The 230,686-nt window shown below is 72.5% G+C and carries 181 protein-coding genes and 5 tRNA genes (2 of these 186 only partly in view); 95 read left to right on the forward strand and 91 right to left on the reverse strand.

Going from position 1 to position 230,686, the window contains the following annotated elements; all coding sequences use genetic code 11:
* On the forward strand, positions 1 to 741 hold the 3' portion of the coding sequence (wecB, locus tag AB6L24_RS37885; RefSeq protein WP_405663722.1) for a non-hydrolyzing UDP-N-acetylglucosamine 2-epimerase. Its footprint begins 432 nt before the window's first position; 741 of the gene's 1,173 nt are visible here — the last part of the coding sequence; the start codon falls outside the window, past its left edge; its stop codon occupies positions 739 to 741.
* A gap of 151 nt (positions 742 to 892) precedes the next feature.
* On the forward strand, positions 893 to 2,242 hold the full coding sequence (locus AB6L24_RS37890) for a glycosyltransferase family 2 protein (protein ID WP_405663725.1): 1,350 nt from the start codon (positions 893 to 895) through the stop codon (positions 2,240 to 2,242).
* Positions 2,243 to 2,315: 73 nt separating this feature from the next.
* Here AB6L24_RS37890 and AB6L24_RS37895 read toward each other — a convergent pair whose 3' ends face one another.
* Positions 2,316 to 4,967 (reverse strand): valine--tRNA ligase, encoded by a 2,652-nt coding sequence (locus tag AB6L24_RS37895; RefSeq protein ID WP_405663728.1) that lies wholly within the window; start codon positions 4,965 to 4,967, stop codon positions 2,316 to 2,318.
* Positions 4,968 to 5,131: 164 nt separating this feature from the next.
* Between AB6L24_RS37895 and AB6L24_RS37900 the strand changes: the two genes are divergently transcribed.
* From AB6L24_RS37900 to AB6L24_RS37910, 3 genes are all read left to right on the forward strand, one after another.
* Positions 5,132 to 6,124, forward strand: coding sequence for a hypothetical protein (locus AB6L24_RS37900; protein WP_405663730.1), 993 nt, complete (start codon positions 5,132 to 5,134; stop codon positions 6,122 to 6,124).
* 109 nt (positions 6,125 to 6,233) lie between these two features.
* Positions 6,234 to 7,196, forward strand: a complete 963-nt coding sequence (locus tag AB6L24_RS37905; protein ID WP_405663732.1) for a hypothetical protein — start codon at positions 6,234 to 6,236, stop codon at positions 7,194 to 7,196.
* An 83-nt stretch (positions 7,197 to 7,279) separates the two neighbouring features.
* The gene (locus AB6L24_RS37910; protein ID WP_405663734.1) at positions 7,280 to 7,960 is read left to right on the forward strand and encodes a hypothetical protein; all 681 of its coding nucleotides are present in this window, start codon (positions 7,280 to 7,282) and stop codon (positions 7,958 to 7,960) included.
* Positions 7,961 to 8,075: 115 nt separating this feature from the next.
* Here AB6L24_RS37910 and clpX read toward each other — a convergent pair whose 3' ends face one another.
* The 5 genes from clpX to AB6L24_RS37935 all read right to left on the reverse strand — a co-directional run bounded on the left by clpX (position 8,076) and on the right by AB6L24_RS37935 (position 13,529).
* Complete coding sequence (clpX, locus tag AB6L24_RS37915) at positions 8,076 to 9,362, reverse strand: ATP-dependent Clp protease ATP-binding subunit ClpX (protein ID WP_030362536.1); 1,287 nt, start codon at positions 9,360 to 9,362, stop codon at positions 8,076 to 8,078.
* A gap of 204 nt (positions 9,363 to 9,566) precedes the next feature.
* Positions 9,567 to 10,238, reverse strand: a complete 672-nt coding sequence (locus AB6L24_RS37920; RefSeq protein WP_030362535.1) for an ATP-dependent Clp protease proteolytic subunit — start codon at positions 10,236 to 10,238, stop codon at positions 9,567 to 9,569.
* Between the two features lie 104 nt (positions 10,239 to 10,342).
* Complete coding sequence (locus tag AB6L24_RS37925; RefSeq protein WP_030362534.1) at positions 10,343 to 10,948, reverse strand: ATP-dependent Clp protease proteolytic subunit; 606 nt, start codon at positions 10,946 to 10,948, stop codon at positions 10,343 to 10,345.
* A 921-nt stretch (positions 10,949 to 11,869) separates the two neighbouring features.
* Positions 11,870 to 13,267, reverse strand: a complete 1,398-nt coding sequence (gene tig / locus AB6L24_RS37930) for a trigger factor (protein WP_405663737.1) — start codon at positions 13,265 to 13,267, stop codon at positions 11,870 to 11,872.
* 185 nt (positions 13,268 to 13,452) lie between these two features.
* A tRNA-Pro gene (locus AB6L24_RS37935) sits at positions 13,453 to 13,529 on the reverse strand.
* Between the two features lie 149 nt (positions 13,530 to 13,678).
* On the opposite strand from AB6L24_RS37935, the gene AB6L24_RS37940 reads away from it, so the two are divergent.
* Positions 13,679 to 13,749, forward strand: a tRNA-Gly gene (locus AB6L24_RS37940).
* 77 nt (positions 13,750 to 13,826) lie between these two features.
* Here the strand turns inward: AB6L24_RS37940 and AB6L24_RS37945 are convergent.
* Positions 13,827 to 15,974 carry a serine/threonine-protein kinase gene (locus tag AB6L24_RS37945; RefSeq protein WP_405663740.1) on the reverse strand — a complete coding sequence of 716 codons (2,148 nt, stop codon included), beginning with the start codon at positions 15,972 to 15,974 and terminating at the stop codon, positions 13,827 to 13,829.
* 30 nt (positions 15,975 to 16,004) lie between these two features.
* Positions 16,005 to 16,199, reverse strand: a complete 195-nt coding sequence (locus tag AB6L24_RS37950; protein ID WP_030362531.1) for a hypothetical protein — start codon at positions 16,197 to 16,199, stop codon at positions 16,005 to 16,007.
* Positions 16,200 to 16,978: 779 nt separating this feature from the next.
* On the opposite strand from AB6L24_RS37950, the gene AB6L24_RS37955 reads away from it, so the two are divergent.
* The gene (locus AB6L24_RS37955) at positions 16,979 to 18,283 is read left to right on the forward strand and encodes an acyltransferase family protein (RefSeq protein WP_405663742.1); all 1,305 of its coding nucleotides are present in this window, start codon (positions 16,979 to 16,981) and stop codon (positions 18,281 to 18,283) included.
* Between the two features lie 37 nt (positions 18,284 to 18,320).
* On the opposite strand, the gene AB6L24_RS37960 is transcribed toward AB6L24_RS37955, so the two are convergent.
* The 4 genes from AB6L24_RS37960 to AB6L24_RS37975 all read right to left on the reverse strand — a co-directional run bounded on the left by AB6L24_RS37960 (position 18,321) and on the right by AB6L24_RS37975 (position 23,928).
* Positions 18,321 to 18,764: an HD domain-containing protein gene (locus AB6L24_RS37960; RefSeq protein ID WP_405664504.1), complete on the reverse strand. Its 444-nt coding sequence runs from the start codon at positions 18,762 to 18,764 to the stop codon at positions 18,321 to 18,323.
* 20 nt (positions 18,765 to 18,784) lie between these two features.
* The gene (locus tag AB6L24_RS37965) at positions 18,785 to 21,250 is read right to left on the reverse strand and encodes an ABC transporter permease (protein WP_405663745.1); all 2,466 of its coding nucleotides are present in this window, start codon (positions 21,248 to 21,250) and stop codon (positions 18,785 to 18,787) included.
* Positions 21,247 to 22,083 (reverse strand): ABC transporter ATP-binding protein, encoded by an 837-nt coding sequence (locus tag AB6L24_RS37970; RefSeq protein ID WP_405663746.1) that lies wholly within the window; start codon positions 22,081 to 22,083, stop codon positions 21,247 to 21,249. The genes AB6L24_RS37965 and AB6L24_RS37970 overlap by 4 nt, the downstream gene beginning before the upstream one ends.
* A gap of 660 nt (positions 22,084 to 22,743) precedes the next feature.
* Positions 22,744 to 23,928, reverse strand: coding sequence for a PP2C family protein-serine/threonine phosphatase (locus AB6L24_RS37975; RefSeq protein WP_380855226.1), 1,185 nt, complete (start codon positions 23,926 to 23,928; stop codon positions 22,744 to 22,746).
* A 164-nt stretch (positions 23,929 to 24,092) separates the two neighbouring features.
* Here AB6L24_RS37975 and AB6L24_RS37980 point away from each other — a divergent pair, with 164 nt between their 5' ends.
* On the forward strand, positions 24,093 to 25,328 hold the full coding sequence (locus AB6L24_RS37980; protein WP_405663749.1) for a GNAT family N-acetyltransferase: 1,236 nt from the start codon (positions 24,093 to 24,095) through the stop codon (positions 25,326 to 25,328).
* Here AB6L24_RS37980 and AB6L24_RS37985 read toward each other — a convergent pair.
* From AB6L24_RS37985 to AB6L24_RS37995, 3 genes are all read right to left on the reverse strand, one after another.
* The gene (locus tag AB6L24_RS37985; RefSeq protein WP_405663751.1) at positions 25,325 to 25,555 is read right to left on the reverse strand and encodes a superinfection immunity protein; all 231 of its coding nucleotides are present in this window, start codon (positions 25,553 to 25,555) and stop codon (positions 25,325 to 25,327) included. The two genes, AB6L24_RS37980 and AB6L24_RS37985, sit on opposite strands and share 4 nt — an antisense overlap.
* Before the next feature lie 69 nt (positions 25,556 to 25,624).
* On the reverse strand, positions 25,625 to 26,455 hold the full coding sequence (locus tag AB6L24_RS37990) for an Fpg/Nei family DNA glycosylase (protein ID WP_405663753.1): 831 nt from the start codon (positions 26,453 to 26,455) through the stop codon (positions 25,625 to 25,627).
* Between the two features lie 244 nt (positions 26,456 to 26,699).
* Entirely contained in the window at positions 26,700 to 27,185 is a 486-nt protein-coding gene (locus AB6L24_RS37995) for a ribose-5-phosphate isomerase (protein WP_405663756.1), read from the reverse strand.
* A 226-nt stretch (positions 27,186 to 27,411) separates the two neighbouring features.
* Between AB6L24_RS37995 and AB6L24_RS38000 the strand changes: the two genes are divergently transcribed.
* Entirely contained in the window at positions 27,412 to 28,875 is a 1,464-nt protein-coding gene (locus AB6L24_RS38000) for an amino acid permease (protein ID WP_405663759.1), read from the forward strand.
* Between the two features lie 158 nt (positions 28,876 to 29,033).
* On the forward strand, positions 29,034 to 30,398 hold the full coding sequence (locus AB6L24_RS38005) for an FAD-binding oxidoreductase (protein ID WP_405663762.1): 1,365 nt from the start codon (positions 29,034 to 29,036) through the stop codon (positions 30,396 to 30,398).
* A gap of 57 nt (positions 30,399 to 30,455) precedes the next feature.
* Here the strand turns inward: AB6L24_RS38005 and AB6L24_RS38010 are convergent, their stop codons facing one another.
* Positions 30,456 to 31,037 carry a biotin transporter BioY gene (locus AB6L24_RS38010; protein WP_405663764.1) on the reverse strand — a complete coding sequence of 194 codons (582 nt, stop codon included), beginning with the start codon at positions 31,035 to 31,037 and terminating at the stop codon, positions 30,456 to 30,458.
* 458 nt (positions 31,038 to 31,495) lie between these two features.
* Here AB6L24_RS38010 and AB6L24_RS38015 point away from each other — a divergent pair, with 458 nt between their 5' ends.
* The 3 genes from AB6L24_RS38015 (at position 31,496) to AB6L24_RS38025 (ending at position 35,244) form a co-directional block, all read left to right on the forward strand.
* A complete protein-coding gene (locus tag AB6L24_RS38015) occupies positions 31,496 to 32,806 on the forward strand; it encodes an amino acid permease (protein WP_405664505.1) in 1,311 nt (436 codons plus the stop codon).
* Positions 32,807 to 32,959: 153 nt separating this feature from the next.
* On the forward strand, positions 32,960 to 34,369 hold the full coding sequence (locus AB6L24_RS38020; protein WP_405663767.1) for an amino acid permease: 1,410 nt from the start codon (positions 32,960 to 32,962) through the stop codon (positions 34,367 to 34,369).
* A gap of 224 nt (positions 34,370 to 34,593) precedes the next feature.
* Positions 34,594 to 35,244 (forward strand): superoxide dismutase, encoded by a 651-nt coding sequence (locus tag AB6L24_RS38025; protein WP_030362517.1) that lies wholly within the window; start codon positions 34,594 to 34,596, stop codon positions 35,242 to 35,244.
* Between the two features lie 149 nt (positions 35,245 to 35,393).
* Here AB6L24_RS38025 and AB6L24_RS38030 read toward each other — a convergent pair whose 3' ends face one another.
* Positions 35,394 to 36,050, reverse strand: coding sequence for a DsbA family protein (locus tag AB6L24_RS38030; protein WP_405663769.1), 657 nt, complete (start codon positions 36,048 to 36,050; stop codon positions 35,394 to 35,396).
* A 156-nt stretch (positions 36,051 to 36,206) separates the two neighbouring features.
* On the opposite strand from AB6L24_RS38030, the gene pepN (AB6L24_RS38035) reads away from it, so the two are divergent.
* On the forward strand, positions 36,207 to 38,813 hold the full coding sequence (gene pepN, locus AB6L24_RS38035; RefSeq protein WP_405663772.1) for an aminopeptidase N: 2,607 nt from the start codon (positions 36,207 to 36,209) through the stop codon (positions 38,811 to 38,813).
* Between the two features lie 118 nt (positions 38,814 to 38,931).
* Here the strand turns inward: pepN (AB6L24_RS38035) and AB6L24_RS38040 are convergent, their stop codons facing one another.
* Positions 38,932 to 40,008 carry a S1 family peptidase gene (locus tag AB6L24_RS38040; RefSeq protein WP_405663775.1) on the reverse strand — a complete coding sequence of 359 codons (1,077 nt, stop codon included), beginning with the start codon at positions 40,006 to 40,008 and terminating at the stop codon, positions 38,932 to 38,934.
* Between the two features lie 320 nt (positions 40,009 to 40,328).
* On the opposite strand from AB6L24_RS38040, the gene AB6L24_RS38045 reads away from it, so the two are divergent.
* A complete protein-coding gene (locus AB6L24_RS38045; RefSeq protein WP_405663778.1) occupies positions 40,329 to 41,411 on the forward strand; it encodes a hypothetical protein in 1,083 nt (360 codons plus the stop codon).
* A 132-nt stretch (positions 41,412 to 41,543) separates the two neighbouring features.
* Here AB6L24_RS38045 and AB6L24_RS38050 read toward each other — a convergent pair whose 3' ends face one another.
* The 5 genes from AB6L24_RS38050 to AB6L24_RS38070 all read right to left on the reverse strand — a co-directional run bounded on the left by AB6L24_RS38050 (position 41,544) and on the right by AB6L24_RS38070 (position 47,099).
* Positions 41,544 to 42,731 carry a serine hydrolase domain-containing protein gene (locus AB6L24_RS38050; protein WP_405663781.1) on the reverse strand — a complete coding sequence of 396 codons (1,188 nt, stop codon included), beginning with the start codon at positions 42,729 to 42,731 and terminating at the stop codon, positions 41,544 to 41,546.
* Positions 42,732 to 42,837: 106 nt separating this feature from the next.
* Positions 42,838 to 44,637, reverse strand: coding sequence for a TIGR03767 family metallophosphoesterase (locus AB6L24_RS38055; RefSeq protein WP_405663784.1), 1,800 nt, complete (start codon positions 44,635 to 44,637; stop codon positions 42,838 to 42,840).
* Positions 44,638 to 45,185: 548 nt separating this feature from the next.
* Positions 45,186 to 45,632 (reverse strand): NUDIX hydrolase, encoded by a 447-nt coding sequence (locus tag AB6L24_RS38060; protein WP_405663787.1) that lies wholly within the window; start codon positions 45,630 to 45,632, stop codon positions 45,186 to 45,188.
* Positions 45,633 to 45,673: 41 nt separating this feature from the next.
* A complete protein-coding gene (locus AB6L24_RS38065; protein ID WP_405663789.1) occupies positions 45,674 to 46,582 on the reverse strand; it encodes a pyridoxamine 5'-phosphate oxidase family protein in 909 nt (302 codons plus the stop codon).
* A gap of 64 nt (positions 46,583 to 46,646) precedes the next feature.
* A complete protein-coding gene (locus tag AB6L24_RS38070) occupies positions 46,647 to 47,099 on the reverse strand; it encodes a VOC family protein (protein ID WP_405663792.1) in 453 nt (150 codons plus the stop codon).
* Between the two features lie 127 nt (positions 47,100 to 47,226).
* Here AB6L24_RS38070 and AB6L24_RS38075 point away from each other — a divergent pair, with 127 nt between their 5' ends.
* Positions 47,227 to 47,808 (forward strand): CGNR zinc finger domain-containing protein, encoded by a 582-nt coding sequence (locus AB6L24_RS38075; RefSeq protein WP_405663795.1) that lies wholly within the window; start codon positions 47,227 to 47,229, stop codon positions 47,806 to 47,808.
* A 229-nt stretch (positions 47,809 to 48,037) separates the two neighbouring features.
* Positions 48,038 to 51,361 carry a S8 family serine peptidase gene (locus tag AB6L24_RS38080; protein ID WP_405663798.1) on the forward strand — a complete coding sequence of 1,108 codons (3,324 nt, stop codon included), beginning with the start codon at positions 48,038 to 48,040 and terminating at the stop codon, positions 51,359 to 51,361.
* Between the two features lie 109 nt (positions 51,362 to 51,470).
* Here the strand turns inward: AB6L24_RS38080 and AB6L24_RS38085 are convergent, their stop codons facing one another.
* The 3 genes from AB6L24_RS38085 to AB6L24_RS38095 all read right to left on the reverse strand — a co-directional run bounded on the left by AB6L24_RS38085 (position 51,471) and on the right by AB6L24_RS38095 (position 54,638).
* A complete protein-coding gene (locus AB6L24_RS38085) occupies positions 51,471 to 52,970 on the reverse strand; it encodes a M28 family peptidase (protein ID WP_405663801.1) in 1,500 nt (499 codons plus the stop codon).
* A gap of 322 nt (positions 52,971 to 53,292) precedes the next feature.
* On the reverse strand, positions 53,293 to 54,090 hold the full coding sequence (locus tag AB6L24_RS38090; protein WP_405663804.1) for a hypothetical protein: 798 nt from the start codon (positions 54,088 to 54,090) through the stop codon (positions 53,293 to 53,295).
* A complete protein-coding gene (locus AB6L24_RS38095) occupies positions 54,087 to 54,638 on the reverse strand; it encodes an RNA polymerase sigma factor (RefSeq protein WP_405663807.1) in 552 nt (183 codons plus the stop codon). Before AB6L24_RS38095 ends, AB6L24_RS38090 begins: the two co-directional genes overlap by 4 nt.
* 221 nt (positions 54,639 to 54,859) lie before the next feature.
* On the opposite strand from AB6L24_RS38095, the gene AB6L24_RS38100 reads away from it, so the two are divergent.
* Positions 54,860 to 55,879, forward strand: coding sequence for an aspartate-semialdehyde dehydrogenase (locus tag AB6L24_RS38100; protein WP_380855157.1), 1,020 nt, complete (start codon positions 54,860 to 54,862; stop codon positions 55,877 to 55,879).
* A 160-nt stretch (positions 55,880 to 56,039) separates the two neighbouring features.
* The gene (locus tag AB6L24_RS38105; protein WP_405663810.1) at positions 56,040 to 56,237 is read left to right on the forward strand and encodes a hypothetical protein; all 198 of its coding nucleotides are present in this window, start codon (positions 56,040 to 56,042) and stop codon (positions 56,235 to 56,237) included.
* An 83-nt stretch (positions 56,238 to 56,320) separates the two neighbouring features.
* Here the strand turns inward: AB6L24_RS38105 and AB6L24_RS38110 are convergent, their stop codons facing one another.
* Entirely contained in the window at positions 56,321 to 57,505 is a 1,185-nt protein-coding gene (locus tag AB6L24_RS38110) for an MFS transporter (RefSeq protein ID WP_405663812.1), read from the reverse strand.
* A 98-nt stretch (positions 57,506 to 57,603) separates the two neighbouring features.
* On the opposite strand from AB6L24_RS38110, the gene AB6L24_RS38115 reads away from it, so the two are divergent.
* Entirely contained in the window at positions 57,604 to 58,497 is an 894-nt protein-coding gene (locus tag AB6L24_RS38115) for a LysR family transcriptional regulator (protein ID WP_405663815.1), read from the forward strand.
* A gap of 11 nt (positions 58,498 to 58,508) precedes the next feature.
* On the opposite strand, the gene AB6L24_RS38120 is transcribed toward AB6L24_RS38115, so the two are convergent.
* The 6 genes from AB6L24_RS38120 to AB6L24_RS38145 all read right to left on the reverse strand — a co-directional run bounded on the left by AB6L24_RS38120 (position 58,509) and on the right by AB6L24_RS38145 (position 64,859).
* Positions 58,509 to 59,015 carry a DUF1203 domain-containing protein gene (locus AB6L24_RS38120; protein ID WP_405663818.1) on the reverse strand — a complete coding sequence of 169 codons (507 nt, stop codon included), beginning with the start codon at positions 59,013 to 59,015 and terminating at the stop codon, positions 58,509 to 58,511.
* A gap of 720 nt (positions 59,016 to 59,735) precedes the next feature.
* Positions 59,736 to 61,028 carry a flavin-dependent oxidoreductase gene (locus tag AB6L24_RS38125; RefSeq protein ID WP_405663821.1) on the reverse strand — a complete coding sequence of 431 codons (1,293 nt, stop codon included), beginning with the start codon at positions 61,026 to 61,028 and terminating at the stop codon, positions 59,736 to 59,738.
* Entirely contained in the window at positions 61,025 to 61,831 is an 807-nt protein-coding gene (locus tag AB6L24_RS38130) for an ABC transporter ATP-binding protein (RefSeq protein ID WP_405663824.1), read from the reverse strand. The genes AB6L24_RS38125 and AB6L24_RS38130 overlap by 4 nt, the downstream gene beginning before the upstream one ends.
* 133 nt (positions 61,832 to 61,964) lie before the next feature.
* Positions 61,965 to 62,786, reverse strand: a complete 822-nt coding sequence (locus tag AB6L24_RS38135) for an ABC transporter permease (RefSeq protein WP_405663827.1) — start codon at positions 62,784 to 62,786, stop codon at positions 61,965 to 61,967.
* A 26-nt stretch (positions 62,787 to 62,812) separates the two neighbouring features.
* On the reverse strand, positions 62,813 to 63,766 hold the full coding sequence (locus AB6L24_RS38140) for an ABC transporter permease (RefSeq protein ID WP_405663830.1): 954 nt from the start codon (positions 63,764 to 63,766) through the stop codon (positions 62,813 to 62,815).
* A 46-nt stretch (positions 63,767 to 63,812) separates the two neighbouring features.
* A complete protein-coding gene (locus AB6L24_RS38145; protein ID WP_405663832.1) occupies positions 63,813 to 64,859 on the reverse strand; it encodes an ABC transporter substrate-binding protein in 1,047 nt (348 codons plus the stop codon).
* Between the two features lie 179 nt (positions 64,860 to 65,038).
* Between AB6L24_RS38145 and pepN (AB6L24_RS38150) the strand changes: the two genes are divergently transcribed.
* Entirely contained in the window at positions 65,039 to 67,603 is a 2,565-nt protein-coding gene (pepN, locus tag AB6L24_RS38150) for an aminopeptidase N (protein ID WP_405663834.1), read from the forward strand.
* Between the two features lie 293 nt (positions 67,604 to 67,896).
* Here pepN (AB6L24_RS38150) and AB6L24_RS38155 read toward each other — a convergent pair whose 3' ends face one another.
* The 3 genes from AB6L24_RS38155 to AB6L24_RS38165 all read right to left on the reverse strand — a co-directional run bounded on the left by AB6L24_RS38155 (position 67,897) and on the right by AB6L24_RS38165 (position 70,833).
* Entirely contained in the window at positions 67,897 to 68,793 is an 897-nt protein-coding gene (locus AB6L24_RS38155; RefSeq protein WP_405663837.1) for a LysR family transcriptional regulator, read from the reverse strand.
* 27 nt (positions 68,794 to 68,820) lie between these two features.
* Positions 68,821 to 69,723 (reverse strand): DMT family transporter, encoded by a 903-nt coding sequence (locus tag AB6L24_RS38160; RefSeq protein ID WP_405664507.1) that lies wholly within the window; start codon positions 69,721 to 69,723, stop codon positions 68,821 to 68,823.
* Between the two features lie 117 nt (positions 69,724 to 69,840).
* Positions 69,841 to 70,833, reverse strand: coding sequence for an EamA family transporter (locus tag AB6L24_RS38165; RefSeq protein WP_405663839.1), 993 nt, complete (start codon positions 70,831 to 70,833; stop codon positions 69,841 to 69,843).
* A 180-nt stretch (positions 70,834 to 71,013) separates the two neighbouring features.
* On the opposite strand from AB6L24_RS38165, the gene AB6L24_RS38170 reads away from it, so the two are divergent.
* Positions 71,014 to 71,568, forward strand: coding sequence for a MarR family winged helix-turn-helix transcriptional regulator (locus AB6L24_RS38170; protein WP_405664508.1), 555 nt, complete (start codon positions 71,014 to 71,016; stop codon positions 71,566 to 71,568).
* A gap of 176 nt (positions 71,569 to 71,744) precedes the next feature.
* Here the strand turns inward: AB6L24_RS38170 and AB6L24_RS38175 are convergent, their stop codons facing one another.
* From AB6L24_RS38175 to AB6L24_RS38185, 3 genes are all read right to left on the reverse strand, one after another.
* Entirely contained in the window at positions 71,745 to 71,984 is a 240-nt protein-coding gene (locus tag AB6L24_RS38175; protein WP_030363363.1) for a hypothetical protein, read from the reverse strand.
* An 84-nt stretch (positions 71,985 to 72,068) separates the two neighbouring features.
* On the reverse strand, positions 72,069 to 74,483 hold the full coding sequence (gene malQ, locus AB6L24_RS38180) for a 4-alpha-glucanotransferase (protein ID WP_405663842.1): 2,415 nt from the start codon (positions 74,481 to 74,483) through the stop codon (positions 72,069 to 72,071).
* Positions 74,484 to 74,720 (reverse strand): hypothetical protein, encoded by a 237-nt coding sequence (locus AB6L24_RS38185; protein ID WP_405663844.1) that lies wholly within the window; start codon positions 74,718 to 74,720, stop codon positions 74,484 to 74,486.
* A gap of 490 nt (positions 74,721 to 75,210) precedes the next feature.
* On the opposite strand from AB6L24_RS38185, the gene AB6L24_RS38190 reads away from it, so the two are divergent.
* Positions 75,211 to 78,201, forward strand: a complete 2,991-nt coding sequence (locus AB6L24_RS38190) for a beta-N-acetylglucosaminidase domain-containing protein (protein ID WP_405663847.1) — start codon at positions 75,211 to 75,213, stop codon at positions 78,199 to 78,201.
* 46 nt (positions 78,202 to 78,247) lie between these two features.
* Here the strand turns inward: AB6L24_RS38190 and AB6L24_RS38195 are convergent, their stop codons facing one another.
* On the reverse strand, positions 78,248 to 78,784 hold the full coding sequence (locus AB6L24_RS38195) for an HNH endonuclease (protein ID WP_289950701.1): 537 nt from the start codon (positions 78,782 to 78,784) through the stop codon (positions 78,248 to 78,250).
* Between the two features lie 267 nt (positions 78,785 to 79,051).
* On the opposite strand from AB6L24_RS38195, the gene AB6L24_RS38200 reads away from it, so the two are divergent.
* The 14 genes from AB6L24_RS38200 to AB6L24_RS38265 all read left to right on the forward strand — a co-directional run bounded on the left by AB6L24_RS38200 (position 79,052) and on the right by AB6L24_RS38265 (position 99,542).
* On the forward strand, positions 79,052 to 80,146 hold the full coding sequence (locus AB6L24_RS38200; RefSeq protein ID WP_087884137.1) for a mechanosensitive ion channel family protein: 1,095 nt from the start codon (positions 79,052 to 79,054) through the stop codon (positions 80,144 to 80,146).
* A gap of 245 nt (positions 80,147 to 80,391) precedes the next feature.
* Positions 80,392 to 81,582, forward strand: a complete 1,191-nt coding sequence (locus AB6L24_RS38205) for an ROK family protein (RefSeq protein ID WP_405663849.1) — start codon at positions 80,392 to 80,394, stop codon at positions 81,580 to 81,582.
* A gap of 110 nt (positions 81,583 to 81,692) precedes the next feature.
* Entirely contained in the window at positions 81,693 to 83,033 is a 1,341-nt protein-coding gene (locus AB6L24_RS38210) for an ABC transporter substrate-binding protein (RefSeq protein ID WP_405663851.1), read from the forward strand.
* 13 nt (positions 83,034 to 83,046) lie between these two features.
* Positions 83,047 to 83,982, forward strand: coding sequence for a carbohydrate ABC transporter permease (locus AB6L24_RS38215; protein ID WP_380855106.1), 936 nt, complete (start codon positions 83,047 to 83,049; stop codon positions 83,980 to 83,982).
* Between the two features lie 6 nt (positions 83,983 to 83,988).
* Positions 83,989 to 84,900 (forward strand): carbohydrate ABC transporter permease, encoded by a 912-nt coding sequence (locus AB6L24_RS38220; RefSeq protein WP_405663854.1) that lies wholly within the window; start codon positions 83,989 to 83,991, stop codon positions 84,898 to 84,900.
* 8 nt (positions 84,901 to 84,908) lie between these two features.
* Positions 84,909 to 86,174, forward strand: coding sequence for a 6-phospho-beta-glucosidase (locus AB6L24_RS38225; protein WP_405663856.1), 1,266 nt, complete (start codon positions 84,909 to 84,911; stop codon positions 86,172 to 86,174).
* The gene (locus tag AB6L24_RS38230; RefSeq protein ID WP_405663860.1) at positions 86,165 to 87,181 is read left to right on the forward strand and encodes an N-acetylglucosamine kinase; all 1,017 of its coding nucleotides are present in this window, start codon (positions 86,165 to 86,167) and stop codon (positions 87,179 to 87,181) included. Before AB6L24_RS38225 ends, AB6L24_RS38230 begins: the two co-directional genes overlap by 10 nt.
* A 330-nt stretch (positions 87,182 to 87,511) precedes the next feature.
* Positions 87,512 to 88,960, forward strand: coding sequence for a hypothetical protein (locus AB6L24_RS38235; protein WP_405663862.1), 1,449 nt, complete (start codon positions 87,512 to 87,514; stop codon positions 88,958 to 88,960).
* Between the two features lie 17 nt (positions 88,961 to 88,977).
* The gene (locus AB6L24_RS38240; RefSeq protein WP_405663865.1) at positions 88,978 to 90,036 is read left to right on the forward strand and encodes a glutamate ABC transporter substrate-binding protein; all 1,059 of its coding nucleotides are present in this window, start codon (positions 88,978 to 88,980) and stop codon (positions 90,034 to 90,036) included.
* A gap of 59 nt (positions 90,037 to 90,095) precedes the next feature.
* Positions 90,096 to 91,415, forward strand: coding sequence for a hypothetical protein (locus AB6L24_RS38245; RefSeq protein WP_380855088.1), 1,320 nt, complete (start codon positions 90,096 to 90,098; stop codon positions 91,413 to 91,415).
* Entirely contained in the window at positions 91,412 to 94,096 is a 2,685-nt protein-coding gene (locus AB6L24_RS38250) for a tetratricopeptide repeat protein (RefSeq protein WP_405663867.1), read from the forward strand. The genes AB6L24_RS38245 and AB6L24_RS38250 overlap by 4 nt, the downstream gene beginning before the upstream one ends.
* Positions 94,097 to 94,107: 11 nt before the next feature.
* On the forward strand, positions 94,108 to 95,682 hold the full coding sequence (locus tag AB6L24_RS38255) for a PP2C family serine/threonine-protein phosphatase (RefSeq protein WP_405663869.1): 1,575 nt from the start codon (positions 94,108 to 94,110) through the stop codon (positions 95,680 to 95,682).
* A gap of 186 nt (positions 95,683 to 95,868) precedes the next feature.
* The gene (locus AB6L24_RS38260; RefSeq protein ID WP_380855079.1) at positions 95,869 to 97,212 is read left to right on the forward strand and encodes a VWA domain-containing protein; all 1,344 of its coding nucleotides are present in this window, start codon (positions 95,869 to 95,871) and stop codon (positions 97,210 to 97,212) included.
* A gap of 128 nt (positions 97,213 to 97,340) precedes the next feature.
* The gene (locus tag AB6L24_RS38265; RefSeq protein WP_405663871.1) at positions 97,341 to 99,542 is read left to right on the forward strand and encodes an FHA domain-containing protein; all 2,202 of its coding nucleotides are present in this window, start codon (positions 97,341 to 97,343) and stop codon (positions 99,540 to 99,542) included.
* Positions 99,543 to 99,593: 51 nt separating this feature from the next.
* On the opposite strand, the gene AB6L24_RS38270 is transcribed toward AB6L24_RS38265, so the two are convergent.
* Positions 99,594 to 100,592 (reverse strand): methyltransferase domain-containing protein, encoded by a 999-nt coding sequence (locus AB6L24_RS38270; RefSeq protein WP_405663874.1) that lies wholly within the window; start codon positions 100,590 to 100,592, stop codon positions 99,594 to 99,596.
* A gap of 85 nt (positions 100,593 to 100,677) precedes the next feature.
* Here AB6L24_RS38270 and AB6L24_RS38275 point away from each other — a divergent pair, with 85 nt between their 5' ends.
* A complete protein-coding gene (locus tag AB6L24_RS38275) occupies positions 100,678 to 101,082 on the forward strand; it encodes a globin (protein ID WP_405663875.1) in 405 nt (134 codons plus the stop codon).
* 65 nt (positions 101,083 to 101,147) lie between these two features.
* On the opposite strand, the gene AB6L24_RS38280 is transcribed toward AB6L24_RS38275, so the two are convergent.
* The 3 genes from AB6L24_RS38280 to ettA are packed head-to-tail and all read right to left on the reverse strand — an operon-like array spanning position 101,148 to position 103,970.
* The gene (locus tag AB6L24_RS38280; protein WP_405663877.1) at positions 101,148 to 101,834 is read right to left on the reverse strand and encodes a hypothetical protein; all 687 of its coding nucleotides are present in this window, start codon (positions 101,832 to 101,834) and stop codon (positions 101,148 to 101,150) included.
* Positions 101,831 to 102,304 (reverse strand): thioesterase family protein, encoded by a 474-nt coding sequence (locus AB6L24_RS38285; protein WP_030359914.1) that lies wholly within the window; start codon positions 102,302 to 102,304, stop codon positions 101,831 to 101,833. The genes AB6L24_RS38280 and AB6L24_RS38285 overlap by 4 nt, the downstream gene beginning before the upstream one ends.
* 1 nt (position 102,305) lies before the next feature.
* Positions 102,306 to 103,970, reverse strand: a complete 1,665-nt coding sequence (ettA, locus tag AB6L24_RS38290) for an energy-dependent translational throttle protein EttA (RefSeq protein WP_405663880.1) — start codon at positions 103,968 to 103,970, stop codon at positions 102,306 to 102,308.
* Between the two features lie 310 nt (positions 103,971 to 104,280).
* Between ettA and AB6L24_RS38295 the strand changes: the two genes are divergently transcribed.
* Positions 104,281 to 104,577, forward strand: coding sequence for a DUF3303 family protein (locus AB6L24_RS38295; protein ID WP_405663881.1), 297 nt, complete (start codon positions 104,281 to 104,283; stop codon positions 104,575 to 104,577).
* Between the two features lie 44 nt (positions 104,578 to 104,621).
* Here AB6L24_RS38295 and AB6L24_RS38300 read toward each other — a convergent pair whose 3' ends face one another.
* The 4 genes from AB6L24_RS38300 to AB6L24_RS38315 form a co-directional block, all read right to left on the reverse strand.
* A complete protein-coding gene (locus AB6L24_RS38300; protein ID WP_405663884.1) occupies positions 104,622 to 106,217 on the reverse strand; it encodes an LAETG motif-containing sortase-dependent surface protein in 1,596 nt (531 codons plus the stop codon).
* Between the two features lie 308 nt (positions 106,218 to 106,525).
* Positions 106,526 to 107,134, reverse strand: coding sequence for a single-stranded DNA-binding protein (locus AB6L24_RS38305; protein ID WP_405663887.1), 609 nt, complete (start codon positions 107,132 to 107,134; stop codon positions 106,526 to 106,528).
* Positions 107,135 to 107,488: 354 nt separating this feature from the next.
* On the reverse strand, positions 107,489 to 109,564 hold the full coding sequence (locus AB6L24_RS38310; protein ID WP_405663890.1) for a GTPase: 2,076 nt from the start codon (positions 109,562 to 109,564) through the stop codon (positions 107,489 to 107,491).
* Entirely contained in the window at positions 109,561 to 111,207 is a 1,647-nt protein-coding gene (locus AB6L24_RS38315) for a dynamin family protein (RefSeq protein ID WP_405663892.1), read from the reverse strand. The genes AB6L24_RS38310 and AB6L24_RS38315 overlap by 4 nt, the downstream gene beginning before the upstream one ends.
* 327 nt (positions 111,208 to 111,534) lie before the next feature.
* Here AB6L24_RS38315 and AB6L24_RS38320 point away from each other — a divergent pair.
* Positions 111,535 to 111,607: transfer RNA gene (locus AB6L24_RS38320), tRNA-Arg, on the forward strand.
* A gap of 50 nt (positions 111,608 to 111,657) precedes the next feature.
* On the opposite strand, the gene AB6L24_RS38325 is transcribed toward AB6L24_RS38320, so the two are convergent.
* Positions 111,658 to 112,146 carry a hypothetical protein gene (locus tag AB6L24_RS38325; RefSeq protein WP_405663895.1) on the reverse strand — a complete coding sequence of 163 codons (489 nt, stop codon included), beginning with the start codon at positions 112,144 to 112,146 and terminating at the stop codon, positions 111,658 to 111,660.
* 173 nt (positions 112,147 to 112,319) lie between these two features.
* Complete coding sequence (locus tag AB6L24_RS38330) at positions 112,320 to 114,236, reverse strand: AMP-dependent synthetase/ligase (protein WP_405663897.1); 1,917 nt, start codon at positions 114,234 to 114,236, stop codon at positions 112,320 to 112,322.
* A gap of 276 nt (positions 114,237 to 114,512) precedes the next feature.
* Between AB6L24_RS38330 and AB6L24_RS38335 the strand changes: the two genes are divergently transcribed.
* Both AB6L24_RS38335 and AB6L24_RS38340 read left to right on the forward strand, forming a co-directional pair.
* Complete coding sequence (locus AB6L24_RS38335; protein ID WP_405663900.1) at positions 114,513 to 115,271, forward strand: class I SAM-dependent methyltransferase; 759 nt, start codon at positions 114,513 to 114,515, stop codon at positions 115,269 to 115,271.
* A 59-nt stretch (positions 115,272 to 115,330) separates the two neighbouring features.
* Complete coding sequence (locus tag AB6L24_RS38340) at positions 115,331 to 117,115, forward strand: hypothetical protein (protein WP_405663902.1); 1,785 nt, start codon at positions 115,331 to 115,333, stop codon at positions 117,113 to 117,115.
* Positions 117,116 to 117,321: 206 nt separating this feature from the next.
* Here the strand turns inward: AB6L24_RS38340 and AB6L24_RS38345 are convergent, their stop codons facing one another.
* The 3 genes from AB6L24_RS38345 to AB6L24_RS38355 all read right to left on the reverse strand — a co-directional run bounded on the left by AB6L24_RS38345 (position 117,322) and on the right by AB6L24_RS38355 (position 122,902).
* Positions 117,322 to 118,905 carry a von Willebrand factor type A domain-containing protein gene (locus tag AB6L24_RS38345; protein ID WP_405664510.1) on the reverse strand — a complete coding sequence of 528 codons (1,584 nt, stop codon included), beginning with the start codon at positions 118,903 to 118,905 and terminating at the stop codon, positions 117,322 to 117,324.
* Between the two features lie 326 nt (positions 118,906 to 119,231).
* Entirely contained in the window at positions 119,232 to 120,182 is a 951-nt protein-coding gene (locus tag AB6L24_RS38350) for an ABC transporter permease (protein WP_405663905.1), read from the reverse strand.
* Entirely contained in the window at positions 120,179 to 122,902 is a 2,724-nt protein-coding gene (locus AB6L24_RS38355) for an alpha/beta fold hydrolase (protein ID WP_405663908.1), read from the reverse strand. Before AB6L24_RS38355 ends, AB6L24_RS38350 begins: the two co-directional genes overlap by 4 nt.
* 157 nt (positions 122,903 to 123,059) lie before the next feature.
* Between AB6L24_RS38355 and AB6L24_RS38360 the strand changes: the two genes are divergently transcribed.
* Positions 123,060 to 124,286, forward strand: coding sequence for a pyridoxal-phosphate dependent enzyme (locus AB6L24_RS38360; RefSeq protein WP_405663911.1), 1,227 nt, complete (start codon positions 123,060 to 123,062; stop codon positions 124,284 to 124,286).
* 52 nt (positions 124,287 to 124,338) lie between these two features.
* On the opposite strand, the gene AB6L24_RS38365 is transcribed toward AB6L24_RS38360, so the two are convergent.
* Together AB6L24_RS38365 and AB6L24_RS38370 are read right to left on the reverse strand one after the other, a co-directional pair.
* Positions 124,339 to 125,166, reverse strand: coding sequence for an ABC transporter permease (locus tag AB6L24_RS38365; RefSeq protein WP_405663914.1), 828 nt, complete (start codon positions 125,164 to 125,166; stop codon positions 124,339 to 124,341).
* Positions 125,163 to 126,182, reverse strand: coding sequence for an ATP-binding cassette domain-containing protein (locus tag AB6L24_RS38370; RefSeq protein ID WP_405663916.1), 1,020 nt, complete (start codon positions 126,180 to 126,182; stop codon positions 125,163 to 125,165). The genes AB6L24_RS38365 and AB6L24_RS38370 overlap by 4 nt, the downstream gene beginning before the upstream one ends.
* 152 nt (positions 126,183 to 126,334) lie before the next feature.
* On the opposite strand from AB6L24_RS38370, the gene AB6L24_RS38375 reads away from it, so the two are divergent.
* Positions 126,335 to 127,030, forward strand: a complete 696-nt coding sequence (locus tag AB6L24_RS38375; protein ID WP_405663918.1) for a TetR/AcrR family transcriptional regulator — start codon at positions 126,335 to 126,337, stop codon at positions 127,028 to 127,030.
* Between the two features lie 15 nt (positions 127,031 to 127,045).
* On the opposite strand, the gene AB6L24_RS38380 is transcribed toward AB6L24_RS38375, so the two are convergent.
* The 6 genes from AB6L24_RS38380 to iolC all read right to left on the reverse strand — a co-directional run bounded on the left by AB6L24_RS38380 (position 127,046) and on the right by iolC (position 135,066).
* On the reverse strand, positions 127,046 to 128,485 hold the full coding sequence (locus AB6L24_RS38380; RefSeq protein WP_405663920.1) for an APC family permease: 1,440 nt from the start codon (positions 128,483 to 128,485) through the stop codon (positions 127,046 to 127,048).
* A gap of 320 nt (positions 128,486 to 128,805) precedes the next feature.
* Positions 128,806 to 130,308: a CoA-acylating methylmalonate-semialdehyde dehydrogenase gene (mmsA, locus tag AB6L24_RS38385; protein WP_405664512.1), complete on the reverse strand. Its 1,503-nt coding sequence runs from the start codon at positions 130,306 to 130,308 to the stop codon at positions 128,806 to 128,808.
* 23 nt (positions 130,309 to 130,331) lie between these two features.
* A complete protein-coding gene (gene iolD, locus AB6L24_RS38390) occupies positions 130,332 to 132,239 on the reverse strand; it encodes a 3D-(3,5/4)-trihydroxycyclohexane-1,2-dione acylhydrolase (decyclizing) (protein WP_405663923.1) in 1,908 nt (635 codons plus the stop codon).
* Entirely contained in the window at positions 132,236 to 133,039 is an 804-nt protein-coding gene (iolB, locus tag AB6L24_RS38395) for a 5-deoxy-glucuronate isomerase (protein ID WP_405663925.1), read from the reverse strand. The genes iolD and iolB overlap by 4 nt, the downstream gene beginning before the upstream one ends.
* 31 nt (positions 133,040 to 133,070) lie before the next feature.
* Positions 133,071 to 133,946, reverse strand: a complete 876-nt coding sequence (locus AB6L24_RS38400) for a deoxyribose-phosphate aldolase (protein WP_405664514.1) — start codon at positions 133,944 to 133,946, stop codon at positions 133,071 to 133,073.
* Positions 133,947 to 134,082: 136 nt separating this feature from the next.
* Positions 134,083 to 135,066 (reverse strand): 5-dehydro-2-deoxygluconokinase, encoded by a 984-nt coding sequence (gene iolC / locus AB6L24_RS38405; protein WP_405663928.1) that lies wholly within the window; start codon positions 135,064 to 135,066, stop codon positions 134,083 to 134,085.
* A 127-nt stretch (positions 135,067 to 135,193) separates the two neighbouring features.
* Between iolC and AB6L24_RS38410 the strand changes: the two genes are divergently transcribed.
* The 5 genes from AB6L24_RS38410 to AB6L24_RS38430 all read left to right on the forward strand — a co-directional run bounded on the left by AB6L24_RS38410 (position 135,194) and on the right by AB6L24_RS38430 (position 140,461).
* Complete coding sequence (locus AB6L24_RS38410) at positions 135,194 to 136,117, forward strand: sugar phosphate isomerase/epimerase family protein (RefSeq protein WP_405663931.1); 924 nt, start codon at positions 135,194 to 135,196, stop codon at positions 136,115 to 136,117.
* 157 nt (positions 136,118 to 136,274) lie between these two features.
* Complete coding sequence (locus tag AB6L24_RS38415; protein ID WP_405663934.1) at positions 136,275 to 137,276, forward strand: helix-turn-helix domain-containing protein; 1,002 nt, start codon at positions 136,275 to 136,277, stop codon at positions 137,274 to 137,276.
* A gap of 257 nt (positions 137,277 to 137,533) precedes the next feature.
* Positions 137,534 to 137,734 (forward strand): AlpA family transcriptional regulator, encoded by a 201-nt coding sequence (locus tag AB6L24_RS38420; protein ID WP_030359942.1) that lies wholly within the window; start codon positions 137,534 to 137,536, stop codon positions 137,732 to 137,734.
* Between the two features lie 137 nt (positions 137,735 to 137,871).
* The gene (locus AB6L24_RS38425) at positions 137,872 to 138,117 is read left to right on the forward strand and encodes a heavy-metal-associated domain-containing protein (RefSeq protein ID WP_405663936.1); all 246 of its coding nucleotides are present in this window, start codon (positions 137,872 to 137,874) and stop codon (positions 138,115 to 138,117) included.
* Between the two features lie 79 nt (positions 138,118 to 138,196).
* A complete protein-coding gene (locus tag AB6L24_RS38430; protein ID WP_405663939.1) occupies positions 138,197 to 140,461 on the forward strand; it encodes a heavy metal translocating P-type ATPase in 2,265 nt (754 codons plus the stop codon).
* A 654-nt stretch (positions 140,462 to 141,115) separates the two neighbouring features.
* On the opposite strand, the gene AB6L24_RS38435 is transcribed toward AB6L24_RS38430, so the two are convergent.
* The gene (locus AB6L24_RS38435) at positions 141,116 to 142,414 is read right to left on the reverse strand and encodes a citrate synthase (RefSeq protein WP_037658581.1); all 1,299 of its coding nucleotides are present in this window, start codon (positions 142,412 to 142,414) and stop codon (positions 141,116 to 141,118) included.
* A gap of 228 nt (positions 142,415 to 142,642) precedes the next feature.
* A complete protein-coding gene (locus tag AB6L24_RS38440; RefSeq protein ID WP_405663942.1) occupies positions 142,643 to 144,898 on the reverse strand; it encodes an ATP-dependent RecD-like DNA helicase in 2,256 nt (751 codons plus the stop codon).
* A 293-nt stretch (positions 144,899 to 145,191) separates the two neighbouring features.
* On the opposite strand from AB6L24_RS38440, the gene AB6L24_RS38445 reads away from it, so the two are divergent.
* The 6 genes from AB6L24_RS38445 to AB6L24_RS38470 all read left to right on the forward strand — a co-directional run bounded on the left by AB6L24_RS38445 (position 145,192) and on the right by AB6L24_RS38470 (position 152,000).
* Positions 145,192 to 146,232 (forward strand): LacI family DNA-binding transcriptional regulator, encoded by a 1,041-nt coding sequence (locus AB6L24_RS38445; protein WP_405663944.1) that lies wholly within the window; start codon positions 145,192 to 145,194, stop codon positions 146,230 to 146,232.
* On the forward strand, positions 146,229 to 147,836 hold the full coding sequence (locus AB6L24_RS38450) for a sugar ABC transporter ATP-binding protein (protein WP_405663947.1): 1,608 nt from the start codon (positions 146,229 to 146,231) through the stop codon (positions 147,834 to 147,836). Before AB6L24_RS38445 ends, AB6L24_RS38450 begins: the two co-directional genes overlap by 4 nt.
* Positions 147,823 to 149,796 (forward strand): substrate-binding domain-containing protein, encoded by a 1,974-nt coding sequence (locus AB6L24_RS38455; RefSeq protein ID WP_405663951.1) that lies wholly within the window; start codon positions 147,823 to 147,825, stop codon positions 149,794 to 149,796. Before AB6L24_RS38450 ends, AB6L24_RS38455 begins: the two co-directional genes overlap by 14 nt.
* 69 nt (positions 149,797 to 149,865) lie before the next feature.
* The gene (locus tag AB6L24_RS38460; RefSeq protein WP_405663953.1) at positions 149,866 to 150,774 is read left to right on the forward strand and encodes a ribokinase; all 909 of its coding nucleotides are present in this window, start codon (positions 149,866 to 149,868) and stop codon (positions 150,772 to 150,774) included.
* Positions 150,771 to 151,166 carry a D-ribose pyranase gene (rbsD, locus tag AB6L24_RS38465; protein ID WP_405663956.1) on the forward strand — a complete coding sequence of 132 codons (396 nt, stop codon included), beginning with the start codon at positions 150,771 to 150,773 and terminating at the stop codon, positions 151,164 to 151,166. The genes AB6L24_RS38460 and rbsD overlap by 4 nt, the downstream gene beginning before the upstream one ends.
* 285 nt (positions 151,167 to 151,451) lie before the next feature.
* A complete protein-coding gene (locus AB6L24_RS38470; RefSeq protein ID WP_405663958.1) occupies positions 151,452 to 152,000 on the forward strand; it encodes a DUF937 domain-containing protein in 549 nt (182 codons plus the stop codon).
* A gap of 41 nt (positions 152,001 to 152,041) precedes the next feature.
* Here AB6L24_RS38470 and AB6L24_RS38475 read toward each other — a convergent pair whose 3' ends face one another.
* From AB6L24_RS38475 to AB6L24_RS38485, 3 genes are read right to left on the reverse strand one after another with little or no spacing between them, the layout of a single operon-like run.
* Complete coding sequence (locus tag AB6L24_RS38475; RefSeq protein ID WP_405663960.1) at positions 152,042 to 152,893, reverse strand: sugar phosphate isomerase/epimerase family protein; 852 nt, start codon at positions 152,891 to 152,893, stop codon at positions 152,042 to 152,044.
* A complete protein-coding gene (locus AB6L24_RS38480) occupies positions 152,890 to 154,020 on the reverse strand; it encodes a dihydrodipicolinate synthase family protein (protein WP_405663962.1) in 1,131 nt (376 codons plus the stop codon). Before AB6L24_RS38480 ends, AB6L24_RS38475 begins: the two co-directional genes overlap by 4 nt.
* Entirely contained in the window at positions 154,017 to 155,168 is a 1,152-nt protein-coding gene (locus tag AB6L24_RS38485; RefSeq protein WP_405663963.1) for a Gfo/Idh/MocA family protein, read from the reverse strand. The genes AB6L24_RS38480 and AB6L24_RS38485 overlap by 4 nt, the downstream gene beginning before the upstream one ends.
* Before the next feature lie 196 nt (positions 155,169 to 155,364).
* Here AB6L24_RS38485 and AB6L24_RS38490 point away from each other — a divergent pair, with 196 nt between their 5' ends.
* The gene (locus tag AB6L24_RS38490; protein ID WP_405663965.1) at positions 155,365 to 156,417 is read left to right on the forward strand and encodes a LacI family DNA-binding transcriptional regulator; all 1,053 of its coding nucleotides are present in this window, start codon (positions 155,365 to 155,367) and stop codon (positions 156,415 to 156,417) included.
* A gap of 34 nt (positions 156,418 to 156,451) precedes the next feature.
* Here AB6L24_RS38490 and AB6L24_RS38495 read toward each other — a convergent pair whose 3' ends face one another.
* Positions 156,452 to 156,640 carry a hypothetical protein gene (locus AB6L24_RS38495; protein WP_405663968.1) on the reverse strand — a complete coding sequence of 63 codons (189 nt, stop codon included), beginning with the start codon at positions 156,638 to 156,640 and terminating at the stop codon, positions 156,452 to 156,454.
* A gap of 200 nt (positions 156,641 to 156,840) precedes the next feature.
* Here AB6L24_RS38495 and AB6L24_RS38500 point away from each other — a divergent pair, with 200 nt between their 5' ends.
* From AB6L24_RS38500 to AB6L24_RS38515, 4 genes are all read left to right on the forward strand, one after another.
* A complete protein-coding gene (locus tag AB6L24_RS38500) occupies positions 156,841 to 157,218 on the forward strand; it encodes a nuclear transport factor 2 family protein (protein ID WP_380854967.1) in 378 nt (125 codons plus the stop codon).
* Between the two features lie 130 nt (positions 157,219 to 157,348).
* Entirely contained in the window at positions 157,349 to 158,359 is a 1,011-nt protein-coding gene (locus AB6L24_RS38505; protein WP_405663970.1) for an SMP-30/gluconolactonase/LRE family protein, read from the forward strand.
* A gap of 101 nt (positions 158,360 to 158,460) precedes the next feature.
* Positions 158,461 to 159,399, forward strand: coding sequence for a GNAT family N-acetyltransferase (locus AB6L24_RS38510; protein WP_405663973.1), 939 nt, complete (start codon positions 158,461 to 158,463; stop codon positions 159,397 to 159,399).
* A 253-nt stretch (positions 159,400 to 159,652) separates the two neighbouring features.
* Complete coding sequence (locus tag AB6L24_RS38515) at positions 159,653 to 160,483, forward strand: sugar phosphate isomerase/epimerase family protein (protein ID WP_405663975.1); 831 nt, start codon at positions 159,653 to 159,655, stop codon at positions 160,481 to 160,483.
* Positions 160,484 to 160,581: 98 nt separating this feature from the next.
* Here AB6L24_RS38515 and AB6L24_RS38520 read toward each other — a convergent pair whose 3' ends face one another.
* Both AB6L24_RS38520 and AB6L24_RS38525 read right to left on the reverse strand, forming a co-directional pair.
* Positions 160,582 to 161,412 carry a MerR family transcriptional regulator gene (locus AB6L24_RS38520; protein ID WP_405663977.1) on the reverse strand — a complete coding sequence of 277 codons (831 nt, stop codon included), beginning with the start codon at positions 161,410 to 161,412 and terminating at the stop codon, positions 160,582 to 160,584.
* Positions 161,409 to 162,338: an EamA family transporter gene (locus tag AB6L24_RS38525; RefSeq protein WP_405663980.1), complete on the reverse strand. Its 930-nt coding sequence runs from the start codon at positions 162,336 to 162,338 to the stop codon at positions 161,409 to 161,411. The genes AB6L24_RS38520 and AB6L24_RS38525 overlap by 4 nt, the downstream gene beginning before the upstream one ends.
* Before the next feature lie 131 nt (positions 162,339 to 162,469).
* Here AB6L24_RS38525 and AB6L24_RS38530 point away from each other — a divergent pair, with 131 nt between their 5' ends.
* The 3 genes from AB6L24_RS38530 to AB6L24_RS38540 all read left to right on the forward strand — a co-directional run bounded on the left by AB6L24_RS38530 (position 162,470) and on the right by AB6L24_RS38540 (position 166,224).
* Positions 162,470 to 163,396, forward strand: a complete 927-nt coding sequence (locus tag AB6L24_RS38530; protein ID WP_405663983.1) for a LysR family transcriptional regulator — start codon at positions 162,470 to 162,472, stop codon at positions 163,394 to 163,396.
* A gap of 276 nt (positions 163,397 to 163,672) precedes the next feature.
* On the forward strand, positions 163,673 to 165,469 hold the full coding sequence (locus AB6L24_RS38535; protein WP_405663987.1) for a glycoside hydrolase family 3 protein: 1,797 nt from the start codon (positions 163,673 to 163,675) through the stop codon (positions 165,467 to 165,469).
* Positions 165,470 to 165,594: 125 nt separating this feature from the next.
* Positions 165,595 to 166,224, forward strand: coding sequence for a hypothetical protein (locus AB6L24_RS38540; RefSeq protein ID WP_405663990.1), 630 nt, complete (start codon positions 165,595 to 165,597; stop codon positions 166,222 to 166,224).
* A gap of 220 nt (positions 166,225 to 166,444) precedes the next feature.
* Here the strand turns inward: AB6L24_RS38540 and AB6L24_RS38545 are convergent, their stop codons facing one another.
* The 7 genes from AB6L24_RS38545 to AB6L24_RS38575 form a co-directional block, all read right to left on the reverse strand.
* Complete coding sequence (locus AB6L24_RS38545) at positions 166,445 to 167,881, reverse strand: S28 family serine protease (RefSeq protein WP_405663993.1); 1,437 nt, start codon at positions 167,879 to 167,881, stop codon at positions 166,445 to 166,447.
* Positions 167,882 to 168,095: 214 nt separating this feature from the next.
* On the reverse strand, positions 168,096 to 168,488 hold the full coding sequence (locus tag AB6L24_RS38550; protein WP_405663996.1) for a hypothetical protein: 393 nt from the start codon (positions 168,486 to 168,488) through the stop codon (positions 168,096 to 168,098).
* 121 nt (positions 168,489 to 168,609) lie between these two features.
* Entirely contained in the window at positions 168,610 to 172,371 is a 3,762-nt protein-coding gene (locus tag AB6L24_RS38555) for an ABC transporter ATP-binding protein (RefSeq protein ID WP_405664515.1), read from the reverse strand.
* 223 nt (positions 172,372 to 172,594) lie between these two features.
* Positions 172,595 to 173,521 carry a serine hydrolase gene (locus AB6L24_RS38560; protein ID WP_405663999.1) on the reverse strand — a complete coding sequence of 309 codons (927 nt, stop codon included), beginning with the start codon at positions 173,519 to 173,521 and terminating at the stop codon, positions 172,595 to 172,597.
* 100 nt (positions 173,522 to 173,621) lie between these two features.
* Positions 173,622 to 175,307 (reverse strand): thiamine pyrophosphate-binding protein, encoded by a 1,686-nt coding sequence (locus tag AB6L24_RS38565; RefSeq protein WP_405664001.1) that lies wholly within the window; start codon positions 175,305 to 175,307, stop codon positions 173,622 to 173,624.
* Positions 175,304 to 176,326, reverse strand: coding sequence for an agmatinase (gene speB / locus AB6L24_RS38570; protein WP_405664004.1), 1,023 nt, complete (start codon positions 176,324 to 176,326; stop codon positions 175,304 to 175,306). Before speB ends, AB6L24_RS38565 begins: the two co-directional genes overlap by 4 nt.
* 308 nt (positions 176,327 to 176,634) lie before the next feature.
* Positions 176,635 to 178,104 carry a sodium:solute symporter gene (locus tag AB6L24_RS38575; RefSeq protein ID WP_405664006.1) on the reverse strand — a complete coding sequence of 490 codons (1,470 nt, stop codon included), beginning with the start codon at positions 178,102 to 178,104 and terminating at the stop codon, positions 176,635 to 176,637.
* 193 nt (positions 178,105 to 178,297) lie between these two features.
* Between AB6L24_RS38575 and AB6L24_RS38580 the strand changes: the two genes are divergently transcribed.
* A complete protein-coding gene (locus AB6L24_RS38580; protein WP_405664008.1) occupies positions 178,298 to 179,908 on the forward strand; it encodes a PucR family transcriptional regulator ligand-binding domain-containing protein in 1,611 nt (536 codons plus the stop codon).
* Between the two features lie 155 nt (positions 179,909 to 180,063).
* Positions 180,064 to 180,843 (forward strand): phosphatase, encoded by a 780-nt coding sequence (locus AB6L24_RS38585; RefSeq protein ID WP_405664011.1) that lies wholly within the window; start codon positions 180,064 to 180,066, stop codon positions 180,841 to 180,843.
* 45 nt (positions 180,844 to 180,888) lie between these two features.
* On the opposite strand, the gene AB6L24_RS38590 is transcribed toward AB6L24_RS38585, so the two are convergent.
* The 4 genes from AB6L24_RS38590 to AB6L24_RS38605 form a co-directional block, all read right to left on the reverse strand.
* Positions 180,889 to 181,812 carry a cation diffusion facilitator family transporter gene (locus AB6L24_RS38590; RefSeq protein WP_405664013.1) on the reverse strand — a complete coding sequence of 308 codons (924 nt, stop codon included), beginning with the start codon at positions 181,810 to 181,812 and terminating at the stop codon, positions 180,889 to 180,891.
* Positions 181,813 to 181,906: 94 nt separating this feature from the next.
* Complete coding sequence (locus AB6L24_RS38595) at positions 181,907 to 182,788, reverse strand: acyl-CoA thioesterase (protein ID WP_405664015.1); 882 nt, start codon at positions 182,786 to 182,788, stop codon at positions 181,907 to 181,909.
* A gap of 7 nt (positions 182,789 to 182,795) precedes the next feature.
* Positions 182,796 to 183,953 carry an acyl-CoA dehydrogenase family protein gene (locus tag AB6L24_RS38600; RefSeq protein ID WP_405664017.1) on the reverse strand — a complete coding sequence of 386 codons (1,158 nt, stop codon included), beginning with the start codon at positions 183,951 to 183,953 and terminating at the stop codon, positions 182,796 to 182,798.
* Between the two features lie 209 nt (positions 183,954 to 184,162).
* Positions 184,163 to 184,759, reverse strand: a complete 597-nt coding sequence (locus tag AB6L24_RS38605) for a TetR/AcrR family transcriptional regulator (protein WP_405664019.1) — start codon at positions 184,757 to 184,759, stop codon at positions 184,163 to 184,165.
* Between the two features lie 83 nt (positions 184,760 to 184,842).
* Between AB6L24_RS38605 and AB6L24_RS38610 the strand changes: the two genes are divergently transcribed.
* The 9 genes from AB6L24_RS38610 (at position 184,843) to AB6L24_RS38650 (ending at position 197,314) form a co-directional block, all read left to right on the forward strand.
* Positions 184,843 to 186,459 (forward strand): carboxyl transferase domain-containing protein, encoded by a 1,617-nt coding sequence (locus AB6L24_RS38610; RefSeq protein WP_405664021.1) that lies wholly within the window; start codon positions 184,843 to 184,845, stop codon positions 186,457 to 186,459.
* 19 nt (positions 186,460 to 186,478) lie between these two features.
* Positions 186,479 to 188,548: an acetyl/propionyl/methylcrotonyl-CoA carboxylase subunit alpha gene (locus AB6L24_RS38615; protein ID WP_405664517.1), complete on the forward strand. Its 2,070-nt coding sequence runs from the start codon at positions 186,479 to 186,481 to the stop codon at positions 188,546 to 188,548.
* Positions 188,545 to 189,522, forward strand: a complete 978-nt coding sequence (locus AB6L24_RS38620) for a hydroxymethylglutaryl-CoA lyase (protein ID WP_405664023.1) — start codon at positions 188,545 to 188,547, stop codon at positions 189,520 to 189,522. The genes AB6L24_RS38615 and AB6L24_RS38620 overlap by 4 nt, the downstream gene beginning before the upstream one ends.
* A gap of 5 nt (positions 189,523 to 189,527) precedes the next feature.
* A complete protein-coding gene (locus tag AB6L24_RS38625) occupies positions 189,528 to 190,688 on the forward strand; it encodes an acyl-CoA dehydrogenase family protein (protein WP_405664026.1) in 1,161 nt (386 codons plus the stop codon).
* A gap of 108 nt (positions 190,689 to 190,796) precedes the next feature.
* Complete coding sequence (locus AB6L24_RS38630; protein ID WP_405664028.1) at positions 190,797 to 191,843, forward strand: ABC transporter substrate-binding protein; 1,047 nt, start codon at positions 190,797 to 190,799, stop codon at positions 191,841 to 191,843.
* A gap of 318 nt (positions 191,844 to 192,161) precedes the next feature.
* Positions 192,162 to 193,604 (forward strand): pyridoxal phosphate-dependent decarboxylase family protein, encoded by a 1,443-nt coding sequence (locus AB6L24_RS38635; RefSeq protein WP_405664030.1) that lies wholly within the window; start codon positions 192,162 to 192,164, stop codon positions 193,602 to 193,604.
* Positions 193,588 to 194,871: a lysine N(6)-hydroxylase/L-ornithine N(5)-oxygenase family protein gene (locus tag AB6L24_RS38640; protein ID WP_405664032.1), complete on the forward strand. Its 1,284-nt coding sequence runs from the start codon at positions 193,588 to 193,590 to the stop codon at positions 194,869 to 194,871. The genes AB6L24_RS38635 and AB6L24_RS38640 overlap by 17 nt, the downstream gene beginning before the upstream one ends.
* Before the next feature lie 41 nt (positions 194,872 to 194,912).
* Entirely contained in the window at positions 194,913 to 195,515 is a 603-nt protein-coding gene (locus AB6L24_RS38645) for a GNAT family N-acetyltransferase (protein ID WP_405664519.1), read from the forward strand.
* Positions 195,512 to 197,314, forward strand: coding sequence for an IucA/IucC family protein (locus tag AB6L24_RS38650; RefSeq protein WP_380854889.1), 1,803 nt, complete (start codon positions 195,512 to 195,514; stop codon positions 197,312 to 197,314). Before AB6L24_RS38645 ends, AB6L24_RS38650 begins: the two co-directional genes overlap by 4 nt.
* Before the next feature lie 89 nt (positions 197,315 to 197,403).
* On the opposite strand, the gene AB6L24_RS38655 is transcribed toward AB6L24_RS38650, so the two are convergent.
* Positions 197,404 to 199,029 carry a beta-N-acetylhexosaminidase gene (locus AB6L24_RS38655; RefSeq protein ID WP_405664034.1) on the reverse strand — a complete coding sequence of 542 codons (1,626 nt, stop codon included), beginning with the start codon at positions 199,027 to 199,029 and terminating at the stop codon, positions 197,404 to 197,406.
* A 125-nt stretch (positions 199,030 to 199,154) separates the two neighbouring features.
* On the opposite strand from AB6L24_RS38655, the gene AB6L24_RS38660 reads away from it, so the two are divergent.
* From AB6L24_RS38660 to glmS, 3 genes are all read left to right on the forward strand, one after another.
* Positions 199,155 to 200,045 (forward strand): DUF4429 domain-containing protein, encoded by an 891-nt coding sequence (locus tag AB6L24_RS38660; protein ID WP_405664037.1) that lies wholly within the window; start codon positions 199,155 to 199,157, stop codon positions 200,043 to 200,045.
* Between the two features lie 98 nt (positions 200,046 to 200,143).
* Positions 200,144 to 200,401 (forward strand): hypothetical protein, encoded by a 258-nt coding sequence (locus AB6L24_RS38665; RefSeq protein WP_380854881.1) that lies wholly within the window; start codon positions 200,144 to 200,146, stop codon positions 200,399 to 200,401.
* Positions 200,402 to 200,447: 46 nt separating this feature from the next.
* On the forward strand, positions 200,448 to 202,265 hold the full coding sequence (gene glmS / locus AB6L24_RS38670) for a glutamine--fructose-6-phosphate transaminase (isomerizing) (protein WP_405664039.1): 1,818 nt from the start codon (positions 200,448 to 200,450) through the stop codon (positions 202,263 to 202,265).
* A 328-nt stretch (positions 202,266 to 202,593) separates the two neighbouring features.
* Here glmS and AB6L24_RS38675 read toward each other — a convergent pair whose 3' ends face one another.
* The gene (locus tag AB6L24_RS38675) at positions 202,594 to 203,118 is read right to left on the reverse strand and encodes a universal stress protein (RefSeq protein WP_030360002.1); all 525 of its coding nucleotides are present in this window, start codon (positions 203,116 to 203,118) and stop codon (positions 202,594 to 202,596) included.
* Between the two features lie 542 nt (positions 203,119 to 203,660).
* Here AB6L24_RS38675 and AB6L24_RS38680 point away from each other — a divergent pair.
* The 4 genes from AB6L24_RS38680 (at position 203,661) to AB6L24_RS38695 (ending at position 206,584) form a co-directional block, all read left to right on the forward strand.
* Positions 203,661 to 204,074, forward strand: a complete 414-nt coding sequence (locus AB6L24_RS38680; protein WP_405664043.1) for a hypothetical protein — start codon at positions 203,661 to 203,663, stop codon at positions 204,072 to 204,074.
* 396 nt (positions 204,075 to 204,470) lie between these two features.
* The gene (locus AB6L24_RS38685; RefSeq protein ID WP_405664045.1) at positions 204,471 to 205,787 is read left to right on the forward strand and encodes a helix-turn-helix domain-containing protein; all 1,317 of its coding nucleotides are present in this window, start codon (positions 204,471 to 204,473) and stop codon (positions 205,785 to 205,787) included.
* A gap of 10 nt (positions 205,788 to 205,797) precedes the next feature.
* Positions 205,798 to 206,400, forward strand: a complete 603-nt coding sequence (orn, locus tag AB6L24_RS38690; RefSeq protein WP_405664047.1) for an oligoribonuclease — start codon at positions 205,798 to 205,800, stop codon at positions 206,398 to 206,400.
* Between the two features lie 111 nt (positions 206,401 to 206,511).
* A tRNA-His gene (locus AB6L24_RS38695) sits at positions 206,512 to 206,584 on the forward strand.
* Here the strand turns inward: AB6L24_RS38695 and AB6L24_RS38700 are convergent.
* Both AB6L24_RS38700 and AB6L24_RS38705 read right to left on the reverse strand, forming a co-directional pair.
* Positions 206,576 to 206,947, reverse strand: a complete 372-nt coding sequence (locus tag AB6L24_RS38700) for a hypothetical protein (protein ID WP_405664050.1) — start codon at positions 206,945 to 206,947, stop codon at positions 206,576 to 206,578. The two genes, AB6L24_RS38695 and AB6L24_RS38700, sit on opposite strands and share 9 nt — an antisense overlap.
* A 156-nt stretch (positions 206,948 to 207,103) precedes the next feature.
* Positions 207,104 to 208,159, reverse strand: coding sequence for a LacI family DNA-binding transcriptional regulator (locus AB6L24_RS38705; protein ID WP_405664053.1), 1,056 nt, complete (start codon positions 208,157 to 208,159; stop codon positions 207,104 to 207,106).
* Positions 208,160 to 208,419: 260 nt separating this feature from the next.
* On the opposite strand from AB6L24_RS38705, the gene AB6L24_RS38710 reads away from it, so the two are divergent.
* From AB6L24_RS38710 to AB6L24_RS38725, 4 genes are all read left to right on the forward strand, one after another.
* Positions 208,420 to 209,760, forward strand: a complete 1,341-nt coding sequence (locus AB6L24_RS38710) for an ABC transporter substrate-binding protein (protein WP_405664056.1) — start codon at positions 208,420 to 208,422, stop codon at positions 209,758 to 209,760.
* Between the two features lie 7 nt (positions 209,761 to 209,767).
* The gene (locus AB6L24_RS38715) at positions 209,768 to 210,796 is read left to right on the forward strand and encodes a carbohydrate ABC transporter permease (protein WP_087884218.1); all 1,029 of its coding nucleotides are present in this window, start codon (positions 209,768 to 209,770) and stop codon (positions 210,794 to 210,796) included.
* A 9-nt stretch (positions 210,797 to 210,805) separates the two neighbouring features.
* Positions 210,806 to 211,657 (forward strand): carbohydrate ABC transporter permease, encoded by an 852-nt coding sequence (locus AB6L24_RS38720; protein WP_405664058.1) that lies wholly within the window; start codon positions 210,806 to 210,808, stop codon positions 211,655 to 211,657.
* 63 nt (positions 211,658 to 211,720) lie between these two features.
* A complete protein-coding gene (locus tag AB6L24_RS38725) occupies positions 211,721 to 213,160 on the forward strand; it encodes a GH1 family beta-glucosidase (RefSeq protein ID WP_405664061.1) in 1,440 nt (479 codons plus the stop codon).
* A 103-nt stretch (positions 213,161 to 213,263) separates the two neighbouring features.
* On the opposite strand, the gene AB6L24_RS38730 is transcribed toward AB6L24_RS38725, so the two are convergent.
* From AB6L24_RS38730 to AB6L24_RS38740, 3 genes are all read right to left on the reverse strand, one after another.
* Positions 213,264 to 214,736 (reverse strand): cellulose binding domain-containing protein, encoded by a 1,473-nt coding sequence (locus AB6L24_RS38730; RefSeq protein WP_405664064.1) that lies wholly within the window; start codon positions 214,734 to 214,736, stop codon positions 213,264 to 213,266.
* Between the two features lie 233 nt (positions 214,737 to 214,969).
* Positions 214,970 to 216,388, reverse strand: a complete 1,419-nt coding sequence (locus tag AB6L24_RS38735; protein WP_405664067.1) for a sensor histidine kinase — start codon at positions 216,386 to 216,388, stop codon at positions 214,970 to 214,972.
* A 28-nt stretch (positions 216,389 to 216,416) separates the two neighbouring features.
* Positions 216,417 to 217,115 (reverse strand): response regulator transcription factor, encoded by a 699-nt coding sequence (locus AB6L24_RS38740; RefSeq protein ID WP_030360014.1) that lies wholly within the window; start codon positions 217,113 to 217,115, stop codon positions 216,417 to 216,419.
* A gap of 78 nt (positions 217,116 to 217,193) precedes the next feature.
* Here AB6L24_RS38740 and AB6L24_RS38745 point away from each other — a divergent pair, with 78 nt between their 5' ends.
* Entirely contained in the window at positions 217,194 to 217,757 is a 564-nt protein-coding gene (locus tag AB6L24_RS38745; protein WP_405664071.1) for a hypothetical protein, read from the forward strand.
* A gap of 29 nt (positions 217,758 to 217,786) precedes the next feature.
* Here AB6L24_RS38745 and AB6L24_RS38750 read toward each other — a convergent pair whose 3' ends face one another.
* A complete protein-coding gene (locus AB6L24_RS38750) occupies positions 217,787 to 218,647 on the reverse strand; it encodes a spermidine synthase (RefSeq protein ID WP_405664073.1) in 861 nt (286 codons plus the stop codon).
* A gap of 146 nt (positions 218,648 to 218,793) precedes the next feature.
* Positions 218,794 to 219,285 carry a hypothetical protein gene (locus AB6L24_RS38755; protein WP_405664075.1) on the reverse strand — a complete coding sequence of 164 codons (492 nt, stop codon included), beginning with the start codon at positions 219,283 to 219,285 and terminating at the stop codon, positions 218,794 to 218,796.
* 336 nt (positions 219,286 to 219,621) lie between these two features.
* Between AB6L24_RS38755 and AB6L24_RS38760 the strand changes: the two genes are divergently transcribed.
* Positions 219,622 to 221,067, forward strand: coding sequence for a tetratricopeptide repeat protein (locus AB6L24_RS38760; RefSeq protein WP_405664077.1), 1,446 nt, complete (start codon positions 219,622 to 219,624; stop codon positions 221,065 to 221,067).
* A 30-nt stretch (positions 221,068 to 221,097) separates the two neighbouring features.
* On the opposite strand, the gene AB6L24_RS38765 is transcribed toward AB6L24_RS38760, so the two are convergent.
* On the reverse strand, positions 221,098 to 221,694 hold the full coding sequence (locus AB6L24_RS38765) for a histidine phosphatase family protein (RefSeq protein ID WP_405664080.1): 597 nt from the start codon (positions 221,692 to 221,694) through the stop codon (positions 221,098 to 221,100).
* A gap of 226 nt (positions 221,695 to 221,920) precedes the next feature.
* Here AB6L24_RS38765 and AB6L24_RS38770 point away from each other — a divergent pair, with 226 nt between their 5' ends.
* From AB6L24_RS38770 to AB6L24_RS38800, 7 genes are all read left to right on the forward strand, one after another.
* Entirely contained in the window at positions 221,921 to 223,003 is a 1,083-nt protein-coding gene (locus tag AB6L24_RS38770; RefSeq protein ID WP_405664082.1) for a phosphatase PAP2 family protein, read from the forward strand.
* The gene (locus AB6L24_RS38775) at positions 222,990 to 224,066 is read left to right on the forward strand and encodes a hypothetical protein (protein ID WP_405664521.1); all 1,077 of its coding nucleotides are present in this window, start codon (positions 222,990 to 222,992) and stop codon (positions 224,064 to 224,066) included. The genes AB6L24_RS38770 and AB6L24_RS38775 overlap by 14 nt, the downstream gene beginning before the upstream one ends.
* The gene (locus tag AB6L24_RS38780; protein WP_405664084.1) at positions 224,057 to 225,664 is read left to right on the forward strand and encodes a hypothetical protein; all 1,608 of its coding nucleotides are present in this window, start codon (positions 224,057 to 224,059) and stop codon (positions 225,662 to 225,664) included. The genes AB6L24_RS38775 and AB6L24_RS38780 overlap by 10 nt, the downstream gene beginning before the upstream one ends.
* Complete coding sequence (locus AB6L24_RS38785; RefSeq protein ID WP_405664087.1) at positions 225,661 to 227,016, forward strand: AAA domain-containing protein; 1,356 nt, start codon at positions 225,661 to 225,663, stop codon at positions 227,014 to 227,016. The genes AB6L24_RS38780 and AB6L24_RS38785 overlap by 4 nt, the downstream gene beginning before the upstream one ends.
* A gap of 462 nt (positions 227,017 to 227,478) precedes the next feature.
* Positions 227,479 to 227,889 (forward strand): hypothetical protein, encoded by a 411-nt coding sequence (locus AB6L24_RS38790; RefSeq protein WP_405664090.1) that lies wholly within the window; start codon positions 227,479 to 227,481, stop codon positions 227,887 to 227,889.
* A gap of 150 nt (positions 227,890 to 228,039) precedes the next feature.
* The gene (locus AB6L24_RS38795) at positions 228,040 to 228,705 is read left to right on the forward strand and encodes a bifunctional DNA primase/polymerase (RefSeq protein ID WP_405664092.1); all 666 of its coding nucleotides are present in this window, start codon (positions 228,040 to 228,042) and stop codon (positions 228,703 to 228,705) included.
* Positions 228,696 to 228,769 (forward strand) — tRNA-Lys (locus AB6L24_RS38800). The genes AB6L24_RS38795 and AB6L24_RS38800 overlap by 10 nt, the downstream gene beginning before the upstream one ends.
* Before the next feature lie 96 nt (positions 228,770 to 228,865).
* Here AB6L24_RS38800 and AB6L24_RS38805 read toward each other — a convergent pair.
* Positions 228,866 to 230,092 carry a M6 family metalloprotease domain-containing protein gene (locus tag AB6L24_RS38805; RefSeq protein WP_405664095.1) on the reverse strand — a complete coding sequence of 409 codons (1,227 nt, stop codon included), beginning with the start codon at positions 230,090 to 230,092 and terminating at the stop codon, positions 228,866 to 228,868.
* A gap of 394 nt (positions 230,093 to 230,486) precedes the next feature.
* Here AB6L24_RS38805 and AB6L24_RS38810 point away from each other — a divergent pair, with 394 nt between their 5' ends.
* Positions 230,487 to 230,686, forward strand: partial view of a putative bifunctional diguanylate cyclase/phosphodiesterase gene (locus AB6L24_RS38810; protein ID WP_405664098.1) — the 5' portion only. Its footprint extends 1,660 nt past the window's final position; 200 of the gene's 1,860 nt are visible here — the first part of the coding sequence; the start codon lies at positions 230,487 to 230,489; its stop codon lies beyond the right edge, outside the window.

The raw sequence follows: 230,686 nt of genomic DNA on the forward strand, positions 1-230,686 counted from the left end.
CACAACCGGGTCGTCATCGACCAGCTCGCGGACGTGCTGTGCGCGGCGACCGAGGACAACCGGGACCTGCTGCGCGCCGAGGGCGTCCCCGCCGGACGCGTCGCCGTCACGGGCAACACCGTCGTCGAGGCCGTACGGGAGCACCTGCCCGCCGAGGACGAGCGCGCCGCGCTGCTCGCCGCGCACGGCGTCACCGCCGACCGCTATCTCCTCGCCACCGTGCACCGGCCCGAGAACACCGACGACCCGGACGCGCTGCGCGCCATCCTCGGCGAGCTGGCGGACCTTGCCGCCGAGCTGCCGGTGCTCTTCGCCGTCCACCCCCGTACGAAGGCCCGTCTGGAGGCCGCCGGGCTCGGGCACCTGCTGGCCGCGCTCACTGTCCTTCCGCCGCTCGGGTACGGGGAGTTCCTCGCGCTCGCCCGGCACGCGGCCGTGCTCGTCTCCGACTCGGGGGGTGTCCAGGAGGAGACCACCGTGCTCGGGCGCCCGCTCGTCGTGGTGCGGCGCTCCACGGAGCGGCCCGAGGCCATGGCGTCCGGCTTCGCCGAGCTGGTCGGCCCCGGGCGGGGCATCGGCCGTGCCGTCCGGCGGCGGCTCGCCGAGGGCGAGGTCGGCCTGCGGCGCTTGACGGACGCGCCCTCGCCGTTCGGGGACGGGCTCGCCTCCCAGCGGATCGTGGCCCTCCTCGGCGCGGTTGCCTCGGGGCGGCGGCCCCAGCAGCTCTCCGTCGCCGCCTGACCGCTCCCCATGGGGGCTGCGCCCCCTCCCCCCTGCCTCTTCGGCCCTCCGGGCCTCGTCCTCAATCGCCGGACGGGCTCAAGAGTCCCCGCTCGCCGGGACGGATCGGCCCCTCGTCGTACGCCCCCCACAACACCCCCCCGAGGACCCCGTGCTCACCCCCCACTACCTCCTCTACGCCCTGCCCTTCTTCCTCCTCGCCTGTTTCCTCCTCTACTGGGCCGGGGCCCGGCACGCCTACACGCGCCGCAAGCCCACGCCGGACGGTGACCCCTCGGCCTTCGACTGGCACTTCTTCGTGCCGTGCCGCGACGAGGAGACCGTGATCGGCGCGACCGTCACCCAGCTGCGCACGGACTTCCCGGCCGCGCACGTGTGGGTGGTCGACGACGACAGCGACGACACCACCGCGGCCGTCGTGACCGCGCTGGCCGACGGTGACGGCCACGTCCACCTGGTCTCGCGCCGCCGCCCCGACGCCCGTATCGGCAAGGGCGCGGCCCTCAACTCGGCGTACGCGGCCCTGAACGACTTCCTGCCCGCGGCCGCCGACCGCTCGCGGGCCGTCGTGTGCGTCGTCGACGCCGACGGGCGCCTCGCCCCCGACGCGCTCGCGCGGGTCAGCGGCGACACCGGCTTCGGTGACCCGGAGACCGGCGGGGTGCAGGTCAGCGTACGGATGCGCAATGTCACCGAGCGGCGTCCGCTGGCGGAGCACGGGCGGGTCGCCAACGTCTTCGCGCGGCTGCTCGTGCGGATGCAGGACATGGAGTTCGCGGTGTCCAACGCGGGGATGCAGTTGCTGCGCGGCCGCACCGGTTCCGTGGGGCTCGGCGGCAACGGCCAGTTCACCCGGCTCACCGCGCTCGACCGGATCGCCGCCGCCGAGCGCCGCCCGTGGCAGCGCGACGCGCTCCTGGAGGACTACGAGCTGGGCCTGCACATGATCCTCGGCGGCTACCGCGTCGCCCACATCGCCGACACCTACGTCTCGCAGGAGGGCCTGCCGCGCGCCCGGCGCTTCCTCACCCAGCGCACCCGCTGGGCCCAGGGCAACCTGCAGTGCGTGCGCTACGCGCCCCGCATCGTCGGCTCCCGGCACTACTCGGGCCGCGGCGTCCTGGAGACTCTGTACACGTTCATGCAGCCCCTCGCGCACGTGGCGACGCTCATCCTGAGCGTGATCCTGCTCGCCGCGGTCGTCGCGGGCGGCTCGATGCGGGACGCGTTCCTCGGCAACTGGCCGCTGATCCTGGTCCTGTGCGCCCTGTCGGTGCTGCCGTTCGTGGCCTGGGGCCCGCTCTACCGCCGGGACTTCGCCCCGGACCGCTCCCGCCTCACCGGCCTGCTGTGGGGGCTCGCCCTGTGGCTGTACGCGTACCACGTGTTCATCGTGTCGGCGCGCGGGTTCCTGCGGCTGCTGCGGGGCCGCAACGGCTGGGCGAAGACGCGGCGCAACGCGGAGTCCGTGGGCACGGGTCCGGTGGCGACGGAGGCCTGACCGGCGGGGGTACGGACACGAGGGCGCCCGGAACCGTTCGGTTCCGGGCGCCCTCGTGTCTGCCTGAAGTGCCTTACGCGGCCGGGAGGTTGTCCAGCTGCGTCTGGAGGCGCGCGATGTCCTCCTCGGCCTTGGCGAGGCGGCCGCGGATCTTGTCCACGACGTTGTCCGGCGCCTTGGCGAGGAACGCCTCGTTGCCGAGCTTGGCCGTGGCCTGGGCCTTCTCCTTCTCGGCGGCCGCGAGGTCCTTGGCGAGGCGCTTGCGCTCCGCCGCCACGTCGATCGTGCCGGACAGGTCGAGGGCGACGCTCGCGCCCGCGACCGGCAGGGTCGCCGTCGCCGCGAAGGACTCGCCCTCGGGCTGGAGGCGGAGGAGCTGGCGGATCGCGGCCTCGTGCGGGGCGAACGGCGTGCCGTCCAGGGTGAGGCGGGCCGGGACCTTCTGGCCGGGCTGGAGGCCCTGGTCGGCGCGGAACCGGCGGACCTCGGTGACGAGGTCCTGGAGGGAGAGGATCTCCTTCTCGGCGCCCGCGTCCCGGAAACCGCCCGGTGCGTCAGCACCAGGAACAGACACAGCCTTGGGCCACGCGGCGACGACCACGGACTCGCCGCCGGTGAGCGTCGTCCACAGCGTCTCCGTCACGAACGGCACGACCGGGTGCAGGAGGCGCAGCGTGACGTCCAGGACCTCGCCGAGGACGCGCTTGCTGACCTCGGCGGCCGGGCCGCCCGCCATGAACGTGGTCTTGGACAGCTCCACGTACCAGTCGAAGACCTCGTCCCACGCGAAGTGGAAGAGGGCGTCGGAGAGCTTCGCGAACTGGTAGTCCTCGTAGAACGCGTCGACCTCGGCGACCACCGTGTTCAGGCGGGAGAGGATCCAGCGGTCGGTGGCGGACATCTCGGACGCGTCGGGCAGCGGGCCCTCGACCGTCGCGCCGTTCATCAGCGCGAAGCGCGTGGCGTTCCAGATCTTGTTGGCGAAGTTCCGGGAGCCCTGCACCCAGTCCTCGCCGATCGGCACGTCGACGCCCGGGTTGGCGCCGCGGGCCAGGGTGAAGCGGAGCGCGTCGGAGCCGTACTTGTCCATCCAGTCCAGCGGGTTGACCGCGTTCCCGAAGGACTTCGACATCTTCTTGCCGAACTGGTCGCGGACCATGCCGTGCAGGGCGACGGTGTGGAACGGCGGGGTGCCGTCCATCGCGTACAGGCCGAACATCATCATCCGGGCGACCCAGAAGAAGAGGATGTCGTAGCCGGTGACCAGGACGGAGTTCGGATAGAACTTCGCGAGGCTGTCGGTCTTCTCGGGCCAGCCGAGGGTGGAGAACGGCCACAGGCCGGACGAGAACCAGGTGTCGAGGACGTCCGTGTCCTGCGTCCAGCCCTCGCCGGTGGGCGGCTCCTCGTCGGGGCCGACGCAGACGATCTCGCCGTTCGGGCCGTACCAGACGGGGATGCGGTGGCCCCACCAGAGCTGGCGCGAGATGCACCAGTCGTGGAGGTTGTCGACCCAGTCGAAGTAGCGCTTCTCCATCTCCTGCGGGTGGATCTTGACCTGGCCGTCGCGGACCGCGTCACCGGCGGCCTTGGCGAGCGGGCCGACCTTGACCCACCACTGCATGGACAGGCGCGGCTCGACGGTGGTCTTGCAGCGCGAGCAGTGGCCGACCGAGTGGGAGTACGGCCGCTTCTCGGCGACGATGCGGCCCTCGGCGCGCAGCGCGCCGACGATGGCGGAGCGGGCCTCAAGGCGGTCCAGGCCCTGGAAGGGGCCGGGGACGGTGATGATGGCGTGCTCGTCCATCACCGCGATGTTCGGCAGGGAGTGGCGCTGGCCGATCTCGAAGTCGTTCGGGTCGTGGGCGGGCGTCACCTTGACGGCGCCGGTGCCGAACTCGGGGTCGACGTGCGTGTCGGCGACGACCGGGATGGAGCGGTCGGTGAGCGGGAGCTTGATGAGCTTGCCGACGAGGTGCTGGTACCGCTCGTCGTCGGGGTGCACGGCGACGGCGGTGTCACCGAGCATCGTCTCGGCGCGGGTGGTGGCGACGACGATGGTCTCGTCGCCCTCGCCGTACGTCATCGAGACGAGCTCGCCGTCGTCGTCCTGGTACTCGACCTCGATGTCGGAGATCGCCGTCAGACAGCGGGGGCACCAGTTGATGATGCGCTCGGCGCGGTAGATCAGCTCGTCCTCGTAGAGCCGCTTGAAGATCGTCTGGACGGCCTTGGAGAGGCCCTCGTCCATGGTGAAGCGCTCGCGGGACCAGGCGACGCCGTCGCCGAGGCGGCGCATCTGGCCGCTGATCTGCCCGCCGGACTCGCCCTTCCACTTCCAGACGCGCTCGACGAAGGCCTCCCGGCCGAGGTCGTGGCGGGACTTGCCCTCCTTGCCGAGCTCACGCTCGACGACGTTCTGGGTGGCGATGCCCGCGTGGTCCATGCCGGGCTGCCACAGCACCTCATACCCCTGCATGCGCTTGCGGCGGGTCAGGGCGTCGATGAGGGTGTGCTCGAAGGCGTGGCCCAGGTGCAGGCTGCCGGTCACGTTCGGCGGCGGGATGACGACGGTGTACGGGGGCTTCTCGCTGCTCGCGTCGGCGTCGAAGTAACCGCGCTCCACCCAGCGCTCGTACAGCGCCCCTTCTACCTCGGACGGCGCGTACTGCGTCGGGAGTTCGGGGACGGTCGCTGGGGGCTGCTGCTGAGCGTTCTCGGTCACGCGCCCAGTTTAGGGGTGTCACAGACTGGTCCCGAAACCAGAATCTTCAGTAACGGTTGGCTCCCCGGGGCCCACGGGGGTCCTCGCGTCGGTGAGGATGTTGGGAACACATAAGCGCGCGGGAAAATATGGGCGCGCTCAGGCGTTCGAGGGGAACCCCAGTAATGAGCTACAACCAGCCGGGCCCGTACGGCGGGCAGCAGCCGCAGCAGCCCGGGCCGTACGGCGGCCAGCCGCAGCAGCCTGGCCCCTACGGCCAGCCGCAGCAGGCCCCTCAGCCCGGCTATGGCTACCCCCAGCAGCCGCCCCAGCAGCCCGGTTACGGCTACCCCCAGCAGCCGCCGCAGGGCGTACCGCCGCAGCAGCCCCCGTACGGCCAGCCCCAGCAGCCCGGCCCCTACGGGCAGCAGCCCCAGGCCCCCTACGGCCAGGTCCCGCCCCCGCCCGGCGGTGGCGGCGGCAAGAAGACGGGCATGATCATCGGCGCGGTCGCGGTCGTCGCCGCCATCGGCGTCGGCGCCTACTTCGTCCTCGGCGGCAGCGACAGCGACTCCGGCACGGTCAAGGACGACGGCCCGCACAAGCTGACCACGCCCGCGACGGTTCTCTCGGACTACAACAAGAAGCCGGACAGCGACTCCGGCAGCGACATGTCGTCCGACGAGATCGCGAAGGCCGAGGAGTACGGGGTGAAGAACCCCACCGAGGTCAAGGCCCAGTACATGGCGGGCACCCAGGAGAACCCCCTCGGGCAGAAGATCCTCCAGCTGAACGGCGTCTACGGCGACATCGAGGACCCCGAGGCGGTCGTCGACAAGATGTTCTCCTCGGCCAAGGAGAAGTCCGAGAAGAGCGACAGCGGCAGCACCGGCCGCAAGGTCACGATCGTCGGCAGCCCGAAGTCGTACAACCCGTCCGACCTCGACGGCGCGATGATGAAGTGCCAGGAGATGAAGTACGCCATGGGCTCCTCGACCGGCAGCACGGAGGCGCCGAAGGAGATGTCGATGGCGACCTGCATCTGGGGCGACAACAGCACGATCGGCGTCGTGGTCACCGCGGACGTGGCGAGCGCCATGGGCGGCAAGGCCGCCGACCTGGACGAGGCCGCCGAGAAGACGGCCAAGTTCCGCAAGGAAGTCCGCGTCAAGCGCTGACGCCGAGGCGCGCGTCGCGCACCGGCAAGGGCCCCGGCCGTCGCGGCCGGGGCCCGCTTCCGTCACGATGGTGCGCGCAGCACCGCATCACGAAGGGGGAACCCCACACATGAGCCACAACCAGCCGGGTCCGTACGGCGGACAGCAGCCCGGCCCCTACGGCGGCGGCCAGCCGCAGCAGCCAGGCCCCTACGGCCAGCAGCCGGGCCCCCAGGGCCCCGGTTACGGCTATCCGCAGCAGCAGCCCCAGCAGCCCGGCTACGGCTACCCCCAGCAGGCCCCGCAGGGCGTCCCGCCGCAGCAGCCGTACGGCCAGCCGCAGCAGCCGGGCCCGTACGGGCAGCAGCCGCAGGCCCCCTACGGCCAGGTCCCGCCCCCGCCCGGCGGTGGCGGCGGCAAGAAGACGGGCATGATCATCGGCGCGGTCGCGGTCGTCGCCGCCATCGGCGTCGGCGCCTACTTCGTCCTCGGCGGCAGCGACAGCAGCTCCGGCACGGTCAAGGACGACGGCCCGCACAAGCTGACCACGCCCGAGACCGTCATCGACGGTGCGTTCAAGAAGAAGGCCGGCTCCGGCGGCGGCTTCGGCGGCATCAACACCGACAAGGCCGAGAAGGCCGGGGTGAAGGACGCCAAGGACGTCGGGGCGGACTACCAGTCCGGGGACACGAACAACCCGCTGGCGCTCAAGTCCATGAACTTCGGCGGCGTGTACGGCGAGATCGACGACCCGGAGAGCGTCGTGGACAAGATGTTCGCCAACGCCAAGAAGGAACAGGGCAGCGGCACGACCAAGGCGAAGGTCGTCGGCGACCCGAAGTCGTACAACCCGTCCGACCTCGACGGCGCGATCATGAAGTGCCAGGAGATGAAGGCCGACACCAGCGGGTCGTCCGACGCCTCGGCACCCAAGGAGGTGTCCGCGGCCGTCTGCATCTGGGGCGACAAGAGCACCATCGGCTTCACCGTGACCGTGGACGTGGCCAACGCCATGGCGGGCAAGAGCGCCGACCTGGAGGACGCCGCGGAGAAGACCGCGAAGCTCCGCAAGGACACGCGCGTCAAGCTCTGATCCGTCATCCGTCCGTACGGACACCAGCAAGGGCCCGGTCGCTGCGGCCGGGCCCTTCGCATGCCTCAGGGGGAGGATCGGAAGTGGGCAGCAGGAAGGCCGTGGCCGCCGTCGCCGGGATCGGCGTCGTCGCTCTGCTCGGAGTCGGCGCGTACGTCGGCTTCGGTGACGGCGACGACTCGGGTGGGCGCGGGAGTGTCGGCGCGGCCGGCGGGCCGTACAAGTTGATCGCGCCGCAGGCGGTGTTGGGGAAGTACGAGCAGGTGGAGGGCATCACCTCGGCCGCCATGGAGCACCCCGCCGGCTTCGGGGTGCGCGGTGCGAAGACGGTTCAGGCGGTGTACGGATCCGGCAGGGGGGCCAAGGCGCTCAGTGCGGGGCTGATCCAGTTCACCGGTGCGTACGGGACGGTCGCCGCGCCGGGGAAGACCGTCGACGCGCTGTTCGCGGACCTCGCGGCCAAGGCGAGGAAGCCGGGCAAGGGCGGCGAGAAGAGCACGATGGTGGGCCGGCCCGAGGACTTCAGCGCGGACGGCGTGGTCGTGAAGTGTCAGGAGACGCGGACGGAGGGGAGCTCCGCCGCCGCACCCGAGGAGCGGCGGGTGCTCCGTGCTCCCGTGTGCGCCTGGGCCGACCGCAGCACCGCCGCCGTCGTCATGCCGATGGACACCCGCGCCACCAAGGCGGGCAAGGACGTGTCCCTCGATGAGGCGGCCGCCACCACGGCCAGGCTGCGCGCCGAGGTCCGCGTGGCCGTCAAGTAGAGGACGGAGTCTGCGGATACGCACACGGGGCGCACGGTGCCCATCCGAAAAAAGAGGGGGCGTCCGGTGAGCCGAACTCACCGGACGCCCCCTCCGCGTACGAACAGCGCGAGCGTTACGCGGACTTCTGCTCGCCCGCCCCGGAGCCCCGCACGTCGCGCGGCACCAGCGTCGGGTTCACGTTCGAGTGGACGACGTCCGCCGTGATGACGACGCGGGCCACGTCCTTGCGGGACGGCACCTCGTACATCACCGACTGGAGGACTTCCTCCATGATGGCGCGCAGGCCGCGCGCGCCGGTCTGGCGCAGGATCGCCTGGTCGGCGATGGCCTCCAGGGCCGCGCGCTCGAAGTCCAGCTCCACGCCGTCGAGTTCGAAGAGGCGCTGGTACTGCTTGACGAGGGCGTTGCGCGGCTCGACCAGGATCTGGAGGAGCGCCTCGCGGTCGAGGTTGTGGACCGAGGTGATGACGGGCAGCCGGCCGATGAACTCGGGGATCATCCCGAACTTCACCAGGTCCTCCGGCATGATGTCCTCGAACTGGTCCTTCTCCTCCAGCTCCCGCTTGGAGCGGATGGTCGCGCCGAAGCCGATGCCCTTGGCACCCGCCCGCGACTCGATGATCTTCTCCAGGCCCGCGAACGCACCGCCCACGATGAACAGCACGTTCGTCGTGTCGATCTGGATGAACTCCTGGTGCGGGTGCTTGCGGCCGCCCTGCGGCGGGACGGAGGCCGTCGTGCCCTCCAGGATCTTCAACAGGGCCTGCTGGACGCCCTCACCCGATACGTCGCGCGTGATCGACGGGTTTTCGCTCTTCCGGGCGACCTTGTCGATCTCGTCGATGTAGATGATGCCCGTCTCGGCCTTCTTGACGTCGTAGTCGGCGGCCTGGATGAGCTTCAGGAGGATGTTCTCGACGTCCTCGCCGACATAGCCCGCCTCCGTGAGCGCCGTCGCGTCCGCGATGGCGAAGGGGACGTTCAGCATGCGGGCGAGCGTCTGCGCGAGCAGGGTCTTGCCGGAGCCGGTGGGGCCGAGCAGCAGGATGTTGGACTTCGCGAGCTCGATGGCGTCCTCGCGGCCCTGAGCGCCGCCGTTCTCCCCGGCCTGGACGCGCTTGTAGTGGTTGTAGACGGCGACGGAGAGCGCCTTCTTGGCGGGCTCCTGACCGACCACGTACCCCTCGAGGAACTCGTAGATCTCGCGGGGCTTGGGCAGTTCCTCCCAGCGGACCTCGCTCGTCTCGGCGAGTTCTTCCTCGATGATCTCGTTACAGAGATCGATGCACTCATCGCAGATGTACACGCCGGGGCCTGCGATGAGCTTCTTGACCTGCTTCTGACTCTTTCCGCAGAACGAGCACTTGAGCAGATCGCCGCCGTCACCGATGCGTGCCACGGTGTGCTTCCCCTTCGCCTGGGAGACGCCGTTGGTCCAGCGGCTCCTGGTGCCTTGTATCCGACGGTACCTTGCCTGGCCCCCCGTTCGGGCCCCCCTTGGCGCGGTTCGCTTCCGCATGGGCCGCGTCGAGGGGTGGGCGGATGGTGCTGCGACGCCCCGGGCGAGGCCGGCAGGTGGCTCGCCCGGGGCTCGGACGAGACTTCAGAGAACCGAGGAGTTGTTCATCTTCCGGGTGGAGATGATCTGGTCGATCAGGCCGTACGCCAGCGCGTCCTCGGCGGTGAGGATCTTGTCGCGCTCGATGTCGTCGCGGATCTTCTCGATCGGCGTCGTGGAGTGCTTGGCCAGCATCTCCTCGAGCTGCGTACGCATCCGGAGGATCTCGTTGGCCGCGATCTCCAGGTCGGAGAGCTGCTCACGGCCGGTGCCGCCGGACGGCTGGTGGATCAGCACACGGGCGTTCGGCAGGGCCATGCGCTTGCCCGGCGTGCCCGCGGCGAGGAGCACGGCGGCCGCGGAGGACGCCTGGCCCATGCAGACCGTCTGGATGTCGGGCTTCACGAACTGCATCGTGTCGTAGATCGCGGTGAGCGCCGTGAAGGAGCCGCCCGGGCTGTTGATGTAGACCGAGATGTCCCGGTCGGGGTCCATCGACTCCAGGCACAGGAGCTGCGCCATGACGTCGTTGGCGGAGGCGTCGTCGATCTGGACGCCGAGGAAGATCACGCGCTCTTCGAAGAGCTTCGCGTACGGGTCGTACTCGCGCACGCCCTGCGAGGTGCGCTCGACGAAGCGCGGGATCACATAGCGGTTGTCCACCTGCGGGCCGGTGTGCAGGCCCGAGGCCTGGCCGCTGACGGGGAAGGTGTTCATCTGAGGCGTTCCGTCCTGGTGTGAGCGTGGGCTTGGTCGGCTGGGGCCGCTCCCGGCGGCCGCCGCTTCGCGGTGGCCGCTGCCGGGGGCCCGGGGGTGCCTGGTCAGGCCCCCGTGCCGCCGCCGCCCGGAACACCCGAAGCGGCGCTGATGATCTCGTCGATGAGGCCGTACTCCTTGGCCTCCTCGGTGGTGAACCAGCGGTCGCGGTCACCGTCGCGGATGATCGCCTCGACCGTCTGGCCGGAGTGGCGGGCGGTGATCTCGGCCATGCGCTGCTTGGTGCGCAGCAGGTACTCGGCCTGGATCTTGACGTCCGATGCGGTGCCGCCGATGCCGGCGGAGCCCTGGTGCATCAGGATGTCCGTGTGCGGCAGGGCGAAGCGCTTGCCGGCGGTGCCGCCGGTGAGCAGGAACTGGCCCATGGAGGCGGCCATGCCCATGCCGATGGTCACCACGTCGTTCGGGATGTACTGCATGGTGTCGTAGATCGCCATGCCGGCGGTCACCGAGCCGCCGGGGCTGTTGATGTAGAGGTAGATGTCCTTCGACGGGTCGGCCGCGAGGAGGAGCATCTGCGCCGTGATCTTGTTCGCGATGTCGTCGTCGACCTGCTGGCCGAGGAAGACGATGCGCTCGCCGAGCAGTCGGTTGTACACATGGTCGCCGAGGCCACCACCGATGGACGGCTCACCGGCTGCGTAAGGCATCAGATTCGTCACGTATCCACCTGCTCGTCTCTGACGGCTCCGGCCGTCTCGCATCTTCGTCCCGGGGGCAAGGGCTCCACTGCCCCCGTATTCATGGACCCTAACGCGCAGGTGGGACAACGCCATCCCGGTTCCTGAACTGTTCGCTGGCAGCGCAAGGTCTGGCGGGGGCGCCTTGAGGGGGCGGCAGCCGGCCCCGCCGCTCCGCGGCGGGTTCTCCCACCCGCCCACCCGTGACCGCCGTCCCCGGGGCGCTCCCGAGGGCTCCCCGACCCCCTCCAGAGGCATCACCCAGGACAGCACAAACAAGCCTCCGCCCGCAGGGTCAGCCCGCCCCGGGCCGCCGCCCCGGGCCGGCGCGACCCGCCCTCGCCGGGGCACCCCACGGTGGGCCATGGGAGCAAGGGGCTGGTCCCACAGCCGTGGGGGGCGATGGGGCGATGGGGCAAGGGGGCAGCCACCTGCCCGCGCAGGCCGGCCCTGGCCGCCACCACCCGAGGACACCGCACCCCCGCCCCACAACGCCCCACTCCCCCTGCCCCGCGGCCTCCCCACCCACCAGTTCCAGCCACCCGATGCCCCACCCCGCCACCCCACGGCACAGCCGCCCCCCACCCCCACCATTTCGGGTGACCACCGACCCACCCCCGCCGCAGCCCCGCAGCCCCGCAGCCCCGCAGCCCCGCAGCCCCGCAGCCCCGCAGCCCCGCAGCCCCGCAGCCCCGCAGCCCCGCAGCCCACAACGTTCCGGGGGCCCGGGGGGCACCCTGGTTCGACAGTTTCGGGTGGGTGGGTGGGTGGGGCGGTCCGCGCCGCGCAGCGGCGGGGACCGGGGGAAGCAGCCGGGGGTACGCCGAAGGCCCCCGCAACGCGTCGGAACGCGTCGCGGGGGCCTTCGGGGCGTACAGGAGATCCCGGGGATCAGGCCTTGGGCTCGTCCTCGGTGGACTCGGCGGCGGCCTCGGCCGGGGCTTCGGCGGCCTCGGTGGACTCGGCGGCAGCCTCGTCCTCGTCGTCGAGGTCGACGACCTCGCCGTTGGTGTCCTTGACCGTCGCGGCCTCGACCACGACCGCGAGCGCCTTGCCGCGGGCGACCTCGCCGACGAGCATCGGCACCTGGCCACCCTCGACGACGGCCTGGGCGAACTGGTCGGGGCTCATGCCGGAGGACTGCGCGCGACGCATGAGGTGCTCGGTGAGCTCCTCCTGGTTCACGTTCAGCTTCTCCTTGTTGACGAGCTCGTCGAGGACGAACTGCGTCTTGATGCCCTTGACCGCCTGCTCACGGGTCTCGGCGTCGAACTCTTCCTCGGTCTTGCCCTGGATCTCCAGGTACTTCGCGAGGTCGAGGCCCATCTGGCCGAGCTGGTGGTGCTCCAGGTTGTGCTTGCGGGTGCGGATCTCGTCCTCGAGCAGCTTCTCGGGGACGGGGACCTCGACGATCTCCAGGAGCTTCTCCAGGACGCGCTCCTGGGCCTGGGTGGCCTGGTCGAACTGGCGGGCCGTCTCCAGGCGCTTGCGGCTGTCGGCCTTCAGCTCGTCGAGGGTGTCGAACTCCGACGCCAGCTGCGCGAAGTCGTCGTCCAGCTCCGGCAGTTCGCGCTTGGCGACCTGGGTGACCTTGACGGTGACCTCGGACTCCTTGCCGGCGGCCGAGCCGCCCTTGAGCTCGGAGGTGAAGGTGGCTTCGCCACCGGCCTCCAGGCCCTTCACGGCCTCGTCGATGCCCTCGAGCAGCTCGCCGGAGCCGATCGTGTAGGAGACGCCGGACGCGACGCCGTCCTCCAGGACCTCGCCCTCGACCTTGGCCTCCAGGTCGATCGTCACGACGTCGCCGTCCTCGGCGGCACGCTCGACCGGGGACGTGGAGGCGAAGCGCTCGCGCAGCTCCTCGACGGCCTTGTCGACGTCCTCGTCGGCGATCTCGACGGCGTCGACCTCGACCTCGATGCCGGAGTAGTCCGGGATCTCGATGGCCGGACGGATGTCGACCTCAGCGGTGAAGTTGAGGGTCTCGTTGTCCTTCAGCTCGGTGATGTCCACCTCGGGCTGGCCCAGGACGTTGAGCTCGGCCTCGTTGACCGCCTCGGTGTAGAACTTCGGGAGGGCGTCGTTGACGGCCTCCTCGAGCACCGCACCGCGGCCGAACCGCTGGTCGATGACGCGGGCCGGGATCTTGCCCTTGCGGAAGCCCTTCACCGTGACCTGCTGGTTGATCTTCTTGTACGCCGCGTCGAGGCTGTCCTTGAGCTCCTCGAAGGGCACCTCGACAGTGAGCCGAACCCGGGTCGGGTTCAGGGTCTCCACGGCGCTCTTCACGGTTCGGTCTCCTTGTGGGCTGACTTCTTGGATTCTGCCCGGTTGAGAGACACACGGGCACGCAGCTTGCATAGTAACGGCACGCGGGAGCCGACCCACAATGCGATCTTGGTCAGCGGACCGCCGGGGCCGTACGGAGTTCGGTCCCCACCGGGTAACAGGCCACCGGATGCGGGGGAACCAGCTGGTCGGGGTGGCGGGATTTGAACCCACGGCCTTCCGCTCCCAAAGCGGACGCGCTACCAAGCTGCGCCACACCCCGTCGGTGCGACACGTAGGGTACATGCCCGCAGGCAGTGCGGCGCCCGCGCGAACGGGAGTGAATGGGGGTGTGCGGCGCACCGCCTCGACCCGCTACGATGCTGTCCGTGCCGCGCACGCTGACCTGCGAGGGGTCGCTGCGCGAGCTGTGCGGGCGTAGCTCAATGGTAGAGCCCTAGTCTTCCAAACTAGCTACGCGGGTTCGATTCCCGTCGCCCGCTCTGTGGCCTCCGGCCCGGTGTGCAGGTTCGCCCCTGCGCCCGGGCCGGAGGCTTTTTCGTGCGCCGGGGCGCTTCGGTCAGGGGTTTCGTACGTCGACGCTGTAGACGGAGCGGACGCCGTAGGGGACGTAGAGGGCGTCGCCCACGAGGGTCAGGGGCGCCCCGCCCCCCTTGGGGTCGTGGTCGAACTCTCCCGGGGGCAGGCGGCGGCCGGAGCGGGCCCAGATCTCCTCGCCGCTGGAGCGGTCCAGGGCCGCGAGCCGACCGGTCGGGGAGGCGATGTAGAGGCGGGAGCCGGCGGCCAGGGGCGGGCCGGGGAAGTCCACGGAGGACGTGCGGCTCCACAGCCTGCGGCCCGTGCCCGGGTCGAAGGCGCCGACGCTGCCGTTGTCGGAGACGAAGTAGAGCGTGCCGCCCGCGAGGTGGAGGCGCGTGTCCGCGCCCTGGGGGTGGGACAGGCGCACGGTGTGGGCACGGCGGGAGGACGGCTCGACCACGACGACGGAGTGGTGCTGCCGCTTCTTCCCCTGGGGTTCGCGGACGAACACGAGGCCGTCGCCCGCCCGGCCGACGAAGTACAGCTCGCCGCGGGCCTCGGCGGTCCACAGCGGCCTGCCGTCGCGCGGATCGACGGGTGAGACGCGGGTCGTGACGGCGGCGCCGTCCGGCCCCGGGGGCACGCAGACCAGGTAGCCCCGCCCGCCGAACGCGCGCACGTTGCAGCCCTGGTCAGCGGGCAGCTTGCGCTGCCAGACAGGCTTGTCGCGGCCGGGGACGAGGAGGGCGTAGGCGCTGTTCTCGGCGCCGGTGAGCGTGAGGATGCCGTGCTTCGTGGCCACCGCGCCCCCGATGTCGGGAGCCGGATCCGGGGCCAGGGCGCTCTCGCCGTGCGTGGTGGTGTGCTTCCACCGCAGCTTGCCGGTGCGCACGTCGCGGGCCTGGATCTCGTACCGGGCGACGACGGTGTCCGCGGACTTCTCGGTCTCGTGGCTCCGGTAGACGTACACCTGTCGGCGGTCGGCCGACGTGCCGATGATGTTGCCGAGGCCGCTCCACATTCCTTCCGGTTCCGTGCCGTTGACGGGCTGCTTCCACCCCACCTTCCCGGTGGTCAGCGAGAAGCGCGCGGCCTGGACGTCGTCACCCGCGCACACCAGCCCTCCGCGTGCGGCGACGCAGCGCGTGAAGGACGTGGAGGCCATGCTCTCCGGCGCCAGCTCGACCCTGGCCTGCCAGGACCGCCACCCGGCCGGAAGGTCGCTGGACGGCGTGTCGCCGTCGAGCAGGCGGACGCCCGTCCAGGCCCCGAGCACCGCGAGCGACAGACCGCCCACCGACGCCGCGAACAGGAGTCTTCGGCGCTTGCGGGACCGGGGCGCGAGGGCCGCGTCCGGCGTCTGCGGTCGGCGCGGAACCGGTTCCCCCCGCAGCAACGCCAACAGCTCGTCCGGTGTGGGGCGTTCCTTCGGGTGCTTGGCCAGGCACTGGGTGACGAAGGGGCGCAACTCGGTGGGGACGTCGGTGAGTTCGGGGGTGGATTCGACGACGCCGGTCGCGGTCTCGTAGGGGGAGGGGGAGTCGAAAGGCCCCCGGCCCGTGGCCGCGTAGGTGAGGACGGAGCCGAGGGAGAAGATGTCGGAGGCGGGGCCCACGTCGCGGGGGGACGTGAGTTGTTCCGGGGACATGTACGGCGGGGTGCCCATGACGCGGCCGGTCTGGGTGAGGGGGTCGCCCGCGAGGGCCTCGGCGGCGCGGGAGACGCCGAAGTCGATGACGCGGGGGCCGTCCTCGGCCAGCATCACGTTGGCCGGTTTCAGGTCGCGGTGGACGACGCCCACGCGGTGGATGTCGCGGAGGGCCTCGGTGAGACCGGCGGCGAGTTCCAGGAGGCGGTCCGGGGGCAGCGGGCCCTCGCGGCGGACGTGGGTGCCCAGGTTCTCGCCGGGGATGTAGAGCGTGGCCATCCAGGGGCTCGCGGCGTCGGCGTCGGCGTCCACGACGGGCGCCGTGAACGCGCCGCTGACCTGACGCGCGGCCGCCACCTCGCGGCGGAAGCGGGCGCGGAACTCGGGGTCGTCGGCGTACTGCCCGTGCACGACCTTGACCGCGAGACGGCGGCCGGAGGCGGAGCGGGCGAGGTAGACGACGCCCATTCCGCCGGAGCCGAGCCGGTCCTCGACCGGATAGCCGCCGATCCGTGGTGGATCGGTTTCCCGTAGCGCCATCCGATCAGGACCCCCGTCCGCCGCGCACCGTCAGAACTGTATGTCCCCGATGGTCTCGGCCAGCGAGTCGAGGAGTTCCTGGATGTCGTCGGCCATTCCCGTGGAGGCGAGCACGAAGCCGAAGAGCGCCGCGACGATGGCGGGCCATACCTTGATGTTTCCCTGACGCACCATCATGACAAGGACGATCGCCAACAGCAGCACCACTGACAGCGAAATGGCCACACAGATCACACCCTAGGTCGGTCGCTCTCCCGCCCGGGGGGTACGACCCCGCACTCCCCCGCCAGAACCATCGTGCCACCAACAGCACCTCGCCATGCGGCCGGTGACACATCGTCGGCCAAGCCTTGACCAGTGGTGCGGGTGTTCCGCGGGTGCCGGAAGGGCCCCGGACACTCGCGGCGGGCGCCAACCAGGGCCATGCGTACGGGAATTCGACGCGTCCACCGGACGGCGAATTTCGACTTGATCGTTTCCATGGCCGGTCACCGCAGGGACGTCGGCGCGGCATCTTCCGGCACCGCGTGCCCGGCCGCGTACGCACAAGCAGTTCACAGGAATTCGAATTGTTGCCGAGAGCACATCGCACGAGGCGCCATAACCCGCCACGCACCGATCAACCGGACATTTCACCAGAGTCGCCCGCGGGCGTTATGCACGATTTAAGCGGTGTGAATGCTGACCTATCGGACAGTTAGCCATCCTGCAACGCGGGTACCCGCGCCACCGATAAGGAAAAGTCCGATGACGCCTGGGCGGCGTTCCGATGGATGTGATGAACGGTGTCGATGAACAACCGGCGGGCGTGGCGCCGGAAACGAGACAGAAGACACGTCGGGAAAACGGCAGGAACACGGAGCGATGAACGGGATGAATGAGTTGAGGGTTTTACGGGAACACCGGGGCGACGCTAGGGTGCCTCAGATGTTCCACGCTGCCATGACCCCCGCAGGCGCAGTGCGGTCCCGGATCGTCTCACCGAGCTCCTGGTGGGAGGGCCTGTGACGAACTCCGCTCAGCCGCACGGGCGGCACCGGGCGCCGCTGCCTCCCCTGCAGTCCGCCGGCCAGGAGCCGGTCTCCGGAATGCCGGGCCCCCGCGCCCCTGAGTCCGCCGCGGCCACGGCCACCCCCCGCCAGGCCGGCCGCCACTCCGCCCCGACCGTTCCCCCCACGGCCCCGACGGCCCCCACGTACCGAACCCCCCACCCCTCCCCCGCCCGCGCGGTGCCCGCCACCGCCCGCCCCGCCGACGGCGCCGGCAAGCCCGCCAAGCAGCGCGACGCGTTCTTCGACAACGCCAAGTACCTCGCGATCGTGCTGGTCGCGATGGCCCACGCGTGGGAGCCCCTGACGGATCACAGCCGCAGTGCCGAAGCGCTGTACATGACCGTCTACACCTTCCACATGCCGGCGTTCATCCTGATCTCCGGCTACTTCTCGCGCAGCTTCGACATGCGCCCCGACCGGCTCAAGCGGCTCGTGACCGGCATCGCCGTGCCGTACGTGATCTTCGAGGTCGCGTACACCTTCTTCAAGCGGTGGGCCGACGACGATCCGACGCAGCCGATCAGCCTGCTCGACCCCTGGTACCTGACCTGGTTCCTCATCGCTCTGTTCGTGTGGCGGCTGACCACTCCGCTGTGGAAGATCGTGCGCTGGCCGGTGCCGCTCGCCCTGGCCATCGCCGTGCTCGCCGTGGTCTCGCCCGACATCGGCGACGACCTCGACCTCCAGCGGGTCCTGCAGTTCATGCCGTTCTTCGTGCTCGGCCTCTTCATCAAGCCCGAGCACTTCCAGCTGGTGCGCCGCCGCGAGGTGCGCCTCCTTTCGGTGCCGATCTTCGCGTGCGCGGTGGCGCTCGCCTACTGGGCCGCCCCGAAGATGACGTCCGTGTGGTTCTACCGGCGCGACAGCGCCCAGGAACTCGGCGTCCCGTGGTGGGTCGGCGTGGTCATGACGCTGGCCCTGTTCGGCTGCTCGGTGCTGCTCACGGCGTGCTTCTTCGCCTGGGTGCCGCGCCGGAAGATGTGGTTCACGGTGCTCGGCGCGGGAACGTTGTACGGCTATCTGCTGCACGGCTTCCTCGCCAAGGGATCCCGGTTCTGGGACTGGTTCGACGCCAACCCGTGGCTGTACCAGCCCGCCGGCGAGGTGATCGTGACGGTGATCGCGGGCGCCGTGGTGACGCTCCTGTGCACGCCACCGGTGCAGCGGATGTTCCGCTTCGCCATGGAGCCCAAGATGGAGTGGGCCTTCCGACGCGACGCGGCCGCGCTGGCCCGCGAGCGGGGGTCCTCCCGCTGACGAGCGGGGTTCCTCCCGCTGACGCTCCCCTCGGCCGTCAGGCCGGGGCCAGCAGCGCCCGCATGTGCGCGTACTTCGCCGTGAGGCGGGTCCGGGTCGTCTCGTCCAGTACGGCGAGACGGCCCGGATCCGCGTTGTGGGCCAGGTCGGCCTCCTTGACCAGGACGGCGCCGGGGGTCGCGCGGATCCGGGCGGCGTACGCCTCCGGGGGCTCGCCGGGCCGCTTGGTGAGGGCGCGCACGATGGCCTTCGTGGCCGGGGCCAGGGCGGCCGCGTCCAGCCAGTCCGGCGTCAGCGCGTCGTCCTCGATCGCGTCGTGCAGCCACGCCGCCGCGATCTGCGCCGGCGAGCCGCCCCGCGCCCGCGTCCCCTCGGCAACCGCCGCCAGGTGCTCGGCGTAGGGCCGCCCCGCCTTGTCGGTCTGCCCGGCGTGCGCCCGCCGGGCCACCGCCTCCACCTCGGCCAGGGTCATCAGCGTCATGCCGACGACCCTAGCGAGCGTCATGTCGAGGATCCCAGCGCCGCCCGCGCGGGCACCGCCGTCGCCACCAGGCCGAGCACCACGGCCGACCCGGCGAAGGCCGCGTACAGGAGCGGCGGGATGTAGGGGCCCTCACCGGTCAGGCCCTTCATCATCGGGACCAGCGTGGCCAGCGCGATGGCGGTGCCGATGACGACGCCCGCGCAGGTCACGAGCAGCGCCTCCCAGCGCACCATCCGCAGGACCTGGCGCCGGGTGGAGCCGATGAGCCGCAGCGTGCCCAGCTCGCGCCGCCGGTCGAGGACCGTCATGACCAGGGTGTTGGCGGCGGCGACGGCCGCGAAGCCGCCGAGGACGGCCGCCATGGTGGTGTTCGCCCAGGCCTGCACGGCGCGGTCCTTGGACTGGGCGGTGGTGTAGTCGTCGCGCTCCAGGACCGTGCCCTGGGACTCCAGATGCTTCAGCGCCGCAGCGGAGGAGCCCTTCGCCCAGATCTCGGTGTCGAACGCCGACGTGACGTGCCGCTTCATCTCGGCTCCGCCCAGGGTCACTTGGGACAGGCCGAGCCCGCGCTCGTACGTCGCGACGACCTCGGGCCGGGTCTTCGTGCCGTCGGGCAGCCGCAGTTCGACGCGGTCGCCGACCTTCAGGTGGGCGTTGCCCGCAAGGTTCGCGTCCAGGGCGACCTTGCCCTTGCCGAGGTCGATGCGGCCGGACTCGACGTTCAGGTCCTGCACCTTGGCGAGGTTCGCGGCGGTGCCGGTGACGGCCTGCGTGCTCGCCGACTGCAGATAGCGGTCGCCGCCCGAGCCCATCGGCAGCAGCACGGAGGTCTTCAGGAGGCCGACCGCGGAGCCGCCGCCGGGTCCGGTGGCCTTGCGCACCGTCGACGCGTCGAAGCCCGTCGGCGACGCCACGATGTGGTCCGCCGTGATGCCGTCGCGCTGCTGGTTCTCCGCCACCTTGTTCTCGGAGGTGTGCATGAAGACGAGGGTGGACGCGAACGCCATCGCGAGCACGATGGGCGTGATCGCGGAGGCCATCCGGCGTGCGTTGCTGCGGGAGTTGGCCGCGGCGAGCGACGCGGAGGCGCCCGCGCCGCGCAGCGGCAGGCCGAACAGGCCCGCGCAGGCCCGCGCCACCAGCGGCCCGAGCAGCGCCACCGCGAGCATGAAGAGCATCACGACGCCGAGCGCCGCGTTCGCCGCGTCGTCGCCGGAGGTGTTGGCGGCGACGCCCGAGAGGACCACGCCGCCGACGGCCGCCGCGACGCCGAGGGGCGTGCGCACCCAGCCCGGCCGCAGCCGCTCCACGGAGGCCTCGCTCAGGGCCTGGCCCGGCTTGATGCGGGCCGGGCGGCGCGCGGCCATCATCCCGGCGAACAGGGCGGTGAGGACGGCCGTGCCGACGGCGGCGGCCATGGGGATGAACGACACCGACAGGTCGACGGCCTGCGGGACCGCGTCCCTGTCCTTCAGCTGCCCGAACCACCAGCTCGCCAGGGCGATGCCCGGCAGGCAGCCGACGGCGCCCGCGAGCGGGGCCACCAGGAGAGTCTCCGTGGCGACCGTGCGGCGGATCTGGCGCGGCGTCGTCCCGATGGCGCGAAGGAGCGCGAACTCGCGGGCGCGCTGACCCACGGAGAGGGCGACGGTGGCGGCCGCAGTGAACACGGCGACCATCGCGGCGATGCCGCCGAAGGAGCCGCCGAGGCCCGTGAGGAGTTCCTCGGCCTCGGTGAGGCCCGGGTCCTCGGCGCCGCCGCGGCCGTCGCCGGTGTGCACCTCGGCCTTGTCGCCGAGCGCCTTGGTGACCTGGGACTTCAGCGTGGCGTCGGTGACGCCGTCCTTGGGCAGCACGGCGATGGCGTCGACGCGGCCGGGGTGTCCGGAGAGCTGGACGGCCTCGGCGTCCGTGAACCAGGCGGTCGGTGCCTGACCGCCGTTGCCGCCGCTGACCCCGGAGACCCGGAAGTCCCGCGGGCCGTCCGCCGTGGTGAGCGTGACGCGCTCGCCGACGCGGGCGCCGGTGCCCGTGAGCACCACGTCCCCGGTGCCGGGCGCGCGGCCCGCCGAGAGCGTCTCGCCGGTGAAGGCGGTGGAGCCCCAGCCGTGCGCGGTCAGTTCCTTGTCGCCCTGTTTGACGGGGAAGGTGACGTCGGCGACGGCCGTACGCGCGCCGGGCGCCGACGCCGCCTTCGCCACCAGTGAGTCGGCGAGGCGGGCGCGGTCGGTGACCGGCGCGCCGTTGTCGCTGCGGTCCTCGCCGCTGCCGGTCTCGAAGTGGGACTTCTGGTCGGCGGCGGCCACCACGGGCGCGTCGGCGTAGCGCACCGGTGGTACGGAGGCGCGCAGGCCGGTCTCCAGAAGGATGCCGCACGCGGACACGATGAAGGCGGCCATCGCGAGGGCGACGAACGTCCCCACGAAGGCGGCCGGCTTGAAGCGGACGGCCGCGCGGGCCAGTCCGTTGGGTACGAAGCTCACGCCGCCACTCCCGCGAACGCGGGGGCCGCGGCCCTCGTCAGCGCCGTCATCCGGTCCGCGATGCCTGCCGCCGAGGCGCCCTCCACGTGGTCGACGATGGCGCCGTCCGCGAGGAACAGGGTGCGGTCGGCGTGCGCCGCCGCGGCCGGGTCGTGCGTGACCATGACCACCGTGGCGTTCATGCCGTCCACGGCCGAGCGCAGCAGGTGCAGGATCTCGCCCGCCGTGGTCGTGTCCAGGGCGCCGGTCGGCTCGTCCGCGAAGATCACGTCCGGGGACGTCACCAGGGCGCGGGCGATGGCCACGCGCTGCTGCTGGCCGCCGGAGAGCTGGCCGGGGCGGCGCCCGCCCTTGTCGCCGAGGCCCACCCGGGTCAGCATCTCGGCCGCCCTGCGGCGGTCCGGGCGGTGGCCCGCGAGGCGCATCGGGAGCAGGACGTTCTGTTCGACCGTGAGCGACGGGAGCAGGTTGAACGCCTGGAACACGAAGCCCAGGCGGGTGCGGCGCAGGGCCGTCAGCTTGTTCTCGCTCATTCCCGTGATCTCCGTGCCGCCGAGGCGGACGCTGCCGTCCGTCGGGCGGTCGAGGCCCGCCGCGCACTGCAGGAACGTGGACTTGCCCGAGCCCGACGGGCCCATCACCGCCGTGAAGCTGCCTCGCGGCAGGGCCAGGTCCACGCCCCGCAGGGCGTGTACGGCGCCGGAGCCGCGGCCGTACTGGCGGCGCACCGCGCGCAGCTCGACGGCCCAGGGCGACGTCGTGGGGTCCGCGTCCGCGGGGTGGATCGGGGCGGACTCGTTTCGCTGCTGCCGCTTCTTCTTGCGCAGCCCCATGGCGTGGCCTTCCGTCGTTCGTGCGTGGTCGATGCATCGAACGTACGGAGTGCGGGGTGTCCGCGACCATGAGGCGTCCCGCCGAGTATGGGGTGGGGTTTCCCCCACCTTGGGACGTCGTGCCTGGTGACGCGCCTGCCGGGGGCTCCCCGACCCCGCCCCTTCCCGAAACCGTGGCTCCGCCCCGGACCCCGTAGCCAGACGTCCCACGGCGGGCGGGCCGGCCCTCCCCCGAATCGGCGCTCCGCGCCTCGTCCTCAAACGCCGGACGGGCTGAGATGTACCGGGGCAGGCTGGATGGTGCCGGACGGGCTGGACAGGGCCGGGGTGGGCTGCAATGTGCGGGGTGGGCCGGAGAGGCGCTGCGGGGGTGAGCCGTTTCGGGGTTGAAGGTGCCGCGCTACTGCACAGCCGAAGCAATGGCGGGGGCGGGCGGGTGGGAGAGAGCCCGTCCGGCGCTTGAGGACGAGGCGCGGAGCGCCGATATCGGGGGCGACCCCGGCAGGGCTGACGGTGCCGGGCTGTCGGCCAGGCCGGCGCGAGTCGGGGCGGGTGGGTGGGAGAGAGCCCGTCCGGCGCTTGAGGACGAGGCGCGGAGCGCCGATATCGGGGGCGACCCCGGCCCACCCGCACGGGAGTCCCCCGAGGCCCCCGGCCAGCTCACGTGTCGCGGCAGATCAACAACAGCGCCCGATCATCGTTGACGTCCTTCGCGACCGCCTCGATGAGGTGCCACGCGGCCCCGTGGAAGCCGCCGGGGACGTAGCGGTCGGCCTCGCCGGTGAGGCGGTCGATGCCTTCGGCGATGTCGCGGTCGGCCGCCTCGACGATGCCGTCGGTGAAGAGCATGAGGACGTCGCCGGGCCGCAGGGACCCCTTGACGGGGTCGAACTGGGCGCCGTCGTAGACACCGAGGAGGGGCCCTTCGCCGGACTTCTCCTCCCAGCGCCCGGTCCCGGCGCTGAGCTGGAGGGCGGGCAGATGCCCGGCGGAGAGGAGTTCGTAGTCGCCGGTCTCCAGGTCGAGGACGAGGTGGATGGAGGTGGCGAAGCCCTCGTCCCAGTCCTGGCGCAGGAGGTACCCGTTGGCGGCGGGCAGGAAGGCGTGCGGCGGCAGCGACCCGAGGAGGCCGCCGAAGGCGCCGGACAGGAGCAGCGCCCGCGACCCGGCGTCCATGCCCTTGCCGGAGACGTCGGTGAGGACGACTTCGAGGGTGCGCCCGCCGTTGGTGCGGGCGGCGACGACGAAGTCGCCGGAGAAGGACTGGCCCCCGGCGGGCCGCAGGGCCATCTCGCGGTGCCAGCCGCGCGGCAGCTTCGGGAGCTTGCTCTGCACCCGGATCCGCTCGCGCAGGTCGAAGAGCATGGTCCCGCCGCCCCGCCAGGGCACCCCGACGCGGCTGCGGAACTGGGCGATGAGGAGCCCGAAGAAGCCGCAGGCGGCGACGGCGAGGACGGTGCCGGGGGTGACCCGGGCGGGCCCTTCCGTGTAGGGGCCGAGCTGTACGGACTCCACGATGAGGGCGGCCGCGGAGGCGGCGTACAGACCGAGGAGGCTGGAGGGCCGCAGGAGCAGTCCGCCCGCGACGATGGGCAGCACGAGCGCGGCGGGCGAGAACCACACCGGGTTGACGATCGTGCACGCGGTGATGACAGGGACGGTCAAGAGGAGCGCGGCGAGCGCCACCCAGTCGGACCCGTCGCCCCGGAAGTAGTCGACACCGGATTTGCGCAGCCCTATGCGCGCCCGGTGCAGCCGCTTCTTCATGCGGGCCGGGAACGTATCCGCTTCGGCACGCCGCGCACGCTGCTCGCGCCGCTCGCGCCCTTCTCGTCGTACCGCCATTGCTCGTGGACCCTATCCACCGGGCCAGGCACTTCGCACGGGAGGTACCTCTTGTCCCCCTTCAGGGGCACCTCGCCCGTATCTCCACACCCAGCGTCCACACGCGCGTTCCGGTACGCGGAAAACAATTCGCCGCGCCCTTGGAGCCCTGGTAGGCATGGCATATGACAGCAGACTTGCGGGAGTTGAGCCAGGGCGACTGGGAGCAGTGGTACAAAACGCTGGACGTCGCTTTCGGTGGTGTGGCCGAGGCCCCGGAGGAGCGCGATCTGTGGCGCGACCTCACCGAGTGCGAGCGCTCGATCGGCGCCTGGGACGGCGAGACCTGCGTCGGCACGGCGGGCGCCTTCAGCTTCCGCATGTCGGTGCCGGGCGGCGCCCTGGTGGACACGGCGGGCGTGACGATGGTGGGCGTCGCGGCCACGCACCGGCGGCGCGGCCTGCTCACGGCGATGATGCGGCGCCAGCTGGACGACGTCCGCGAGCGCGGCGAGGCCGTCGCGGTCCTGACGGCGTCGGAGCCGGAGATCTACGGCCGGTTCGGGTACGGGGCGGGTTCGTTCCACCACCGCATGGAGATCGACACGACCCGGGTGGGCCTGACCGTCCCGCCGGGCACCGACGACGTACGCCTTCGCTACGAGACGCCCGCCAAGGCCCTGCCCGCCTGTGAGGCGGTGTACGCGCGGCGGGTGCCCGGCCGCCCCGGTCTGATGGCGCGGCGGCCCGGCTGGGAGCGCCTGATCACCCTGGACCCGCCGGCCGACCGCAACGGCGCGTCACCGCAGCAGTGTGTGCTCGCCGAGCGCGACGGCGAGGTCGTCGGGTTCGCGTTCTACGCCGTCAAGCCCGAGTGGGACGCCCAGGGCCCCAAGGGCACGGTCAAGGTGCAGGACGTGGAGGCCCTCGACCCGGCGGCGTACGCCGCGCTGTGGCGCTTCCTGTTCGACATCGACCTGACGTCGACGGTCCTGGCCCTGAACCGGCCGGTGGACGACCCGGTCGCGCAGCTCGTCACGAATGTGCGCCGCTGCGACCTGCGGACCCGGGAGTCGCTGTACGTACGCCTGGTGGACGTCGGCGCCGCCCTCGAAGCGCGTACGTACCAGGCGCCGGTGGATGTCGTCCTCGACGTCGAGGACGCCTTCTGCCCCTGGAACCAGGGCCGTTGGCGCCTGACCGGCGACACCAAGGGCGCCTCCTGCAAGCGCGCCGACGACGACACCCCGGCCGACCTCGCCCTCTCCGTCCGCGAGTTGGGCTCCCTCTACCTGGGCGGCGTCCCGCTCACCCAGCTCGCCGCGGCGGGCCGGGTCCGGGAGCTGCGCCAGGGCGCGGTGGCGGAGGCGGGCCTCGCGTTCGGCTCGGCCGTCGCGCCGTGGCTGTCGCACGGCTTCTAGCCGACGCCGCCCGCCCGCGCCCCGTGGGGCGCCTTCGGCTTGCGGGTCGCCAGGTACAGCGCGAAGAACCAGCCGAGGACGCTGGCGCCGAAGAGGACGTTCACGGCCAGGACGAGCCAGCGGTTCTCCGCGTCCCGCCAGAAGGCGAGCAACGCGGGGAGGAAGTAGAGGACGAAGAACGCCAGGACCGCGGCCAGGGCGAAGGGCGCGCTCAGATCGTCGAACACGGCGGGTGGAACCTTTTTCTCGTCACGGCCGGAGCCTGTTCCTTGTCGCGGCCGGTGGCTCGGTGCCGGTTACGGGCGGTTGCCCCGGGGCTGGCAGGTCGGGCACCAGAAGAGGTTGCGGGCGGCGAGATCGGCGGTGCGGATCTCGCCGCCACAGATGTGGCAGGCCTGCCGGGCCCTGCGGTACACGTACACCTCGCCGCCGTGGTCGTCCACGCGCGGCGGGCGGCCCATCGCCTCCGGCGTGTGCTCGGGCCGGACCGTGTCGATGCGATTGTGCCGGACGCCCTCGCGCATCAGATCCACCAAGTCCGCCCAGATCGCGGTCCATTGGGCGTACGTGAGGTCCTTGCCGGGCGCGTACGGGTCGATGCCGTGCCGGAACAGGACCTCGGCGCGGTAGACGTTGCCCACGCCCGCGACGACCTTCTGGTCCAGGAGGAGCGCGGCGATCGTGGTGCGGCTGCGGGAGATCCGGCGCCAGGCCGTCTCCGGGTCGTTGCCCTCGCCCTGCGGGCGCAGCGGGTCCGGGCCCAGGCGGGCGTGTATCGCCTGCTTCTCCTCGTCCGTGATCAGGGCGCAGGTCGTCGGGCCGCGGAGGTCCATGTACGCGGCGCTGTTCGTCAGGCGGAGGCGGACGGTGTCCGTGGGTGGGGGCGCGGGGGCGTCGCCGAGGGTGACCTTGCCGAAGAGACCCAGGTGGATGTGGATCCAGCCGGTGTCCTTGAAGCCCAGGAAGAGGTGCTTGCCGTGGGCTTCCGCCGTGTCCAGGGGGCTGCCCGTCACCAGGGCCGCGCTGTCGGAGAACTTGCCCTGCGGGCTGCTCGCGGTCGTCTTCCGGCCCTGGAAACGGTCCCGGTGGTCGGCCGCGAGGCGGTGGATCGTGTGCCCTTCCGGCACGGGTTCTCCTTCTTGCGGGGGGTGGGTGGGGCGGGCCCTGCCGGGGGCTTCCCCAAGCCCGCCCCTTCCCGAAACCGGGGGCTGCGCCCCCAGACCCCCGCTATCGGCGCTCCGCGCCTCGTCCTCAATCGCCGGACGGGCTGGAAAATCCAGCCCCTCCGGCGATTGAGGAGCGGGGTCTGGGGCGGAGCCCCAGTTTCGGGAAAGGGGCGGGACTGGGGCGCCCCGCGAAGGCCGGCCCGCCTCAGGCCTGGGGGTGGTGGGGCGGGATGGGCGGGAGTTCGCCGGTGGTCTCGTAGTGGGAGAGCATCTCGATGCGGCGGGTGTGACGGGACTCACCGGAGTACGGCGTGGCCAGGAAGATCTCGACGAACTTCGTGGCCTCGTCCTGGGTGTGCATCCGCCCACCGATCGAGATCACGTTGGCGTCATTGTGCTCACGCCCGAGCGCAGCGGTCTGCTCACTCCACGCGAGAGCGGCCCGCACCCCCTTCACCTTGTTCGCGGCGATCTGCTCCCCGTTCCCGGAGCCGCCGATGACGATGCCGAGGGCCTCGGGGTCCGCGGCGGTCTTCTCCGCGGCGCGGAGGCAGAAGGGGGGGTAGTCGTCCTGGGCGTCGTAGATGTGGGGCCCGCAGTCGACGGGCTCGTGCCCGTGCGCCTTGAGCCATTCGACGAGGTGGTTCTTGAGTTCGTAGCCGGCATGATCCGAGCCGAGGTACACGCGCATGGCCGAAGTGTGGCACGCACGGGGGCGGGCAGCTGCCGTGGGGCGGCCGGGCACCCCGTCCGACCACCGATTGGTGCAGGCCAATGCCCCTGTCCGGTCATCGAGCGTAAGCGCTCGTTCACTCAGGATTCCGCGGAATACAACGATCCGGAGACGGGCCTTTCGTCCCGTCCGCCGCTGCGCTTTTAATGCGGAGGCTTGTCCCCGCGAACCAAAGGATCTGCCTATGACCTCGCAACCGTCCCTTGCGAAGGAAGACAGCACCGACGAAGGACCCGGCAATTCGCAGCCGGGCGGTGGGAACGGCGGCGGCGACGGCCTGCAGGCCGGCCTCAAGAACCGTCACCTGTCCATGATCGCCATCGGTGGCGTGATCGGCGCGGGTCTCTTCGTCGGTTCCGCCTCCGGCATCAAGGCCGCGGGCCCGGCGATCCTCGTCTCGTACGCCCTCGTCGGCACCATGGTCGTGCTCGTGATGCGGATGCTCGGCGAGATGGCCGCGGCCCGGCCGACGTCGGGCTCCTTCTCCGCCTACGCCGACCAGGCGCTCGGCCGCTGGGCGGGCTTCTCCATCGGCTGGCTGTACTGGTTCTTCTGGGTCGTCGTGCTCGCGGTGGAGGCCACCGCGGGCGCCGTGATCCTGGAAGGGTGGATACCCGCGATCCCGCAGTGGGGCTGGGCGCTCATCGTGATGGTGGTGCTCACCGCCACGAACCTGGTCTCGGTCGGCTCCTACGGCGAGTTCGAGTTCTGGTTCGCCGGCATCAAGGTCGTCGCGATCGGCGCGTTCGTACTCATCGGCCTGCTCGCCGTGTTCGGCGTGCTGCCGGGCTCGGACAACCCGGGTGAGGGCTTCGCGCATCTGACGGACGCGGGCGGCTTCATGCCGAACGGGGCGGGCGCCATCCTCACGGGTGTCCTGATGGTGGTCTTCTCCTTCATGGGCTCGGAGATCGTCACGCTCGCCGCCGGTGAGTCGGAGGACCCGCAGCGCGCCGTCACCAAGGCCACGAACAGCGTCATCTGGCGCATCGGCGTCTTCTACCTCGGTTCGATCTTCGTGGTCGTGACGCTGCTGCCCTGGGACGACAAGTCCATCGAGAAGCACGGGTCGTACGTCGCCGCGCTGAACTCGATCGGCATTCCGCACGCCGGTCAGGTGATGAACGTGATCGTGCTCACCGCGGTGCTCTCCTGCCTCAACTCCGGCCTCTACACGGCCTCCCGCATGGCGTTCTCGCTCGGCCGGCGGGGGGACGCGCCGAAGGCCTTCGCGCGCACCGACTCCAACGGCGTGCCGCGCGCGGCCATCCTCGGCTCGGTCGTCTTCGGCTTCGCCGCCGTCTGGTTCAACTACCAGTGGCCGGAGACCGTCTTCGACTTCCTGCTGAACTCCTCCGGCGCCGTCGCGCTGTTCGTGTGGCTCGTCATCTGCTTCACGCAGCTGAAGATGCGCGGCATCATCCTGCGCGAGCAGCCGGAGAAGCTGGTCGTGAAGATGTGGCTGTTCCCGTATCTGACCTGGGTCACCATCGGGATGATCTCGTTCGTGATCGTCTACATGCTGTACGACGACGCCGGGCGCAAGCAGATGGTGCTCTCGCTGCTCGTGGCGGCCCTCGTGCTCGGCTTCTCGCTGGTCCGCGAGAAGGTCCGGCCCCGCTCGGACGAGGAGCTCACCGAGGCCTGACAGGTCCCGACGCCCTGTGCGGGGCGTCCGCGGGAGCGGCAGTGGCTACTGCTGCTCCGCGGACGTCCCGCTTTTCACTGCCGTAATACATGACGGACGATGTCAAGTTTTTCGTCCAGGGTGTCCCCGACAGCAGAGATCGAAGCAGGGAGAGACCCGTGGACCTCAGCGCCCTCACCGACCGGCGACTCGTCCTCCGCCCCGGCGACGCCGCGTACGACGACGAACTCGCCGGTTTCCAGACGGGATACGCCCAGCGCCCCGACATCGTCTTCGCGGTCACCGGCACCGACGACGTCGTCGCGGCCGTGACGTACGCCGCCGACGCGGGCCTGCCCATCGGGGTGCAGGCGACCGGCCACGGCCTGCCGGACGCGTCGGCGGGCGGCGTCCTCATCAGCACCCGCCGCCTGGACGAGGTCGCCGTGGACCCGGCGGCCCGCACCGCGCGGGTCGGCGCCGGGGTCCGCTGGGGGCAGGTCGTCGCGGCCGCGGCGGAGCACGGCCTCGCGCCCCTGAACGGCTCGGCGCCGTCCGTGGGCGCGGTGTCGTACACGCTGGGCGGCGGACTCGGCGTCCTGGCGCGGGAGTTCGGGTACGCGGCCGACCACGTGCGGTCCCTGGACGTGGTCACGGCCGACGGTGCCGTGCGGCACGTGACGGCCGAGAGCGAGCCGGAGCTGTTCTGGGGGCTGCTCGGCGGCGGCGCGAACCTCGGCATCGTGACGGCCCTGGAGATCGGCCTGGTCCCCGTGACGCGGCTGTACGGGGGCGCGCTCGCCTTCGACGGGCGCGAGGTCGACCCGGGGGCGGTCCTGCGCGCCTACACGGCCTGGACCGAGACGGTGCCCGACGAGGTCACCTCGTCGCTCGCGGCGCTTGTCTGCCCGGATCTGCCGATGGTGCCGGAGGCGCTGCGGGGCCGCTATCTGGTGACGGTGCGCGTCGCGTACACGGGCACCGCGGCGGAGGGCGAGCGGCTCGTGGCGCCGCTGCGCGCGATCGGGCCCGCGTACGAGGACTCCCTGCGCGAACTCCCGTACACCGAGAGCCACACCATCCACAGCGACCCCGACTTCCCGCACGCCTACTACGGCGAGAGCCGGATGCTGGACGCCCTGGACGGCGACGCCCTGGAGCGGATCCTCGCGCTCACCGGGCCCGCCGCCGACCGCATGCACGTGGTGCAGCTCAACCACCTGGGCGGCGCCCTCGCCCGGCCCGCCGCGAACGCCGTGCCGCACCGGGACGCCCACTGGCTGCTGCGGATCGTGTCACCCGTGAGCGGCGCCGACGGCACCGAGGACACGGACGGCGCCGACCGCGAGACCCTGCGGAAGCTGTACGCGGGCGCGTTCGGGGAGGTGGCGCCCCAAGTCCTCGGGCGGTCCCTGAACTTCACCTTCGCCGGCGGCGACCGGCCCGAGGGGCTGTACGACGCCGGGACGCACCAGAGGCTCGCCGGGCTGAAGGTCACGTACGACCCGGCGAACCTCTTCAGGCGGAACTACAACGTCCGTTGACGTCGACGGGCCGGTGCCCGCACGGCACCGGCCCGCATGTCAGACGTAGGTGATGTCTCAGCGCTTCTCGTTGAGGTACTTCCACGCCAGCGGCACCGCGCCCATCGCGAGCGCCGCCTTGAGCGCGTCGCCGATCAGGAACGGCGTGAGTCCGGCCGCGACCGCCTCGGTGAGCGACATGCCGGTCGAGGCGGCCAGGTACGGCACGCCGACGGCGTAGATGATCGCGGAGCCGAGGACCATCGTCCCGGCCATGCGCGCCATGCTCCGGTCGGCGCCGCGGCGGGCGAGGGCGCCCACGACCATCGCGGCGAGCAGCATGCCGAAGACGTAGCCGAGGCTCGGCATGCCCATGCCCGCCTTGCCCTGCGCGAACCAGGGCATGCCCGCCATGCCGACGAGCGCGTACACCGCGAGCGAGGCCGCGCCGCGGTAGGCGCCGAGCGAGGTGCCGACGAGCAGGGCCGCGAAGGTCTGGCCCGTGACCGGGACCGGGGAGCCGGGGACCGGGACGGCGATCTGGGCCGCGATGCCGGTGAGGGCGGCGCCGCCGAGGACCAGGGTCACATCGCGCAGGCGGGTGGCGGGGATCAGGTCGGCCAGGACCTGACCCGGACGGGATATGGCGGCTGTGCTCATCGGGACTCCGTGATTCTGGGCCAGGGGAAGTGGGGGTCTCCCCTGCTCGAACGAAGCCGAGAGCTCGGGGAAGAGCGGGACGCTGTGACCCTATCCCCGGCGGGGGCGGCGTATCAGGGGGTGCCGGTGACAAAGGCACCGGCCCGGAGTTGGTGGGCTTCGCACAAAGAACCCGGGGCACACCTGGTTCGGCGTGACGCTCGTCACTGAGGTCAGTGCCGCAGGGGCCTCGGTTGCTTCCCGGGACGTCCAGCGGTGACACTGTAGATTCCCGCCAAACCCCTTGAGTCCGTCCCACCGCACTCCTTGAGCACGAGAGCCGACGACACGTGAAGCACGACTCCTTGCCGTCCCGGTCGGCGGTGCCTCCCGCAGGAGCGACGGCGGTCGACGCGCCCGCCGCCACGGACGCGGGGCCCGAGCCCCTCGGCGGCGGCCTCAAGCAGCGCCACCTCACCATGCTCGGCCTCGGCGGCGTCATCGGCGCCGGGCTCTTCGTCGGTTCGGGGGCCGGGATCGCGGTCGCGGGACCCGGGATCGTCCTCTCCTATCTGATCGCGGGCGCGCTCGCGATGTGCGTGATGCGGATGCTCGGCGAGATGTCCGCCGCGATGCCCGCGTCCGGCGCGTTCTCCGTGCACGCGGAGCGGGCGCTCGGGCGGTGGGCCGGGTTCTCGGTGGGGTGGCTGTACTGGTTCCTGCTCGTCGTGGTGCTCGCGGTGGAGGCGACGGGCGCGGCCCGGATCGCGAACGAGTGGGTGCCGGGGGTGCCGCAGTGGACCTGGGTGCTCGTCTTCATGGTGTTCTTCACCGGCGCCAACCTCGCGGCCGTGAAGAACTTCGGCGAGTTCGAGTTCTGGTTCGCCGCCCTGAAGGTCTTCGCGATCGGCGCGTTCCTCGTGCTCGGGCTGCTCGCGATCTTCGGGGTGCTGCCCGACACCGATCCGGTCGGCTTCACGCATCTCACCGGCGACGGCGGTTTCCTGCCGCACGGCTGGGACGGGGTGGTCTCCGGCGTGGTCGTGGTGCTCTTCGCCTTCGGCGGTCTGGAGATCGTGACGATCGCGGCGGCGGAGTCCGACGACCCGGTGCGCTCGGTGGCGCGGGCGGTGCGCAGCGCGGTGTACCGCATCCTCTTCTTCTATGTCGGCTCGATGCTCGTCATCGTGACGGTGCTGCCGTGGACGGCGCAGCAGGCGGGTCTGAGCCCGTATGTCACGGTCCTGGACTCCATCGGCGTCCCGTCGGCCGGGACCCTCATGAACATCGTGGTGTTCGTGGCGCTCCTGTCGTCCCTGAACGCCAATCTGTACGGCTCCTCGCGCATGATCTTCTCGCTCGCCGAGCGCGGCGAGGCGCCGAAGGCGCTGCTTCGGGTGTCGGGCGGCGGGGTGCCGCGCCGGGCGGTGCTCGCCTCGGTGGCGTTCGGCTTCGTGTCCGTCCTGCTGAATCTGAAGTGGCCCGAGTCCGTCTTCCTCTACATGCTCAACTCGGTCGGTGCGGCGCTCCTCTTCGTCTGGGCGCTGATCGCGCTCTCGCAGCTGCGGCTGCGGCGCCGCATCGAGCGCGAGGCGCCCAAGCGCCTGACCCTGCGCATGTGGTTCTTCCCCTGGCTGACGTGGGCGGCGCTCGCGGCGATGGCCGTGGTGATCGTGCTGATGCTCCGGGACGACGGGGCGCGGCCGCAACTGCTGTGGTCGGCGGGCGCGACGGCGCTGGTGATCGCGGTGGCGTGGGTGCGGGAGTGGCGGCAGCGCTCACACGCATGACACTTATGTGTTCATTATGTGAACAAATCTTCACCATGTGTGAGCGTCGTGTCCGTATACCGGTCACCTGTTCCCTGTGAGCGGTACGCGCACTCAGACTGTGGCCCACTTCGCTCGCCACCCCCCGTCTCTGCTACTGAACAGGGCACGCCCATGTCTCGGACGTCCTTGCAGGACGCACCACCCCAGACCGACGCACCGCTCGGTCACGGACTCAAGCAGCGCCACCTGTCGATGATCGCCCTCGGCGGCGTGATCGGCGCCGGGCTCTTCGTGGGCTCCGGCACCGCCATCGCCGCGGCCGGCCCCTCGATCATCCTGGCGTACACGATCTCCGGCGCCCTGGTCATGCTCGTCATGCGCATGCTGGGCGAGATGGCCGCCGCCAACCCGGCGTCCGGCTCCTTCTCCGTGCACGCCGAGCGCGCGATGGGCCCGTGGGCCGGGTTCACCGCGGGCTGGTCGTTCTGGTTCCTGCTGTGCGTGGCCGTCGGCCTGGAGGGCATCGGCGCCGCGAAGATCGTGCACGGGTGGGTGCCGGGGGTCCCGGAGTGGGCCTGGGTCGCCCTGTTCATGCTGGCGTTCTGCGCCACGAACCTCGCGGCCGTGAAGAACTTCGGCGAGTTCGAGTTCTGGTTCGCCGCCCTGAAGGTCGGCGCGATCGTCCTCTTCCTCGGCATCGGCGTGCTCGCGATCTTCGGCTGGCTCCCCGACACCGAGGCGCCCGGCATGACCAACCTCACCGGGCAGGGCGGCTTCATGCCCAACGGCGTGGACGGCCTGATCGTCGGACTGCTCGCCTCCGTGTTCGCGTACGGAGGCCTGGAGACCGTCACCATCGCGGCGGCCGAGTCCGAGCATCCCGTGCAGGGCGTGGCCAAGGCCGTCCGCACGGCGATGTGGCGGATCGCCCTCTTCTACGTCGGCTCGATGGCCGTCGTCGTGACGCTGCTGCCGTGGACGAAGGAGGAGGTCGCGGCGAAGGGCCCCTACGTCGCCACGCTCGACCACCTCGGCATCGACGGCGCGGGCCAGATCATGAACGTCGTCGTCCTCATCGCCCTGCTCTCCGCGATGAACGCCAACATCTACGGCGCGTCCCGCATGGCCAACTCGCTGGTGCAGCGCGGCCAGGGCCCCAAGGCTCTCGGCCGGATGTTCGACGGCGTGCCCCGCATCGCCGTCCTGACCTCGTCGGCCTTCGGCTTCCTGTGCGTGCTGCTCAGCTACTGGCGGCCCGACGACATCTTCCAGTGGCTCCTGAACACCATCGGCGCGATCATCCTCGTGGTGTGGTTCTTCATCGCGATGGCGCAGCTGAGGCTGCGGAAGAAGCTGGAGCGCGAGTCGCCGGAGAAGCTGGTCGTGAAGATGTGGCTCTTCCCCTGGCTCACCTATGTGGCGCTCGCCGGCATGGCGACGGTGTTCGTCCTCATGGCCCGCGAGTCCGAGACCCGCACCCAGCTCTTCTACTCGGGCGGACTGACCCTGATCCTCATGGCCGTCGGCTACGCCCGCCAGAAGGCCATGGAGAACCGGGACGCCGGCGCGCCGCGCCCCTGACCCCGGCCGACAGCACCCGAAGGCCCCGCTCCCCCCTGTGGAGCGGGGCCTTCTGCCGTCCGCGGCACGGGCACCGGTCTCCGGGCCTAGGACGAAGGGCTGATCAACTTCACCGTACTCCTGCTGCTAGCCTGCACTTGCACATAGGTCGCAATAAAGAGGTGCGAGGCGGCGCCGCGCGACACGGCGCGGCAAGCACGCAGAGCACGTCGGAGGGCTCTCTCATGGCCATTTACACGCTTCCTGAACTTCCGTACGACTACGCGGCGCTGGAGCCGGTGATCAACCCGCAGATCATCGAGCTGCACCACGACAAGCACCACGCCGCGTACGTCAAGGGCGCGAACGACACCCTGGAGCAGCTGGCGGAGGCCCGCGACAAGGAGTCGTGGGGCGCCATCAACGGCCTGGAGAAGAACCTGGCCTTCCACCTCTCCGGGCACATCCTGCACAGCATCTACTGGCACAACATGAACAGCCCGAAGGACGGCGGCGGCGGTGAGCCCACGGCCGCCGACGGCGTCGGTGAGCTCGCGGACGCCATCACCGAGTCCTTCGGCTCCTTCGCCAAGTTCAAGGCCCAGCTGACCAAGGCCTCCGCGACGACCCAGGGTTCGGGCTGGGGCGTGCTCGCCTACGAGCCGCTCAGCAACCGCCTGATCGTCGAGCAGATCTACGACCACCAGGGCAACGTCGGCCAGGGCTCGACCCCGATCCTGGTCTTCGACGCCTGGGAGCACGCCTTCTACCTGCAGTACAAGAACCAGAAGGTGGACTTCATCGAGGCCATGTGGGAGGTCGTGAACTGGCAGGACGTGGCCAAGCGCTACGAGGCCGCCAAGCAGCGCGTGAACAGCCTGCTGCTGGCTCCCTGATCCCGGCTTGAGGCCCTCGGGCCACGCCGCACGTCCTGCCTCGTGATCGTCTTCTCAACCTTCATGACGGCAGGCGGATGGACGAAAGGCCCCCTACGAGGACGTGACTCGTAGGGGGCCTTTCGGCATGTCCGGTGCCGGCTCACACATCAGTCGAAAATGGGGCCCTGCGTGCGCGTGCGCTTGATCTCGTAGAAGCCCGGGGTCGACGCCACCAGGAGGGTGCCGTCCCAGAGGCGGGCCGCGGCCTCGCCCTTGGGGGCGGGGGTGACGACCGGGCCGAAGAAGGCGACCTGCTCGCCGTCGGTGCCGGGGACGGCGATGACGGGGGTGCCGACCTCCTGGCCGACCTTCTCGATGCCCTCGTTGTGGGAGGCGCGCAGCTCGGCCTCGTAGGGCGTGGCGTCCCAGTGGTCGAGGAGCGAGTCGGGCAGGTTCACGTCCTTCAGGGCGCCCGCGACGGCCTCCTTGGTGGGGCCCTCGCCCTGGTTGTGGATGCGGGTGCCGAGCGCGGTGTAGAGGTCGCCGAGGACGCCGGCGCCGTGCTCCTGCTGAGCGGCGATGACGACACGGACCGGGCCCCAGGCGTGGTTCGTGAGGAAGTCGCGGTACTCCTCGGGCAGCTCGTCCAGCTTGTCCTCGTTCAGGACGCCGAGGCTCATCAGGTGCCAGCGGACCTCGATGTCGCGGACCTTCTCCACCTCAAGGACCCAGCGCGATGTCATCCAGGCCCAGGGGCACGACGGGTCGAACCAGAAGTCGACCGGGGTCTTGCCGCTCGCGGCGTTCCCAGCGTTCACAGACATGTCTCTCCCTAAGGAATCCGTTCGAGGATCTGGCCGGGGAACATCGGGGCTGTGCCAGGGCATTCCCGGATGTCCGCCGAACTGGGCGCATGCGAGGATCAGAGACGTTCGGACGAGTCGTGCGAGCCATACGCGAGCCACAAGGGAGTGCAGCCCGTGCCCGGTGAGAATCTGTCCCGCGACGAGGCCCAGGAGCGGGCCGCGCTGTTGTCCGTCGAGGGGTACGAGGTCTTCCTCGACCTGCGCTCGGCGGTGGGCGACAGCGACGGCGACGCAGGGGCGCCGCGCACGTTCCGTTCGGTGACGACGCTGCGCTTCCGGTGCGCCGAGCCGGGCGCCGCGAGCTTCGCGGACCTGATCGCGCCGAGCGTGACGGCCGTGTCCCTCAACGGCAAGGACCTGGACCCCTCCGAGGTGTTCGACGGCTCCCGCATCACGCTCGAGGACCTCCGCGAGGAGAACGAGCTGGTGGTGGACGCCCAGTGCGCCTACAGCCGCACCGGCGAGGGCATGCACCGCTTCGTCGACCCTGAGGACGGCGAGGTCTATCTCTACACGCAGTACGAGCCCGCGGACTCCCGCCGGGTCTTCGCCAACTTCGAGCAGCCCGATCTGAAGGCTCCGTTCCGCTTCTCCGCGCAGGCGCCCGAAGGCTGGACGGTGTGGAGCAACGGGGTCGGTGAACTGACCGACGGTGTCTGGCGGTTCGCCGAGACCAAGCCGATCTCGACGTACATCACGGCGGTCGTCGCGGGCCCGTATCACTACGTGACCGACTCCTACGAGCGCGTCTTCGAGGACGGCACCCGCCTGGAGATCCCGCTCGGCGCGATGTGCCGCAAGGGCCTCGCCAAGCACTTCGACGCGGACGACGTCTTCCTCGTCACCAAGCAGGGCCTGGACTTCTTCCACGACCACTTCGACTACCCGTACCCCTTCGGGAAGTACGACCAGGCCTTCGTCCCGGAGTACAACCTCGGGGCGATGGAGAACCCGGGCTGTGTCACGTTCCGCGAGGAGTTCATCTTCCGCGGCAAGGTGACCCAGGCGTCCTACGAGCGCCGGGCCAACGTCATCCTGCACGAGATGGCGCACATGTGGTTCGGCGACCTCGTCACCATGCGGTGGTGGGACGACCTGTGGCTGAAGGAGTCCTTCGCCGACTTCATGGGCTCCTTCTCGATGGTCGAGGCGACACGCTTCACCAGCGGTTGGATCACCTTCGCCAACAACCGCAAGGCCTGGGCGTACCGCGCGGACCAGCTCCCCTCCACCCACCCCGTCACGGCCGACATCCGCGACCTGGAGGACGCCAAGCTCAACTTCGACGGGATCACGTACGCCAAGGGCGCCTCGGTGCTCAAGCAGCTCGTGGCCTACGCCGGGCGTGACGCCTTCCTGGAGGGCGCCCGGCGCTACTTCAAGCGGCACGCGTACGGCAACACCCGCCTCGGCGACCTGCTCTCCGTCCTGGAGGAGACCAGCGGCCGGGACATGACGGCCTGGTCGCGGGCGTGGCTGCAGACGGCCGGCGTCAACTCCCTGACGCCGCAGGTGACCCTGAACGCGGAGGGCCGCATCACGGAGCTGGCCGTGGTCCAGGAGGCCGCAGGCCCCGCTCATCAGTCGGCTCCGCCGAAGGGCACCTCCGAACTGCGCCCGCACCGCGTGGCGGTGGGCCTGTACCGCCGCGAGGCGGGCGACCTCGTGCGGTACGCCCGCGCCGAGGCGGACGTCGAGGGCCCCCGGACCACGGTCGCCGAGCTCGCCGGGGCCGAGGCGCCGGAGCTGGTCCTGGTCAACGACGACGACCTGACGTACTGCAAGATCCGCTTCGACGAGACGTCGCTCGCCACGCTCCGCGACCACCTCGGGGACATCACGGACCCGCTGGCCCGCGCCCTGTGCTGGTCGGCGCTGTGGAGCCTCACGCGGGACGGCCTCATGCCCGCGCGCGACTTCATCGGCCTGGTCCTGCGCTTCGCCGGGCAGGAGTCCGACATCGGCGTCCTGCAGATGCTGCACGCCTGGGCGAACACCGCCCGCACGCACTACGCCGCGCCCAGCTGGCGCGAGGAGGGCGGCCGCGCGCTCGCCGAGGGCGCCCTGCGGGAGCTGCGCGTGGCCGAGCCGGGCAGCCAGCACCAGCTGACGTGGGCGCGGTTCTTCGCGTCGGTGGCGTCGTCGGCGGCCGATCTGCAGCTGCTCCAGGGGCTCCTCGACGGCACGGCCAAGATCGACGGCCTTGATGTGGACCAGGAGCTGCGCTGGGCGTTCCTCGGCGCGCTCGCGGTGAGCGGCGCGGCGGACGAGCAGGCGCTCGCGGCCGAGCTGGCCCGCGACGACACGGCGTCCGGCAAGCGGCATCAGGTCCGCTGCCTGGCCGCGCGGCCCTCGGCGGCGGTGAAGGCGCAGGCGTGGGCCGCCGTGGTGGAGTCGGACGCGCTGTCCAACGCCCTGGTGGAGGCGACGATCGCGGGGTTCCAGCAGCCCTCGCAGCGCGAGCTGACCGCTGCGTACGCGCCGAAGTACTTCGACGTCATCGAGCGGGTGTGGGCGGAGCGGTCCATCCAGATCGGCATGGATGTGGTGCGGGGGCTCTTCCCGCACTTCCAGGACAGCCAGGAGACGCTCGACGCGGCGGACGCGTGGCTCACCGGGCACGAGCAGGCGCCGCCCGCGCTGCGCCGCCTGGTCCTGGAGGCCACGGACGACCTGGCGCGGTCGCTTCGGGCCCAGGCCTGCGACGGGGCCGCGGGCTGAGCTGTCCCACGGGAAGTGCCGGGGCACGCGTGCTGCGTGCCCCGGCGCCCCGGGACGTGTTCGCGCTGTGCGTCAGGTCCCCGCGCGGGCCGGGCCCTGGCCCAGCGGGGCGGGTGAGTCAGCCGATCTGCGCCCCGTAGCGGGAGAGCGCGTCGGTGACCGGGGCGAAGAACGTCTGGCCGCCGCTGGAGCAGTTGCCGCTGCCGCCGGAGGTGAGGCCGAGGGCGCTGGTGCCGGCGAACATGGCGCCGCCGCTGTCGCCGGGCTCCGCGCAGACGTTGGTCTGGATGAGGCCGTTGACGGTGCCCTGCGGGTAGGTGACGGAGACGTTCAGGGCCCGGACCGTGCCGCCGTGCAGTCTGGTGGTGCTGCCGCTGCGCTGCACCTGTTCGCCGACGACGGCCGTGCGGGCGCCGGTGATCTGCTGGGCGCTGCCGTTGTAGAGGTTGACCTCGCTCGGGTGCGCCGTGTTGGCGGTGTACTTCACGATGGCGTCGTCACGGCCGGGGAAGCCGTAGTCCTCGACGGTGCCGATGGCCGAGCCGCCCTGGGTCTCGGACCAGGTGGTGCCGGCGAGGGCGGCGCAGTGTCCGGCGGTGAGGAAGTACGGCTGGCCGTTCTTCACCACGTTGAAGCCGAGCGAGCAGCGCCCGCTGGAGCTGTAGATGGCGTCGCCGCCGCGGATGAGGGGCTGGAACTTGCCCGCGGTGCGCTTGAGCACGGCCTTGCCGTCCTGGGCGGCGACGTCCGCGCGCAGCTTGTTCAGGGCCGCGCCCTTGACCGTGCTGTCGGCGGTGACGACGACCTTGTTGGCGACCGGGTCGACGGCGCGTGAGGTGCCCGGGACGGCGTCGGCGCCCAGGGCCTTCTGCGCGGAGTCCAGCTCGGCCCGTGAGTTCTTGACGATCCTGGCCTCGGCGCCGGCCGCGCGGGCCTCGTCGGCGGCAGCTTCGTCGAGCACGCCGGCGACGAGCTTCTTGGCGGCGGCGTCGTAGTGGGTGCCCGCCAGGTCGCTCTTGAGGTCGGTGGAGAGGGAGTTCGCGAGCTTGCCCGCCGCGGTCGCGGTGAGGGTGTCCGGCGTGGGGGCCGGTGCCGCCGCGCTGGCGTTCGCCATCGTCAGGGTGCCGGCGATCAGCGCGGCGACCCCGACTCCGGTGATGGCCAGACGTCGCCTGCTCGCTCGTTGGGTGTTCACGCAGTACCTCCATGGGGGGATGGACCGCTCAAGTGGGGGGCGGTCATCGGGAGTTACCGGTGCCCGGCACGGGCGCGCCTCAGGGTTGGCCCGAATTACGTCGCGTCCATGCCAAACATCGCGCCGAGTATGACAACGGTGTCCGCCGCCCACAAGAGGGCCTCACCTCACCCCGCGCGCCCCCCGAACCACCGGCGCGGACACCGAACCGGCCATTTTCGGCTCTCGAACGCCCGTACTTTAGGACGGGGTTGTCCGGTTTTGTCGACGGGACGGTAACAGCGGTTAGCGGGCCGTCCGGGGGCGGGAAAGGCCCCGTCATGAACCACAACACCCCGCTCTCCCCCCGCCCCCTGCGCCACCTCACCGCCGTCCAGCGCCGCGTCATGAGCTCCGCGCAACTGCGCGAGCACGGCGTCTCCGGCGCCGACACCAGCGCGCACTGCCGCCCCGGCGGCCCCTGGCAGCAGTTCCTGCCCGGCGTCTACCTGCTCCACCCCGGACCGCCCACCAGCGAGGAGCGGCTGCACGGCGTGCTCCTGTACAGCGGCCGCCCGCCGGCCAAGGAGGCCAGGTCGGTGCCCGCGCAGCCCGGCGCGGGCGAGCCGCACGCCGCGTACGCGGACGCGATGATCACCGGGCTCGCCGCGCTCGCGCTGCACCGCTTCTCCTCCGCGCCGCCGCTGCTCTCCCTGGACCGCATCGACGTCCTCGTGCCCCGCACCCGGCGGCTGCGCTCCACCGGCTGCGCCCGCCTCGTCCGCGCCAGCAGCCTGCCGACTCCCCAGCAGATCACCGGACTTCCCGTCGCCCCCGTGCCGCGCGCGCTCGCCGACGCCGTGGCGCAGCTCGCCGAGGCGGGCGCGGTGCGACGGCTGCTCACCGAGGCGGTGCGCGGCGGCCACTGCGAACCGGCGGCGGTCGTACGGGAGTTGAACAACGCCCGGCTGCTCGCCCGGCCGCACGTGGTGGACGCGGTGGACTCGCTCCTGGCCGAGGGCCGGGCCCTCGCGGAGGACCGGCTCTACGCGCTGGTACGGGACTTCGGTCTGCCCGACCCGCTGTGGAACGTCGACCTGCGGCTGCCGGGCGGCCCGCATCTGGGCGGCGTCGACGCCTACTGGCCCGAGCACTCCGTCGCCGTGGAGCTGGACACGCGGGCGCCGCGCCAGGGCGAGGACGGCCTCGGCTCCCCCCTGGTCGAGCGGGGGCGAGAGCTGGGGGAATGGTCCGAGTACGCCCGTAAGCGCGAGCACTTGGAGCACCTCGGCATCACCGTCGTCCACGTCACCCCGAAGAAGCTGCGGGACACGGCGGAGCAGCAGGCCACGGTCGTGCGCACGGCGCTGATGGCGGCGGCCGACCGGGATCCTGCGGCGTATGTCGTGGTGCTGCCCAGATAGGCAGGCCACGGCGGACCCGCAGGAGGGGAGTGCGGGGGCGGAACCCTGGACGGCGGGGTTTCGCCCCCGTACGCGTGCCCGGGGCGCTCCGCGACGCACGCATGGACCGCCGTGAACAGCGGCCCGCGCCGCCTACTCGCCGCAGAACTCCGCCTCGACCACCGGCTTCAGATCCCCCGTCCAGTCGCCGTTGAAGTTGACCGCGAGCGCGCGGCGCCCGTCGCCGGTGGCCATCGCCTCGGACCGGGAGCCCTGGATGCCGCCGCCGTGCCCCCACACCGCCGTCCCGCAGGAGAGGCGCACGCGCATCAGGCCCAGGCCGTAGCCGACGCCGGGGCCCAGGTCCTTCGCCGGGACCGTCTCCTTCATCTGGGCGAGCTGCTCGTCCGGCAGCAGCCGTCCGCCGAGGAGCGCCCGGTAGAAGCGGTTGAGGTCCGCCGAGCTGGAGATCATCTCGCCCGCCGCGCCCGCCTCGGACGGGTTCAGCTCCGTCACGTCGTACGTCGTGGACCGCGAGGACGGGTCGGCGAACAGCTTGGAGTACGCGCGGGAGCCGGGCGGCGGCAGGGTCGTCCTGGTGCCGGGCACGGAGGTGTGGCGCAGGCCGAGGGGCTCGATGACGCGGGCGCGGATCTCGTCGGCGTAGGAGTGGCCCGTGGCCCGCTCCACGATCATCCCGGCGAGCAGGTAGTTGGTGTTGGAGTAGCCCCAGGCCGTGCCGGGGCGGAACTGCGGCCGGTGGCTCATCGCCATGCCTACCCAGTGCTCGGGCGTCCGGGTGTCGAAGCGGTGCTTCATGAACCCGGGGGTGAAGTAGACGCGTTGGAAGCGGGGGTCGGCGAGGTAGTCGTGGATGCCGCTGGTGTGGTTGAGGAGTTGGCGGACGGTGATCCTGTCGCCGTCGTGACCGTTGCCCCGGACCACGCCGGGCAGCCACTCCCCCACGGTGTCGTCGAGGTCGAGCCTGCCCTCCGCCGCGAGCTGGAGCAGCACCACGGCGACGAACGTCTTCGTGACGCTGCCGACGCGGAAGTGGTCGTACGCGCCGCGCGGCGTCCGGGCGTTCAGGTCGCCGAGGCCCGCGGTGCCGTTCCAGGTCCCGTACGTGTCGACGGCCTGGCCGGTGACGCCGGGGACGCCCGCGGTGACGGCCCGGTCCAGGGCCCGCTGGGTGGCGCGGTGGCCGTGGTCCGCGCCGGGAGCGCCGGGCCGCGCGGACGCGGCGGGTGCGCCGGGTGCGGCCGACACGGCGGGTGCCGCGAGGACGCCCGCCACCGTCACGACCGCGGCCACCCCCATGAACCGCTTGCGTACTGACATGCGTCGTCCCTTCTCCAGGCCGAGACCGTAGCGCAGCGGAGCCGGGGCCCGTGACGCGGACGGCGCGGTGTTCGAACCCGGAGGGCGGCGGGTGCCGGCGCCGGGGTCAGCCCTTGCGCAGGACGAGTTCCGTGTTGCGGTCGCCGGGGTCGCCGCCGAGGGTGGTCTTCGCGCCGGGGGCGTTGAACGACAGCTCCCGGTACAGCGCGGCGAGGCCCGTCTGGGACAGGTCGGCGAAGTCGGTGCGGTGCGGGGCGGCGGACTCGATGAGGGTGGTGAAGAGGGAGAGCGTCCCGTCGTGGTTGTCGACCAGCTCGATGACCCGGGCGAGCTGCGGGAAGTCGATGTGGGACGCGGTGGAGACCTCCCAGAACGCGCCGTGCTCGGTGCGGTGCGGGGTGATGGCGTTCTTGTGGCTGTGGCCGTTCACCCAGGCGAGCACCGAGCGGTGCCGTCCGAGGAGCGCCGCGACCTCGTCGCCGCCGTGCCGGGACTCGCGCGGGCGGCCCGGGTCGGTGCGCAGGTTCCGCATGGACTTGCTGGTGTGGTGGCTGAAGACGATGACGTACGAGGCGTCGCCGCTCTTCTCCACCTCCTTCAACCGCCGCTCCAGCCAGCGCAGCTGAGCCGTGCCGAGGGAGCCCTCGTAGTGGCCCCCGGGGTCGGTGGTGTCCAGGCTGATGCCGAGGACGTCGTCGGTGATGCGGAAGGAGTAGTACTGGGTGCGCTCGGCCAGGTTCTCCTGGGTGTAGCCGTGGCCGACCGGGCCGCGGCCCCGGTGCGCCGGGTCCAGGTGGGCCTTGACGTACTCGGCGGGCGTGAAGGGGGCGCGGGACTCGTCCGGAGTCACCGAACGCATGCGCCGCGCCTCGGACTTCATCACTTCCTTGAAGACGGCGCCCTTCGGGTCGTTGCCCTTCTTGACGTTCTTCCACAGGGCCGCGCCGCGCGCCTCGTCGAGGGACATCAGCTTCCTGCCGCCGACGGCGAACTCGGTGAAGTACGAGTCGCCGGGGGCGTAGCAGCCGCCGGGGAGGCCGTCGTGGTTGCCGACCGTGGAGTACCACGGCAGGTTCAGGCCCGGGCTGTTGACCTCGCGGATCGCGGCGTCGAGGAAGCCGTGCAGGCGGGGGAAGCCGACACCCTTGTCGGCGTCGCGCAGGGCGTCGTCCGGGTGCCAGTAGAGCTTCAGGCCGCTGTCCTGCACGCCCTCGTAGCGGCGTGGGTCGCCGGAGTTGGGGGTGACACGGCCGCCGCTCATCACCTTCAGGAACCAGTCCAGCTCGTTGCGGGAGTTGTTGTCCGTGTTGTCGCCCGTCGTCATCACGAAGTGCAGGGGCGCGCCGGTGGCGGGTGCGCCGCGCAGGCCGTTGACCTGCTCGACCAGCGAGACGGCCCCGGCGACGGACAGCGCCTCCTGCGGACGCCAGGCGCTGGCCGTCTGCGCCCGCAGGTACTCGTAGCGCAGCGGGTGTTGTACGTCCACCAGGTGCAGGTCGGTGAACTGGACGAACGCGGCCAGCGGGGTGCGGCGCGACTCGCGGCCCGGCTTGGCCGCGGCCAGGTCGGCCCGCACGACGCGGTCCCAGGCCGGGCCGTCGGCGAGGCGGCGGTAGCCGGAGGTGCCGCGGGGCGCCGAGACCGTCGCCAGGGTCGTGCCCGAGCGGTACGGGGCCAGTGGGGCCGACGGGGCCCTGCGGGACATCGGGACCGGGGCCGCGGCCGCCGCCGGGGCGGCCTTGCCCGAGCCCGCTCCCGGGCCCAGGGCGTATCCGATGCCCGCGGAGAGGGAGACGGCGCCGGTCGCCGCGAGGAGCGCGCGGCGGTTCACTGTGGAGACGGCGGACGTGGTGGCGGAGGCGGTGGCGGTGGCCGCCGTGGTGGCGACAGAGCGTATGCGCGACATGGCGCGGTCTCCCCGAGTGCGAACGCGTCGGCAGTGGTCGCGGGGGTCCCCGGCGGTCCTCGCCGGTGGACTTCCCGCTCGTACTGGATCGTTGGCAGTGGGGGTGGCCTGCGCGTTAACGTCGCCACAACGGGTGGCGCCGATCACCGTAAGTGGATCAGGGCACACTTTGCGTGTGCACGCGGTGCTCGTTGGGGGGTGGGGTGGTGGTTGCTCTGCGTTCACTTGCCGGGGTAGGGGGCCCTGCCGGGGGCTCCCCAAGCCCGCCCCTTCCCGTAACCGGGGCTGCGCCCCTGGGCCCCGGGGGTGGGTGTCCCGTGCGGGTCGGCCGGTCCTCCCCCGAATCGGCGCTCCGCGCCTCGTCCTCAAACGCCGGACGGGCTGGATAGTTGCCGGGGCGGGCTGGGAATGCGCGGGGTTCAGCCCGTCCGGCGGGTGCGTTTCAGGCCCCTGCGGCGGGTAATTTTCAGCCCCTCCGGCGTTTGAGGAGCGGGGGTCTGGGGGCGGAGCCCCCAGTTCGGGAAGGGGTGGGATTGGGGAGCCCCCGGCTACGGCACATGCCCGTCCGCCGGGCGGGTGCGCCAGAGGGTGAGGCCGACGTCGACCAGGCTCACGCGGTCCAGCGCGGCGACGTCGTCCAAGGGGTGCCACGCCGCCAGGTCCGTCGAGCCCGAGGTCTCGTGGCGGAGGGAGCCGCCGGTGACCCGGGCCTCGTAGACGATGCGTACGCCGTGGAAGTCCGCGACCGCGCCGAGACGTCTCGGGTAGCGGCGGCGCAGCGAGTCGACACCGAGGAGCGCGACGGGTTCGACGGTGTAGCCGGTCTCCTCGTCGGCCTCCCGGATCACCGTGTCGTACGGATCCTCTCCGTGGTCCATGCCGCCCCCGGGCAGCGTCCACCGCTTGCTGCCGTCGCCCGCGACCCAGCGGGCGAGCAGCACGGACCCGTCGCGTACGCATACGGCGTAGGCCGCCACCCGCAGTTCCTTGTGCACGGGCCGACGTTAGACCGCGTTCAGGGGTTAGGCACGTCCTGTTACCGGAGTGGTGGGTTGGCGGGTGAGAGGACGGGGGCGGACCAGGTCCAGGGGGAGGCGGCCGTGGTCTCGTGGGTTTCGATGAGGGTGAGGCGGACGGTGCGGGTGCCGTCGGGGGCGTAGCGGGTGCGGGCGGTGCCCGTGAGGTGGAGTGCGGTGCCCGTCGTCCAGTCCAGGAAGAGCAGGCCCGCGCGGGGGTCGCGGGCGAGGTTGCCGAGCGTCAGGAACATCGCGTTGCCGGGGTAGTCGGGCCACTCCAGCTCGCGGGCGGAGAGGACGCGTACGAAGCCGGGGTTGCCGCCGCGGTGGGTCGCGTCGGCGCCGTGTTCGTGGACGGTGGCGAGGAAGAAGGTGTCGGCGGCCGCGACCGCGTCCTGCTGCGCGGGGGTGAGGGCGGTGCCCCGGGTGGTGCGGGGGCGGGGCGCGGGAGGGCGGGCGGCGCCCAGGAGGCGGCGCTGTTGCAGGTACTTGGGGCAGTTCGAGAAGACCTGGTCGGCCTCGACGGCCAGGCCGCGCGGGGTCGGCCGGGACCGGCCGTTGAGCCGCATCCGGCGCCGGGTGCGCGGGTCGAGGGCGAGGGTGCCGACGGGGGTGCCGGGCACCGCAAGGGCGGCGGCGAGCGGGTCCCCCGGCACGGGGCCGCCCGCCACCGACAGCTGGCGCGGCCCCGTGGCCCGCAGGAATCCGGGCTCGCCGGTGAGCGGCGACGCCCACACCCGCCCGCTCACCGGATCCGCCGCGCCGATCACCAGCATCGGCTGGAGTTCGAGGAACGCGGCGGCGACCGGCCGGATGCCGGGGCCGATGGACCGGCCGACGTGGTCGGCGAGTTCGCGGACGCCGACGCGGTCCTGCACGGCGCGCGAGCCCGGGTGGTAGGGGTCGGGTGGGGTGTACGTGGTGTCCACGGGGTCGTCCTTCTCGAAGAAGTCGAGGGTCGGTCCGGGGCCTGTCCGACCCGTCGGACAAGCCCTAGAAGAAGCCGCAGGTCGGCGCCGCCGCCACGGGCGCCTGCGCGGACTCGGCGCCGGTCGGGGCGTAGATCTCCAGGCGGATGCCGTCCGGGTCGTGGAAGAAGATCCCGCCGGACGCGGCGCCCTCGCCGTGCGGCACGACGCCGTCGTAGGCGAACTCCACTCCGTACGCCCGCAGCTCCGCCTCGTGCGCCCGGACCCGGTCGATCGTGTCGACCTCGAAGGCGAGGTGGTGCAGGCCCGCGGGGCCGCGCTCGAAGGGGGCCTCCGCCTGCTGCCAGAGCGTGAGGGTGAGCGCGCCGCCGTGGCCGAGGAAGGCGAAGCGGCGGCCCTCCTCCTTGCCCTCGGTGATCACTTCGAGGCCGATCACGTCCCGGTAGAAGGCGAGGGAGCGGTCGAGGTCGGTGACGCTCAGGCCGATGTGGCCCGTGCGCGGGGCGTGCGGAGGCATCGTGCCGCCTTTCGACAGGGGTGGCCCACCCGTGCGGGCTAACCGTCTACATCCAGATTAGAGGTTATAGATCGCGGAGGTCAACCGGTCACGTACCCTTGACTGGTTAGCACTGAAGGGAGCACCGATGCCCGCCGCCACCCCGCCCGACCCCCGCCCCCTCACCGGCGAACCCCTCTCCCTGGACCTGCTCAACACCCGGTGGGTCCACGACGGGGGACGCGCGGACCTGCTCGCCGGCACCGGCGGGCTCACGGACGTCGAGGGGCTGACCGTCTGGCTCGGGGCGCACGGGCTCGACGGGCGGTTCGCCGCCGACCGGCGCACCCTGGAGCGGCTCCTGCGCGCCCGGGACGCCCTCGCCGGGGTCGTCGACCTGCCGGGGAAGCCGGGCGGGGCCCCGGACGCCGTGGCCCGGGTCGACGCGGTGCTCGCGCACGGCCGCGTGCGGGCGACGCTGACGCCGGAGGGGCCGGGCGAGGAGGCCGAGTTCGCGGACCCGTCGTGGGGGCCGGCCTGGCTGGCCGCGCGGGACTATCTGGAGCTGCTCACCACCGCCCCCGACCGGATCCGCGGCTGCGCCCACGAGGCGTGTGTCCTGCACTTCTTCGACACCTCACGGAACGGCACCCGGCGCTGGTGCTCGATGGCGGTGTGCGGCAACCGCGCGAAGGCGTCCCGTCACTACGCGCGGTCGCGGGACAGCTAGCCGCGACCGCGTGGGGCGTTCGCTCGCGTTCACGCGGGCGTCAAGTCCCGTTATGGTGCGCCTTGTTCCCGATGGCGTATGGCGGAAGTACGCCATCGGGCCATTCCGGCCCCGGGCAACTCTCCCCAAACAGGCACCCCTTACGTAAGGCTGAGCGGTCATCCGGCCCCGTATTCCGGACCCTCGCTGTATCGGCTCGACCAGCCGATCTTTACGTACAGGGATGCTGATGACCCTCGATCCACACCACGCGCCCCAGGGCGCGAGACGCGGCGACCGCGCCAGACGCACCGCCCGCCTCGCCACCGCGATAGGCGTGGCCGCCGCACTCTGCGCGGCGGCCCCGCTCCCGCTCGCCCTCGCCGCCGACGGGCCCTCCCCCGCCCCGGCCGCCCCCGCGCCCAAGGACGCCGCCGCGAAGCTCGGCGCCCAGGACGCCGAACTGCTCGCCGACGCCAAGGCGGAGGGCGAGAAGACCGTCACGATGATGGTCGCCACGAAGCCCGGCGCGACCGAGGAGGTCGCCAAGGAGCTGGACGCCGTCAAGGGCGGCTCCGTCGGCCGCACCTACGACAAGCTCGGCTACGTCCGCGCCGCCGTCCCGACCGCGCGCGCCGACGCCGCCATCAAGGCCGCCTCGAAGCTCTCCTCCGTGCACGCCATCGACCTGCGGCACGAGATCGAGCTGGACGACCCGCGGCCCGGCAACACCAAGGGCGCGAAGTCCGCGCAGGGCCGGGCCGCCTACCCGGCGCCGGACAAGAACACGCCCGCCAAGAACCCGTACAACCCGTCCTTCGAGACGGGCGCCGTCGACTTCGTGAAGAAGAACCCGAAGGCGGACGGCCGCGGCATCACCATCGGCATCCTCGACTCGGGCGTCGACCTCGGCCACCCGGCGCTGCAGAAGACCACGACCGGCGAGCGCAAGATCACCGACTGGGTGACGGCGACCGACCCGATCGTCGACGCCGACGCGACCTGGCGCCGCATGACCAACCCGGTGTCCGGGCCCACGTTCACCTTCGACGGCGACTCCTGGAAGGCCCCCGCGGGCTCGTACCAGATCAGCCGCTTCCGCGAGGCCGCGACGACCGGCGGCGACGCCAAGGGCGACCTGAACCGGGACGGGGACACGACGGACACCTGGGGCGTCCTGTACGACCCGGCCGCCGGGACCGTCCGCGTCGACCTGAACGACAACAAGGACTTCGGCGACGACGCGCCGATGAAGCCGTACGGCAAGAACCACCAGGTCGGCTACTTCGGCAAGGACAACCCGGCGACCGACGTCGTCGAGCGCGTGCCGTTCGTCGTGGAGATCCGCAAGGACGTGCCGACGGACCCCTACGGCGGCGACTGGGTCGGCAAGAAGGCCGACTTCGTGAACATCGGCCTCATCGAGTCCGAGCACGGCACGCACGTCGCGGGCATCACGGCCGCCAACAAGCTGTTCGGCGGCAAGATGAACGGCGCCGCCCCCGGCGCCAAGCTGGTGTCCTCGCGCGCCTGCACCTGGACCGGCGGCTGCACCAACGTCGCGCTCACCGAGGGCATGATCGACCTCGTGACGAAGCGCGGCGTCGACATCGTCAACATGTCGATCGGCGGCCTGCCCGCGCTCAACGACGGCAACAACGCGCGCGCCGAGCTGTACAAGCGCCTCATCGACACCTACGGCGTGCAGCTCGTCATCTCGGCGGGCAACTCGGGCCCCGGCGCCAACACCATCGGCGACCCCTCCCTCGCCGACCACGTCGTCTCCGTGGGCGCCTCGGTCTCCAAGGAGACCTGGGCCGCCAACTACGGCTCCGAGGTGACGAAGAAGAACGCCATGTTCAACTTCTCCTCGCGCGGCCCGCGTGAGGACGGCGGCTTCCAGCCCCTGGTGACCGCGCCGGGCTCGGCCATCAACACCACGCAGACCTGGCTGCCGGGCGGCCCCGCCGCCGAGGCCGGCTACCAGCTGCCCGCCGGCTACTCGATGCTGCAGGGCACGTCGATGGCGTCGCCGCAGGCCGCGGGCGCCTCCGCGCTCCTGCTCAGCGCCGCCAAGCAGCAGCGCGTCGACCTGACCCCGGCGAAGCTGCGCACCGCGCTGACCTCGACCGCCCACCGCATCCCGGGCGTGCAGGCCTACGCGCAGGGCACCGGCCTGATCGACGTCGTGGACGCCTGGAGCGCGATCAAGGGCGGCGCCAAGGCCCATGAGTACACGGTCAAGGCGCCCGTCGACACGGCCCTGGAGCAGGAGCTGAAGAAGCCCGGCACCGGCCTGTACGACCGTGAGGGCGGCCTGAAGAAGGGCCAGAAGAAGACGTACAGCGTCACCATCAAGCGGACGACGGGCCCGTCCCGTCCCGTCATGCACAAGCTGGCCTTCGCCAACAACCACGGCAAGACGTTCCGCCTGGTCGGCGACGACGACGTGCTGCTGCCCCTGAACACGGCCGTGACCGTGAAGGTGCAGGCCAAGCCGGAGTCGTACGGCCTCTCCAGCGCCGTGCTCACCGTGAACGACAAGCGCACCCGCGGCATCGACCACCAGATCATGACGACGGTCGTCGTGGCCAAGGACCTCGCCAAGCCCTCCTTCACCACCTCGTCGACCAGCTCGGTGCAGCGCAACGGCACCAAGTCCCTCTTCGTGACGGTGCCGAAGGGCGCGAAGACCCTTGAGGTCGCGCTCAGCGGTCTGAAGGACAAGAGCCAGACGCGGTTCATCTCCATCCACCCGTACGGCGTCCCGGTCGAGTCGACGTCCTCGCTCGTCTGCTACCCGGACTTCCCGAACCCGGACAACACCTGCCGCCCCGACCTGCGTTCGTACGCGAACCCGACGCCGGGCGTCTGGGAGATCGAGATCGAGTCGCGCCGTACGTCGCCGCTGCTCGACAACCCGTACAAGGTGAGCGTCGCCGCGCTCGGCGTGTCCTTCGCGCCCGCGCCGCAGAAGCTCGCGGAGGCCAAGTCCGGTCAGGCCGCGCCCGTCACCTGGAAGGCGACGAACAACTACGCCGCCGTCGCGGGCAAGCTGAAGGGCGGCACGCTCGGCTCGGCCGCCACCGCGCGTCCCACCATCAAGCAGGGTGAGAAGCAGACCACGACGGTCGAGGTGCCCGCGGGCGCCGAGCGGCTCGACGTGGCGATCGGCTCCACCGCCGACGCCGCCGCCGACCTGGACCTCGCGGTCCTCAAGGACGGCGTGCCGGTCGCCAGTTCGGCGGACGGCGACTCCGAGGAGTCGGTGAGCCTGACCAAGCCCGCAGCGGGCAAGTACACCATCGAGGTCGCGGGCTACTCCATCCCGTCGGGCTCGACCGCGTACGACTACCGTGACGTGTTCTTCTCCCCCTCGCTCGGCCAGATCAAGGTCGACGAGACGAAGAAGGTCGAGCTCGCGAACGGGGCGTCGGCGGACGTCTCCGCCGAGGTCGTCGCGAGCGGGCCCGCCGCCGCGGGCCGCGTCCTGTTCGGTGAGGTCAGCCTCCTGAACGCGCGCGGGACCGTCGCGGGCACGGGCAGCGTGACGGTGGAGAAGGTCACCCCGTAACGCTGAGAGCGCATGAGAACGGGGGCGGGCACCGAGTGCCCGCCCCCGTTCGGCTGTCCGGACCGCGATCAGCCCATCCAGCCCTTCCGGCCCTTCAGGAAGCCGGAGTTCACTTCTTCAGGGAGCTGAGGTCGTGGGCGTAGGTGCCCACCGCGTGCGCGATGACGTCGATGTTCGTCGCGAACGCCTTGCGGCTGATGTTCTTCAGGTCGTCGCCCGCGCCGTGGTAGTTAGGGTCGTACGGCTGACCGGCCTTGCCGCCCGCCTTCGCCGCCTGCTCCTCGGTCTTCAGGCCCTCGGCGCCGGTGAAGGTGCCGCCCGCCGGGATGCCGTTGGCGATGAACGCCCCGTAGTCGGAGCGGCCGTCGAAGTCGGTGCCCCAGTGCGGGACCTTCTTCTTGTCGAGGAAGCCGTTGATGAGCTTCTCGATCTGGGCGGAACCGGCCGGGCCCGCGCCCGCGCCGACCTTGTCGGAGTCGTCGCCGTCGTAGACCAGCTCCGCCGCGTTCGGCGAGGCGATCATGTCGAAGTTCAGGTACAGCTTGATGTTCTTCTTCTGCTTCGCCGACAGCGACTTGACGTAGTGGTCGGAGCCGAGCAGGCCCAGCTCCTCGGCCGACCACCAGGCGAAGCGGACCTTGTTGGTCAGCTTCTTGCCGCCCTTGGTCTCCTTGGCGAGCTTCTCGGCGACCTCGATCAGACCGGCGGAGCCGGAGCCGTTGTCGTTGATGCCGGGGCCCTCGGGCACGGAGTCCAGGTGCGCGCCGAGGCCGACGACGCGGTCGGCGCGGCCGCCGCGGGTCTCGGCGACGACGTTGCGGGTCTTGTGCGGGACGGCCTCGGTGGCGACGTCCACGGAGACCTTGACCTCGCCCTTGGCGAGGTCGGCGGCCAGCTTCTCGCCCTCGGCCTTGGTGATGCCGACGGCCGGGATGTGGGCGTTCGCCGGGACCTCCAGGTTGCCCTTCACGGGCTGGTCGCCGGAGTGGTTGTACAGGACGAGGCCGATGGCGCCCGCCTTGGCCGCGGCGGCCTCCTTCTCGGCGAAGGTGCAGGTGCCGCGCTTCACCAGGGCGATCTTGCCGGTGAAGGTGTCGGACGTGTAGTCGTCGGCCTCGCAGCCCGGGGTGTCGTCGACGCGGGCGGCGGCGAGGGGCGCCTGGATGCCGCCCTCGGGCGTGGCCTTGCTGAAGTCGAACGCCAGGGCGGTCAGCTTGCGCGCGTCGGGCGAGAGCACGGCGGCGCTCTCGCGCAGCGTCTTGGACTCGTAGAACGTGAAGTCCTGGTACGAGACCTTGTAACCGGCCTTCTTCAGGCGGTCGTACACGTACTTCGTGGACGCCTTGTGGCCCTTGGTGCCGGCGGCGCGGTTGCCGCCGTTGGCGTCGGCTATCTCCTGGAACTTCTCCAGGTGGCGGTAGGCGCTCTTGCCGGTGGACTTCTGCACCAGCTTCTTGGCGAGCTTCTTCGCCTGCGCGGACTGCGTCGAGTGACGCTCGGCGCCGCGGGGCGCGTCCTGGGCGCCCGCCGGGGCGGCGGCGAGCAGAAGGGGGGCGGCGACGGCCGCGGAGACGAGAGCGGCCGTGGTCCGGCTGCGGGGTGCGCGCACGGAGGTCCTTCCTTGCGTGGTCGGGAGTCGGCGCCGGTGACCTCCGTGGTCGGGCACGCGGTCGGTCCTTGTCGGGTACGAGACCGGCGTGCGGCGGTGATCAACGGCGAGCGGTGGAAGGACGTTAGCCCGGCGAAACCGCAGTTCAGGGGATTCGCCGGGTTCGCAACCGCGCCTTCACGCAGTTGTCACCGGAACTCAGTACTCCGGAACGTTCCGACCGACACGGAAGCCCGCGCGCCGACACGGCAGCCCGCGCGGCGCCGCTTCAGCACGCCGGTCCGCGCGGCACCGCTCAGCGGTTCAGTCCGCGCGGCACCGCTCAGCACTTCATCCCGCGCGCCCCCGGCAGCGCCTTCTCGATCCACGCGCGGTCCGTGGCGATCCCCTTCCCCGTCGTCCACAGGTCGGGCATGGACCCGCCCTCAGGGATCCCGATCAGCGCCCGGTCGCCCGCCCGCAGCCGCGGGTCCACGTCTGTGTCGACGGACATCACGAACGTGATCCTCCGCTTGCCCTCGGCGGGCTTGAAGTAGCGGGACACGTCGAACGTGATCCGGTCCCGGGTGCCGCCGGGCAGCGCATCGACGCGGTGCACGGTGCCCTCGACGATGAGCCGCGCGCAGGCCACGTAGCCCTCGCGCGACCGGCTTTCCCCGGAGCCGTCCGCGTCGTCCTGCGCCTCGTCCGGGGCCCGCGAGGCGTCCGGGGCCGACTCTCCCGCGGAGAGGTTCGGCGCCCTGTGCTTCGCGTCGCCGCCCGCCATGTCGCCGTCCCCGGTCCCGGCGTTCGCCCCGAGCCAGACGAGGCCGCCCAGCATTCCGGCGGCGAGCGCGGCCGCGAGGGCGAGGACGGCGCGGCGGCGGGCGGCGCCGGGCTGCCGGAAGGGGGTGGCGGGCGGCAGCGCGGGCGCGGGCCCGTCCGGGGCCTGTGGCCCCCGCGCCAGCGTGTCCCCCACGATCCGCAGCTGCTCACGCAGCGCCTCGACGTCGGCGACGGCCGCCGCGTGCTCGGCCATGAACCGCTCGTCGCCGCGCACGGCGTCCGGCACCGGTGTGTCCGTGACCGCCAGCGCCAGCGCGTCGACGGCGTCGTCACTCTCCTCGTGCGCCACGGTCACACCACCTCTCCCTCGTGCAGCCGCGTCCGCAGCATCCGTACGGCCGCGTGCAGCCTGCTCTTGACCGTGCCCTCCGGGATGCCCAGCTCGGCCGCGATGTCCCGGACCGGCAGATCGGCGTAGAAGCGCAGCACGACGACCTGCCGCTGGCTGTCCGGCAGCGCGTCGAGGCCCTGCGCCACGGCCAGCGCGAGGACCCGCGACTCGGCGCCGTCCGCACCGGCCTCCGCGGGGCGCAGCGCGGCGAGCCGTTCGCCGAGCCGCTCCTGGCGGCGCCGGGCGCGGTGGAAGTCCATCGCCCAGTTCGAGGCGACCACCGCGGCCCACGCGGACACGTCCCGCGGCGCCTGCTCCCCCTTCGCCGCCCGCTCCAGGAGCCGCAGCCTGACCTGCTGCACCCCGTCCTGCAGTTCCCCGTGCGGGACCCCGCCGAGCGAGAGGACCGCCCGGACCCGGTCCTCCTGGGCCGGGTCGAGCGGGTCGGCGGCCTCCGGGGCGCCTGATCCCCCCTGCCCGTGTGGTCCGCGGCGCGTGATTCTGCGCAGCAATGGCCCTCCCCCTCGTCGCGCGCGTTCCCGCGTCTCCCCTAGGACGCCGGAGCGGGCCGAAACGTTCGCGCGGATGTGGCGTCCCGCACCTCGGACAATGGATTGGACAAAGCGGCCGTGGACAGACGCATCATGGAGCGGCGGCAGCACCCCTGGTCGGACGGCCGCACGCCCGGGCAGGAGACTGCCGCAGCCAGGCACGCAACTACGGAGGGACCCCTGTGAAGGTCGGAATCGTCGGAGCCACCGGTCAGGTCGGCACGGTCATGCGCAAGATCCTCGTCGAGCGTGAGTTCCCGCTCGACGAGCTGCGCCTGTTCGCCTCGGCCCGCTCGGCCGGCTCGGTCCTGGACGGGGTGACGGTCGAGGACGCCTCGACGGCCGACTACACGGGCCTGGACATCGTCCTGTTCTCCGCGGGCGGCGCCACCTCCAAGGCACTCGCCGAGAAGGTCGCCTCCCAGGGCGCCGTGGTGATCGACAACTCCTCCGCCTGGCGCCGCCACCCCGAGGTGCCGCTGGTCGTCTCCGAGGTGAACCCGCACGCCATCGCGGACCGCCCCAAGGGCATCATCGCGAACCCGAACTGCACGACGATGGCCGCGATGCCGGTCCTGAAGCCGCTGCACCTGGAGGCGGAGCTGACGTCGCTGGTCGTCGCCACCTACCAGGCGGTGTCCGGCTCCGGGCTCGCGGGCGTCGAGGAGCTGTTCGAGCAGGTCAAGAAGGTCGGCGACGACGCGCCGAAGCTGACGCACGGCGGCGACCAGGCGGAGTTCCCCGAGCCCGACAAGTACGTCGCGCCGATCGCGTACAACGTCCTTCCGATGGCGGGCTCGATCGTCGACGACGGTCTGAACGAGACCGACGAGGAGCAGAAGCTCCGCCACGAGTCCCGCAAGATCCTGGAGATCCCGGAGCTCAAGGTCTCCGGCACCTGTGTCCGCGTGCCCGTCTTCACCGGCCACTCCCTCCAGGTCAACGCCCGCTTCGCGCGGCCGCTGTCCCCCGAGCGCGCCACCGAGGTCCTCGCGGGCGCGGAGGGCGTCGTCCTCACCGACGTGCCGACGCCGCTGGTCGCCGCGGGCCGCGACGAGTCCTTCGTGGGCCGCATCCGCGGCGACGAGACCGTCGAGAACGGCCTCGCGTTCTTCATCTCCGACGACAACCTCCGCAAGGGCGCCGCGCTGAACGCGGTGCAGATCGCGGAGCTGGTGGCGGCGGAGCTCTCGGGTTCCTGACCCGGCGGGTTCCGGCGCCGCCGGATCGGCTGGGCGACCGGTAAACACGCTGGTCGCAGGGGATCGTTTCATCACCCACGGATGAGTGAAACGGCGCATGCGTCCCGGGCGGGTCCGGGCAGTACCTCGGTGCACCGACCGCACCACACAAGGGAAGTTCATGCGCCGTATCACCGCCGTGGCCGCCATGGCCGTCGGAACCCTCGCCCTCGCCGGAGCGCTCGCCGCCCCGGCGAGCGCCGTACCGGACCCCGTAGCCACCGTCGACTGTGCCGTCACGGAAGTCACCGGTCTCGTCGACCTCGCCAGCCCCGGCGTGCCCGCCGAGGTCCCCGGCACGGGTTGCCTGGCCCCGTGACCTGACGACCTCAGGCCCGGGACACCACCGCGCCCGTACGGACCCCGACCAGGTCCGTGCGGGCGCGGTGCCGTTCCGTGGCGTCACTCCTTGCCGTTCCGGGCAACGGCCACCACCCCCAGCGCCACCACCGCGAGCCCGCCGCCGACCAGCAGGACGTCGCTCACGCCGATCCCGTCGGCGACCCGGCCCCCGGTCAGCGCGCCGACCGCGATGGCCACGTTGAACACCCCCGCGAACAGCGCGGACGCCGCTTCCCGCGCTCCCGGCGCGGCCGCCATCACCCAGTTCTGCGAGGACACCGACACGCCTCCGTAGGCGAGGCCCCACGCGACCAGGAGCACCACCGAGGCGACGAGCGAGCCCCCGGCGGGGACCAGCAGGAGCATCACGGCGCCGAGCGCCGCCGAGATCAGCAGGAGCGCGCGGCGCGGGTCGCGGGCGGCGAGGGAGCCGCCGAGGAAGTTCCCGGCGATCCCGGCGACGCCGTAGACGAGCAGCAGCCCGCTGACGAGGCCCGCGCCGAGGTCCGGCACCCGCTCCAGGACGGGTCGCACATAGGTGTACGCGGTGAAGTGGCCGACGACGAGCAGCGCCACCGCGATCAGGCCGATCCGCAGCCGCGGCATCCGCAGCAGCTCCGGGAAGACGCCGAGCCGCACCGGCTCGGCGGGCGGCAGCGGCGGCAGGACGACGGCGAGCAGCACGGCGACGGCGACACCGAGCACGGCCACGGCGCCGAACGCCCAGCGCCAGCCCGCGAGTTCACCGAGGAAGGTGCCCGCGGGCACGCCGAGCACCGACGCCACGGCTATCCCGCTGAAGATCACGGCGGTGGCCCGCCCGATGGACTCGGTGCGCACCAGCCGGACGGCGAGGGAGGCGGCGACGGCCCAGACGCCGCCGATGCACAGGCCGACGACGATGCGGGCGCCGAGCAGCACCGCGAAGGTCGGCGCGAGCGCGGACAGCAGGTTCACGGCGCCGAGCAGCAGCATCAGCCCGCACAGCACCGCGCGCCGGTCCGCGCGGCGGGCGGCGACGGGCAGGAGCAGGGCGGCGAGGGCCGCGACGAGGCCGGGCAGGGTGACGGTGAGCCCGGCGGTGCCGTCGCTGACGTGCAGCCCGTCGGACAGGGAGGTGAGCAGTCCCACGGGGAGCATTTCCGTGGTGACGACGGAGAAGGTGGCGGCCGCGACGGCGACGACGGACAGCGGCAGGGACCGTCGTCCGGTGGGGACCGGCGCGGTTTCAGTCACGGTTTTCATGAGGACAAGACAACGCCCGAGCGGTCACCGGGAACAACGTCGGACCTCTCATCCTTGAATGAGCGTGGCTCATCGATCGAGGGACGGGGCGAACGCGTATGAGTGGGCTCGAGGTCCGGGAGCTGGAGTGTTTCCTGGCGCTGGCCGAGGAACTGCACTTCGGCCGGGCGGGTGAGCGGCTCTACGTCTCGCAGAGCCGGGTCAGCCAGCTGCTCGCCGCACTGGAGCAGCGCATCGGCGCACGCCTCGTGGAGCGTACTAGCCGCCGGGTGCGGCTGACCCCGCTCGGCGAGCGTTTCCACGCGGAACTGCGGCCCGCGTACGCGGAGTTGGCGGACGTGGTGGGGCGGGCGCGGGAGTCGGCACGGGGGGTGGCGGGCCGGATCAGGATCGGCTTCCAGGGGACGGCGGACGCGCGTCTGATGGAGGCGATCACGACGTTCCAGAAGCGGCATCCGGGGTGTGTGACGGAGATCGTGGAGGTGCCGTTCGCGGACCCCTTCGGGGCGGTGCGCCAGGGTGATGTGGACGCGGCGATCGTGCTGCTTCCGGTGGCGGAGCCCGAGCTGGTGCTCGGCCCGCTCTTCTCACGGCAGCAGCAGACGGTCGCGGTGTCGGTACGGCATCCGTTCGCGTCCCGTACGTCCCTTGCCGCGGCCGAGCTCGCCGACGTGCCCCTGATCTCGGCGGCGGCGCCCGCTCCCGGGTACTGGCGCGAGGCGCAGGCGCCGTCGGCCGTGCCCGCGCCCGCCGTGCGCACCCTCCAGGAGGGGCTGACGCTGGTGGCGGCCGACCGGGGCGCGATGCTGCTGTGCCGTCCGACGGCGGAGTACCACGGGCGGCGGGACGTGGTGTTCGTGCCGGTGGAGGGGGTGCCGGACTCCGTGCTCGGCCTGGTGTGGCACCGGGACGGGGAGACGGAGCGGGTGCGGGCGTTCGCGCGGGCGGTGGCCGGGGCGGGGGCGGCCGACGGGGAGGCGTCGGCCGCCTGATCGCCCGCGGCTCAGGCGGGGCGCCTGACCTCGAAGTGGAAGCAGCCGTACTCCACGGCGCGGACGTGCACCAGGGCGACCTGGGGGTCGGCGAAGGCCTCCGTGAGGGCCTCGTCGAAGGCCGCCGTGGTGTCCTCGGGGGTCTCCACGAGGCGGCCGCCGACGATGTTGCCGGCGGCGTCGTAGCGGCGGAACGTGCGCAGGGCGCCCGGGCGGACGTACGGGTACTCCGGCGGGGTCGGGGCCGGGCCCTCGCAGGGGTCCGCGTGGATGAACACCGGGCCCTGCTCGTCGTACGCGCCCGGGTCCGCGCCGGTTTCCGCCGCCCAGCGGCGCAGGGGGGCGTACGCGACCAGGGCTATGCGTTCGCCCTGCCGGGCGGGGCGCAGGCAGCAGCGGAGGGGGTCGCCGCCCTCCGGGTCGGTGAACGGTACGCAGGGGCGGCCGGCGTCGTCCTTCTCGCGGAGTTGCTTGAGGGTGTCGGGGGTGAGGGGGCGCGGGGCGAATGCTGTGCTCATGCCCCCAGGTTCACCCCCGCGCTGCGCCCCGGCTGGCGGTTTCCGGACGCCTACCTCCCCCCGGACGGGCTCTCTCCCACCCGCCCGCCCGAACTCGCACCGGCCTGCCCGGCAGCCCGGCACCCTCAGCCCCGCCGGGGGCACCCCCGAATCGGCGCTCCGCGCCTCGTCCTCAAACGCCGGACGGGCTCTCTCCCACCCACCCGCCCCCACCATTACTGCGGCCAGGCAGTCGGCACCGTCAGGCCCGCCCGCCCCGCGACACCCCTCCCGCCCGCCCGACAGCACCTCTCCGGCCAGCCCCGCCGCACCTCTCCGGCCCGCCCGGCACATTTCAGCCCGCCCCATCCCCATCCAGCCCACCCATCCCCATCCAGCCCGCCCCATCCCCATCCAGCCCACCCATCCCCATCCAGCCCGCCCCATCCCCATCCAGCCCGTCCGCCCCCATCCAGCCCGCCCCATCCCCATCCAGCCCGTCCGCCCCCATCCAGCCCGCCCCTGCCCTATCCAGCCCGTCCGTCACCATTCAGCCCGCTCCGCGGCGCCTTTCAGTTCGCCTCGGGGCAGTTTTCAGCCCGTCCGGCGTTTGAGGACGAGGCGCGGAGCGCCGATTCGGGGGAGGGCTGGCCCAGCCGCCGCCGGACGACTGCCTACGGGGTCCAGGGGCGGAGCCCCGGGATCGGAGAAGGGGTGGGACTGGGGAGCCCCCGGCAAGGACTACACCCCCCACGACCCCCTCCCGTTCAGCTCCGCCACATCCGTCCCCGTCGTCCACCGGTACGCCGCGTCGAGCTCGGCCAGCTCCTCGGGGGTGAGGACGTCCTCGACCCGGTCGAACCCCTCGGGGGCGCGCTCGGCGACGACTTGGAGGAGCCGGTCGGCGGGCATGCGCCGGTTGGCGAGGACGAGCGCGGCCGTGGCCTCCCGCCGGACCTCCTCGTAGGCCCGGAGCCCGGCCACCCGGTCGGGCTCGTTGACGGCGAGGCTGCGCGCGAGCACCCGCGCGTCGAGGACGGCCTGCGACCCACCGTTGGACCCGACGGGGTACATCGGGTGGGCGGCGTCACCGAGGAGGGTGACGGGCCCGCGCCCCCACCGCGGCAGCGGCTCCCGGTCGACCATCGGGTACTCCAGGATGCGCCGGGTAGCGGCGAAGAGCGCGGGCACGTCGAGGTCCCCGATCCGCCACCCGGCGAAGTAGGGAAGGACGTCGGAGAGCCGCCCGGTCCGGTTCCAGTCGGCGGCCCCGGAGATCGCCCCGTGCTCGACGGGGAACCGCACCTCGGCGACCCAGTTGAGCAGCGCGCGCCCCCGCCGCTCGGCCTCGCCCGAGATGGGGTAGACGACCAGCTTGGCGTGCGCGTTGCTGCCCGCGATGGCGACGGTGCGGCCGCCGAGGACGGGGTCCCACTCGGCGACGCCGCGCCACATCCGGATGCCGTTCCACAGCGGCGGCCCCTCCCCGGGGTGCAGCCGGGCGCGGACGGTCGAGTAGAGCCCGTCGGCGCCGATGAGGGCCCGGACCCGCACGGCGTGCTCCCGCCCGCGCGCCAGGTCCCGCAGGATGACGCGCAGGAGCGGCCCCTCCGTCTCGGCGCACCGCACGAACGACGTGCCGGTGACGACGGCCCGTTCGCCGAGGCGTTCGCGCACCGCTTGGAGGAGGATCATCTGCAGGGCGCCGCGGTGGATGGAGTACTGCGGCCAGTGGTAGCCGAGGGCGTGGCCGCGCGGCTCGCCCCAGATGCGGTTGCCGTGCCGGTCGTAGTGGACCATCTGGGCGGTCGCCACGCCGGTCGCGGCCAGTTGCTCGCCGAGGCCGAGTTCGGTGAGTTCGCGGACGGCGTGCGGCAGCAGGTTGATGCCGACGCCGACGGGCCTGAGGACCTGCACGGGCTCGACGACCCGCACGCCGATCCCCGCCGCGTGCAGGCTCAGCGCCGCCGTGAGCCCGCCGATGCCCGCGCCCGCGACGAGCACGTCGGCGTTCGCGGCGTTCATGGCGCTCATGGCCGCCGCACCGCCCGCCCGACCTCGGCCCGCAGCTTCACGAACTCGGGCAGGCCGCGGGTGCCGATCTGGTCGCGCGGCGCGGGAAGTTCGACGCGCAGCTCGCTGTGGACGCGGCCGGGGGCGCCGGTGAGGACGACGACGCGGTCGCCGACGTACACGCTCTCGTCGATGTCGTGGGTGACGAGCAGGATGGTCATCCCGCGCCCGTCGCGGCCGCCCTCCGACCCCCCGCCCGACCCCCCGCCCGACCCGCCGCCCCCGCCCCCGCGCACCGCGAGCAGCAGGTCCTCCAAATCCTCCCGGGTCTGGGCGTCGACGGAGCCGAACGGCTCGTCCATCAGGAGCAGCGCGGGCCGGTAGGCGAGCGCGCGGGCGATGGCGACGCGCTGCTGCATGCCGCCGGAGAGCTGCCACGGGTACCGGCCCGCGGTGCCGTCGAGGCCGACCTGGGCGAGGGCCTCCTCCGCGCGGGCGCGGCGCTCGGCGCGGGCGAGGCCGCGGCGGCGCAGCGGCAGCGCGACGTTGTCGCGGACGGTCAGCCACGGGAAGAGCGAGCGCGTGTAGTCCTGGAAGACGACGGCGAGGTCGTCCGGTACGCCGTCGACGTCCCGGCCGCCGACGGCGACGCGGCCCTCGCTCGGCCGCTGCAGCCCCGCGACGCACCGGAGCAGTGTGGACTTGCCGCAGCCCGACGGCCCGACGATGCTCACCAACTCGCCGCTGGCGACGTGCAGTTCGATCCCTTCGACGGCCCGGTGCCCGTCGGCGTAGCGATGACTGAGCCCAGCGATCTCCAGCATCCCCTGTTCCCCCTGTCCCCCTGTTGCCAACTGCCTTGCGGTCTAAGTGATGTGAGGGTCCGTGAGGCCCTCGCGTTCCCCGTGCGCCCCCGTGGATCGCGGCCGGTCCGCCGCCCCGCGGGGGCCGGGTGGTCTAGGTGCCCGTCCGCCGTGCGCCCCGGTGCCAGGCCAGGGCCCTGCGCTCGACGAGCAGGAAGAGTCCGTTCAGTACGCAGCCGATGCCGCCGAGCAGCACGATCCCGGCCCACAGCCGGTCCGGCCTGAACTCCCGCTCGGCGGCGTTGAGCCGGGAGCCGATGCCCTCACCGGACCCCATCAGCTCGGCGATGACCATGAGGATCAGCGCGAATCCGAGCGCCACCCGGAGCCCCGCGAAGATCTTCGGCGCGGCCCCCGGCAGGACGACGTACCAGAGCCGCGCGAGGCGTCCGAGGCCGAGCACCCGGGCGGTGTCGAGCTGCAGCGGCTCGACGGAGCGCACGCCGTCGGCGGTGTTCAGGAGCACCGGCCACACGACGCCGAAGACGATGGCCGCCAGCTGCATGGACGTGCCGAGCCCGAAGGCGACCATGAAGAACGGGATGAGCGTGGGCGGCGGCACGGCGCGCCCGAACTGCAGCACCGGGTCAAGCACGTGGAAGGCCACCCGCGAAAGCCCGATCCCGACGCCCACGGCGATCCCGACGGCCCCCGCGACGGCCCAGCCGAGCAGCAGATGACTGAGGCTCGGCGCGAAGTCGTCGACGGCGAGGTCACTCAGCCACAGCCGCGAGGGCGGCCCGGACCACCACAGTTCCCGCATGGTCCGCACGATCCGCGTGGGCGGCGGAAAGTACAGGTCCTCGGCCCGCCGAGCGGCCAACTCCCATACGAGTACGAGGAGTACGAGCAGCCACCCCCGGGCGAGCACCCCGAGACCGACCCGCACCACCCGCCCGGCACCGGGGCGCCCCATGCGTCCGCGAACGCCACCACCCGCACTCATCGCCCCGCCCCAGCCTTATCAAGCCCGTCCGGCGATTGAGGACGAGGCGCGAAGCGCCGATGGCGGGGGTCCGGGGGCGCAGCCCCCGGTTTCGGGAAGGGGCGGGCTTGGGGAAACATCACCCTTCCCAACCCCACCAACCCCGCGTTGGCCACAACCCCAAGAACCCCCGCCCAACACGCCCCCGCCACCATCAGATCCGGCCGCCCGCCCCCGGACTGCGAGTCGAGCAGATAGACGCCGAGTCCCCCCTCACCGCCGGCCCGCAACTCCGCACTGACCGCCACGATCAACCCCACGGACGCGGCGACCCGCACCCCCGTGAGGACGAAGGGCCCCGCACTCGGCAGCGAGACCCGCCACACCACGGAGAGCGGCCCGAACCCGAAGGACCGCAGGGTCTCCTTGGCGACGGGGTCGACGTCGCGGAGCCCGTACAGGGTGTTGAGGAGGATGGGCCACAGCGCGGCGTAGCAGACCAGGGACCGCTCCACCCGGTCGGGCTCGACGAAGACGAGGATGGCGAGCGGGATGAGGGCGACGGAGGGGATGGGGCGGGCCAGCTCGACGACGGCGAGGGCGGCGGCGCGCAGGCGGGGCAGGGAGCCGAGCAGGAGCCCGGCGGGCACGGCGAGGGCGACGGCGAGGGCGAGCCCGCCGAGCCAGGCGGAGACGGTGGTCCAGAGGTCGTCGAGGAACCCGTCGTCGGCGGCCATCTCGGCGGCGCGGGCGAGGACGGAGGAGGCGGGCGGCAGGGCCTGGTCGTCGAACGCACCGCTGCGGGCGACGAGTTCGACGAGGAGGAAGGCGCCGCAGAGGCCGAGCGCCCCCAGCAGGACCCGCCCGGACCTGCGCTCGACCAGGCCCCCGGAGCGCGCACCGGCGCGCGTGCGAGCGCGCGCCCCTGATCCCGGGCCGAGGCCCGGGCCGGAGCGCGCGTCCCGTTTCACCGCATCGCCCCCCGCGCCCCCCTCGCCACGCACCCCGTGACCACCCTCACGGCCCCGCACGCACGAGCAGCGGCTCCACGTCGAGGTCCCGCTTCAGGTAGCCGAACTCCCGCATCAGGGTGACCACGCGTCCGAGCCGTGCCGGGTCCAGCGCCGCGGGGTAGCCGCCGAGGTTCAGCTGGGCGGCCTGGTCGGCGGTGATCTTCGTGTACTCCGGGAGGGTGTCGACGACGGCCGACCGGTTGGCGGCCTGGCGCTGGGCGCGGGCCATGGCGCGCTGGAAGGCGGCGACCGTCTTCGGGTTGTCCTCGGCGAAGGACGCCGTGGCCGCGTACCCGGCGATGGGGAAGCCCGCGGTCGGCGGCTTGCCGAGGTCGGCGACGACGCGCCCTGCGCCGGACCGCTCGATCGCGGAGACGAACGGCTCGACGGCCTGCACGGCGTCGACACTGCCGGACTTCAGGGCGGTCTCCATGTTCGGCATGTCGACCTCGGCGAAGTTCTTGTCGTCGTCGAAGGTCGCGCCCTCGGCCTTGCCGGCCTTCTTGACGAGGAGGGCGCTGATGTTCCGCTTGGTGTTGACGCCGATCTTCTTGTCCTGGAGGTCCTTCAGGGACTTGACCGGCGAGTCCTTGGGGACCAGGACCGCGTGCGTGCGGGGCGCGGACTGGAAGGCGTCGGAGACGATGCGGACGTCGATGGCCTTGTTGGCGTGGGCGAGGAAGTACGAGACGTAGTTGCCGAAGGAGATGTCGAGGGCGCCCGCCCGCAGCCGGCTGACGGACTCCGCGCCGCCGCTGAGCGTGGTGGTGCGCACGGTCAGCCCCTCGGCCTTGAAGAAGCCCTTGCGCTGGGCCATCTCCAGGGGCGCGGTGTCGGCGACGGGCATGGTGCCGACGGTGATCCGGGTCTTCTCCGGGCCCTTGCCGTCAGCGCCGTCCGAGCCGCCCGAGCCGCCCGACCCGTCCGACGAGCCGCAGCCCGCGAGGGCGCACAGCAGCAGCGCGACGACGGGCGCGCCGCGTAACCGTGCCCGGCTCCGTGACCGCCGCGGCCCGCGCGGGCCCTGCGCACCGCGTGCACCCCTTGCCATAAGCATCTGCTCCCGACCGTTTCAGCCCGCTTCAGGCCGCTCCTTGACCTGAGCCGACGCGCGGATGCTAACGGCCGCGCGACCTGAGAACAATGGCCCGGAGCGGGCGGCGACGGCACATGGAAGGATGGCGGGAAACATCGCAAAAAGTTCGCAAGTCGTACCGAGGAGATGACCGCGTGCCCGGCACCAATCTGACCCGCGAAGAGGCGCAGCAGCGGGCGAAGCTGCTCACCGTTGACTCGTACGAGATCGATCTCGACCTCTCCGGAGCGCAGGAGGGCGGGACGTACCGGTCGGTGACCACGGTGCGTTTCGACTCCGCCGAGGCGAACGCCGAGACCTTCATCGATCTGATCGCCCCGGCCGTCCACGAGGTCGTCCTGAACGGGCACGCGCTGGAGATCGGCGCGGTCTTCCGGGACTCCCGCATCGCGCTGCGGCACCTGGCGCAGGGCGCCAACGAGCTGAAGGTCGTCGCGGACTGCGAGTACACCAACACCGGCGAGGGCCTGCACCGCTTCGTCGATCCGGTCGACCAGCAGGCGTACCTGTACACCCAGTTCGAGGTCCCGGACGCGCGCCGCGTGTTCGCCTCCTTCGAGCAGCCCGACCTGAAGGCCACCTTCCAGTTCACCGTGAAGGCGCCGTCCGGCTGGACCGTGATCTCGAACTCGCCGACGCCGGAGCCCAAGGACGACGTCTGGACCTTCGCGCCGACGCCGCGCCTGTCCACGTACGTGACGGCGCTCATCGTCGGCCCGTACCACTCGGTGCACAGCGTGTACGAGAAGGACGGGCAGTCCGTCCCGCTCGGCATCTACTGCCGCCCCTCGCTCGCGGAGTTCCTGGACGCGGCCGCGATCTTCGACGTCACCCGACAGGGCTTCGACTGGTTCCAGGAGAAGTTCGACTACGCCTACCCGTTCGCCAAGTACGACCAGCTGTTCGTGCCGGAGTTCAACGCGGGCGCGATGGAGAACGCGGGCGCGGTGACGATCCGCGACCAGTACGTGTTCCGCTCCAAGGTGACGGACGCGGCGTACGAGGTGCGGGCCGCGACGATCCTGCACGAGCTGGCGCACATGTGGTTCGGCGACCTCGTGACCATGGAGTGGTGGAACGACCTGTGGCTGAACGAGTCGTTCGCGACGTTCGCCGAGGCGGCCTGCCAGGCGTACGCGCCCGGGTCGAAGTGGCCGCACTCCTGGACCACGTTCGCGAACTCCATGAAGACCTGGGCGTACCGGCAGGACCAGCTGCCGTCCACGCACCCGATCATGGCGGACATCCGCGATCTGGACGACGTGCTCGTCAACTTCGACGGCATCACGTACGCCAAGGGAGCGAGTGTCCTCAAGCAGCTCGTCGCGTACGTCGGCATGGACGCGTTCTTCAGCGGCGTGCAGGCGTACTTCAAGCAGCACGCGTTCGGCAACACGCGCCTGTCCGACCTGCTCGGCGCCCTGGAGGAGACCAGCGGGCGTGACCTGAAGACCTGGTCGAAGAAGTGGCTGGAGACGGCCGGCATCAACGTGCTGCGCCCCGTCGTGGACGTCGACACGCAGGGCGTCATCACGTCCTTCGCCGTCAAGCAGGAGGCCCCCGCGCTGCCCGAGGGCGCCAAGGGCGAGCCGACGCTGCGTCCGCACCGGATCGCGATCGGCTTCTACGACCTGGACGACGAGTCCGGCAAGCTGCTGCGCACGGACCGCGTCGAACTGGACGTCGACGGCGAACTGACCGCGGTGGACGCCCTGGTGGGCAAGCACCGGCCCGCCGTGATCCTGCTCAACGACGACGACCTGTCGTACGCCAAGGTCCGGCTCGACACCGAGTCCCTGGCCTTCGTCACCGAGCACCTGGGCGACTTCGAGGCCTCGCTGCCGCGGGCGCTGTGCTGGGCCTCCGCCTGGGACATGACGCGTGACGCCGAGCTGCCGACGCGGGACTACCTCTCCCTCGTCCTGTCCGGCATCGGCAAGGAGTCCGACATCGGCGTCGTGCAGTCGCTGCACCGGCAGGTGAAGCTGGCGCTCGACCTGTACGCCGCCCCGGCGGGCCGCGAGGCCGCGCTCACGCGGTGGACCGAGGCGACCCTGGAGCACCTGCGGGCGGCCGAGCCGGGCGGGGACCACCAGCTGGCGTGGGCGCGCGCGTTCGCCGCGACCGCCCGCACGGAGTCCGACCTCGCGCTCCTGGAGGGCCTGCTCGACGGCTCGGAGTCCATCGAGGGCCTGGCCGTCGACACCGAGCTGCGGTGGGCGTTCGTGGCGCGGCTCGCCGCGACCGGGCGGCTCGACGAGGCGGGGATCGCCGCCGAGGCCGAGCGCGACAGGACCGCCGCGGGTGAGCGGCACGCCGCCGCGGCGCGGGCCGCGCGGCCCACCGCCGAGGCCAAGGCCGCGGCGTGGGCGTCCGTCGTCGAGTCGGACAAGCTGCCCAACGCCGTGCAGGAGGCGGTGATCTCCGGCTTCGTCCAGACCGATCAGCGGGAGCTCCTCGCCCCCTACACGCAGAAGTTCTTCGACGCCGTGAAGTCCGTCTGGGAGTCCCGGTCCCACGAGATGGCCCAGCAGGTCGTGGTCGGCCTGTACCCGGCCGTCCAGGTGTCCCAGGAGACGATCGACGCGACGGACGCGTGGATCGGGGCCGCGGAGCCGACGGCGGCGCTGCACCGTCTGATCACGGAGTCCCGTGCGGGCGTCGAACGCGCGCTGCGGGCGCAGGCCGCCGACGCGTAGCCCTGGCCGGGCGGTTCACGGACGCCGGGGGCGGGCTGGTCGCGCCCGCCCCCGGCACCGGCCCCCCGGTAGGGACATCTCCCACCCGCCCACCCGTCACCCCCTACCACGGCCGCGACCGCCCCGGGCGACCTCGCCCTCGACGACGGCCCCTGCCCGCCCCATGGCCGGCCTCTGTGGCCGAGCCCGCCTGGCGTCTGCGGGCGAGTAGTTGCCGCACCTCGCTGTGGGCAACTGGGCCGCCCAGAGGGCGGAACGGGTGGGCACAGCCCAGGACTAGGGTGCCCCTTACTTCAAGGGGACGTAGCCCCACGCAGCGCCGCCAGGACATGGCTCACCGCCGGGGATCCCTCCGCCCCGCGCCGTACCGCGGCCACCACATGCCGATGCGGTCGCTCCGCCGGCTCCCGCATCACCACCTCACCCCTCCCGAAGGCTCCGGCCATCCGTGGCACGAGCGCCACCCCCATCCCCGCCCCCACCATCGCCAGAATCGCCTCCCACCCGGCCGCGCTGTGCGCCTGCTCGGGCACGAAGCCCGACGCCTCGCACGCGGCCCGCGTGATCTCGGACCAGGGACCCGAGCCGCCGAAGATCCACGGCTCGTCGGCGAGGTCGGCGAGGCGCAGGGCGTCGGCGCGGGCGAGCGGATGGTCGAGGGGGAGCGCGACGTCGAGCGGGTCGGCGAGGAGGGTGACGCGGGTGAAACGCCCGTCCCGCCCCCGGGGCGCCTGCGCGGCGAGGGACAGGGCGAGATCGACGTCCCCGGCGGCGAGGAGTTCGTAGGCGGCCCCCGCCTCGGCCTCCCGCACCCGCACCGAGATCCCGGGGTGCGCCACCCGCAGGGCCCGTACGGCGGGCACCACGAGCGCGGGCACGGCGGTGGAGAAGGCCCCGACCCGCACCTCCCCGGCCTCCCCCTTGGCATAGGCCGCCAACTCCGCGTCGGCCCGCTCCAGTTGGGCGAGGACGGCGTCGGCGTGGACGAGCAGGAGCCGGGCGGCGCCGGTGAGCCGCACCCGGCGACCGTGGGCTTCAAGGAGCGGCACGCCGACCTGCTTGGCGAGGTTGGAGAGCTGCTGCGACACGGCGGAGGGGGTCATCAGGAGGGCCCGCGCCGTCGCGGTGACGGTCCCGCGCTCGTCGAGGGTGCGCAGGATCTGCAGCTTCTTGATGTCCCACTCGGTCATGGCGTCAACGTACCCGCGCACCAGCCGCTACTTCCCGCCCGCCGACCCGAGCACCACGCCGCCGAGGATCAGCCCCATGCACATCACCTGGAGCCACCCCATGCCCTCGCCGAGGAGGGCGAAGGACAGCAGGGCCACGCACACCGGCTGGAGGTAGTAGACGACGCCCGCGCGGGCCGCGCCGATGACGGAGATGGCCTTGTTCCAGGCGAAGAAGGCGACCGCGGAGGACACGACGCCGACGTACAGGAGCGGGGACACGGTCGCGGCCGTCGGTTCGAAGCCGCCCTGCACGGCGAGGCTGACGAGGAAGACGGGCAGCAGCATCAGCGCGCCGAGGACGAAGGTGCTGAAGAGAAAGGGCAGTCCGGCGATCTCGGCGGGCCTGCGGCGCAGGAGCGCGCTGTACGAGCCGAAGGCGACGGCGCCGCCGATCACCCACAGGTCGCCCACCGCGAGGTCCATGGCGAGGGAGCCGCCGCTGACCAGGAGCAGGACGCCGGCGCAGGCGACGAGCATGCCCGTGACGCGCCGCGCGCCGAGCCGGGCACCGCCGAGGCGTTCGTACACCGCCATCAGGACGGGCGACGCGGCCATGATCATGCCCATGTTGCCCGCGGTGGTGGTGACTCCGGCCTGGTTCACCAGGGTGTTGTAGACGGCGACGCCGAGGAAGGAGGCGGCGAGGAGGAAGCGGAAGTGCTCGCGGAGCAGGGCCCGTTGGCGCCAGGTCTGCCGCGCCGCGAACGGGGCGACGGCCGCGATGGCGACGATCCAGCGCCAGAACGCGTGCTGGATCGGCGGGACGCTGTCGGCGAGGGCGCGGGAGGTGACGAAGCTGCCCGACCAGACGACGGTCGCGAGCGCGGCGAGGGCGAGTCCGACGCCGAGCCCCGCGGCCGCGGTACGTCCACCTCCCGCGCCCCGCACGCTCGTGTCGCCGCCGCCGTTGCTCCGGTCCAGTTCCAGGACGCTCGCCACTGGTATCTCCTTGCCTCTCTCCCCGGTACGGGGCGCTCGCCCGGCCCCGCTGCGGGGCCGGCTGAGCTACCGTCGCAGCCCGGAACCGCTCAGGTCCATCGAATCTTTCCGATCGTTCTTTGAAGCTGAGCTGAACGATTCCTGAGCGGGGACCCCGGGGATCCGCACCTTCGGCTGAGACGGCGACTGCGACTCCGGCTCGGCCTTCGGCCGCGGGCGCAGTTGGCCGAACACCGTCGCCCCGAACGCGAGCGCCATCCCCGCCACCTGCACCGCCGTCAGCGACTGGCCGAGCGCCGCCCAGCCGATGACCGCGGCCGTCAGCGGCGACAGCGGGCCGAGGAGGCTGGCCTGGGTGGCGCTGAGGCGGCCGATGCCGCGGAACCACAGCCAGTACGCGACGGCCGTGCCGGCGAGGGACAGGTAGAGGTAGCCCGCGATGTTCCGGCCGTCGAGCGCGGGCGGCGCGCCCTCGACCAGGAACGCGACGGGGGCGATCAGCAGGCCGCCGACCGTCAGTTGCCAGGCCGTGAGCGCGAGCGGTCCGACACCGTCCGGACGGCCCCAGCGCTTGGTGAGCACCGTGCCCGTCGACATCGAGGCCGTCGACCCCACCGCCGCGAGCAGGCCGACCGCGTCCAGCGCCCCGGTGGCCTTCAGGACGACCAGGCTGACGCCGAGGGCCGCCGCGGCCGCGGTGAGCAGGGTGCGCGGGGTCGGCCGGTCGGCAAGGAGCAGGGCGGCGAGTCCGGCGACGAACAGCGGGCCGACGGAGCCGACGACCGCGGCCATGCCGCCGGGCAGGCGGTAGGCGGACAGGAAGAGGAGCGGGAAGAAGGCGCCGATGTTGAGGGCGCCGAGGACCGCCGACTTCCACCACCACTCCCCTCTCGGCAGGCGTCTGGCGAGCAGGAGGAGCAGCAGCCCGGCGGGCAGGGCACGCATCAGGGCCGTGAACAGGGGGCGGTCCGCGGGCAGGAACTCGGTGGTGACGGCGTAGGTGGAGCCCCAGGTGAGGGGGGCGTAGGCGGTGAGGAGGATGGCGGTGGCGCGCTTCATGACGGACGTCTCCCAGGACTGAGGGGCTCGCGGGACTCACGGAGGAAGCTGAGTCGTAAGTAGCTTAGTCGTAAGCTACTTATCGTCAACCCACTTGGAAGAAAGCAACTCAGTATTGACCCACTTGCTTGCAAGCTTCCGTATCTCGTGGATACTTCCCCCATGAACGCGAGCAACGTGATGTCCTCCCAGAGCGCGACGCACTCCGGAGAAGCGGCGGTCGCCGCCGCGCCCGACGGCGTCGACGCGATCATCGAGCAGTGGGCCGTCGTGCGGCCGGACCTGGAGACCACGCCCATGGAGGTCTTCGGCCGCGTCTACCGCACCACGCAGGCCATGGGCGACCGCATCGAGCAGGCGTACCGCCGCCTCGGCACCACGCGCGGGGAGTTCGACGTGCTCGCGACGCTGCGCCGGCACGGCGAGCCGTACACGCTCTCGCCGCGCCAGCTCTCCTCGACGCTGATGCTGACGACGGGCGGCATGACGGGGCGTCTGGACAAGCTGGAGCGGGCCGGGCTGCTGCGCCGCTCCCCCGACCCGCACGACCGGCGTGGCCTGCAGGTGACGCTGACCGAGGAGGGCAGGGAGCTGGTCGACCGGGCCGTCGTGGCGGGCGTCGAGGTGCAGCGCGCGGCGCTCACGGCCGCGGGGCTCGACGAGGAGGAGACGGCGCAGCTCTCGGCGCTGCTGCGCAAGCTGCTCGCCGGCTCGGGGCCCGGCGACGGCTCATGACGGCGGGCGGCGCCGGGGGTTCGTGAAACACCGGGGGTTCGTGAAACACCGAGGGCGCCCTTCGGCCTCGTACGAAGACGTCGGAAGTCGTCTGGGTACGAGGCCGAAGGGCGCCCTCGGCGGAGATGGGCAGAACCGGACAGCCGTGGAGACGGCTGGTCGGCGGACCCGCGTCGTCAGCTCTGCTTCTGCTGCTTGCGGGACTTGTCGCCGACCATGACCAGACCGGCGATCACCAGGAACAGCACGATCGGCGCGGCGACATACAGGCCGAGCGTCTCCATCACGCTCAGGCCCGGGCCCGGGTCGTCGCCGTCGTCGCGGTTGAGCGCGAGCGCGGGGGACGACATGAGCAGCATCATCAGCGTCGTACCGGCCGTCAGAGCACCGGCGCGCAGGGCGTTCTTCTTGTCCACGGTGCCCAACGTAGCGAACCGTCGCGCGGCCCGCGCGCCCGGGGTGCCGTACGGGCGCCGCACCCGGGTGCGCGGCGGGCGCGGTCACGGCGTCCGGAACGCGCGGAACACCTCCATGAGGGCGTGCAGGCGCGGGGTGGCGGCCAGGTCCTCCAGGGTGACGGGGCGGCCCGCGGCGTCGGCGATCGGCAGGCGCCAGTTGGGGTACTGGTCCCAGGTGCCCGGCAGGTTCTGCGGGCGGCGGTCGCCGACGGTGTCGGGAAGCCAGACGCCGACCAGACGGGCGGGTGTCGCGAGCAGGAACCGGTGCACGGCGCGGACCTCGTCCTCCTCGTTCCCGGCACCGCCCGGCAGCAGGCCGAGCCGGGACAGCAGGCCGAGCCAGTCGCGGACGTCGGCGGCGGCCTCGGCGCGTTCGGCGGCCAGCGGGCGGGTGAGCAGGCCCAGGTCGTGCCGCAGGCGCACGTGCGCGCCGGTGACGCGGGCGGCCGTGGACGGCAGGTCGTGGGTGGTGGCGGTGGCCAGGCAGTCGGCGCGCCAGTCGGCGGGCGCCAGCGGCTGTCCTGTGCCCTCCCAGTCCCGCTCGAACCACAGCACGGACGTGCCGAGCACCCCGTGCGCGCGCAGCGTCTCGCGCACACCCGGCTCCACGGTGCCGAGGTCCTCGCCGATGACGATCGCGCCCGCGCGGTGCGCCTCCAGGACGAGGACGGCGAGCATGGCCTCGGCGTCGTAGCCGACGTACGTCCCCTCCGCGGGGGTACGTCCGTCCGGCACCCACCAGAGCCGGAAGAGACCCATGACGTGGTCGACGCGGACGGCGCCCGCATGCCGCAGCGTCGCGCGCAGCAGGGCGCGGAACGGGGCGTAGCCGGACTCGGCGAGCCGGTCCGGGCGCCACGGCGGCAGGCCCCAGTCCTGGCCGCGCGCGTTGAAGGCGTCCGGGGGCGCTCCCACCGACATGCCCGCGGCGAAGTACCGCTGCCGCGCCCAGGCGTCGGCGCCGTCCGGGTGCACGCCGACGGCCAGGTCGTGGATGAGGCCGACGGCCATCCCGGCGTCCCGCGCGGACCGCTGCGCGGCGGCCAGCTGCTCGTCCGTGAGCCAGGCGAGGCGCTCGTGGAAGTCGACGCGGTCCATCAACTCGGTGCGGGCGCGGGCCGTTTCGGGCGACGCCGGGTCCCGCAGGGGCTCGGGCCAGGTGCGCCAGTTCGGCCCGTGCCGCTCGGCGAGCGCGCACCATGTCGCGTGGTCCTCCAGGTCCTCGCCGTGCTCGGCGAGGAAATCGCTGTACGCGGCGCAGCGGCCGGGTCCGAGCGGCACGTCCCGGATCAACTCCAGTGCGGCGTGCTTGAGTTCCCACACGGCGTCCCGGTCGATCAGCCCGCCCTCGCTCACGACCGCTCGGCGCAGCGCCTCCCCCTGCTCCCCGAAGACGCCCGCCCGCTCGCGCGCCTCGCCCCGCAGCCGGGCGAACTCCGGGACGTCCTCGACCCGCAGGTGCACGGGGTCCGGGAAGCGGCGCGACGACGGGCGGTACGGCGAGGGGTCCCCGGCACCGCCCGGCGCCCTCGGCACCGCCGCGTGCAACGGATTCACCTGCACGAACCCCGCCCCCAACACCCGCCCCGCCCACGCCGCCAGCTCCGCGAGGTCACCCAGGTCCCCCATGCCCCAGGAGTGGCGGCTCAGCAACGAGTACAGCTGCACGAGAAACCCGTACGCACGGGGCGGCGGCGCGGGGGCCCGGCGCGGGGCGACGATGAGGTGGGCCTGGGCGGTCAGGCCGTCGGGGGTGGTGGCGGTGAGGCGGTGAACGCCCAGGGGGAGGTGGGGGGTTGCGGGGGCGCCGGGCGCGGCGGGCGCTCCGGCGAGCTGGACGAGGCGGCCGCCCTGCTCCGTCTCCACGGTGAGGCGGGTGCCTGGGGGGAGGGAGGAGAGGGGGTCTGGGAGGTGGGGGGACGGCGGGGGCGGTGGAGGCGGTGAGGGATGTCGGGGCTGTTGTGGCTGCGGGGGCTGCTGCGGCTGTGGGGGCTGCTGCGGCTGCGGTGCCTTCGAGGCCTGTGGAGGCTGTTGCGGCAGCGGTGCCTTCGAGGCCTGTGGGGGCTGTGGGGCCCGCTGGGTTCGTCGGTCCTGCTGGGCCTTCTCGGCCTGCGGTGGCGACGGAGACGGCGACTGTCGAGGCAGCGGCGCCTGTGCCGTCTGTGGGGGCTCCCGTGGCGTGAGGTGTGCGTCGTCGCCCTCATGTCCGGGGGGCGTGTCCTCGGCCGGGGGCTGTTCGTCGGTCCACAGCACCACTGTGGGCGGTAACAGCCTCTCCCGTAACTCCTGTTCGCGTGCCGCCACCGCGTTCCGAACCGCCTCCGGTGTGCTCGCGTCGACGTCGAGCGCGGCGAGGGCCGCGACGACCGCGGCTTCCGGGGTCTGGACCGTGTGGTCCGGGGACGGTGCGTAGGAGGTGGCCACGCCGTGCAGGGCGGCCAGCCGGGCAAGGGTCATCTATACGCCCATGGGGTCCAGGCCCGCGGCCGTGCCCGTGGAGGTGGGCTCGCTGGTCAGCGGGGCGGCGTCCATCAGGGACGGCTCGCTGGTCAGGGGGAAGGCGTCGGCCAGCGGGGGCTCGCTGGTCAGGGGCGGCTCCAGGCAGCCGCAGGAGCAGGAGCCGTCGAGGCCGGAGTCGGGGTGCGAGACCTGTTTGGACAGGGCGGAGAGGAGGAGGTTCGCGGAGGCGGGCATGGGGTGCTCCCTTGGTCGCGGATGCCGGTTCCGAAGCCCTACCCACTGCCGTCGGGGGCATCCGCATACGGCCGGGGAACGTGGCGGTGGTCACACCGGCCCTGCGGAGCTCCGCCTGGACCCCGTAGGCAGGCGTCCCGTGGCGGGTGGGACAGTCCTCCCTCGAATCGGCGCTCCGCGCCTCGTCCTCAAACGCCGGACGGGCTGAAATATCCCGGGTCGGGTTGAAGGTGCCGGGCCGTCGGGCAGGCCGGTGCAAGTTCGGGCGGGTGGGTGGGAGAGAGCCCGTCCGGCGATTGAGGACGAGGCGCGGAGCGCCGATCGGGGGCGCCCCCGCCCCGCCCCCGCATTGACACCCTCCCCACCCCGGTGATGGGCTTCCGGCACCCTGTGTGAGCACGCGAGTGGGCACAGTGACGGGAACGAGCGAGGCGCCCCGCCAGAACAGGCGCCCCACCGGAACAACTGCCGAGCGGCAAGGGAGAAGCACGTGCACCGACGCCGCAGCAGAGCCGCAGCCACCCTCGCCCTCGCGGCCCTCACCGGCACCCTCACCCCCGCCCCGACCGCCTTGGCCACCCCGCCCCCACCGTCCGAAGGCCCCCCGCCGACAACCCCGGAGACCCCCCGCGGGGCCCCCGTGCCCGACGTCCGGCCGAGGCCGCAGGCCCAGGAGGCCACAGGCCGGGGGAACACGGCCACGGTCGGCGACGACGTGGTCCTCGTAACGGGAGCACCGGACGAGCCCACCGACCCGCACGCCGCAGAGGCGCTCCGCACACTGCTCCGCGCCGCAGGCGCCCGCCGGATCACCGAGGTCCCCGCGGGCACCCCTCTCCCTCCGACCTCCCACCTGGTGGTGCACGCAGGAGGCGCAGGCGCCAGAGACGCGCTGCGCACGCTCGGCGCGCAGCCCCACGCCGACCTCCCCCCGGGCGGCTACCGCCTCGCCGTGGGCCGGATCGAGGGCCGCGACACGGTGGCGCTGGACGGCGCGGGCCCGGACGGCCTGTTCCACGCCGCCCAGACCCTGCGCCAGCTCACCGACGCAAGGACCCGCACGATCCCGGGCGTCCGCATCCGCGACTGGCCCGCGACAGCGGTGCGCGGCCTCACCGAGGGCTTCTACGGCACCCCGTGGACCCACCATCAGCGCCTCGCCCACCTGGACTTCATGGGCCGTACGAAGCAGAACCGCTACCTGTACGCCCCGGGCGACGACCTGTACCGCCAGGCACGCTGGCGCGAGCCCTACCCGGCGCCGCGCCGCGCCGAGTTCCGCGCCCTGGCCGCGCGGGCGGCCCGCAACCACGTGACGCTCGCCTGGGCCGTGGCCCCCGGCCAGGCGATGTGCCTGTCGTCGGACGCCGACGTACGCGCCCTGAAGCGGAAGGTCGACGCGATGTGGGCGCTGGGCGTGCGGGCGTTCCAACTGCAGTTCCAGGACGTGAGTTACAGCGAGTGGCGCTGCGAGCGGGACGCGGAGGGGTTCGGTTCGGGGTCGCGCGCCGCAGCGCGTGCGCAGGCGCGCGTGGCCAACGCCGTCGCGCGGCACCTCTCCGCGCGCCACCCGGGCGCCCCGCCCCTGTCCCTCATGCCCACCGAGTACTTCCAGGACGGCGCCACGGACTACCGCGCGGCCCTGTCCGCCGCGCTCGACGACTCCGTCGAGGTGACGTGGACGGGAGTCGGCGTCGTGCCGCGCACCATCACGGGCCGTGAACTGGCGGGCGCGCGGCGGGCATTCGGGGAGCATCCGCTGGTGACGGCGGACAACTACCCCGTGAACGACTTCGCTCAGGACCGGATCTTCCTGGGCCCTTACGCGGGTCGTGAGCCCGCCGTCGCGCAGGGGTCGGCCGCGCTGCTCGGCCACGCGATGGCGCAGTCGGTGGCGTCCCGCATCCCGCTGTTCACGGTCGCCGACTTCGCCTGGAATCCCCGGGGTTACCGTCCCCGGGAGTCCTGGCACGCCGCGATCGACGATCTCGCGGGCGGTGACGCGAAGGCGCGCGCGGCGCTTGCGGCGCTCGCCGGGAACGACGCGTCGTCCGTCCTCGGGGCCACCGAGTCGGCGTATCTCCGGCCGCTGCTGCGGGAGTTCTGGCAGGCGCGCACGACGGCCGACCCGGTCCGTGTCGACGCGGCGGCGCGCGGACTGGGCGACGCCTTCCGGGTGCTGCGGGACACGCCGGGGCTGCTGGCCGCCAGCGAGGTGGAGGGCGTCGGCGACCTCGCGGCGGAGGTGCGGCCGTGGACGGAGCGGTTGGCGCGCCACGGCGAGGCGGGCGGTACGGCCGTCCGGATGCTGCGTGCGGCGGCGCACGGGGACGGCGAGGGCGCGTGGCGGGCCGCGCGCGCCCTGTACGCGCAACGTGCTGATTCGGAAGAGGAGGAGAACGGAGACGGCGGGGGTCGGGTCACGGTCGGGGAAGGGGTTCTCGGTCCGTTCGTGGAGCGGGCCCGGGAGGCGTACGAGAGGTGGGCGGGGCTCGACGGGGAGCACGTCGGGGCGGGGCCGGGCGCGCGCTGGCAAGGGGCCAGGCCGCTCGCCGGGGTGACGGTCCTGGCCGACCCCGGCACCCGCGGCCCCCTGGAGGCCCACGTCCCCGGCGAGGGCTGGCGCCGCCTCGCGTCCCTGACCCCGTCGGGCTGCACGGAGCTGACGGGTGCCTCCCGCGGCCCCGTCCTCCCGCGGGGCCTGCGCGCGGACGCCCTCCGCGTCGTCCTCGACGGCGGCACCGTGCGGCACGTCGTGCCGTGGTTCGCCGACACGGCCGTCGCGCGCCTCGGGCGGACTCCGGCGGACGTGGACGTCGAGATCGGCGGCGGCCCGCGCCGGGTCACGGTGAAGCTGTCGCCGCGGCGGCCCGGTGACGTACGGGGTGAGGTGACGGTGCGGGCGCCGAGGGAGGTGCGGGTGCGGGCCCCGCGGGCGATGACGGTGCCGCGCGGCACGGAGGTCGGGGTGCCGCTCGACGTGAGCGTGGACCGGGGCACGCGTGCGGGGACGTACGAGATGTCCGTCACGTTCGCGGGCGGGACGCGGACCGTGGCGGTGCGGGCGTTCCCGCCTGCCGGGGGTCCCGATCTCGCGCGCGGCGCGCGGGCCACGTCGTCGGGTGACGAGACGGCGGACTTCCCGGCGTCGGCCGCGAACGACGGCGACGCGACGACCCGCTGGTCGTCGCCCGCCGATGACGACGCGTGGTGGCAGGTCGAACTCGCCCAGCCGGTGCGCCTGGGCCAGGTGGTGCTGCGCTGGCAGGACGCGTACGCCGCCCGGTACCGGATCCAGACGTCGGCCGACGGCAGGACCTGGCGGACCGCCGCCGTCGTGCGCGAGGGCGCGGGCGGCCGCGAGTCCGTGCGGATGGACGCCCCGGACACCCGCTTCGTGCGCGTGCGCGGCGAGCGGCGGGCGACCCGGTTCGGATACTCCCTGTGGTCGGTCGCGGCCTACGCGGTGGCGGAGGGCTGAGCCCGCCCCCGGCACCGCGTACGTACAACAAGGCCCGGATCGGTTCCTAGGCGGAAATGCCGTCGATCCGGGCCATCGCGTCGTCCGCGCCGAACGGCTGCAAGTACGGCAGCCAGCGCGGATCCCTATGCCCGGTGCCGATGATGCGCCAGGCGAGGCCCGTGGGCGGGGCGGGCTTGTGCCGCAGGCGCCAGCCGAGTTCCAGCAGGTGCCGGTCGGCCTTGACGTGATTGCAGCGGCGGCACGAGGCCACCACGTTGTCCCAGGCGTGCTGGCCGCCCCGGCTGCGCGGAATGACGTGGTCGACGCTGGTTGCGACGCCACCGCAGTACATGCACCGGCCGCCGTCGCGGGCGAACAGGGCACGGCGGGTCAGTGGAACGGGCCCCCTGTAGGGGACCCGCACGAAGCGCTTGAGCCGGACCACGCTGGGTGCGGGGATGGTGCGGGTCGCGCTGTGCATGAAGGCGCCGGACTCCTCGAGGCAGAGTGCCTTGTTCTCGAGGACGAGGACGAGCGCGCGGCGGAGCGGTACGACGCCGAGCGGCTCGTACGACGCGTTGAGGACCAGGACATGCGGCACGGATGCCTCCTTGTACGCCGGCGGCGCGTGGCTCGCGCCGGGACGATCTGTAGCCAGTCTCCCCTCATGCCTGGTCGTAGCGCCAGCATGTGCCGGTAACGGCCCTGAAGTGTTTTCGACCACACCTGTGACGGAGACACGTTTCAGCGCTGGTGAGCACCGCCTCTCCTTCGAACATGACAACGATCCCCACACCATGCCCCGTTAGTGTGGTGAGCCTGCCCGGTGCATCTCCTGGGCAGGCCGCTATGCCTGGAGGTACCAGCCGTGTTCCTGTCCGCCCTGTCGGCCGCCGGAGCCGACCCGGACCCGACACCGACGCCGACGCGCAAACCCGTGACGCTCGACGACGCCCAGGAGAGCGCGACCAACGCCGCCAGCTGGGTGGAGGAGAACTGGTCGACGTGGCTCGCCATCGGCCTGCGCATCCTGCTGATCCTCGTGATCGCCATGGTGCTCCGCGTGATCGTGCGGCGCGCCATCACCAAGCTGATAGAGCGCATGAACCGCACGGCGCAGGCCGTGGACGGCACCGCGCTCGGCGGGCTGCTCGTCAATGTGGAGCGGCGGCGGCAGCGCTCGCACGCCATCGGGTCGGTGCTGCGGTCGGTGGCGTCGTTCCTGATCCTCGGCACGGCCGGGCTGATGATCCTCGGCACGTTCCAGATCAATCTGGCGCCGCTGCTCGCGTCCGCGGGTGTCGCGGGTGTCGCGATCGGCTTCGGCGCCCGGAACCTGGTCACGGACTTCCTGTCCGGCGTCTTCATGATCCTGGAGGACCAGTACGGCGTCGGTGACTCCATCGACGCCGGGGTGGCCTCCGGCGAGGTCATCGAGGTGGGCCTGCGCGTGACCAAGCTGCGCGGCGACGACGGCGAGATCTGGTACGTCCGCAACGGCGAGGTCAAGCGCATCGGCAACCTCTCCCAGGGCTGGTCGACGGCCGGTGTCGATGTGACGGTGCGCCCGGACGAGGACCTGGACAAGGTCAAGCGGGTGCTCGGCGAGGTCGGCGAGCGGCTCGGCAAGGACGAGCCGTGGAACGAGCAGCTGTGGGGCCCGGTCGAGGTGCTCGGCCTGGACAGCGTGCTCCTTGAGCAGATGGTGGTGCGGGTCTCCGCGAAGACGATGCCGGGCAAGTCGCTCGGCGTGGAGCGGGAGCTGCGCTGGCGCATCAAGCGGGCGTTCGACGCGGAGGGCATCCGTCTGGTGGGCGGCCTGCCGATGCTGCCGGACGGCGGCGTGGCCCAGGCCCCGGACCCGACGGCCGGCATGGCGGCCCCGTCCGCGTACGCCTCCTCGACGTCCCCGCAGTCCCTGGCGGCGTCGCCGATAACGCCGCCGCCGAACCTGTCGAAGTAGGCGGGGAGGGAAATCAGCCCGTCCGGCGTTTGAGGACAAGGCCGTTCGGGCCGATACGGGTGCTCTCTGGCCGGCTCCGCACAGCGCAGGCGTCCCGCGCCCCCGCAGGTAACGACTTGGTTGCCTCGGGGGCGCTTTCTCTTGACGGCCCCTTCACGGGCCTTTACGTTCCTCGCATCAAACAGGAAGCCTTCCTAACAGTGAAGCGAGGAAGGCGGGCCACCGAAGGGCAGGTGTCGTCAGCGATGGCTGGAACCACCCCATCCCATGGGTCTCCCGGCGTGCCAGGCACGCCCCGCGTGCTCCGCGCCATGAACGACCGCGCCGCGCTCGACCTGCTCGCCGCCCACGGCCCCCTCACCCGCACCCGCATCGGCGAGCTGACCGGCCTGTCCAAGCCGACCACCTCCCAGCTCCTGAGCCGTCTGGAGAGCGCGGGCCTGGTGCGCACGACCGGCCGCCAGAGCGGCCGCCCGGGCCCCAACGCCGTCCTGTACGAGATCGACCCGGCCGTCGGCCACGTCGCCGCCCTGTCCGCGGACCCCACCGGCATCACCGCCCTGGTCGCCGACATCACCGGCCGGGAGGTGGGCCGGCAGCGCATCGAGGCCTACCCTGAGAAGCCGGTCGCCGAGGACGTCCGCCACCGCACGGCCCAGCTGGTCGTGGAGGCCGTGGACGGCGCCCTCGCCAAGGCCGGGCTCGGCCACCACGACCTGCGCGCCACCGTCATCGGCACCCCCGGCGCCATCGACCCGCACGACGGCCGGCTCCGCTACGCCCCGCACCTGCCCGGCTGGCACTCGCGCACCCTGCGGGCCGAGTTGGCCGAGGTCCTCGGCACCCCGGTGACCATCGAGAACGACGTGAACCTCGCCGCCATCGCCGAGCAGTACGAGGGCGCGGCGCAGGACAACGACAACTTCGTGCTCGTCTGGCTGGACGAGGGCGTGGGCGCGGCGATCGTGCTCGGCGGTGTGCTGCTGCGCGGCGCGACCGGCGGCGCGGGCGAGATCGGCTACATGCCGGTGCCGGGCGCCCCGCTGCTTCGCGGCGGCCCGGATTCGACGCCCGACGCCTACCGGGGCGGCTTCGAGAGCCTCGTCTCCGGCGCCGTGGTCCGCGAGCGCGCGGGCGGCAGGTCGCTCACCGAGGCGCTCGCCGACCCCGCCGCGCGCGACGAACTCGCCGGCCACATCGCCACCGGCCTCGCCGCGGTCGTGGCGGTCGTCGACCCCGAACTCGTCGTCCTGTCCGGCCAGGTGGCCCAAGCGGGCGGCGAGGAGCTGCGCCTGCGCGTCAAGGAGGAGATGACCGGCCTCGCGCTGCCGCGCCCGCACCTGCGCATCAGCGAGCTGGACGGCGACCCGATCCTCACCGGCGCCCTGCGCACCGCCCTCACCCAGGCCCGCGACACAGTCTTCGACACCGCCTGACCCCACGGCACACCCACCCCCCTCGTCACCCCCCTCGTCACCCCCCTCCTCACCCCCCGCGCTCACCCCCTCCCTCTCCCCAACACCGCCTCTCACAAAGGACGTCCGCCATGCCGCGATGGCGCATACGCACCCGCGTGCCCGCCGCCCTGACCGCGGTCGGACTGCTCTTGGCCGGCTGTGCCAACCCGAGCACCGGCAGCGCCGACGACGATCCGACCAAGCCCGTGACGCTGAAGTTCTGGCACGGCTGGTCGGCCCCCGGTGAAGTCAAGGCGATCAACGCCAGCATCGAGCGGTTCGAGAAGCTGCACCGCAACATCGACGTGAAGGCGATCGGGAACGTCACCGACGAGACCATCAACCAGGCCCTCAGGGCGGGCGGCGGCGAGGCCCCCGACGTGGTGTCGTCCTTCACGACGAACAACGTCGGCCAGTACTGCGACTCCGGGATGTGGGTCAACCTCGACCCGTTCATGAAGAAGACCGGGCTCGACAAGAAGAAGACGTTCCCCAAGACCCTCCTCGACTACACGAGTTACGAGGGCACCCAGTGCGCGCTGCCGTTCCTCGCGGACGCGTTCGGCATGTACTACAACAAGGACGCCTTCAAGGAGGCGGGCATCGCCCGGCCGCCGCGCACCATGTCGGAGTTCAAGGAGGCCGCGGCGAAGCTGACCGTGCGCAGCGGCAAGGACTCGTACAAACGCGTCGGCTTCATGCCGAACTTCCGGCTCTACCAGAACGCCCCGGACCGGCTCTTCGCACAGTGGGGCCCCAAGTACTTCGACGCCGACGGCAAGTCGAACCTCGCCGACGAGCCCAAGACGTACGACTACTTCAAGACGACCAACGAGCTGATCAAGGCGCAGGGCGGCTACGCCGACCTGGAGAAGTTCCGGGCCACGTTCGGCGAGGAGATGTCGAGCCAGAACGCCTTCCTCACCGGCAAGCTGGCGATGCACCTCGACGGCGAGTGGCGCGGGCTGATGCTGGACGAGAAGAAGGCGAAGTTCGACTGGGGCGTGGCACCGCTGCCGGTCCCCGACGACCAGGCCGACAGCTACGGCCGCGGGTTCATCACCGGCACCGTCCTCGGCATCGCGCACAGCAGCAAGAAGCAGAACGCCGCCTGGGAGCTGGTCAGGTTCCTGACGGCGGACACGGACCAGGTCGTGAACCTGGCCAACGACATCCACAACGTGCCGTCCACCTTCGCCGCCCTCAAGTCGCCCCGCCTGGACGCCGACAAGCGCTTCCGCACCTTCTTCAAGATCCTGGAGAACGAGCACAGCACGGCACTCCCGCAGTCCACGAACGGCGGCTCGTACATCGTCTCGCTCGCGGACGTCGCGTACTCGATCGAGGCCGGCGGCAAGAAGAACCTGCGCGAGGCGCTGAAGAAGCTCGACGAGCAGATCGACGCCGACAACCTCCAGGCAGAGAACTGAGGAGCGCCCCGCCATGGCCCTGACACTCTCCCGCCCGGCGCGCCGCAGACTGCGCGTCCTCGGCTTCCTCTCCCCCTGGCTGATCGGCTTCAGCGTCTTCTTCGCGTACCCGCTGATCGCCACCGTCTACTTCTCGTTCATGCACTACAACCAGATCAAGGAGCCCACGTTCGTGGGCCTGAAGAACTGGCGGTACGTGTTCGAGCAGATGCCGCTGTTCGGCCCGGCGCTGTGGAACACGCTGTGGCTGGTCGTGGTGATGGTGGCGCTGCGGGTGATCTTCGGGCTCTCGCTCGGCCTGCTCATCACGAAGATCAAGTCGGGGGTCGGGTTCTTCCGGACCGCCTTCTACATCCCCTATCTCGCCCCGCCGGTGGCGGCCACGGTCGCCTTCGTCTTCCTCCTGAACCCGGGCACGGGTCCGGTCAACGAGCTGCTCTCCAAGATCGGCATCACGGCGCCCACCTGGTTCAACGATCCGACGTGGTCGAAACCGTCGCTCGTGATGCTCTCCCTGTGGGGCATCGGCGACCTGATGGTGATCTTCATGGCGGCGCTGCTCGACGTACCGAAGGAGCAGTACGAGGCGGCCGAGATCGACGGCGCGGGCGCCTGGGCGAAGTTCCGGTACGTGACCTGGCCGTCCATCACGCCGATCGTGATGTTCGCCGTGGTCACGGGCGTCGTCCAGACCATGCAGTACTACACGCAGGCCCTGGTCGCGGGGAAGATCGCCTCCGGTGTCTCCATCGGGCCGGGATCGGTGATCCAGCCCGGCTATCCCGACCACTCGACCCTCACGGTCCCGCAGCTCGTCTACCAGATGGGCTTCCAGAACTTCAACACCGGTGCGGCGTGCGTCCTCTCGCTCGTCCTCTTCGTCATCGCCATGGCCGTGACGATGCTGCTGATGCGCAAGCGCTCCGGTCTGCTCTCGGCGGAGGACTGATCCCCGATGACTTCCACGACACTCAGCGCGCCCGCCGCGGAGTCCTCCGCCACGCCCGTCCGGCCGCGCGGCCCGGAGGCCGCCCGCGCCCGCCGCAAGCGCATCCTGCACTGGATAGCCGTGCACAGCGTCGCCGTCGCCGTGGCGCTGCTCTTCATCCTGCCGTTCGTGTTCGTCTTCCTGACGTCCGTGATGAGCGACTCGCAGGCGATGAGCGGCGAGCTGTGGCCGTCCTCCTGGCACTGGGAGAACTACAAGGCCGTCTTCGAGACGGACGGCTTCCTCACCTGGTGGCGCAACTCCCTGATGTACGCGGGGCTCGGCACCCTCTTCACGGTCTGCTCGGCGATCCCCGTGGCGTACGCGCTCGCCAAGTTCCGCTTCCGCGGCCGCCGCACGGCGATGCTGCTCGTGATCTCGACGATGATGCTGCCGCCGCAGGTCATCGTGATCCCGATGTACCTGGTGTGGGCGCAGCAGTTCCATCTGTCGGGCTCGCTGTGGCCGCTGATCATCCCGATGGCGTTCGGCGACGCGTACTCGATCTTCCTGCTCCGCCAGTTCCTCCTGACGATCCCCAAGGAGTACATCGAGTCGGCGCGCGTGGACGGCTGCGGCGAGGTCAAGACCCTGCTGAAGATCATCGTGCCGATGGCCAAGCCGGGCATCGCGGCCATCGCGCTGTTCCAGTTCTTCTACTGCTGGAACGACTACTTCGGCCCACAGATCTACGCGGCGCAGGACCCGGGCTCCTGGACCCTCAGCTACGGCCTGGAGTCCTTCAAGAGCGCCCACATGGTGAACTGGAACATGACCATGGCGGCGACGCTGCTGGTCATGGCTCCGGTCATCGTCGTCTTCTTCTTCGCACAGAAGGCCTTCGTCGAAGGCGTCACCCTCACCGGAGTAAAGGGCTGATTCAGCACATGAAGCTCGCAGTGGTCGGCGGAGGCTCGACCTACACACCCGAACTCATCGACGGATTCGCGCGGTTGAGGGACACCCTGCCGATCGAGGAACTCGTCCTCGTCGACCCGGCGGCCGACCGCCTGGAGCTGGTCGGCGGCCTCGCCCGCCGCATCTTCGCCAAGCAGGGCCACCCCGGCCGCATCGTCACCACGTCCGACGTGGACGCGGGCGTCGCCGACGCCGACGCGGTGCTGCTCCAGCTCCGCGTGGGCGGGCAGGCCGCGCGGCAGCAGGACGAGACGTGGCCCCTGGAGTGCGGCTGCGTCGGCCAGGAGACCACCGGCGCGGGCGGCCTCGCCAAGGCGCTTCGCACGGTCCCCGTCGTCCTCGACATCGCCGAGCGCGTCCGCCGCACCAACCCGAACGCGTGGATCATCGACTTCACCAACCCCGTCGGCATCGTCACCCGCGCCCTGCTCCAGGCCGGCCACAAGGCCGTCGGCCTGTGCAACGTCGCCATCGGCTTCCAGCGGAAGTTCGCCGCGCACCTGGGCGTGGACCCGTCCCAGGTGCACCTGGACCACGTCGGCCTCAACCACCTCACGTGGGAGCTGGGCGCGCGCCTTGGCGGCCCCGACGGCGAGAACGTCCTGCCGAAGCTGCTCGCCGAGCACGGCGAGGCCATCGCCGAGGACCTGCACATGCCGCAGACGATCGTCGACCGCCTCGGCGTCGTCCCGTCCTACTACCTGCGCTACTACTACCAGCACGACGCGGTCGTACGGGAACTGCGCACCAAGCCCTCCCGCGCCGCCGAAGTGGCCGCGATGGAGGCCGAGTTGCTGAAGATGTACGGCGACCCGGCCCTGGACGAGAAGCCGGAGCTGCTCGCCAAGCGGGGCGGCGCGTTCTACTCGGAGGCGGCCGTGGACCTGGCGGCGTCGCTCCTGGGCGGCGGAGGCAGCCCGTACCAGGTGGTCAACACCCACAACAACGGCACGCTGCCCTTCCTCCCCGACGACGCGGTGATCGAGGTCCAGGCGTCCGTGGACGGATCCGGCGCGACCCCGCTGGCCGTCCCCGCCCTCGACCCCCTCTTCTCCGGCCTGATCGCGAACGTCACCGCGTACGAGGACCTGTCGCTGCACGCCGCCCTGCACGGCGGCCGCGACCGCGTCTTCAAGGCGCTGCTCGCCCACCCGCTGGTGGGTCAGTACGAGTACGCGGAGAAGCTCACGGACGATCTCGTCGCACACAACCGGGAGCACCTGGCGTGGGCCTGAGCACACCGCACGGCGCGGGCCCTTCGGCGTCCACGTCACTGCTCGCCATCGACGCGGGCAACAGCAAGACCGACGTCGCGGTGGTCACGGCGGCCGGCGAGGTCGTCGGCGCGGCCCGCGGGGGCGGCTTCCAGCCCCCGCTGGTCGGCGTGGAGACCGCCGTGGACACCCTCGCCGACGCGGTCGCCGCCGCCCTCGGCGAGGCCGGTCTGACCTCGGTCGGGCATGTCTCCGCGTGCCTGGCCAACGCCGATCTCCCGGTGGAGGAACGGGAGTTGGCGGCCGCGCTGCGGCGGCGCGGCTGGAGCACCAGCGTGGACGTGCGCAACGACACCTTCGCGATCCTCAGGGCGGGCCTGGTCGAGGACGCCGAGCCGCGCGGGGTCGCGGTGGTGTGCGGCGCGGGCATCAACTGCGTGGGCATGCTGCCGGACGGCCGCACGGCCCGCTTCCCGGCGATCGGCAAGATCTCCGGCGACTGGGGCGGCGGCGGCCACCTCGCCCAGGAGGCGCTGTGGCACGCGGCCCGCGCGGAGGACGGCAGGGGCGGCCCCACCGACCTCATGACGGCCCTGCCCGCGCACTTCGGCCTGCCCTCCATGTACGCCCTCATCGAGGCCCTGCACCTCGGCCGCATCGAGCCCGCCCGCCAACACGAGCTGACCCCCGTCCTGTTCGCGACGGCGGCCACCGGCGACCCCGTCGCCCTCTCCCTGGTCGACCGCATGGCCGAGGAGGTCGTCGCCATGTCCACGGTCGCCCTCACCCGTCTCGACCTCCTCGACGAGGCGGCCCCGGTCCTCCTGGGCGGCAGCGTCCTGGCGGCCCGCCACCCCCGCCTCGACGACACCATCCGCACCCTCCTCTCCGAACGCGCCCCCAAGGCGACCCCCCGCGTGGTGACGGAGAGCCCGGTCCTGGGCGCGATCCTGCTGGGCCTGGACGAGGTGGGCGCTCCGGCGGAGGTGCACGCGCGGGTACGGAGGCACTACAACTCCGGCGAGTAGCCCTCCCTCCCCGGCCCGGCGAGATTTCAGCCCGTCCGGTGTTTGAGGACGAGGCGCGGAGCGCCGATCGGCGGAGGCTGTCCCACCCGAAGGGGACTTCGGCGAGGACAGCCTCCCAAGGCCCCCGGCCCGCTGCTCGTACAGGGAACCGAACACGCCCCCGAGGCGTGTTCAAAGACGCCCGGTGGCCCACCAATCCGCACAAGATCGAGTCAAGCCCTGTGCGGATGTCAGTCCCTACGGCGATACTTGCGGCCGTGCACCACTTCCGCCGCCACCGAGGCCCGGAAGAAAGGGCAGTCCGAAGACCAAGGGGGAGGTCGAGGTCAGGTGACACACCCACCACAGGCACCACCGCACGCGCCCGCGCCCACCAGCCCACCACTGCCGCAGCAGCAGCCCGCGGCAAGGCCACCGCACCAGACGCCCACGCCGGGAAGAAGCACGGCGTGGGCCGAGGGAGTCGACCGCCTGCGCGCGGCGGCGACGACGGAGCCGGGCAGGCTGCGCGCGATCGGCGCGGTCCTCGCGGCCCTGGTCCTGGTGTTCGGCGCGGTCACGGCCTGGCAGACGACCTCACGCGCGGACGCGGCGGACCGCGTCCTGAACCGCAGCCAGCCCCTGAGCAACGACGCCGCCGCGATCTACCGCTCCCTGGCGGACGCCAACACGGCGGCGTCGAGCGGCTTCCTGGCGGGCGGCCAGGAGCCCGCGAAGGTCCGCGAGCGCTATCAGCGGGACGTCGACCGGGCCAGCGAGAAGCTCGCGACGGCCGCGTCGAACGCGGGCTCCGACTCCTCGTCGGCGGCATCGGTGAGCCGGCTGAACAAGCTCCTCCCCCAGTACACGGCCCTGATCGAGCGGGCCCGCGCCAACAACCGCCAGGGCCTGCCGCTCGGCGGCGCCTATCTGCGGTACGCGAACGACACGATGCAGACCCAGATGCTCCCGGCCGCCGAGAAGCTCTACAAGGCGGAGAACGAGCGCCTGACCGCTGACTACGGAGACGCGAAGCCGTATCCCTGGCTCGCGATCGCCTTCGGAGTGGTGGCCCTGGCCGCCCTCGGCTGGGCCCAGCACCGCACCTTCCGGCGGACGAACAGGGTGTTCAACACGGGCCTGGTGGCCGCGACGGCCGCCGCGTCGGTGGCGCTGCTGTGGCTGCTCGCCGGACACACCTTCGCCCGCTCCGGCCTGAACGAGTCCTACGACCGGGGCGTGAAGTCCCTGAACGTCCTGAACGACGCCCGCATCAGCTCCCTGAAGGCCCGGGGCAACGAGAACCTGACGCTGGTCAGCCGGGGCGCCGAGACCGTCGTCGTGGGCGACGCCACGAAGGACAAGTTCGACGTGGCCTACCAGCGGCAGATGGCGCGCCTCGCGGGCGCGAAGGCGGGCGACAAGGGGCTGCTCGGCCGGGCGGCGGAGCTGGCCGACGACGACTCGGGCAAGCGCCCCGTGGCGGCCGCCGCGGCGAACGTGACCGAGTGGAAGGACCGCCACAAGTCGGCCCGCGCGAGCGACGACTCGGGTGACTACGAGGGCGCGCTCGACAAGGTCATCGGCGCGAAGAGCGACCGGCCGACGGGCGAGTCCTTCGACAACGTGGACGCGGCCCTCGACGTCGCGCTCGCGCACGAGCAGCGGGAGTTCAAGCGGGCCGCCGAGGACGGCAAGGGCGCCATGACGGGCCTGCCCATCGGCGCGGCCGTGCTCGCGGTCGTCGGCGCGGCGGCCGCCGTGCTCGGCATCGGCCGCAGGCTTTCGGAGTACCGGTGATGGGGGGCGCGCGGACGATGCGTACGCGACCTGGCGAGACGGAACAGCACGCCGCGACGGCGCGGCGCGCGGCGCGCCCGCGCCGCGGCCTCGCGGCCCTGCGCGGCTGGGGCGGGGTCGCCTCGATGGCGCTCGCCTGCCTCCTCGCGGTCGCCCTGGTCCTCGCGCTGCCGCAGCTGCGCGGCGACAACGGCCCGGGCGGCAGCGGCGGTTCCGCCGACGCGGACCGGCTGACGCAGGCCGCGCCCGCGCGCGCCGACGAGTGCGAGGCGCCCGAGCGCAGCCTGCGGCCCGACACCAAGGACGGCCCGACGATCGAGAAGATCAAGCAGCGCAAGGTCAAGAAGCTCGTCGTCGGCGTCGACCAGAACAGCTACCGCTGGGGCTACCGCGACCCCAACAAGGGCGTCGGCAAGCTGGAGGGCTTCGACATCGACCTGGCGCGCGAGATCGCGGAGCGGCTGCTCGGCGACCGCGAAGCCGTGGTGTTCCGCGCGATCCCCACCAACCAGCGCATCCCCGCGATCCAGAGCGGCCAGGTCGACATGGTCGTGCGCACGATGACCGTCAACTGCGACCGCATCAAGGACGTCGCGTTCTCCACCGCGTACTTCGAGACCGGCCAGCAGGTCCTCGCCCCGAAGACCTCCGACATCACCGGCTACAACGACACCCTGAAGGGCAAGAAGGTCTGCTCCGCCGCGGGCTCCACGGCGGAGACGGCGCTCAAGGAGAACAGCTTCGGTGCCGACATCAGGACCACGGTGCCGAACCAACTCGACTGCCTGGTAAGGCTCCAGCTCGGCGAGGTGGACGCGGTGGTCACCGACAGCGCGCTCGCCGCGGGCCAGGCCGCCCAGGACCCGACGGTGGAGCTGAAGGGCGACAAGCCGTTCACCACGGAGTACTACGGCGTGGCGATGAAGAAGGACGCGGACGACCTGGTGCGGCGCGTGAACGACGTGCTCGACGACTTCCGCAAGGACAAGGACGGCTGGCGCGCCTCCTACGACAAGTGGCTCGCGGACGACCTCGGCGACTCGGCGGGCCCGCCGAAGCCGAAGTACAAGGACTGACCCGCGGGACCCCAGGCACACGAAGAACGCACGAAGAACGCAGAGCGGAGAGGTGATCGATGAGCGTCGCGGGACCCCCCGGCCCTGTCATGGACCGGGACGAGGTGGACCGTGCGCTGGTGCGGCTCGACGCCGAGCACGAGGCGATCGAGACGTCGCTCCTCGCCCTCCAGGACCACGCGGGCCGCCGCCTCCTCGAAGGCGCGCGGCTCACCGGCACCACACACGAACGCTGGCTCGGCACGGAAGCCCGGATCACGCTGCTCTGGACGTACTTCGACGCGTACGCGGGCGCCCTGAACACCGCCCGCGAGGTGCGCGAGCGCAGGCGCTGGCCCAACCGCGACGACCTGCTCGAACTGACCCGGCTGCTGCGCGGCCAGAGCGTCACCGTCGCGGGCGGCTCGTCGTCCGGCGCGGCGCCCTCGATCACGGGCCCCGCGAAGCTCACCGAACAGTTCACGCTCGAAGAGCTGGTCGCGCGCATGAACGACCTGTACGCCCACTCCCTGGACATGGTGGTCGCCGCCGACGCCGTCTGGTCCGCGCTGCCCGCCCGCATCGACCTGCTCGCCGCCGAGCTCCAGCGCACCCGCCAGCTCGCGCACTCCGTCGGCGTGCGTCCCGGCGAGCACCCCTCGGGCGACGACCTGGAGCGCATCACGCGGGAGCTGACGGCGCTGCGCGAGCAGGTGGTGTCCGACCCGCTCGCGTTCTGGCAGCCCACGCGCGGCAGTTCGGCCCCCGGCGGCGGCCGCCCGCACACCGACCGCTACGACCACGCGGCCCGCGCCCTGGAGGACGTGCGCCGCGAGATCGACGCCGTGCTCACGGTCCGCCAGGACGCCGAGGCCCGCCTCGGCAGGCTGCGCGACGTGCTGTCCCGCGCGGACCGCACGCTGGCCGAGGCCCGCTCCGCGCGCGGCGAGGTGCTCGCGAAGATCGCCGCGTCCGAGGTGCCCGCCGTGTCCGGGCCGCCGACCGCGCTCCAGGAGCAGCTGGCGATGGCCGCGGACTACCGCAGGAACGCCCAGTGGCACCGCCTCTCGCCGCTCCTTGAGTCCCTGGAGGAGAAGGCCGAGGACGAACTGCTGCGCGCCCGCGAGTCGTTGACGGCGGTCACCGCGCCGCTCGCGGTCCGCGCGGAGCTGCGCGGCCGCCTCGACGCGTACAAGGCGAAGGTCGCCCGGCACGGCCTCGCGGAGGACCCGGTCCTCATCGAGCGGTACGACGCGGCGCGCCGCATGCTCTGGAGCGCGCCCTGCGACCTGCGCGTGGCCGAGCAGGCGGTGCTGCGCTATCAGCAGGCGGCGGCCGACGCGCTGGCGCCGAGGGTCCCGCACCAGGGCGGGCCCACCGACCGGAGGGGGGAAGCATGAGCGAGGAGAACGGCGGACAGCAGCCGTGCCAGCGGCCCAAGTGCACGGGTTCGTACGAGGACGTGGGCGGCGGCGAGATGTACTGCGACACCTGCGGCCTCGCCCCGGTCGTGTCCGCGAGCGGCATGGTGGGCTCCCCGGCCACGGGCATCACGGTCGGCGGGCGCAGCGCCCGGGGCTCGCGGGCCTCGGGCAGTGTCGGTTCGCGCGGCACCCGCGGCAGCACCCGCTCCTCCCGGTCGTCCTCGTCGCGCCGCTCGGTCTCGGGCCGGCTCTCGCGCTCCACGTCGAGCGGTACGTCGGCGCGGTCGGTGTCGGTGCGCAGCTCCGGCTCGTCGGCGGCGTCCTCCGCCCGCAGCAGGCTCGGCGTCGGCCTGGTCTCGGTGCCACAGGTGCCGCGCCCGGACCCGCGCGGCGCGGTGCAGCAGAACCCCGAGGTGCCCGAGAGGAAGCGGTTCTGCTCCCGCTCCGACTGCGGCGCCCCGGTGGGCCGCGCCCGCGGTGAGCGCTCCGGCCGCACGGAAGGTTTCTGCACCAAGTGCGGGCATCCGTACTCGTTCGTGCCGAAGCTGAGCGAGGGCGACATCGTGCACGGCCAGTACGAGGTCGTGGGCTGTCTCGCGCACGGCGGGCTCGGCTGGGTGTATCTCGCCGTGGACCGCGCGGTGTCCGACCGCTGGGTGGTCCTCAAGGGCCTGCTCGACACCGGCGACCAGGACGCGATGGCCGCGGCGATCTCCGAGCGCCGCTTCCTCGCCGAGATCGAGCACGCCAACATCGTGCGGATCTACAACTTCGTCGAGCACCTGGACCAGCGCACCGGCTCCATGGACGGCTACATCGTCATGGAGTACGTCGGCGGCAAGTCCCTCAAGGAGATCGCCAACGGCCGCCGCACGCCCACCGGCAAGCGCGATCCGCTGCCCGTGGAGCAGGCCTGCGCGTACGGCATCGAGGCCCTGGAGGCCCTCGGCCATCTGCACAGCCGCAACCTGCTGTACTGCGACTTCAAGGTCGACAACGCCATCCAGACCGAGGACCAGCTCAAGCTCATCGACATGGGCGCGGTCCGCCGCATGGACGACGACGAGTCGGCGATCTACGGCACCGTGGGCTACCAGGCCCCGGAGGTCGCCGAGGTCGGCCCGTCGGTGGCCTCCGACCTGTACACGGTCGCGCGCACGCTGGCCGTGCTGACCTTCGACTTCCAGGGCTACACGAACGTGTTCGTGGACTCGCTGCCCGACCCGGACAACATCGAGGTCTTCCGGACGTACGAGTCGTTCTACCGGCTGCTCGTACGCGCCACCGACCCCGACCCGGCGCGGCGCTTCGGCTCCGCCCAGGAGATGGCCGAGCAGCTGACCGGCGTCCTCCGGGAGGTCGTGGCGGTGCAGAGCGGGCGGCCGCGGCCCGCGCTTTCCACGCTGTTCGGGCCCGAAGTGAAGGTCACGGACACGGAGTTGTTCGCGGAGCTGGCCGGGGAGGTGTCGGTGCTCGGGGCCCGGGGTCCGGTGGCGCGGGCTTCCGGTGGCGCCGGGGACGACGGGATCCTCGGCGGCGGAGCGGACAGCGTGCTGGGGCTCGAGGCGTTCGGGGAGGGGTCCGGTGGTGGCGCCGGCGCGCTGCCCGGCGGTACCGGTCACGGCGGCCCCGGCGGTACGGGGGAAGGCACCGCGTCCGCTTCGCTGGTGCGAGCCCTCGACGCGCCCGTGACGTCGCTCGCCCTGCCCGTGCCCCGCGTCGACCCCGGCGACGCCAACGCCGGTTTCCTCGCCGGGCTCGTGGACTCCTCGGGAGCCGAGCTGATCGCCGCGCTCGGGACCGCCCCGGCGCACTCCACCGAGCTGCGGCTTCGCGAGCTGCGGGCGCTGCTCACGATGGGCGACCCCGCGGCGGCGGGCAAGACCCTGGAGTCCCTGGAGATCGACCACCCCGACGACTGGCGGGTGATCTGGTACCGGGGCGTCGCCTCCCTCACCAACGGTGACCACGAGATCGCGGCGCTCTCCTTCGACGCGGTGTACGACGCGTTCCCGGGCGAGCCCGCGCCCAAGCTCGCCCTCGGCGTCTGCGCGGAGGTGCTCGGCCAGCTCGACAACGCCGCCGAGTACTACCGCCTGGTGTGGGCGACCGACCCGAGCTACGTCAGCGCCGCCTTCGGGCTCGCCCGGGTGCAGCTCGCCGCGGGCGACCGGAGCGGGGCGGTGCGTACGCTGGAGTCCGTGCCGGAGTCGTCCATCCACTACACGGCGGCCCGCGTCGCCGCGGTGCGGGCGCGGCTGCGGCGGCGTATGACGTTCGACACGGCGACCGGGCCCGGAGCCCGGTTCCTCGACGACCTGACGGCCGCCGCCGGGCAGGTCGAGGCGCTCGCGGGCTTCGGCCTCGACGCGGTGCGCAGGGAGCGCCTCTCGACGGAAGTCCTCGGTACGGCGCTCGACTGGGTACTCTCCGGTAGCCACCACTCCGGCCACGCCTCGGCACCCTCAGGGTCCGCGGTGGCCGCGGGCGACGGGCCCACGGGAACCGTCCTGCTCGGCAGCGAGTTGGACGAGCGGGGCCTCCGGTTCGGTCTGGAACGGTCGTACCGGACCCTGGCCCGGCTCGCACAGGGTGGCGAGGAAAGGATCGAACTGGTGGAGCGGGCCAACCGTTTCCGCCCCCGGACGTGGGTGTGAAGATGGCGCAAATGCACCAACCGGCGGCCTTGTCCACGTGTCCGAGCTGCGAGGAGCCCCTGGAGACGGGCGACTTGTTCTGCGGCGCGTGCGGCTACGACCTCTCGGCGGTCCCGGCGCCGCCGGACGACCGGCCCACGCTCGCGATCAACGGCATGCCTCCGGTGCCGGGCTCGGCGCCGCAGGGCACGACCGGCTCGGGCGTGGGGTCCGGGTCCGGCGTGGGTGCTGGTCCCGGTGTGGGCGCTGGTCCCGGCGTGGCTGCTGGTCCCGGCGTGAGTCCCGGTCCCGGTGCGGGTTCCGGTCCGTGGCCCGTGGCCCCCGAGGTCGACAGCTCCGACACCCCCGCCCCGACGCACCGGTCCTCCGACCTGCCCGGCACGGACTCCTCCGGCGCCGAGCTGGGGGACTCCGGCGACGCGGGCGCTCCCGGCACCGCCGCGGGGACGCCCGGCGCCGAGCCCGACGAGTACCCCCTGCCCGCCCCCGCGCCCCCCGGCGCCGCTCCGGCCGTCGACCCGCGCACCGGCGCGCCCACGCCCGACCGGTCCGTACCGCCGGCGGCCCCGGCGCCCCAGACGCCCCAGGCCCCCGCCGCGCCCGCCCCGGCGCCCCAGGCCCCCGCGCCGCAGCCCGCGGCCGTCTCCGAGGCGCCCACCCCGCCCGCAGGAACGAAACTCTGCGTCGCCTGCCGCTCCGGGCACGTCGCCCCCGACGGCTACTGCGAGAACTGCGGGCACGCCCAGCCGCGCGAGCGCGACCACATGGAGCAGCAGCTCGACGCGGTCGCCGCCGTCAGCGACCGGGGCCTGCGCCACCACCGCAACGAGGACGCGTTCGCGATCTCCGCGGCCGCGCTGCCCGACGGCTCGCCCGCGGTCATCGCCGTCGTCTGCGACGGCGTCTCCTCGGCCACCCGCCCCGACGAGGCCTCCATGGCCGCGTCCCGCGCCGCCGACGCCACCCTGCGGGCCGCCCTGCCGCGCGGCACCCACCCGCAGCAGGCCATGCACGAGGCGATCGTCGCCGCCGCCGAGGCCGTGAACGCGCTCGCCGACGAGCCCGCCGGCGCCCGCGAGCACAGCCCGCACCAGAACGCGCCCGCCTGCACCCTCGTCGGCGCCGTCGTCGCGGGCGGCCTGCTCGTCATCGGCTGGGTCGGCGACAGCCGTGTCTACTGGGTGCCGGTCGACCGCTCGGGCCCCGCCGCCCGCCTCACCGAGGACGACTCCTGGGCCGCCCAGATGGTCGCCGCGGGCCTGATGAGCGAGGCCGAGGCGTACGCGGACGAGCGGGCGCACGCCATCACGGGCTGGCTCGGCGCCGACGCGTACGAACTGGAGCCGCACACCGCTTCCTTCAAGCCGGACCGCCCGGGTGTGGTGGTGGTGTGCACGGACGGCCTGTGGAACTACGCGGAGGCGGCCGAGGAGATGGCCCGCGCCGTTCCCCTCGACGCCGCCCGACGGCCGCTGCACAGCGCCCAGGTGCTCGTCGGCCACGCGCTCGACGGCGGGGGCCACGACAACGTAACAGTGGCCGTCCTGCCGTTCCCCGCCCCGCCGCAGGGGGCAGGATCGGCCTAGCGCGGACGGGGACCGCGCCGCGCGGCCGGCCGGTCGGTCTCCCGGCGCCTTTCGCGCCACCCGCGACACCGGCACCACCCGCGGCACCGGCACCACCCGCACGCGTGGGCACCGCGGCGGGCCTGCAGATCCGAGCTCGGTGGATAGAAGTCCTGTGGATAGAAGTCCTAGGGGGGAGCAACGTCCATGGCCAATTTCTCCAAGTCCAACGTTCCGCAGTTCACCGTCGACGTCTACCAGAACGAGTACCTGCCCGAGGGCGGCCGTGAGGTCAACGCGATCGCCACGGTCACCTCGACCGGCGGCGGCACGATCGGCGCCGCGGTCGGCGCGCCCCATCTGTACGCGGTGGGCGACGGCCCCGACGCCGCGGTCGCGATCATGGTCGACTGCTCCGGCTCCATGGACTACCCGCCGACGAAGATGCGCGGCGCCCGCGACGCCACCGCCGCCGCGATCGACGCCCTGCGCGACGGCGTGCACTTCGCCGTCGTCGGCGGCACCCACGTCGCCACGGAGGTCTACCCCGGCGGCGGCCGCCTCGCCGTCGCGGGCCCGCAGACCCGCACCCAGGCCAAGGAGGCGCTGCGCAAGCTCAGCGCGGGCGGCGGCACCGCCATCGGCACCTGGCTGCGCCTCGCCGACCGCCTCCTCGCCTCCGCCGACGTCTCCATCAGACACGGCATCCTGCTCACCGACGGCCGCAACGAACACGAGTCACCGGAGGACCTGCGTGCCTCCCTCGACGCCTGCGCGGGCCGCTTCACCTGTGACGCGCGCGGCGTCGGCACCGACTGGGAAGTGAAAGAGGTCACAGGCATCGCCTCGGCGCTGCTCGGCACCGCCGACATCGTCGCCGACCCCGCGGGCCTCGCCGCCGACTTCACGCAGATGATGGAGTCGGCCATGGGCAAGGAGGTCGCCGACGTCAGCCTGCGGCTGTGGACCCCCATGGGCGTGGAGATCGTGTTCGTGAAGCAAGTGGCACCCACGGTCGAGGAGTTGACCGACCGCCGCACCGAGGCGGGACCCCGTGCGGGTGACTATCCCACCGGCTCCTGGGGCGACGAGTCCCGCGACTACCACGTCTGTGTACGCGTTCCCGGCGCCGAACTCGGCCAGGAGATGCTCGCCGCCCGCGTCTCGCTCGTCGTCCCGGCGGCCGACGGCACCGTGCAGACCCTGTCCCAGGGCCTGGTCCGGGCCGTCTGGACGGACGACATGGCGGCGTCCACCTCCATCAATCCGCAGGTCGCGCACTACACGGGCCAGGCGGAGCTGGCCCAGGTCATCCAGCAGGGCCTCGACGCCCGCAAATCGGGCGATTACGACGGAGCAACGGCCAAACTGGGCCGGGCCGTTCAGCTCGCGAGCGCCTCCGGCAACGCGGACACCGCCAAGCTCCTTTCCAAGGTGGTGGACGTGGTCGACGCCGCGACAGGTACTGTTCGATTGAAGGCGCGGGTCGCCGAGGCCGACGAGATGACACTCGAGACGCGCTCGACGAAAACGGTCCGCGTGAAGAAGTAGCAGGGCGTCCCACGGCGTCCGGTCGGCGTCCCGTACGCCGAGTACGCCCCGCGTACGCCCTGTCAGTACCGGAAGAACGCCAGTGCACGCGGCCCACGGGCCGGAGAAGGAGAGGGGGAAGCGCCGACATGCCGACCTGCCCGAACGGACACCAGTCGGGTTCCGACGACTGGTGCGAGGTCTGCGGTCACCGCATGGCCGGTGCCGTACCACCGCCGCCTCCGCCACCGCCCCCGGCCGCCGGCTACGGCCAGCCGCAGGGCCCCGGCGGCCCCGGTCAGCCCGGTGGTCCTGGTGGCCCCGGCCAGCCCGGCCGCTCGCACCTCTCCGCGGTCCCGGACCTCGGGCCCGAGCCCGAGCTCTGCCCGCAGTGCCGCACGCCCCGCGAGGCCAACGCGCCGTTCTGCGAGGAGTGCCGGTGGAACTTCCTCACGGGTACGGCGACGTCGTACACGCCTGCCGCGCCTAATCCGCCGCTGCCCACGGGCGGGGCCGGGCGGCCCGGTGGGCCGGGGACGCCTGGGCCTGGTGGGCCCGGTGCCGGTGGCCCGGGGGGACCCGGTGGTCCGGGCGGGCCCGGCGGTCCTGGCTTTGGTGGGCGTGGGCCCGGTGCCGGTGGTCCTGGTTCCGGTCCTGGTGGATACGGGTACCCGCAGCAGGGTCCCGGTCAGCCCGGTGGTCCGGGACAGCCCGGTGGCCCTGGCCAGCCCGGGGGTCCTGGTCCCGGTGGGCCCGGTCCCGGCGGTCCCGGCGGTCCCGGCGGTCCCGGTGGGTACGGCTACCCGCCGCAAGGTCCTGGGCAGCCTGGTGGTCCCGGTCAGAACGGTGGTCCGGGGCAGCCTGGTGGTCCCGGTGCCGGTGGACCTGGTCCTGGCGGTCCTGGCGGTCCCGGTGGGTACGGCTACCCGCCGCAGGGTCCCGGACAGCCCAATGGTCCCGGTGGTCCCGGTGGGCCCGGTGGGCCTGGGCGACCCGGCGGGTTCGACGGGCCTGGTGGCCCCGGTGGTCCTGGCCGGTCTGGTGGGTTCGACGGTCCCGGCGGTCCGGGCGGTCCGGGCGGTCCGGGTGGTCCCGGCGGACCTGGCGGGTTCGACGGCCCCGGCGGTCCGGGTGGTCCCGGTGGGCCCGGCCGACCTGGCGGGTTCGACGGCCCCGGTGGATTCGACGGCCCCGGTGGGCCCGGTCCCGGTGCGCACGGCGGCCCGGGCGGGCCCGGCCCGGGCGGTCCCGGCGGCCCGGGTGCCCCTGGCGCCCCCAACCCCTCCCAGCAGTTCCAGCAGGGCCCTCCCCCGCCCCCGCCGGGCCCCGGCGCTCCGGGCGGCCCCGGTGGACCGGGCGGTCCGGGTGCTCCCGGCGGCCCGGGTGGCCCCGGCGGCCCCAACGGCCCCGGCACCACCTCCCCGACCGGCCAGCAGTCCCCCGGCCCCGGCCAGGACCCGTTCGGCTACCAGGGCTCCCGGCCCTCGCAGATGAACCGCCCCGCCGAGCCGATCCCGCCGTTCGGCAACGGCGGCGGCGCCCCCGGCGACCCGGGCTCCGCGCCCGGACCGAACGGACCCGGTGGACCCGGTGGACCAAGCGGCCCGAACGGCCCCGGCGCCCCGCAGGCGTTCCAGCAGCAGGGTCCGCCCGCACCCCCCGCGTTCCCGCAGGAGACGGGCGCCCCGCAGGGCCCGCCGCCTCCGCCCGGCCAGGGCGGCCCCGGTGGACCTGGCGGACCCGGTGGACCCGGCGCGGGCCCCGGCGGCCCCGGCGCGCCCTCCTTCGGCGGCGGGGACGACTGGGTCCTCTCCCCGCCCTCGGGCTCCGCACCCGGCCAGGGTCACCCCGGCGGCCCGGGCGGTCCCGGCGGCCCCGGCGCCCCGGCCCAGCAGCCCCCGCAGGGCTACCCCGGCCAGGGCGGTCCGCCCCAGCCGGCGGGCCCCGGTTCCTGGACCGCGACCATCGGCCCCGACCGTGACTACTTCATGGCGATGATGCAGCGCAGCGGCCCCGAGGCCGCGGGCCTGAACCTGCCCGCGTACTCCCCGGAGCAGCAGCGTCCGCTGATCGGCAACCAGATCACGATCGGCCGCCGCCGCCACTCCACCGGCGACACCCCCGACATCGACCTGTCGGTGCCGCCGGAGGACCCGGGCGTATCGCACCAGCACGCGGTCCTGGTCCAGCAGCCTGACGGCGGCTGGGCGGTCGTCGACCAGAACTCGACCAACGGCACCACGGTCAACAACGGCGAGGAGCCCATCCAGCCCTTCGTCCCGATCCCGCTCCAGGACGGCGACCGCGTCCACGTCGGCGCCTGGACGACGATCACCGTCCGCCGGGACTGACCCCGCAGGAAGGCTCCCCCGCACCACCGAAGGGCCGTACGCCCGCCGCCGTCACAGCGGCCAGGCGTACGGCCCTTCCGGGTCGTCCAGCCACGCCCACGCGTACGGCCCGCTGATCGTCACCCCGAACCGTTCCCGCACCGGCCGCCGCTCCCGCTGCCACAGCGCGAGCGCCTCGTGCGGGTCGAGGCTGCCCGCCGTGAGTTCGAGCAGGAACCGGAACAGCTCGCTCTGCAGCGCCCGGCGGGGCAGCCCGCCGATGTGCTGGTCGGGTCGCGCGGGCGCGCTGCCGCCGCGCAGCGGCACGAAGTACGCGGGCGTGTGCAGGAACCGCCCCTCCGCGTGCTCGGCGTCCGTCACCCGCAGCGCGATCAGGCCGGTCGCGAGGGGCGCGAGGACCCGCGCGCCGGGGCGGCACTGCGCGAGCCAGGCGCGCGGCACCGAGCTGAGCGTGCACGTGGCGATGATCCGGTCGAAGGGTGCCCGTCGCGGGCAGCCCGCGGCGCCGTCGCCGGTCGCGACGACCGGCCGGTACCCGGCGGCCGCCAGATGCCGCCGCGCGGACTCGGTGATCTCCGGGTCGAGGTCGATCGTGGTGACGTGCTCGTCGCCGAGCCGGTGCGCGAGCAGCGCCGCGTTGTAGCCCGTACCGGCGCCGATCTCCAGGACGTCGTGCGGCGCCCCGTCCCCGATCTCCAGCTCGACGAGCATCTTCGCCATCAGCGAGGGCTGGCTGCTGGACGAGACCAGCTCCCCGTCCCGTACCCGCGTGGCAAGGGGCGCGTCCGCGTACGCCCCGCGCAGCCATCGCCCCCGCCGCACCGGGTCGGGGTCCTCGCCCCACATCCGCTCGTACCCGCCGCCCGTGCTCACGTAGTAGTACGGCACGAACAGGTGCCGCGGCACCGTCTGGAACGCCTCCCGCCAGGCCGGGTCGTCGTCCCAGGCCCCGCCGGCCTCGATCTCCCGCACCAGGCCGGCCCGTGCCTCGGCCGCCCGGACGGGGTCGGATCCCCCGGGTTCGTCAGCAAGTGGAGCGCTCGCACCCATACCCCCACTGTGCTGCCCCGGGCCGCTCGATGCGAGTGGTCCTAAGCCTTCCGTCCTCGTCCGTCGCGTCTGAGACCATGGAGGAGTGAATGAGATCCCGCGCGGCACGCTTCAGGAGCAGACCTTCTACGAACAGGTCGGCGGCGAGGAGACCTTCAGGCGCCTGGTGCACCACTTCTACCAGGGAGTCGCACAGGACCCGCTGCTCCGGCCGATGTACCCGGAGGAGGACCTGGGCCCGGCCGAGGAACGCCTCGTCCTGTTCCTGATGCAGTACTGGGGCGGCCCCCGCACCTACAGCGACAACCGCGGCCACCCCCGCCTGCGCATGCGCCACGCGCCCTTCACGGTCAACCGGGAGGCCCACGACGCCTGGCTCAAGCACATGCGCGCCGCCGTCGACACCCTCGACCTCTCCGAGGAACACGACCGCACCCTCTGGAACTACCTGACCTACGCGGCAGCCTCCATGGTCAACACCCCCGGCTGACCACAAAAAGGCCCACAGCAGCCTCAACTGCTGTGGGCAACCACTCCCCCGGCCGACGGCACCTGTCAGGTCGGCGTGACGGTGAGCGCCCCGACGCCGGCCTGGCGCACAGCAATAGACCCAAAGGGCGTCCGCAGCCGCAACCACGGCCCAGCCGACAGCAAGTCCAAGGCGTCCCCCCGCAAGAACCCCAAAGCGTGCGCGGCATGCGCGGCCCGCACGGGCAGTTCGGTCCCCGGCACGAACCGGGACCAGATCTCCCGCCCCACAAGATCGAGCTCGGCCCGAACCCGCCGCTCGGGCGCCAACTCCTCGACCCGCCCCCGAAATTCAACGACAGCGTCTCGAACGAGCCCCCGCACATCCCCCGCCGAAGGCAGCCCGGCCACCTGCTGCCACCCTCCACGGGGCGGCAACACCCCGGCCCACGGCGGCCCGGTCACCGCGTCCGGCACCACAGCCGTCCCCGCGGTCTCCACGGACTCGCCCGCCTCCGCCACGGCCTCCAGGAACTCCCCCGCGGAGACGGTCACGTCGAGCGAGGTGTCGAGCCCGTACTCGTACGGCTTCGCGAGGCGCGCCGTACGAATGGCGAGCACCTCGAACGACGGCGGCCGCCCGAACACCGCGAGGGTGTCCCCCGCGGCCTGCAACCGCACCGCGGCCGCCTTGTCGTAGTGGACGAGCCGCGCCAGGAAGGCGGTGAGATCCACCGCCTCCCCGGCGTCGACGAAGTCCAGTCGCACGGTCATGCGACAAGCGCCCCCGCACCGCCCGCGCGCCGGCCACCCGCCGCGCCCGCCGTGTCCTCGGGGCGGTACTCCTCGAGCACGGCCCGCTCCTCGGCGGTGATCCGCCGCGGCCGCTGGGCCCGCAGGTCGAACGGGACGACGATCGTCGACGCCCGCACGTACACCTGCCCGCCCGCCTCCGGCTCCTTTATCTCGTACGAGATCGTCAGCGACGCGGCCCCGATCTTCGTCACCCACGACTCGATGGTGACCGGCTCGTGCCGGTGCACCAACGGCCGCAGGTAGTCGATCTCGTGGCGCGCCACCACGGAGCCGCCCGAGAACGACGGTCCGCCGTCGTCGGACGAGAGCCGGAACATGAAGTCGATCCGCGCCTCTTCCAAGTACCGCAGGAAGACGGCGTTGTTGACGTGCCCGAAGGCATCCATGTCCGACCACCGCAGGGGGCAGCTGTAGATGTGGCGCGCCATGTCAGCCCCGCGTGAGCTTCTTGTACGTGGCGCGGTGCGGACGGGCCGCGTCCGGACCGAGCCGCTCGATCTTGTTCTTCTCGTACGACTCGAAGTTGCCCTCGAACCAGAACCACTTGGAATCGCCCTCGTAGGCGAGGATGTGCGTGGCGACGCGGTCCAGGAACCACCGGTCGTGGGAGACGACCACGGCACAGCCCGGGAACTCCAGGAGGGCGTTCTCCAGGGACGACAGGGTCTCGACGTCGAGGTCGTTGGTGGGCTCGTCGAGGAGCAGCAGGTTGCCGCCCAGCTTGAGGGTCAGCGCCAGGTTCAGCCGGTTGCGCTCACCGCCGGAGAGCACGCCCGCCGGCTTCTGCTGGTCCGGGCCCTTGAAGCCGAACGCGGAGACGTACGCGCGCGAGGGCATCTCGACCTGGCCCACGTTGATGTAGTCCAGCTCGTCCGAGACGACCGCCCACAGCGTCTTCTTCGGGTCGATGTTGGCGCGGCCCTGGTCGACGTAGGAGATCTTGACGGTGTCGCCGACCTTGATGCTGCCCGAGTCCGGCATCTCCAGACCCTGGATCATCTTGAACAGCGTGGTCTTGCCGGCGCCGTTCGGGCCGATGATGCCGACGATGCCGTTGCGCGGCAGCGTGAAGCTCAGGTCGTCGATCAGGACCTTCTCGCCGAAGGCCTTCGAGAGGTTCTCCACCTCGACGACGATGTTGCCCAGGCGCGGGCCCGGCGGGATCTGGATCTCCTCGAAGTCCAGCTTCCGCATCTTGTCCGCCTCGGCGGCCATCTCCTCGTAACGCGAAAGGCGCGCCTTGGACTTGGCCTGACGCCCCTTGGCGTTCGACCGCACCCACTCGAGCTCTTCCTTCAGACGCTTCGCACGCTTGGCGTCCTTCTGGCCCTCGACCTTGAGGCGGGTGGCCTTCTTGTCCAGGTACGTCGAGTAGTTGCCCTCGTAGGGGTGCGCGCGGCCGCGGTCCAGCTCGAGGATCCACTCGGCGACGTTGTCCAGGAAGTACCGGTCGTGGGTGACGGCGACGACGGTGCCGGGGTACTTCGCGAGGTGCTGCTCCAGCCACTGCACGGACTCGGCGTCCAAGTGGTTGGTGGGCTCGTCGAGGAGCAGCAGGTCGGGCGCCTCGAGGAGCAGCTTGCAGAGCGCGACGCGGCGGCGCTCACCACCGGAGAGGTTGGTGACGGGCCAGTCGCCGGGCGGGCAGCCGAGGGCGTCCATGGCCTGCTCCAGCTGGGTGTCCAGGTCCCACGCGCCTGCGTGGTCCAGGTCCTCCTGGAGCTTGCCCATCTCCTCCATCAGCGCGTCCGAGTAGTCGGTCGCCATCAGCTCGGCGACCTCGTTGAACCGCTTCAGCTTGCCCATGATCTCGGCGGCGCCGTCCTGCACGTTCTCCAGGACCGTCTTGGACTCGTCCAGCGGCGGCTCCTGCAGGAGCATCCCGACCGTGTAGCCGGGCGACAGGAACGCGTCACCGTTCGACGGCTGCTCGAGCCCCGCCATGATCTTGAGCACCGTGGACTTACCGGCACCGTTCGGACCCACGACACCGATCTTCGCGCCGGGCAGGAAGTTCAAGGTGACGTCATCGAGGATCACCTTGTCGCCGTGCGCCTTGCGCGTCTTGCGCATGGTGTAGATGTACTCAGCCAAGAGAAACCGTCCGGCAATCAGTGTGTGGGCAGATACACCCCATCTTGCCTGACAGCCACCCCCCGGAGGAAACCAGTACTGTCCGGGGCCCGTGACCTGCCCGCCCCTGGATCGGGCCGGTAGTTGATCTGTCACCGGCTGTCGCCGCCCGTCGCTGCCGATCTCGCCCTTGATCGCAGACTGCGACACAGACGGAGGACGAGATGTTGCTGCCCTGATCACTCACGGAGAGGCTGATCGGGACGTCACCGGGTCTCAGCGAGCGCGGACGGAACCGCGCCGGTCGCGGTGGACGGAAGGATCGCGTGCGATGAGGGTCATGCTGAGGGCGCACCTGGACACCCAGATCTCGAATGAGGCACTCAAGAGCGGCGCACTGCCGAAGATCATGCAGTCGTTGGCGGAACGGCTCAAGCCCGAGGCGGCCTACTTCGGCCCCAGCGAGGGCGGGCGGTGCTGCACCTTCGTCTTCGACATGCAGGACAGCTCACTGCTGCCCACGATCGCGGAGCCGCTCTTCGAGGGACTCGGCGCGAAGATCGAGATCCAGCCGGTGATGAACAGCGAAGACCTGCAGAAGGGTCTTGCCGCGCTGCAGCAGGGCTGACCCCCGTGGCGGCCACCCACCTCCGGGCCGCCGCCACGCCCCGCTCACTCCTCGGACGCACCCTTCTCCGCAGATTCCGCCGCACCCTTGGACTCCGCCGCCGCCTTGGGCTCCGCCGTGCCCTCGGACTCCTTCGCACCTGTGGGCTCCGCCGGGTTCTTCCTGCGCAGGAAGAAGACCGCGCCGCCGCCGACCACGACCAGCACCACCGCGATGGCGGCTATCAGCGGTGTCGCGTTCGACCCGCCGGTCTCCGCGAGGTCGCCCCCGCCGCTCGTGCCGCCCGCCGACGCGGGGCTCGGGTCCGACGCGGGCTGTGCCTTGCCGCCGACGGCGACCGCGCTGCCCTCGGTCCGGCAGTCGAGCACCCCCTTGAACCGCTTCTCGAACCCGCCGGGACCCATGATCGTGAAGTCGTAGGGCTGGTCCTCCTGCAGCGGTATCGTCACCGTCCGCCGCTCACCGGCCTTGATGGTGTGCTTGAACCGCATCAGGCTGAAGGTGAACGCCGCGTCCCCCTTGTTGGTCGCCGTGATGTCCACGCCGTTCTTGGCGCAGTTCTTCTCCGCGGACAGCGCGGGTATCGCGCCCTTCTCCGCCCAGTGCGCCGTCGCCGCGGCGGACACCGTGGACTCGCTGGAGCCCGCGAGTATCTGTGTCTGGCTGCGGGTCTCGGAGGTGAAGGCCCGCCCGACCGGCACGGTCGTCGCCGCCTGCACCTCGAGCGCGGCGGTACCGTCCGGCGTGCCCTTCGGCACGTCGAAGAACAGCCGGCTGCCGTCACGGGCCGTCCTGACCTTCTTGCCGTCCTTGCCGACGATCTTCACGCCGCTCGCCGAGTCCGCGGGCGGCGTGACGGTCACGCTCTCCGCGTCGGTCCGCACGGTCACCGGGCCGAGGCGCTTGCCGGCGTTCCCCGAGACGGCCGCGGGCTCCAGCGTCAGCGACGCCTTCGGCTCGGGGCTGTTGCGCGCGCTGCGCTCCAGGTAGTCCGCCAGCTTCTCGGCCCGCGGATCGACGGCCTCGACCCTGGTCCTGCGCGGCTTCGCCGCTTCACCCGCCGTGCTCGGCCCGCTCGCCTTGTCCGCCGTGCGGGACTTCCCCTTGCCCAGGCTCTCCGAGTACCGCCAGATCGCCACCTGGGTGCCGGCCGCGGCCGACTTCTCGGTGAGCGTGCCCGCGCCCGACTGCCGCGCGAGCTGGGCGAGGTTGTTCACCCGGGGGTAGGAGTGCTGCAGGATCCAGCGGATCTTGCCCGCGTGCGCGTTGCCGTTCAGGGACGTGCCGCTCCAGGGGGTCTCCTGGTACTTCGCGTCCTTCTGCGTGGGGTTGTGCAGGTCGATGCAGTACGTCTGCAGGGTGCCGCCGTTGTCCACGGACATCTCGAAGAGGCCCGCGGGGATTCTCTGGCTCTCGCCGTCCTCGCGGACGACCGCCTGGCCGTACGTCTTCAGGCCTCCGAGGGTCGCGCTCGCCCCGCCCCGGTGCTGCGGGGCGTCCACCGCGGCGGCCGCGGGCGCGGTGACCGTCACTCCGGCCACGACCAGGCCGGACGCGACCGTCGCAGCGGCGACGCGGGCCGCGCCGCGGCCGCGCGCGGGCGATATCGCGAACGCCCTGAGTGCCCGACACGCTGACAACGCAGAAAACACAGAAATCCCCTCCGAGCGGGACCCAATTCACATGGGGGGACTGGTCCCGCCAGCAGATTCAACCGAGCAGACTCACCTGCCGACCGCCCCGCTCAGGCCTCAACCGCCTTACGGAGCCACGCCCGGCATCCTAAGGAAGCGACGCATCGCCGTTCCCAGTAGCGCCGTCAGGCAACCGATCCGAATCGGAATTGTTATCGACAACGCCCTTCTGAGCTGGGCATATCGACAAATCCATGGTTCCGGTTAGGGGATCGGTGGCTAGATCGGGTGTTTGTCCGGCCGTGCGGCGCGGGTCAGCCGACGGGGGTCGGATCCCGCTCCAACTCCGCATCCTGGACGCCTTCCGCCGCGCCCTCCGGTCCACCGCCCGAATCCGTCCCCGACTTGGTCCGCTGCTCCGCCCCGGGCCCCATCCGCGCCCGCGCCTCCTTCTGGGCCTGGGCGTGCGCGCGGTCCCGGGCCCCGGGCTGTGTGGCGAACTCGAACTCCGGCTCATCCTCCGTCCCCGGCCCTGTACTTCGCTCCCTCGCCACGGCGTCCATCGACCTGCGCGCACGCCGGAACGCGGACGTCCCGCGGGCGAGGTCGTGCCCGATGGACTGGGCGTCGATGTCCACCGACCGGAAGTGCTGCCCGCCCCGCTCCTCGTCCCGCACCCTCAACCTGCCCTGAACGATGACCGGTTCGCCGATCGCGAGCGAACCCTGCACATTGACGCCGAGCGCCCGCCAGGCCCACACCGTGAAGAAGTTGGTGTGCCCGTCCACCCACGCGTTGCGCGAGCGGTCGAAGTGCCGTGCCGTGACCGCGATCCGAAAGCGTGTCACCGGTCCGGACGGCAGCTCCCTGAACACCGGCGTCGTCGCCACGTTCCCCACCACCGTCACCATCGTGTCGTTCATGCCGACCCCTCCCTACGTCCACACACGTGCGGGCCCGTCCCGCACGCCCACCTCTGAGTCCGCGGCCGCCCGCCTCCGTCTCCCCTTCGCACTCCGGCGTCGGTGGTCGGTGAGCTGCCGCGATCTCAGATTGCACCGGCCGGACCGAGCCCGCTGAGCCCTGTGTCCTACCGGCCGGTTGTGGACAACTCCGTCACCCGACGGGGCCCTTCCGCTTCCCTCACGCCCCAGGCCTCGCGCCCCGCGCCGCACGCCCCACGCCTCGGGCCCGGACCGCGGACCCCGGGCCCGACCAGCGCCCCGCCCAGCCCTGGCCCTGGGCTGGGCCTTCCTCGCCCGCGTCCCCTCCCGCCCTCACCCCCGCTGAGCCACCCGCACGTACTGCTCCCGCACCTCCCGGTACCGCAACAGCTCCGCCGCCACCGGATCGAGCACCCGCGCCCGCCCGCACCCCGCTGCCGCCTCCCGCAGTCGCCGCTCGGCCTCGAAGCCGTACCGGCGGGCCGGACCGCGCGCCGCCATCCCGCTGGCCCACTCCACGCACGGCCCGCCGACGATGCCCAGGGCCATGAGGAGCACCGGCACGCCCAGGTTCGGCTCCGCGACGCCGACGATCTGCCCCACCAGCCACAGCCCGCCGACGACTTGGAGCAGCGTCATGGCCGCCTGCGCGAGGACGGCCACCGGCCACCAGCCCGGCCGCGGCGGCCGCCCGTCGGGCAGCGCCGCCCGCAGCGCCAGCTCGTCGAGCGCCTCGGGCAGCCCTTGGGCCCCGCGCGCCGCCGCCTCCCGCACGGCCTGCCCCCACGGCGTGGGCAGCCCGGTGGCCGCCTCGTCCGCGACCGTCCGCACGGCGTGCTCCACGCGCGCGCGGGCCGTCGACTCCTCGTCCGCGGGGGGCGCCACGGCGTGCCTGCCCGTGCTGTGCGGGAAGCGCTGCGCCTCGTACCAGCGCCACAGCCGCAGCCACGGCGAGGAGCACGCCCGGCCCGCGTGCCTGCGCCAGGCCCGCTCGGCGGCCTGGCCGGCCGCCGCCGCGCCGACGGCCTCCCCGAGCCGTTCGGAGAACTCCTCGCGCGCCTCCTCGCTGAGCCCGATCGCGCCCCGCGCGGACGCCGACCCCGCCCCGGCCGCGTACACCGGCCGCAGGTGTGCCGCCGCCGCGTCCAGGTCCGCCTCGATGCGCCGCGCTGCGGCTCCTCGTTCGCGGGTGAACTGGCCGAGGGCCTCCCGCAGATCGCCGACGCCCTCTCCGGTGAGGGCGGAGAGCGCGAGCACTGTGGCGCCCGGTTCGCCGTGCTCGCCGAGCGCGATGCCGTCCTCGTCGAGGAGCCGCCGCAGATCGTCGAGCACCTGGTCGGCGGCGTCTCCGGGGAGCCGGTCGACCTGGTTGAGCACGACGAACATGACCTCGGCGTGCCCGGCGAGCGGTCGCAGGTAGCGCTCGTGCAGCATCGCGTCCGCGTACTTCTCGGGGTCGACGACCCAGATGACCGCGTCGACGAGCCCGAGGATCCGGTCGACGTGCTCGCGGTGGTCCCCCGCGGCCGAGTCGTGGTCGGGCAGGTCCACGAGGACGAGGCCCTGGAGGGTCTGCGCGTCGGCCCCCTGGAGCGGCCGCCTGCGCAGCCTCCCGGGGATGCCGAGCCGGTCGAGCAGCCCCGCGGCGCCGTCCGTCCAGCTGCACCCGATGGGTGCGGCGGTGGTCGGTCTGCGTACGCCCGTCTCTGAGATCATCACGCCCGCCAGGGCGTTGAAGAGGGTCGACTTGCCGCTGCCCGTGGCGCCCGCGAGGGCGACGACGGTGTGCCGGTCGGAGAGTCGGCGCCGCGCCGCGGCTTCGTCGAGCACGCGCCCGGCCTCGGCGAGCGTCGCGCTGTCGAGCCGCGTACGGGACAGGCCGATCAGCTCACGCAGCGCGTCGAGACGCCCTCGCAGGGGTCCTTCGTAGACGACGGTCGTGTCCTGCGCGGGGGCGCTGTTCTCGTACGGGACGCTCGGGGTGCGGGTGTCGTACGCGGCTGCGTCCCCGTACGCGGACGGCCTCCCCGGGGACGCGATCGAGGGCGAACCGGAGGCCACCGATCCGGCGAGCACCTCGGCCACCGTCCTGGAGTGCCCGTTCGCCGGGGACGTGCCGGGCACCACGCGCCGCGCGATGAGCCCGTCGTCCCAGACGCCGTCGTCCTCGCGCGCGTGGTCGCCGTTTTCGTCGCCCTGACCGGCGTGTTCGGCACGCCCCGCGCCCGGGGCGCTCTCGGCACTGTCGACGCCGCGTGCAGGGGCATCCGTACCGTCAGCACTGTCAACGATGTCGGCACTGTCGACGATGTCTGCGCTGTCAGCGCTTTCCGTACGTTCCGTGTGTTCCGTGCGTTCCAGATCGCCGGTGTGATCGGTGTGGCCCGTGACGGCGGTCACCGCGGTCACCTCTCCTTCTGCAGTACGGACAGCGCGGCGATGAGTTCGGCCTGGGGTTCCGGGTTGACGTCGAGTGCGTCGAGGGGGGCGAGGCGCCGCTCGCGCTCCGTGCCGAGGACCTTGTCCAGGTAGTCGGTGAGCAGTCGGCCGCCGCGGTCGCGCAGGCGCAGCGCCCCGTGGGCGCCGATGCGCTCGGCCAGGGTCTCTCCGGCGGTGCGTGCCCGCCGCCCACCGAGCAGGGCGGTGGCGAGGAGGGCGGCGACGACTTCGGCGTCGGGCAGGGTGTTCTTGTCGGCGCGGTCGAGGCCGCGGACCTCTTCCTCGGCGTACTCCTCCAGTTCGCGCCGCCAGCGCCGGACGGCCATGCCGATGCGGTGTTCGGGGCTGTCGCCGTCTTCGTAGGGGGCCCTTTCGTAGCGTCCGCCGCTGCGGGCGAGCGCGGGGGCCCGGGCGGCGGGCTCGCGCCGCCACGCGTCGTCGATGTGTTCGTCGGCGGCGGTGACCGCGCACAGCAGGAGCGCTTCGAGGCTCTCGGCGATGGCGTCGAGGAGCTCTCCGGGGCCGCAGTCGAGCGGGTAGGCGCGCCAGCGCTTCAGGGCGTCTCCGGCGAGCGCGGCGCCTGCCTGGAGGCGGGCACGCACGCGCGCGTGCTCGCTCTCGTAGGCCTCGTCGACGGCGGACGTGAGGCGCAGGGCGGCGGCGTACTGGGCGGCGACGGCGCCGGCGAGTTCCGGCATCCGTGAGTTCAGCGAACCGAGCACTCCGTAGGCGGTGCGTTCGATGGCCTGTCTACGGGAGGCGGGTTCCTGGGCGCGGTGGGCGAGCCAGCTGCGCAGGGGTTCCACTGCGGTGACGGGCAGGAGTCCGCCGCCGCCCGCGGACTCGGGCAGTTCGGGGACGGTGAAGCGGGGTACGTCGCCGAGGCCGGCCTTGGCGAGGAGGGCGCCGTACTGCCGGGACACCTCGCCGACGACCTGGTGGGGGACGCGGTCGAGGACGGTGACGAGGGTGGCGTCCTGTTCCTTGGCGGTACGCAGCAGGTGCCAGGGCACGGCGTCGGCGTACCGGGAGGCCGTGGTCACCATGACCCACACGTCGGCCGCGCAGATCAGCTCGGCGGCGAGCACGCGGTTGTCGGCGACGAGGGAGTCGATGTCGGGGGCGTCGAGGAGGGCGAGGCCGCAGGGCAGGGTGTCGGCGGTCTCGACGCGCAGGACGCGCTCGTTCTCGCCGGCCCCCCTGCCCGCCCCGTCGTCGCCCGCGCCGCCCTGCCGGGGCGCCCACGCGCGCGTGAGGTGCGGCAGGACGCGCATCCCGGCGAACCAGTGCTGGTCCTCCGGGTGGCACACCAGGACGGGCGTGCGGGTCGTGGGCCGCAGGACGCCCGCCTCGCTGACCTGACGGCCCACCAGAGAGTTCACGAGCGTGGACTTGCCGGCGCCGGTGGAGCCGCCCACAACGGCCAGCAAGGGTGCTTCGGGGGCCCGTAGCCGGGGCACCAGATAGTCGTCGAGCTGTGCGAGAAGCTCGTCCCGGTTGGCCCGCGCGCGTGGCGCCCCCGCGAGGGGGAGCGGAAAGCGTGCGGCGGCGACACGCTCACGCAGGGCGGAGAGTGCGTCAAGCAGTTGAGGCCGTACGTCCAAGGTCACCACATGCGAAGAATGCCCAATTTTGGCGCCTTTCTGAAGCATATGGGCACCCCTGCGCGCCGATCGGACACCCGCGACGGAAGGGACGACTGGGGCGCAGGCATAACGAGTGCACAACACCCGGGGCGACAGACGCCAAAAGCGATGCGAGATTCGCACCTGCCTGCGATTATCAGGACCGCTTCACCGAACCTCCACATCGCGTGGCGGAGGTGAAGCACCAGGGACAAGCCACCAGGAGCCCTATCCTTGTCCCCGGTCCATGGTCCACGGCCCCCGGCAAGGCCACGGACCACCCACACCGGGCTCCAGGCCACCGGCCACCACCCGGCCCCCGTAGCTCAGTGGATAGAGCAGGTGCCTTCTAAGCACTTGGCCGCAGGTTCGAGTCCTGCCGGGGGCGCTCCTCTGCGTCATGGTTCGGCCCTCCCACCGGGAGGGCCTTTTTGCTGGTCAGGGGTTCTGGCCCCGCAGCCTCCCCAAAGCCACCCACTGCACCGCGGCGAGTCCCCCCACCACCAGCCCTTGCAGGACGATCCACACCGTCCCCACCGTCGTCGTGGAGAGCGCGTCCGTGGCGGCGAGGGTGAGGCTGAGGGCGGTCCAGAGGAGGTTCGCGGTGATGATGGACATGAGGGCGGGGCGGGCTATTCGGGGGCGGGTCGCGGTGAATTGGACTGCTGCCGCGTAGAGGAGGAGGAAGGCGCCGACCGGGTAGAGGAGTGTCGCCTCGAGGCCCAGGAAGGAGTCGAGGACCTGGGCCAGGGCCAGGTAGGCGAGGCCGTTGGGGCCCGTGACGGCCGCGTCGAGCTTCAGGGTCAGGCGGGCCAGGGAGTCCTCGTGGCGCGGGTTCGTCGTGCCGCGTTCCGGGTTCGTCGTGCCGCGTTCCGGCTTCGTCGCGTCGGTCGTCGTGAAGGGGCCGGAGTAGTTCGCCGATGTCATCTTCTGGTTCCTCCCGCTCGTCTCGCCGCCCTGTTCCGGGCGACTCCAGACTCGTTCGGCGGGGGGTGCGCGGCAATTACCTGTGAGGTAAGGGGTGCCGGGCCGGACTGTGACGCCGGGCGCAGAGCCACTCGTAGCGCCCGGCGCACAGCCGGCCCCGGCCAAGCGCGGAGCTAGTCGTACAGCTTCTCGATCTCCTTCGCGTACGCCGCCGCCACCGCCGACCTCTTGATCTTCAGGGACGGTGTGAGCAGGCCGTTCGCCTCGGTGAACTCGCCCTCGGCGACCACGAAGCGGCGGATGGACTCCGCGCGCGACACCGCCTCGTTGGTGTAGTCGACCGCCTTCTGCAGGTCCGCGATCAGCTGCGGGTCGTGGCACAGCTCGGACAGGGGTGTGTCCTTGGGGCGCTTGCGCACGGACAGCCAGTGGGCGACGGCTTCCGGTTCGAGGGTGATGAGCGCGGCCACGTAGGGGCGGTTGTCGCCGACGAGGAGGCACTGGCCGACCAGGGGGCGGCCGCGCAGGCGGTCCTCCAGGACGGCGGGTGAGACGTTCTTGCCTCCGGAGGTGACGATGAGGTCCTTCTTGCGGCCGGTGATGGTGAGGTGGCCGTCGTCGTCGAGGGACCCGAGGTCCCCGGTCGCCAGCCAGTCGTCCGCGAGGACGGCGTCGGTGGCCTCCTTGTTGTTCCAGTACGAGTTGAAGACGATGCCGCCCTTGATGAGGACCTCGCCGTCGTCCGCGATGCGGATCGCGGTGCCGGGCACGGGTGTGCCGACGGTGCCCGGACGCGGGCCGAGCGGCGGCGCGATGGTCGCGGCAGCGGTGGTCTCCGTCAGGCCGTAGCCCTCGTAGATGAGGATCCCGGCGGCGTAGAAGAAGAGGTTGAGGCGTTTGTCGAGGGGCGAGCCGCCGCTGATCGCGTAGCGGAGGCGGCCGCCGACCTCCTTGCGGACGCGCCGGTAGACGAGGAGTTCGTACAGCGCCCAGCCGAGGTAGAGGCCCGGGGACGGGCCGCGGCCGCGGCCCTGGAACTTGGCCAGGTAGGTCTCGGCGAAGCGCACCGCGATGTTGTCCGCGCGCTCGAAGGAGGCGCCGCGGCCCATCCGTTCGGCGGTCGCGCGCCCGGTGTCGTGGATCCGCTCGAAGAGGTACGGGACGCCGACGACGAACGTCGGCCTGAAGGCGCGCAGTTCGGGGCGCAGCTCGTCCGGTTTGACGCTCGGGAAGTGGCCCAGCTCGATGCGGGCGAGCATGCACGCGATCTGGATGGAGCGGCCCAGGATGTGGGCCAGCGGCAGGAACAGCAGGGTCGACGCGGTCTGGCCCGTGACCTCCTTGAAGACCGGGTACATGAGTTCGACGGTGTTCGCGGCCTCGGCGTGCAGATTGCCGTGCGTGAGGACGCAGCCCTTGGGTCTGCCGGTGGTGCCGGAGGTGTAGCAGACGGTCGCGACGGAGTCGGGCGTGAGGGCCGCGCGGCGCGCGGTGACCTCCTCGTCGCCCACCTCGTGGCCTCGCTCGGCCAGTTCGAGGACCGCGCCGTCGTCGAGGACCGACACGGCCGGCGGCACCGGGTGTCCGGCGACCGCGCGGCGCGCCGTCTCCGCGTTCTCCGCGGTCTCGGCGATGAGGAGCGTGGCGCCGGAGTCCCGCACGATCCACTCGATCTGGTCGGCGGACGACGTCGGGTAGACGGGCACGGTCTGGCCGCCCGCCGCCCAGATCGCGAAGTCGAGCACCGCCCACTCGTAGCGCGTACGGGACATCAGGGCGACCCGGCCGCCCGGTTCGAGGCCGGACGCGATCAGGCCCTTGGCGGCCGCGGTGACCTCGCGGGCGAAGGCGGAGGCCGTGACGGGGCGCCACTGGCCCGCCTCCCTGCGGCGCAGGACGACGGCTTCCGGAGCCTCCGCGGCGTTGGTGAAGGGGATGTCGGCGGCGCTGCCGCGGGTGGCCGCCGCCGCGAGGGCGGGGGTGCGGGCCTCCCGTACGACGCCGTGCTCGTCCCTGACGGTCTCGACCTTGGCTCGATCCGCCAGATCGGTGCGGCGGCGCGCCTGTTTCAGGTCCTTGCGTACGCCCATGACGGCTCCCGTTCGTTCGCTCGGCGCGGGTGCGGGGGGTGCGAGGGTGCGGTGCGGGTGCGGGGGGTGCGAGGGTGCGGTGCGGGTGCGGGGGGGTGCGAGGTGCGGCGAGGGCGCGATGTGGCGCGCTCGCGCGACGGATCCCGACACTTACTTTGGGGTCAACTTACCGACGCGTAAGGGAAATTCAATGGTTCGCGCAGAAGAACTCCGGACCACCCGCGGGGCTCAAAACGCCCCCTGGCCGCGGGCACACCCGCTCGCTACGGTCCGCCCATGGTCAACTCGTACACGGAACTCTCAAGCCACTACGACCAGATCATGACCTCGGGCTACTACGACTACGGCGCCTACGCCCGTACCCTCCGCGCACTCCTGCCGGACCACCCCCGCCTCCTGGAGCTCGGCACCGGCACCGGCCTGGTCGTCGAGCGGGTCCTGGAGCTCGCGGACGCCGACCCCGAGGGGCCGCCCGCGCCGGACATCACCGGCATCGACCACACCGAGAGCATGCTGGCCCGGGCGCGGGCCCGAGTGGGCGAACGGGCCCGTTTCGTACGGCAGGACGTCCTGCACATGGACCTGCCGTCGGCCTTCGACGCCGCCTTCTCCGTGGGCGGGATCTGGTACCACACGCCGGACCCGGACAGCGGCGACGCGGACGCCTTCCTGCTGTGCAGCCACTTCCCGGACGACGAGGACAACATCGAGGCGCTGCGGAACGTGCACACCTCGCTGCGGCCCGGCGGCCTCCTCGCCCTGGCCGAGCAGGCCGCCCACCGCGACTACGAGCGCGAGTTGCCGGGCGGTCTCGTCTACGCGCAGACGATCCGGCGGGCGGAAGGCCCCGCGGGCGAGGACCGGTACGACAAGGACTACTACGTCCGGCGGCCGGACGGGGACGTCGTGGCCCACCAGCGCAGCACCTACCGCGCCTACCCGCGGGAGCAGGGCCTCGCCCTCCTCAAGGAGTGCGGCTTCCAGGCGGAGTTCGTGAGCGACGACGGCCTGTTCCACCTGTACACGCGGCTGTAGCCCACCCGTACCCGTACACGCACCTCAAGACCCGGCTGACCTGCGCCGAAGTACGCTGCATGACCTCTACACGCACCCCAGTCCGCCGCCGCGGCACGCTGGGCGCCCTCACCGCCCTCGCGGGGACGGCCACCGCGCGGCCGGGCGGCCGGCTCACCGCCGCCCGGCCGTACCTGCGGGCGGCGCTCTGTCTGACGCCCGCCCTGCTGATCCTCGTCGCCGGGTACCAGCGGCGCTGGATGTCCGACGACGGGCACATCTACGTCCGCACGGTCCGGCAGATCCTCGCCGGGCACGGGCCCGTGTTCAACGCGGGCGAGCGCGCCGAGTCGTCCACCGGGACGCTGTGGCAGTGGCTGCTCGTGGTCGCGGGGCTGCCGGGCGCGGACGTCGCGAGCGCCGCGGTGTACGGCGGGCTGCTGCTGACCGCGGCGGGGTTCGCGCTCGCCGCATGGGGGGCGGTCCGGCTGTACGACGGGGGCGCGGACGGCAGCGGTGACGGCGCGCGCGGCGGCCGTGCGCTGCTCCCCCTCGGCGTCCTGGTGCCCCTCGCCCTGCCGCCCGTCTGGGACTTCGCCACCTCCGGCCTGGAGACGGGGCTCGCCACCTGCTGGCTCGGCGGCGCCTGGCTGCTGCTCGTCGCGCGGCCCCGCTCCCTCGCGACCGCGTTCGTCATCGGACTCGGCCCGCTCGTACGGCCCGATCTGGCGCTGGTCTCCGCCGTGTTCCTGGGCGCGCAGTGGCTGAGCGCGCGCCCCTCCCGGCGCGCCGCGCTCGCCGGCGCGGGGGCGGCGGGGGCGCTGCCCGTCGCGTACGAGATCTTCCGGATCGGGTACTACGGGCATCTGGTGCCGCTGCCCGGCGTCACCAAGGAGGCCTCGCAGAGCCTGTGGGGGCGCGGCCTCGGCTACCTCGACGACTTCGCCGGGCCCTATCTGCTGTGGGTGCCCGCCCTGTTCGTGGTCGCGGCCGTGCTGCCGTCGGGGCGCGCGCGGCTGTCCGGGGGCGCCGGAGCGCGCCTGCCCCTCGCCCCGGCGCTCGCGCCCGTCGTCGCCGGGGCGCTCTGCTGGGCGTACGTCATCAAGGTCGGCGGCGACTTCATGCACGCCCGGATGTTCCTGCCGGGGCTGTTCCTGATGGTCCTGCCGGTGTTCCTGGTGCCCGCCACGCGCGCGTGGGCGCTTGCCGCCGCGGGCGTCTGCGTGTGGGCCGTGGTGTGCGCCGCCGTGCTGCGGATCGGGTACGAGGGGCGGATCGGGCCCGGCGGCATCGCGGACGAACGCGGGGTGTACGTACGGCAGAACGCCGCCGCCCACCCGGTCCACCACAGCTTCGGCGGCTACCGCGAGAACGCCGCCTACGCGCGCGAGGTGCGCGCGGCCGGGCGCGGCCACGAGGCGGCGCTGTTCCTCTCGCGCACCCGCGTGGCCGCCGCCGCCCCCGCCGTGACCGGCTTCTACGCCACCCTCGGCCTCAACGGCACCGTCGTCCCCCTCGACGGCGCCGCCCTCGACCCCATCGGCCTGGCCTACCCCCTGGCCGCCCACTCCCAGCGCATCGACCACGCGCGCGTGGGCCACGACAAGTGGCTGCCCGACGAGTGGGTCGTCGCCGACCGCGGCACCGCCGACCTGCCGTCCGGGCTCGACCCCGCCCGCGTGGCCGCCGCCCGCCGCGCGCTCTCCTGCGGACCGCTCGCCGAACTGCGCGCCGCCACGCGCGCCCCCCTCACGCCGGGGCGTTTCCTGCGCAACGCGGTCGGTGCACTGGAGCGGACCGCGTTTCGCTTCCCGAACGACCCGGTGCGGGCGGAGCGGGAGTTGTGCGGTACCCGTGCCCCCTAGGGGGCACGGGGCTTGGTTCGGCGTACGGCTCCGCCGCGGGGGGCCGCCAAGGCGGGAATGAGGGAAGGCCGCAGACGCGTCTGCTCGGTGCTCCGGCAGGCGCGTCTGCCGGGTCGCTGAGTGGACGCGTCTGCGACTTTGTCGTGGCTGGTCGCGCAGTTCCCCGCGCCCCTACGGGGCGCTGCCCCACACAGTTCCCACGCCCCCTACGGGGCGCTGCCCCGCAGGTCGTTCGCCTCGCGGATGCTCTCCGCCAGCTCGCTCACGTCCTTGTCGCCCGTCGTGTACGCGAGGGCGCGCGCCCACTGCTCCAGGCGGTCCGGCGTCGGGGCGCCCGGCAGCGGGGCCGTGCTGTGGTCCTCGCCCCAGCCGCCGGGCTCGTCCTGCCCGCCCTCCCGCCGCGGTTCGGCGTCGGCGAACCGGTCGTACGCGCGCAGCCCGTCGGCGAAGTAGGCGGCGGTCGCGGCGACTTGGAAGCGCGGCTCGGCCTTGTCCAGCGTGCCGTCCAGGTCGCCGGTGCGCAGGTCGGCCGACTCCTCGCGCGGGGCGCGGCTCCCGGGGTCGAGCCAGCGGACGCGCGCCGTGGCCACGGGACCGCTCGCGCCGGGCCGGGTGCGCACGGCGTACAGGGCCGTCACCGTGTGCCCGGGCCCGACCTCGCCGCCGTCCACGCGGTCGTCGCGGAAGTCGTCGTCGGCGACGCGCCGGTTGTCGTACCCGATGAGCCGGAACCGCTCGACGGTCTCCGGGTCGAAGGTCACCTGGGACTTGGCGTCGCGGGCGCGCAGGTCGATGTTCGCGGGCAGCCGCTCGCAGAACACCTCGCGGGCGTCGTCCTCGTCCGCCACGTACGTGGTGTGGCCGTCGCCCCGGTCGGCGAGCCGCTCCATCAGGGCGTCCCCGTACTCGCTGCCGACACCCACGCCGAACAGCGTGATGCCGTGCGCGCGGCGGGCGTCCTCGACGCGCCGCAGGATGCCGTCGGCGCTGGTGTCGCCGGTGTTGGCGAGGGCGTCGGAGAGCAGCACGACGCGGTTGGTGGCGCCTTCGCGCAGGCCCCGGGACGCGGTGTCGTAGCCGGTGGTGATGCCCGCCTCCACGTTCGTGGACGCGGTGGGGCGCAGGTCGTCGACGGCGGCGTGCACCCGGTCGCGGTTGTCGCCGAGACGGGTCATGGGCAGCACGGTCTCGGCGCGGTCGCTGAAGGTCACGAGGGCGACCGAGTCGTCGTCGCGCAGCCGGTCGGTCATCACGCCGAGGGACTTCCTGACCAGGTCGAGGCGGCCGGGCTCGGCCATGGAGCCGGAGATGTCGATCACGAAGGTCAGCGCGGCGGGCGGTCGGCGGCGCTCCTCGTCGTCCTCGTCGTCCGGGCGGGTGGCGAGGCCGACGCGCATCAGGGACCAGCCGTCGGCGCCGGTGCGGGCGCCGTCCACGCTCACGGAGAAGCCGTCGCCGTCGGGCTTCGGGTAGTCCTGCCGGAAGCTGTTGACGAACTCCTCGGGGCGCACCGCCGCCGGGTCGGGAAGGCGGCCCTGGTCCAGGGTGCGGCGCGCGAAGCCGTACGAGGCGGTGTCCACGTCCAGGGCGAAGGTGGAGCGCATGTCGGCGGGGGCGGGGCGGCTCGGGGCGATGTCGCGGCTCAGGCCGTTCTCGCGCTGCCGCGAGTCCTGCGCCCCGTCGGGCGGCGGTGCGGGCGCGGGCACGGCGTCGGCCCCGCGTTCCTTGCTCGACGCCCGGCGCTTGTCGCCGCCGTCGTCCCCGCCGCCGCTGCATCCCGCGAGCAGCATGCCGCCCGCGAGGAGCGCGGCGGCCAGGGCGGTGCGGCGGTCACGTGGACGGGTTCGCGTGCGGGTGCGCTCGCGGTCCCGGGTGCGCTCGCGGTCCCGGGTGCGCTCGCGGTCCCGGGTGCGCTCGCGGTCCCGGGTGCGGCCACGGGCCCGTGTGCGTACGGACAGGGTGTGTCGCATGGGTCGGCCCCCCGGTTCGTCTCGTCGGCGTTCGTGACTGTGACGGCCGAGGGGCCGAGGACGATCGGTCCCGTACGTTGCGGAAGGGTCTCAAGTCGGCCACGGCGAGCGGAATTTAGCGCTCCGCTACCGTGGCCCGGCCGCTCCTAGGACACCACGTCCTTCCGCGAGAACCCCCGGAACGCGAGCGCGAAGAGCACCAGGGCGTACGTCACCGAGATCGCCGAGCCCTGGATCATGCCGCCCCACTCCGGGGTCGGCTGGAACACGTCCGCCCAGGCGAACTGCCAGTGCGCGGGCAGGAAGTCGCGCCAGCTGCCGAGGGCCGTCACGGCGTCCAGGACGTTCCCCGCGATGGTGAGGCCGACGGCGCCGCCGACCGCGCCGAGGGGGGCGTCGGTCTTCGTCGACAGCCAGAAGGCGAGGCCCGCGGTGACCAGTTGGGACACGAAGACGTACGCCACGACGATCGCGAGCCGCTGGGCGGCCGTGCCCGCGTCGAGCGTGCCACCGGTCGGGATCTCCAGCGGCCCCCAGCCGTACGCCGCCGCGCCGACCGCGAGCGCGACCACCGGCAGCAGCAGCATCGCGGCGGCGCTCAGGCCGAGCGCCACGGCGAGCTTGGACCACAGGAGCCGGGCGCGCGGCACGGGCGCCGCGAGCAGATAGCGCAGGCTGGACCAGCCCGCCTCGGAGGCGACGGTGTCCCCGCAGAACAGCGCGACGGGGATCACGAGCAGGAACCCGGCGGACACGAACAGGCAGGTCGCGGCGAAGTTCACGCCGGACGCCGTGGCCGTGTCCATGAGGGTGACCTGGTCGTTCCGCCCGCCCGGTGATCCGGCGACGGTGAAGGCGATCCACAGCACGAACGGCAGCAGGGCGAGGATGCCGCCCATCACCAGGGTGCGCCGCCGCTTCAGCTGGCGGATCGCCTCGACGCGCAGGGGCAGGGTGCGCCCGGCGCGGTATCCGGGCGCGGTGGCGCGCTCGGCGGGGCCGTCCCCGGGGGCTGCGGCGACCGGGTCGGCCGCGGTCGCCACGCCCACGGCGGCAGCCGCGCCGGGTGCGTCCGGTGTGCTCTCGGTCGCCGTCATGCGGTGCCTCCGATCAGGGTCAGGAACGCGTCCTCCAGGCGGCGGTGCGGCCCGACGGACTCGACGGGGACCTCCAGGCGCACGAGTTCGACGAGCAGCCGGGACGCCGGGGAGCCGTCCCCGGTGGGTGCTCCTTCGAGTCCTTCGAGGCGCACCAGGAGCCCGCCGTCGGCACGCGTCGCCGACGCCACGCCCGGCAGCGACGCCACCTTCTCCACCAGCGGGTCCGCGACGTCGGCGGCGAGGCCGACGAGCAGCGTGTCCCCGGAGCCGACGATCTCGTCGACGGGGCCCGCCTGGACGAGGCGGCCGCGGTCCATGACGACGAGGTGCGTGCAGGACTGCTCGACCTCGGCGAGGAGGTGGCTGGAGACGATGACGGTGCGCCCGCCGTCGGCGTACCGGATCATCACCTCGCGCATCTCGCGGATCTGGGGCGGGTCGAGGCCGTTGGTCGGCTCGTCGAGGATGAGCAGGTCCGGCAGGCCGAGCATGGCCTGGGCGATGGCGAGGCGCTGCCGCATGCCCTGGGAGTACGTCCGCACGGCGCGGGCGAGGGCGTCGCCGAGCCCGGCGATCTCCAGGGCCTCGTCGAGGTGGGCGTCCTCGGCGGGGCGGCCGGTCGCCGCCCAGTACAGCTCCAGGTTCTCCCGGCCGGACAGGTGCGGCAGGAATCCGGCGCCCTCGACGAACGCGCCCACCCGGGACAGGACGGGCGCGCCGGGCCTGATCGCGCGGCCGAAGACGCGGATCTCGCCCGCGTCGGGGCGGATGAGGCCCATGAGCATGCGCAGGGTCGTCGTCTTGCCCGCGCCGTTCGGCCCGAGGAGGCCGAGGACCTGGCCCTTCTCGACGCGGAACGACAGGTCCTTGACCGCGTACCGGTCGCTGGACTTCGCGTACCGCTTGCTCAGGTCCGTGATCTGGAGCGGGACCTCGGCGAGCGCCGGGTCGGGCGCGGGCGCCGTGGTGCGCCTGCGGCCGAGGACGAGGAGGCCCACCGCGAGCGCGGCGCCGGTGATCGGCAGCCACCACACCCAGGCGGGCAGCGGCGCGGCGGCGGTCTCCACGCCGGGGGCCGTCGGGACCGACAGGTCGCTCTTCAGCGACACCGTGTACGCGGCGGGGCGGGCCGGTGAGGCGTAGCCGAGGTCGGTCGAGGCGAGCACGAGGCGCAGCCGGTGGCCCTTCTTCAGCTCGTGGTCGACGGCGGGCAGCGTCAGGTCGACGTCCGCGCCGTCGACGGCGCCGGCCACCCGCACGGGGGCGACGAGCTGGGCGGGCAGGACCCGCTGGTCGCCGCCGGGCCCGACGTCGTACACCTTGCCGAACAGGACCGTGTCCTCGCTGTCGGACTTCACGTGCGCCCGCACGGTCGGCGTGCCGGTGACGCGCAGGTCCGCGGAGACCGGCTTCGACTCGAACGCCGCGTACTGGCCGGGGAAGTCGAGGGAGACGCCGATGCCGAGCGAGGAGAGCTGGGCGAGGCCGCCGCCCCGGCCGCCGCCACCGGCGGCCGAGCCGATGCCGGGCAGCGAGGACACGGCGGGCGGGGACGCGCCCGCGGGGTTGTCGAAGGTCTGCGGGCGCCCGGCGAGCGGCACTTCGCGCACGCCGCTCGCCAGGCCCGGGTAGCGGTCGCCGCTCGCGCCGCGCAGGGTGGCGGCGCCGTCCGTGGAGTCGATGCCGCCGGTGCGCGTGACGCGGAAGGCGGGCCCGGTGTCGACGCCCTTGTCGTCCTTCAGATAGCGGTCGAACCACGTGCCGACGCGGCCCACGACCCGGTCGGTCTCCATGTCGCCGCCGTCGTGCCCGCCCGCGATCCAATCGACCGAGACGGGGGCGTGGTTGCCGCGGATCGCCCGGGCCATGGCGTCGGACTGGTTCAGCGTGAACAGCGAGTCGGTCTGGCCCTGCACGATCAGCGCGGGCACCTTGATGCGGTCGCCGACGGCCGAGGGGCTGCGCCCGGACAGCAGCTCGCGCGCCTTCGCGTCCGGCTTCCCGGCCACCGCCACCCGGTCGTACATCTCGCACAGCCGCTTCTCGAACCGGTCGCAGCCGCCGCCCGCGCTGAGGAACATCCCGGCCCACAGCTTCTTGAACACGCCCTGCGGGAACAGTGCGTCCGCCAGGTTCCAGTACGTGATGACCGGGGCGATGGCGTCGACCCGCTGGTCGTACCCGGCGGCGAGCAGGGACGCCGCGCCGCCGTACGAGGCGCCGGTGACGCCCACGCGCGGGTCGCCCGCCTTGTCGAGGCGCACCTCGGGGCGGGTCGCCAGCCAGTCGATGAGCCGGGACACGTCGGCGACCTCGCCCTTGGGGTCGTTCAGGCCGATCCGTCCGGTGGACCTGCCGAAGCCGCGCGCGGACCAGGTCATGACCGCGTAGCCCTTGCGGGCCAGCTTCTCCGCCTGGTCGCGCACGTCGCTCTTGCTGCCGCCGAAGCCGTGGCCGATGAGGACGGCGGGCCTCTTGGTGTCGGGGTCGCCCGCCGTGAAGTACGACGTGTCGATCCGCACCTGCTGGCCGTCGGCGGCCCTGCCCATGTCGAGCATCCGGTCCGAGCGCCGCACGCCGGGCCCCTCGTCCGACGCCAACGCCGTCCACGTACCCGCCCCGGCGAGCACCACCACGGCGGCCGCGGCGGCGAACAGCCGCCGCGGCCCGCGCAGCGCGGCCTTCCAGGCTCCGGCCTTGGGCCGTCGTAGATCCATGGCGTCAACCGTACGGGGGCCCGCCGACAACCAATGCCCCCACCGGTCGGAACCCGGATGCCTCCCCGGGAAGTACGGCGGCCCCCCGGCGTACCACCGACGCGGTAGGGCGCGGCCCCTGCCGTCCAACTGTCAGGGGCGCCTACCCTGTTGACCCATGACATCTCCGCTCACCGCCCCCTCGGACTCCCTGGCCGTCGGCCAGCGCTCGCTCGGCGACCCCGACGTCCTGTTCCCGCTGTGGCCGCCGCTCACCGAGGGCTGCCCGGTCACGAGCACGGAGTCCGTCGCGTACCCCGTAGAGGTCGACTACGCCTACGACAAGGTGCCCGCCGACTTCTTCGCGGCCGCCGGGGCGCGGCCGCGCGGGCACGAGCGGTGGGCGCCGCTGCTTCCGCCCCTGCACGCCCCCGGGCTCGCGGAGGGCGGAACTCCGTTGCTGCCCCTCGCGGACGACGTGTGGATCAAGGACGAGTCCCGCAATCCGACGTGGAGCCACAAGGACCGGCTGAACCGGGTCACGGTGAGCGCGGCCGTCGGCGCGGGCGCGGCGGGCGTCGTCGTCGCCTCGTCCGGCAACCACGGCGCGTCGGCGGCGGCGTACGCGGCGCGGGCCGGGCTGCGGTGCGCCGTCGTCACGTCGGCGGAGGTGCCGCCCGCCGTCGACGCCTTCCTGCGCGGGTACGGGGCCGCCGTGCTTCCGGTGCCCGCCGCGCAGCGGTGGCCGCTCCTCCGCCGGATCGTCGAGCGGACCGGCTACCACCCCGTCAGCAACCTCACGCCCGCCGCGCACACCGGGCACGGCTTCGGGCCCGAGGGCTACAAGACCCTCGCCTACGAGATCTTCACCGACCTCGGCGCCGTCCCGCGCGCGGTGTTCGTGCCCACCGGCTACGGAGAGATGCTGTTCGGCCTCTGGAAGGGGTTCGCCGATCTTGTGCGGCTCGGGCACGCGGAGGCGGTGCCGCGGTTGTACGGGTGCGAGCCGGCCGCCGGGGGGCCGCTCGCCGCGGCCGTGCGGGACGGGGTGCCCGCGGCGCACGTCCCGCTCGGGGACACCGCCGCGTACGCCATCGCCTGTCCCGTCGGCGGGTATCGCGGGGTCGTCGCCCTCCGGGAGAGCGAGGGGGGCGCTGTCCTCGTCACCGACGCGGAGATGGCCGCGGCCCGCGCGGAGCTGGCCCGCAACGGGGTGTGGGCGGAGCTGTCCGCCGCCGCGGGCCTCGCCGGGCTCCGGCAGCTCGGCCGCACGGAGGACGGGCCCGTGGTGTGCGTGTCCACGTCCAGCGGCTTCAAGGACCAGGACCTGCTGGCCGCCGGTCCTTCCGCGGCGGTCGACCCGGAGGACTGGGACGCGGTGGAGCGGCGGCTGCGGCGGGCGTGACGGCACGGGGCCGGGTGCACCCCGGCCCACGCCCACGCCCACGGGCGGACGCTCAGTGCTTGACCGCCCGGCCGAAGGCCGAGCGGGCCCAGAGGAAGCCGACCAGGGTCAGGCCCGCGATCCAGGCCAGGGCCTGGGCGCCGCTGGTGCCGATCTCGGTGCCGAGGAGCAGCCCGCGCAGGGTCTCGTTGATCGGCGTGAAGGGCTGGTACTCGGCGAACCAGCGCAGGCCCGTCGGCATCGAGTCGGGGGTGACGACCGCGGAGCCGAGGAACGGCAGGAAGGTCAGCGGCGCGGGCGCGTTGCTCGCCGCCTCGACGGTCCTGGCGCCCAGGCCCATGGCGGCCGACACCCAGCTCAGCGCGAAGGCGAGCAGCACCAGGATGCCGAGGGCGGCGGCCCACTCCGCAGGGCCCGCGTTCGGCCGGAACCCCACCGCGAGCGCCACACCGATCACCAGGGCCAGGCTGACCAGGGTCTGGACGACGTTGCCGACGACGTGCCCGGTCAGGACGGAGCCGCGTGAGATGGCCATCGTGCGGAAGCGGTTGACGATGCCCTCGGTCATGTCGCCGCACACCGAGACGGCCGTCGAGATGGCCCCCGCGGTCACCGCCATGAGGATGATCCCCGGGGTGACGTAGTTGGTGTACTCGCCCCGGCCGCCCGCGCCCGGCAGTGCCATGCCGTCGCCGATCGCGCCGCCGAAGACGTACACGAAGAGCAGCAGCATGAGGATCGGCATGGCGACGATCGAGAGCGTCATGGACGGATAGCGCCGGGCGCGCTTGAGGTTGCGGCGCAGCATCGTCAGGGAGTCGCGCAGCGCGTGCGAGCGGGCGGGGCCAGCGGGCCCAGTGGGGTGCGCGGTGGCGCTCATCGGGCGTGCTCCTTCGGGGAGTCGGCGGTGGCACCCGGGAAGCGGGCGGTGGAGCCGGTGGCCGTGCCGCCGGTGAGCGTCAGGAACACGTCGTCGAGGTCGGGCGTGTGCACGGCGAGGTGCTCGGCGGGGATGCCGGCGCCCTCGAGGACGTCGAGTACGGCGCGCAGCGCGGGGATGCTGCCGTCGCTGGGGATCTGGAGGGTCAGCGCCTCGGCGTCGCGGGTGACCGTGGAGAGCGCGAGCCGGTCGGCGGCGGCGTCCATGCTCGCCGCGTCCGCGAACGCGAGGCGGATGTGGCCGCCGGGGATGCGCCGCTTCAGCTCGTCCGGTGTGCCCTCGGCGACGATCCGGCCGCCGTCGAGGACGGCGATGCGGTCGGCGAGCTGGTCGGCCTCTTCGAGGTACTGCGTGGTGAGGAAGATGGTGGTGCCGTTCGCGACGAGTTCGCGGACGCTGTCCCACATGGTGCGGCGGCTGCGCGGGTCCAGGCCCGTGGTCGGCTCGTCGAGGAAGATGACGCTCGGGTCGCCGACCAGTGTCATCGCCAGGTCGAGCTTGCGCCGCATGCCGCCGGAGAAGGTGCCGGGCAGCTGCTTCGCGGCGTCCGCCAGGTCGAAGCGGCCGAGCAGTTCGGCCGCGCGCCGCCCGCCCTCGCGCCGGGGCAGGTGCAGCAGGTCCGCCATCATCAGCAGGTTCTCCTCGGCGGTGAGGAGCGCGTCCACCGCCGCGTACTGCCCGGTGACGCCGATCGCGCGGCGTACGGCGTCGGGGTCGGCGGCGAGGTCGTGGCCCGCCACCCGTGCCCGCCCCGCGTCGGCGGTGATCAGCGTCGACAGGATCTGCACGGTGGTGGTCTTGCCCGCGCCGTTCGGTCCGAGCAGCGAGAAGACGGTGCCCCGCGGGATGTCGAGGTCGATGCCGTCGAGCACCACCTTGTCGCCGTAGGACTTGGCGAGCCCGGAGGCCTCGATCGCCGACGGTTCCCCGGCCGGCCGCGGGATGTTCCTGGTCATGCCCGATCACTCCAGACTCGTACGGCGTTCAAGCCAGACTTTTACGGCGTTCAAGCGCCGCGCTCGAACACTGTAAAAGACGACTTGCACACCGTGCAAGAGCTTCTCGAACTTTCCTGAACACTGTGCAAGTGGTGGGCTATCCTGACCGCATGCCACGCGAGACGTTGAACCGTGACCAGATCGTCCAGGCCGCGATCGAGCTGCTCGACGCGGAGGGCGTCGACGGTCTGAGCATGCGGCGCCTCGGCCGCCACCTGGGCTCGGCAGCGACCGCGATGTACTGGCACGTGGGCAGCAAGGACAAGCTGATCGCGCTCGCGGGCGACCAGGTGTGGGGCGAGGTGGGCCTGCCCGACCCGGACGCGATCGGCTGGCGGGACGCGGCCGCCGCCTTCGCGCAGGAGTGGTACGCGATGCTCACCCGGCACCAGTGGCTGATGCCCGCCAGCAGCTCCCACATCATCTACGGCACGGAGACGGCGCGCCGCCAGGACCACTGCTACCGCATCTTCGAGACCGCGGGCTTCGCCGACGAGGAGCTCGACGCGGCCGTGGCCACGCTTCTGACCTTCGTGACCGGCACCGCCCTCGAGGACGCGGCCGCGGCCACCACGCGGGCGCGGATCCGCCGCGAGGGCGGCGACGAGGAGGAGGGGGTCAAGGAGGTCGTCGCGTGGGCGAACGGCATCGCCATGGAGTTCCCGCGGCTGCGCGCCCGCATCGAGGCGGGGGCGCAGGCACGCATCACACAGGCATCCACGAAGATCACCTTCGGCGTCGGGATCATCCTCGACGGACTCCAGGCCCGCCTCGGCACCCGGGCCGGCGGCACGCCCCGGCCGTAGCGGATCCGGCCGGCACTACTCCCGCACGTCCTCCGGGATCGTCACCAGCCACCGGCTGTCCCTGCGCGGGCGCAGATAGAGCAGCCAGTACAGCGTCGCCACGCCCACGATCCCGCCGGTCCACAGCAGGTAGGCCGTCTCCTGCCGGCTCAGCACGTACGCGAGCACCGCGACGAGCACCACCGGCACCCCGGGCCACAGCGGCATCCGCCAGGCGGGCGCGTGCCGGTGGCTCCCGCGCCGGGCGAGCAGCGCGGCCACGGCGACCAGCAGGTACATGCCCGTCACGGAGACCCCGGTCACGCCGTAGAGGGTGTCCAGGTTGACGAAGCAGAGCGCGGCGCCGGGCACGCCCACCAGGAGCGTGGCGACCCAGGGCGAGCCGAAGCGGCCGCCGAGCCGCGAGAGGACCTTGTTCACGGGCGCGGGCCACGCCTTGTCCCGGGCGGAGGCGAACAGGACCCGGGAGTTCTGGATGACCATCACGATGCCCGCGTTGATGATGGCGAGGGCCACGCACAGGCTGATGAAGGTGCCGACGCCGGAGCTGGACCAGGCGGCGACCATGCCGCTGATGTCGCCGCTGGTGAGGGCGGCGAGGTCCGGGGCGCCCATGGTGATGGCGGCGACCGGCACGAGGAGCACGACCGCCGAGATGCCGAGGGTGAGCAGGACGGTGCGGGCGACGTTCTTGCGCGGGTTCTCCATCTCCTCGGAGAGGTAGACGGCGGTGGAGAAGCCCTGGGTGACGAAGAGGGCGATGGCGAGCCCGGAGACGATCAGCATCGCGGTGACGGTCTTCGTGCCGTCGCCGGAGCCGGAGCCCGCCGCCACGCTGAGGTCGGTGAGGCTGGAGACCCCCCGCTCGGTGTGCGCGAACCCGAGCACCGCGACCACGCCCGCCGCGACCACCTCGAGGACCAGGAAGATCCCGGTGATCCAGGCGTTGGCCCGCAGGTCGAGCAGGCCCGCGAGGGTGGCGAGGAGCATCACGGCGGCGCCCGCGTAGGACGGGTCGAGGTGGACGACGGGCGCGAGGTAGTCGGCCGTGCCCATGGCGATGACGGGCGGCACGATCATCACGACGAGCAGGGAGAGGACGAAGACGAGCCAGCCCGCGAGCCGTCCGGCCATCGTCGACACCATCGCGTACTCGCCGCCCGCGCTGGGGATGAGGGTGCCCAGCTCCGAGTAGCAGAACGCCACGCCCACGCACAGCAGCGCGCCGATGGCGATGGTGAGGGCGGTGGCGGTGCCGAGCGAGGAGAACAGGTCGGGCACGACCACGAACAGCGTGGAGGCGGGCGTGACGCAGGACAGCGTGAGCAGGGTGCCGCCGACGACGCCGATGGAACGCTTCAGCTGGCGGGGCGCCTTGTCCGGTTCCCGCGCGGGCGCGGTGACCGGCCCGATGACCGCGGACTCGGGCGGCGGCGTGTGAAGCGTTTCGGTCATACGGCTTGTCCGATCGGCTCGTACCAAGGGGGAGGCAGAGCCGTCAGGAAACCCCGGCGTAAGGGGAACGTCAATGGCCGTTTGCCTACGGAATCCGCACCCGAGCCAGCCATCAACTCACCGTTGAATCCCAGCCTTTCGCACCTCTAGCTGAATTTCACCTTCCTGATTCCACTTATGACCTTCGATACGAAGGTCGACTATCGCCATGGCCTCCGTCACCCGTTTCGTGCCCTCTGTACGAGAACCGCAGCCCGAGCCCCGAAAAACAAGTGAAGCCGTCCGGAGTCCGGACGGCTTCACTTCGGGCTGCGTACCGCTCAGTGGTTACGCGGGAACCCCAGGTCCACCCCCGCCGGGGCGTCCGACGGGTCCGGCCAGCGGGTCGTGACGACCTTGCCGCGGGTGTAGAAGTGCGTCCCGTCGTTGCCGTAGATGTGGTGGTCGCCGAAGAGCGAGTCCTTCCAGCCGCCGAAGGAGTGGTAGCCCACCGGCACCGGGATCGGCACGTTCACGCCGACCATGCCCGCCTCCACCTCCAGCTGGAAGCGGCGCGCGGCGCCGCCGTCCCGGGTGAAGATCGCGGTGCCGTTGCCGAACGGCGAGGCGTTGATGAGGGCGAGGCCCTCCTCGTACGTCTCCACGCGCAGCACGCAAAGGACCGGGCCGAAGATCTCGTCCTTGTACGCGTCCGCCGTCACCGGCACCCGGTCGAGCAGCGAGAGCCCGATCCAGTGGCCGTTCTCGTGGCCCTCGACGGTGTAGCCGGTGCCGTCCAGGACGACCTCGCTGCCCTGCGCCGCCGCGCCCGTCACGTACGACGCCACCTTGTCGCGGTGGGCGGCGGTGATGAGCGGGCCCATCTCGGAGGCCGGGTCGTTGCCGGGGCCGATCTTGATCTTCTCGGCGCGCTCCTTGATCTTCGCGACGAGGTCGTCGCCGACCGCGCCGACGGCCACGACCGCCGAGATCGCCATGCAGCGCTCGCCCGCCGAGCCGTACGCGGCCGAGACGGCGGCGTCGGCGGCCGCGTCCAGGTCGGCGTCGGGGAGGACCAGCATGTGGTTCTTGGCGCCGCCGAGTGCCTGGACGCGCTTGCCGTGGGCGGAGGCGGTGGTGTGGATGTAGCGGGCGATCGGGGTGGAGCCGACGAAGGACACGGCGGCCACGTCCGGGTGCTCGAGGAGGCGGTCCACGGCCACCTTGTCGCCGTGCACGACGTTGAACACGCCGTCCGGCAGGCCCGCCTCGGCGAGCAGCTCCGCGACGCGCATCGACGCCGAGGGGTCCTTCTCGCTGGGCTTCAGGACGAAGGTGTTGCCGCACGCGATGGCGAGCGGGAACATCCACATCGGCACCATGGCGGGGAAGTTGAAAGGCGTGATGCCCGCGACGACGCCGAGCGGCTGGCGGATCGAGGAGACGTCCACGCGGCTCGCGACCTGCGTGGACAGCTCGCCCTTGAGCTGTACGTTGATGCCGCACGCCAGGTCGACGACCTCCAGGCCGCGGGCGACCTCACCGAGGGCGTCGGAGTGCACCTTGCCGTGCTCGGCGGTGATCAGCTCGGCGATCTCGTCGCGGTGCGCGTCGAGCAGCGCCCGGAACTTGAAGAGGACCGAGGTGCGCTGGGCGAGCGAGGACTGGCCCCAGGTCGTGTACGCGGCCTTCGCGGCGGCCACGGCCGCGTCCACCTCGTCCACCGACGCGAAGGCGACGCGGGTCGTCACGGCGCCGGTCGCCGGGTCGGTGACGGGGCCGTACGTACCGGACGCGCCCTCGACGGTCTTGCCGCCGATCCAGTGGTCGACGGTCTTCGTCATGCTCGTCATGCCGGGATTTCCCTTCACAGATGGCGGCGCCGGGCGGACACGTGCCGGTCGTACTCCTCGCGTGCCTTGACCGCCGACGCCCGGGTCGCGGTCTCGGCCACGGGCACATCCCACCACGCCTGTGCGGGGGGCGGGCCCGACACTGTGTCTGCCGTTTCCGTCTCCACGTAGACACATGTGGGGCCGTCCGCTTCGCGCGCTTCGCGCAGGGCCTCGCGCAGGTCGCGGACGGTCTTCGCGCGCCGCACCGGCAGTCCGAGCGAGGCCGCGTTGGCGGCGAGGTCGACGGGCAGCGGGTCGCCCGTGTAGGTGCCGTCGGGCGCCCGGTGGCGGTAGGCGGTGCCGAACCGCTCGCCGCCGACGGACTCCGACAGGCCCCCGATGGAGGCGTACCCGTGGTTCTGCAGGATCACGACCTTGATCGGGATGTTCTCCTGCACGGCCGTGACGATCTCGGTGGGCATCATCAGATACGTCCCGTCGCCGACGAGCGCCCACACGGGCCGCTCGGGCGAGGCGAGCGAGACGCCGATCGCGGCCGGGATCTCGTAGCCCATGCAGGAGTAGCCGTACTCCACGTGGTACTGCCGGGGCGAGCGCGCCCGCCACAGCTTGTGCAGGTCGCCGGGGAGCGAACCGGCCGCGTTGACGAGCACGTCGGCGTCGGTGACCAGCTCGTCGAGCAGGCCGAGGACCTGTGCCTGGGTGGGCCGCACATCGGGCTCGTCCGCCGCGTAGGCCGCGTCGACGCGGTGCTCCCACCGCTCCTTGTCGTCGCCGTACTCCACGGCGTACGCGGGGTCGACGCGATGGCCCGACAGCATGTCCCGCAGCCCTTCGAGGGCGGCGCGCGCGTCGGCGACGACGGTGGCGCCCGCCATCTTGTGGGCGTCGAAGGCGGCCACGTTGATGTTGAGGAAGCGCACGCCGGGGGCGGTGAAGAGGGTGCCGGACGCGGTGGTGAAGTCGGTGTAGCGGGTGCCGACGCCGATCACCAGGTCGGCGGTGCGGGCCAGTTCGTCGGCGGTCGCGGTGCCGGTGTGGCCGATGCCGCCGACGTCGGCGGGGTGGTCGTGGCGCAGCGAGCCCTTGCCGGCCTGGGTGGAGGCGACGGGGATGCCGGTGGCGTCGGCGAGGTCGGCGAGCGCCTGCTCGGCGGCGCTGTGGTGGACGCCGCCGCCCGCGACGATCAGCGGCCGGTCGCTGCCCCGCACCAGGCGGGCGGCGGCGGCGAGTTCGGCGGGGTCGGGGGCCTGGCGGCGCACGGACCACACCCGCTCGACGAAGAACTCCTCCGGCCAGTCGAAGCCTTCCGCCTGCACGTCCTGCGGCAGGGCGAGGGTCACCGCGCCCGTGTCCACGGGGTCGGTGAGCACCCGCATCGCCTGGAGCGCGGCCGGGATCAGCGCCTCGGGGCGGGTGATCCGGTCGAAGTACCTCGAGACGGGCCGCAGGCAGTCGTTCACGGACACGTCGCCCGCGTACGGCACTTCGAGCTGCTGGAGGACGGGGTCGGCGGGGCGGGTCGCGAAGGTGTCGCCGGGCAGCAGGAGCACCGGCAGGTGGTTGACCGTCGCGAGCGCGGCGCCGGTGACGAGGTTGGTGGCGCCGGGCCCGATGGACGTCGTCACGGCGTGCGTGGAGAGCCGCCCGCACTGGCGGGCGTACCCCACGGCGGCATGCACCATGGACTGTTCGTTGCGGCCCTGGTGGAACGGCATCTGCTCGCCGTACTCCACGAGCGCCTGGCCGAGTCCGGCCACGTTGCCGTGCCCGAAGATGCCCCAGGTCGCGCCGACGAGGCGGCGGCGCTCGCCGTCCCGCTCGGTGAACTGGCGCGCCAGGAAGCGCACCAGGGCCTGCGCCGTGGTGAGCCGGACCGTGCCGGGCGCGCCGCGCGTGCCCCCCTGCGTACCGCTCATCGGTAACCCTCCGTGTGGTCGGGGTGGAAGCAGATCTTCCACTCCCGCTCGTCCCCCGGTCCCGCCATGACGTTCAGGTAGTACATGGTGTGCCCCGGCTGGGCGATGGACGGGCCGTGCCAGCCGTCGGGCACGAGCACCGCGTCACCGGAGCGCACCTCGGCGAGCGTGTCCGTGCCGCCCTCGCGGGAGGGGAACACCCGCTGGTAGCCGAAGCCGTGCTCGCCCTCGATCTCGAAGTAGTAGATCTCCTCGAGGACCGACTCGACGCCGGGCCGGTGCTCGTCGTGCTTGTGCGGCGGGTACGAGGACCAGTTGCCGCCCGGCGTGATCACCTCCACGGCGATCAGCCGGTCGCAGTCGAAGGCGTCCGCGGACGCGAAGTTGCGGACCTGGCGCGCGCAGCTTCCGCTGCCGCGCGCTTCGACGGGGACCTCCGGCGCGGGGCCGTAGCGGGCGGGGAGTCGGCGCTCGCACTTCGCTCCTGCCAGGGCGAAGCGGCCTCCCACGCCGGAGGCGATCTGGATGTGGGCGTCACGGGGAACGTAAGCGAAGTCGGTGACTCCGCTGAACACGCTCTCGCGGCCCAGGAGTTCGATGATCTCGCCCTCCGCGTGCACCGTACAGCCGCCGGTCAGCGGGAGCACGATCCATTCACTCTCACCGGTGGCGAAGGAGTGCGTCCCACCGGCCGGAATCTCGACGACACGCAGCCCGGCATGCGTCCACCCTGCGGTTTTCGGGTCGATGGCGACGGCGTAGGTGTCGTCGGCCGCACTTCCTTTTGGTACGTACGTCATGCGGGGCTCCTCCTGATTGCGTACGTCACGGCTACAGCAGGCCGACCGCGGTGTCGACGGCGCCCGCGACATCGCCGTCCGCCGGGTAGAGCAGCGTCCGGCCCGCGACCAGGCCCTGCACGGTGGGCAGGCGCAGGGCGCCGCGCCACTTCTCGTACGCGGCGTCCGCGTCGCCCGCGAGGTCGCCGCCGAGCAGCACGGCGGGCAGCGTCGAGGTCTCCATGACGCGCGCCATGTCGTCGGGGTTCTCGGTGACGGGGACCTTCAGCCAGGTGTACGCGGAGGTGCCGCCGAGTCCCGCGGCGATGGCGATGGACCGGGTGACGGCCGCCGCGCTCAGGTCGTTGCGCAGCACGCCGTCGTCGGACCTGCGGCACAGGAACGGCTCGACGAAGACGGGCAGGCGGCGCGCGGCCATGGCGTCCACGGCGCGGGCGGTGGCCTCCAGGGTGGTGAGGGAGCCGGGGTCGGCGTAGTCGACGCGGAGCAGCAGCTTGCCCGCGTCGAAGCCGAGGCGCTCCAGGTCCTCGGGCCGGTGCCCGGTGAACCGGTCGTCCAGCTCGAACGCGGCGCCGGCGAGGCCGCCCCGGTTCATGGAGCCCATGACGACCTTGTCCTCAAGGGCGCCGAGCAGGAGCAGGTCGTCGAGGATGTCGGCGGTGGCGAGGACGCCGTCCACGCCGGGGCGCGAGAGCGCGAGGCAGAGCCGTTCGAGGAGGTCGGCGCGGTCGGCCATGGCCAGGGGGTCCTGCCCTACGCCGAGGGCACCCCGGGCAGGGTGGTCCGCCGCGATGATCATGAGTCGCCCGGACTCGCCGACCAACTCCCGCCGCTTGCGCCGGGCGGCGGCCTCGGCGATGGCCTCGGGGTGCCGCACCCGGGTACGCACGAGCTCGTCCACGTCCACCGCGGTCACGTGACCGCCTCCTCACCGGCACCAAGGCCATGTTGTACGAGCGGCACCCTCGGCCGTGGGCTGTGCCCACCCGTGCCGCCCAGCGGCACGATTGCCCACAGCAGTGGCTGCCGCCTTGCCCGCCGGTTCACAGGACGGCTCCCGCCTCAAGCGCAGCTTCAACCTCGTCGGCGTACGGCATCGCCGACGAACACTCCAGCCGAGAGGCGACAATCGCCCCCGCCGCGTTCGCGTACCGGATCACCCGCTCCAACTCCCATCCGGCGAGCAGCCCATGACACAGCGCCCCGCCGAACGCGTCCCCCGCCCCGAGCCCGTTCAGAACGGTCACGGGCAGCGGCGGCACCTCGACGACATCCCCCTCGCGGTTCATGGCGAGCACCCCCTTGGGCCCCTGCTTGACCACGGCGAGCTCGACCCCGGCCGCGAGCAGCGCCCCTGCCGCGGCCCGGGGCTCCCGCACCCCCGTGGCGATCTCCACCTCGTCCACGTTGCCGACGGCGACACTCGCGTGCCGCAGCGCGGTGGCGTAGTGCGGCCGCGCCTCGTCCGGATCGCTCCAGAACATCGGCCGCCAGTCGAGGTCGAAGACGGTGATGCCGCCGGAGCGCGCCCCGAGCGCGGCGACGGTCGCCGTCCGGCTCGGCTCCGCGCACAGCCCGGTCCCGGTCATCCAGAAGATGCTGGCCTCGGCGATCGCGTCGAGGTCGAGGTCGGCCGCGGCGAGCTCCAGGTCGGGCGCCTTGGGCTGACGGTAGAAGTACAGCGGGAAGTCGTCGGGCGGGAAGATCTCGCAGAACGTCACGGGCGTGGGCAGACCGGCGACCTCGCCGACCCACCGGTCGTCGACGCCGAACTCCCGCAGCTGCTTGCGCAGATACGTGCCGAAGGGGTCCTGTCCCGTCCGCGTGACGACGCCCACGCGCCGCCCGAGCCGGGCCGCCGCGACCGCCACGTTCGTGGCCGAGCCGCCGAGGAACTTCCCGAAGGTCGTGACCTCGGAGAGCGGCACCCCGGTCTGCAGGGGGTAGAGGTCCACCCCGATCCGGCCCATCGTGATGACGTCGTACGGGTCGTACGGATCGGTGTTCGGATCGCTCACCCTGCACATCCCTTCCTGGAGGCAGCCTGTCGCCTCCCCCAGGTCTAATCCCGTCCCAGGAACCCTGTCAACATTTTGTCCTTACATTCGGACTACTCCTTGACACTCTTCTCGGCCGCCGTGGAGGCTGACGCCCATGGCGAAGACCTCCTTGACCCCATCGTCGGCTTTGTCCCGCATCCGCGTCGGCTCGGCCCCCGACTCGTGGGGCGTGTGGTTCCCCGAGGATCCCCAGCAGGTCCCCTGGACGCGCTTCCTGGACGAGGTCGCCGACTCCGGTTACGAGTGGATCGAGCTGGGCCCGTACGGCTATCTGCCGACCGACCCGGCGCGGCTGACCGCCGAGACGGAGCGCCGGGGCCTGAAGGTGTCCGCGGGGACGGTCTTCACGGGCCTGCACCACGGCCCGGACGTCTGGGAGAAGACCTGGGACCACGTCTCCGCCATCGCGGAGCTGACCAAGGCCATGGGCGCGCGGCACCTGGTCGTCATCCCGTCCTTCTGGCGGGACGACAAGACCGGCGAGGTCCTGGAGGACTCCACCCTCACCCCGGAGCAGTGGCGGCATCTGACCACCCAGACCGAGCGCCTGGGCCACGAGGTGCGCGAGCGCTACGGCCTGACGATCGTCGTCCACCCGCACGCCGACACCCACATCGACACCGAGGAGAACGTCACCCGCTTCCTGGACGGGACGGACCCCGACCTGGTCTCGCTGTGCCTGGACACCGGGCACTACGCGTACTGCGGCGGCGACAGCGTCAAGCTCGTCGAGACGTACGGCGAGCGCCTCGGCTATCTGCACCTGAAGCAGGTCGATCCGGCAGTGCTCGCCGAAGTCCGGGCGCAGGACATGCCGTTCGGCCCCGCGGTGGCGCGCGGCGTGATGTGTGAGCCGCCGACCGGGGTGCCCGCGCTCGAACCCGTGCTCGCGGCGGCGGCGAAGCTGGACGTCGACCTCTTCGCCATCGTCGAGCAGGACATGTACCCGTGCGAGCCGGACAAGCCCCTGCCGATCGCCCGGCGGACGCGGTCGTTCCTGCGCTCCTGCGGAGCGTGACGCTTCGCTTTGATGGGCGGCGATTCTCCCTGCGGGTCTGTGGGGGCTGGTCGCGCCTACGCGGCGGAGCCGCATATCGGCAGAGTCCCGCGCCCCTTACGGGGGCACGCTGGTCGTACGGTGGGCGCCGACGCGCCGACGACTAGCGGGAGGCTGCATGGACGGTGGCCGCTGGCACGACGCGCGTACGCACATCCCGGTGCGCTCCCTGCACGGGCCCGACGGTCTCTGGGAGGTCGCCCTGGCGCGGCCGCACCCCCGGCTGCGGCCCGGCGTCATCAGCTATCGCGGCTTCCGGCTCGCCCTCGGCGCGCCCCGGCGGCGGCTCGAAGTGCCCATCGGCGCCGTCACGTTGATGCTCGGCTTCGGTGACCGGCTGCGCATCCGGGGCCTCACGGGCTCCGCGCGCCCGCCGGTGTCCCTGGTCTCGGTGGTCTCCGGACTCACCACGCGGCCGGTGATCGGTGAGCACGACGGGCGGCTCGCGGGCGTCGAGGTGATGCTGACGCCGTGGGCCTCGTTCACGCTCCTCGCCACGGAGCAGCACGAGCTGGCCGAGCGCGCCCTGGACCCGGACGCGCTCGGCGCCGGGGCCGGGCGGGGCCGCTGGGACCGGGTCGGGGACCTCGCGTCGGCGCTCGGCGCGCTGCCCCGCTGGAGCGACCGCTTCGGCTTCCTCGACGACGTCCTCACCCGCTGGTCCGAGGACGGGCCGCCGTGCTCGCCGCGGATCGTGCGGGCCTGGGACGCGCTGGTGCGCAGCCGGGGCCGGGCGTCCGTGGCGCGGATCGCGGAGGAGGTCGGCTGGAGCGTGCGGCAGCTGGAGAACCGGTTCCGCGAACAGATCGGCGTCGGCCCGAAGGCGGCGGGCCGGATCCTGCGCCTGCAGCACGCGCGCCGGCTGCTCGCCGCGGGCCGCAGCCAGGCGGAGACGGCGGCGCTCTGCGGCTTCTACGACCAGGCGCACCTCAGCGGCGAGTTCAAGGCGATGACGGGCTGCACCCCGCGCCGGTTCGCGCTCGCCGGGGCCGCGCCGCTCCCGGCGCGCAGCGGGCCGCCGTCCGCGGCGCGGCTCGCGGGCGAGCAGACGAGCCTGGTCCTCGCGCCGCGCCCGCCGGGGCAGCGGACGGTGTTCGCGAAGGCCGGACGCCGCCGCTGACACCACTACGCGTCATCACGCGCCCCCGACACGCCCCGCACCCACGCCCCTCACGGGCGACACTTCCGTCATAAACACCCCTTTCCTGTCACACATGTCCCGTGTACGCGGGTCTTGCGTCACAGCCAGTCGACAGACGCGCCCGCGTGGTCACTCTGCGTCGTTCACGGGGCACAGGCTGAGTGATCGCCAGTGCCGTGCCCAGCTCCCCCGTCGGCCGTACCGGCCGCCCTGGGCGCGCACAGGGAGGAGCCACCATGACCGACCGAAGGCTCTGGTCGTACAAGGACATCGCGGCGCACATCCGGGTCCAGCCCGACACCGTGCGCTCCTACCGCAAGCACGGTCTGCTGCCGGAGCCCGACCACGTCGAGGGCGGCAAGCCCTACTGGTACGCGGACACCATCCGCGCGTGGGTCGCGTCGCGGCCCGGCAACCGCACCCGCAGGGACGGCTGAGACCGGTCGGTGCCCCCTCTTGGATTGGTACCCCCTAGGGGTATAGTGTGAAGCACGTCAGGGGTTCCCTGGAACCAACGGGACCCCACGCGTGCGCAGACGTCCACCACGTCCACACCTTCACCGAGGAGAACGACATGACCGCCAACGCCCAGACCTCGCAGACCGACTCCGTCACCACGGTGTTCGACGTGAAGGGCATGACGTGCGGCCACTGCGAGGGCGCCGTGTCCAGCGAGATCGGCGAGCTCGCGGGCGTCAGCTCGGTCCAGGCGGTGGCGGCCACCGGCAAGGTGACCGTGGTCTCCGCCACCGCGCTGGACGAGGACGCGGTCCGCGCGGCCGTCGACGAGGCCGGCTACGAGCTCGTCGGCAAGGCCTGACCGCCACCCCGCCCCTCCGGGCCCCGCGGCACGCCACCCACGGCCGCGGGGCCCGGCGCCTTTCCGCGAAAGAGCCGCCATGAACACCTCCGAGGTCGAACTCGCCATCGGCGGAATGACCTGCGCCTCCTGCTCGGCCCGCATCGAGAAGAAGCTGAACCGGATCGAGGGCGTGACCGCGTCGGTCAACCTCGCCACCGAGAAGGCCAAGGTCGCCTACGCGGACGGGGTGGAGGTCGGCCAACTCGTCGCCACCGTCGAGAAGCTCGGCTATACGGCGCGCGAGATCGTCCCGCCCCCGCCGGACGCAGGACCGGGCGACGACACCGCCGACCGGCCCGTCACCACCGACCTCACCGAGGCCGACCGGCTCCTGCAGCGCCTGCTCGTGTCCGCCGCCCTCGCGCTGCCCGTCGTGGTGCTCGCGATGGTGCCCTCGCTCCAGTTCGAGTACTGGCAGTGGCTGTCCCTGACGCTCGCCGCGCCGGTCGTCGTGTGGGGCGGCCTTCCCTTCCACAAGGCGGCGCTCACCAACGCCCGGCACGGCGCGGCCACCATGGACACCCTGGTGTCGCTCGGCACGCTCGCCGCGTTCGGCTGGTCGGTGTGGGCGCTGTTCCTCGGCACCGCGGGCGAGCCGGGGATGCGGCACGGCTTCGAGTTCACGATTCGGCGCGGCGACAGCTCGTCGGCTCTCTACCTCGAAGTGGCCGCGGGCGTCGTCACGTTCATCCTGCTCGGCCGCTATCTGGAGGCCCGCTCCAAGCGGAAGGCGGGCGCGGCGCTGCGGGCGCTGCTCGAACTGGGCGCCAAGGACGTGTCCGTGCTCGGCCCCGACGGCACGGAGACGCGGATCCCGGTGGGGCGGCTCGCCGTCGGCGACCGCTTCGTCGTCCGGCCCGGGGAGACCGTCGCCACCGACGGCACGGTCGTCGAGGGCGCGTCAGCCGTCGACGTCTCGATGCTCACCGGCGAGTCCGTGCCCGCCGACGTCACGGTCGGGGACGCGGTGACCGGCGCGACCGTGAACGCCGGCGGGCGCCTGGTCGTCGAGGCGACCCGCGTCGGCGCCGACACCCGACTGGCCCGCATGGCCCGGCTCGTCGAGGACGCGCAGAGCGGCAAGGCCGAGGTGCAGCGCCTCGCCGACCGGGTCGCCGCCGTGTTCGTCCCCGTCGTCATCGCGCTCGCCGTGGCCACCCTCGGCTTCTGGCTGGGCAACGGCGTGGGCGCGGCCGCCGCGTTCACGGCCGCCGTCGCCGTACTGATCATCGCCTGCCCGTGCGCGCTCGGCCTCGCCACGCCCACCGCCCTGCTCGTGGGCACCGGCCGCGGCGCCCAGCTCGGCATCCTCATCAAGGGCCCCGAGGTCCTGGAGTCCACCCGCCGCGTCGACACGATCGTGCTCGACAAGACCGGCACGGTGACGACCGGCCGCATGGCCCTCCAGGACGTGTACGCGGCCGAGTCGACCGACGAGAAGGAGCTGCTGCGCCTCGCGGGCGCCCTGGAGCACGCCTCCGAGCACCCGGTGGCGCGTGCGGTCGCGGCGGGCGCCGCCCAGCGGCTCGGGCTCGACGCGGGCGCCCTGCCGGTGCCGACGCGCTTCGAGAACGTCCCCGGGGCCGGGGTGCGCGGCACGGTGGACGGGCGCGAGGTGCTCGCCGGGCGCGAACGGCTGCTCGCGGACGCGGGCGTGACCGGCGTCGCCGACCTCGCCGCCGCCCGGGAGCGGGCCGAGGCCGCCGGCCGCACCGCCGTCCTCGTCGCCCTGGACGGGGTGGCCTCGGGGCTGCTCGCGGTCGCCGACACGGTCAAGGACACCAGCCCGGAGGCCGTACGGCGGCTGCGGGAACTCGGCCTCGAACCGGTCCTCCTGACCGGCGACAACCGGTCCGTGGCCGAGGCGGTCGCGGCGGCCGTCGGCATCGCCCCCGACGCCGTGCACGCCGAGGTGCCGCCCGAGGACAAGGCCGACGTGGTGCGCCGCCTCCAGGAGGAGGGCCGGGTCGTCGCCATGGTCGGCGACGGCGTGAACGACGCGGCGGCCCTTGCGACGGCCGACCTCGGGCTCGCCATGGGCACGGGCACCGACGCGGCCATCGAGGCGGGCGATCTCACCCTCGTCCGGGGCGACTTGCGGGTGGCCGCCGACGCCATCCGACTGGCCCGCAGGACCCTCGCCACCATCAAGGGCAACCTCTGCTGGGCCTTCGGCTACAACGTCGCCGCGCTGCCCCTCGCGGCGGCCGGACTGCTCAACCCGATGATCGCCGGAGCGGCCATGGCGTTCTCCTCCGTGTTCGTCGTCACCAACAGCCTCCGCTTGCGGTCTTTCACATAGCCTCGCGATCCTTCACACTGTCTTCGCGGGACTCTCACCTCAGGCGAGAAATCCGCATTTGGGCCCCCTTGCGCGCGTTCGATGGCATATGCAAGAGACGTAGATCACAGCGATCGCAACGTAACCATCAGGGGGGCTCGCGAGTCTAAGAGGGCGACACCAGAGGGATCTTGGGGGATCCATCGGGCGTCGGGGGACATCTTGGGGGATGTCCCGGATGTGTTGGCCGGGGCACGTGCACCGGGGAGCTTTGAGCGGCCCTCCCGATTCCGTACGCGTCCCGGCAGAACGCAGACCACACAAACTCCCGGCCGGATCCCGTGGGGGGAATCCGCACCGGGGCACAGGAAAGCGCCCCGACCGTCGACCCGTGGGGGGATCGACGGCGGGGCGTTTTTCATGGGCGGGGGCGCCTTGACCAGTGGGCGCCCGTCAGGCCGACGCGCGCCCCGTCAGCAGCACGGGGTGGCTGCGCCCCGTCAGCAGCACGGGGTGGCTGCGCCCCGTAAGGGGCGCGGGGAACTGCGCGACCAGCCACAGCAAAGCCGCAGTCGCATCTGCCGAGATCCCGGCAGATGCGACTGCGGCTTTTCGCGCGCTGAGCGCGCAGTTCCCCGCGCCCCTTACGGGGCTCAGGTCAGCCGCGGCCGCAGGCTAGCGGGACTCCACCGGGACGAAGTCACGGATGACCTCTCCCGTGTAGATCTGGCGAGGCCGTCCGATACGCGAGCCGGGCTCCTTGATCATCTCGTGCCACTGGGCGATCCAGCCGGGGAGGCGTCCCAGAGCGAAGAGCACCGTGAACATCTCGGTCGGGAAGCCCATGGCCCGGTAGATCAGACCGGTGTAGAAGTCCACGTTGGGGTAGAGCTTGCGCTCGACGAAGTAGTCGTCGGCCAGCGCGTGCTCCTCCAGCTTCAGCGCGATGTCGAGCAGCTCGTCGGACTTGCCGAGCGCCGAGAGGACATCGTGCGCCGCCGCCTTGATGATCTTCGCCCGGGGGTCGAAGTTCTTGTAGACGCGGTGCCCGAAGCCCATGAGCTTCACGCCGTCTTCCTTGTTCTTCACCTTGCGGATGAAGGTGTCGACGTCGCCGCCGGTCGCCTGGATGCCCTCCAGCATCTCCAGGACGGACTGGTTGGCGCCGCCGTGCAGCGGACCCCACAGGGCCGAGATGCCGGCGGAGATCGAGGCGAACATGTTCGCCTGCGAGGAGCCCACCAGGCGGACCGTGGAGGTCGAACAGTTCTGCTCGTGGTCCGCGTGCAGGATCAGGAGCTTGTCGAGCGCGGAGACGACGACCGGGTCCAGGTCGTACTCGGCGGCGGGCACCGAGAACGTCATGCGCAGGAAGTTCTCGACGTAGCCGAGGTCGTTGCGCGGGTAGACCACCGGGTGGCCGACCGACTTCTTGTACGCGTACGCCGCGATCGTCGGAAGCTTGGCGAGCAGCCGGATCGTCGAGAGGTGGCGCTGCTTCTCGTCGAACGGGTTGTGGCTGTCCTGGTAGAACGTCGACAGCGCGCTGACCACGGAGGACAGCATCGCCATCGGGTGCGCGTCGCGCGGGAAGCCGTCGTAGAACCGCTTGACGTCCTCGTGCAGCAGGGTGTGCTGGGTGATCTCGTTCTTGAAGGTGGCGAGCTCGTCGACCTTCGGCAGCTCACCGTTGATCAGCAGGTACGCCACCTCGGTGAAGGTGGAGCGCTCCGCGAGCTGCTCGATCGGGTAGCCGCGGTAGCGCAGGATGCCCTGCTCGCCGTCGAGGTAGGTGATGGCGGATTTATAAGCGGCGGTGTTGCCATAGCCGCTGTCCAGGGTCACCAGACCGGTCTGGGCGCGGAGCTTGCCGATATCGAAGCCCTTGTCGCCGACAGTGGACTCGATCACCGGGTAGGTGTACTCGCCATCGCCGTACCGCAGTACTACAGCCTTGTTAGCGTTCTCGCTCACGTCATCCCTCACCGACGTTGTGCCTCTTCTTCGAGGTGCCCTGACTGTCTCTACCATCCCCCATTTGGCCCTGGAGAGTGCACTCGGGGTCGACCATTGGGCCTATTGGCGGCACTCAGTGCCGCCAACCTGCTCATCCTGCCCCCTTCGCCCCAGTTCCGAAAGTGCTGTGTGACGTTTCCGACTCGTTTGATCGATCAAAGGTCGGCGATGCGTTGACGCCTACCCTCAGCCGCCGCGGCGAACCCCGAGCCGGTGGTCCAGTGCCGTCCACCGGCGGCCCGCGGAGACCGTGCGGACCGCCTGCCCCAGAGCCTTGTGCGAACCGACCAGGACGACCAGTTTCCTGGCGCGGGTCACGGCCGTGTAGAGCAGATTGCGCTGGAGCATCATCCAGGCGCCGGTGGTGACCGGGATCACCACCGCTGGGTACTCACTTCCCTGCGAACGGTGGATTGTCACCGCGTAGGCATGGGCGAGTTCGTCGAGCTCGTCGAAGTCGTACGGAACTTCCTCGTCCTCGTCCGTGCGGACGGTCAGGCGCTGCTCGTCGGCGTCCAGGGCGGTGACCACGCCGACCGTGCCGTTGAAGACGCCGTTGGCGCCCTTCTCGTAGTTGTTGCGGATCTGGGTGACCTTGTCGCCGACGCGGAAGACGCGGCCGCCGAAGCGCTTCTCCGGCAGGTCGGGGCGGCCGGGGGTGATGGCCTGCTGGAGCAGGCCGTTCAGGTGACCCGCGCCCGCCGGGCCCCGGTGCATGGGGGCGAGGACCTGCACGTCCCTGCGCGGGTCGAGGCCGAACTTCGCGGGCAGGCGGCGGGCGGCCACGTCGACGGTGAGCCGGCCGGCCTCCTCGGTGTCGTCCTCGACGAACAGGAAGAAGTCGTTCAGGCCCTGGGTGAGGGGCGGCTGCCCGGCGTTGATGCGGTGGGCGTTGGTGACGACCCCGGACTGCTGCGCCTGGCGGAAGACCCGGGTGAGGCGGACCGCGGGGACGGGCCCGTCCGCGCTGAGCAGGTCCCGCAGGACCTCGCCCGCGCCGACGCTGGGCAGCTGGTCCACGTCGCCCACGAAGAGCAGGTGGGCGCCCGGGGGGACGGCCTTCACCAGCTTGTTGGCGAGGAGCAGGTCGAGCATCGAGGCCTCGTCGACGACCACGAGGTCGGCGTCAAGGGGCCGGTCCTTGTCGTACGCCGCGTCGCCGCCCGGCTTCAGCTCCAGGAGGCGGTGGACGGTGGAGGCCTCGGCGCCGGTCAGCTCGGCCAGGCGCTTGGCGGCGCGGCCCGTGGGCGCGGCGAGCAGCACCTTCGCCCTCTTGGCGCGGGCCAGCTCCACGATCGAGCGGACCGTGAAGGACTTGCCGCAGCCAGGCCCGCCGGTGAGGACGGCGACCTTGCTGGTCAGAGCGAGCTTGACGGCCTCCTCCTGCTCGGGCGCGAGCTCGGCCCCCGTGCGCCCCTTGAGCCAGCCGAGCGCCTTGGCCCAGTCGACGTCCCCGAAGCCCGGCATCCGGTCCTCCGGGGACCGCAGGAGCCGCAGGACCTGGCCCGCGAGGGACAGCTCGGCGCGGTGGAAGGGGACCAGATAGACAGCCGTGACGTCGTCGCCGCCGTCCGGGCCCGGGACGGATTCGCGGACCACCCCCTCGGGGTCCTTCGCCAGCTCGGCCAGGCAGTCGATGACGAGGCCCGTGTCGACCTGGAGGAGCTTGACCGCGTCGGCGATCAGGCGCTCCTCGGGCAGGAAGCAGTTGCCCTGGTCGGTGGACTGCGAAAGGGCGTACTGGAGACCGGCCTTGACGCGCTCCAGGCTGTCGTGCGGGATGCCGACGGACTGGGCGATGCGGTCGGCGGTGAGGAAGCCGATGCCCCACACGTCGGCCGCCAGGCGGTACGGCTGATTCCGCACCATCGAGATGGAGGCGTCCTCGTACTTCTTGTAGATCCGCACGGCGATGGACGTGGAGACGCCGACGCCCTGGAGGAAGACCATCACCTCCTTGATGGCCTTCTGCTCCTCCCACGCGGCGGCGATCTTCTTCGTCCGCTTGGGGCCGAGCCCGGGGACCTCGATGAGGCGCTTCGGCTCGGTCTCGATGACGTCGAGGGTGTCCACGCCGAAGTGCGTGGTGATGCGGTCGGCCATCACCGGGCCGATGCCCTTGATGAGGCCGGAGCCGAGGTAGCGCCGGATGCCCTGGATCGTGGCCGGCAGGACCGTCGTGTAGTTCTCCACGGTGAACTGCTTGCCGTACTGCGGGTGGGAGCCCCAACGCCCCTCCATCCGCAGCGACTCGCCGACCTGCGCGCCGAGCAGCGCGCCGACGACGGTCAGCAGATCCCCGCCACCCCGCCCCGTGTCCACGCGCGCGACCGTGTACCCGTTCTCCTCATTGGCGTACGTGATGCGCTCAAGAACACCCTCGACGACGGCCATCCGGGGCGCGGGGACCCCAGCGGTACCCCGCTGTGCGGCACTCGACATGCCCCGACGCTATCGCCGGGCACTGACAGCGCCCCCGTAGGGGCGCGGGGAACTGCGCGCTCAGCGCGAGAAGAGCCGCAGACGCGTCTGCGGCTCTTGCTGTGGCTGGTCGCGCAGTTCCCCGCGCCCCTGACGGGGCTCAGGTCGGCCTCAAGGCGCCCCGCCAGCGAAAGGCGCCCACGCCAGCAAAAGTCACGGTCTGGTTTCGGCCACACGTCAAGGGGTTGTCAAGGCGCCGTGTAATCGATTCCAATCCCTCGTGTAATCGATTCCACGAGGAGGTGGCATCGGCAGTGGCAAGCGTCGGCATCAAAGACGTCGCGGCCCGCGCGGGCGTCTCCGTGGCCACGGTCTCGCGTGTCCTGAACGGGCACGCGTCCGTGAGTCCGGCCGCCCGGGAGCGCGTGCTCGCCGCGGTGGACGCGCTCGGCTACCGGCCCAACGCGCTCGCCCGGTCCCTCAGGACGGACCAGACGCGCACGCTCGGCCTGGTCATCAGCGACGTGCTCAATCCGTACTTCACCGAGCTGGCCCGCTCCGTCGAGGAGGAGGCCCGCGCGCTCGGCTACAGCATCATCTTCGGCAACGCCGACGAGCGGCCCGAGCTCCAGGACCACCACATCCGCACGCTCCTGGACCGCCGCATCGACGGCCTCCTCGTCTCCCCCGCCGACGGCGGCTCCCCGCTCGTCCTGGACGCGGCGCGGGCCGGCACCCCGATGGTGTTCGTCGACCGCTGGATCCCCGGCCTCGACGTGCCCGTCGTGCGGGCCGACGGCAGCGCGGCCGTGCGGGACCTGGTCGCGCATCTGCACGGCCTCGGTCACCGCAGGCTCGCCATCATCGCCGGGCCCGCGGCCACGACCACCGGCAGCGAGCGCGTGGCGGCCTTCCGGGACGCGCTGGCCGACTTCGGCCTCCAGCTGCCGGACGCCTACATCGGGCAGGGCGACTTCCAGGCCGCGAGCGGGCGGCGCGCCACCGAGCGGTTCCTGGAGCTGCCCGAGCCGCCCGAAGTCGTCTTCGCCGCCGACAACTTGATGGCGCTCGGCGCGCTCGACGCGATCCGCGCGCGCGGCCTGCGCATCCCGCACGACATCGCGCTCGCCGCGTTCGACGACATCCCCTGGTTCGTGCACACCGATCCGCCGATCACGGCGATCGCCCAGCCCACGGGCGACCTCGGCCGGGCCGCCGTACGGGCCCTCACCGACCTGATCGAGGGCCGGACGCCGGAGTCCGTGACGCTCCCCGCCCGCCTCGTCGTACGCGGTTCGTGCGGCGAGGCCCCCATGGACAGCACGACCGGCACGACCCGAAGGAGTGACGCATGACTGGCCCCGCACCGGTGCGCGACGCCGTGCAGGACGCACCGGAACTGCTGCGCGTCGAGGGCATCCGCAAGGCCTTCCCCGGCGTCGTAGCCCTGGACGGCGTGGACTTCGACCTGCGCGGCGGGGAGGTGCACGTACTCCTCGGCGAGAACGGGGCGGGCAAGAGCACGCTCATCAAGATGTTCTCCGGCGCCAACCAGCCCGACGCGGGCCGGATCCTCGTCGGCGGCGACGAGGTCCGCATCCACGGCGCGCAGGACGCCGAGCGGCTCGGGATCGCCACCATCTACCAGGAGTTCAACCTCGTCCCCGACCTCACGGTCGCCGAGAACATCTTCCTGGGCCGCCAGCCCCGCCGCTTCGGCCTCATCGACCGCAGGAAGATGGAGGCCGACGCGGCCGAGCTGCTCGCGCGCGTGGGCGTCGACGTGTCGCCGCGCGCCCGCTGCCGCGACCTCGGCATCGCCCGGCTCCAGATGGTGGAGATCGCCAAGGCGCTCAGCCTGCACGCGCGCGTGCTCGTCATGGACGAGCCGACGGCCGTGCTCACCTCCGAGGAGGTGGAGAAGCTCTTCAGCATCGTGCGAGGGCTGCGTGCGGACGGCGTCGGCGTCGTCTTCATCACCCACCACCTGGAGGAGATCGCCGCCCTCGGCGACCGCGTGAGCGTCCTGCGGGACGGCCGCAGCGTGGGCCAGGTGCCCGCGTCGACGCCCGAGGACGAACTCGTACGCCTCATGGTGGGCCGCTCCATCGAGCAGCAGTATCCGCGCGAGCGGGCCGACGCGCCCCAACAGGAGGACGGGGAAGCTCCGTTGCTGCGCGTCCGTGGGCTCACCCGGGGCGGGGTCTTCCACGACGTCGGCTTCGAGGTGCGCGCCGGTGAGGTCGTCGGCGTGGCCGGTCTGGTCGGGGCGGGGCGCACGGAGGTGGCGCGGGCCGTCTTCGGGGCGGATCCGTACGACACGGGCACGGTGGAGGTCGGTGGCCGGGCGCTGCCCAGGCACGACGTGTACGCCGCCATGACCGCCGGGGTCGGGCTCGTGCCGGAGGACCGCAAGGGCCAGGGGCTCGTGCTCGACGCCTCCGTGGAGGAGAACCTCGGCCTGGTGACGCTGCGGGCGGCGACCCGCGCGGGCCTGGTCGACCGGGCCGGGCAGCGGGCCGCCGCCGAGCGGATCGCGGGCCGGCTGGGCGTCCGCATGGCGGGACTTCACCAGCACGTGCGCACCCTCTCCGGCGGCAACCAGCAGAAGGTCGTCATCGGCAAGTGGCTCCTCGCCCAGGCGAAGGTCCTCATCCTCGACGAGCCGACGCGCGGCATCGACGTCGGCGCGAAGGTCGAGATCTACCAGCTCGTCAACGAACTCACGGCCGCCGGGCACGCCGTCCTGATGATCTCCAGTGATCTGCCGGAGGTCCTCGGGATGAGCGACCGGGTCCTGGTCATGGCGCAGGGCCGGATCGCCGGTGAACTCGGCGCGGCCGAGGCGACGCAGGACGCGGTGATGGCCCTCGCCGTCGGCGCGTCCCACGAGCAGCACACCCAGCACGACAACACCCCTGCGGGGGACGCGAAGGAGGACTCCCGTGGCAACCACTGACACCCGCCCCGACAAGACGGGCACGGGCGGCGGCCTGGACCTGCGCCGCGTCCTGCTCGACAACGGCGCGCTCAGCGCCCTCGTGGTCCTGGTGGTCGCGATGTCGCTGCTCTCCGGCGACTTCCTGACCACGCAGAACCTCCTCAACGTCGGCGTGCAGGCGGCCGTGACGGCGATCCTCGCGTTCGGCGTCACCTTCGTCATCGTCGCGGCGGGCATCGACCTGTCGGTCGGCTCGGTGGCGGCGCTCTCGGCGACGGTCCTCGCCTGGTCGGCGACGAAGGAGGGGGTGCCCGTCTGGATCGCGGTGCTCCTCGCGGTCGCCACGGGCATCGCCTGCGGTCTGGTCAACGGCGTGCTCGTCTCGTACGGGAAGCTGCCGCCCTTCATCGCGACCCTCGCGATGCTGTCGATCGGCCGCGGCCTGTCCCTGGTGATCTCGCAGGGCTCCCCCATCGCCTTCCCGGAGTCGGTCTCCAAGGTCGGTGACACCCTCGGCGGCTGGCTGCCGGTGCCGGTGATCGTGATGGTGGCGATGGGCCTGATCACGGCGCTGATCCTGACGCGTACGTACATCGGCCGCTCCATGTACGCGATCGGCGGCAACGAAGAGGCCGCGCGCCTCTCCGGCCTGCGCGTGCAGCGCCAGAAGATCGTCATCTACGCCCTGTCGGGCCTGTTCGCGGCCGTCGCGGGCATCGTCCTCGCGTCCCGTCTGGTGTCCGCGCAGCCGCAGGCCGCGCAGGGCTACGAGCTGGACGCGATCGCCGCGGTCGTCATCGGCGGCGCGAGCCTCGCGGGCGGTGTCGGCAAGGCGTCCGGGACGCTGATCGGCGCGCTGATCCTCGCGGTGCTGCGCAACGGCCTCAACCTCCTTTCCGTGTCGGCGTTCTGGCAGCAGGTCGTCATCGGCGTCGTGATCGCCCTCGCGGTGCTCCTCGACACGCTGCGCAGGAAGGCCGGGGCGGGCGCGGGCGGCGGCGGTGCCGTCGGCAGCACGTCGTCCGGGTCCGGGCGCAAGGGCCCGGCCGCGCTCAAGTACACGCTCGCGGCCGTGGTCGCGGCCGCCGTGATCGCCGCGGTGTCCCTCTTCAACTCCGGCTCCTCCGGTACGTCGACGAAGATCGGCCTGTCCCTCTCCACCCTCAACAACCCCTTCTTCGTCCAGATGAAGGAGGGCGCGCAGGCGGAGGCCAAGAAGGCGGGCGTGGACCTGACCGTCACGGACGCGCAGAACGACGCGTCCCAACAGGCCAACCAGCTCCAGAACTTCACCAGCGAGAGCATGAAGGCCGTCATCGTCAACCCGGTCGACTCCGACGCCGTCGGCCCCGCCGTGCGCGCCGCGAACAAGGCGGACATCCCCGTCGTCGCCGCCGACCGCGGCGTGAACAAGGCCGACGTCGCCACCCTCGTGGCCTCCGACAACGTCGCCGGCGGCAGGCAGGCCGCGAAGGCCCTCGCCGACAAGCTCGGCGGGAAGGGCGAGGTCGTCGTGCTCCAGGGCACCGCGGGCACCTCCGCGAGCCGGGAGCGCGGGCAGGGCTTCGCCGAGGGCATCAAGGCGTTCCCCGGCATCAAGGTCGTCGCCAAGCAGCCCGCGGACTTCGACCGCACCAAGGGCCTGGACGTCATGACGAACCTGCTCCAGGGCAACCCGGGCGTCGACGGCGTCTTCGCGGAGAACGACGAGATGGCGCTCGGCGCGGTCAAGGCGCTCGGCGACAAGGCGGGCGAGTCCGTGTCGGTGGTCGGCTTCGACGGCACGCCCGACGGTCTGAAGGCGGTCGAGGCGGGGACGTTGTACGCGTCGGTGGCGCAGCAGCCCGCGGAGCTCGGCCGGATCGCGGTGCGCAACGCGATCCGCGCGGCGGACGACAAGAAGGACAACGAGCCGGCCGCCGTGGTGAAGGTGCCGGTGAAGGTGGTCACGGAGAAGAACGTGGCACGGTTCAAGTGAGGCGCCGTACGCGTACGGGTGTCGGCACAGCACGGGGAACGACGGGGAACAGTGAAAGGCAGAACCACGATGCATGACTACGACCTGCTGGTCGTGGGCTCGGCCAACGCCGACCTGGTGACCGCAGTCGAGCGGCGGCCGGGTGCCGGTGAGACGGTCCTCGGCTCGGACCTGGCCGTCCATCCGGGCGGCAAGGGCGCGAACCAGGCGGTGGCGGCGGGTCGTCTCGGCGCGCGGACGGCGCTGCTCGCCCGGGTGGGCGACGACGCGTACGGCCGTCTCCTCCTGGACTCGCAGCGGTCGGCGGGCGTGGACACGGTGGGGGTCCTGGTGGGCGGTGCGCCGACCGGGGTCGCGCTGATCACGGTGGACCCGTCGGGCGACAACAGCATCGTGGTGGCGCCGGGCGCGAACTCGCGTCTTACGCCTGCGGACGTGAGGGCCGCGGCGAGCCTCTTCGAGGCGGCCCGGGTGGTGTCGGTGCAGTTGGAGATCCCGCTCGACACGGTCGCGGAGGTGGTGCGTGTGCTGCCCGAGGGCACGCGTCTGGTCCTGAATCCGTCGCCGCCCGCGCCGCTGCCGGGGGAGGTCCTCGCGGCCTGCGATCCGCTCGTGGTGAACGAGCACGAGGCGCGGGTGATCCTTGCGGGCGCCGGGGCGGACGTGCCGGACGCGCCGGAGGAGTGGGCGAAGGGACTGCTCGCGCTCGGCCCGAGGTCGGTGGTGGTGACGCTCGGCGGCGAGGGCGCGCTTGTGGCGGGTCCGGACGGGGTGGCGCGGGTGCCGTCGGTGAAGGTGGCGGCCGTGGACACGACGGGTGCCGGGGACGCGTTCACGGCGGCTCTGGCGTGGCGGCTCGGCGATGGCGCGGACCTGGAGTCGGCGGCGCGGTACGCGGCGAGGGTGGGGGCGCTCGCGGTGACGCGGGCGGGGGCTCAGGTGTCGTATCCGTCGGGTGCCGAGGTGGCGGCGCTGTGAGGAAGGCCGGGATACTCAACCGCCATCTGTCGGGTGCGCTGGCCGAGCTGGGGCATGGCGACCGGGTCCTGGTGTGTGACGCGGGGATGCCGATTCCGGCGGGGCCGCGGGTGGTGGATCTGGCGTTCGTCGCCGGGGTGCCGTCGTTCGCGCAGGTCGTGGACGGGTTGCTCGCGGAGCTCGTGGTGGAGGGCGCGGTGGCGGCGCGGGAGGTGCGGGAGGCGAATCCGGGGACGGCGGCGTTGTTGGAGCGGCGGTTTCCGGGGGCGGCGCTGGGGTTGGTGCCGCATCAGGAGCTGAAGGGGCTGTCGGCGGGGGCGCGTCTGGTGGTGCGGACGGGGGAGGCGAGTCCGTACGCGAATGTGCTGCTGACGTGCGGGGTCTTCTTCTGAGCCGGGCTGTTCCGTGAGCCGGGCCGTTCCGCCGGGCGGCCGAGGTGTGCGCCGGCCCCGTCTCTGAACGCCCGGGAACGTTTCGAGGGGGCCCTGTCCGTCGACTGGGCCCCCTCGGTTTCCCTCCCCTTGTCAGTTGCTCCGCGGATCCCCCCAGATCCCCCCTCCAGAGCTTCTGACACCCAGTACGACACGCGTGGTGGCGGAAGGGTTGCACGACTTCGGCAAGTTCCTCCGGAAGATTTCGGCGTGCCGACAAACCCCCATGGACGTAGCGTTTCGCCCATGGGCGACGACACCTCATTCGAGCAGGACGTACTGAACGAGCTGGGCGACGACAGGCTCCAGGAGATCGCCGACGTGCTCGGCACGGACCCGGCCGGCGCGCAGGCCGTCGTGGGCCAGACGGTCTCGACGCTCTCGGGCACCCTTCAGGACAAGGCGCAGGCGGCCGACCCGGCGGAGGCGGCCGAGGTGCGCCAGGCCTTCACGGAGGAGGCCCCCCTCCAGGGCGTGGCCACGCTGGGCGGCGGCCTGGGCGGCCTGCTCGGCGGCGGCATCATGGCGGGCATGCTCGGCAAGCTGAGCCGCCCGGTGGCGAACGCGGTCGCGAAGAAGACCGGCCTCCCCGTGGCGACGGTGACCCGCGCCGTGGAACTCCTGATCCCGGTGGTCCTCGCGGTCCTCACGAAGCGCGCCCAGAAGACCAGGCCCGGCACCACCGCACCGCCCTCCTCCGGCACGGCACCGGGCGCGGCCCCCACGACCGGCCGGAGCGACGGGTTCGACCTGGGGGATCTGCTGGGGAACATTCTGGGTGGCGGCAAGAAGTAGCGGCCCGGCCGGACCCGCGCCCGGCTCCCCGGCCCGCGCCGTCAGCAGGCGTGCTCCAGATACCTCCGCACCGTCTCCCCCAGAACCTCCCGCCCGTCCTCCGCCCACAGGCCGTCGTTGAAGAGTTCGACCTCGATCGGGCCGGTGAAGCCTGCGGACTCGGCCAGGGAGCGCCAGAAGCGGAAGTCGACGGTGCCGTCGCCGAGTTGGCCGCGGCCGGTGAGGACGCCGTGGGGCAGGGGGGTGGTCCAGTCGGCGAGTTGGAGGGCGTGCAGGCGGCCGGTGGTGGCGGCGCGGGTGAGGGCGGTGGGGGCCTGGTCGTCCCACCAGATGTGATACGTGTCGGCGCAGACGCCGACCTGGTCGGCGGGGAAGCGTTCGGCCAGGTCGAGGGCCTGGGTGAGGGTGGAGACGACGCAGCGGTCGGCGGCGTACATGGGGTGGAGGGGTTCGACGGCGAGGCGGACGCCGCGGGCTGCGGCGTGCGGGGCGAGTGCGGTGAGGGCGTCGGCGACGCGTTCGCGGGCCGCGGGCAGGTCGCGGTCCCGGTCGCCGGCGGGGAGGCCGCCGGAGACGAGGACCAGGGTGTCGGTGCCGAGGGTGGCGGCCTCGTCGACGGCGGCGCGGTTGTCGGCGAGGGCGCGGGCCCGTTCGGCGGGGTCGCGGGCCGTGAAGAAGCCGCCCCGGCACAGCGTGGTGACGGTCAGACCGGCACCCCGCACCAGCTTCGCGGCCTCCTCCACCCCGTACTCCTGGACCGGCTCCCGCCACAGGCCGACCCCACGGACGCCCAAGTCGGCGCAGGCGGTGACCAGTTCGGGCAGGGAGAGCTGTTTCACCGTCATCTGGTTGATGCTGAAGTCGGCCGGGGCGCGGGGCGGTGGTGGTGTCATGGGGCGACTCCGTGGATCTCCTGGAGCGTCCGCATGCGGTACGCGGCCAGGTCCGGGTCGGGGAACAGGGAGAGGACGGCGGCCAGTTCGTACGCTCTGGTGAGGTGGGGCAGGGAGCGGGCCGACTGGAGGCCGCCGACCATCGTGAAGTGGTCCTGGTGCCCGGCGAGCCAGGCGAGGAGGACCACGCCCGTCTTGTAGAAGCGGGTGGGCGGCGCGAAGAGATGGCGGGCCAACTCGACGGTGGGGTCGAGGAGTTCGTGGAAGGTCTGGGGGTCGTCGGCGTCCAGCGCGCGTACGGCTCGGGCCGCCACCGGCGCGAGCGGGTCGAAGACGCCGAGCAGCGCGTGACTGAAGCCCTGGTCGTCGCCCGCGATCAGGTCGGGATAGTGGAAGTCGTCGCCCGTGTAGCAGCGCACGCCCTCCGGGAGGCGGCGGCGCAGGGCGATCTCACGGTCCGCGTCCAGGAGCGAGATCTTCACGCCGTCCACCTTGCCGGGGTGCGCGGCGATCACCTCCAGGAACGTGTCCGTGGCCGCGTCCAGGTCGGCCGAGCCCCAGTAGCCCGCGAGCGCCGGGTCGAACATGGGGCCGAGCCAGTGCAGGATCACCGGGGCGGTGGCCTGCCGGAGCAGGTCGGCGTACGTCTTCAGGTAGTCGTCCGGTCCCTCGGCCGTCGCCGCGAGGGCCCGCGACGCCATCAGGATCGCCCGCGCGCCCACCCCCTCCACCAGCGCCAGCTGCTCCTCGTACGCGTGCCGTACGTCGGTGAGGGTCACCGCGGGCGAGGTCAGCTGGTCCGTGCCGACACCGCACGCGATCCGGCCGCCGACCGCCCGGGCCTCCGCGGCGGAGCGCCTGATCAGCTCGGCCGCGCCCGCCCAGTCCAGGCCCATGCCGCGCTGCGCGGTGTCCATGGCCTCGGCGACGCCCAGGCCGTGCGCCCACAGGTGGCGGCGGAAGGCGAGGGTGGCGTCCCAGTCGACGGCGGCGGGGTCGTCCGGGGACACGTCGGCGCGGGGGTCGGCGACGACGTGGGCGGCGGCGTAGACGGTGCGGGAGCGCAAGGGGGCCGGTGCGGCCGATGGGGCAGCGGGGGCCGCGGGAGGCACGGGCGCCGCGTTCACAGCGCGATCTCCGGTACGTCGATCCGGCGTCCCTCCGCCGACGACCGCAGCCCCAGCTCCGCGAGCTGCACGCCCCGCGCCCCCGCGAGCAGGTCCCAGCGGTAGGGCGCGTCCGCGTACACATGCCGCAGGAACAGCTCCCACTGCGCCTTGAAGCCGTTGTCGAAGTCCTCGTTGTCGGGGACCTCCTGCCACTGGTCGCGGAAGGAGTGCGCGACGGGCAGGTCAGGGTTCCACACCGGCTTGGGCGTGGCCGCGCGGTGCTGGAAGCGGCAGCCGCGCAGGCCCGCGACGGCGGAGCCCTCGGTGCCGTCGACCTGGAACTCGACCAGCTCGTCGCGGTGCACCCGCACCGTCCAGGACGAGTTGATCTGCGCGACGGCGCCCCCGTCGAGCTCGAAGACGCCGTACGCGGCGTCGTCCGCCGTCGCGTCGTACGGCTTGCCGCGCTCGTCCCAGCGCTGCGGCACGTGCGTGACGGCGAGCGCCTGCACGGAGCGCACCCGGCCGAACAGCTCGTGCAGGACGTACTCCCAGTGCGGGAACATGTCGACGACGATGCCGCCGCCGTCCTGTGCGCGGTAGTTCCACGACGGGCGCTGGGCCTCCTGCCAGTCGCCCTCGAAGACCCAGTAGCCGAACTCGCCGCGCACGGACAGGATCTGCCCGAAGAAACCGCCGTCCACCAGGCGCTTCAGCTTGCGCAGGCCCGGCAGGAACAGCTTGTCCTGGACGACGCCGTGCTTGACGCCTGCGTCCCGGGCGCGCCGGGCCAGGTCGAGGGCGGCGGCGAAGGACGTGGCGGAGGGCTTCTCGGTGTAGATGTGCTTGCCCGCGGCGAGCGCCTTCCGGATCGCCTCCTCGCGGGCCGAGGTGACCTGCGCGTCGAAGTAGATGTCGACCGCGGGGTCGGCGAGGACGGCGTCCAGGTCGGTGGACCAGTGCGTGAGGCCGTGCCGCTCGGCGAGCTCGCGCAGCGCGTGCTCCCTGCGGCCCACGAGGACCGGCTCCGGCCACAGCCGGGTGCCGTCGCCCAGGTCGAGGCCGCCCTGCTCGCGCAGGGCGAGGATCGAGCGGACCAGGTGCTGGCGGTGACCCATGCGTCCCGTCACGCCGTTCATGGCGATGCGGACCGTCTCGCGTGTCACGTGGCTTCCTCCGTAGGCGCGGGGCGCTGGGCGCGCGGCCGGTGGGCGGGGGGGGCGGTGGGCGGGGGGGCAGTGAGGGCGGATGGTGGCGGTGAGGTTCTTGTGTCCCGTACGGCACTCCATGCGTAGCAAGCGCTTTCTATTGGGGAGAAGCTAGCCTGCCGGACAAGGTTCGTACAAGACCGGAGGCCAACAGATGACCGTGACCCTGGCGGACGTGGCGGCTCGCGCCCAGGTGTCCCCCGCCACCGTGTCCCGCGTACTGAACGGCAACTACCCCGTCGCCGCGGCGACGCGGGAGCGCGTACTGCGTGCGGTGGACGACCTGGACTACGTCCTGAACGGTCCCGCGAGCTCGCTGGCCGCCGCGACCTCGGACCTGGTCGGAATCCTCGTCAACGACATCGCCGACCCGTTCTTCGGGATCATGGCGAGCGCGGTCCAGTCGGAGATCACAGGACCGGGCGGGCGTGCCGGGGGCGAGCGGATGGCGGTGGTCTGCAACACCGGCGGCTCGCCCGAGCGCGAGCTGACGTATCTGACCCTGCTCCAGCGCCAGCGGGCCGCGGCCGTCGTGGTGACCGGCGGCGCCATCGAGGACGCCCCGCACGCGGCGGCGATCGGCGGGAAGCTGCGACGGCTCGGCGAGGCGGGCTCGCAGGTGGTGCTGTGCGGGCGGCCGCCGGCCGACGAGGCCCCGGACGCGGTGGCCCTGACCTTCGACAACCGGGGTGGCGGGCGACGCCTCACCGACCACCTCATCGGCCTCGGCCACCGCCGCATCGGCTACATCGCGGGCCCCACGGAGCGCACCACCACCCGCCACCGCCTGGAGGGCCACCAGGAGGCGCTGGCCGCGGCGGGCGTCCCCGACGATCCCCGCCTGACCCTGCACGGCCCCTACGACCGCCGCTCCGGCTACGACGCCACCCTCGAACTCCTGCGCCGCGCCCCGGAGTTGACGGCCGTCGTCGCCGCCAACGACACGGTGGCCCTGGGCGCCTGCGCCGCCCTGCGCGACCGCGGCCTCTCCATCCCCGGGGACGTCTCGGTGGCGGGCTTCGACGACCTCCCCTTCAGCATCGACGCGGTCCCCGCCCTGACGACGGTCCGCCTTCCGCTGTACGAGGCGGGGGCCCGGGCCGGCCGCATCGCCATGGGCCGCGAGGAGGAGCCGCCCGGCGGCATCGCGACGGTCCACGGCGAACTGATGGTCCGCGGCTCCACGGGCGCCCCCCGCCGGGCCTGACGCCCCCGCCCCGGAGCACGGACGGGACGGCCCCTCAACTCCCCACGATCGTCCACCGCCCGACCTCCCGGTGCCCCGAGTCGAGCACGGCCTCACCGGCCCCCGGCTCCAAGGCGTAGTACTTCAGGCTCCCCGCCCAGTAGCGGAGGACGCGCCCCAGCTCCCGGGCGGCGTCCTCCGCCGAGGCGGCGTCGTCGACATCGACTTCGAGCAGAAACTTCACGAGGGCCTCCCACGGGCGCGGTCGGGGCGAGGCTGCTGCCGTCGCCCTCTCGTGGGTTCCAGCATTTCATTGAAGTTGCTTTGGGGACTTTTTGCGGATTGTTCCAGGTCAGCGATGTCAAGAACGCGAAAAGTCTCAAACAGCCCGTGGGGCGTGACGGCGGGGGCGAGTTCCCCGACGAATGCTGGTACTACTGATGCATGCAGGAAGAGGCCGCGCAGTCCGCGATCGACACGTTCATCTCCGCCTTCAACGCTCCGGACGACAGTCGGGTGACGACTCTGCTCTCGCAGGCCCTGACCTCGGACGTGGTCTTCTGGGGGCCGCTCGGGCGGCGGGAGGGGATCGAGGAGGTCGAGCGGTTCGTGCTTGATCTTCGGGGGCATCCGGCGGGGGCCGGGACCATGGTGCGGTGTTCGGCGGTGGACATGCCGGACGAGTGGGCCCGGTACCGGTGGGTCTTCACGACGCCGGACGGGGGGCCGCGGCTCGCGGGGACGGATGTGGTGCATCTGCGGCGGAGTCTGATCGACCAGATCATCGTGTTCGCGGGGGAGATCAAGCCGTCCGGGTCGTGAAGAGCCTGATTCCGTTCGCTCGGTGAACCCGTGATACCGGCGGGAACTCCGGGTACCCAAGTGGGCTCTGCTCGCCGAAGCTGAAGGGGAGTTCGTCTCCTCCCTTCCAGTTGATACGGAGAGTTGAGCCATGAGCCCACAGATCCCTTCGGCCCGTGGGGCCGAGCTGTCCGGTCCGGCCCGTCGCACCGTGCTCGTCGGTGCGGTCGCCTCCGCGGTCGCCCTCGCCGCGGGTACGGACACCGCCTCCGCGCGCGCGGCGTCCGGGGGTGGTGATTGGCCCGCCACCTTCCCGCTGCCCAACGGGTTCCGGCCCGAGGGCATCGCCATCGGGAGAGCGCCGTACGCCTATCTGGGCTCGCTCGGCACCGGGGCCGTGTACCGGGCCGATCTGCGCACCGGGCGGGGCGAGTTGCTGCATCCGGGCGTGCCCGGGGTGCCCGCCGTCGGGATGAAGGTGGGGCGGGACGGGCTGCTGTACGTCGCCGGAGGTGCCGCCGGTAGCGCGCGCGTGCTCGATCTGCGGACCGGCGCGATCGTGGCCACGTATCAACTGGCGCCGGAAACCGGCCACTTCATCAATGATGTGCACCTCGCGGCGCACCGCGCCTGGTTCACGGATTCCAGCGACCGGGTGCTGTACGGCGTGCCGCTCGGGCGCGGGGGCCAGGGGGACGTCCGGCGGGTGCGGCTCGGTGGGGACTGGCAGCAGGAGCCCGGCCTCTTCAACGCCAACGGCATCACGTCCACGCCCGACGGGCGCGCGCTGATCGTCGTCAGCAGCCAGCCCGTCGGCCGCCTCTACCGGGTCGACCCGCGCACCGGCCACGCCGACGAGATCCGCCTGGAGGGCGCGGACGGCGTGCCGAACGGTGACGGTCTGGTGCGGGTCGGGCGCACGTTGTTCGTGGTGCAGAACCGGTTCAACCTCGTCACCGGGTTCCGCCTCGGCGCCGACGCCCGCACCGCCGTGCTGCGCCACCGCCTCACCGACCCCCGCTTCGACATCCCCGCGACCGCCGCGCGCTTCGGCGACCGGCTCTATCTCGTCAACGCCCGCTTCACCACCCCGCCCACGCCCGACACCACGTACGACGTCGTCTCCGTGCCGCTGCCCGGGGGCGCGGGCGCGGACAGGTGACGTCGGGGCATGGCTCCTGGCCGGTTCCCGTCGTATGCTCGGAGACGTATCTCTGACTGAGTCAAGCATCCAGGGTTCTCGGCCCGGCGAGGTGGCGGCGTATGAGCGTTCAAGAGATCCGGTCCTTCAACCGCTTCTACACCAATCTCATCGGCGCGCTCGACTACAGCCGCCACCTGTACGCGCCCTACACCCTCACCGAGTCCCGGGTGCTGTACGAACTGGCCCACTCACCCCGCACCGACGTCGCCGACCTGCGCGGTGAACTCTCCCTGGACGCCGGGTACTTGAGCCGCATCCTGGCCAAGTTCGAGGAGGACGGGCTCGTCGAGCGGGCGCCGTCGGAGCGGGATCCGCGGCGGCGGCGCGTCACGCTCACGCCGCGCGGGCGCACCGCCGCCGAGCTGCTCGACGAGCGGTCGCGGGAGGCCGTCGGCTCGCTGCTCGCGACGGTGCCCGCCGCCGAGCGCGAGCGGCTCACCGCCGCGATGGCGACCGTCCGCGCCATCCTGTCGGACAGCACCCGCCGCCCGGCCCGCGCCGACGACGTGCTCCTGCGCGAGCCCGGCGCGGGCGAACTCGGCTGGATCGTGCAGCGCAACGGCGCCCTCTACGCGGCCGAGTACGGATGGAACGCCGACTACGAAGGCCTGGTCGCCCGCATCGTCGCCGACTTCGCCGAGGACCACGACCCGTACCTGGAGCGGGTGTGGATCGCCGAGCTGGACGGGCGTCCCGTGGGGTGCGTGATGTGCGTACGCGACGAGGCGCCGGGCACGGCGCGGCTGCGGCTGCTCCTCGTCGAGCCGGAGGCGCGGGGGCTCGGCATCGGGGACCGGCTGGTCGGCGCGGTCGTGGAGTTCGCGCGGAGCGTGGGGTACCGGGAGCTGGTCCTTTGGACCAACGACGTCCTCAGTTCGGCCCGGCCCATCTACCAGCGGCACGGGTTCGTCCTCGTGGCGGAGAAGGCTCATCGGTCGTTCGGGGCGGATCTGGTGGGGCAGGACTGGCGGTTGCAGGTTCAGGGCGGGGACCTTTAGCGGTGTTGGGCGCCCCCGGCCGGGGTGGGTGCCCCCCCGGACGGGCGCGGGTCGCCGCTGTCGCGTCTGCTCGGTTGCGCCGTTCGCGCGAATGCGGGCTCGTTGTGGCTTGTCGCGCAGTTCCCCGCGCCCCTTACGGGGCACTCGGCACCCCGCGCCCCATGCCGCCTCCCCGCGCCCCTTACGGGGCGCTCGGCGCCTCGGCCCTCTCCAGGGGCGTTTCCGTAGTCCTCATCGGGAAAGAAGTCCGGCCATGAAACTCGCCTTCTCCACGCTCGGTGTACCCGGCATGCCCCTCCCGGACGTGCTGCGCCTCGCCGTCACCCACGGCTATCACGGCGTCGAGCTGCGCGCGCACCCCGAGGAGCCCGTCCACCCGGGGCTCGGCCTCACCGAACGGGCCGACGTGGCCGCCGCGTTCAAGGACGCGGGCGTCGACGTACTCGGCCTCGCGGGGTACGCCCGCGTCGCCGCGCCCGGCGACGACGAGCCCGTCCTGGACGAGATCCGGGCGCTGCTCGCCCTCGCCCGCGACCTCGGGGCGCCCTACATCCGTGTTTTCCCGGGCGGATCCCCGGGCGGATACCCCGACGGCGCCGAGCCGTCCCAGGAGCAGCTCGATGAGGCCGACGCCATCGCCGCGCGCCGCCTCGGCACCGCCGCCGAGCACGCCGCCGACGTCGGCGTCCGCATCCTCCTGGAAACCCACGACTCGCACCGCACCGGCGCCGCCGCGGCCCGCGTCCTCGGCCCCGTCGGCCACCGCAACGCCGGCGCCCTGTGGGACCTGATGCACACCTGGCTCGGCGGCGAACAGGTCGCCGACACCTACGCCACGCTGTCCCCGTTCCTCGGCTACATCCAGGTCAAGGACATCGCGAGCGTCGACGACACCACCCCGCTCCCCCTCGGTGCGGGCGTGCTCCCGCTCGCCGAGTGCGTGGAGCTCCTCACCCGCAAGGGCTGGGACGGCTGGCTGTGCTGGGAGTACGAGAAGCGGTGGTACGAGGAGGCGGCGCCGCTGCCCGAACTCCTTGGCCCTGGGCGGGAGTTGCTGGCGCGGCTGCTGACGGAGTCGGCCTGAGCGAGGCGCCCGGGCCTCGTCGGCCGCTCCGCGTCCCGGTCGGCTCAGAACTCTTCGACGTCCCCGCCGGCTCAGACCACTTCGACGTCCCGGTCGGCTCAGGTCTCCTCGGCCGCCGCCCCGCCCACATACCCGTCCAGCAGCCCCGCCCCCGCCAGCATCGCCCGTGACCTGCGCGTCAGTTCTGCCTGGCGGCGGGCGAGGGCCGCGCGCAGCGCCTCGCTGCTGCCCGTCTCGCGCAGGCCGTCCAGGACCGGGCGGATCGCGGGCAGGGCGTAACCGGCCTGGCGGAGCATGCTGATCATGCGGGCGTCACGGACGTCCGCGGCGTCGTAACGGCGATACCCCGTGCCCCGCTCCCGCGCGGGCGCGAGCAGGCCCGCCGACTCCCAGACGCGCAGCGCCGACGCCCGCACACCGACGCGGGCGGCCACCTCACCGACGGTCAGGTCCGCGCGGGACGGCGCGGCGGCCACGGCGGCCACGGACCCGGCCGACCCGGACCCGGACCCGGCAGCCGCCGACCCGGACCCGGACCGGGCGGTCCCCGGACCCGTCACCTCCGCCCCCTCCCGCGCCACCGCCTCCAACGCCTCCCCCGTCACCCGCAGCGCCTCCCTGCTCGCGTGCAGCTCCGCGTGGGCCGCGTCAAGGAGGGCCAGCGCCAGCGGTACGTCGTCGGCGTGCACCGCCCGCATCACGGCCCGGGCCGTGTCGGGGCCGAAGCCCTTGGCGAGGGCGCGGTAGGCGAGCAGGGCGCGGCCGTGGACGGGGGCGAAGCGGCGGTAGCCGGAGGGGGTGCGGGGGGTGGGGGGCAGGATGCCCGCGTCGGCGTAGTCGCGGACGAGCTGCGTGGAGACGCCCGCCATCCGGGCCAGGTCGACGGGGCGCAGGGCCTTGGGCAGGGGCCGCGCGGGGCGCGGTGTCATGCGCGGGACGAGGGTTCCGGGATCACTTCGTCAGCGTACGACGCCGGGGTGGGCGGTGTGGCGGGCGTGCGGCGCCGGGGCGGGAGCGAGGCGAGCGCCACCCCGCCCACCAGGAGCGCCGCCGCGCACCACTGGAGCGCGCCCACGGACTCGTCCAGGAACAGGGCGGCCGACGACATCCCGAAGACCGGCACGAGGAGCGAGAACGGGGCGACCGTCGACGCCGGGTGGCGGCGCAGCAGGTACCCCCAGACGCCGAAGCCGAACACGGTCGTGACCCACGCGACGTACACGATGATCCCCACGCCCTGCCAGTCGAGCGAGCGCAGCGCGTCGAGGTCGCGCGAGGGGCCCTCGAAGAGCAGTGAGAGGCCGAGCAGCGGCAGGATCGGCACCGTGCTCACCCACACCATGAAGTTCAGGGCGTCCGGCGGTGCGGCCTTGCGGGTGAGGACGTTCGACACGCCCCAGCAGGCCGCCGCGGCGACGGTCAGGCCGAAGGCGGTGAGCGGCCCGGACGCGCCCTCGTGGACGGCAGCGACCGCGATGCCCCCGAGGGCGACGGCCATGCCCACCACCCGGATGCGTGCCGGGCGTTCGCCGAGCACGGCGAAGGCGATGAGGGCGGTGAAGACGGCCTGGATCTGGAGCACGAGCGAGGACAGTCCGGCCGGCATCCCCGCGTCCATGCCGATGAAGAGCAGCCCGAACTTGGCCACGCCGAGCGCGAGGCCCACGCCCACCAGCCACTTCCAGGCGACCTTGGGGCGGCCGACGAAGAACACGGCGGGCAGCGCCGCGACGAGGAAGCGCAGGGCGGAGAAGAGGAGGGGCGGGAAGTGGTCGAGGCCTACCTCGATGACGACGAAGTTCACGCCCCAGACGGCGGTGATCAGGACGGCGAGAAGGATGTGGGTGGGGCGCATGCGTCGAGGATCACGCGACCCGAGTGTTCAGCACCAGCGCGAATTTCTTCATGATTGCCTGAAGCGTTGCTTAGGTATGGCGTAGCGGGCCACAGTGAGCGGAGAGCCGCAGAGAGAGACGAGGTGACCCCGTGCTGGATCTCGCCAGGCTGCGCGCCCTGCACGCCGTGTCCGTCCACGGCACCATCGGCGCCGCCGCCGAAGCGCTCGGCTACACGGCCTCCGCCGTGTCCCAGCAGATCGCCAAGCTGGAGCGGGAGACCCGCACGACGCTCCTGGAGCGGCGGGGCCGGGGCGTGGCCCTGACCGAGGAGGCGGTGCGGCTCGTCGACGCGGCCCAGGAGCTGCTCGCGATCGTGGAGCGGGCGGAGACGGACCTGGAGGAGCGCCGCGGCGTCCCGGCCGGGCGCCTGACGGTGGTGGCGTTCGCGTCGGCGGCGCGCGGCCTGCTGCCCGGGGTGCTCGCGGACCTCGCCCACCGCCACCCCGCGCTCGACGCGCGCCTGTCGGAGGTCGAGCCGCATCTGTCGGTGGACCTCGTCGCCAAGGGCGCGGCCGACCTGGCGGTCGCGCACGACTGGGACATCGCGCCGCTGCCCGCGCCGCCCGGCGTCGAACAGGCCGTGATCGGCGACGACTTGTGCGACCTCCTGGTCCCGTCGGGGCACGCGCTCGCCGGGCGGGCGGCGGTGCGGCGCGAGGAGCTGCGGGGCGAGCGGTGGATCTCGCAGCCGCCGGGGCGGGTGTGCCACGACTGGCTGCTGCGGACGATGCGGGCGGCGGGCTCGGAGCCGGACATCGTGCACCGCGCCGAGGAGAACCCCACCCTGATCGCGCTGGTCGCGGCCGGACTCGGCATCGCCGTGGTGCCGCGCCTCGGCCGCGGCCCGCTCCCCGCGGGCGTCACGGCGGTGCGCCTGGACCCGCTGCCGGTGCGCAGGCTGTACGCGCTGTGGCGGACGGGGGCGGCGCGGCGCCCGGCGATCGCGGAGGCGGTGCGGGTGCTGCGGGAGCGGTGGGTGCCCGCGGCCGGAGGACCGCCCGGCGGCACCGGCTGACCCCGTTCTCCCATCCGCACCAACTTCGGGCGTTCGGGGGCAGTTCGGGAACCCTGACGCGCGCCCCGTCGTCCAACTGACACGCTGTCGGAGAGTCTCCGCGAGGCGGTGTCGGCATCGCTGCTGGCTGCGAACGCTGACCACCCTCTCCGCCGCCCGTGGCCGGCAGCGCGCCGCCACCGGTGCGCCCCCTCCCTTGCACCGGTGGCGGCCCCTCCCCCGTCCCACGACGGCACCGCCCTTGACCCGCCGCACCCCACGGGATATCCGTGGCAGGTGCCTCACGACTCCCAGTTGACCCCCAGCGGCCAGGACACCCCCGACGACCACGACGCCCACGCGCGCGGCCTGCTCTCCCGCATGACGCTCGAAGAGAAGGTCGGCCAGCTCTTCGTCCTGCATGTGTACGGGCACCACGCGAGCGCCCCGGACCCGGCCGACATCGAGCTGAACGAGCGGGAGCTCGGCGTGCGCACCGCCGCCGAAGCCGTCGCCAAGTACCGCCCCGGCGGGCTCATCTACTTCGGCTGGGCCCACAACACCCGCGACCCGCACCAGCTCGCCACGCTCTCCAACGACGTGCAGCGGGTCGCCCACGACACCTCGCCGGGCGTGCCGCTGCTGCTCTCCGTGGACCAGGAGCACGGCGTCGTCGCCCGCATCGGCGCGCCCGCCACGCTGCTTCCGGGTGCGATGGCGCTCGGCGCGGGCGGCGCCGCCGACGACGTCCGGGAGGCGGCCCGGATCGCGGGCGCCGAGCTGCGCGCGCTCGGCATCCTCCAGAACTACGCGCCCTCCGCCGACGTCAATGTGAACCCGGCCAACCCGGTCATCGGCGTGCGGTCCTTCGGCGCGGGCCCGGACGCCGTGGCCGCGTCCGTGACCGCGCAGATCGAGGGCTACCGGGACGCGGGCGTCGCCCCGGCCGTGAAGCACTTCCCCGGCCACGGCGACACCGAGACCGACAGCCACTCCGCGCTGCCGCACATCCACCACACCCGCGAGCAGTGGGAGGAGCTGGACGCCCCGCCGTTCCGCGCCGCGCTCGCCACCGGCATCGACGTCGTGATGACCGCCCACATCGTGGTCCCCGCGCTCGACCCGGCCCTGGATCCGGCGACGCTCTCGTACCCCATCGTCACCGGCATCCTGCGCGAGCAGCTCGGCCACCGGGGCGTGATCGTGACCGACTCGCTCTCCATGCAGGGGGTGCGCACCAAGTACGGCGACGACCGCGTCGCCGTCCTCGCCATCAAGGCGGGCGTCGACCAGCTGCTGCACCCGCCGCAGCCCGAACTCGCCTGGAACGCCGTGCTCCAGGCCGCCCGCGACGGCGAACTGACCGAGGCCCGCATCGACGAGTCGGTCCTGCGCATCCTGCGCCTCAAGCAGAAGCTCGGCCTGTTCGAGCAGGCGTACACGACCCTGGACGCGGTGGACGCCACCGTCGGCAGCGCCGCCCATCTCGCCGCCGCCGACCGCATCGCCGAGCGCACGACGACCCTGCTGCGCAACGAGGACGGCCTGCTCCCGCTGTCCCCGGAGACCCACCGCCGCCTCCTCGTCCTCGGCGCCGACCCGGTCTCCCCCTCGGGCACCACCGGACCGCCCACCACGGTCCTCGCCACCGCCCTCACCGAACTCGGCTTCACGGCGACGGCGTTGAGCACCGGCACCGAGCCCTCCCCCGAGGCCGTCGACAAGGCGCTCGCCGAGGCGGCTTCCGGCCACGACGCCGTGATCGTCACGACGTACGACGTCACGGACGGCGACCGCCAGCACGCCCTGGTGACGGCCCTCACCTCCGCCCCCGAGGGCCCGCCCGTCATCACCGTCTCCGTCCGCACCCCGCACGACGTCACCCGACTGCCCGGCGTACGGGCCGCGCTCGCCGCCTACTCCTGGACGGACGTCGAACTGCGCGCCGCCGCCCGCGTCCTCGCGGGCCGCGTCCGCCCCGTCGGCCGCCTCCCCGTGCCGGTGCCGCGCCCGGACGACCCCGGGCAGGTGCTGTATCCCATCGGCCACGGCCTCTCGTACGAGCCCTACGCCACCCCGGGCCCGCAGGCGTAGCGGGCGTACGCAGCCCGCCCCCGCCGCCCGGGCCGACGTGCGCAAAGCCCCCCGCGCACCTGGCGTGCGCCCGCCGCGCGGGGTCACGCTGGGTGCACATGGTGTACGTGGCGGGGGGTCCGGCCATGCGGGTGTCAGGAGCGGCGGCGGTGTGCGGCGGCGCGCTGCTCGCCGCCGCGCTCGCCCTGGCCGGCTGTCAGAAGTCCCCCGGCGCCGACGGCTCCGGGCCCTCCGGCGACACCTCGCCCGCCGGGTCCGCCGCGTCCGGGCACGGGGCCGTCTTCCTCGGTGCCGACGAGTGCGGTTCCCGGGGGCGGGAGTCCGTCACCGAGGTGCCCTGCGGCAGTGAGCGGGCCGCGGCGCGCGTCATCGCCCGGTACGGGGGGCGCTTTGCCGACGGGCCCCTCTGTCCCGGGCGCACCGACTTCGTCCTCCACATCAGTGCGAACCGGCCCTCCGTCGACGAGGACGGGGACGGGGCGGTGCCCCAGGGGTACGCCTGCATGCGCAATCTGGAGCCGCCGCATCCCGGGGATCCCGGGGCCGGGGGTGGGCCTCGTACCGTCGTCGGGGACTGTGTGCACGAGGCCGGGCGGGGGCAGGTCCGTGAGACCGCCTGTGACGGGTCGGGGCGGCGGGCCCCCGAGTACCGCGTGGCCGCGGCCGTCCGCTCGCGCCCTCTCTGCCCTGCGGGCACGGAGTTGTACGTGGCCCTTGGCGGGGGGCGGCCTGTGGGGTGCGGGGTGGGGGTGTAGCCCTGCCGGGGGCCTCCCCAACCCCGCCCCTTCCCGAAACCGGGGGCTGCGCCCCCGGACCCCCCTATCGGCGCTCCGCGCCTCGTCCTCAAACGCCGGACGGGCTGAAATCCTGCCGCAGCGGCGAGATATATAGCCCCTCCGGCGTTTGAGGAGCGGGGGTCTGGGGGCGGAGCCCCCAGTTTCGGGAAAGGGGCGGGACTGGGGCGCCCCGCGAGGCCTACGGCCTCAGCGTGTTCTGCCGGTCCCGGTCTCGACGGTCGAGCTTCGCGTCGTAGGGAGCCAACGGCTTGGCCTCCGCGGCCTGCGCGGCGGGCACGCCGGCCCAGGCGAGGATCCGCTCGGTGGCCTTGGCCTTGTCCGCGGCGGCGAGCCCGGCCACGTTGGCGCCGTGGTTGGCGCCGGGCGCGGTCATGACGTAGGAGTCGTGCTTGGCCCCGCGCGCGGGCTTGAACGGCTCGGCGCCCCACGGGTCGTTCTCGCCGTACACGAACAGCATGCGGTGCGAGTGGTGGCGGACCCAGCGGTCGACGTCCTTCATGGCGTTCTTCTGGAACGTCATCGGGATCTCACGGGGCACGAAGTTCCGCGGCGGCTGGTACCCGTAGCGGCTGAGGCCCTTGAGCCACGGCTGCTTGATGTCGGGCGAACCGAGCTGCGTACCGGCCTGGTAGTAGTACGGCGTGTAGTACTCGAGGCCCTGGTCGGTGTAGGAGGCCCAGCCGCCGACCTCGTCGATCCAGCCGAACAGCGTGGCGTCGCTGGCGGTCTTGGCGACGGGCACGTCGGCGCAGGCGGTGGCGGACTGCTGGTACTGCCAGAAGCCCCAGTTGACGTCGAGCACGACGGCCTCGAAGGCCTTGTCGATGCCGCCGATGGTCTTGAAGGTGTGGTTGTTGGCGGCGGCGAAGTCGGCGTACAGCTTCTTCATGGGCGCGCGCCGCACAAGCGACTCGTGCTGCACGGCCTCGATCTTGGCGCGGCACTCCTTGGTGCCGACGGTGTCGAGGAAGCGGTCGTACGCGGAGTCCTCGCGGTTGTTGACGTCGTTGGGGGCGACGTAGGCGACGACGCCGTCCATGTCACGCGGGTAGAAGCGCTCGAAGTAGGTGGCGGTCATGCCGCCCTTGGAGGCGCCCGTGGACAGCCACTTCTTGCCGTAGATCGGCTTGAGGGCCTTGAAGATGCGGTGCTGGTCGGTGGCGGCCTGCCAGATGTTCAGCTTGGACCAGTCGGCGGGCGCGGGGCGGGACGGCGTGAAGAAGCGGTACTCCATGGAGACCTGGTTGCCGTCGATGACGCGGGTGGGTTCCGCGCGGCCCGGGTTGGTGTTGAGTCCGTAGCCCGAGGTCGAGAAGACGGTCGGGCGGGCGGTGTCCTTGTGCAGCACGGTGATGCGCTGCTGGAACGTGCCCTTGGAGGGGTGCCGGTGGTCGACCGGCTGGGTGTAGTTGAGGACGAAGAAGCGGTAGCCGTCGTACGGCTTCTCCTCGATCAGGCTCATGCCCTTGATGGCCAGGAGCCGGTCCTTGATGTCCTTCTGGGCGGCGGGCGCGCCCTGTTCGGCGTCGGTGGCCGCCGTGGCCGTGACGCCGGTGAAGCCCACGGTGCCTATGAGCACCACGAGCGAGAGCACCCATCTGAGGGTCTTGCGCATGCATCCTCCCCTGTCGGCGCAGCGATTGACCGGAACCTAACCGAGCAACTGCGCGCACACCAGGGCACATTGAGGACATTCGGGACTCAGGGAAATTCACTGAGAGGACAGGGGCGTCCGGTGAGCGGACATCTCGGGCGCGCCCGGAGGCGGCGGAAGGTCCGGTTCGGGCCGGGCCGTGCTCAGTCCGCGCTCAGTCCCGCCCAGTCCGCGTTCAGCAGAGGATCCAGCCCGAGCTGACCTTCGCGCGGCCCACGGAGCCCTTGACCCAGACGCAGCGGTGGCCCGCGTGCACCTTGACCGGGCCGGCGAGGCGGGTGAAGCGGCCGGCGTCGCGGACGGGGCGGCTGCCGCGGGCCTGCACGCTGATCGACATCTTCTGGCGGGCGCCGGGGCTCTTGGCGTACGTCACGGCGCAGACGTAGCCGCGCTTCTTGTAGAGCACGACCTTGCCGGTGCTGAAGGTGAGGGTGCGGGCCTTGTGTCCGGGGCAGGGGCCCGCGGCGGCGGCGGTGCCCGCGCCGGGTCCCACGAGTGCCACCAGGACGGCGGCCACGAGCGCGGCGGCGCCTGCGGCCAGGCTCCGCCGTATCCGACCACTCTTCACGTCTGCCCCTCCCGACACCCCCGCATCAGCGTACTGACGTACGGACGCCGAACCCGCACCGGATGGTTGCGGAATGCGACCTATCATTTTTGTCGCCCGCGAACCGCGGGGAACCGCCTGGTCAGGCGCCCACCGGCTCCCCGACGAACGTCCGCCACAGCTCCGCGTACCGCCCGTCCCGCGCGAGCAGCTCGTCGTGGGTGCCGTCCTCGGCGACCCGGCCGTGGTCCATCACGATCACGCGGTCCGCGCGGGCGGCCGTGGTCAGGCGGTGGGCCACGACCAGGGTGGTGCGCTTGCCCGCGATGCGGTCGGTGGCCTGGTTGACCTGGGCCTCGGTGGCGAGGTCGAGGGCGGCCGTGGCCTCGTCGAGGAGCAGGATGTCGGGGTCGACGAGCTCGGCGCGGGCCAGCGCGATCAGCTGGCGCTGGCCTGCCGACAGGTTGCGGCCGCGCTCGGAGACCTCGTGCAGATAGCCGCCGTCGAGCGTGGCGATCATGTCGTGCGCGCCGACGGCCCGCGCCGCCGCCTCGACCTGCGCGTCGGTGGCGTCGGGGCGGCCGTAGGCGATGGCGTCGCGGATCGTGCCCGCGAACAGATAGGCCTCCTGCGGGACGACGCCGAGCCGGTGGCGGTACGAGGTGAGGTCCAGGGAGCGCAGGTCGGTGCCGTCGACCGTGACCCGGCCCGACGTCGGGTCGTAGAACCGGGCGACCAGCTTGACCAGCGTGGACTTGCCCGCGCCGGTCTCGCCGACGAAGGCCACGGTCTGCCCGGCCGGGATGTGCAGGCGGACCCCGCTGAGCGCGGCCTCCGGCTCGTCGGCCGCGCCGTAGCCGAAGTCGACGTCCTCGAAGGCGATCTCGCCGCGCAGGGAGAGCACGTCGAGGGGTTCGTCGGCGGACTTGGTGGACGTGGGCTCCTGGAGCAGCTCCTGGATGCGGCCGAGGGAGACCGTCGCCTGCTGGTAGCCGTCGAAGACCTGGGACAGCTGCTGCACGGGCGCGAAGAACAGGTCGATGTAGAGGAGGTAGGCGACGAGCGCACCGGTGGTGAGCGTGCCCGCGTCGACCCGGTGCGCGCCCACGATCAGGACCGCCACGACGGCCACGGACGACAGGAACTGCACGAACGGGAAGTACACCGAGATTAGCCACTGGCCCCGGATGCGGGCCGCGCGGTAGTCGGCGCTGCGTGCGGCGAACGACTCGCTGCCGGTGCCCTCGCGCCGGAAGGCCTGCACGATCCGCAGCCCCGACACCATCTCCTGGAGGTCGGCGTTGACCACCGAGACCCGCTCGCGCGCCAGCTCGTACGCCTTGACGCTGGAGCGCCGGAAGAAGAACGTGCCGACGACCAGGAGCGGCAGCGTCGCGAAGACGACGAGGGCGAGCTGGACGTCGATGACGAGGAGCGCGACCAGGATGCCGAAGAAGGTGACGACGGAGACGAACGCGGTGACCAGGCCGGTCTGCAGGAACGTGGAGAGGGCGTCCACGTCCGTGGTCATCCGGGTCATGATGCGCCCGGTCAGCTCCCGCTCGTAGTAGTCGAGGCCGAGCCGCTGGAGCTGCGCGAAGATCTTCAGGCGCAGCGCGTACAGGACCCGCTCGCCGGTGCGGCCCGTCATCCGGATCTCGCCGGTCTGCGCCGCCCACTGCACGACGACGGCGACGAGCGCGAGCGCGGACGCGGTCCACACGGCGCCGAGGGCGAGCTGGGTGACGCCCTCGTCGATGCCGTGCCGGATCAGGACGGGCAGGAGCAGGCCCACCCCGGCGTCCACGGCGACGAGCAGCAGGCTCAGGGCGAGGGGCGCGCCGAAGCCGCGCAGGAGTCTGCGCAGTCCGTACGACTCCTCGGCGGCGACGGCCCGCGCCTCGTCGACGCCGGGGGTGTCGTCGGCGGGCGGCAGGGCGTCGACCTGGGCGAGGAGTTCGGGGGTCGCGGGCGTCCCGGCGAGCGCGCCCGCGTCGGTGTCGCGGGGCTCGCGGTCGCCGACCCACAGGCGCGGGGTGATGCCGCGCTCGGCGTCGAACTCGGCGTCCAGCTCCTCGCGCACGGAGGTGTCCTCGACGGCCTCGGCGGGCGCGGCCGGGGCGATGTGTCCGGGCGAGACGCCGCCCAGCTCGTCGGGGTCGGTGAGCAGGCGCCGGTACAGCGGCGAGCGGCGCTCGAGCTCGGCGTGGGTGCCGATGTCGGCGAGGCGGCCGCCGTCGAGGACGGCGATGCGGTCGGCGAGGTTCAGGGTGGAGCGGCGGTGCGCGATGAGGAGGGTGGTGCGGCCCTCCATGACCTGTTTCAGGGCCTCGTGGATCTCGTGCTCGACGCGGGCGTCCACCGCCGATGTGGCGTCGTCGAGGACGAGCAGGCGGGGGTCGGTGAGGATGGCGCGGGCCAGGGCGACGCGCTGGCGCTGGCCGCCGGAGAGGGTCAGGCCGTGCTCGCCGACCTTGGTGGCGTAGCCCTCGGGCAGCTCGGCGATGAAGCGGTCGGCCTGGGCGGCGCGGGCGGCGGCCTCGACCTCCTCGTCGGTGGCGCCGGGGTGACCGTAGGCGATGTTGGCGCGGACGGTGTCGGAGAAGAGGAAGGAGTCCTCGGGGACCAGGCCGATGGCGGCGCGCAGCGAGTCGTGCGTCAGCTCGCGCACGTCGTGGCCGCCGATGAGGACGGCGCCGCGCGAGACGTCGTAGAAGCGGGGAAGCAGCAGGGACACCGTCGACTTGCCGCTGCCGGACGAGCCGACGACGGCGAGGGTCTCGCCGGGGCGGATCTCGAAGCTGAGGCCGTCGAGGACCGGGCGGTCGTCCTCGTACGCGAACGACACGTCGTCGAACTCGACGGTCGCCGGGGCGTCCGCGGGCAGGTCCAACGCGCCGTCCTTCATGGTCGGCTCGGTGTCGATCAGCTCGAGGACGCGTTCGACGCCCGCGCGGGCCTGCTGGGCGACGGTCAGGACCATGGCGAGCATGCGCACGGGGCCGACGAGCTGGGCGAGGTAGGTGGAGAACGCCACGAACGTGCCGAGCGTGATCTCGCCCTTGACGGCGAGCCAGCCGCCGAGCGCCAGCATCGCGACCTGGCCGAGCATGGGCACGGACTGCAGGGCCGGGGTGTAGCGGGAGTTCAGGCGGATGGTGCGCAGGCGGCCCGCGAACAGGCGGCGGCCGACCTCCCTGAGCTTCCCCGTCTCCTGCTCCTCCTGCCCGAAGCCCTTCACGACGCGTACGCCGCCGACGGCTCCGTCGACGACGCCCGCGACGGCCGCTGCCTGCGCCTGCGCGTACCAGGTGGCGGGGTGCAGCTTGGTGCGGCTGCGGCGGGCGATCCAGAGCAGGGCGGGGGCGACGGCGAGGGCGACCAGGGTCAGCGGCAGGGAAAGCCACGCCATGATCACCAGCGACATCACGAACAGCAGGACGTTGCCGATGGTCATCGGCAGCATGAAGAGCAGGCCCTGGATGAGCTGGAGGTCGCTGGTCGCGCGGCCGACGACCTGCCCCGTGGACAGCTCGTCCTGGCGGCGGCCGTCCAGGCGCGTGACCGTGTCGTACATCTCGGTGCGCAGGTCGTGCTGTACGTCGAGGGCGAGGCGGCCGCCGTAGTAGCGGCGGATGTACGTGAAGACGTACACGAGGAGCGCGGCGCCTATGAGGGCGGCGGCCCACGGGCCCATGGACCGGCTGTGGTCGCCGATCACGTCGTCGATGACGATCTTCGTGAACAGGGGGACCAGGGCCATGACGGCCATGCCGCCCAGCGAGGAGCCGAGCGCGAGCACGACGTCCAGGGGGTGCCGCCAGGCATACCCCCACAGCCGCTTGGCCCACCCTTGCGCGGGGCCCTCCGGCTGCGCTGGCCGCTCCGGCTGCCCCGGTGTCACCGGCTGCTCCGCCACTGTCCGCCTCCCGTCGACCTGACCTGCCGAGAGGCCCAACGCGGGCGTCCACCGATTTCATCCCGCCGCAACAAAACAGCTGGGGGCTGCGCCCCCGTTCCCCCTGCCCTTTCGGCGCTCCGCGCCTCGTCCTCAAGCTCCCCCAAGCTCTTAAGGGGCAGGGGGGACCCCCACGACGGGCTGAAATCGCCCGTCCGGCGTTTCAGGGCTACTGCGGGGCCGGGACCATCGCTTCCTTCGGGGTGTCCGTCGGCGCGAAGCGCGCGGGGGCCTGGCTGATCGGGGTCAGGTCCTTGTGGATGGCCTTGGAGACCCGCTGGATGGTGTCCACGCCGTAGTTCATGTTGCTGTTGCCGTGCGTGAGGACGGAGATCGTGTAGTCGTGGCCGCGGCCCTTGAACGCGCCGATGGAGTGGACGCGCCAGCCGTGCGTGGCCCGCGGCAGCCACCCGTTCTTGACGGCGATGGAGGTGCCGGACGGCGCCCCCGCCGGGGTGCCCCAGCGCTGGTCGCGTACGACCTTGCCCATCAGCTTCGTGATGTACGCGCGGGCGTTGTCGCTGAGCACGGCGTTCTTGCCGGTGATCAGGGAGAGCAGCTTCTGCTCGTCGGTGACGTTGATGCGGGTGAGACCCCAGTACCCACCCGAACCCGGCACCGTCTTCGTCATCTTGGCCGCGGCCAGGAACTTCTTGACCTTGGTGACACCGAGCTGGCGCCACAGCGCGCTGGTGGCGTCGTTGTCGGATCTGGTGATCATGGCGGTGGCGAGGTTCGACTCGCGCGTCGTCAGGTACCGGTTCGTCTTCTTGGCGTCCCACAGCAGGGTCGCGAGGACGGTGACCTTGACGACGCTGGCCGAGTCGAACGCGGTGGAGCCGCGCAGGGTGCAGGTGGTCTTCGTGGCCTTGTCGTGGAAGCCCACGGCAATGGTGCCCTTGCGGTTCTTCAGGGCGGCCGTGATGTCCTTCGTCAGCTTCTTGGCCAGCTCGGGCTGGGCCGACGAGGTGCACTTGACCTGGGCGGTCGCGGCGGCGGCCGGGGTGGCGGCGGCCACCCCGGCGACGGGCACGAGGACGGCGGCGGCCGCCCCCGCGCTCAGGACGCGGGCACGCCGGGACATGCGGTGAGTCATGGAGGTTCCCCCCGTAGTTCGGACACGCGTACGCCACTGGCGCACGCGTTCCACTTGACTCACCGGACCCGGTGAAAGGTTGCACGAGAAACGAAAAATCTCAGCCCAGGTGCGTCGGCGCGAACATCCGCAGCACCGCGGGCAGCACCACGACCGAGGGCCCCGGCTCGGCCAGCGCCTTCGCCAGGTCGTCCCGCAGCCGCTCCGGCGAGGTCCGCACGCCCGGCACCCCGAAGGACTCGGCGAGCGCCACGAAGTCGGGCCGGGCCAGCTCCGTGCCGGTGGCCTCGCCGAAGGCGTCGGCCATGTACTCGCGCAGGATGCCGTAGCCCCCGTCGTCGACGATCAGCCAGGTCACGTCGAGGCCGTGCTGCCTGGCCGAGGCCAGCTCCGCGATCGAGTACATCGCGCCGCCGTCGCCGGAGACCGCGAGGACGGGCCGCGTCGGGTCGGCCGCGGCGGCGCCGAGGGCGGCGGGGAAGCCGTAGCCGAGGCCGCCCGCGCCCTGCGCGGAGTGCATGGTGCCCGGCCGCCGCGCGTCGAAGGCGGACCAGGCCCAGTAGGCCAGGATCGTCATGTCCCAGAAGGACGGCGACTCGTCCGGCAGCGCGGCCCGCACGGCGGCGAGGACGTCCTGTTCCAGGGTCAGCTCCTGGCCGTCGATCCGCTCGCGCACGGCGGCGAGGACGCGCCGCACCCGCTCGGGCGCGGCCGGGTCGGGCCGCTCCCCGACGGTCTCCAGGAGCGCCGAGAGGGCGATCCTGGCGTCCGCGTGGATGCCGAGCGCCGCGTGGTTGGACTCCAGCTTGCCGAGGTCGGCCTCGATCTGGACGACCCGGCCGCGCGGCTTGAACGTGTGGTAGTTGGACGACAGTTCACCGAGCCCGGAGCCGACGACGAGCAGGACGTCGGCGTCCTCAAGGAAGTCGGTGGTGTGCCGGTCCTCCAGCCACGACTGGAGCGAGAGGGGGTGCTCCCAGGGGAAGGCGCCCTTGCCGCCGAAGGTCGTGACGACGGGCGCGTTCAGCCGCTCGGCGAGCGCGCGCAGCTTGCCGGAGGCGTCGGCGCGCACGACACCGCCGCCCGCGATGATCGCGGGCCGCTCGGCGCGGGTGAGCAGGTCGGCGGCCACGGCGGTGAGCTCGGGCCGGGGCACGACCTCGTGCGGGGTGGCGTCGACGGCCGTGACGACCGGCAGCGTGGTCTCGGCGAGGAGCACGTCCTGGGGGATCTCCACCCACACCGGGCCGTGCGGCGCGGTGAGCGCGGACTGCCAGGCGGCCGCGACGGCGGAGGGGATCTGCGAGGCGGTCCGCACGGTGTGCACGGACTTCACCACGTCCCGGAACGAGGCCTGCTGGTCCCGCAGTTCGTGCAGATAGCCGTGGCGCCCGCCGCCGAGCCCGGCGACCGGGATCTGGCTGCCGATGGCGAGCACCGGCGACGACCCGGCGGCGGCCTCCTGGAGCGCGGCGAGCGAGGTGAGCGCGCCGGGCCCCGTCGACAGGAGCAGCGGCGCGACCTCGCCGGTGATCCGGCCGTACGCGTCTGCGGCGAAGCCGGTGTTGTTCTCCACCCGCAGCCCCACGTACCGCAGGGACGAGCGGCGCAGCGCGTCGAACATGCCGAGCGCGTGCTGTCCCGGCAGGCCGAAGACGGTGGTGGCGCCGAGGCCCTGGAGGGTCTCGACGACCAGGTCGCCGCCGTTGCGGCCGGGGGGCGGGTTCAGCGCGGCTCGGGTCTGCGCCTCGGTGGGGCGCAGGACCAGGTCGTGGTCGTGGGTCACCGGGCGGCCTCCGCGGTGCCCTGGGCGGCGATCTCCTGGATCATGGCGGCGTCGCGGGCGCCCGCGATCTGCCGGGACATGATCGTCGTCAGCTCGTACGCGGTGTGGGAGGCGGCCACGGCCGTGATCTCGGCGTGGTCGTAGGCGGGGGCGACCTCCACGACGTCGGCGGAGACGAGGTTGCAGGAGGCGAGGCCGCGCAGGATCTCCAGGAGCTCCCGCGACGTCATGCCACCGGCCTCCGGCGTGCCCGTGCCCGGGGCGTGCGCCGGGTCGAGGCAGTCGATGTCGATGGAGATGTACAGCGGGCGGTCGCCGATGCGCTGGCGCAGCTGGTCGGCCACCTCGTCGGCGCCGCGGCGGTAGATGTCCGACGACGTGACGATGCCGAAGCCCATCTTCTCGTCGTCGGTGAGGTCCTTGCGGCCGTACAGCGGGCCGCGGGTGCCGACGTGGCTGAGCGCCGAGGTGTCGAGGATGCCCTCCTCCACCGCCCGGCGGAACGGGGTGCCGTGCGTGTACTCCGCGCCGAAGTACGTGTCCCACGTGTCCAGGTGCGCGTCGAAGTGGAGCAGCGCGACCGGGCCGTGCTTCTTCGCCATCGACCGCAGCAGGGGCAGCGCGATCGTGTGGTCGCCGCCGAGCGTCATCATGCGCGCGCCGGTCGCGAGCAGGTCGTCGGCCGCCGCCTCGATCGTCTCCACGGCCTCGTTGATGTTGAACGGGTTCGCCGCGATGTCGCCGGCGTCGGCGACCTGGGCCAGGGCGAAGGGGGACGCGTCCTGGGCCGGGTTGTACGGCCGCAGGAGGCGGGACGCCTCCCGGATCGCGTTTCCGCCGAAGCGGGCGCCCGGGCGGTACGACACGCCCGTGTCGAAGGGGACGCCGACGACGGCGATGTCCGTCGTGCCGACCTCGTCGAGGCGGGGCAGCCTGGCGAACGTCGCGGGGCCCGCGTAGCGCGGGACGCGCGAGGAGTCGACAGGTCCACGGGGTTCGTTCGTCACGCTGCTGCTCATGGTCGGGTTCCTCCTGGTATGGCTGGTTGTACGTGGTCAAGTGTCGCGCGGTCGCGGGCCTCGCGGGTGCGCCCCAGTCCCGCCCCTTTCCCGAAACTGGGGGCTCCGCCCCCAGACCCCCGCTCCTCAAACGCCGGAGGGGCTATATATCTCGCCGGTGCGGCAAGGTTCTAGCCCGTCCGGCGATTGAGGACGAGGCGCGAAGCGCCGATCGGCGGGAGCTGTCCCACCCGCGCAGAGCATCGGCCCTGCGGGGGTCCAGGGGGCGGCAGCCCCCGGTTTCTGGGAAGGGGTGGTTCGGGGACTTCTCATGCGGTCACCGAAGCCTCCGGCGCAGTCGGCTCGGGGCTGCGCCCAGCGACCCTCTCCCGCCAGGCGGCCAACGTCGCCGGATCGGTCGGCGGCGTGGCAAGGGACACGCCCACGTACACGACGAGCGAGGTCAGCAGCCCGTAGTAGATGGGCTCGTTGGCGAGGATCCCGTACCACCACATGAGCCCGACCACGGACACCCCACCGGCGACCACAGCGGCCAGCGCCCCCGCCCCGGTCCCCCGCCGCCACAGCAACCCGCCCAGGATGGGCACGAGCAGCCCGGCCACCAGCAGGTTGTAGGCGACGGTCAGCGCCTGGACGACGTCGTTGAGGGCGATGGCGACGCAGATGACGGCGACGCCCATGACGAGGATGAAGAGCCGGTTGCCCTTCACCTCGTCGTGCGGCTCGCCCCCGCCCGAGTCCGCGCGGACAACGCCCCGCACCCGCGCCCAGATGTCGTTGTTGGCGACGGTCGCGCAGGCGATGAGCGCCCCGGACGAGGTGGACATGACGGCGGCGAGGGCGGCGGCGAGCACCAACCCCCGCACGCCCATGGGCAGTTCGTCCTTGACGATGGTGGCGAAGGCGGCGTCCGCGCTGGGCAGCTTGGGGTACATGACCTTCGCGGCGGTCCCGATGACGGCCCCGGCGAGGGCGTAGACGAGGCAGTACGTCCCGGCGACGGTCCCCCCGTACCGCGCGACCTTGTCGCTGCGCGCGGTGAAGACGCGCTGCCAGATGTCCTGCCCGATGAGCATGCCGAAGGTGTAGATCAGGACGTACGTGAAGATCGTCTCGGCGCCGATGCCGAGCGGCGCGAAGTACTCGTCGGGCAGCTTGTCGCGCATCTCCCCGAAGCCGCCGGCCTTGACGACGGCGATGGGCAGCAGGAGCAGCAGCACGCCCACCGTCTTGACGACGAACTGCACCATGTCGGTCAGCGTGATGGACCACATGCCGCCGAGGGTGGAGTAGGCGACGACGATGGAGCCGCCGATGACGATGGCGAGCGTGCGGTTCATGTCGAAGAGGACGTCGAAGATGGTGGCGTACGCGATGGTCGAGGTGACCGCGAGCATCAGCGTGTAGGCCCACATGACGACGCCGGAGAGGACGCCGGCGCGGCCGCCGTAGCGCAGGTCGAGCATCTCGGAGACGGTGTAGACGCGCAGCCGGGCGATGCGGGCCGAGAAGAAGATCGAAAGGGCGAGCAGGCCGAGGCCGATGGTGAACACCATCCACGCGCCGGACAGGCCGTGGGTGTAGCCGAGGCCGACGCCGCCGATGGTGGAGGCGCCGCCGAGGACGATCGCGGCCATCGTGCCGGAGTACATCCACGGCCCGAGGCGCCGCCCCGCGACGAGGAACTCAGCTTTGGACTTGGCGCGGCGCATGCCCCACCAGCCCATCGCCAGCATCCCGGCGAGGTAGACGACGATCACTGTGTAGTCGACGGCCATGTGGGGGCCTCCTTGCGCGCTCGGGTCGGTGGCGTGTCGTGCGGGTGGAGTGCTGCGGTTTCGCTGCGGTGACCGGCCGCGGGGACATCCGCCCGTACCCGAGGCCCCGGTCGGCACGACCCTAGGTGGCCGGAAAGCGACGCTGAAGTGTACGTTTCCTACACTCTCCGAGCCGCTTGTGGAGGAACCATCCATGGCCGACGCCCCGGACACCCTCCCGGCCGCACCACCCACCCCGCCCGTCCCCCTCACCGCCCTGCTCGCCCACGAGGAGCTGGGCCTGCACCAGATCGCGGGCCCGGACGCGGCGCGCACCGGCGCCGTCGTGCACTGGGTGCACACCTCGGAGATGGCCGACCCGTACCCGTACCTGCTGGGCGGCGAGCTGCTGCTCACGGCCGGTGTGCACGTCCCCGCGGCGGACGCGGACAGCGCGGCCGACCGTCTCGACGCGTACGCGGCGCGCATCGTCGCGGCGGGCGGCGCCGCGCTCGGCTTCGGGGTGGCCCCGGTGCACGACACCGTGCCGGAGGCCCTGGTCGACGCCTGCGAACGCCACGGCCTGCCGCTCCTCGAAGTGCCCCCGCGCACGACCTTCAGCGGCGTCGCCCGCGCGGTCTGGCAGCTCATGGCCGAGGCCCGGCACGCCGAACTCCGCCGCGTCACCCAGGCCCAGCAGGGCCTCGCGGCGGCCGCGTCCCGCCCGGACCCGGTCCCGGCCCTGCTCCGCCAACTGGCGGCCCGCCTCGGCGGGTACGCGGCGCTGTACGGGGCCGACGGCACGCCCACACAGAGCGCGGGCACACCGCCGGAGCAGGGGGCGGGGGCGGCGCTGGGGCGGCTTGCGGGGGTGGTGAACCCGGGCGGGAGCACGGCTTCGGACGAGGGCCGGGGCACGGGTGCGGGCGGGAGCACGGCGCGGGGGCAGGCGGAACGGGCCCCGCGTCCGGCGCCCGCCTCCGCCACCGACACCGTCGCCGGGACCCACCTCGCCGCGTACGCGCTCGCCGGGGCGCACGGCCTCGCCCTCGGGGTGGCCACGCGGCAACGGGAGCCGGGCGACCACACGCTGGCCGGGGTCGCCGCCGTGCTCCTGTCCCTGCTGACCGCACCGCACCAGGGCGCGGCCGAGTCGGCCCGGTCGGCGGCGCTGGTCCGGCTGCTTCTCGGCGCGGCCCCCGAGGACGTGGCGCCGCTGCTCGGCCCCGGACGGTGGACCGTCGTCCACGCCCGCGTACGCGGCGGCGACCACGAGCGGACACCGGCGACCCCGGCGTCCCTGGCGGCGGCCCTCGGCAGCGTGCTGGCGGACGACGGGAGGGGGGTGGACGGGGGCAGGGCGGCCGACCCCCGCCCCGTACGCCTGCTCCTGCCCCCCGACCGGGACCCCGCCCCGCAGACCGGCTGGACGCTCGGGGTCTCCGCGCCCGCCGGGGCCGAGGCCCTGCCCGCCGCCGACGCGCAGGCCGCGCGGGCCCTGCGCCGGGCGGAGGCGACCCGGGTGCCGTTGGTGCGGCACCGCGAGACCGGCCTGGCCGGGCTCGTCGCGCCCGCCGAGGCCGACGCGCACGCGCGCACCCTGCTCGCCCCGCTCGGCGACGGCGGCCCCCTGGCCGAGACCCTGCGCACCTGGCTGTCCCTGCACGGCAGCTGGGACCGCACCGCCGCGGCCCTGTCCGTGCACCGCAACACCGTCCGCCAGCGCATCACCCGCTGCGCGACGCTGCTCGACGTGGACCTGGACGACCCGGACGTCCGCATGGAGCTGTGGTTCGCGCTGGGGCGTACGGGTGGAGCGGGCTGAACGGGCTGAACGGGGGGCCGACCGCACGGCCCGGGGCGGCACCCCGCGGAACAGTCCCCTCCGCCTCACCCCGCCCTCAGAACGTGAGTCGCCGCACAGGTCCGGCCTGCGGGACGGCCCGCGCCGGGGTCGTTGACGACGGCACAATGGGACGCATGCCGATACCCAGCCGCGCCGCGCTCGTCGATCATCTCGTCCGCACCCGCATCGCGGGCGATGTCGCGACGCCCCGCGACAACAACCTCTCCCACTACCGCAAACTCGCGAACGGCGACCGCCACTACTGGCTGGGCCTGGAGCTGGGCGACCGCTGGACCGACGAGCAGGACGTGCTCGCGGTGATGGCCGAGCGCTGCGGCGTGAACGACGACCCCGAGTACCGCCAGGGTCAGGACACCATCGACCCGGAGCTGACCGTCGACGCCCTGGAGCGGATGGCGGGACGGCTGCGCAAGGCCGCGTCCGCCAAGGAGCGCGTGCTGTTCGCGACCGGCCACCCCGGGGGCCTCCTCGACGTGCACCGCGCCACGGCCGCCGCGCTGCGCGCCGCGGGCTGCGAGATCGTCGTCATCCCGGAGGGCCTCACCGCCGACGAGGGCTTCGTCTTCCAGTTCGCGGACGTGGCCGTCCTGGAGCGCGGCGCGACGCTGTGGCACACCCACTCGCCGGAGCCGATGAACGCGATCCTGGACGGGCTCCTTCGCGAGGAGCGCCCGCTGCCTGACCTCGTGGTCGCCGACCACGGCTGGGCGGGCCGCGCGGGCCAGCGCGGCATCGACTCCGTCGGGTACGCGGACTGCAACGACCCGGCCCTGTTCATCGGCGAGGCGGAGGGAACGGTCCAGGTCACGGTGCCACTGGACGACCACGTGACGAGCCCGAGGTTCTACGACCCGATGACGGCCTACCTGCTGGACTCGGCCGGGCTGGGATAGAAAAGCCTGTCCGGCGCTTGAGGACGAGCAGGCCGAGGGCCACGATCAACGGCGCCCCGGCGTCGGGTCCAAGTACACCCGGCTTACAGCGGGAAAGCGGGCCTGGATCCGCTGCGCCATCCGGTCACAGGCCACCTCGATGTCGGCGGCGGTGGACACGTCCCGGAAGTTGACCTTGGCGGCCACCAGCGCCTCCTTGGGGCCCTGGAGCAACGTGGTCAGCTCAAGGACGTCCACCACGTGCGGGTCCGCGAGAAGTGAGTCCCGCACCGCGGCCCGCATGGGCGCGGGCAACGGCCGCCCGATCAACAGCTCCGCGTTGGCACGCCCCAGCACCCACGCCACGTACACGAGCAGCACGCCGATGCACAGTGACGCGACGCCGTCCCAGACGCCGGAGCCGGTGAGCTGGCCGCCGAGGAGTCCGCCCGCGGCGAGCACGAGGCCGACGAGGGCGGCGGAGTCCTCCATGACGACGGCCTTCACGGCGGTGTCGGGCGTGTGCCGCAGATAGTGCTTGACGTGCACGCCGAAGCGGTCGGCCTCGCCGCGGGCCTGCTTCAGGCCGGTGCGCAGGGAGTAGCCCTCCAGGAGGAGGGCGACGCCGAGGACGAGGTACGAGACCAGCGGGTCGCCCGGTACCTCGCCGTGCGTGAGGGTGTGGACGCCGTCGTACACGGCGAAGACGCCGCCGCCGACGAACGTGGCGACGGAGGCGAGCAGTGCCCAGATGTAGCGGGCGCCGCCGTAGCCGAGCGGATGGTCCTCGTCGGCGGGGCGCCGCGCGCTCCTCAGCGAGACGAGCAGCATCAGCTCCGTGACGGTGTCGGCCACGGAGTGCGCCGCCTCGGACAGCATCGCGCTCGACCCGCTGACGACACCGGCGACGGCCTTGGCGACGGCGATGCCGAGGTTGGCGAGGGCGGCGACGAGGACGGTGAAGGTGCTTTCGGCTGCTGGTTCGCCCATGTTGGGGCAGTATGCCGGAATTGCACACATGGGGTGGCGCACGGCAGGCCGTGGAGCGGCCGGAGGACCCCCGCCCTCGGGGGCACCCGGGACCTCAGCCCCGGGGCACCCGCACCACACCCTCCTGGATCACCGTCACGGCCAGCTTCCCGTCCCTCGTCCAGATCCGCCCCTGCCCGAGGCCGCGCCCGCCCCCCGACGACGGCGACTCCTGGTCGTAGAGGAGCCACTCGTCCGCACGGAAGGGCCGGTGGAACCACATGGCGTGGTCCAAGGACGCGCCGACGACGTCCCCGACGGCCCAGCCGCCGCGCCCGTGGGCGAGCAGCACGGAGTCGAGGAGCGTCATGTCGGAGACGTACGTGGCGAGGCACAGGTGCAGGAGGGAGCCCGCGGGCTCCGCGCCGAGCTTGCCGTTGGTGCGGAACCACACCTGGGACCGCGCCTGCCGGGGCGCGCCCACGCTGGCGAACGGCGGCTCGTCCACGTACCGCAGGTCGACGGCGGCCCGTGATTCGAGGAGCCGCCGCACGACGTCGGGCCCGAGGACGTCCTCGTACCCGGGCAGCGACTCGGCGGCGGTGGGCAGCGTCTCGGGGTCGGGCGCGGGCGGCATCCCGTCCTGGTGGTCGAGCCCTTCCTCGTACGCCTGGAACGACGCCGAGAGGTGGAAGATCGGCTGTCCGTGCTGCACGGCGACGACGCGGCGCGTGGTGAAGGAGCGCCCGTCGCGGATGCGGTCGACGGTGTAGACGATGGGTGCGCCGGGGTCGCCGGGGCGCAGGAAGTAGGAGTGGAGGGAGTGTGGGGCCCGGTCGCCGGGGACGGTGCGCCCGGCGGCGACCAGGGCCTGCGCGGCGACCTGGCCGCCGAAGACGCGCGGCACGAGCGACGTCCGGCTGACGCCGCGGAAGATGTCCTCCTCGACCCGTTCCAGGTCGAGGAGGTCGAGCAGGCTTTCGAGTTCCTCGCTCATCGGCGAGTTACAGACCCATCGACTTCGCGATGATCATCTTCATGACCTCGCTGGTGCCGCCGTAGATGCGGTTGACGCGGTTGTCCGCGTACAGGCGGGCGATGGGGTACTCGTTCATGAAGCCGTAGCCGCCGTGCAGCTGGAGGCAGCGGTCGATGACGCGGTGCGCGACCTCGGTGCAGAACAGCTTGGCGGACGCGGCCTCGGCGGGGGTCAGCTCGCCCGCGTCCAGGGCCTCCAGGGCGCGGTCGGCGACGGCCTCGGCGGCGTCCACCTCGGCCTGGCAGGCGGCCAGTTCGAACTTGGTGTTCTGGAAGGACGCGACGGACTTGCCGAAGACGGCACGCTCCTGGACGTACTCCTTGGCGAACCGCACGGCGGCCTTGGCCTGCGCGTACGCGCCGAACGCGATGCCCCAGCGCTCGGAGGCGAGGTTGTGGCCGAGGTAGCCGAAGCCCTTGTTCTCCTCGCCGAGCAGGTCGTCGACGGGGACCTGGACGTCGACGAAGGCCAGCTCGGCGGTGTCGGAGACCTTCAGGCCGAGCTTGTCGAGCTTGCGGCCGACGGAGTAGCCCGCGGACTTGGTGTCGACGGCGAACAGGGAGATGCCGAAGCGGCGGTCGTCCTCGCGCGGGGCGGCGGTGCGGGCGCAGACGATGACGCGGTCGGCGTGCACGCCGCCGGTGATGAAGGTCTTGGCGCCGTTGAGGACGTAGTGCGTGCCGTCCTCGGAGAGCTTCGCGGTGGTCTTCATGCCCGCGACGTCGGAGCCGGTGCCGGGCTCGGTCATGGCGAGCGCCCACATCTCCTCGCCGGAGACGAACTTGGGCAGGAAGCGCTTCTTCTGCTCGTCGGTGGCGAGCATCTCGATGTACGGCAGGCCGAGCAGGACGTGGACGCCGGAGCCGCCGAAGGAGACGCCCGCGCGGGCCGTCTCCTCGTACATGACCGCCTCGAACTTGTGCGAGTCGATGCCGGCGCCGCCGAACTCCTCGGGGACGCGGATGCCGAAGACACCGAGGTCGGCGAGCTTGTAGTAGAAGTCCCTCGGCGCCTGGCCGGCCGCGAACCACTCGTCGTACACGGGCACGACCTCGGCCTCGATGAAGGCCCGGACGGTCTCCCGGAATGCCTCGTGGTCCTCGTTGAAGACGGTACGCCGCACGGTTGAGCTCCCTGGGTCACGGATCCGGCCAAGCGGTTCTTGGCTAAGCGCTTGCTCAGGTCGAGGTTACCCGTGGGTTCGCGTGACCGTCCAGGGCACAATCCGTGACCGTCGGTCGGGGGCGCCGTCGATCGTGGCCTTCGGCCTACTCGTCCTCAAACGCCGGACGGGCTGCATTTCCCCCCGCCCGGTTCTCGTCGTCCCGCCGCTCAGTTCTCGGCTGCGGCTGCCGCCAGCGCTCCGTGCGCCAGGCGGCTCAGCAGTCCCGACATTCCCTCGCGGTCCGGGAGGGAGCCCGGGCGGCCGAGGTGCGGGGTCGAGTTGAGGAGGCCGAAGACCGCGTGCACGGACGCGCGGGACTCGGCCTCGGCGAGGGCCGGGTACACGTCCCGCACCGCGGAAACCCACAGCTCCACGTACCGCCGCTGGAGCGAGCGCACCAGCTTGCGGTCGCTGTCCCGCAGGCGGTCCAGCTCGCGGTCGTGGAGAGTGATCAGCGGGCGGTCGTCGAGGGCGAAGTCGATGTGGCCCTCGATGAGCGAGTCGAGCACGGCGCCGGGCGACCCCGCGGCCTCCGCGGCCCGGCGCTCGCCGCCCCGCAGCAGCTGCTCGCTGATCCCCACGAGCAGCTCGGCGAGCATCGCGTCCTTGCCCGCGAAGTGGCGGTACAGGCCGGGTCCGCTGATCCCGACCGCGGCCCCTATCTCGTCCACGCCGACGCCGTGGAAGCCGCGCTCGGCGAAGAGCCTGGCGGCTTCCTTGAGGATCTGTTCGCGGCGGGTGGGGGCGTCGGTCCTGGTGGCCATGGAAGCAATTCTAGACAGCGCGGTTAGCGGTCGTTAACCTTAGCGGCATACGTTAACGCTCACTAACAGTGGGAGCACAGCGGATGCAACAGGCACCAGTCCTCGCGAGCGCGGCGGACCCCGCCTCGGAAGCCTGGCGGTCGAACGAGACGGCGCACCGCGCCCTGGCCGAGGAGCTGCGCGGCAAACTCGCGGCGGCCCGGCTCGGCGGCGGCGAGCGCGCCCGGCAGCGGCACGTGGCGCGCGGCAAGCTGCTGCCGCGCGACCGCGTGGACGCCCTCCTCGACCCCGGCTCGCCCTTCCTCGAACTGGCCCCGCTCGCGGCCGACGGGATGTACGAGGGCGCGGCCCCGGCGGCCGGCGTCATCGCGGGCGTCGGCCGGGTCAGCGGGCGCGACTGCGTCATCGTCGCCAACGACGCGACCGTCAAGGGCGGGACGTACTACCCGATGACGGTCAAGAAGCACCTGCGGGCGCAGGAGGTGGCGCTGGAGAACCGTCTCCCCTGCCTCTACCTGGTCGACTCGGGCGGCGCCTTCCTGCCGATGCAGGACGAGGTCTTCCCCGACCGCGAGCACTTCGGGCGGATCTTCTACAACCAGGCGCGGATGTCCGGCGCGGGCATCCCGCAGATCGCGGCGGTCCTCGGCTCCTGCACGGCCGGCGGGGCGTACGTCCCCGCGATGAGCGACGAGGCCGTGATCGTCCGCAACCAGGGCACGATCTTCCTCGGCGGCCCGCCCCTGGTGAAGGCCGCCACCGGCGAGGTCGTCACGGCCGAGGAGCTGGGCGGCGGCGAGGTCCACTCCCGGGTGTCGGGCGTCACCGACCACCTCGCGGAGGACGACCCGCACGCCCTGCGCATCGTCCGCACGATCGTCTCCACGCTCCCCGCGCGCGGCAGCATCCCCTGGGAGGTCCGCCCGGTCGAGGAGCCGAAGGTCGACCCGCTCGGTCTGTACGGCGCGGTGCCGACGGACTCCCGCACGCCCTACGACGTCCGCGAGGTCATCGCCCGCGTCGTCGACGGCTCGCGCTTCGCCGAGTTCAAGTCGGAGTACGGCCAGACCCTGGTGACGGGCTTCGCGCACATCCACGGCCACCCCGTCGGCATCGTCGCGAACAACGGCATCCTGTTCTCGGAGTCCGCCCAGAAGGGCGCCCACTTCATCGAGCTGTGCGACCAGCGCGGCATCCCGCTGGTGTTCCTGCAGAACATCTCCGGCTTCATGGTCGGCCGTGACTACGAGGCCGGGGGCATCGCCAAGCACGGCGCGAAGATGGTCACGGCCGTGGCCTGCACCCGGGTCCCGAAGCTGACGGTGGTGGTTGGCGGGAGTTACGGAGCGGGCAACTACTCCATGTGCGGCCGGGCCTATTCGCCGCGCTTCCTGTGGATGTGGCCCAACGCCAAGATCTCCGTGATGGGCGGCGAGCAGGCGGCGTCCGTCCTCGCCACCGTCAAGCGCGACCAGCTTCAGGCGCGCGGCGAGGAGTGGTCGACCGAGGACGAGGACGCCTTCAAGGCTCCGGTCCGCGCGCAGTACGAGGAGCAGGGCAACGCCTACTACGCCACGGCACGGCTGTGGGACGACGGCGTCATCGACCCGTTGGAGACCCGCCAGGTGCTCGGCCTGGCTCTGACCGCGTGTGCCGGGGCGCCCTTGGGCGAACGCGGCTTCGGCGTCTTCCGGATGTGAGGGACCAGACCCCATGAGCATGTTCGACACAGTCCTTGTGGCCAACCGGGGCGAGATCGCCGTCCGCGTCATCCGTACGCTGCGGGCCCTCGGCGTCCGCTCGGTGGCCGTCTTCTCCGACGCCGACGCCGACGCCCGGCACGTCCGCGAGGCCGACACGGCGGTGCGGCTCGGGCCCGCCCCCGCCGCCGAGAGCTACCTGTCGGCCGAGCGGCTCCTCGCCGCCGCCGCCGCGTCCGGCGCCCAAGCCGTCCACCCCGGCTACGGCTTCCTCGCCGAGAACGCCGCCTTCGCGGCGGCCTGCGCGGACGCCGGGCTCTCCTTCATCGGGCCGCCCGCCGCCGCCATCGACCTGATGGGCGACAAGATCCGCGCCAAGGAGACCGTACGGAAGGCCGGGGTGCCCGTCGTCCCCGGCTCCTCGGGCAGCGGCCTCACCGACGCCCAACTCATCGACGCCGCCCGGGAGATCGGCACCCCCGTGCTCCTGAAGCCCTCCGCGGGCGGCGGCGGCAAGGGCATGCGGCTCGTGCGGGACGCCGACCTGCTCGGCGACGAGATCGCCGCCGCCCGGCGCGAGGCCCGCGCCTCCTTCGGCGACGACACCCTCCTCGTCGAGCGGTGGGTGGACCGGCCCCGGCACATCGAGATCCAGGTCCTCGCCGACGCGCACGGCAACGTGGTGCACCTCGGCGAGCGCGAGTGCTCCCTCCAGCGGCGCCACCAGAAGATCATCGAGGAGGCCCCTTCGGTCCTCCTCGACGAGGCGACGCGCGCCGCGATGGGGGCCGCCGCCGTGGAGGCCGCGCGCTCCTGCGGGTACGTCGGCGCGGGCACCGTCGAGTTCATCGTGCCCGGCGACGACCCCGCCTCGTACTACTTCATGGAGATGAACACCCGCCTCCAGGTCGAGCACCCCGTCACGGAGCTGATCACCGGTCTCGACCTGGTCGAATGGCAGCTCCGGGTGGCCTCCGGCGAGCCGCTGCCCTTCGCGCAGGACGACATCACGCTCACCGGGCACGCCGTCGAGGCCCGCCTCTGCGCCGAAGACCCCTCCCGCGGCTTCCTGCCGTCCGGCGGGACCGTCCTCTCCCTGCACGAGCCGTCCGGCGACGGGGTGCGCACCGACTCCGGGCTCAGCGAGGGCACGGAGGTCGGGAGCCTGTACGACCCGATGCTGTCGAAGGTCATCGCGTACGGGCCGGACCGGGCGACGGCGCTGCGCAAGTTGCGCGGGGCGCTCGCGGAGACGGTCACCCTGGGGGTGCCGACGAACGCGGGGTTCCTGCGGAGGCTGTTGGCGCATCCGGCGGTGGTGGCCGGGGAGCTGGACACGGGGCTCGTGGAGCGGGAGGCCGAGGGTCTGGTGGACCCGGACGTCCCGGCCGAGGTCTACATGGCTGCCGCGCTGGTGCGGGCCGTGGGGTCCTTCCCCAATCCCGCCCCTTCCCGATCCTGGGGCTCCGCCCCAGACCCCGCTCCTCAAACGCCGGAGGGGCTGGATCGGTGGCGCGATCCGTTCTCCGTGCCCAACGGCTGGCGGCTCGGCGGCGAAGCCGCGTGGACCGTGCACCACCTGCGGGTGCCCGGGCACGACCCGGTCGTCGTACGTACCCGGCTCTCCCCCGACGGCGAGGTCGAAGTCGACCTCGGGGGGTCCGGGGGCCTGCCCCCGGTTTCGGGAAGGGGCGGGCTTGGGGAAGCCTCCGCGCAGCGCACCACCCTCCACCTCGACGGCCGCACCCACACCTTCCACCGCACCGGCACCTGGCTCGGCCGGGACGGCGACGCCTGGGACGTGCGGGACCACGACCCCGTGGAAGCCGCCCTCAGCGGCGCCGCCCACGCGGGCGTGGACGCGCTGACGGCGCCCATGCCCGGCACGGTCACCGTCGTCAAGGTGGCCCCCGGCGACGAGGTGACCGCGGGCCAGAGCCTGCTGGTGGTGGAGGCGATGAAGATGGAGCACGTCATCTCCGCGCCGCACGCGGGCACCGTCACCGAGCTGGACGTCACCCCGGGCACCACGGTCGCCATGGACCAGGTCCTGGCCGTGGTGACCCCCGCGGAGGAGGACGCGTCATGACCGCACGAGCCCCCGGCGGCCTGCCGATGGTCGTCCCCACCGAGGACCTGCCGCCCCGCGTCCGCATCCACGAGGTGGGCGCGCGGGACGGCCTCCAGAACGAGAAGGCGACCGTGCCCACGGCGGTGAAGGCGGAGTTCGTCCACCGCCTGGCCGAAGCGGGCCTCACCACCATCGAGGCGACCAGCTTCGTGCACCCCAAGTGGGTGCCCCAACTGGCCGACGCGGAAGAGCTGTTCCCACTCCTCGACGACCTCGCGCAGGCCAAGGGCGTGCACCTGCCCGTCCTGGTCCCGAACGCCCGCGGCCTGGACCGCGCCCTCGCCCTCGGCGCCCGCCGCGTCGCCGTGTTCGCCAGCGCCACCGAGTCCTTCGCCAAGGCCAACCTGAACCGCACGGTGGACGAGGCGCTCGCCATGTTCGAGCCGGTGGTGGCGCGGGCGAAGGAGGCGGAGAACGCGCACGACCAGGTGCACGTGCGCGGCTATCTGTCGATGTGCTTCGGCGACCCCTGGGAGGGCGCCGTCCCGATCGCCCAGGTCGTCCGCGTCTGCAAGGCGCTGCTCGACATGGGCTGCGACGAGCTGAGCCTCGGCGACACCATCGGCGTGGCCACCCCCGGCCACGTACAGGAACTGCTCGCCGCCCTCAACGAACAGGGCGTGCCCACGGACCGCGTCGGCGTGCACTTCCACGACACCTACGGCCAGGCGCTCGCCAACACCCTGGCGGCCCTGCAGCACGGGGTGACCACCGTGGACGCGTCCGCGGGCGGCCTCGGCGGCTGCCCGTTCGCCAAGAGCGCCACCGGAAACCTCGCCACCGAAGACCTCGTGTGGATGCTTCACGGCCTCGGCATCGAGACCGGGGTCGACCTGGGCCGTCTCACCGCCACCAGCGTGTGGATGGCCGACCAGCTGGGCCGACCGAGCCCGTCCCGCACCGTGCGTGCCCTCTCCCACCAGGAGCAGTGAGAACGATGGACCACCACCTCTCCCCCGAGCACGAGGAACTCCGGCGCACCGTCGAGGCGTTCGCGCACGACGTGGTCGCCCCGAAGATCGGCGACCTCTACGAGCGGCACGAGTTCCCGTACGAGATCGTGCGCGAGATGGGCCGCATGGGCCTGTTCGGGCTGCCCTTCCCCGAGGAGTACGGCGGCATGGGCGGCGACTACCTGGCGCTCGGCATCGCCCTGGAGGAGCTGGCGCGCGTCGACTCGTCCGTGGCGATCACGCTGGAGGCGGGCGTCTCCCTGGGCGCGATGCCGCTGCACCTGTTCGGCACCGAGGAGCAGAAGCGGGAGTGGCTGCCGCGCCTTTGCTCCGGCGAGATCCTGGGCGCCTTCGGTCTGACCGAGCCGGACGGCGGCTCCGACGCGGGCGGTACGCGCACGACGGCGCGCCTGGACGAGGCGACCGACGAGTGGGTCATCAACGGCACGAAGTGCTTCATCACCAACTCCGGGACCGACATCACGGGCCTGGTGACGGTGACGGCCGTGACGGGGCGCACGGACGCGGGCAAGCCGCTGATCTCCTCGATCATCGTGCCGTCCGGCACGCCGGGCTTCACGGTCGCGGCGCCGTACTCGAAGGTCGGCTGGAACGCCTCGGACACCCGGGAGCTGTCGTTCGCCGACGTGCGGGTGCCGCGGGCGAACCTCCTCGGTGAGATCGGCCGCGGGTACGCGCAGTTCCTGCGGATCCTGGACGAGGGCCGGATCGCGATCGCGGCGCTCGGCACGGGGCTCGCGCAGGGCTGTGTCGACGAGTCGGTGAAGTACGCCAAGGAGCGGCACGCGTTCGGGCGGCCGATCGGCACCAACCAGGCCATCCAGTTCAAGATCGCCGACATGGAGATGAAGGCGCACACGGCGCGGCTCGCCTGGCGCGACGCGGCCTCGCGGCTGGTCTCCGGCGAGTCGTTCAAGAAGGAGGCGGCGCTGGCGAAGCTGTACTCCTCGACGGTGGCCGTCGACAACGCGCGCGAGGCCACGCAGATCCACGGCGGGTACGGCTTCATGAACGAGTACCCGGTGGCGCGGATGTGGCGGGACTCCAAGATCCTGGAGATCGGCGAGGGCACGAGCGAGGTGCAGCGCATGCTGATCGCCCGGGAGCTGGGTCTGGCCGGCTGAGGGCCCGGGAGGCCACCGGCTGAGGCGGGGCACCACTGGACCGGAAGGAAGGTTAGGTTAACCTAAGCACCACTTCCGGCCAGTGCCCCGTACGAAAGCAGAGACCTCATGTCGCACAGCCTCCGCACGCCCTCGCGCCGCGGCATCCTCGCCGCGGGCGGCGCCCTCGGGCTCACCGCCGTCCTCGCCGCCTGCGGGGACGAGAAGAAGGACAAGAGCGGTGGCTCGGGCAGCGGCACGAAGGACGGCGGTCCCTGGTCCTTCAAGGACGACCGCGGCAAGACGGCCAAGACCGACGCGACGCCCGCGAACATCGTGGCGTTCACCGGTGTCGCGGCCGCGCTGTACGACTACGGCGTCGAGGTCAAGGGTGTTTTCGGCCCGACCAAGACCAAGGACGGCAAGCCGGACGTCCAGGCCGGTGACATGGACATCAGCAAGGTGACCATCCTCGGCAACGCCTGGGACCAGTTCAACATCGAGAAGTACGTGGGCCTCCAGCCGGACGTGCTGATCTCCACGATGTTCGACGACAAGGGCACGCTCTGGTACGTCCCGGAGCAGTCCAAGGACAAGGTCCTGGGGCTCGCCCCGAGCGTCGGGATCTCCGTCTACGACCGCCAGATGACCAAGCCCCTGGAGCGCATCCTCGCCCTCGCCGAGTCGCTCGGCGCGGACGTGAAGTCCGACAAGGTCGTCACGGCGAAGAAGCGCTTCGAGGCCGCGGCGGAGCGGCTGCGCAAGGCCGCGAAGTCCCGCCCGGAGATCAAGGTCCTGGTCGGCTCGGCGAGCGCGGACATCTTCTACGTCTCCGGCTCCGACCTCTCCGCCGACCTGGAGTACTTCAAGGCGCTCGGCGTGAACATCGTCGAGCCGCCGGAGAAGGCCAAGAAGGCGAGCGGGGGCTGGTTCCAGAACCTGTCCTGGGAGAACGTCGACACCTACAAGGCCGACGTGATCATGATGGACAACCGCACGTCGGCCCTGCAGCCGGCGGATCTGGCGAAGCAGAAGCCCACGTGGGGCAAGCTGCCCGCCGTCAAGGCCGGGCAGGTCGTCCCGCGCGTGACCGAGCCGATCTTCTCGTACGCCAAGTGCGCGCCGATCCTGGAGGATCTGGCGAAGGCCATCGAGAAGGCGAAGAAGGTCGCCTGACCGGGGCCTGGTGCGCGTCGGCCTTGTCGCGCCGTCGAGTCGCGGCCTTCGGCCTTGCTCGTCCTCAAACGCCGGATGGGCTGATTCATGCCCAGCGCCGCCCGCTGCATCCCGCAGCGGGCGGCGCTGCGTTTGTGACCTGCGGGTTTGTGGATGACTCGTGAAATTCCGGGTGACTTGTGGGACGGAAGGGGATTCAGGGCCCTGTCGCGATGAACTTAGGTTAGGCTAACCTAAGTTCCATGTCGCGCCCTCGGCCCTCCCTGCTGTGCCCTGTCCCAGGGGCGCGACCAAGTCCCCTCACCTGGAGGACAGTTCATGCGCTCGCACCTGCTCAATGACACCACCACGGAGCGGTACCGCGCCTCCGTGACCGAAGGAGTCGAGCGGGTGGCGGCCAGAATCGCCACCACCTCCCGCCCGTTCACCGGCGTCTCCCCGGACGCTCTCACCCCCCGCGTCGAGGCCGTCGACCTCGACACCCCGCTGCACGACACCGGCGCCGCCCTCGACGAACTCGACGAGCTGTACCTGCGCGACGCCGTCTACTTCCACCACCCCCGCTACCTGGCCCACCTCAACTGCCCGGTCGTCATCCCGGCCGTGCTCGGCGAGGCCGTCCTGACCGCCGTGAACTCCTCCCTGGACACCTGGGACCAGTCCGCGGGCGGCACCCTCATCGAGCGCCGCCTGATCGACTGGACCGCCGAGCGCATCGGCCTCGGGCCCGCCGCCGACGGCGTGTTCACCTCCGGCGGCACCCAGTCCAACCTCCAGGCGCTGCTGCTCGCCCGCGAGGAGGCCAAGACCGACTCCCCCGACCGGCTGCGCATCCTCGCCTCCGAGGTCGGCCACTTCAGCGTCCAGAAGGCCGCGAAGATGCTGGGCCTCGGCCGGGACGCCGTGATCGTGATCCCCACCGACCGCGACAAGCGCATGCAGACCGTGGCGCTCGCCCGCGAGCTGGCCCGTCTCGACCGCGAGGGCCTCGTCCCCATGGCCGTCGTCGCGACCGCGGGCACCACCGACTTCGGCTCCATCGACCCGCTGCCGCAGATCGCCGACCTCTGCGCGCAGTACGAGACGTGGCTGCACGTCGACGCCGCCTACGGCTGCGGTCTGCTCGCCTCGCGCACCCGCCGCGGTCTGCTCGACGGCATCGAGCGCGCCGACTCCGTCACGGTCGACTACCACAAGTCGTTCTTCCAGCCGGTCAGTTCGTCCGCGCTGCTCGTCCGGGACGCGGCGACGCTGCGGCACGCCACGTACCACGCGGAGTATCTGAACCCGCGGCGCGCGGCGGCCGAGCGCATCCCCAACCAGGTCGACAAGTCCCTGCAGACGACCCGCCGCTTCGACGCGCTGAAACTGTGGATGACGCTGCGCGTGATGGGCGCCGACGCCATCGGTGACCTCTTCGACGAGGTCTGCGACCTGGCGGCCGAGGGTTTCGACCTGCTCGCCGCCGACCCGCGCTTCGACGTGGTCGTCCAGCCGAGCCTGTCCACCCTCGTCTTCCGCTACATCCCGGCGGCGATCTGCGACCCGGCGGCCATCGACCGCGCCAACCTGTACGCCCGCAAGGCCCTGTTCGCCTCCGGCGCCGCCGTGGTCGCGGGCACCAAGGTGGGCGACCGCCAGTACCTGAAGTTCACCCTGCTCAACCCCGAGACCACGGCCGCCGACATCGCCGCCGTCCTCGACCTGATAGCCGGCCACGCCGAGCAGTACCTGGGAGAGAACCTTGACCGCGCCAGCTGACCTCCGCGCAGCGCAGCCGACGTACGACTTCATCGGCATCGGCCTCGGGCCCTTCAACCTCGGCCTGGCCTGTCTCACCGAGCCCCTCGACGACCTGAACGGCCTGTTCCTGGAGTCCAAGCCGGACTTCGAGTGGCACGCGGGCATGTTCCTGGACGGCGCCCACCTGCAGACGCCGTTCATGTCGGACCTGGTGACGCTCGCCGACCCCACGTCCCCGTACTCCTTCCTGAACTTCCTGAAGGAATCGGGCCGGCTGTACTCCTTCTACATCCGCGAGAACTTCTATCCGCTGCGCCGGGAGTACAACGACTACTGCCGCTGGGCCGCCGGGAAACTCTCCTCCGTCCGCTTCGGCACCACCGTGACCCGGGTGTCGTACACAGAGGGTGTGTACGAGGTGACGACGTCCGCCGGCGACACCCTGCGCGCCCGCCACCTCGTCCTCGGCACCGGCACCCCGCCCCACATACCGGCGGCGTGCGACGGGCTCGGCGGCGACTTCCTGCACAACTCCCGCTACCTGGAGCACAAGGAGGAGCTGCAGAAGAAGAACTCCCTCACGATCGTCGGCAGCGGCCAGAGCGCCGCGGAGATCTACCACGACCTGCTCGCCGACATGGACACCCACGGCTACCGCCTCAACTGGGTGACCCGCTCGCCGCGCTTCTTCCCGCTGGAGTACACGAAACTGACCCTGGAGATGACCTCTCCGGAGTACGTCGACTACTTCCACGCGCTGCCCGAGGACACCCGCTACCGCCTGGAGAGCGAGCAGAAGAACCTGTTCAAGGGCATCGACGGCGAGTTGATCGACGCCATCTTCGACCTGCTCTACCAGAAGAACCTCGACGGGCCCGTGCCCACCAGGCTGCTCACCAACACGAGCCTGCACAAAGCCCGGCACACCAACGGCGTCTACACCCTCGGCCTGCGCCAGGAGGAGCAGGGCAAGGACTTCGAGATGACGACCGAGGGCCTGATCCTCGCCACCGGCTACCGCTACGCCGTCCCCGCCTTCCTGGAGCCGCTGCGCGAGCACCTGCGCTTCGACGGCCGCGGCCGCTTCGACGTGGCCCGCAACTACTCCGTGGACGCCACCGGGCGAGGCGTCTTCCTCCAGAACGCCGGCGTGCACACCCACTCCATGACCAGCCCCGACCTCGGCATGGGCCCGTACCGCAACGCGTACATCATCCGTGAGCTGCTCGGCCGCGAGGTCTACCCGGTCGAGAAGTCCATCGCCTTCCAGGAGTTCGCCGTATGAGCTGGATGACAGGACCGGGCAGGACGAGCGGCACGAGCGGCATGAGACGCAGGCCGAGCCGGGAGCGCGGTGTCGGCACCCTCGCCATGCGCCCCCTCGACCCCTTCGAGGACGCCGAGCTGGTGCACTCCTGGGTCACCCACCCCAAGTCGGCGTTCTGGCTGCTCCAGGGCGCGAAACTGCACGACATCGAGCGCGAGTACATGGCCGTCGCCGCCTCCGAGCACCACGACGCGTTCGTCGGCCTGCACGACGGGGAGCCCGCGTTCCTGATGGAGCGCTACGACCCCCGCCACATCGAGCTGGTCGGCCTGTACGAGCCCGAGCCCGGCGACGTCGGCATGCACTTCCTGGTCGCCCCCACCGACCGGCCCGTGCACGGCTTCACCCGCGCCGTCCTCTCCACGGTGATGGAGCACCTGTTCGCCGACCCGCGCACCCACCGCGTCGTCGTCGAGCCCGACGTCACCAACACGGCCGTGCACCGCCTCAACGAAGAGGTCGGCTTCGTGCCGGAGCGTGAGATCGACAAGCCGGAGAAGCGGGCGCTGCTCAGCTTCTGCACCCGCGAGAGTTACGAGGCCGCCGTGGTCCGCCACGCCGTGGCGGCACGCCCCACCGCAGTCTCTGGAGCACGGACATGACCCTGACGCCCGCCGCACCCCGCACCCGCCTGTCCCCGCAGGCCGAGGCCGTGGACCATCTGAACCCCGAGCGCTGGGCCGAGGCCAACCGGCTCCTCATCCGCAAAGCACTCGCCGAGTTCGCGCACGAGCGGCTGCTCACCCCCGAGGACCTCGGCGCGGGCCGGTACGTGGTGCGCAGCGACGACGGCCTGACCCGCTACCGCTTCGCCGCCCGCGTCTTCGCCCTCGACCACTGGGGCGTCGACGCCGACTCGATCACCCGCCACCGCGACGGCACCGAACTGCCCCTGAACGCCCTGGAGTTCTTCACCGAGCTGCGCGGCGCCCTCGGCCTGAGCGACAAGGTCCTGCCGGTGTACCTGGAGGAGATCTCCTCCACCCTCTCCGGCACCTGCTTCAAACTCACCAAGCCGCAGATCTCCGCCGCCGAGCTCGCCACCGCCGGTTTCCAGGAGATCGAGACCGGCATGACGGAGGGCCACCCCTGCTTCGTCGCCAACAACGGACGGCTCGGCTTCGGCGTGCACGAGTACCTCTCGTACGCCCCCGAGACCGCGAGTCCCGTCCGGCTGATCTGGCTGGCGGCGCGGCGCGACCGGGCCGCGTTCACCGCGGGCGAGGGCCTGGAGTACGAGTCGTTCCTGCGGGCCGAGCTGGGCCGGGAGACCCTGGACCGGTTCGACGCCGTGCTGCGCGCCCAGGACCTCGACCCGGCCGACTACCTCCTGATCCCGGCCCACCCCTGGCAGTGGTGGAACAAGCTCTCCGTGACCTTCGCCGCCGAGGTCGCCGACCGGCGTCTGGTGTGTCTGGGCGAGGGCGACGACGAGTATCTGGCCCAGCAGTCGATCCGGACGTTCTTCAACGCCTCCGCCCCGGCCAAGCACTATGTGAAGACGGCCCTGTCCGTCATCAACATGGGCTTCATGCGCGGGCTGTCGGCCGCGTACATGAAGGCGACCCCGGCGATCAACGACTGGCTGTACGGTCTCGTCCGCTCGGACGAGGTGCTTCGCTCCACCGGCCTCGGCATCATCCGCGAGCGCGCCGCCGTCGGCTACCGGCACCTGGAGTACGAGGCCGCCACCGACCGCTACTCGCCGTACCGCAAGATGCTCGCCGCGCTGTGGCGCGAGAGCCCGGTGCCCGACCTCGGCGAGGGCGAGCAGCTCGCCACCATGGCGTCGCTCCTGCACACCGACCGCGACGGCGCGTCCTTCGCGGGCGCCCTCATGGAGCGCTCGGGCCTGGCACCGGCCGAGTGGCTGCGCCGCTATCTGCGCGCCTATCTGACGCCGCTGCTGCACTGCTTCTACGCCTACGACCTGGTGTTCATGCCGCACGGCGAGAACGTGATCATGGTTCTGAAGGACGGTGTCGTCGACCGGGTCCTGTTCAAGGACATCGCCGAGGAGATCGCCGTGATGGACCCGACGGCGGTGCTTCCGCCCGAGGTCGAGCGGATCCGCGTGGACGTGCCCGAGGACCGCAAACTCCTGTCGATCCTCACGGACGTCTTCGACTGCTTCTTCCGCTTCCTGTCCGCGAGCCTCGCCACCGAGGGCCGCCTCGACGAGGACGTCTTCTGGCGCACGGTCGCCGAGTGCGTCCGCGACTACCAGCACTCGATGCCCGAACTGGCCGACAAGTTCCGGCAGTACGACATGTTCGCGCCCGAGTTCGCGCTGTCCTGCCTGAACCGGCTCCAGCTGCGCGACAACGAGCAGATGCTGGACCTCGCCGACCCGGCGGGCGCCCTCCAGCTGATCGGGACCCTGAAGAACCCGATCGCCTAGGGACGCCGCGGAGATCCAGCAGAAGGGCCCTTGACCGGGCGGGGCTCCGCGGACGGTCCCGCGGAGCCCCGCTCAGCCGTGTCCCTGTCCTACTGCGCGGGCCAGGGCACCTGCGGCGACTTGTAGTAGTCGATGCCGAGCGCGTCCCAGCGCGGGGCCTGCTCGGCGAGCCGGTTCCTGTACGTGTCCCAGTCGTGCGTGGACGCGGGCGACCAGCCGAGTTCGGCGATGCCGGGCAGGCGCGGGAACGCCATGTAGTCCAGCTGCGCGGGCGTCGACAGGGTCTCCGTCCACAGCGGCGCCTCGACGCCGATGACCGCGTCGGCCGGGGCCCCTTGCAGATACGTGCCCGGGTCCCAGTCGTAGGAGCGCTGCACCTCGACGTACCCGGCCCAGGACAGGCCGAGCGGGGTGTCCTTGTGGTACTTCATGTCGAGGTAGGCGCGGTCGGCCGGGGAGACGACCAGCTTGGTGCCGTTCTTCGCCGCGTTCACGACCTGGTCGCGCTCGGCCTGGCCGGTGCGGTCGTAGCCCCAGTACTGGGCGACGGCGCCCTTGACCGGGTTGGCGCCCGCCAGTTGGTGCCAGCCCATCACGCCCTTGCCGTACTTGCCGACGATCGGCTGCACCTTGTCCATGAACGTCACGAAGTCCTCGTGGCTCGTGGAGTGCGCCTCGTCGCCGCCGATGTGCACGGTCCCGCCGGGCGTGAGCGCCGCCAGCTCCCGGACGACGTCGTCCACGAACTCGTACGTCACGTCCTTCTTCACGCACAGCGAGCTGAAGCCGACGGCCGTGCCGGTGTACAGCGGCGGCGCGACGCCGTCGCAGTTCAGTTCGGCGTACGAGGCGAGCGCGGCGTTGGTGTGGCCCGGCATGTCGATCTCCGGGATCACCTGGAGACCCCGGGACGCGGCGTAGGCGACGATGTCCTTGTACTGGTCCTTGGTGTAGTAGCCACCGGGTCCGCCGCCGACCTGCGTGGAGCCGCCGTAGGTGGCCAGGCGCGGCCAGGAGTCGATGGCGATGCGCCAGCCCTGGTCGTCGCTCAGGTGCAGATGCAGCTTGTTCATCTTGTAGAGCGCCAACTGGTCGATGTAGCGCTTGACGTGGTCGACGGGGAAGAAGTGCCGGGAGACGTCCAGCATCGAGCCGCGGTAGGCGAAGCGCGGCTTGTCCTTGATGGTGCCGCCCGCGATCCGCCACGGCCCCGGCTGCTTGGTCTTCTTCTCGACGGCGGCGGGCAGTTGCTGCCGCACGGTCTGCACGCCGTGGAAGAGGCCGGTGGGCGACCAGGACGTGATGGTGAGGGAGCCGCGCTTGGAGATCAGGCGGTAGCCCTCGCTGCCGAGGGCCTTGTTCGCCGGCTCGGCGCTCAGGCGCAGCCGGATGCCGTCGCCGCCGGAGCGGTCGGTGACGGGGAGGCGGTAGCCGGTGGAGGGGCGCAGGACACTCGCGAGGTATTCGCCGACGCGGCGCTCCTCGGGGCGGTCGCCCACGCGGATACGGGTCTTGGCGGTGATCTCGAAGGCGGGTCCGCCCGGTTCGGCCTTCAGGGGCACGGGCACGATCCGGCCCAGCGGGACGGGCTCGGCGCGCGCGGCGCCGGAGCCGGGGGCGGCCGAGCCGGAGGTGGCCGCCGACGACGACGTGCCGGCGGCGGCGATCAGCAGGAGTGATCCGATGACACAGGCAGTTCTGCGGTGCTGTCTCACAAGCGGGTCCCTTCGCCGGGCAACGCGGATGTGACGCAGTCGAACCGTCACCATGCGTACCGCGCACCCCAGACCGGGTCAAGGTGTAGACCACCCGCCCTGGCCTGCGGTGCGAGAATCAGTTCATGGCGGAAATCATCCAGCGCGACGGGACCTGGACCTTCGACGGAGAGACGCTGCGGCTCGTACCGGGCCGCGACAAAGCCGTCTCGTTGCTGCGCAAGACCCTCGGCGAACTGACGCTGCCCCTCGCGGCGTTGGCGGGCATCGCCTTCGAACAGGGCAAGAAGAGCGGCCGGTTGCGGCTGCGGCTGCGCGACGGCGCGGACCCGCTGCTCCAGGCGACGGGCGGCAAGCTCGCCGACGCCTCCGATCCGTACCAGCTGACGGTGGAGTCGGACCGGTACGGCGTCGCGGAGTACGTGGTCGACGAGGTGCGCAACGCGCTCCTCCTGGAACAGGTGCCCGCGAAGGGCTGCGAGAGCTATCTGCTGCCGGGGCCCTCGGTGCCGCTGCAGGTCGCCGCGGGCGACGCCACGGTGAGCTTCGACGGGGAGAACGTCCGCCTGGAGTGGAACTGGAAGACGGAGGAGGCCAAGGCGGCCTCCGGCACCCGCTCCATCGCCCTGGCCGACGTGGCCGCCGTGGAGTGGCAGCCCGCCATCGGCCTGGAGAACGGCTATCTGCGGTTCACGGTGAAGAACTCCCCCACGAAGGCCCCGCCGAAGTACGACCCGAACTCGGTCGAGCTGTGGGGCTTCAAGAAGGACCCCCTGATGGCGCTGGTCGCGGCGGCCGTGCAGGCCCGCCTGCCGCACCCGGCCGCGCCCGCGAAGGCGCTCGCCCAGGACCCGGCGGCCCCCGAGGCGGCGGCCGCGCCGCCCGCGGCCCCGGCCGAGGACGGCCATGACGCGCTGCTGCGGCGGCTGCGGGAGCTGGGCGAGCTGCACCGGAGCGGGGTCCTGACGGACGACGAGTTCGCGGCGGCCAAGCAGGCGGTCCTGAAGCGGATGTGAACGCCTTCAGGACCCGATAAAAGTACGGACCAAGCCCTCCCTGCCCGATATCGGGCAGGATTCTTGCGAAAGCTCCCCTCGTACCCCAGGATCAACGGGTGCACGAAGAACTTGTCGATCACCTGACCCGGTCCACCTCGCTCCAGCGCGGTGAGGCCCTGCGGGTGATCCAGGACGTGCTCGCCTACTTCGACGAGACGGCCGAACAGTTCGTCCGCCGCCGCCACCGCGAACTCCAGGGTCAGGGCCTGGTGAACGCGGAGATCTTCGAGCGGATCGCGGCGGACCTGCGGTACCGCGCGGTCGCGCCGCCCGAGCTCACGCTCAGACAGCTGCGCCGCATGGTCTACGGCTAGACCCGTCCGTTCCACGTACGAACCGCCTGACCCGAGGGGACCCTTTATGTGCGGAATTGTCGGATACATCGGTAAGCGTGACGTCGCCCCGCTCCTCCTGGAAGGCCTGCAGCGCCTGGAGTACCGCGGCTACGACTCCGCGGGCGTCGTGATCACCAGCCCGAAGGCCACCGGCCTGAAGATGGTCAAGGCCAAGGGCCGCGTCCGCGACCTGGAGGCCCGCGTCCCCAAGCGCTTCACCGGCACCACCGGCATCGCCCACACCCGCTGGGCCACCCACGGCGCGCCCTCCGACGAGAACGCCCACCCCCACCTGGACGGCGAGAACAAGGTCGCCGTCGTCCACAACGGCATCATCGACAACGCCTCCGACCTGCGCGCCAAGCTGATCGCCGACGGCGTCGAGTTCCGCTCCGAGACGGACACCGAGGTCCTCACCCACCTCATCGCCCGCTCCACGGCCGAGAAGCTGGAGGACCGGGTCCGCGAGGCGCTGCGCCACATCGAGGGCACGTACGGCATCGCCGTCCTGCACGCCGACTTCAACGACCGCATCGTGGTCGCCCGCAACGGCTCGCCGGTCGTCCTCGGCATCGGCGAGAAGGAGATGTTCGTCGCCTCCGACGTCGCCGCCCTGGTCTCGCACACCCGCCAGGTCGTCACCCTCGACGACGGCGAGATGGCCACCATCAAGGCCGACGACTACCGCACGTACACCACCGAGGGCTCGCGCACCTCGGCCGAGCCGACCACCGTGGAGTGGGAGGCCGAGTCGTACGACATGGGCGGCCACGACACGTACATGCACAAGGAGATCTTCGAGCAGGCCGACGCCGTGGACCGCGTCCTGCGCGGCCGCATCGACGACCGCTTCTCCACCGTGCACCTCGGCGGCCTGAACCTGGACGCGCACGACGCCCGCAAGGTGCGCCGCGTGAAGATCCTCGGCTGCGGCACCTCCTACCACGCGGGCATGATCGGCGCCCAGATGATCGAGGAGCTGGCCCGCATCCCCGCCGACGCCGAGCCGGCGTCCGAGTTCCGCTACCGCAACGCGGTCGTCGACCCCGACACCCTGTACGTCGCCGTCTCCCAGTCCGGCGAGACCTACGACGTGCTCGCCGCCGTGCAGGAGCTCAAGCGCAAGGGCGCCCGCGTCTTCGGCGTCGTCAACGTCGTCGGCTCCGCCATCGCCCGCGAGGCCGACGCGGGCGTGTACGTGCACGCGGGCCCGGAGGTCTGCGTCGTCTCCACCAAGTGCTTCACCAACACCACCGTCGCCTTCGGGCTGCTCGCCCTGCACCTGGGCCGCATCCGCGACCTGTCGGTCTCCGACGGCAAGCGGATCATCGCGGGTCTGCGGCAACTGCCCGCGCAGATCGAGCAGATGCTGGAGCGCGAGGACGAGATCAAGAAGCTGGCGCAGGAGTTCGCCGAGGCCAAGTCGATGCTCTTCATCGGGCGCGTACGCGGCTATCCGGTGGCCCGCGAGGCCTCCCTGAAGCTCAAGGAGGTCTCCTACATCCACGCCGAGGCCTACCCCGCGTCCGAGCTGAAGCACGGCCCGCTCGCCCTCATCGAGCCCGCCCTGCCGACGGTCGCGATCGTCCCCGACGACGACCTCCTGGAGAAGAACCGCGCGGCCCTGGAGGAGATCAAGGCCCGCAGCGGCAAGATCCTCGCGGTCGCCCACCGGGAGCAGGAGAAGGCCGACCACACGATCGTCGTCCCGAAGAACGAGGACGAGCTGGACCCGATCCTCATGGGCATCCCGCTCCAGCTCTTCGCCTACCACACGGCGTTGGCCCTGGGCCGGGACATCGACAAGCCGCGGAACCTGGCGAAGTCGGTCACGGTGGAGTAGTCCGCGCCCATGAACGGTCCCCTGTGTGTGCCACCAGCGCACAGGGGACCGTTCTTCGAGGGACCGGGGTCGCCCATTACCCCGGCCCGCGCCTGCTCAGTCGGCGGCCGTCACCCCCCGACCTGCAGGGCATACACCGCGCGCGCCGGCCTGGGAACGTCCGGACGCCGCCGCACGGGCAGTGGGCCGTGGTTCTGCCCCAACAAGCGGTATGTACCCTTCACAAGGGAGCAACCCACCTCTACGCGCGAGTAGATTTATGCGTCGCCGATGCGCGGCCGCCGCCTCGCGCCCCTCATCCCACCTGGGACGAACGGGAGTTGCGCGGCTAGGGGATCACCACGACGGGGCGTTGCGCACGGCGCGCGAGCCGGCCCGCGACCGACCCGAAGATGCGCCCCACGATCCCGTGCGTCGAGCCGACGACGATGGCGTCCGCGGAGTACTCCCGGCCGACCTCTTCGAGTTCGTGGCAGATGTCGCCGCCGCGCTCGACCAGGATCCAGGGCACTTCCGACAGATATTCGGCGCAGGCCAGTTCGAGGCCGAGGACCTCGGTGCGGTGGTCGGGGACGTCGACGAAGACCGGGGGTTCACAGCCCGCCCAGACGGTGGTGGGCAGCCGGTTGGCGACGTGGACGATGATCAGGCCGGAGCCGGATCGGTGCGCCATCCCGATCGCGTAGGCGAGGGCCCGCTCGCTGGATGTCGAGCCGTCGAAGCCGACGACGACACCGTGCCGGAAGGCGGGATCGCAGGAGTGGCGTGGTTCTTCCGCCGCTTGGGGGGTCGCGCTCGGATCGGCGACCTGCCGCTTGCGGTTCGCGGGTTCGGAGAATTCGTGACCGGCCATCGGTGTCTCGGCGAAGGAGTCCTCTGTGGGAGGGTCGGCTTTTTTCGGGTGCGCGGTCTGCGTGCGCGGTAGGGAACAGGGTGACAAGAGCAGGTACAGCAGGTGTCGGATGTGTGCGGGTCACCGCAGGTCGGGCACCGTGACGACGCACATCACCGGACGTGTGTCCGGGAATCATCTTCCCAACCCCTTACCCCCAAGGGTACGGCCGCACTCCTCTCCTGCCCAGCTCTCGGCGGGCCCCGTCCGGGCCCCTCAGGGACCCGCCCGGTGTTGCCGCCCCGGGGCGCCGCCGCGGGCCCGCACAAGGCCCGCCAAGGCCTCACGGAGGCCGCACGGCGTTCACCGGAGCATGCATGAGCCCGGCTCGGATGGCAATGGCGGCTGCCCCGTACAGGCGGTTTGCGCCCGGTTCGCGCGCGTGCTCCCTTCAGGCCAGTGACCGGCCGGTCGGCCGCGCGTTGAACCCGTGAAACCACTCTTTCGGAGACATCCGCCGCCACCGCCACACCGTGCGAAACCACTGCCGCAGGGAGCACGCCGTGCCAGGACCGTCCACCGCCGCCCCGGTCGCCGCAGCCACCACCCGCCGCCGCGCACCCGAGGGGGCGCGCGAGCGCCGGGCCCCCTCGGTCCCCGCGCCACGCCCCGCGAGGACCCCGGCACCCGCCCCGCAGGAATCGGCGAGCGACGTGGTGCGCTGGGCGGCCTTCTCCTGCGTCCTGGTTCCGGTGGTCCTCGTCGGGTACGGGACCTCGCTGGCCGGCGCGGGCGGAGCGGCCCTGGGCCTCGCCGCCGTGACCGGGGTGTGCCGGGTGCTGCTGCAGCAGTCCGAGCGCGGGGCGGCGCGGGCCCGCGCGCAGCGGGGCGCGGGCACGCGCGGACGGCGCCAGCGACAGGCTCCGGGGGCGCACCGGGGCGGCCGTCGTCCGGGGCCGGATGCGCCGGTGGACTGACTGATTCCCACGCACTCCCCCGTACGTTTTCAGCCAACTTCCCAGCCGTCGGCATTCCCTGGCGGAACGGGGGGTCAACCCACGTCTCACCAGGGGTGAAAGGAGCGGGGAAGGCCTCTGCACCCTACGTTGACCGGCCACTGGCACAAGGCGCACTTCCCTGCGCGGCCCGTGAGTGCGACGCTTCGTGATCGAATGCTTCACGCCAAGTTGCCATGTCGACAATGCGCCGGGTGCTGAACTGGTCACAGCGGCGTCACGTGACGCAGTAGATTCGATCTTGACTGTAGTACGGCGGGGGACTGGTGGAGGACCGAGGGGAAACGTGCAGGAGCGACAGGCCCAAAAAGCACGTCAAGAACAGGGAGCCGCGACGACCGAGGGGGGCTTAGCACCATGAGCCACGACTCCACTGCCGTGCAGGAAGCCGCGGCGCGGAAACTCTCCGGGCGGCGACGTCGGGAGATCGTCGCGGTGCTGCTCTTCAGCGGTGGTCCCATTTTCGAGAGTTCCATACCTCTCTCCGTGTTCGGCATTGACCGGCAGGACGCGGGAGTACCCCGATACCGGCTGCTCGTGTGCGCCGGTGAAGAGGGGCCGCTGCGCACCACCGGCGGGCTGGAACTGACCGCGCCCCACGGGCTGGAGGCGATCTCGCGGGCGGGCACCGTCGTGGTGCCGGCCTGGCGCTCGATCACATCGCCGCCCCCGCTGGAGGCACTCGACGCGCTGCGCCGCGCGCACGAGGAGGGCGCACGCATCGTCGGCCTCTGCACCGGCGCGTTCGTCCTGGCCGCGGCCGGTTTACTGGACGGCCGACCGGCGACGACGCACTGGATGTACGCGCCGACGCTGGCCAAGCGCTACCCGTCCGTGCATGTCGACCCGCGCGAGCTGTTCGTCGACGACGGCGACGTGCTGACGTCGGCCGGCACCGCGGCCGGAATTGATCTCTGCCTGCACATCGTGCGCACCGACCACGGCAACGAGGCGGCGGGCGCGCTCGCCCGCAGGCTGGTCGTGCCGCCGCGCCGGGCCGGTGGCCAGGAACGCTATCTGGACCGGTCGCTGCCGGAGGAGATCGGCGCCGACCCGCTCGCCGAGGTCGTCGCCTGGGCACTCGAACACCTTCACGAGCAGTTCGACGTGGAGACGCTGGCCGCCCGCGCCTATATGAGCAGGCGCACCTTCGACCGGCGGTTCCGCTCGCTGACCGGGAGCGCTCCCCTGCAGTGGCTGATCACCCAGCGGGTGCTGCAGGCACAGCGGCTCCTGGAGACCTCCGACTACTCCGTGGACGAGGTCGCCGGACGCTGCGGCTTCCGCTCGCCGGTCGCGCTGCGCGGACACTTCCGGCGTCAGCTCGGCTCCTCGCCCGCGGCGTACCGCGCGGCGTACCGGGCGCGGCGGCCGCAGAACGAGCGGTCCCTGGAGTCGGCGTCGGCGCCCCCGGCACCGTCGGCCGCCTCCGCGGCCACGGCGGCGGCCGCCGTGAGCGCCGGACCCTCGGTGGTCGCCGCGGACGGACCGGGGCCGGGTCCGGGCGGACATTCCGGTCTGGCGCCGGGCCCCGTCCCGTCCCAGACCCGGCGCACGGCCGCCGCAAGCTCGCTCGGGGCCACGGCTTCGCTGCCGATGGATCCGGGCAAGCCGCACTCCGACGCGTACGCGCCGGGCCGCACTCCCCTGCCCGGTCAGAGGAGCGCGCCGTAGGGTTGGGCGCATGAACGATCGCATGGTGTGGATCGACTGCGAGATGACCGGGCTCTCGCTGACGGATGACGCACTTATCGAGGTGGCCGCACTGGTCACCGACTCGGAACTGAACGTGCTCGGCGAAGGTGTGGACATCGTGATCCGCCCGCCGGACGCGGCCCTGGAGACCATGCCCGAGGTGGTGCGGCAGATGCACACCACCTCGGGGCTCCTCGACGAGCTGGCCGGCGGCACCACGCTGGCCGACGCCGAGGAGCAGGTCCTCTCCTACATCCGGCAGCACGTGAAGGAGCCCCGCAAGGCCCCGCTGTGCGGCAACTCGGTCGGCACGGACCGCGGCTTCCTGCTGCGGGACATGCCGACCCTCGAGGACTTCCTGCACTACCGCATCGTCGACGTCTCCTCCATCAAGGAGCTGGCCCGGCGCTGGTACCCGCGGGCGTACTTCAACAGCCCGGACAAGAACGGCAACCACCGCGCCCTCGCCGACATCCGCGAGTCCATCGCGGAGCTGCGCTACTACCGCGAGGCGATCTTCGTCCCGCAGCCCGGGCCGGACTCCGACACCGCCAAGTCGATCGCCGCGAAGTACGTCCTGCCTGCGGATTAGCCCTCCCCGGCACCCCGTGTACGGGGTCCGTAAAAGGCGTGCGCGAGCACCCCTTCGGACCCTGTACACTTTTTCTCGGCCGGTCGGAAGAACGACAAAGACCGGCCCGTGGTGGGTGTAGCTCAGTTGGTAGAGCACCTGGTTGTGGTCCAGGTGGCCGCGGGTTCAAGTCCCGTCACTCACCCTGAAGGATCGGCCCCTGACCCGGGAACGGGTTGGGGGCCGATTCTGTTTGCCGCTCTCGCGCGACCAGGCCTAGGGCGATACGTACACCGTCGGCGCCGACGAACTCCACCTCGACCGAGTAGTCCGACGTCTTCGAGCTGTGGTTGGTGATATGCAGCTCAGCGGTGGGCCAGCGGGTGCTCGGATCCACCGAGCACTTGGTGAGCCGCACGTCGGCACGCGCATCCGGCACCGCCGGGGCGGTCTGCCCCTGGGAAGGGTCCCGTCCGGGAGGCGACTCATCGCCACTGTCGCGGGTGAGCGCCAGCGCCACCAAGATCGCCACCAGGACGACAGCGATCAGCGCCACGTAGAGAAACACCCGCCCGATCCGCTTCCCACGCGGCAGGAGGCCGCTGACCTGACATGGCGCCCCCAGATGGCGCGCGGGGCTGGTACGTCAAGCATCTCTCCGTGAGATGAAACGCGCATGTCAGGCCGTGTCGGCCTCGGGCCCGCACGGACGGGGCCCGGGCCCTCAGGACGAAGCCCTGCGCACCAGCTCCGTAGGCAGCACGATCTGGCGGCGGGCGAGGCGGCGGGCCGCTGCCGGGCGGGTGTCGGCTATCTCGGCGAGGAGGACGTCCGTCATGGTGCGGCCCATCTCCGTGATGGGCTGGCGGACGCTGGTCAGGGGCGGGTCCATGTGGCGGGCGATGGCCGAGTCGTCGAAGCCGACCAGGGCCACGTCGTCCGGTATGCGGCGGCCCTCCTCGCGCAGGATCTGGCGGGCGCCGGCCGCCATCACGTCCGAGCCCGCGAAGACCGCGTCCAGGTCGGGGCGGCGGGCCAGGAGCTCCGTCATGGCGCGGCGGCCGCCGTCCTCGGTGAAGTCGCCGCGGGCTATCAGGGCCTCGTCGACGGGGTGGCCCGCCTCGGTGAGGGCGTCGCGGTAGCCGTCGAGGCGGCGCTGGGCGCCGTACACGTCCAGGCGCCCCGTGATCGTGGCTATCGTGCGGCGGCCCCGCTCCAGGAGGTGGTCGACGGCCGCCCGGGCGCCCGCGAAGTTGTCGGAGTCCACCGAGGCCAGCGGCTCGTCGGCCGAGCGGCGGCCGCTGATCACGGCGGGGATGTCGAGCTGCTGGAGCAGGTCCGGCAGGGGGTCGTCGGCGTGCACCGAGACGAGCAGGACACCGTCCACGCGGTGCGCCGACAGGTATTGGGCGAGGCTGCGGCGCTCCCGGTCGCCGCCCGCGAACGTCAGCAGGAGCTGCATGTCCGTGTCCGCGAGCGCGGTGCCCACGCCGTGGATGATGTCCGAGAAGTACGGCTCGGCGAAGAACCGGGACTCCGGCTCGGGGACGACCACGGCGATGGAGTCCGTGCGGTTCGCGGCGAGCGCCCGGGCCGCCGTGTTCGGGACATAACCCAGCTCGGCGACCGCCTCCTCGACGGCCGCGCGCGTCTGCTCGCTCACCCGGGGCGAACCGTTGATCACCCGGGACACCGTGCCGCGCCCGACCCCCGCCCGCGCGGCGACCTCCTCCAGCGTGGGCCGTGCCCCGCCGCGCCCCCTGGGCTGACCGCTCCCCATCAGTGCCTCCCCACGACGCGAATCTAACAGCAGGGCCACGACCACCAGCGACGGCGCCGACGGCCCGCAACTCCCGGCGTCCGGTGCCTTGACACCCCCCGGGCGAGCCGCGAACCTTCAAGGCATCACACATGGGAGCGCTCCCACCCTACCCGGCTCTTACATGACCCGCACGTCCCGTCCGAGCCAATTCCCACCAACTCGCACATTTCATACGAGAGTTGACCGGCTTTCGGTACGTCTGGGACCAGGAGGACGCAATGCGCTACAGGACTCGAACGTCCCGCACGGCCGTGGTCCTCGCGGCCGCCACCGCTCTCGCCGCCGGACTGCTCGCCGGCTGCGCGGAGGACTCCGACGAGCCCGGCGGTTCCTCGGGGGGCGGCGGGGACGGCGGGGGCGGAAAGGGCAAGACAACCCTGACCGTCGGGGTGTTCGGCGCCTTCGGCCTGCAGGAGGCCGGGCTCTACGAGGAGTACGAGGAGCTCAACCCGGACATCGACATCAAGCAGAACTCCGTACAGCGCAACGAGAACTACTGGCCCGCCCTGCTCACCCACCTCAGCAGCGGCAGCGGCCTCTCCGACATCCAGGCCGTCGAGGTCGGCAACATCGCCGAGCTGACCGGCACCCACTCCGGCAAGCTGGTGGACCTCGGCAGGACCAAGGGCGTCGACAAGGGCGCCTACCTCGACTGGAAGTGGCAGCAGGGCACCACCGACGACGGCAAGACCATCGGCCTCGGCACCGACATCGGGCCGACCGGCATCTGCTACCGCAAGGACCTCTTCAAGAAGGCCGGGCTGCCCACGGACCGAGAGGAGGTCGGCAAGCTCTGGGCCGGAGACTGGAACAAGTACCTGGAGGCGGGCAAGCGGTTCAAGGAGAAGGCGCCCGAGGGCACCGCCTTCGTCGACGGCGCCACCGGCGTGATGGCCGCCGTGCACGGCTCCGGCAAGGAGAAGTTCTACGACGCCGAGGGCGATCTTGTCTACAAGGACAGCGCGGGCGTCAAGGAGGGCTGGGACCTAGCGGCCGAGTTCGCCGAGGCCGGGCTCACCGCGAAGCTCCAGCAGTTCCAGCCCAGTTGGGACCAGGCCTTCTCCAACGCCTCCTTCGCCACCGTGACCTGCCCGCCCTGGATGCTCGGCTACATCAAGGACAAGGCGGGCGACAAGGGCGAGGACCAGTGGGACGTCGCCGCCGCGCCCAAGCCCAGCAACTGGGGCGGCTCCTTCCTGACCGTGCCCGAGGCGGGCAAGAACAAGGAGGAGGCCGCCAAGCTCGTCGCCTGGCTGACCGCACCGAAGCAGCAGGCCAAGCTGTTCGACAAGCGGGCCAGCTTCCCGAGCGCCGAGGCCGCGTACACCCTGCCCGAGGTGAAGGACGCCAAGAACGCCTACTTCGGCGACGCCCCGGTCGGACAGATCTTCGCCAAGGCCGCCGAGGGCGTGCCGGTCCAGCCCATCGGCCCCAAGGACGGGATCATCTCCCAGTACCTGGCCGACACCGGGATGCTCGGCGTCGACCAGAAGGGCACGTCTCCCGACGGGGCCTGGGACAAGGCAGTGAAGACGATCGACAACGCACTGGACCAGTGATCATCCGGTGACCGACATCCCGAGCGACACCCGTACCGCCGCGCCCTCCACGGGGGAGGAGGGCGCGGCCCCCCGCGCGCGGTCCGTGGCGCTGCTCGCCGACCCGGCGGCCGAGCGCCGCCGGGCCCGGCGCAGCCGCCGCTACCGCTGGGACATGAAGTGGAGTCCCTACGCCCTCATCGCGCCGTTCTTCCTCTTCTTCATCGCCTTCGGGCTCTTCCCGCTGCTCTACACGGGGTGGGCCTCGCTGCACCGGGTGGAGCTGGGCACGCCCACGGACATGGAGTGGGTGGGGCTGCGCAACTTCTCGCGGCTCCTGGAGGACGACTTCTTCTGGAACGCGCTGCGCAACACCTTCACCATCGGCCTCATCTCGACCGTGCCGCAGCTCCTGATGGCCCTCGGCCTCGCCCATCTGCTGCACTACCGGCTGCGCGGCTCCATGTTCTTCCGCGTCGCGATCCTCACCCCCTACGCCACCTCCGTGGCCGCGGCGACGCTCGTCTTCGTGCTGATGTTCAGCCGCACCGACCACGGCATGATCAACTGGGCGCTCGGGCTCGTCGGCGTCGACGCCGTGGACTGGCAGAACGGCGACTGGACCGCGCAGTTCGCCGTGTCCTCGATCGTCATCTGGCGGTGGACCGGCTACAACGCGCTGATCTATCTGGCCGCGATGCAGGCCATCCCCAACGATCTGTACGAGTCGGCGGCGCTTGACGGCGCGAGCCGCTGGCAGCAGTTCCGGCACGTCACGATTCCCTCGCTGCGGCCGACGATCCTGTTCACCTGCGTGGTGTCGACGATCGGGGCGACCCAGCTCTTCGGCGAGCCGCTGCTCTTCAGCCAGGGCGCGAGCCCCACCGGCGGCTCCGACCACCAGTTCCAGACGCTCGGTCTCTATCTCTACGAACAGGGCTGGTTCAACCAGCACCTGGGCCGGTCCTCGGCGATCGCCTGGACCATGTTCCTCATTCTCGTCCTGATCGGCCTGCTCAACTGGGCGATCAGCCGCTGGATCCGCAGAAGCGCGTGAGGGGATGACGTGGCAAGCCTCAAGAAACGCGGCGCCGGACGCCAACTGCACGGCGGCAAGCTGGCCTACGCCGTACTGATCCTGTTCACCGTCGGCTCCCTCTTCCCCCTGGTGTGGACGGCGATCGCCGCGTCCCGCAACAACACGCGGCTCGCCGAGACGCCCCCGCCCTTCTGGTTCGGCGGGAACCTCTTCAAGAACCTGGAGATCGCCTGGACCGACGCCAACATGGGCACGGCCCTGCTCAACACCCTGGTGGTGGCGGGCACCATCACCGTGGGCACCGTGCTCTTCTCCACCCTCGCGGGCTTCGCCTTCGCCAAGCTGCGGTTCCGCTTCCGGGGGCTCCTGCTGCTGCTCGTGATCGGCACGATGATGGTGCCGCCGCAGCTGAGTGTCGTACCGCTGTTCATGATGGTGGCGGAGTTCGGCTGGACCGATCAGCTGCAGTCGGTGATCCTGCCGACGCTCGTGAGCGCCTTCGGGGTGTTCTTCATGCGGCAGTACCTCATCGAGGCCCTGCCCACCGAGGTGATCGAGGCCGCCCGGGTCGACGGGGCCAGCAGTCTGCGGCTGATCTGGCACGTGGTGTTCCCCGCGGCCCGGCCCGCCATGGCCGTCCTCGGCATGCTGACCTTCGTCATGGCCTGGAACGACTTCTTCTGGCCCATCATCGCGCTGACACAGGGCGGCGAACCCACCGTGCAGGTGGCCCTCGCCGGGCTCGGCCGCGGCCAGATCCCCGACCAGTCCGTGATCATGGCGGGCGCGCTGCTCGGCACGCTGCCGCTGCTCATCGCCTTCGTCCTGTTCGGCAAGCAGATCGTGGGCGGCATCATGCAGGGCGCCGTCAAGGGCTGATCGCCATATCCCGCGTGCCCCACCCTCACCTGTCCTTTCCGTACGACCCATGGGAGCGCTTCCATGACCCACGCGAACCTGCGATTCCCGGCCTCCTTTGTGTGGGGCGCCGCCACCGCCGCGTACCAGATCGAGGGGGCGGTGCGGGAGGACGGCAGGACGCCGTCGATCTGGGACACCTTCAGCCATACGCCGGGCAAGGTGCTCGGCGGGGACACCGGGGACGTGGCCTGCGACCACTTCCATCGGTGGCGCGACGACGTGCGGCTGATGGCCGACCTCGGGATCGGCGCGTACCGCTTCTCGGTGTCGTGGCCGCGGGTGCAGCCGACCGGGCGCGGGCCCGCCGTGCAGCGCGGGCTCGACTTCTACCGGGCGCTCGTCGACGAGCTGCTGGCGCACGGCATCACGCCGATGGTCACGCTCTACCACTGGGACCTGCCCCAGGAGCTGGAGTCGGCCTTCCCCAGCGGCTCCCCGGCGGGCGGCGGCTGGCCGGAGCGGGACACCGCCTACCGCTTCGAGGAGTACGCGGGCATCGTCGCCGGGGCGCTCGGCGACCGCGTGGAGCTGTGGGCGACCCTCAACGAGCCCTGGTGCAGCGCGTTCCTCGGCTATGGCTCGGGCGTGCACGCGCCCGGCCGCACCGACCCCGAGGCCGCCCTGCGCGCGGCGCATCACCTCAACCTCGCCCACGGCCTGGGCGCCCGCGCGCTGCGCGCGGCGCTGCCGACCCGCGCCCAGGTCGGCGTCTGCCTCAACCCGAGCGCCGTGCGCCCGCTGACCCCGTCCGCCGCGGATCTCGACGCCCGGCGCCGCATCGACGCGCTCGCCAACCGCGTCTTCACCGGTCCCATGCTCCGCGGGACGTACGACGACGATCTGCTCGCCGACACCGCGCGGATCACGGACTGGTCCTTCGTGCGCGACCGCGACCTGGCCACCGCCCGGCAGCCGCTGGACTTCCTCGGCATCAACTACTACTCCCCCGCTGTCGTGTCGGCCGCACCGCACGCGGACGGACCGCGCCTCGACGGGCACGGCGCCGCCGACCACTCCCCCTGGCCGGGCGCCGACTCCGTCTCCTTCCACCGGGCGCCCGGTGAACTCACCGCCATGGACTGGCCGGTGGACCCCACCGGCCTGAAGGACCTTCTCCTTGAGTACACCGCTCAGGCCCCCGGGGTTCCCCTTTTCGTGACGGAGAACGGCGCGGCGTACGACGACAAGCCCGGCGCGGGCGGCCAGGTCCACGACCCCGACCGGATCCGCTATCTGCACGGCCACCTCGCCGCCGTGCACGAGGCGATCCTCGCGGGCGCCGACGTGCGCGGTTACTTCCTCTGGTCTCTGATGGACAACTTCGAGTGGGCGTACGGCTACAGCAAGCGGTTCGGGGCGGTGTACGTCGACTACGAGACGCAGGAGCGGACGCCGAAGTCGAGCGCGCACTGGTACGCGAAGGTGGCGGCGAGCGGGGAGCTGCGCGCGGCCGAGGAGTGACCCGGCGGGCAAAAAGGGGTGCGCCCCGGCCGGGTGGGGGGAAGGTGCCGGCCGGGGCGCGTGTGGGGGGATGCGGTGGCTGTGGGAGGCCGCTTCTCGGTGGCTACTTGTAGGCGGCGAACGCCTTCGTGAACGCCAGCGGGTCCTGCGCGATCGACGAGCACGTCGGCTGGACGGAGTTGTCGCCGCCCGCGCAGGCCTTGTCGCGTGTCGACGACCACATCGACAGCCAGCCGATTCCCTTGTCCTGGGCGAACTTCACCAGCTGGGTGGCGTCGTCGACCTTGAAGATCTCCGTGGTGACGTCGTTGACGCCGATCATCGGGGTGACCGCGACGGTCTTCCAGGCCTGTGCGTCCGACAGGCCGAGCACGCCCTTGATCTGCGCCTGGGTCGCGGTCGCCGCCTGGGTGGCGTAGGTGCCCATGTCGTCGCTGTAGGCCGGTCCGTAGTCCATGGCCATGATGTTCACGGCGCCGATCCTCACGCCGTTCTTCTTCGCGTCGGCGAGCAGGTCGACGCCCGGCTGGGTCAGGCCCTCGGGCATCACCGGCAGCGTGAAGGACACGTCGAGCCCCGGGCGGTCCTTCTGGAGGGCGGCGATGGCCTGCGCGCGGCGGGAGTTGGCGGCGGTGTCGGGCAGGGCCGCGCCCTCGATGTCGAAGTCGACCTTGGTGAGCTTGTACGTGTCGATGACCTTGCCGTACGCCTTGGCGAGCGCGCCCGCGCTGTCGCAGCGCAGGCCGAGTTCGGAGCCGGCCGCGCCACCGAAGGACACGCGGACGTCACCGCCCTTGGCGCGCAGATCACCTATCTGGGCGGCGACCTTGTCGTCGCCGAGCGCGGTGCTGCCGCCCCACAGGGGTTCGCAGCCGCCGCCGGAGGTGACGAAGGCCAGGTTGAACTCCTTCACGCCGGTCTTCGCGGCGGTGTCGAGGAGGTCGTAGGCCGGGGCGAGGGAGGTGTCGACGAAGGGGGCGAACTTGGCGGCGCCCTTGGTTCCGGTGCCCTCGCTCGGGGTGGGGGTCGGGGTGGGCTTGCCCGTCGGCTTCGTCGGCTTCGTCGGCTTGGCGGTGGGCTTGTCCGTGGGCTTCCCGGTCGGGTCCTGGGTGGGCTTCTCGGTGGGGCGGCCGGAGGGCTGCGGGGCCGCCCCGTCGTCGGCCGCGCACTTGGCGTCGTTGATCAGGCACTTGACCGGGTCCGCGGCGCCGGACACGACGAAGCCGACCGTCAGGGACTCGCCGGGCGCCAGCTCCTTGTCCCACTTGGGCGGGGTGACGGTGACGCGGCGCCCGTCGACCTTGTGCTCGGCGTTCCACAGCGAGCTGAGCTTCGCGCCCGCGGGCAGGTCGAACTCCAGGGTCCAGTCGGCCTTGGCCTCGCCGGAGCTGTTCCTGACGACGTACTGCGCGGTGTAACCGCCCGACCAGTCGCTGGTCCTGCTGTACGCGGCACCGACGGAGGCCGCCTGGGCCGTGCCGGACAACAGGAAGGCACCGCCACCGACGACGGCCGCCGTGACGACGACGCCGATCGCCTTCTGCCTGCCGGTGATCCTGCGACGGTGGGTGCTCATGGGGCCTGCCTCTTCGGGGGTGCGGGGGGGGGTGGGACCGCTCGCACGTTAGTCCCGCCTGAGGCGACAAAAGGGGCTTCCCGGACCGAGGTTGGCGATCTTAGGGTTGGCTTAAGAGTGGGATCGGGGTCGGGAAAGGTTGGTCCGCCCCGGACCGGGATCAAGGCCCGAGGCCGAGGCCGGGAAAGGTCAGGCGCCGCGGCCGGGAAAGGTCAGGCCGCGGCCGGGAGACGTCAGTCCGACCCGGACCTCGCCCCCTGCTCCGCCCGCACCCGCCTCCGCCTCCGCACGGCCCCCCGCCGCCCCCGCCCCCCGGCCGCGGGCCGACGCGGATCCCGCTGGATCCAGAGGCGCACCTCCGTACCGCCGAGGACCGAGCGGCCGATGCGCACATCCCCACCGGTGGACTCCGCGAGGCGGCGGACGATGTCGAGGCCGAGGCCGGTCGAGCCCGACGACGCGCCCGAGTTGCCCCGGGCCAGCGCCGCCCGCGGGTCGGCGATCCCGCCTCCCGCGTCGGAGACGAGCACGATCACCGCGTCCTCCCCGCTGTGCACGTCCACGGCGAAGGCCGCGCCCTCCCGCGTGTGCCGGAAGACGTTGCCGAGCAGGGCGTCCACCACGGCGACCAGGTCCGCCCGGGCCACCGGGATCCACACCGGCTGCTCCACCCCGGCGACCCGCGCCTCGCGCCCCTCGTCCTCGGCGAGCGCCGACCAGAACTCCATGCGTTCGCGGATCACCTCGGCGGCGTCGCACCCGGCGCCGGGCCCGATGTGCACGCCGGCCGCCGTCTGCGGCTTCGCGTCCCGTGCCGTACGGATGATGGTGTCGACCTCGCGTTCGAGGCGTTCGACGGCGACGCGGGTCTGCTCGGCGGCGGGGCCTTCGCCCAGCGAGGCGGCGTTGAGGCGCAGCACGGTCAGGGGGGTGCGCAGGCGGTGGGAGAGGTCGGCCGCCAGTTCCCGCTCGTTGGCGAGGAGCTGGACGACCTGGTCGGCCATGGAGTTGAACGCCACGGCGGCGAGCCGCAGTTCGGTCGGCCCGTCCTCCGGCACCCGCGCGGCGAGCTTGCCCTCGCCGAGGTCGTGCGCGGCGCCCACGAGCCGCCGGGCGGGCTGGACCATGCGGACGCCGAGGCGGTCGGCGACCGCGACAGATCCGATGATGAGCGCCACGCCGACGCCCGCGAGGACCAGCCACGCCGTGGTCACGCCGTTGCTGACCTCGCTCTCCGGCACGAAGATCTCGACCACGGCGATCTCGCCCGAGCTGAGGCCGAAGGGCTGGAGCAGCGCGGAGCCGCCGGGCACGTCCGTGGTCCTGGCCCGCCCCTCGGCCCGGGTGGCGGCCACGTCGCGGGCGGCGGCGCGGCGTTCGCCGATCCTGAGCGGCGGCTGCTCGCCGACGGCGGGCACGTGCACAGCCATCCGCCCGTCGCCGCCGGCCTCGGAGCTGGCGACGGCCCGGTCGAGCTGGGTGCGGTCGGTGGTGATGGAGAGGGTCGGGCCCATGCCCGCGGCGTGCCGTTCGGCGGCCGAGAAGGCGCGGTCGCGGGCCATCTCCTGGATGACGAGGCCCAGCGGGATGGCGAACGCGGCCACGACCATCGTGGTGACGGCCAGGCACACCCGCACGAGCGCCCACCTCACGGCGCGGCTCCCGCCCGCCGGGCGCGGGTCACAGCGGTGGCTCCAGCTTCACTCCGACGCCCCGCAGGGTGTGCAGATAGCGGGGGTTGGCGGCGGTTTCACCCAATTTCCTGCGCAGCCAGGACAGATGGACGTCGATGGTCTGGTCGTCGCCGTAGCTCTGCTGCCAGACCTCGGCGAGGAGTTCCTTGCGCGGTACGACGACGCCGGGCCGCCCGGCGAGGAAGGCGAGCAGGTCGAACTCCCGCCGGGTCAGGTCGAGCCGGGCGCCGTCCAGCTGGGCCTGGCGGCGCAGCGGGTCGACGGTGAGGCCGCCGACCTGGAGCACGGGCCGGGGGGTCGCCTCGCCGTTGCCGGATCCGGAGCCGCGGGAGCGCCGCAGCACGGCGGCCATGCGCGCGGACAGGTGCTCGACGGAGAACGGCTTGGTCAGATAGTCGTCGGCGCCGTCGTTGAGGAGCCGCACGATCTCCGCCTCGTCGTCGCGCGCGGTCGCGATGATGACGGGTACGTCGGTGATGCCGCGCAGCATCTTCAGCGCCTCGGCCCCGTCGAGGTCGGGCAGCCCGAGGTCCAGGATGACCAGGTCGAACCGGAAATGCGCGACCTCGCGCAGCGCCTCCAGGGCGGTGCCGACGCTCCGTACCGTGTGGGAGGCGTCGGTGAGATGCCGGATGAGGGCCGAGCGTACGAACTGGTCGTCCTCGACGACGAGCACACTTGCCATGGGCGGCACCGTACGCCATTCGGGGGACACGGGTGCCTCCTGGCCCTGGGCACGGCGGGTGGTGCACTATGGCCCGCGATGCGCAGAGGTCTCGTACACACCATCGCGTGGTCGCTCGCCACGGGCGCGGCGGTCACGCTGTCGTGGTGGGGCGTGCGCACGGTGATGGCGGGCACGGCGTACGATCCGCCGCGCGCGCTGCCCCTGGTGTCCGGCGACCGGTCGGCGCTGCCGCGGTCGTCGTCCACGCACCGCCCGGAGCCGACCCCGAGCCCGCCGGAGAAGTCCGGCGAGCCGTCCGGGTCGAAGCACCCCGACCCGACGAAGACCCCGGATCGCGGCACGAAGAGCCCGCAACGCCCTTCCCCGGACCACCCGCGGGGCGACCGGCCCGAGAACTCCGCCTCGCCGCCCCGGTCCGGCAGCGTCAAGGGCTACACCACCGAGGGCGGCCGCGTCGTCTTCGACCTGGGCAGGTCCTCCGCGACGCTCGTGTCGGCGTCACCGGCGGCGGGCTGGTCGATGCAGGTGTGGAAGGCGCCGACGTGGATCCGGGTGGAGTACACCTCGGGCGCGGACCGCGTCTCGGTGTTCTGCACGTGGCACGACCACGCGCCGAGGGTGGACATCAATACGTACTGAACTCCGGTGTACGTAACGGATTCCGGCCGTCAGCGGAACACCGACGACGGCGGCGCGGGCGAGGCCACCGCGCCCGCGTCCCTGACGACCGCCGCGCCGCCGCTGAAGGCGCCGAGCGCGGGCCCGTGTTCGACCCGGGCCGGGTGCGGGTCACCGGCGCTGCGCCGGGTGAGTTCGGCGATGGGCAGGGGGTGTCCGGCGCCGAGGAGCACGGCGTTGCCGAAGCGTCTGCCGCGCAGGACGGCGGGGTCGGCGACGAGGGCGAGTTCGGGGAAGACGGTGGCGGCGGTGGCGAGTTGGCCGCGCAGATAGGCGAGCGGGGGGCCGTCGGCGAGGTTGGCGGCGTACCAGCCGGTGGGTTTCAGGGCCCTGCGGACGTCGCCGAGGAATTCGGCGGTGGTGAGGTGGGCGGGGGTGCGGGCGCCGCTGAACACGTCGGCTATGACGAGGTCGGCCCAGCCGTCGGGGGTCTTCGCGAGCCCTTCGCGGGCGTCGGTGCCGCGTATGCGTATGCGGGCGCCGGGGTCGAGGGGCAGGGCGCGGCGGACGAGTTGGACGAGGGCGGTGTCGCGCTCGACGACCTGCTGGGTGGAGCGGGGCCGGGTCGCGGCGACGTACCGGGCGAGGGTGAGGGCGCCGCCGCCGAGGTGCAGCACGTGCAGGGGCCGTCCGGGCGGGGCGACGAGGTCGATGATGTGGCCGATCCGGCGCTGGTACTCGAAGTCGAGGTGCGCGGGGTCGTCGAGATCGACGTGCGACTGCGGCGCGCCGTCGACGAGCAGGGTCCACCCCCGGGCCCGCTCCCGGTCGGGCATCAGCTCGGCAAGCCCTCCGTCAACTTCCTCGACGAGTGCTTCCCGCGCCGACCGTCCCCGCCGATTCCGTGCCACACCCCCATTATCAACGCCGAACCGAACACCCGCCCGACGGCCGAGTTCGAGGCGGGACGATGACAGCCCGTCCGGCGCTTGAGGACGAGCCGCGCAGCGGCAAAAGGCGGGGCAAGGGGCGCAGCCCCCTATACCCACGCCGCCCCTCAACGGCAGTTGTCCGCGGCCTCGATCATGCGAGCGGCCTCCCCCAGCGCGGCCCGCAGCACAGCGGGATCGGTCACGGGGTCCGTCTCCCCGGGCGGCACGAGCCACCCCGTCCCGGCGACGGGCGGAGCGGGCACCGGATCCGGGTCGCGGGCAAGGGCAATCCCCCGACCGAAGGTCTGCGTACAAGCGCTCCCAGGCAGGTCCCACCCGTCCGCCGTGCCGGGCGGCACGAGAAACCCCAGGGTGTCGCACCCGCCGTCATGCAGAACGGGCCCCACGGCCTCCTCGCCGGAGCCCCGGCGCAGGATGTCGACGGCCTCAAGCCCCTGACGCGCGGGAACGGTCACGAGATCGCACTCCTCGTGACCGTCGGAGTCCCTGTAACCGTCAAGGCCACCGCCGGGTCCCGCGCTGCGGTCCTGGCTCGGCCGATGCCCGGCCGTCGTCAGCGCGCCCCCGGATTCACTGTTCTCCATGCCGAACTCCAACAAGGGAACCTCCTCGCCAGGGCGGAAGCGGCGTCGCTCCCTCTCCGCATGGTTCAACGCGCCGACGCGTCAACGGCTACGGCGCCACGCCGCCGCAAAGGATGGCAGTTCATGGCAGATCACGGGTGAGATATCCGGTTTGTAGCCAAACTCCGCGTGGTGGCCGGTTCACAGCCGGTACGTTCATGCTCCGCCGGGACAAGCCGGAACATGCCGGACCGAGCCGGAACACGTTCGCACCGGTCGGCGCCGGTCGGCGCCGACCGGCGTACCGGCGGCCGACGGCGCGGGTCGGCGTGCCACGGTCCAGCACGGTCTCCAGCGAGAGGATCCGGCATGGCGTCGTCGTCATCGGCATCGTCAACTCCGCCTCCGCGTCCGAACGTCGCGTTCCGGCAGCTGCGCGGGCAGCGCTCCCCGGGCGAGTTCGCGGCGGCGGTGCGGCGGGCCGCGCGCGAGATCGGCGAGCGGGTCAGCTGCGACGCGCGGTACGTCGGCCGCGTGGAGGCGGGTGAGATCCGGTGCCCCAACTACGCGTACGAACGGGTGTTCCTGCACATGTTCCCCGGCCGGACGCTGACGGACCTGGGCTTCGCGCCGCGCGCGGCCGTCCGGGGCCGGGGGGCGCGGGCCGCCGGGGACGCGCGCGGGGAGGCCACCGGCGGCCCGCATGACGACCACGACCCGAGGTACCCGCGTGCCAGTGACAGCGACAACACCTTCAGCACCGAGGAGAGCGACGTGCGGCGTCGCGCATTCATGACCAGCGGCACGGCCACCGTGGCCGTCGCCTCCCTGGGCGCCGTCGGGCTCCCGCCGGGCGCCGCCGAGGCCCGCGCCCGCGAGCCGCGCCGGTTCCGCGCGGCGGACGAGCACGAGGTGAACGCCGTCGAGGAGGCCGTCCGCGAGATCCGCCTGCTCGACGACCGGCACGGCGCCGACGGCCTCTACCAGCGGGCGGCCGCCCCGCTGCGCACCGCCTACGCCCTGCTCGACGCGGGCACCACCCGGCAGGGCGGGCAGGCGGCGACCGCCCGGCTGTACTCCGGCGCGGGCGAGCTCGCCATCTCCGTCGGCTGGCTCGCGCACGACTCCGGCCGCTTCGACGACGCCCGCTCGCACTACGCGGAGGCCCTCGCGACGGCCCGGATGGCCGGGGACCCCGCCCTGGAGGCGCACGCGTTCTGCAACACGGCGTTCCTGGCCAGGGACGCGGGCCGACCCCGGGAGGCGGTGCGGGCGGCGCAGGCCGCGGCGCGGGCCGCGCGGCGCCTGGAGTCGCCCCGGTTCCTCTCCCTGCTCGCACTGCGCGAGGCGGGCGGCTGGGCCGGGCTCGGCGACCACACCGGCTGCCGCCAGGCGCTCACCCGCGCGCACGCCCTGTTCGACCGCGGCCCGGCCGAGACCGACCCGGAGTGGATGACCTTCTACGGCGCCGCGGAGCTGGCCGGCCTGGAGGCGCAGTGCTGGTCGGCGCTCGGGCAGTGGGAGCGCGCGGCCCGGCACGCACAGCGCGCGGCGGGCGTGGCGGCGGAGCAGACGCCGGAGTTCACGCGCAACATCGCGCTGTACACCGCCGAGCTCGCCGACGACCTGGCCCGCGCGGGCCGCCCGGACGAGGCCGCGGCGGCGGGCCTGCGGGTCCTCGCCCTCCTGGACGAGGTCCAGTCGTCGCGGATCGCGTGCATGCTCGCGACCACCGCCCGGCTGCTCCTTCCGCACCGGCGTGCCACCGAGGTGACGGGCTTCCTGGAGCAGCACGCGGCACGCGCGCGTGCGTGACGGCAGCGTCCACGCGCGCGTGAGTGACGGTCATCCGGCGAGGTGGCCGGTCTCGTTCCAGGACTCCAGGGCGGGCTCGCCATAGGCCCAGCCCAGGACCGAGAGGGACGTCGGGTTGAGGCGGATGCGGGACGCGAACTCGATGTCGTAGCCGAGCCAGCGGGCGCCGATCACGCGCAGGATGTGGCCGTGGGCGAAGACGAGGACGTCCCGGTCGGCCTCGCGGGCCCAGGCGACGACCTCGTCGGCGCGCGCGGACACCTGCGCCAGCGTCTCGCCGTCCGGGACGCCGTCCCGCCAGATGAACCACCCGGGGCGCAGGGCCTGGATGTCGGCGGGCGTCAGTCCGTCGTACGCCCCGTAGTCGAACTCCATCAGCGCGTCCCACTCGGCGGCCCGGTCGCCGAACCCGGCGAGCTCGCACGTCTCACGCGCGCGGGACAGCGGGCTGGTGCGCACCTCGACTCCGGGGAGGCCGTCGTAGGGCGCCCGGTGCAGCCGCTGGCCCAGGAGTTTCGCGCCGCGCCTGCCCTCTTCGAGGAGCGGGATGTCCGTCCTGCCGGTGTGCTTTCCGGACAGCGACCACTCGGTCTGTCCGTGCCGGGCCAGCAGGATGCGCGGTGCCATGAGAAGCCTTTCTACAAGGACATGCAAGGACAAAAAGGGACAGTCACCTGTCCGTTCCTTCCATCATCACTCACACCGCAAAGGCGCAACCCGGGCGGCGATCTCTGCGTCTTTGAGGCACAGGGGGATGGCTCATCGGCCTTCGCGTACGCCGTAAAGTGACCCAGCGGCCGTACGCCGCGAGAACAGAGCGGGAACAGCGCGAATGAGATGGGGGACCCACCGGATGCCGCAGACCGAGGCAAAGGGCGCCGGCAGCCGCGGCATATCCGAGGGCCTGACGACCCCACTGCGCCCGCGCTGGTGGACGGAGCTGCCGCTGATCCTCCTGGTGTACGGGGCCTACTCCGCCGGGCGGCTGCTCGCGCGCGGGGACGTCTCGACCGCCGTGGGGCACGGCCTCGACCTCCTCCGCATCGAGAAGGCCGTGAACCTGAACCTGGAGCATCCGCTCAACCGGCTCTTCACGGCCCACACCTCCATCGGCGTCCCGGCGGACTTCTGGTACGCCTCGCTGCACTACCTGGTCACACCGCTGGTGCTGATCTGGCTGTTCCGCAGCAGGGCCGTGCACTACGCCGCCGCCCGCACCTGGCTGATGGTGTCCACGCTCATCGGCCTGGTCGGCTTCACGCTGATGCCGACCTGCCCGCCGCGGCTCCTCGACGCCAAGCACGGCTTCGTCGACACGATGGCGCAGTACAGCGACTGGGGCTGGTGGGGCGGCCAGGCCAGCGCCCCGCGCGGGCTCGGCGGCATGACCAACCAGTACGCGGCGATGCCCAGCCTGCACGTCGGCTGGTCGCTCTGGTGCGGCGTGATGCTGTGGCGGTACGGCCGCACGCCCCTGGTGAAGGCCATCGCCATCGCCTATCCGCTGCTCACCACCATCGTCGTCATGGGCACCGCCAACCACTACTTCCTCGACGCTGTCGCGGGCGCGGCCGTGATGGGGCTCGGCCTGCTGCTCGTCCGGCCGGTGCAGCGCGGCGCGGCCCGGGTCAAGGCCCGGCTGCGGCCGGTCCTCGCGACCGCCGTCGCCACCCGCGCCGCGGGACGCGACAAGGCACCCACCGACGCCACCGACGCCTCGTCCGCCACTGACTCCTCGATTGTCAGTGCCGGATGCCAGACTTCGGCGGGTGAGCGAATTCCCCATCAGCGCAAGCTCGGGACCGATCCGGGCGGCAAGCCCGCCGCCAAGCCGGGCGGCAAGCCCCGCGGGAACAAGGGCGCCCGACCCGCGGGCCGCGCCGCGGACACCGGGGACGGCGCTCAGACACCGGCTCGCGGAGCTGCGCGGACCTGACGTACCGCCGCAGTCCCTGGACGCCCGCGCCCTGGCCGCCCTCGCGGCGAACCCGGGCTGCGGGCGGCGCGCGCTCCTGGACGGCGCGGGCGTGCCCAAGGCGGCGCTCGCCGAGGCGCTCGGCTCGCCCTCGGGCTTCGGGCAGTCGCAGTTCGCGTTCATGCGAGGGCACGCCTTCGAGGCCCGTGTGAAGGCCGACGGCGGCACGGAGCTGCTGCGTCTCACGCACGCGTGCCTGGGCGGCGGCCCCGAGCCGGAGCCCGGCGCGGCGAGTGTGCCGGACCTCACGGCGGCCGGACCCGCGGGCCGCGCGGCCCGCACGGAGCTGGCCCTGGACGAGGCCTCGGCCGCCGGGACCTGGACGCTGCTCGACCACCCGATGCTGGCCCTGGACGTCGCGGGCACGCCCGCCTTCCTGGAGCCGGACGCCGTGGTCGTCGCCCCGGACGGGACCTGGACGGTCGTCGAGATCAAGTCCTTCCCCATGATCGACGGCGCGGCGGACGCGGCGAAGGTGGGCGCGGCGGCACGCCAGGCCGCGGTGTACGTCCTCGCCCTGGAGGAGGTCGCGCGCCGCCTCGACCCCGCGCCCGAGGTGCGCCACCGCGCGCTCCTCGTCTGCCCCAAGGACTTCTCGAACCTGCCGGCGGCGTCCGCCGTGGACGTCCGCAAGCAGCTCGCCGTCACCCGCCGCCAGCTGTCCCGCCTGACCCGCGTCGAGGACATCGCGGCCTCGCTCGCGCCCGGCACGACGTTCGACGTGACGCGGCCCGCCGCCGAGCTCGCCACCGCGGTCGACGCGGTCCCCGCGACGTACGCCCCTGAGTGCCTGGCCGCCTGCGAGCTGGCCTTCCACTGCCGCGACCGGGCCCGCGCGGCGGGCGAGCTGACCTCGCTCGGCCGCTCCCTGCGTGCCGACCTCGGCACGCTGGCCACCATCGACGAGGCCCTCGCCGCGGCCCGGGGCGAGGCGGGCGACGCCGACGACCCGGCGGTCGCGGCACTGCGCCGCGCGGGCGCCCTGCGCGCGGAGGCGCTCGCCGGAGGTGTGCGTTGTCCCTGATCGACAACCTGGCCCGGCTCGACGCCGCCACCACAGGCCGCGCCAAGCCCAGGGCGACCGTCCGGCACCGGCACCTGTCCGAGCGCCCCCTGGTCTTCGTGCCGCTCATCACCGCCGGCGAGACGGGCGCCCCGCTCGGCGCCCTGATCGGCACGGAGCGCACGTCCCCCCTGCTGCTCACGGTGGCCCAGCCCCGCGACCGCGACCTGCGCTTCGCGTTCCTGTCCCGGCTCGCCGAGATCCTGCTGCCGTACGTCGAGTCGTACGCGGACGACGTCGAGGCCGCCGAGCGCACCGAGGCCGACCCGGAGACCGGCAAGCGCGTCAAGGTCGAGGTGGAGCTGTGCGCGGACGCCCCGCAGCTGATCGTGCCGAGCCGCGCGGGCATCGAGTTCGTCCGGCTGCTCGGCCGGTCCATGCGGTTCCGGCGGACCGCCGAGCAGGATCCGGACGCGCCGTATCCCGCGCCCCCGCGCGTGCCGCTGCTCGGGCGCTGGCTCACGCACTACGGCGAGCGCTCCCGGGTGCCCGGCTCGTCGCTGCTTCTCGCCATGACCGACCTGCTGTCCCGGCACTGGGCCACCGGCCAGTCCTCCCTGGAGGAGCAGCACCTGGGCGCGCTGCTCGCGTGGATCGAGGCGCCGGAGGGGACGTCGGGGGCGGACGCGGCGCTCCGGGCGGAGCTGGCCAGGGACGGTGACGGGCAGTTGCTGTGCCCGCCCGCAGGACCCGCCACGGACCCGGCGTTCGACAACCAGCTCCTCGCCCCGGCCATCGAGCGCCACGACCGGGCCCGCACCGCGCTGGCCGCCGCCGCGGACGGCGTCGAGGCGGACGCCCTGCTCGCCTCGCTCGGTGCCGCCGAGCGCGAGATCGACGCCCTCGTGGCCAGCCGCACCCGGCCCACGTGGGACGCGGTGTGGCGCGGCCTGGACGCGCTGTGCACGCTGCCCGAGGCGCCGAGCGCCGTCGACCGGTGGCGCGGCGACCGCTGGTCGTTCACCGGGCACCGCGACCGCGTCGCCGCCGGTGAGCCGCCGCAGCCCCGCGTGGACGACGCGGTCACCGCCGCGAACAAGCTGGCCACCCGGGAGCGCGAGCAGGCCAGGCTCGACGCCCAGGAGGCCCTGGACGACCCCCTGGTGATGGCCGGGCGGCGGCTCGCGGGCGAGGCGTTCGCCGGGGAGGTCACCGAGGTCGTCATGGCGTACAGCGAGGGCCGCTCGCCACGGCCGCGCCCCCTCGTCACCGTCCGCACCCCCGACCGCCCCCAGCTCGACGAGGGCGTGAAGGCCTACCGCTCCCTCGCGGGCAAGCCCCAGTCCTTCCAGTTCGTCGCCCACACGCCTGACGGCGGCCTCGTCCTGCGCCTGCTGGACAAGATGGGCCGCGGCAAGGAGCCCGACCCCGGTTCCGTGCCGGAGGTGGGCGACCGCTTGTGCTGGACGCTCTTCGAGCACGAGCAGCGGGGCGGGCCGCGCCTGCCGGACCCGGAGGACACCCCGTGGACGCACGGCGGTCCCCCGCAGACGGCGCCCGTCGGTACGACCCCCGCCGTCGAACGGCCCGACCCCGTGACAGCGGAGGACATCCTGTGAGCCCGGCCCCCCTCGAAGCGAGCACGGCCCCCTTCGACCCCGGGGCGGAGGCCGCCCGTGCCACCGACGCGATCCTGCGCGACACGCTGCACGGGGCGCACCGGGGCGTCGTCGTCGACTCCCCTCCCGGCGCCGGGAAGTCCACCCTCGTGGTCCGCGCCGCCCTCGAACTGGCCGCGGCCGGACGCCCCCTGATGGTCGTCGCCCAGACCAACGCCCAGGTCGACGACCTCGTCCTGCGCCTCGCCGAGAAGAACCCCGAACTGCCGGTCGGGCGGCTGCACAGCAGCGACCCCGACCCGTACGACAAGGCCCTCGACGCCCTCGCGAACGTACGCAAGTCCGCGAAGGCCGGCGACCTCGCCGGGCTCGACGTCGTCGTGTCCACCGCCGCGAAGTGGGGGCACGTCAAGGGCGTCGAGCCGTGGCGGCACGCCATCGTCGACGAGGCGTACCAAATGCGGTCGGACGCCCTCCTCGCCGTCGCCGGGCTCTTCGAGCGGGCCCTGTTCGTGGGCGACCCGGGGCAGTTGGACCCCTTCGCCATCGCCGAGGCCGAGCAGTGGGCGGGGCTCGCGTACGACCCGTCGGCCAGCGCGGTGACGACGCTGCTCGCCCACAATCCCGGGCTGCCGCAGCATCGGCTGCCCGTGTCGTGGCGGCTGCCCGCGTCGGCCGCGCCGCTGGTCTCCGACGCGTTCTACCCTTTCACGCCCTTCCGCAGCGGCACGGAGCACGCCGACCGTGCCCTCCATTTCGCCGTACCGTCCGACGGCTCGGGCCCCGACCGGGTCATCGACGAAGCGGCTCTCTCCGGGTGGGGCCTGCTCGAACTGCCCGCCCGGAACACCCCGCGCACGGACCCCGAGGCGGTGCGGGCCGTCGCCCTCGTGGTGCGGCGGCTGCTCGACCGGGGCGGGGCGGCGACGTCCGAGCGGGCGCCCGAGCCCGTCCCCCTCACGGCCGACCGGATCGCCGTCGGGACGGCGCATCGGGACCAGGCGGCAGCCGTACGCGGCGCGCTCGCCGCACTCGGGGTCGTGGACGTGACCGTCGACACGGCCAACCGCCTCCAGGGCCGGGAGTTCGACGTGACCGTCGTGCTCCATCCACTCTCCGGCCGGCCGGACGCCACGGCCTTCCATCTGGAGACGGGGCGCCTGTGCGTGCTGACATCCCGACATCGGCACGCGTGCATCGTGGTGTGCCGGGCGGGAGTTGACGCCCTCCTGGACGACCACCCGTCCACGGAGCCGGTCCAACTGGGCGTCACCGTCAAGTTCCCCGACGGCTGGGAGGCCAACCACGCAATCCTCTCGCGCCTCGCGTCCCACCAGATCCCCTGGCCGTAGCCCCACACCACGCCCGGCGCGCACCCTTTCCCCCACATCACAGTCACCCTCGGCCCGGGTCCGTACCCCACCGTCGGCATCATGGTCACCGTCGGCCGGGGCTGTGCCCACCCGTGCCGCCCCTGGCGGCCCAGCTGCCCACAGGGTGGGACGGCAGCCGGAAGCGGCCGCACCCCCGCCGAACCGAAAGCCGGACGGGGAACCCCCACCGGACCCGAAAGCCGCGAACCGAACGGGAGGGGACGTGCCGGTATGTCCGCGCGCAGCTCGGACGACCACGAGGGACGTACACACAACGCGTACCAGGCCACACACGCGAGCACGGACATACCGGCGCGGCCCCGCACCCACCCACCGGAGCGAGGGCGAAGGACCACACCACCCACCGCGCGGCGCGCGGACCTCTTGCACGGGGAGGGACAATGGATGCGGCCACGCGGCGTACGACGAGAGGAAAACGACATGGCGGAGCCCTCGCGGCCCCGGTCCAGCCAGCGCATGCGCCCCGCACCGCTCCTCTTCGAGCCCGCGGAAGCCACCGCCGACCCCGAGCACTTCTTCGACCTGGAGTCCATCGACGACCCCCGCGAACTCCTCGCCCGGTCCACCGAGTTGACCCTGGCCTTCCGCGCCGCGACCGACCGCTCCATCGAGTTCCAGGCCCTCGCCGCCGCCCAGCTCGCCGACCCGCGCCGCTTCGACCGCCTCACCCCGGCCGACATCGCGGAACGCGCCGAGTGGACCGAGGACTACGCACAGAAGATGATCGAGTTCGGCCGCGAACTCCTGCGCGGCGCCCCCGAGGCATCGGGCTCGAGCCCGACAGGCACGACCGGCACGACGGACTCCACGACGGAACCCGGGCCCCACTGAACCACCGGACCCACTGAACCACCGGACCCACTGAGCAACAAGATCCAATGGCATATGCCGGTGGGGCAAGGTACCCCACACCCCCGGCCACTGTCCCGGATTCCGGCAACTCTAAGAGAGTGCCCGCTCACACCCGGTAGATGTATCGACATGAGCAACTCCCCCCTCACCCTCGCCCCCCACACCCACAGGGCGTCCGGACCCCCCACCAACGCCTGCGACGTCACCCCCGCGGGCGCGACCTGGCTCACCTCCGCCGAAACGTATCCGCACCGAGCGCTCGCCGACTGGCGCGCCCGCCCCACCACCCCGGCCGTCCTGTCCTGCGGAACGGTCTTCGACGTGGTCAGCGTGCCCGCGGTGTTCGGGCGGCGGATGGTGGACCGGTTATGGCACGAGGGTCCGGGCTCGGGCCCGGTGGCGACGTACCGCGGCCGGATGCTGCTGTTCACGGCGCCGGGCACGGCCCGCCGCCTCCCGTCGCTCCTGGAGTGGGAGGAGTGGGGCCCCGCGGTCCCTTCCCTGCTCTGCCACGGCGCAGGCGACGCGGTGACAGTGCCCCCGCTCACGGCGAGCCACAACACAGACACCGCACCCGCACCCGCACCCGCACCCGCACCCGCACCCGACGACAGGCTCGGATCCCGCTGGCTGGTGGCCCCCGACACCCGCAGGCCCTGGCTCCCCGGCCCCGACGTAGTGCTCTGGGCATGCGTCCGCGCGGCCCGCGCCGCAGCCGGATCCGCGGTGCGTATATCGATTTTTCCTCGCGGCGATCAGGATGCTAAGGTCTACGACGTCAGCAGGCGCCGCTAGCTCAGTTGGTTAGAGCAGCTGACTCTTAATCAGCGGGTCCGGGGTTCGAGTCCCTGGCGGCGCACGACACCGGCAGCGGATCATGTCCACAAAAAGCGTGGACATGATCCGCTGCCGTCATTTTTGCGCGGCTTCGCCGCGCGTTGTGGGGGCTTCGCCGTCACGTGGGGGTGATCTTGACGGTCCAGGCACCCGACGGAGTCCTGTCCTCGACCTCGATGCGGATCCGCTCCCCAGGAACCGTGAAGGCCTCCCCCACCCGCACAGGCGCGTCGGCCAACGGCGGGTAGACGGACTCGGTGTCGCACGCCTCCGAGCCGGGGTGGGCGTCGATGACCTCGACGGGGCCCCGCCCCGACGCCGTCTCGTTGCGGACGTGATAGGCGAGGACGCCCTCGCTGCACGTACCCCGGTCGTTGCCCACGGCACCCCGCGCCTCGACGGCGACGGCGCTGCCCCGGCCCGTGCGGATCACGGCGAGCTTGGTGGCGCCCACGCCACCGGGAACGGGCTGGGCCGCGAGCGGGTCGAGGGTGAGGCGCCGCGGACCGCCGTCCACGCAGACGACCTGGCGGGGCCCCAGCCAGCCGAGCTTCCACTTGTGCCAGCCGAACAGCTCAGGAGCGAGACCGAACTGGCTGCCCATGACGTCCCAGTCGCCGACGTGGGTGTCCCAGTCGCCGTCGCCGTCGGTGGGCCGGTGATAGAGGTCGGGCAGGTCGAAGACGTGGCCGGTCTCGTGGGCGAGGACGTTGCGGTCCGGCGGATGGCGCTCGAAGACGGTGACGATGCGGCGGATGCTGGTGCCGTCGGCCCGCATCGGACGGTCGAAGTTCACGACCTTCGTGGCGTCCGAGTTCACGCCGGGCGCGTCCGGATCGGCGACGAAGTACACGATGTCGTACGCGGAGAAGTCCACGCGCGGATCGGCCGCGGCCACCGCGTCCCGGAGGTAGGACGCGCGGTGCTGCGGGTCCCAGTCCCGCTCTATGGCGTACATCGTGGAATCTTCCGGCATTTCCACCCATTCGTGTTGCGGGTGGGCGCGCAGCCGGAACCTCCCGTAGGAGGCTTGCTCGAAGAAGTCGCTCGTGGCCGGGAAGTAGTCGGCGGCCAGCTCCCGCGGTGTCGTCAGCGGCGGGGAGTCCGGGAAAGAGAGGAAGACCATGACGGCGTCGAGGGCGCGGGAGGGGCGCGGATAGGCGCCGTTCCAGGTGTCGAGGCCTTCCGAGTGGTGCGCGGGCGTGCGCCGCAGGGCGCACGGGCCCGCGTCGCCGTGGGCGATCGCCGGGCCGGCGACCAGCGAAGTGGCGGCGAGAGCGGTCAGGCAGGTGAAGAGAATGCCCGCGGTGCGCAGCCGCGGCCTCTCCCCTTCACGGGTGAGCATCCAAGGGGGGAGCTGACGCTCCACATCGACCTCCGGGTGCGGAATGCGAGACACCTCACCCACCCTGTGATGGTTTGTCGCACTTCGCCCTGTTTGTCTGACCCGGTCGAGTGAGGATCGGCCAGGATGCGACACTCCGGCCGCTCACCGGCTGTCACAAGCGGTCGAGCGGCAAAGAAGCCTGTACAGGGCCGAGCAGAAACGATCTGCCGGTCGCCTTGGGGGCCCGCGCGGGGCGTGGTACGGCTGGAACGGGCCGTCGGCCTGCCTCTATGATCGGCACACTTTCCCGGCCCCGTCGGCCGCCCCCCAAACGGCCGACCGCCTCCCCAGACCCGCCAGGATTCGGGGCCCATCGACCTGCTCGACATCAATTGCACTGCGGGAGCAAGCGGTGAACGGAACCTCACAAGGGCCGACCGCCACAGCGGTCGCAGACCCCGGCCGTGCCCGGCCTGCCGTCACGGAGCGTCACCAATCGGGCCCGACCGGGCCCCTCGCCCAGTACGCCGCCGACTACCGCGCCGCCTTCGCAGCGGCCCCCCTGGCCCTCGCCGTCGTGGACCGCGAGGGCCTGGTCGTCAGCGCCAACGA

It is taken from the genome of Streptomyces sp. RK9 (assembly GCF_045070545.1).
GTDB classification, from domain to species: domain Bacteria; phylum Actinomycetota; class Actinomycetes; order Streptomycetales; family Streptomycetaceae; genus Streptomyces; species Streptomyces alboflavus.

Bases quoted from the DNA above. Each gene is read 5' to 3' on its own strand.
- AB6L24_RS37900 (WP_405663730.1), top strand. From the start codon at position 5,132: ATGAGCTACAACCAGCCGGGCCCGTACGGCGGGCAGCAGCCGCAGCAG.
- AB6L24_RS37905 (WP_405663732.1), top strand. From the start codon at position 6,234: ATGAGCCACAACCAGCCGGGTCCGTACGGCGGACAGCAGCCCGGCCCC.
- AB6L24_RS37920 (WP_030362535.1), bottom strand. From the start codon at position 10,238: ATGAACACCTTCCCCGTCAGCGGCCAGGCCTCGGGCCTGCACACCGGC.
- AB6L24_RS37925 (WP_030362534.1), bottom strand. From the start codon at position 10,948: ATGCCTTACGCAGCCGGTGAGCCGTCCATCGGTGGTGGCCTCGGCGAC.
- AB6L24_RS37945 (WP_405663740.1), bottom strand. From the start codon at position 15,974: ATGGCGCTACGGGAAACCGATCCACCACGGATCGGCGGCTATCCGGTC.
- AB6L24_RS37960 (WP_405664504.1), bottom strand. From the start codon at position 18,764: ATGACGCTGATGACCCTGGCCGAGGTGGAGGCGGTGGCCCGGCGGGCG.
- AB6L24_RS37970 (WP_405663746.1), bottom strand. From the start codon at position 22,083: ATGGGGCTGCGCAAGAAGAAGCGGCAGCAGCGAAACGAGTCCGCCCCG.
- AB6L24_RS37975 (WP_380855226.1), bottom strand. From the start codon at position 23,928: ATGGCGGTACGACGAGAAGGGCGCGAGCGGCGCGAGCAGCGTGCGCGG.
- AB6L24_RS37980 (WP_405663749.1), top strand. From the start codon at position 24,093: ATGACAGCAGACTTGCGGGAGTTGAGCCAGGGCGACTGGGAGCAGTGG.
- AB6L24_RS37995 (WP_405663756.1), bottom strand. From the start codon at position 27,185: ATGCGCGTGTACCTCGGCTCGGATCATGCCGGCTACGAACTCAAGAAC.
- AB6L24_RS38000 (WP_405663759.1), top strand. From the start codon at position 27,412: ATGACCTCGCAACCGTCCCTTGCGAAGGAAGACAGCACCGACGAAGGA.
- AB6L24_RS38010 (WP_405663764.1), bottom strand. From the start codon at position 31,037: ATGAGCACAGCCGCCATATCCCGTCCGGGTCAGGTCCTGGCCGACCTG.
- AB6L24_RS38015 (WP_405664505.1), top strand. From the start codon at position 31,496: ATGCTCGGCCTCGGCGGCGTCATCGGCGCCGGGCTCTTCGTCGGTTCG.
- AB6L24_RS38020 (WP_405663767.1), top strand. From the start codon at position 32,960: ATGTCTCGGACGTCCTTGCAGGACGCACCACCCCAGACCGACGCACCG.
- AB6L24_RS38025 (WP_030362517.1), top strand. From the start codon at position 34,594: ATGGCCATTTACACGCTTCCTGAACTTCCGTACGACTACGCGGCGCTG.
- AB6L24_RS38030 (WP_405663769.1), bottom strand. From the start codon at position 36,050: ATGTCTGTGAACGCTGGGAACGCCGCGAGCGGCAAGACCCCGGTCGAC.
- AB6L24_RS38045 (WP_405663778.1), top strand. From the start codon at position 40,329: ATGAACCACAACACCCCGCTCTCCCCCCGCCCCCTGCGCCACCTCACC.
- AB6L24_RS38050 (WP_405663781.1), bottom strand. From the start codon at position 42,731: ATGTCAGTACGCAAGCGGTTCATGGGGGTGGCCGCGGTCGTGACGGTG.
- AB6L24_RS38055 (WP_405663784.1), bottom strand. From the start codon at position 44,637: ATGTCGCGCATACGCTCTGTCGCCACCACGGCGGCCACCGCCACCGCC.
- AB6L24_RS38070 (WP_405663792.1), bottom strand. From the start codon at position 47,099: ATGCCTCCGCACGCCCCGCGCACGGGCCACATCGGCCTGAGCGTCACC.
- AB6L24_RS38075 (WP_405663795.1), top strand. From the start codon at position 47,227: ATGCCCGCCGCCACCCCGCCCGACCCCCGCCCCCTCACCGGCGAACCC.
- AB6L24_RS38080 (WP_405663798.1), top strand. From the start codon at position 48,038: ATGACCCTCGATCCACACCACGCGCCCCAGGGCGCGAGACGCGGCGAC.
- AB6L24_RS38105 (WP_405663810.1), top strand. From the start codon at position 56,040: ATGCGCCGTATCACCGCCGTGGCCGCCATGGCCGTCGGAACCCTCGCC.
- AB6L24_RS38110 (WP_405663812.1), bottom strand. From the start codon at position 57,505: ATGAAAACCGTGACTGAAACCGCGCCGGTCCCCACCGGACGACGGTCC.
- AB6L24_RS38115 (WP_405663815.1), top strand. From the start codon at position 57,604: ATGAGTGGGCTCGAGGTCCGGGAGCTGGAGTGTTTCCTGGCGCTGGCC.
- AB6L24_RS38120 (WP_405663818.1), bottom strand. From the start codon at position 59,015: ATGAGCACAGCATTCGCCCCGCGCCCCCTCACCCCCGACACCCTCAAG.
- AB6L24_RS38125 (WP_405663821.1), bottom strand. From the start codon at position 61,028: ATGAGCGCCATGAACGCCGCGAACGCCGACGTGCTCGTCGCGGGCGCG.
- AB6L24_RS38130 (WP_405663824.1), bottom strand. From the start codon at position 61,831: ATGCTGGAGATCGCTGGGCTCAGTCATCGCTACGCCGACGGGCACCGG.
- AB6L24_RS38135 (WP_405663827.1), bottom strand. From the start codon at position 62,786: ATGGGGCGCCCCGGTGCCGGGCGGGTGGTGCGGGTCGGTCTCGGGGTG.
- AB6L24_RS38145 (WP_405663832.1), bottom strand. From the start codon at position 64,859: ATGGCAAGGGGTGCACGCGGTGCGCAGGGCCCGCGCGGGCCGCGGCGG.
- AB6L24_RS38155 (WP_405663837.1), bottom strand. From the start codon at position 68,793: ATGACCGAGTGGGACATCAAGAAGCTGCAGATCCTGCGCACCCTCGAC.
- AB6L24_RS38165 (WP_405663839.1), bottom strand. From the start codon at position 70,833: ATGAAGCGCGCCACCGCCATCCTCCTCACCGCCTACGCCCCCCTCACC.
- AB6L24_RS38170 (WP_405664508.1), top strand. From the start codon at position 71,014: ATGTCCTCCCAGAGCGCGACGCACTCCGGAGAAGCGGCGGTCGCCGCC.
- malQ (WP_405663842.1), bottom strand. From the start codon at position 74,483: ATGACCCTTGCCCGGCTGGCCGCCCTGCACGGCGTGGCCACCTCCTAC.
- AB6L24_RS38185 (WP_405663844.1), bottom strand. From the start codon at position 74,720: ATGCCCGCCTCCGCGAACCTCCTCCTCTCCGCCCTGTCCAAACAGGTC.
- AB6L24_RS38205 (WP_405663849.1), top strand. From the start codon at position 80,392: ATGGCTGGAACCACCCCATCCCATGGGTCTCCCGGCGTGCCAGGCACG.
- AB6L24_RS38210 (WP_405663851.1), top strand. From the start codon at position 81,693: ATGCCGCGATGGCGCATACGCACCCGCGTGCCCGCCGCCCTGACCGCG.
- AB6L24_RS38215 (WP_380855106.1), top strand. From the start codon at position 83,047: ATGGCCCTGACACTCTCCCGCCCGGCGCGCCGCAGACTGCGCGTCCTC.
- AB6L24_RS38220 (WP_405663854.1), top strand. From the start codon at position 83,989: ATGACTTCCACGACACTCAGCGCGCCCGCCGCGGAGTCCTCCGCCACG.
- AB6L24_RS38225 (WP_405663856.1), top strand. From the start codon at position 84,909: ATGAAGCTCGCAGTGGTCGGCGGAGGCTCGACCTACACACCCGAACTC.
- AB6L24_RS38240 (WP_405663865.1), top strand. From the start codon at position 88,978: ATGCGTACGCGACCTGGCGAGACGGAACAGCACGCCGCGACGGCGCGG.
- AB6L24_RS38245 (WP_380855088.1), top strand. From the start codon at position 90,096: ATGAGCGTCGCGGGACCCCCCGGCCCTGTCATGGACCGGGACGAGGTG.
- AB6L24_RS38250 (WP_405663867.1), top strand. From the start codon at position 91,412: ATGAGCGAGGAGAACGGCGGACAGCAGCCGTGCCAGCGGCCCAAGTGC.
- AB6L24_RS38255 (WP_405663869.1), top strand. From the start codon at position 94,108: ATGCACCAACCGGCGGCCTTGTCCACGTGTCCGAGCTGCGAGGAGCCC.
- AB6L24_RS38260 (WP_380855079.1), top strand. From the start codon at position 95,869: ATGGCCAATTTCTCCAAGTCCAACGTTCCGCAGTTCACCGTCGACGTC.
- AB6L24_RS38265 (WP_405663871.1), top strand. From the start codon at position 97,341: ATGCCGACCTGCCCGAACGGACACCAGTCGGGTTCCGACGACTGGTGC.
- AB6L24_RS38270 (WP_405663874.1), bottom strand. From the start codon at position 100,592: ATGGGTGCGAGCGCTCCACTTGCTGACGAACCCGGGGGATCCGACCCC.
- AB6L24_RS38280 (WP_405663877.1), bottom strand. From the start codon at position 101,834: ATGACCGTGCGACTGGACTTCGTCGACGCCGGGGAGGCGGTGGATCTC.
- AB6L24_RS38285 (WP_030359914.1), bottom strand. From the start codon at position 102,304: ATGGCGCGCCACATCTACAGCTGCCCCCTGCGGTGGTCGGACATGGAT.
- AB6L24_RS38295 (WP_405663881.1), top strand. From the start codon at position 104,281: ATGAGGGTCATGCTGAGGGCGCACCTGGACACCCAGATCTCGAATGAG.
- AB6L24_RS38305 (WP_405663887.1), bottom strand. From the start codon at position 107,134: ATGAACGACACGATGGTGACGGTGGTGGGGAACGTGGCGACGACGCCG.
- AB6L24_RS38325 (WP_405663895.1), bottom strand. From the start codon at position 112,146: ATGACATCGGCGAACTACTCCGGCCCCTTCACGACGACCGACGCGACG.
- AB6L24_RS38330 (WP_405663897.1), bottom strand. From the start codon at position 114,236: ATGGGCGTACGCAAGGACCTGAAACAGGCGCGCCGCCGCACCGATCTG.
- AB6L24_RS38335 (WP_405663900.1), top strand. From the start codon at position 114,513: ATGGTCAACTCGTACACGGAACTCTCAAGCCACTACGACCAGATCATG.
- AB6L24_RS38340 (WP_405663902.1), top strand. From the start codon at position 115,331: ATGACCTCTACACGCACCCCAGTCCGCCGCCGCGGCACGCTGGGCGCC.
- AB6L24_RS38345 (WP_405664510.1), bottom strand. From the start codon at position 118,905: ATGCTGCTCGCGGGATGCAGCGGCGGCGGGGACGACGGCGGCGACAAG.
- AB6L24_RS38350 (WP_405663905.1), bottom strand. From the start codon at position 120,182: ATGACGGCGACCGAGAGCACACCGGACGCACCCGGCGCGGCTGCCGCC.
- AB6L24_RS38355 (WP_405663908.1), bottom strand. From the start codon at position 122,902: ATGGATCTACGACGGCCCAAGGCCGGAGCCTGGAAGGCCGCGCTGCGC.
- AB6L24_RS38360 (WP_405663911.1), top strand. From the start codon at position 123,060: ATGACATCTCCGCTCACCGCCCCCTCGGACTCCCTGGCCGTCGGCCAG.
- AB6L24_RS38365 (WP_405663914.1), bottom strand. From the start codon at position 125,166: ATGAGCGCCACCGCGCACCCCACTGGGCCCGCTGGCCCCGCCCGCTCG.
- AB6L24_RS38370 (WP_405663916.1), bottom strand. From the start codon at position 126,182: ATGACCAGGAACATCCCGCGGCCGGCCGGGGAACCGTCGGCGATCGAG.
- AB6L24_RS38375 (WP_405663918.1), top strand. From the start codon at position 126,335: ATGCCACGCGAGACGTTGAACCGTGACCAGATCGTCCAGGCCGCGATC.
- AB6L24_RS38380 (WP_405663920.1), bottom strand. From the start codon at position 128,485: ATGACCGAAACGCTTCACACGCCGCCGCCCGAGTCCGCGGTCATCGGG.
- mmsA (WP_405664512.1), bottom strand. From the start codon at position 130,308: ATGACGAAGACCGTCGACCACTGGATCGGCGGCAAGACCGTCGAGGGC.
- iolD (WP_405663923.1), bottom strand. From the start codon at position 132,239: ATGAGCGGTACGCAGGGGGGCACGCGCGGCGCGCCCGGCACGGTCCGG.
- iolB (WP_405663925.1), bottom strand. From the start codon at position 133,039: ATGACGTACGTACCAAAAGGAAGTGCGGCCGACGACACCTACGCCGTC.
- iolC (WP_405663928.1), bottom strand. From the start codon at position 135,066: ATGTGCAGGGTGAGCGATCCGAACACCGATCCGTACGACCCGTACGAC.
- AB6L24_RS38410 (WP_405663931.1), top strand. From the start codon at position 135,194: ATGGCGAAGACCTCCTTGACCCCATCGTCGGCTTTGTCCCGCATCCGC.
- AB6L24_RS38415 (WP_405663934.1), top strand. From the start codon at position 136,275: ATGGACGGTGGCCGCTGGCACGACGCGCGTACGCACATCCCGGTGCGC.
- AB6L24_RS38420 (WP_030359942.1), top strand. From the start codon at position 137,534: ATGACCGACCGAAGGCTCTGGTCGTACAAGGACATCGCGGCGCACATC.
- AB6L24_RS38425 (WP_405663936.1), top strand. From the start codon at position 137,872: ATGACCGCCAACGCCCAGACCTCGCAGACCGACTCCGTCACCACGGTG.
- AB6L24_RS38430 (WP_405663939.1), top strand. From the start codon at position 138,197: ATGAACACCTCCGAGGTCGAACTCGCCATCGGCGGAATGACCTGCGCC.
- AB6L24_RS38440 (WP_405663942.1), bottom strand. From the start codon at position 144,898: ATGTCGAGTGCCGCACAGCGGGGTACCGCTGGGGTCCCCGCGCCCCGG.
- AB6L24_RS38450 (WP_405663947.1), top strand. From the start codon at position 146,229: ATGACTGGCCCCGCACCGGTGCGCGACGCCGTGCAGGACGCACCGGAA.
- AB6L24_RS38460 (WP_405663953.1), top strand. From the start codon at position 149,866: ATGCATGACTACGACCTGCTGGTCGTGGGCTCGGCCAACGCCGACCTG.
- AB6L24_RS38470 (WP_405663958.1), top strand. From the start codon at position 151,452: ATGGGCGACGACACCTCATTCGAGCAGGACGTACTGAACGAGCTGGGC.
- AB6L24_RS38475 (WP_405663960.1), bottom strand. From the start codon at position 152,893: ATGACACCACCACCGCCCCGCGCCCCGGCCGACTTCAGCATCAACCAG.
- AB6L24_RS38490 (WP_405663965.1), top strand. From the start codon at position 155,365: ATGACCGTGACCCTGGCGGACGTGGCGGCTCGCGCCCAGGTGTCCCCC.
- AB6L24_RS38500 (WP_380854967.1), top strand. From the start codon at position 156,841: ATGCAGGAAGAGGCCGCGCAGTCCGCGATCGACACGTTCATCTCCGCC.
- AB6L24_RS38505 (WP_405663970.1), top strand. From the start codon at position 157,349: ATGAGCCCACAGATCCCTTCGGCCCGTGGGGCCGAGCTGTCCGGTCCG.
- AB6L24_RS38510 (WP_405663973.1), top strand. From the start codon at position 158,461: ATGAGCGTTCAAGAGATCCGGTCCTTCAACCGCTTCTACACCAATCTC.
- AB6L24_RS38515 (WP_405663975.1), top strand. From the start codon at position 159,653: ATGAAACTCGCCTTCTCCACGCTCGGTGTACCCGGCATGCCCCTCCCG.
- AB6L24_RS38520 (WP_405663977.1), bottom strand. From the start codon at position 161,412: ATGACACCGCGCCCCGCGCGGCCCCTGCCCAAGGCCCTGCGCCCCGTC.
- AB6L24_RS38525 (WP_405663980.1), bottom strand. From the start codon at position 162,338: ATGCGCCCCACCCACATCCTTCTCGCCGTCCTGATCACCGCCGTCTGG.
- AB6L24_RS38540 (WP_405663990.1), top strand. From the start codon at position 165,595: ATGCGGGTGTCAGGAGCGGCGGCGGTGTGCGGCGGCGCGCTGCTCGCC.
- AB6L24_RS38545 (WP_405663993.1), bottom strand. From the start codon at position 167,881: ATGCGCAAGACCCTCAGATGGGTGCTCTCGCTCGTGGTGCTCATAGGC.
- AB6L24_RS38560 (WP_405663999.1), bottom strand. From the start codon at position 173,521: ATGACTCACCGCATGTCCCGGCGTGCCCGCGTCCTGAGCGCGGGGGCG.
- speB (WP_405664004.1), bottom strand. From the start codon at position 176,326: ATGAGCAGCAGCGTGACGAACGAACCCCGTGGACCTGTCGACTCCTCG.
- AB6L24_RS38575 (WP_405664006.1), bottom strand. From the start codon at position 178,104: ATGGCCGTCGACTACACAGTGATCGTCGTCTACCTCGCCGGGATGCTG.
- AB6L24_RS38580 (WP_405664008.1), top strand. From the start codon at position 178,298: ATGGCCGACGCCCCGGACACCCTCCCGGCCGCACCACCCACCCCGCCC.
- AB6L24_RS38585 (WP_405664011.1), top strand. From the start codon at position 180,064: ATGCCGATACCCAGCCGCGCCGCGCTCGTCGATCATCTCGTCCGCACC.
- AB6L24_RS38590 (WP_405664013.1), bottom strand. From the start codon at position 181,812: ATGGGCGAACCAGCAGCCGAAAGCACCTTCACCGTCCTCGTCGCCGCC.
- AB6L24_RS38595 (WP_405664015.1), bottom strand. From the start codon at position 182,788: ATGAGCGAGGAACTCGAAAGCCTGCTCGACCTCCTCGACCTGGAACGG.
- AB6L24_RS38605 (WP_405664019.1), bottom strand. From the start codon at position 184,759: ATGGCCACCAGGACCGACGCCCCCACCCGCCGCGAACAGATCCTCAAG.
- AB6L24_RS38610 (WP_405664021.1), top strand. From the start codon at position 184,843: ATGCAACAGGCACCAGTCCTCGCGAGCGCGGCGGACCCCGCCTCGGAA.
- AB6L24_RS38615 (WP_405664517.1), top strand. From the start codon at position 186,479: ATGTTCGACACAGTCCTTGTGGCCAACCGGGGCGAGATCGCCGTCCGC.
- AB6L24_RS38620 (WP_405664023.1), top strand. From the start codon at position 188,545: ATGACCGCACGAGCCCCCGGCGGCCTGCCGATGGTCGTCCCCACCGAG.
- AB6L24_RS38625 (WP_405664026.1), top strand. From the start codon at position 189,528: ATGGACCACCACCTCTCCCCCGAGCACGAGGAACTCCGGCGCACCGTC.
- AB6L24_RS38630 (WP_405664028.1), top strand. From the start codon at position 190,797: ATGTCGCACAGCCTCCGCACGCCCTCGCGCCGCGGCATCCTCGCCGCG.
- AB6L24_RS38635 (WP_405664030.1), top strand. From the start codon at position 192,162: ATGCGCTCGCACCTGCTCAATGACACCACCACGGAGCGGTACCGCGCC.
- AB6L24_RS38645 (WP_405664519.1), top strand. From the start codon at position 194,913: ATGAGACGCAGGCCGAGCCGGGAGCGCGGTGTCGGCACCCTCGCCATG.
- AB6L24_RS38650 (WP_380854889.1), top strand. From the start codon at position 195,512: ATGACCCTGACGCCCGCCGCACCCCGCACCCGCCTGTCCCCGCAGGCC.
- AB6L24_RS38660 (WP_405664037.1), top strand. From the start codon at position 199,155: ATGGCGGAAATCATCCAGCGCGACGGGACCTGGACCTTCGACGGAGAG.
- glmS (WP_405664039.1), top strand. From the start codon at position 200,448: ATGTGCGGAATTGTCGGATACATCGGTAAGCGTGACGTCGCCCCGCTC.
- AB6L24_RS38675 (WP_030360002.1), bottom strand. From the start codon at position 203,118: ATGGCCGGTCACGAATTCTCCGAACCCGCGAACCGCAAGCGGCAGGTC.
- AB6L24_RS38685 (WP_405664045.1), top strand. From the start codon at position 204,471: ATGAGCCACGACTCCACTGCCGTGCAGGAAGCCGCGGCGCGGAAACTC.
- orn (WP_405664047.1), top strand. From the start codon at position 205,798: ATGAACGATCGCATGGTGTGGATCGACTGCGAGATGACCGGGCTCTCG.
- AB6L24_RS38705 (WP_405664053.1), bottom strand. From the start codon at position 208,159: ATGGGGAGCGGTCAGCCCAGGGGGCGCGGCGGGGCACGGCCCACGCTG.
- AB6L24_RS38710 (WP_405664056.1), top strand. From the start codon at position 208,420: ATGCGCTACAGGACTCGAACGTCCCGCACGGCCGTGGTCCTCGCGGCC.
- AB6L24_RS38725 (WP_405664061.1), top strand. From the start codon at position 211,721: ATGACCCACGCGAACCTGCGATTCCCGGCCTCCTTTGTGTGGGGCGCC.
- AB6L24_RS38730 (WP_405664064.1), bottom strand. From the start codon at position 214,736: ATGAGCACCCACCGTCGCAGGATCACCGGCAGGCAGAAGGCGATCGGC.
- AB6L24_RS38740 (WP_030360014.1), bottom strand. From the start codon at position 217,115: ATGGCAAGTGTGCTCGTCGTCGAGGACGACCAGTTCGTACGCTCGGCC.
- AB6L24_RS38745 (WP_405664071.1), top strand. From the start codon at position 217,194: ATGCGCAGAGGTCTCGTACACACCATCGCGTGGTCGCTCGCCACGGGC.
- AB6L24_RS38760 (WP_405664077.1), top strand. From the start codon at position 219,622: ATGGCGTCGTCGTCATCGGCATCGTCAACTCCGCCTCCGCGTCCGAAC.
- AB6L24_RS38765 (WP_405664080.1), bottom strand. From the start codon at position 221,694: ATGGCACCGCGCATCCTGCTGGCCCGGCACGGACAGACCGAGTGGTCG.
- AB6L24_RS38770 (WP_405664082.1), top strand. From the start codon at position 221,921: ATGCCGCAGACCGAGGCAAAGGGCGCCGGCAGCCGCGGCATATCCGAG.
- AB6L24_RS38790 (WP_405664090.1), top strand. From the start codon at position 227,479: ATGGCGGAGCCCTCGCGGCCCCGGTCCAGCCAGCGCATGCGCCCCGCA.
- AB6L24_RS38795 (WP_405664092.1), top strand. From the start codon at position 228,040: ATGAGCAACTCCCCCCTCACCCTCGCCCCCCACACCCACAGGGCGTCC.
- AB6L24_RS38805 (WP_405664095.1), bottom strand. From the start codon at position 230,092: ATGCTCACCCGTGAAGGGGAGAGGCCGCGGCTGCGCACCGCGGGCATT.